The sequence below is a fragment of the Methanosarcina sp. 2.H.T.1A.6 genome (assembly GCF_000979455.1).
In the GTDB taxonomy this organism is placed as follows: Archaea; Halobacteriota; Methanosarcinia; order Methanosarcinales; family Methanosarcinaceae; genus Methanosarcina.
The window spans coordinates 173,015-370,238 of the sequence record NZ_JJOY01000030.1 but is presented as its reverse complement, the minus strand read 5'-3'; the positions used below and the strand labels follow the sequence as shown (position 1 = coordinate 370,238).

163 protein-coding genes and 3 tRNA genes (1 of these 166 only partly in view) are annotated in these 197,224 nt (G+C 43.2%); 77 read left to right on the top strand and 89 right to left on the bottom strand.

The features are described 5' to 3' along the window. Nucleotides 1-271: 271 nt before the first annotated feature. The 9 genes from EO98_RS09295 to coaBC all read right to left on the bottom strand — a co-directional run bounded on the left by EO98_RS09295 (nucleotide 272) and on the right by coaBC (nucleotide 15,764). Entirely contained in the window at nucleotides 272-3,814 is a 3,543-nt protein-coding gene (locus tag EO98_RS09295) for a PAS domain S-box protein (protein WP_082098548.1), read from the bottom strand. 513 nt (nucleotides 3,815-4,327) lie between these two features. Beyond that, entirely contained in the window at nucleotides 4,328-7,966 is a 3,639-nt protein-coding gene (locus EO98_RS09290; protein WP_048141329.1) for a PAS domain S-box protein, read from the bottom strand. A gap of 743 nt (nucleotides 7,967-8,709) precedes the next feature. After that, on the bottom strand, nucleotides 8,710-9,945 hold the full coding sequence (locus EO98_RS09285) for an adenosylhomocysteinase (protein ID WP_048133499.1): 1,236 nt from the start codon (nucleotides 9,943-9,945) through the stop codon (nucleotides 8,710-8,712). Between the two features lie 225 nt (nucleotides 9,946-10,170). Further along, nucleotides 10,171-11,469 carry an amidohydrolase family protein gene (locus tag EO98_RS09280; RefSeq protein WP_048141327.1) on the bottom strand — a complete coding sequence of 433 codons (1,299 nt, stop codon included), beginning with the start codon at nucleotides 11,467-11,469 and terminating at the stop codon, nucleotides 10,171-10,173. A gap of 388 nt (nucleotides 11,470-11,857) precedes the next feature. Next, the gene (locus EO98_RS19585; protein WP_311135534.1) at nucleotides 11,858-12,247 is read right to left on the bottom strand and encodes a hypothetical protein; all 390 of its coding nucleotides are present in this window, start codon (nucleotides 12,245-12,247) and stop codon (nucleotides 11,858-11,860) included. Then, nucleotides 12,228-12,503, bottom strand: coding sequence for an HD domain-containing protein (locus EO98_RS19580; protein ID WP_311135533.1), 276 nt, complete (start codon nucleotides 12,501-12,503; stop codon nucleotides 12,228-12,230). Before EO98_RS19580 ends, EO98_RS19585 begins: the two co-directional genes overlap by 20 nt. 15 nt (nucleotides 12,504-12,518) lie before the next feature. Further along, nucleotides 12,519-13,280, bottom strand: coding sequence for a 4-phosphopantoate--beta-alanine ligase (locus tag EO98_RS09270; RefSeq protein ID WP_048141325.1), 762 nt, complete (start codon nucleotides 13,278-13,280; stop codon nucleotides 12,519-12,521). Nucleotides 13,281-13,444: 164 nt separating this feature from the next. Beyond that, nucleotides 13,445-14,347 (bottom strand): pantoate kinase, encoded by a 903-nt coding sequence (locus tag EO98_RS09265; RefSeq protein WP_048141324.1) that lies wholly within the window; start codon nucleotides 14,345-14,347, stop codon nucleotides 13,445-13,447. 157 nt (nucleotides 14,348-14,504) lie between these two features. After that, nucleotides 14,505-15,764: a bifunctional phosphopantothenoylcysteine decarboxylase/phosphopantothenate--cysteine ligase CoaBC gene (gene coaBC / locus EO98_RS09260; protein WP_048141375.1), complete on the bottom strand. Its 1,260-nt coding sequence runs from the start codon at nucleotides 15,762-15,764 to the stop codon at nucleotides 14,505-14,507. A gap of 613 nt (nucleotides 15,765-16,377) precedes the next feature. Here coaBC and EO98_RS09255 point away from each other — a divergent pair. The 8 genes from EO98_RS09255 to EO98_RS17875 all read left to right on the top strand — a co-directional run bounded on the left by EO98_RS09255 (nucleotide 16,378) and on the right by EO98_RS17875 (nucleotide 25,596). After that, complete coding sequence (locus tag EO98_RS09255) at nucleotides 16,378-17,421, top strand: Vms1/Ankzf1 family peptidyl-tRNA hydrolase (protein WP_048141322.1); 1,044 nt, start codon at nucleotides 16,378-16,380, stop codon at nucleotides 17,419-17,421. 525 nt (nucleotides 17,422-17,946) lie between these two features. Then, nucleotides 17,947-18,252, top strand: a complete 306-nt coding sequence (locus EO98_RS19165; RefSeq protein ID WP_235284784.1) for a hypothetical protein — start codon at nucleotides 17,947-17,949, stop codon at nucleotides 18,250-18,252. Between the two features lie 57 nt (nucleotides 18,253-18,309). Continuing rightward, on the top strand, nucleotides 18,310-18,729 hold the full coding sequence (locus EO98_RS19160; protein ID WP_235283659.1) for a hypothetical protein: 420 nt from the start codon (nucleotides 18,310-18,312) through the stop codon (nucleotides 18,727-18,729). Between the two features lie 687 nt (nucleotides 18,730-19,416). After that, nucleotides 19,417-19,560, top strand: a complete 144-nt coding sequence (locus EO98_RS19575) for an MBL fold metallo-hydrolase RNA specificity domain-containing protein (protein ID WP_156161087.1) — start codon at nucleotides 19,417-19,419, stop codon at nucleotides 19,558-19,560. A 435-nt stretch (nucleotides 19,561-19,995) separates the two neighbouring features. Further along, nucleotides 19,996-20,721 carry a YoaK family protein gene (locus EO98_RS09245; protein WP_235283983.1) on the top strand — a complete coding sequence of 242 codons (726 nt, stop codon included), beginning with the start codon at nucleotides 19,996-19,998 and terminating at the stop codon, nucleotides 20,719-20,721. A gap of 56 nt (nucleotides 20,722-20,777) precedes the next feature. Continuing rightward, entirely contained in the window at nucleotides 20,778-21,614 is an 837-nt protein-coding gene (locus EO98_RS09240; RefSeq protein WP_048141320.1) for a 23S rRNA (uridine(2552)-2'-O)-methyltransferase, read from the top strand. A gap of 100 nt (nucleotides 21,615-21,714) precedes the next feature. Then, nucleotides 21,715-22,362, top strand: coding sequence for a histidinol phosphate phosphatase domain-containing protein (locus EO98_RS09235; protein ID WP_048141318.1), 648 nt, complete (start codon nucleotides 21,715-21,717; stop codon nucleotides 22,360-22,362). 348 nt (nucleotides 22,363-22,710) lie between these two features. Beyond that, nucleotides 22,711-25,596 (top strand): PGF-pre-PGF domain-containing protein, encoded by a 2,886-nt coding sequence (locus EO98_RS17875; RefSeq protein ID WP_082098543.1) that lies wholly within the window; start codon nucleotides 22,711-22,713, stop codon nucleotides 25,594-25,596. Between the two features lie 531 nt (nucleotides 25,597-26,127). On the opposite strand, the gene EO98_RS09225 is transcribed toward EO98_RS17875, so the two are convergent. From EO98_RS09225 to EO98_RS09215, 3 genes are all read right to left on the bottom strand, one after another. Beyond that, complete coding sequence (locus tag EO98_RS09225) at nucleotides 26,128-28,065, bottom strand: hypothetical protein (RefSeq protein ID WP_048141313.1); 1,938 nt, start codon at nucleotides 28,063-28,065, stop codon at nucleotides 26,128-26,130. 10 nt (nucleotides 28,066-28,075) lie between these two features. Beyond that, complete coding sequence (locus EO98_RS09220; protein WP_048141311.1) at nucleotides 28,076-30,853, bottom strand: type II/IV secretion system ATPase subunit; 2,778 nt, start codon at nucleotides 30,851-30,853, stop codon at nucleotides 28,076-28,078. A gap of 524 nt (nucleotides 30,854-31,377) precedes the next feature. Continuing rightward, nucleotides 31,378-32,229, bottom strand: coding sequence for a KilA-N domain-containing protein (locus tag EO98_RS09215; RefSeq protein ID WP_048141309.1), 852 nt, complete (start codon nucleotides 32,227-32,229; stop codon nucleotides 31,378-31,380). A gap of 605 nt (nucleotides 32,230-32,834) precedes the next feature. Here EO98_RS09215 and EO98_RS09210 point away from each other — a divergent pair. Beyond that, nucleotides 32,835-33,107: a nucleotidyltransferase family protein gene (locus EO98_RS09210; protein ID WP_235283657.1), complete on the top strand. Its 273-nt coding sequence runs from the start codon at nucleotides 32,835-32,837 to the stop codon at nucleotides 33,105-33,107. A gap of 216 nt (nucleotides 33,108-33,323) precedes the next feature. On the opposite strand, the gene EO98_RS09205 is transcribed toward EO98_RS09210, so the two are convergent. Both EO98_RS09205 and EO98_RS09200 read right to left on the bottom strand, forming a co-directional pair. Next, nucleotides 33,324-34,364 (bottom strand): Fic family protein, encoded by a 1,041-nt coding sequence (locus tag EO98_RS09205; protein WP_048131385.1) that lies wholly within the window; start codon nucleotides 34,362-34,364, stop codon nucleotides 33,324-33,326. A 171-nt stretch (nucleotides 34,365-34,535) separates the two neighbouring features. Next, the gene (locus tag EO98_RS09200; protein WP_235283982.1) at nucleotides 34,536-35,714 is read right to left on the bottom strand and encodes a DUF2117 family protein; all 1,179 of its coding nucleotides are present in this window, start codon (nucleotides 35,712-35,714) and stop codon (nucleotides 34,536-34,538) included. A gap of 166 nt (nucleotides 35,715-35,880) precedes the next feature. Here EO98_RS09200 and EO98_RS09195 point away from each other — a divergent pair, with 166 nt between their 5' ends. Then, complete coding sequence (locus EO98_RS09195; protein WP_048141307.1) at nucleotides 35,881-36,573, top strand: metal-dependent hydrolase; 693 nt, start codon at nucleotides 35,881-35,883, stop codon at nucleotides 36,571-36,573. 172 nt (nucleotides 36,574-36,745) lie between these two features. Here EO98_RS09195 and cooS read toward each other — a convergent pair whose 3' ends face one another. Together cooS and EO98_RS09185 are read right to left on the bottom strand one after the other, a co-directional pair. After that, nucleotides 36,746-38,650, bottom strand: coding sequence for an anaerobic carbon-monoxide dehydrogenase catalytic subunit (gene cooS, locus EO98_RS09190; protein ID WP_048141304.1), 1,905 nt, complete (start codon nucleotides 38,648-38,650; stop codon nucleotides 36,746-36,748). 501 nt (nucleotides 38,651-39,151) lie between these two features. Next, complete coding sequence (locus EO98_RS09185) at nucleotides 39,152-40,897, bottom strand: hypothetical protein (protein WP_235283654.1); 1,746 nt, start codon at nucleotides 40,895-40,897, stop codon at nucleotides 39,152-39,154. Between the two features lie 714 nt (nucleotides 40,898-41,611). Here EO98_RS09185 and larA (EO98_RS09180) point away from each other — a divergent pair. Together larA (EO98_RS09180) and larA (EO98_RS09175) are read left to right on the top strand one after the other, a co-directional pair. Continuing rightward, nucleotides 41,612-42,874: a nickel-dependent lactate racemase gene (gene larA, locus EO98_RS09180; RefSeq protein ID WP_048141371.1), complete on the top strand. Its 1,263-nt coding sequence runs from the start codon at nucleotides 41,612-41,614 to the stop codon at nucleotides 42,872-42,874. Between the two features lie 272 nt (nucleotides 42,875-43,146). After that, entirely contained in the window at nucleotides 43,147-44,406 is a 1,260-nt protein-coding gene (larA, locus tag EO98_RS09175) for a nickel-dependent lactate racemase (protein WP_048141369.1), read from the top strand. Nucleotides 44,407-44,799: 393 nt separating this feature from the next. On the opposite strand, the gene EO98_RS09170 is transcribed toward larA (EO98_RS09175), so the two are convergent. The 4 genes from EO98_RS09170 to argH all read right to left on the bottom strand — a co-directional run bounded on the left by EO98_RS09170 (nucleotide 44,800) and on the right by argH (nucleotide 49,984). Beyond that, on the bottom strand, nucleotides 44,800-46,458 hold the full coding sequence (locus EO98_RS09170) for a sodium:solute symporter (protein ID WP_048141300.1): 1,659 nt from the start codon (nucleotides 46,456-46,458) through the stop codon (nucleotides 44,800-44,802). Nucleotides 46,459-46,557: 99 nt separating this feature from the next. Continuing rightward, a complete protein-coding gene (locus EO98_RS18875; protein ID WP_200895281.1) occupies nucleotides 46,558-46,716 on the bottom strand; it encodes a symporter small accessory protein in 159 nt (52 codons plus the stop codon). A gap of 346 nt (nucleotides 46,717-47,062) precedes the next feature. Further along, on the bottom strand, nucleotides 47,063-48,337 hold the full coding sequence (gene gatD / locus EO98_RS09165) for a Glu-tRNA(Gln) amidotransferase subunit GatD (RefSeq protein WP_048141298.1): 1,275 nt from the start codon (nucleotides 48,335-48,337) through the stop codon (nucleotides 47,063-47,065). Between the two features lie 171 nt (nucleotides 48,338-48,508). Then, nucleotides 48,509-49,984: an argininosuccinate lyase gene (gene argH, locus EO98_RS09160; protein WP_048141296.1), complete on the bottom strand. Its 1,476-nt coding sequence runs from the start codon at nucleotides 49,982-49,984 to the stop codon at nucleotides 48,509-48,511. A 476-nt stretch (nucleotides 49,985-50,460) separates the two neighbouring features. Between argH and EO98_RS09155 the strand changes: the two genes are divergently transcribed. The 4 genes from EO98_RS09155 to EO98_RS09140 are packed head-to-tail and all read left to right on the top strand — an operon-like array spanning nucleotide 50,461 to nucleotide 53,054. Then, entirely contained in the window at nucleotides 50,461-51,015 is a 555-nt protein-coding gene (locus tag EO98_RS09155; RefSeq protein WP_156164116.1) for a PGF-CTERM sorting domain-containing protein, read from the top strand. Between the two features lie 16 nt (nucleotides 51,016-51,031). Then, complete coding sequence (locus EO98_RS09150) at nucleotides 51,032-51,631, top strand: class I SAM-dependent methyltransferase (protein ID WP_048141292.1); 600 nt, start codon at nucleotides 51,032-51,034, stop codon at nucleotides 51,629-51,631. Between the two features lie 52 nt (nucleotides 51,632-51,683). Continuing rightward, the gene (locus EO98_RS09145) at nucleotides 51,684-52,301 is read left to right on the top strand and encodes a class I SAM-dependent methyltransferase (RefSeq protein ID WP_235283653.1); all 618 of its coding nucleotides are present in this window, start codon (nucleotides 51,684-51,686) and stop codon (nucleotides 52,299-52,301) included. A gap of 57 nt (nucleotides 52,302-52,358) precedes the next feature. Beyond that, nucleotides 52,359-53,054 carry a hypothetical protein gene (locus EO98_RS09140; RefSeq protein WP_052735083.1) on the top strand — a complete coding sequence of 232 codons (696 nt, stop codon included), beginning with the start codon at nucleotides 52,359-52,361 and terminating at the stop codon, nucleotides 53,052-53,054. Nucleotides 53,055-53,156: 102 nt separating this feature from the next. On the opposite strand, the gene EO98_RS09135 is transcribed toward EO98_RS09140, so the two are convergent. The 4 genes from EO98_RS09135 to EO98_RS09125 form a co-directional block, all read right to left on the bottom strand. After that, on the bottom strand, nucleotides 53,157-53,924 hold the full coding sequence (locus EO98_RS09135) for an acyl-CoA dehydratase activase (RefSeq protein ID WP_048141290.1): 768 nt from the start codon (nucleotides 53,922-53,924) through the stop codon (nucleotides 53,157-53,159). Continuing rightward, nucleotides 53,921-54,754 carry a 2-hydroxyacyl-CoA dehydratase family protein gene (locus EO98_RS09130; RefSeq protein WP_235283652.1) on the bottom strand — a complete coding sequence of 278 codons (834 nt, stop codon included), beginning with the start codon at nucleotides 54,752-54,754 and terminating at the stop codon, nucleotides 53,921-53,923. Before EO98_RS09130 ends, EO98_RS09135 begins: the two co-directional genes overlap by 4 nt. A gap of 79 nt (nucleotides 54,755-54,833) precedes the next feature. Continuing rightward, entirely contained in the window at nucleotides 54,834-55,127 is a 294-nt protein-coding gene (locus EO98_RS19570) for a 2-hydroxyacyl-CoA dehydratase (protein WP_327037298.1), read from the bottom strand. Between the two features lie 303 nt (nucleotides 55,128-55,430). Next, nucleotides 55,431-55,751, bottom strand: a complete 321-nt coding sequence (locus EO98_RS09125) for a hypothetical protein (RefSeq protein ID WP_048141288.1) — start codon at nucleotides 55,749-55,751, stop codon at nucleotides 55,431-55,433. 208 nt (nucleotides 55,752-55,959) lie between these two features. Between EO98_RS09125 and EO98_RS09120 the strand changes: the two genes are divergently transcribed. The 5 genes from EO98_RS09120 (at nucleotide 55,960) to EO98_RS09100 (ending at nucleotide 62,107) form a co-directional block, all read left to right on the top strand. Then, the gene (locus tag EO98_RS09120; RefSeq protein ID WP_048141287.1) at nucleotides 55,960-57,615 is read left to right on the top strand and encodes an AarF/ABC1/UbiB kinase family protein; all 1,656 of its coding nucleotides are present in this window, start codon (nucleotides 55,960-55,962) and stop codon (nucleotides 57,613-57,615) included. Nucleotides 57,616-57,733: 118 nt separating this feature from the next. Continuing rightward, the gene (locus tag EO98_RS17870; protein WP_156161081.1) at nucleotides 57,734-57,940 is read left to right on the top strand and encodes a heavy-metal-associated domain-containing protein; all 207 of its coding nucleotides are present in this window, start codon (nucleotides 57,734-57,736) and stop codon (nucleotides 57,938-57,940) included. Nucleotides 57,941-58,185: 245 nt separating this feature from the next. Beyond that, nucleotides 58,186-58,434, top strand: a complete 249-nt coding sequence (locus EO98_RS09110) for an SHOCT domain-containing protein (RefSeq protein ID WP_082098542.1) — start codon at nucleotides 58,186-58,188, stop codon at nucleotides 58,432-58,434. Between the two features lie 626 nt (nucleotides 58,435-59,060). Beyond that, nucleotides 59,061-60,371, top strand: coding sequence for an APC family permease (locus tag EO98_RS09105; RefSeq protein ID WP_048141285.1), 1,311 nt, complete (start codon nucleotides 59,061-59,063; stop codon nucleotides 60,369-60,371). Between the two features lie 101 nt (nucleotides 60,372-60,472). Continuing rightward, the gene (locus EO98_RS09100; RefSeq protein ID WP_048141283.1) at nucleotides 60,473-62,107 is read left to right on the top strand and encodes an AarF/ABC1/UbiB kinase family protein; all 1,635 of its coding nucleotides are present in this window, start codon (nucleotides 60,473-60,475) and stop codon (nucleotides 62,105-62,107) included. 270 nt (nucleotides 62,108-62,377) lie between these two features. Here the strand turns inward: EO98_RS09100 and EO98_RS09095 are convergent, their stop codons facing one another. Continuing rightward, entirely contained in the window at nucleotides 62,378-62,623 is a 246-nt protein-coding gene (locus tag EO98_RS09095; protein ID WP_200895280.1) for a hypothetical protein, read from the bottom strand. 202 nt (nucleotides 62,624-62,825) lie between these two features. Between EO98_RS09095 and glgP the strand changes: the two genes are divergently transcribed. Further along, complete coding sequence (glgP, locus tag EO98_RS09090; RefSeq protein WP_082098541.1) at nucleotides 62,826-64,598, top strand: alpha-glucan family phosphorylase; 1,773 nt, start codon at nucleotides 62,826-62,828, stop codon at nucleotides 64,596-64,598. 202 nt (nucleotides 64,599-64,800) lie between these two features. Here glgP and EO98_RS09085 read toward each other — a convergent pair whose 3' ends face one another. Then, complete coding sequence (locus EO98_RS09085) at nucleotides 64,801-65,532, bottom strand: sulfite exporter TauE/SafE family protein (RefSeq protein ID WP_048141281.1); 732 nt, start codon at nucleotides 65,530-65,532, stop codon at nucleotides 64,801-64,803. A gap of 471 nt (nucleotides 65,533-66,003) precedes the next feature. Between EO98_RS09085 and EO98_RS17495 the strand changes: the two genes are divergently transcribed. From EO98_RS17495 to EO98_RS09040, 10 genes are all read left to right on the top strand, one after another. Further along, complete coding sequence (locus EO98_RS17495; RefSeq protein ID WP_156161080.1) at nucleotides 66,004-66,909, top strand: hypothetical protein; 906 nt, start codon at nucleotides 66,004-66,006, stop codon at nucleotides 66,907-66,909. A gap of 1 nt (nucleotide 66,910) precedes the next feature. Beyond that, a complete protein-coding gene (locus EO98_RS09075; RefSeq protein WP_048141279.1) occupies nucleotides 66,911-67,228 on the top strand; it encodes a hypothetical protein in 318 nt (105 codons plus the stop codon). Nucleotides 67,229-67,441: 213 nt separating this feature from the next. Beyond that, nucleotides 67,442-67,591, top strand: coding sequence for a YHS domain-containing protein (locus EO98_RS17865; protein ID WP_082098540.1), 150 nt, complete (start codon nucleotides 67,442-67,444; stop codon nucleotides 67,589-67,591). Nucleotides 67,592-67,754: 163 nt separating this feature from the next. Beyond that, a complete protein-coding gene (locus EO98_RS09070; protein ID WP_048141277.1) occupies nucleotides 67,755-68,714 on the top strand; it encodes a 2-hydroxyacid dehydrogenase in 960 nt (319 codons plus the stop codon). 11 nt (nucleotides 68,715-68,725) lie between these two features. Beyond that, nucleotides 68,726-68,956: a DUF4405 domain-containing protein gene (locus tag EO98_RS09065; RefSeq protein WP_048141275.1), complete on the top strand. Its 231-nt coding sequence runs from the start codon at nucleotides 68,726-68,728 to the stop codon at nucleotides 68,954-68,956. Between the two features lie 418 nt (nucleotides 68,957-69,374). Then, nucleotides 69,375-69,581, top strand: a complete 207-nt coding sequence (locus tag EO98_RS09060) for a heavy-metal-associated domain-containing protein (RefSeq protein WP_048141273.1) — start codon at nucleotides 69,375-69,377, stop codon at nucleotides 69,579-69,581. 182 nt (nucleotides 69,582-69,763) lie between these two features. Then, on the top strand, nucleotides 69,764-69,961 hold the full coding sequence (locus EO98_RS09055; RefSeq protein ID WP_048141271.1) for a heavy-metal-associated domain-containing protein: 198 nt from the start codon (nucleotides 69,764-69,766) through the stop codon (nucleotides 69,959-69,961). Between the two features lie 41 nt (nucleotides 69,962-70,002). After that, nucleotides 70,003-72,888 (top strand): heavy metal translocating P-type ATPase, encoded by a 2,886-nt coding sequence (locus tag EO98_RS09050; RefSeq protein ID WP_048141270.1) that lies wholly within the window; start codon nucleotides 70,003-70,005, stop codon nucleotides 72,886-72,888. A 181-nt stretch (nucleotides 72,889-73,069) separates the two neighbouring features. Continuing rightward, entirely contained in the window at nucleotides 73,070-73,321 is a 252-nt protein-coding gene (locus tag EO98_RS09045; protein ID WP_048131396.1) for a hypothetical protein, read from the top strand. A gap of 58 nt (nucleotides 73,322-73,379) precedes the next feature. After that, nucleotides 73,380-73,574, top strand: a complete 195-nt coding sequence (locus EO98_RS09040) for a YwbE family protein (protein WP_048131411.1) — start codon at nucleotides 73,380-73,382, stop codon at nucleotides 73,572-73,574. 402 nt (nucleotides 73,575-73,976) lie between these two features. Here the strand turns inward: EO98_RS09040 and EO98_RS09035 are convergent, their stop codons facing one another. Beyond that, nucleotides 73,977-74,525, bottom strand: a complete 549-nt coding sequence (locus tag EO98_RS09035) for a tetrahydromethanopterin S-methyltransferase subunit A (RefSeq protein WP_048141268.1) — start codon at nucleotides 74,523-74,525, stop codon at nucleotides 73,977-73,979. Between the two features lie 117 nt (nucleotides 74,526-74,642). Then, nucleotides 74,643-76,004, bottom strand: a complete 1,362-nt coding sequence (locus EO98_RS09030) for an MFS transporter (RefSeq protein ID WP_048141266.1) — start codon at nucleotides 76,002-76,004, stop codon at nucleotides 74,643-74,645. 1,258 nt (nucleotides 76,005-77,262) lie between these two features. Between EO98_RS09030 and EO98_RS09020 the strand changes: the two genes are divergently transcribed. Further along, entirely contained in the window at nucleotides 77,263-77,946 is a 684-nt protein-coding gene (locus EO98_RS09020) for a class I SAM-dependent methyltransferase (RefSeq protein WP_048141262.1), read from the top strand. Between the two features lie 126 nt (nucleotides 77,947-78,072). On the opposite strand, the gene EO98_RS09015 is transcribed toward EO98_RS09020, so the two are convergent. Next, nucleotides 78,073-78,399: a multidrug efflux SMR transporter gene (locus EO98_RS09015; RefSeq protein WP_048141260.1), complete on the bottom strand. Its 327-nt coding sequence runs from the start codon at nucleotides 78,397-78,399 to the stop codon at nucleotides 78,073-78,075. Nucleotides 78,400-78,882: 483 nt separating this feature from the next. Between EO98_RS09015 and EO98_RS17855 the strand changes: the two genes are divergently transcribed. The 6 genes from EO98_RS17855 to eif1A (EO98_RS17850) all read left to right on the top strand — a co-directional run bounded on the left by EO98_RS17855 (nucleotide 78,883) and on the right by eif1A (EO98_RS17850) (nucleotide 83,111). Then, nucleotides 78,883-79,125, top strand: coding sequence for a CxxC-x17-CxxC domain-containing protein (locus EO98_RS17855; protein ID WP_082098538.1), 243 nt, complete (start codon nucleotides 78,883-78,885; stop codon nucleotides 79,123-79,125). A 408-nt stretch (nucleotides 79,126-79,533) separates the two neighbouring features. Further along, nucleotides 79,534-79,749 carry a CxxC-x17-CxxC domain-containing protein gene (locus EO98_RS09010; RefSeq protein WP_048141258.1) on the top strand — a complete coding sequence of 72 codons (216 nt, stop codon included), beginning with the start codon at nucleotides 79,534-79,536 and terminating at the stop codon, nucleotides 79,747-79,749. A gap of 481 nt (nucleotides 79,750-80,230) precedes the next feature. After that, complete coding sequence (eif1A, locus tag EO98_RS09005; RefSeq protein ID WP_082098552.1) at nucleotides 80,231-80,554, top strand: translation initiation factor eIF-1A; 324 nt, start codon at nucleotides 80,231-80,233, stop codon at nucleotides 80,552-80,554. Between the two features lie 1,024 nt (nucleotides 80,555-81,578). Continuing rightward, nucleotides 81,579-81,779 carry a CxxC-x17-CxxC domain-containing protein gene (locus EO98_RS09000; RefSeq protein WP_048135153.1) on the top strand — a complete coding sequence of 67 codons (201 nt, stop codon included), beginning with the start codon at nucleotides 81,579-81,581 and terminating at the stop codon, nucleotides 81,777-81,779. 484 nt (nucleotides 81,780-82,263) lie between these two features. Beyond that, nucleotides 82,264-82,479 carry a CxxC-x17-CxxC domain-containing protein gene (locus EO98_RS08995; protein ID WP_048135151.1) on the top strand — a complete coding sequence of 72 codons (216 nt, stop codon included), beginning with the start codon at nucleotides 82,264-82,266 and terminating at the stop codon, nucleotides 82,477-82,479. 299 nt (nucleotides 82,480-82,778) lie between these two features. After that, nucleotides 82,779-83,111 carry a translation initiation factor eIF-1A gene (gene eif1A, locus EO98_RS17850; protein WP_048141256.1) on the top strand — a complete coding sequence of 111 codons (333 nt, stop codon included), beginning with the start codon at nucleotides 82,779-82,781 and terminating at the stop codon, nucleotides 83,109-83,111. Nucleotides 83,112-83,558: 447 nt separating this feature from the next. On the opposite strand, the gene EO98_RS17845 is transcribed toward eif1A (EO98_RS17850), so the two are convergent. The 4 genes from EO98_RS17845 to EO98_RS08975 all read right to left on the bottom strand — a co-directional run bounded on the left by EO98_RS17845 (nucleotide 83,559) and on the right by EO98_RS08975 (nucleotide 87,211). After that, nucleotides 83,559-83,687, bottom strand: coding sequence for a hypothetical protein (locus EO98_RS17845; protein ID WP_156161086.1), 129 nt, complete (start codon nucleotides 83,685-83,687; stop codon nucleotides 83,559-83,561). A 45-nt stretch (nucleotides 83,688-83,732) separates the two neighbouring features. Beyond that, nucleotides 83,733-84,005, bottom strand: a complete 273-nt coding sequence (locus tag EO98_RS18870; protein ID WP_200895278.1) for an FAD-binding protein — start codon at nucleotides 84,003-84,005, stop codon at nucleotides 83,733-83,735. A gap of 37 nt (nucleotides 84,006-84,042) precedes the next feature. Continuing rightward, on the bottom strand, nucleotides 84,043-85,680 hold the full coding sequence (locus EO98_RS08980; RefSeq protein ID WP_048141251.1) for an acetolactate synthase large subunit: 1,638 nt from the start codon (nucleotides 85,678-85,680) through the stop codon (nucleotides 84,043-84,045). 166 nt (nucleotides 85,681-85,846) lie between these two features. Continuing rightward, a complete protein-coding gene (locus EO98_RS08975) occupies nucleotides 85,847-87,211 on the bottom strand; it encodes an NAD-dependent succinate-semialdehyde dehydrogenase (protein WP_048141249.1) in 1,365 nt (454 codons plus the stop codon). A gap of 255 nt (nucleotides 87,212-87,466) precedes the next feature. Here EO98_RS08975 and EO98_RS08970 point away from each other — a divergent pair, with 255 nt between their 5' ends. From EO98_RS08970 to EO98_RS19155, 3 genes are all read left to right on the top strand, one after another. After that, nucleotides 87,467-87,820, top strand: coding sequence for a hypothetical protein (locus EO98_RS08970; RefSeq protein ID WP_048141247.1), 354 nt, complete (start codon nucleotides 87,467-87,469; stop codon nucleotides 87,818-87,820). A gap of 2,273 nt (nucleotides 87,821-90,093) precedes the next feature. Continuing rightward, nucleotides 90,094-90,477 carry a DUF2769 domain-containing protein gene (locus EO98_RS08960; protein WP_235283649.1) on the top strand — a complete coding sequence of 128 codons (384 nt, stop codon included), beginning with the start codon at nucleotides 90,094-90,096 and terminating at the stop codon, nucleotides 90,475-90,477. Nucleotides 90,478-90,772: 295 nt separating this feature from the next. Next, the gene (locus tag EO98_RS19155) at nucleotides 90,773-92,404 is read left to right on the top strand and encodes a PGF-pre-PGF domain-containing protein (protein ID WP_235283648.1); all 1,632 of its coding nucleotides are present in this window, start codon (nucleotides 90,773-90,775) and stop codon (nucleotides 92,402-92,404) included. 173 nt (nucleotides 92,405-92,577) lie between these two features. On the opposite strand, the gene EO98_RS08950 is transcribed toward EO98_RS19155, so the two are convergent. Genes EO98_RS08950 through EO98_RS08940 form a run of 3 tightly spaced genes read right to left on the bottom strand, consistent with a single transcriptional unit; the run spans nucleotide 92,578 to nucleotide 95,360 of the window. Continuing rightward, complete coding sequence (locus tag EO98_RS08950; protein ID WP_048141241.1) at nucleotides 92,578-93,363, bottom strand: energy-coupling factor transporter transmembrane protein EcfT; 786 nt, start codon at nucleotides 93,361-93,363, stop codon at nucleotides 92,578-92,580. Beyond that, nucleotides 93,360-94,832, bottom strand: coding sequence for an ABC transporter ATP-binding protein (locus EO98_RS08945; RefSeq protein WP_048141239.1), 1,473 nt, complete (start codon nucleotides 94,830-94,832; stop codon nucleotides 93,360-93,362). Before EO98_RS08945 ends, EO98_RS08950 begins: the two co-directional genes overlap by 4 nt. Before the next feature lie 3 nt (nucleotides 94,833-94,835). Further along, nucleotides 94,836-95,360, bottom strand: a complete 525-nt coding sequence (locus EO98_RS08940; protein ID WP_048135124.1) for a tryptophan transporter — start codon at nucleotides 95,358-95,360, stop codon at nucleotides 94,836-94,838. A gap of 419 nt (nucleotides 95,361-95,779) precedes the next feature. Between EO98_RS08940 and EO98_RS08935 the strand changes: the two genes are divergently transcribed. Continuing rightward, nucleotides 95,780-96,691, top strand: a complete 912-nt coding sequence (locus tag EO98_RS08935; protein ID WP_235283647.1) for a hypothetical protein — start codon at nucleotides 95,780-95,782, stop codon at nucleotides 96,689-96,691. Nucleotides 96,692-97,043: 352 nt separating this feature from the next. Here EO98_RS08935 and EO98_RS08930 read toward each other — a convergent pair. From EO98_RS08930 to EO98_RS08875, 12 genes are all read right to left on the bottom strand, one after another. Beyond that, nucleotides 97,044-97,121, bottom strand: a tRNA-Glu gene (locus EO98_RS08930). Nucleotides 97,122-97,662: 541 nt separating this feature from the next. Continuing rightward, nucleotides 97,663-97,740 (bottom strand) — tRNA-Glu (locus EO98_RS08925). A gap of 192 nt (nucleotides 97,741-97,932) precedes the next feature. Then, complete coding sequence (locus EO98_RS08920) at nucleotides 97,933-98,346, bottom strand: AsnC family transcriptional regulator (RefSeq protein ID WP_048134345.1); 414 nt, start codon at nucleotides 98,344-98,346, stop codon at nucleotides 97,933-97,935. A 27-nt stretch (nucleotides 98,347-98,373) separates the two neighbouring features. Then, the gene (locus EO98_RS08915; RefSeq protein ID WP_048134347.1) at nucleotides 98,374-98,598 is read right to left on the bottom strand and encodes an LSM domain-containing protein; all 225 of its coding nucleotides are present in this window, start codon (nucleotides 98,596-98,598) and stop codon (nucleotides 98,374-98,376) included. A 524-nt stretch (nucleotides 98,599-99,122) separates the two neighbouring features. Next, a complete protein-coding gene (locus EO98_RS08910; RefSeq protein WP_311135567.1) occupies nucleotides 99,123-99,443 on the bottom strand; it encodes an AcrB/AcrD/AcrF family protein in 321 nt (106 codons plus the stop codon). 11 nt (nucleotides 99,444-99,454) lie between these two features. Continuing rightward, complete coding sequence (locus EO98_RS08905; protein ID WP_052734537.1) at nucleotides 99,455-99,760, bottom strand: hypothetical protein; 306 nt, start codon at nucleotides 99,758-99,760, stop codon at nucleotides 99,455-99,457. Further along, nucleotides 99,744-101,165 (bottom strand): APC family permease, encoded by a 1,422-nt coding sequence (locus EO98_RS08900; RefSeq protein WP_048141237.1) that lies wholly within the window; start codon nucleotides 101,163-101,165, stop codon nucleotides 99,744-99,746. Before EO98_RS08900 ends, EO98_RS08905 begins: the two co-directional genes overlap by 17 nt. 52 nt (nucleotides 101,166-101,217) lie before the next feature. Next, complete coding sequence (locus EO98_RS18410) at nucleotides 101,218-101,406, bottom strand: hypothetical protein (RefSeq protein ID WP_048141236.1); 189 nt, start codon at nucleotides 101,404-101,406, stop codon at nucleotides 101,218-101,220. A gap of 619 nt (nucleotides 101,407-102,025) precedes the next feature. Further along, on the bottom strand, nucleotides 102,026-102,424 hold the full coding sequence (locus tag EO98_RS08895) for a DUF3467 domain-containing protein (RefSeq protein WP_048141234.1): 399 nt from the start codon (nucleotides 102,422-102,424) through the stop codon (nucleotides 102,026-102,028). A gap of 177 nt (nucleotides 102,425-102,601) precedes the next feature. Next, on the bottom strand, nucleotides 102,602-105,082 hold the full coding sequence (locus EO98_RS08890; RefSeq protein WP_048141231.1) for a DUF5814 domain-containing protein: 2,481 nt from the start codon (nucleotides 105,080-105,082) through the stop codon (nucleotides 102,602-102,604). A 599-nt stretch (nucleotides 105,083-105,681) separates the two neighbouring features. Beyond that, nucleotides 105,682-106,458, bottom strand: coding sequence for an S-methyl-5'-thioadenosine phosphorylase (gene mtnP, locus EO98_RS08880; RefSeq protein WP_048141227.1), 777 nt, complete (start codon nucleotides 106,456-106,458; stop codon nucleotides 105,682-105,684). Between the two features lie 69 nt (nucleotides 106,459-106,527). Further along, entirely contained in the window at nucleotides 106,528-107,664 is a 1,137-nt protein-coding gene (locus EO98_RS08875; protein WP_048141226.1) for a DUF373 family protein, read from the bottom strand. Between the two features lie 507 nt (nucleotides 107,665-108,171). On the opposite strand from EO98_RS08875, the gene EO98_RS08870 reads away from it, so the two are divergent. Beyond that, entirely contained in the window at nucleotides 108,172-108,492 is a 321-nt protein-coding gene (locus EO98_RS08870; RefSeq protein WP_048141223.1) for a hypothetical protein, read from the top strand. 192 nt (nucleotides 108,493-108,684) lie between these two features. On the opposite strand, the gene EO98_RS08865 is transcribed toward EO98_RS08870, so the two are convergent. Both EO98_RS08865 and EO98_RS18405 read right to left on the bottom strand, forming a co-directional pair. Beyond that, nucleotides 108,685-109,047 carry a hypothetical protein gene (locus EO98_RS08865; RefSeq protein WP_048141221.1) on the bottom strand — a complete coding sequence of 121 codons (363 nt, stop codon included), beginning with the start codon at nucleotides 109,045-109,047 and terminating at the stop codon, nucleotides 108,685-108,687. A 145-nt stretch (nucleotides 109,048-109,192) separates the two neighbouring features. Beyond that, nucleotides 109,193-109,363 carry a hypothetical protein gene (locus EO98_RS18405; RefSeq protein ID WP_156161078.1) on the bottom strand — a complete coding sequence of 57 codons (171 nt, stop codon included), beginning with the start codon at nucleotides 109,361-109,363 and terminating at the stop codon, nucleotides 109,193-109,195. Between the two features lie 100 nt (nucleotides 109,364-109,463). On the opposite strand from EO98_RS18405, the gene EO98_RS08860 reads away from it, so the two are divergent. The 3 genes from EO98_RS08860 (at nucleotide 109,464) to EO98_RS08850 (ending at nucleotide 111,280) form a co-directional block, all read left to right on the top strand. Beyond that, nucleotides 109,464-109,856: an RDD family protein gene (locus EO98_RS08860; RefSeq protein ID WP_048133724.1), complete on the top strand. Its 393-nt coding sequence runs from the start codon at nucleotides 109,464-109,466 to the stop codon at nucleotides 109,854-109,856. A 90-nt stretch (nucleotides 109,857-109,946) separates the two neighbouring features. After that, a complete protein-coding gene (locus EO98_RS08855) occupies nucleotides 109,947-110,246 on the top strand; it encodes a DUF3303 domain-containing protein (protein WP_048133725.1) in 300 nt (99 codons plus the stop codon). 296 nt (nucleotides 110,247-110,542) lie between these two features. Then, nucleotides 110,543-111,280 (top strand): hypothetical protein, encoded by a 738-nt coding sequence (locus EO98_RS08850; protein WP_048141219.1) that lies wholly within the window; start codon nucleotides 110,543-110,545, stop codon nucleotides 111,278-111,280. Nucleotides 111,281-111,842: 562 nt separating this feature from the next. On the opposite strand, the gene EO98_RS08840 is transcribed toward EO98_RS08850, so the two are convergent. Further along, the gene (locus tag EO98_RS08840) at nucleotides 111,843-113,753 is read right to left on the bottom strand and encodes a VIT domain-containing protein (protein ID WP_048141215.1); all 1,911 of its coding nucleotides are present in this window, start codon (nucleotides 113,751-113,753) and stop codon (nucleotides 111,843-111,845) included. Between the two features lie 503 nt (nucleotides 113,754-114,256). On the opposite strand from EO98_RS08840, the gene EO98_RS08830 reads away from it, so the two are divergent. Continuing rightward, nucleotides 114,257-115,219 (top strand): hypothetical protein, encoded by a 963-nt coding sequence (locus EO98_RS08830; protein WP_048141210.1) that lies wholly within the window; start codon nucleotides 114,257-114,259, stop codon nucleotides 115,217-115,219. A 403-nt stretch (nucleotides 115,220-115,622) separates the two neighbouring features. Here the strand turns inward: EO98_RS08830 and EO98_RS08825 are convergent, their stop codons facing one another. Then, nucleotides 115,623-116,780, bottom strand: coding sequence for a PGF-pre-PGF domain-containing protein (locus EO98_RS08825; RefSeq protein WP_048141208.1), 1,158 nt, complete (start codon nucleotides 116,778-116,780; stop codon nucleotides 115,623-115,625). Between the two features lie 444 nt (nucleotides 116,781-117,224). Next, complete coding sequence (locus EO98_RS08820; RefSeq protein ID WP_048141205.1) at nucleotides 117,225-118,400, bottom strand: DUF2117 family protein; 1,176 nt, start codon at nucleotides 118,398-118,400, stop codon at nucleotides 117,225-117,227. Nucleotides 118,401-118,760: 360 nt separating this feature from the next. Here EO98_RS08820 and EO98_RS08815 point away from each other — a divergent pair, with 360 nt between their 5' ends. From EO98_RS08815 to EO98_RS08805, 3 genes are all read left to right on the top strand, one after another. Next, on the top strand, nucleotides 118,761-120,002 hold the full coding sequence (locus EO98_RS08815; protein ID WP_235284783.1) for an ABC transporter permease: 1,242 nt from the start codon (nucleotides 118,761-118,763) through the stop codon (nucleotides 120,000-120,002). A 65-nt stretch (nucleotides 120,003-120,067) separates the two neighbouring features. Next, on the top strand, nucleotides 120,068-121,000 hold the full coding sequence (locus tag EO98_RS08810) for a DUF3344 domain-containing protein (RefSeq protein ID WP_048141201.1): 933 nt from the start codon (nucleotides 120,068-120,070) through the stop codon (nucleotides 120,998-121,000). Between the two features lie 89 nt (nucleotides 121,001-121,089). Then, a complete protein-coding gene (locus tag EO98_RS08805; RefSeq protein ID WP_048141199.1) occupies nucleotides 121,090-122,181 on the top strand; it encodes a hypothetical protein in 1,092 nt (363 codons plus the stop codon). On the opposite strand, the gene EO98_RS08800 is transcribed toward EO98_RS08805, so the two are convergent. Continuing rightward, complete coding sequence (locus EO98_RS08800; protein ID WP_048141196.1) at nucleotides 122,178-124,058, bottom strand: ABC transporter ATP-binding protein; 1,881 nt, start codon at nucleotides 124,056-124,058, stop codon at nucleotides 122,178-122,180. The genes EO98_RS08805 and EO98_RS08800 overlap by 4 nt on opposite strands. A gap of 110 nt (nucleotides 124,059-124,168) precedes the next feature. On the opposite strand from EO98_RS08800, the gene EO98_RS08795 reads away from it, so the two are divergent. Beyond that, nucleotides 124,169-125,032 (top strand): energy-coupling factor transporter transmembrane protein EcfT, encoded by an 864-nt coding sequence (locus EO98_RS08795; RefSeq protein ID WP_048141194.1) that lies wholly within the window; start codon nucleotides 124,169-124,171, stop codon nucleotides 125,030-125,032. 32 nt (nucleotides 125,033-125,064) lie between these two features. Here EO98_RS08795 and EO98_RS08790 read toward each other — a convergent pair whose 3' ends face one another. Continuing rightward, a complete protein-coding gene (locus tag EO98_RS08790) occupies nucleotides 125,065-126,165 on the bottom strand; it encodes a DUF3344 domain-containing protein (RefSeq protein WP_235283646.1) in 1,101 nt (366 codons plus the stop codon). Nucleotides 126,166-126,947: 782 nt separating this feature from the next. On the opposite strand from EO98_RS08790, the gene EO98_RS08785 reads away from it, so the two are divergent. Genes EO98_RS08785 through EO98_RS08775 form a run of 3 tightly spaced genes read left to right on the top strand, consistent with a single transcriptional unit; the run spans nucleotide 126,948 to nucleotide 130,410 of the window. Next, nucleotides 126,948-128,750: a CARDB domain-containing protein gene (locus tag EO98_RS08785; protein WP_048141190.1), complete on the top strand. Its 1,803-nt coding sequence runs from the start codon at nucleotides 126,948-126,950 to the stop codon at nucleotides 128,748-128,750. Then, nucleotides 128,719-129,702 carry a DUF3344 domain-containing protein gene (locus EO98_RS08780; protein ID WP_235283645.1) on the top strand — a complete coding sequence of 328 codons (984 nt, stop codon included), beginning with the start codon at nucleotides 128,719-128,721 and terminating at the stop codon, nucleotides 129,700-129,702. Before EO98_RS08785 ends, EO98_RS08780 begins: the two co-directional genes overlap by 32 nt. Before the next feature lie 24 nt (nucleotides 129,703-129,726). After that, nucleotides 129,727-130,410, top strand: coding sequence for an ABC transporter ATP-binding protein (locus EO98_RS08775; RefSeq protein WP_048141343.1), 684 nt, complete (start codon nucleotides 129,727-129,729; stop codon nucleotides 130,408-130,410). 95 nt (nucleotides 130,411-130,505) lie between these two features. Here EO98_RS08775 and EO98_RS08770 read toward each other — a convergent pair whose 3' ends face one another. From EO98_RS08770 to EO98_RS08740, 7 genes are all read right to left on the bottom strand, one after another. Next, the gene (locus tag EO98_RS08770) at nucleotides 130,506-131,009 is read right to left on the bottom strand and encodes an amino acid-binding protein (protein WP_048141342.1); all 504 of its coding nucleotides are present in this window, start codon (nucleotides 131,007-131,009) and stop codon (nucleotides 130,506-130,508) included. Between the two features lie 657 nt (nucleotides 131,010-131,666). Then, nucleotides 131,667-133,310, bottom strand: a complete 1,644-nt coding sequence (locus EO98_RS08765; protein ID WP_235283644.1) for a hypothetical protein — start codon at nucleotides 133,308-133,310, stop codon at nucleotides 131,667-131,669. Continuing rightward, nucleotides 133,307-134,986, bottom strand: coding sequence for a DUF3344 domain-containing protein (locus EO98_RS08760; RefSeq protein ID WP_235283643.1), 1,680 nt, complete (start codon nucleotides 134,984-134,986; stop codon nucleotides 133,307-133,309). The genes EO98_RS08765 and EO98_RS08760 overlap by 4 nt, the downstream gene beginning before the upstream one ends. A gap of 458 nt (nucleotides 134,987-135,444) precedes the next feature. Continuing rightward, nucleotides 135,445-135,867, bottom strand: a complete 423-nt coding sequence (gene nikR, locus EO98_RS08755; RefSeq protein ID WP_048141184.1) for a nickel-responsive transcriptional regulator NikR — start codon at nucleotides 135,865-135,867, stop codon at nucleotides 135,445-135,447. A 1,068-nt stretch (nucleotides 135,868-136,935) separates the two neighbouring features. Further along, a complete protein-coding gene (locus tag EO98_RS08750; RefSeq protein WP_048141182.1) occupies nucleotides 136,936-137,454 on the bottom strand; it encodes a PEF-CTERM sorting domain-containing protein in 519 nt (172 codons plus the stop codon). A gap of 287 nt (nucleotides 137,455-137,741) precedes the next feature. Continuing rightward, nucleotides 137,742-144,872 carry a DUF3344 domain-containing protein gene (locus EO98_RS19150; RefSeq protein ID WP_052734536.1) on the bottom strand — a complete coding sequence of 2,377 codons (7,131 nt, stop codon included), beginning with the start codon at nucleotides 144,870-144,872 and terminating at the stop codon, nucleotides 137,742-137,744. Nucleotides 144,873-146,286: 1,414 nt separating this feature from the next. Continuing rightward, nucleotides 146,287-149,121, bottom strand: coding sequence for a DUF3344 domain-containing protein (locus EO98_RS08740; protein WP_235283642.1), 2,835 nt, complete (start codon nucleotides 149,119-149,121; stop codon nucleotides 146,287-146,289). A gap of 1,078 nt (nucleotides 149,122-150,199) precedes the next feature. Between EO98_RS08740 and EO98_RS08735 the strand changes: the two genes are divergently transcribed. The 3 genes from EO98_RS08735 to hisE all read left to right on the top strand — a co-directional run bounded on the left by EO98_RS08735 (nucleotide 150,200) and on the right by hisE (nucleotide 153,110). Next, nucleotides 150,200-151,042, top strand: a complete 843-nt coding sequence (locus EO98_RS08735; RefSeq protein WP_156161084.1) for a YkgJ family cysteine cluster protein — start codon at nucleotides 150,200-150,202, stop codon at nucleotides 151,040-151,042. A 421-nt stretch (nucleotides 151,043-151,463) separates the two neighbouring features. Then, the gene (locus tag EO98_RS08730; RefSeq protein WP_048141178.1) at nucleotides 151,464-152,726 is read left to right on the top strand and encodes a 3-isopropylmalate dehydratase large subunit; all 1,263 of its coding nucleotides are present in this window, start codon (nucleotides 151,464-151,466) and stop codon (nucleotides 152,724-152,726) included. A 69-nt stretch (nucleotides 152,727-152,795) separates the two neighbouring features. Further along, on the top strand, nucleotides 152,796-153,110 hold the full coding sequence (hisE, locus tag EO98_RS08725) for a phosphoribosyl-ATP diphosphatase (RefSeq protein WP_048141176.1): 315 nt from the start codon (nucleotides 152,796-152,798) through the stop codon (nucleotides 153,108-153,110). A 466-nt stretch (nucleotides 153,111-153,576) separates the two neighbouring features. Here hisE and EO98_RS08720 read toward each other — a convergent pair whose 3' ends face one another. Next, nucleotides 153,577-154,452: a CBS domain-containing protein gene (locus tag EO98_RS08720; RefSeq protein ID WP_048133733.1), complete on the bottom strand. Its 876-nt coding sequence runs from the start codon at nucleotides 154,450-154,452 to the stop codon at nucleotides 153,577-153,579. A 743-nt stretch (nucleotides 154,453-155,195) separates the two neighbouring features. Here EO98_RS08720 and EO98_RS08715 point away from each other — a divergent pair. Continuing rightward, nucleotides 155,196-156,209 carry an NOG1 family protein gene (locus tag EO98_RS08715; protein WP_200895022.1) on the top strand — a complete coding sequence of 338 codons (1,014 nt, stop codon included), beginning with the start codon at nucleotides 155,196-155,198 and terminating at the stop codon, nucleotides 156,207-156,209. 179 nt (nucleotides 156,210-156,388) lie between these two features. Here EO98_RS08715 and EO98_RS08710 read toward each other — a convergent pair whose 3' ends face one another. From EO98_RS08710 to EO98_RS08680, 7 genes are all read right to left on the bottom strand, one after another. After that, nucleotides 156,389-157,324 (bottom strand): cytochrome c biogenesis CcdA family protein, encoded by a 936-nt coding sequence (locus EO98_RS08710; RefSeq protein ID WP_235283640.1) that lies wholly within the window; start codon nucleotides 157,322-157,324, stop codon nucleotides 156,389-156,391. Between the two features lie 397 nt (nucleotides 157,325-157,721). Further along, on the bottom strand, nucleotides 157,722-158,834 hold the full coding sequence (locus tag EO98_RS08705; protein ID WP_048141171.1) for a pyridoxal phosphate-dependent aminotransferase: 1,113 nt from the start codon (nucleotides 158,832-158,834) through the stop codon (nucleotides 157,722-157,724). 127 nt (nucleotides 158,835-158,961) lie between these two features. Next, nucleotides 158,962-159,576, bottom strand: coding sequence for a 6-phospho-3-hexuloisomerase (gene hxlB / locus EO98_RS08700; protein ID WP_048141169.1), 615 nt, complete (start codon nucleotides 159,574-159,576; stop codon nucleotides 158,962-158,964). Nucleotides 159,577-159,875: 299 nt separating this feature from the next. After that, nucleotides 159,876-160,388, bottom strand: a complete 513-nt coding sequence (locus EO98_RS08695; protein ID WP_048141168.1) for a hypothetical protein — start codon at nucleotides 160,386-160,388, stop codon at nucleotides 159,876-159,878. A gap of 14 nt (nucleotides 160,389-160,402) precedes the next feature. Next, complete coding sequence (locus tag EO98_RS08690) at nucleotides 160,403-160,762, bottom strand: DUF2073 domain-containing protein (protein ID WP_048133813.1); 360 nt, start codon at nucleotides 160,760-160,762, stop codon at nucleotides 160,403-160,405. A 5-nt stretch (nucleotides 160,763-160,767) separates the two neighbouring features. Continuing rightward, complete coding sequence (locus EO98_RS08685) at nucleotides 160,768-161,409, bottom strand: Era-like GTP-binding protein (RefSeq protein WP_048141165.1); 642 nt, start codon at nucleotides 161,407-161,409, stop codon at nucleotides 160,768-160,770. 459 nt (nucleotides 161,410-161,868) lie between these two features. Beyond that, complete coding sequence (locus tag EO98_RS08680; protein WP_082098534.1) at nucleotides 161,869-162,864, bottom strand: phosphate uptake regulator PhoU; 996 nt, start codon at nucleotides 162,862-162,864, stop codon at nucleotides 161,869-161,871. Nucleotides 162,865-163,106: 242 nt separating this feature from the next. Here EO98_RS08680 and EO98_RS08675 point away from each other — a divergent pair, with 242 nt between their 5' ends. From EO98_RS08675 to EO98_RS08660, 4 genes are all read left to right on the top strand, one after another. Further along, entirely contained in the window at nucleotides 163,107-163,988 is an 882-nt protein-coding gene (locus tag EO98_RS08675) for a shikimate kinase (protein ID WP_048141161.1), read from the top strand. Further along, entirely contained in the window at nucleotides 163,985-164,272 is a 288-nt protein-coding gene (locus EO98_RS08670; protein ID WP_048141159.1) for a chorismate mutase, read from the top strand. Before EO98_RS08675 ends, EO98_RS08670 begins: the two co-directional genes overlap by 4 nt. Nucleotides 164,273-164,293: 21 nt before the next feature. After that, complete coding sequence (locus EO98_RS08665; protein WP_048133747.1) at nucleotides 164,294-164,689, top strand: AIR carboxylase family protein; 396 nt, start codon at nucleotides 164,294-164,296, stop codon at nucleotides 164,687-164,689. A 229-nt stretch (nucleotides 164,690-164,918) separates the two neighbouring features. Beyond that, nucleotides 164,919-165,101: a hypothetical protein gene (locus tag EO98_RS08660; RefSeq protein WP_048141157.1), complete on the top strand. Its 183-nt coding sequence runs from the start codon at nucleotides 164,919-164,921 to the stop codon at nucleotides 165,099-165,101. A gap of 78 nt (nucleotides 165,102-165,179) precedes the next feature. Here EO98_RS08660 and EO98_RS08655 read toward each other — a convergent pair whose 3' ends face one another. The 5 genes from EO98_RS08655 to dph5 form a co-directional block, all read right to left on the bottom strand. Then, nucleotides 165,180-165,851, bottom strand: coding sequence for a diphthine--ammonia ligase (locus EO98_RS08655; protein WP_048133750.1), 672 nt, complete (start codon nucleotides 165,849-165,851; stop codon nucleotides 165,180-165,182). Between the two features lie 134 nt (nucleotides 165,852-165,985). Next, a complete protein-coding gene (locus EO98_RS08650; protein WP_048141155.1) occupies nucleotides 165,986-166,885 on the bottom strand; it encodes a carbohydrate kinase family protein in 900 nt (299 codons plus the stop codon). A 277-nt stretch (nucleotides 166,886-167,162) separates the two neighbouring features. Next, the gene (locus tag EO98_RS08645; protein ID WP_048133753.1) at nucleotides 167,163-167,552 is read right to left on the bottom strand and encodes a DUF555 domain-containing protein; all 390 of its coding nucleotides are present in this window, start codon (nucleotides 167,550-167,552) and stop codon (nucleotides 167,163-167,165) included. Nucleotides 167,553-167,958: 406 nt separating this feature from the next. Then, nucleotides 167,959-168,240 (bottom strand): DUF357 domain-containing protein, encoded by a 282-nt coding sequence (locus EO98_RS08640; RefSeq protein WP_048133755.1) that lies wholly within the window; start codon nucleotides 168,238-168,240, stop codon nucleotides 167,959-167,961. 57 nt (nucleotides 168,241-168,297) lie between these two features. Beyond that, complete coding sequence (gene dph5, locus EO98_RS08635; protein WP_048141153.1) at nucleotides 168,298-169,098, bottom strand: diphthine synthase; 801 nt, start codon at nucleotides 169,096-169,098, stop codon at nucleotides 168,298-168,300. A gap of 164 nt (nucleotides 169,099-169,262) precedes the next feature. Between dph5 and EO98_RS08630 the strand changes: the two genes are divergently transcribed. Next, nucleotides 169,263-169,505, top strand: a complete 243-nt coding sequence (locus EO98_RS08630; RefSeq protein WP_048141151.1) for a thioredoxin family protein — start codon at nucleotides 169,263-169,265, stop codon at nucleotides 169,503-169,505. 54 nt (nucleotides 169,506-169,559) lie between these two features. Continuing rightward, complete coding sequence (trxB, locus tag EO98_RS08625; RefSeq protein ID WP_048141149.1) at nucleotides 169,560-170,477, top strand: thioredoxin-disulfide reductase; 918 nt, start codon at nucleotides 169,560-169,562, stop codon at nucleotides 170,475-170,477. A gap of 168 nt (nucleotides 170,478-170,645) precedes the next feature. Here trxB and EO98_RS08620 read toward each other — a convergent pair whose 3' ends face one another. Next, complete coding sequence (locus EO98_RS08620) at nucleotides 170,646-170,927, bottom strand: helix-turn-helix domain-containing protein (RefSeq protein ID WP_048066210.1); 282 nt, start codon at nucleotides 170,925-170,927, stop codon at nucleotides 170,646-170,648. 245 nt (nucleotides 170,928-171,172) lie between these two features. On the opposite strand from EO98_RS08620, the gene EO98_RS08615 reads away from it, so the two are divergent. Together EO98_RS08615 and EO98_RS08610 are read left to right on the top strand one after the other, a co-directional pair. Next, on the top strand, nucleotides 171,173-171,685 hold the full coding sequence (locus tag EO98_RS08615) for a response regulator (RefSeq protein ID WP_048141332.1): 513 nt from the start codon (nucleotides 171,173-171,175) through the stop codon (nucleotides 171,683-171,685). Between the two features lie 1,018 nt (nucleotides 171,686-172,703). Continuing rightward, nucleotides 172,704-173,582, top strand: coding sequence for a tetratricopeptide repeat protein (locus EO98_RS08610; protein WP_048133761.1), 879 nt, complete (start codon nucleotides 172,704-172,706; stop codon nucleotides 173,580-173,582). 250 nt (nucleotides 173,583-173,832) lie between these two features. On the opposite strand, the gene EO98_RS08605 is transcribed toward EO98_RS08610, so the two are convergent. Then, a complete protein-coding gene (locus EO98_RS08605; protein WP_048141147.1) occupies nucleotides 173,833-174,624 on the bottom strand; it encodes an HAD family hydrolase in 792 nt (263 codons plus the stop codon). A gap of 219 nt (nucleotides 174,625-174,843) precedes the next feature. Here EO98_RS08605 and EO98_RS08600 point away from each other — a divergent pair, with 219 nt between their 5' ends. Next, a complete protein-coding gene (locus EO98_RS08600) occupies nucleotides 174,844-176,040 on the top strand; it encodes a tetratricopeptide repeat protein (RefSeq protein ID WP_048141145.1) in 1,197 nt (398 codons plus the stop codon). 596 nt (nucleotides 176,041-176,636) lie between these two features. Continuing rightward, entirely contained in the window at nucleotides 176,637-177,542 is a 906-nt protein-coding gene (locus tag EO98_RS08590; RefSeq protein ID WP_048141140.1) for a RimK family alpha-L-glutamate ligase, read from the top strand. Between the two features lie 174 nt (nucleotides 177,543-177,716). Here EO98_RS08590 and EO98_RS08585 read toward each other — a convergent pair whose 3' ends face one another. The 3 genes from EO98_RS08585 to EO98_RS08575 form a co-directional block, all read right to left on the bottom strand. Next, nucleotides 177,717-178,172, bottom strand: coding sequence for a hypothetical protein (locus tag EO98_RS08585; protein ID WP_156161076.1), 456 nt, complete (start codon nucleotides 178,170-178,172; stop codon nucleotides 177,717-177,719). Nucleotides 178,173-178,374: 202 nt separating this feature from the next. Further along, the gene (locus tag EO98_RS08580) at nucleotides 178,375-179,466 is read right to left on the bottom strand and encodes a type I restriction endonuclease (RefSeq protein ID WP_048141136.1); all 1,092 of its coding nucleotides are present in this window, start codon (nucleotides 179,464-179,466) and stop codon (nucleotides 178,375-178,377) included. A 416-nt stretch (nucleotides 179,467-179,882) separates the two neighbouring features. Then, a complete protein-coding gene (locus tag EO98_RS08575; protein WP_048141134.1) occupies nucleotides 179,883-180,383 on the bottom strand; it encodes a cupredoxin family copper-binding protein in 501 nt (166 codons plus the stop codon). A gap of 578 nt (nucleotides 180,384-180,961) precedes the next feature. Between EO98_RS08575 and EO98_RS08570 the strand changes: the two genes are divergently transcribed. Continuing rightward, entirely contained in the window at nucleotides 180,962-182,218 is a 1,257-nt protein-coding gene (locus EO98_RS08570; RefSeq protein ID WP_048141131.1) for an acyltransferase family protein, read from the top strand. A gap of 867 nt (nucleotides 182,219-183,085) precedes the next feature. Here the strand turns inward: EO98_RS08570 and EO98_RS08565 are convergent. Both EO98_RS08565 and EO98_RS08560 read right to left on the bottom strand, forming a co-directional pair. Next, nucleotides 183,086-183,171, bottom strand: a tRNA-Ser gene (locus tag EO98_RS08565). Nucleotides 183,172-183,335: 164 nt separating this feature from the next. Continuing rightward, entirely contained in the window at nucleotides 183,336-184,085 is a 750-nt protein-coding gene (locus EO98_RS08560) for a peptidylprolyl isomerase (protein ID WP_048141129.1), read from the bottom strand. A gap of 634 nt (nucleotides 184,086-184,719) precedes the next feature. Between EO98_RS08560 and nikR (EO98_RS08555) the strand changes: the two genes are divergently transcribed. The 4 genes from nikR (EO98_RS08555) (at nucleotide 184,720) to EO98_RS08540 (ending at nucleotide 188,137) form a co-directional block, all read left to right on the top strand. Beyond that, entirely contained in the window at nucleotides 184,720-185,178 is a 459-nt protein-coding gene (gene nikR, locus EO98_RS08555) for a nickel-responsive transcriptional regulator NikR (RefSeq protein ID WP_048141127.1), read from the top strand. 296 nt (nucleotides 185,179-185,474) lie between these two features. After that, on the top strand, nucleotides 185,475-186,044 hold the full coding sequence (locus tag EO98_RS08550; RefSeq protein ID WP_082098533.1) for a GNAT family N-acetyltransferase: 570 nt from the start codon (nucleotides 185,475-185,477) through the stop codon (nucleotides 186,042-186,044). A gap of 164 nt (nucleotides 186,045-186,208) precedes the next feature. Further along, nucleotides 186,209-186,778, top strand: a complete 570-nt coding sequence (locus tag EO98_RS08545) for a GNAT family N-acetyltransferase (protein ID WP_048141125.1) — start codon at nucleotides 186,209-186,211, stop codon at nucleotides 186,776-186,778. 174 nt (nucleotides 186,779-186,952) lie between these two features. After that, nucleotides 186,953-188,137, top strand: a complete 1,185-nt coding sequence (locus tag EO98_RS08540) for a calcium/sodium antiporter (RefSeq protein ID WP_048141123.1) — start codon at nucleotides 186,953-186,955, stop codon at nucleotides 188,135-188,137. A gap of 74 nt (nucleotides 188,138-188,211) precedes the next feature. Here the strand turns inward: EO98_RS08540 and iscB are convergent, their stop codons facing one another. From iscB to EO98_RS08515, 5 genes are all read right to left on the bottom strand, one after another. Continuing rightward, nucleotides 188,212-189,492 carry an RNA-guided endonuclease IscB gene (gene iscB, locus EO98_RS08535; RefSeq protein ID WP_048160050.1) on the bottom strand — a complete coding sequence of 427 codons (1,281 nt, stop codon included), beginning with the start codon at nucleotides 189,490-189,492 and terminating at the stop codon, nucleotides 188,212-188,214. 263 nt (nucleotides 189,493-189,755) lie between these two features. Then, the gene (locus EO98_RS08530) at nucleotides 189,756-191,573 is read right to left on the bottom strand and encodes a glycosyltransferase family 4 protein (protein ID WP_082098532.1); all 1,818 of its coding nucleotides are present in this window, start codon (nucleotides 191,571-191,573) and stop codon (nucleotides 189,756-189,758) included. A 314-nt stretch (nucleotides 191,574-191,887) separates the two neighbouring features. Continuing rightward, nucleotides 191,888-192,694, bottom strand: a complete 807-nt coding sequence (locus tag EO98_RS08525) for a DUF1638 domain-containing protein (RefSeq protein WP_048137066.1) — start codon at nucleotides 192,692-192,694, stop codon at nucleotides 191,888-191,890. Nucleotides 192,695-193,042: 348 nt separating this feature from the next. Then, nucleotides 193,043-193,882, bottom strand: a complete 840-nt coding sequence (locus EO98_RS08520; protein WP_048137068.1) for a DUF1638 domain-containing protein — start codon at nucleotides 193,880-193,882, stop codon at nucleotides 193,043-193,045. Between the two features lie 161 nt (nucleotides 193,883-194,043). Next, nucleotides 194,044-194,874 carry an ABC transporter ATP-binding protein gene (locus tag EO98_RS08515; RefSeq protein WP_048137070.1) on the bottom strand — a complete coding sequence of 277 codons (831 nt, stop codon included), beginning with the start codon at nucleotides 194,872-194,874 and terminating at the stop codon, nucleotides 194,044-194,046. A 581-nt stretch (nucleotides 194,875-195,455) separates the two neighbouring features. Here EO98_RS08515 and EO98_RS08510 point away from each other — a divergent pair. Beyond that, nucleotides 195,456-195,812: a hypothetical protein gene (locus tag EO98_RS08510; RefSeq protein WP_048137072.1), complete on the top strand. Its 357-nt coding sequence runs from the start codon at nucleotides 195,456-195,458 to the stop codon at nucleotides 195,810-195,812. A gap of 148 nt (nucleotides 195,813-195,960) precedes the next feature. Here the strand turns inward: EO98_RS08510 and EO98_RS08505 are convergent, their stop codons facing one another. After that, nucleotides 195,961-196,455, bottom strand: coding sequence for a GNAT family N-acetyltransferase (locus tag EO98_RS08505; RefSeq protein ID WP_048137076.1), 495 nt, complete (start codon nucleotides 196,453-196,455; stop codon nucleotides 195,961-195,963). A gap of 35 nt (nucleotides 196,456-196,490) precedes the next feature. Continuing rightward, nucleotides 196,491-196,640 (bottom strand): hypothetical protein, encoded by a 150-nt coding sequence (locus EO98_RS19145; protein WP_235284782.1) that lies wholly within the window; start codon nucleotides 196,638-196,640, stop codon nucleotides 196,491-196,493. Between EO98_RS19145 and EO98_RS19565 the strand changes: the two genes are divergently transcribed. Together EO98_RS19565 and EO98_RS08495 are read left to right on the top strand one after the other, a co-directional pair. Then, entirely contained in the window at nucleotides 196,579-196,707 is a 129-nt protein-coding gene (locus tag EO98_RS19565) for a hypothetical protein (RefSeq protein ID WP_369799037.1), read from the top strand. The genes EO98_RS19145 and EO98_RS19565 overlap by 62 nt on opposite strands. A gap of 40 nt (nucleotides 196,708-196,747) precedes the next feature. Continuing rightward, nucleotides 196,748-197,224, top strand: the 5' portion of a protein-coding gene (locus tag EO98_RS08495) for a DNA alkylation repair protein (protein ID WP_048142920.1). Its footprint extends 243 nt past the window's final position; only the first 477 of its 720 coding nucleotides appear in the window; its start codon is at nucleotides 196,748-196,750; its stop codon lies beyond the right edge, outside the window.

Here is a 197,224-nt window from a genome sequence, read left to right as displayed (position 1 = left end):
AGGCGACATTCAAGGGTAACTATGTATTCTTTCCTATCGTTTACCGATTTTCCGTTGCTCCTAATCGGTGATCTGGTCAACCAGGGCTTGTTAGACAAGTCCCTGAGTCTTTAGCTCAGGGGTAGTTGACGTTAAGATTCCCGGAAACTTAAGTAATTGTTTGACATTATACGTCTAAATATTAGATATATAACATGGAATAAGATGACAGGTAAACAAATTTCTCGAAATACGGATTTTTACTGCTTTTCTTTTTTACTGCTTTTCTTTTTTACTGCTTTTCTTCCACTTTGAACCTTATGATAAATTCAGTTCCAGAATTCCTTTTTAATTCAAGTTCACCCTCTAACTGGTCTACAAGGGCGATTACCAGCTGTATGCCGAGTCGGTCGGGATTTTTCAAATCAAAACTTTCAGGTACACCTATCCCATCATCTGAAACTGCTAAAACGAAACTGGTAGGCTTACATTCTTCTTTTTTGCTTCCGGCTCTATTTTTTATACATTCCCCGGTTTTTTCTCTATAGAGCTTGATTCGGATTTCTCCTCTGTCTCTATCTACAAATGCATGTTTGAGGGAATTGGAAATAAGTTCATTAATAATTATCCCTAACGGGACTGCAATATCCATATCAAAGAACACATTCTCTTCAAGGTCCAGGCTTAAGCTGATATCGGCGTTTCCAAGGCTGTATGTCTTGAAAAGGTTCTCCGCGAGTTTCTCAAGGTATGGCGAAAATTTCAGTTTATCGATTTCTCTGCCTTCATGCAGTTCCTCATGGATAAGAGCCATAGATAGAACCCTATTCTGGCTTTCCCTGAAGGCTTCCATAATTTCCGAATCCTTAACACATTTTCTATTGTTGAACTTTTCAGCCTGAAGGTCAAGAAGGGATGAAATTACCTGCAGGTTATTCTTGATCCTGTGATGAATTTCCTTTTTACGGGCAATCTCAAGGTTTACCAGAGCTTTTTCAGCTTTTTTACGTTCAGTAATATCCTGAACTATTCCCTTTATTTGAATAGGGATATTTTCCTCATTATACATAACTTCTGATTGTATGTGGACTGTGCGTTCTTCCCCATTAGCTAAAATAATCCTGTGATCAATGCTGTAAGGTTTTCCATTTACAGCTTTCATAGTGGCATTATCAAAGTAGTCTCGATCATCGGGATGTATGTAACTTAAATATTCATTGTAAGATGGTGCTAATTCTCGAGGGTCGCGTCCGAAAATACTATACATTTCCTCAGACCAGTATGTTTTATCAGTTGCAATATCCCAATACCAATTTCCAATATGAGCCATTTTTTGAGCTTCAGCAAGACCTTTTTCACTTTCCTTCAACGAGTTATAAGCATTCTCAAGTTGCGTTGTCCGTTCTTCAACTAATTTTTCTAAATTTTCATATGCTTCTTTCAACTTAGCTTCTACTTCTTTTTCATCTGTAATATCACGGGAAATAGCAAGAACAGAAGACACTTCGCCGCCAATAAATTCCGGTACTATTCTTGTATTAAAATAGTATTCTTTTCCTTGAGGCGATTTATAATGGAATTCCATTGTTTCGGGTTTGCCTGTGGTAAAAACATTTTCATAATGCCCTTCCCAGAATTTCACATTTTCAGGGTCCATCCCAAGTTCACTATTCGTTTTCCCAACGATTTCTTCCGGAGAGTGACCATAAGGTTCCGCAGCTGCAGGATTAACATACATATGGCGATTTTGTCTGTCAAGGCGGGAAATCACGTCAGGAGAATTCTCAGCCAATGTACGGAATTTATTCTCACTTCTTATCAGTGCTTCTTCAGCCTGCTTTTGCCTGGTAATGTCGCGGATGATACCTCCGCTGAAAAGGGGTATGTCATTCTGGTCCTTGATCACCGTGAAGTGATCGGCTAACCAGCGGTATTTTCCGTCTTTGCGCTTGAACCGGTACTCGAGGGTTCCATGGCCTGTCTCGAATGCCTGGACCAGTTCCGCAGTAACCTGGGGACGGTCGTCGGGATGAACGTGATCAAGAACTTCATTGATGCTCATGGCGCTCATCTTTTGGGCAGAGAAGCCGGTGATCTGCTCTACTACCGGGCTCATGTAATCATAGCAGCCGGTCTGAAGGTTTCGCCGGTAAGCCACATCGAGTGAGTTCTCAAGGACCGACCTGAAACGCTCCTCGCTCTCCCGCAGCGCGTCCACCAGGGAATCGCGTTCCGACAGCGATTGGGCCAGCTTGATATTGCTGTAGCTTAACTGTGAGAACATGTGGGCAAGCTTCATGAAGAAGGTCATGCCTGTGTCCACAGCCTCCCTGCTCAACCGCGGAACATTTTCAAGTACTGCTATGTATTCCTCCTCATTGAAGCCATATTTTTTAGCCTGGGCCCGGAAAAGCTCATAGTCCAGAGGCTCGTCCTCAAAAAAGAACTGCCCTGATAAAATATTGCCGACGTGCTGGCCGCCCACAATGAGGGGAGTCGCTATGTCCCACATGTTGTTCTTGCACCTGTACAGCTTAAACTCTCCCGGGGCAACACCAGCGGATAGTTTTGTGTCGCTTTCTATGCAGTGCTTGCAGGCTTCGGGGTGAACCCTGTGGAATCTGGTGCAGATCTCCTGCCATCCGACGCCCACCAGAATATTGCCCTTGAGATCCCCCAGGCTCATGGGAATGTGAGCAAGCTTATAGAAATCGTCCATTAGGGACTGGATCGCCTGGACATCAACAATATCAGCAAGCTCCAGGTTAGCCATCTCCCGAGCAGGTGAGAGTATGCTCTCCAACTTCAGCCTGACGCGCTGTTCACTCTGGCGCAATGCCTCCTCTGCCCGCTTGCGCTCGGTGATATCATGGGCGACATGAATGCATCCAGTGAGTTTTCCTTCGGAATCATGCAAAGGTGAGACGGTTACTATGAAATCGCCACCAAGGCTTTCTTCGCGAACTTCTTTGGTGTGCTCAAGTCCATCCTCAAGTAATTGCCGATGAGGGCAAAAAGAGGGGGGTTCGTCCATCCCATGGATAACACGATAGCAGGTCAACCCGACACACTTTTCCGGTGTCACCCCCAATCTTGCCGCCATGGCCTTGTTTGCACGAACAACCCTATATTCAGCATCAAGTATAGCTATCAGGTCCGGCACAATATCAAAGGTATATTTCCAGTCTTTTGCAGCCTGAGCAGCTTCCTCTTCTGCTTTTTTGCGCCTGGGACTTTCTATCCGCTCCCATTTTCCTTCCCTTTTGATCAAAGAGAACTGATGATTGATGACCACATCGATTATCTCGGTTGCGTGGCACCTGTCGAGAGGATAGGTGCATAGAGCCATCATATGAAAGTTGCCGATAATGTTGTCTATTTCTTTCTCGTATTCAACGAAACCATTCCAGCCTTCTTTTTCCAGCCCGAAAGTGTTCCCGCTCAACCTCAAGCCATCGTATCCACTGGCAAGGGCATGATCGAGTTTTTCAACCCAGCAATTTAAGACCCTCTCCGAATCGAATCCACCCTCGTCCGAGCTGGATTTGCCCTCTTTTACATACCAGTAATTGTAGGGAATAATTTCGAGTTGCCCCTTTTCAAGGTAAGCATCAATGTCAGGAACAGCCATTTCAAGAGCTTCTTTTGCGTTTTCTACTCCCAGAGGTTGCGATGTGACCCACATACAGAATTCGTTATTCTCCAGCCCTGCTCTGAAGTAGGGGACAAGCATGTCCATCAAATCTTCTTTTGTCTGGTAGAACTGGCAGAAGTGCGTTCCCCAGGGAATATCCCCAATAATATCAATCCCAGACTCCCTCAGCCTTTCATTCATTCCACATCTTCTCCGGGCATATCCCAATTCTATTCTTATCTTAAAACAGGTCTGCAATGAGTTATGGCTAGTGTCGCGTCAATCATCAAGGATTGAATGATTCTGAATAGTTGTAATTGATTTTATAAGACATTTTACTGCTGAAGCGACACTAGACTTTTAAGTGTTCACTATGTTCTTTATGTTTTTTCTTTTTAAGTAGATCTCGTTCAGTAAAAATGACTTTGGAAAATTTCCAGGAAAAACATAACTTTTATGCACTGAACATTTTTAAAAAAACTAAATTATATATTGTATGTTTAATGTATTCTTCTATATATAATTTATTTTATATTAAAATTTATTCAGAAACCCTCATTTAGGAACCCTCATTTAATCAGTTCAGGAATCATTGATTAATCCTGTTCAGGTTAAGATTTGCGGTAACTGTTCTTTTTTTCATGAGGGCCTGCTGTAAAGCTATCGCATTATCCGCCAGGGAAAGCAACTTTCAAACAAAAGAACAAGGTTAGATCATGTTTCTTTACTGCTAAACCGGATAGTAAATTCTGTCCCGGGATTCCTTCTAAGTTCTATACAGCCGTCTATCTGTTCAACAAGAATATTTACAAGTTGAAGCCCAAGAGAATCAGCGTTTTGAAATTCTATTTCTTCAGGGATGCCTTTTCCGTTATCCGATACTTTGAGTATGTAATGGGAACCATTTTTTTCCATATAGTGGGGATTCGGACAGGGAGTATCGTATATATGGGCAAAAGTCCCGGTTTTGTAAAGGGTTATGTGGATTTCGCCTTTCCCTCCAGCAGGAAAAGCGTGCTTCAGGGCATTTGAAACCAGCTCGTTTACAATAATCCCGAGAGGTATTGAAATATCCATATCAAGATAAACCTGCTCAAGGTCCAATCTCACGCTAATATTATCTTTTCTAAGATTATATGAGCCGAATAGGTCGGAAGTCAGCTTCCGCAGATAAGCTGCAAAATCAAGGGTTTCGGTCTCGTCTCCCTTGTATAACTCCTCATGAATCAGAGCCATTGAAGTAACCCTGCCCTGGCTTTCCCTGAAGGCTTCAAGCATTTTTGCATCACTGAACCTTTCAGCTTCAAGACTGAGAAGAGAAGAGATTACCTGCAGATTATTTTTAATCCGGTGGTGGATTTCTTTTATTCTGAATTTATCCATTTTCTCCATGGCCTCTTCAGCCATTTTGCGCTCAGTAATGTCACGGGAAATCGCGAGAACAGAAGTCACCTCACCATCAACAAACTCCGGTACTATTCGTGTATTAAAGTAGTACTCTTTTCCTTGAGGTGACATGTACTGGAATTCCATTGTTTCGGGTTTTCCGGTGGCAAAAATGTGTTCATAGTGCCTCTCCCAGAATTTTACCTTTTCAGGATCCATTCCAAGCTCACTATTGGTTTTGCCAATGATATTCTCTTGAGAAATATTATGCACTTCTGAATATGCAGGATTGGCATATAAGTGGCGAGTTCGCCGGTCCATGCGGGCGATCAAGTCCGGAGAATTTTCAGCCAGTGTACGGAATTTATTCTCACTTCTGATCAGTGCTTCTTCAGCCCTCTTGCGCTCTGTAATATCTCTGGAAACAGTCGAAATCGCCACAAGTATTCCAGATGCGTTAAAAACCGGAGATAGAGTTATTGAAATATTTATTATCGTACCGTCTTTTTTTAACCTTAAAGTTTCGTAGTGGCGGATACGTTCTCCCTGTTTTATCTTTTCATCTAACTGTTTTATTTCCCCTTTCAGAGTTTCCGGTTCAAACATTGAGATGTTTTTTCCCAGGACTTCTTCGGTTAAGTAACCATAAATCTGCTCTGCTCCCTTATTCCAGCTTGTAATACTACCATCAAGAGATCTGGTTACAATGGCATCATCTGATGATTCCAAAGCATTAGCCAGGGTCTGAAGTTTTTCTTCGGCTTTTTTGTTTTCGGTAATGTCCCTTACGGTAATAACTACATGGCCATCGGAAAAAGGCAGAGATATTGCACTCACATCCGCCCAGATGATGCTGCCGTTTTCCTTGACCATTCCCACCTCTGAACTATGAATCGACCCTTTCTCTTTCAAAGCCCTTACGCTGGGAAGATCCTCATACGGCATCTCTGCACCGTTTAACTGGAGGTACTTACGGACCCTATGATTCCCTTTGAGCAAATCCGATCTGGATAGGCCCATGATTTTCTCCAGAGCAAGGGTTACATCCAGGATATTTCTTTGCTTATCGATAATAGAAACTCCAATAGGCAGCAGCTTAAAAAGAGCTTTCAATCTGCCCTCGCTCTCTTTTAGCATCTCCTCTGCCTTCTTGCGCTCTGTAATATCCTGAATTGTTCCCTTCATTCGAACAGGAATTTTTTCCTCCTCAAAAATAACTTCTCCTTGTGCATGTACTATGCGTTCTTCCCCATCAGCTGAGATAATCCTATGATCAATACTATATGGTTTTCCATCCCAAGTTTCCATGGCAGCATTTATAATGCGGTTTCGATCGTCTGGATGTATGTAACTTAAAAATGAATCGCAAGTTATCCCATACTCTTGAGGAATGAGCCCATAAATACGATAAATCTCATCAGACCAGTAAAATTGATTGGTTACAATATTCCAGTCCCAGTTTCCAAGGTGAGCCATTCTTTGAGCTTCAGCAAGACCTTTCTCACTTTCTTTCAAAGAATTGTAAGCCTTCTCAAGCTGGATTGTTCGCTCTTCAACTAACTTTTCTAAATTATTGAGCGTTTCTTTTAACTTAGCTTCTGCTTCTTTTTTCTCCGTAATGTCGCGGGAAATTGCGAGAACAGAAGTCACCTCACCATCAATAAACTCCGGTATTATTCGGGTATTGAAGTAGTATTCTTTTCCTTGAGGTGCTGTATAATGGAATTCTATTGTTTCGGGTTTACCTGTGGCAAAAACGTTTTCATGGTGCCTTTCCCAGAATTTCGCCTTTTCAGAGTCCATCCCCAGTTCCCCATGAGTTTTGCCAATGATTTCCTCCGGAGGCTTGCAATAAGGTTCCGCAGCAGCGGGATTAGCATATATGTGCCGATTTTGCCTGTCAAAGCGGACAATTATATCAGGAGAATTTTCCGCCAATGTACGGAATTTATTCTCACTTCTAATCAATGCTTCTTCGGTTTGTTTGCGTTCATTGATATCACGGGCGACATGAACACTTCCAATGAGTTTCCCTTCTGAATCATGCAATGGTGAGACGCTTACTAAAAAATAACCACCAAGGCAATCCTCGAAAACCTCTTCCGTGTGTTCAAGCCCGTCCTTAAGCAACCGCCGGTGAGGGCAAAAAGAGGGCGGCTCATTCGTCTCATGGACAATACGATAGCAAGTCAACCCGACACACTCTTCCTTTGTCACCCCCAATCTTGCCGCCATGGCTTTGTTTGCATGAAAAACCTGATATTTAGTGTCAAGTATGGCTATCAGGTCCGGCACAGCATCAAAGGTATATTCCCAGTCTTTTGCAGCCTGAGCAGCTTCTTTTCCTGCCCTCTTGCGGCTGGAACTTTCCAGCTGCTCCCATTTTCCTTCTCTTTTGATCAAAGCGAACTGATGGTTGCTGACCACGTCGATTATCTCTGTTACATTGCACCTGTCGAGAGAATAAGTGCATAGAGCTATCATATTAAAGTTGCCGATTACGTTGTCTATTTCTTCTTCATATTCAATGAAATCATTCCAGCCTTCTTTTTCCAGCCAGAACGTGTTCCCGCTCACCCTCACCCCTTCATATCCACTGGCAAGGGCATGATTGAGTTTTTCAACCCAGTAATTTAAGACCCTCTCCGAATCGAATCCACCCTCATCCGAGCCGGATTTGCCCTCTTTTACATACCAGTAATTGTAGGGAATAATTTCGATTTGCCCCTTTTCAAGGTAAGCATCAATGTCAGGAACAGCCATTCCAAGAGCTTCTTTTGCGTTTTCTACTCCCAGAGGTTGCGATGTGACCCACATACAGAATTCATTATTTTTGAGCCCTGCTTTGAAGTAGGGGACAAGTATGTCTATCAAATCTTCCTTTGTCTGGTAGAACTGGCAGAAGTGCGTTCCCCAGGGAATATCCCTGATATTATCAATAACAGACGTTCTGAGGCTTTTTCCCATTCCACACCTCTCCATCTATAAAATCAATTTTAAAAATTCGCATTTATAGGGCTGTGAGCAGTTTATCGTATCTGATATCTGGAATGTTTGAAATTTTTTAGATCAACCAGGGAATGTCTCACACCTCTTTTTCAAGAGAACAGCGACCTTCCTGGTAAAAGATCCTTTAACTTCAGATTATGTCCCGTTCCTGTTTGTACATTCTATGAGATCAGTGTATATTAATGATATTTTTTTGATCGAGGTATCAATGATATTTTTTTGATCGAGGTATCAATGATATTTTTTCGATCGAGGTATCAATGATATTTTTCGATCGAGGAAAAGCTGGTCAATCACTCACTCTACTTTTCAAACTAAGGACCTGGAAGCAAAATAATACCAGGCTCTTAGGAGGATGCCGCGTCCCCTATTGCCGTGATTTCACGTAAATTCCGCTTCAATAAAAGTGAATTTTAAGATTTTCTGAAAAATAGAAACTCTGTTCACTATTTAAACATTTTGAAATTAAATCATATTTCAACTATGTCTTTAACGAGAATTGCTGGCTTATCAATTGTCTACTATATCCAGAGACATTGATTCTCTTTCATCCGAAATCATTAAAAACGGGGCGAAGTACATATTATTACATATAAAAAAAGAAATTAAGTGCAGAGGATTGGGACCTTATCCACTGCACTTATAAATATTCAGCTAAATATTCAGCTTATTGAATTATTCCCTGCTGCTTCTTTTATAAATTATGTCCCGCACTCCCAGCCGTTCATGTAGCATTCCTGTTTGGAAGTGAGTTTGTCGGTGCTTATGCCCATTGACTCAAGCTTCAGTGTTGCCACATAGGTATCAAGTTCCTTTGGGACTCCGTGGACTCCGTTCAACAGATTGTTTTCGGCAATGTAGCGCACACAGAGAGCCTGGTTTGCAAAACTCATATCCATGACCTCGGCAGGGTGCCCGTCACCGGCAGCGAGGTTTACAAGCCTGCCTTCGGCTATGACATTTATGCGCCTGTTCCCGATGTCATATTCTTTGATATTGTGCCTGACGGTCCTGACTGTTTTTGCAAGGGAGGCAAGGGCTTCCATATCGATTTCCACATTGAAATGTCCTGAGTTTGCAAGGATTGCCCCGTCCTGCATGACCTTGAAGTGTTCGGCTGTAAGGATATCGCGGTTTCCTGTGGCCGTTACAAAGATCTCTCCTATTTTTGCAGCGTCTGCCATTCTCATGACCCTGTGTCCGTCCATCCTGGCTTCAAGGGCTCGTATAGGGTCTATTTCAGTGACAATTACATTCGCTCCCAGTCCTGTAGCCCGCATTGCAACCCCGCGCCCGCACCAGCCGTAGCCTGCGACAACAACGTTTTTGCCTGCTACAAGGAGGTTTGTGGTCCGGTTAATCCCGTCCCAGGCTGACTGGCCTGTCCCGTAGCGGTTGTCAAAGAGATATTTGGTCATGGCATCGTTTACCGCTATTACCGGCATCTTAAGTGCGCCATCCTTTTCCATGGCATGAAGCCTGTGGACCCCTGTAGTGGTTTCCTCGCAGCCTCCGAGGATATTCGGGAGCATACCTGTCCTTTCTTTGTGGAGTTTGAATATCAGGTCTGCCCCGTCATCGATTGTGATGTCAGGTTCAAAGTCAAGGACTTTATCTATAGCTTCATAGTACTCGCTGGTATTGCACCCGTATTTTGCAAAACAGCTTATATTTTTCCGGGTATCGAGAGCCATTGACACATCGTCCTGGGTGCTCAGGGGGTTGCAGCCTGAAATTGCAACCTGTGCGCCGCCTGCAGCCAGGGTCTCGACAAGGACTGCGGTTTTTGCTTCTACGTGAAGGGCCATTCCTACTTTAAGCCCTTTCAGGGGTTTTTCCTCCTCAAACTTCTCCCTGATGATTGCAAGCACAGGCATGTGGCTTCTTGCCCATTCCATTTTCATGTTTCCGGATTCTACGAGTTCTTTTTCGGTCATAATAATCCCGTCATTATCAGATAGGCGGTTGAATTCGATGGTTAAATTCGATTATAGTAGATAGGCTTATTTTTCGAATTCGCACAAATTTTTACTTCGGATACAGATTAAATAAAATAAATCTGTGGTGTATTCGGGTTTCTAGTATTTATTTTTCCCGTATATTGTTCCAGTATACTTTAAAGCATTACACCAGAACATGGACTATACCGGGGTATGGACTTTTCAGGCGTTTACCCTTGCTACAAGCTCTTCTGCGGCTTTCCGGGCATCTTCTGTCACTTTCTCCTCATCCAGCACAAGTACCCTGTAATTGTCCATAAGGACTTTTCCGTCCACAATTGTTGTCCTGACATCACTTCCTCTTGCAGAGTATACCAGATGGGAAGGAACATCAAAACAGGGAGTAAGATGCGGTTTTTTCATGTCCACAATGATCAGGTCTGCCTTCTTTCCCACCTTCAACATTCCGGTTTCCGTGCCAAGGGCTTTTGCCCCGTTAACGGTTGCCATCTCAAGTACCTGGCGAGCCGGAAGAGCAGTAGGGTTGCATGTGTTCACTTTATGCAGAAGGGCAGCAGTCTTCATTTCTTCAAACAGGTCAAGGTTGTTGTTTGACGCACAGCCGTCAGTGCCAAGTGTTACATTCACTCCTTTTTCCAGCATCTTATATACCGGAGCAATTCCGGATGCCAGTTTCATATTGCTTATGGGATTGTGGGATACATTTACTCCCCTTTTCCTTAAAATCTCTATGTCCCCGTCCGATAGCCATACACAGTGGGCAGCAAGCACATCAGGGCCGAAAACCCCCAGGTCTTCGAGCAGGTGCACCGAGCACTTCCCGTACCTTTCTTTCATTGCATTCAGTTCGGCTTCGGTTTCCAGGACATGGATATGGATGCCTGCTCCGTCCCTGCTGGCCTCTTCTTTTACCTTTGCAAGAAACTCATCCGAGCATGTATTCGGGGCATGAGGTCCGTACATGGTCTTTATCCTGCCGTCGGCTGCTCCCTGCCAGGCCTGGACAAAGCGTTTTCCTTCCTTAAGGTCAGCCTCTCCTTTTTCTTTGTTCCAGAGCTCTATCAGGCCGTGGGAGAGGGAGGCTCGAAGTCCCGATGCTTCAACAGCCTTTGCAGTTTCATCCATAAAAAAATACATATCTGCAAAAGATGTTGTTCCGGATTTGATCATTTCCAGGCATGCGAGCAGGCTGCCTTTGTAAACATCTTCTGCCTTCAGCTGGGCTTCGGCAGGCCAGATATGTTTCTCAAGCCACTCTGCAAGCTGAAGGTCGTCGGCATAACCCCTGAAAAGGGTCATTGCTGCATGGGTGTGCGTGTTTACAAGCCCTGGCATTACTACCGAACCTTTTGCATCGATCACGGTGTCGGCACTTTCTTTTGTTTTTTCCCCGATTTCCGTGATCTTTCCGTCTTCAATAACAACAGTCCCGTTTTTAAGGTCTCCCGCATCAGGATCCATCGTTAAAACGTAAGCATTCTTTATTATTATGTCAGCCATGTGATCATATCCGTCAGGTTTTGTAGTAGTGTATTGAAATGTAGTAGTGTATTGAAGTGTAGTAGTATATTGAAATGTAGTAATGTATTGAAGTGTAGTAGGTATTGAACTGCAACTTTATTTAAAGGCAACTTTATTTAAAGGCAACTTGTTTGGTAATTGCCTGATGTTAAAGAAGTTTTCCTAAAAAAGTTGTCCTGAGAATTGTCCTTTAATCCTGAGATTTATCCTGTAATCTTAATAAAGTGCATATCTTTATAAAAATGTTTCAGTCTGGTGAAGTATGAAAGTTTGTATGAAGTTTTCAGGATTTCAGACGATAACCCGGCTTTTGGAGTGTTGAGATTTTTCTGCCCAAAATCCGTAAAATTAGATCTCTTATCTGCTCTCACTCGCTGGCTCCGGTTTCCAGGTTCAGAGCTTCAAGGTAGAGGTGCATTATCTTCAGCCTTTCTGCTGCAATCCTCTTTGCTGCATCGGTATTCAGCTTTTCGGGGATTGTGAAAGGCTTGTAGTGCATGTATTCGTTAAAGCCTTCAACAGGGTCCTGAACATAGACAGTCTTTTTTGAGCTTCCTTTATCAATTCCTGTTAAGTGCTTCAGCATCCTGAGAGCTCCCATTGAAAGGATAGACCTGAAAATCCCAATCGCTCCCAGGGCATCAAGCCTGTCGGCATCCTGAAGGATCCTGGCTTCTATTGTTTCCGGGCTTTTCCCTCCGCTAAACCTGTGATTCAGGATGCAGTATACCACAGCTTCAACAGTTTTTTTTTTCAACGCCTGCTCTCCCCAGAAATTCGGAGGCTATCTCCGCACTGTAGAGGGCATGGTCTCCCCCATCCTCATGTTCTTTGATAACCCCAACGTCATGCAGAAGAGCTGCGAGCTGGAGAGTTAGAAGGTCTCCTCCTTCTTCTTTCCGGATTTCCCTGCAGAGGGCTTCTACGCGAGTTATATGGGACATATCGTGGGAACTGGGCTCCCCTTCGTGAAAGGTAGCCGCAAATTCCCTCGTTTTTTCTATCAGGTCCATGTAAGTATCCTGTTTTCAGTATTCTACTTCTGCAATCAGGGTCTTGAGGTGTTCCTGAATTTCGGAAATCGCCTCTGAGAGGGCTTTTTTGTTCTCGTAAGTGGTTATCAGCTTCACAAGTTCTTCTTTCTTCTCCTTTTTCATTTCTTGTGCAAGCTTTGCCATATTTTCGAGAGCCCTTGTGAGGTTGTCTACAATTGATATTGTGGCGGTTCTGGAGGTCCGTGAAAGAGGGTTCAGGTCAATTGTTATGACAGTCTTTCCCATCTCTACAAGTTTTTCACAGCGGTCTCCATCCTCCAGAGGAACGAGCACGACATCTGCCGTATAGATCCCCTTGCTGTCCACAAGCCTTCTAGCGTGGGAGAGATCAAGGCTTGCGTCCGGATTCTTTCCAAGCACCTCAGAAGCTCCGTTTGCCTTCAGGTGTTCTATTATGAGGTGCACCCGGGTGTCGGTCCTGTGGAAGAGGTTTACTTCAATCTTAGCTCCGGTAATGTCTGCCAGGGCAACGACTTTTTCAGGAGCCAGGACTGCGACGTTCCCATTTACGGAAATAACCGGGTTTTCTGCCAGAAGGAGTGCAGCAACTGCCGCTCTTTCTGCATAGAGGGCAGATTCGGTGCTGCGCTCGCCTATAAGGTAGTCAAAGCTTTCGCCTCTTCCCTGGGCAATAAGCCCCTGAATACTTGTAATTCCCATCTTTACCCCGGCTGCAACCTTTTCACGGGCGAGCAGGGATTCGTACCTCGGGTGGTCTTGGGGTATATCGGTCATATATGTCGCTTACCTTTTTACTTGTCAGCTTTATAATTTAATTGAGTCACTTCGTTCTATTATAGTTTCCTTATATAGCATAGTTTCTTTATATGCAAATTTTCTGCAAATTAATCTTTTCTTGTCTGATGTTCAAAAAAGTAAATAGATTTTTGCCTTGAGGCTCACTCATACATCAATCTTGGTACACAGGTCCCGATGCCGTATTCCAGAACCTGCCCGAATTCCTGAAGGGCTTCGTAGAGCATAAATTCCTGGCTGTAGGGGGCGATTGCAAAAACCGTATCTCCAAGCATTGCCTGAGAAGCCATTCCTCCGCTCGCATGTGCAACCTCAATTACATCCTTTGCCGTACTGCTCATGAGGCCTGTATTGCTGGCAAAGTCTTTTGCCTGATGCATAAAGTTTTCGAGAGTGGGTTTTTTAAGCAGTTCGGACATTGCGGCTTTTCCTGCAGCATTAATCCTTCCTGCTGCAATCTCGTCTGTCAGGACAGAGTCTGTAGAAATCTCCCCGAGCGCGATGCAGAAAACTCTTGCTTCAGGAGCCGGAATTCTGTCTATGCTTCCGAATTCGGGCCCTCCGGGCTGCAGCCTGATTACCACTCCGCCATTGGACTGGGCAGCAATGTCCCCAAGTCCGCTGCGGTTAACGACTTCAGCTACATGAGCGTATTCAGTCAGGCTTTTTACGGTCTTATTTAAGGAAAGCGCCCTGTTCAGAGCATAAGCTGTCCCGAGCGCTCCTGCCCCCGAGGCTCCAAACCCGCACCCAATCGGGATTTCCGCCCAGCTCTTTACTTTTAAAGGCACATCGGTTAACATCTCTATCACTGTACGGGTGGTTCTGCCTTCAACTTTCTTTCCATTGAGGAAGATCTCGGTCTTTTCCACGGATTTTCCAACCATTACCTCGGTTGTAACTCCTCCATTCAGAACAATTCCGCAGCCAGTAGATCCCTTCTGGTGGGGGTCTTTATGCTCATGAATCTGAAAAAAACCTGTTATATGCCCTGGAGCATATGCTTTTGCTAAAAAGTCAGCCCCTTCACTCTCGTATGTATACATAGAAAACGCCTTTTTTATTGTTTAAGCTATTTTTCAAAGTTCATTTCTGTTTTGTAGAATCTTGTGCAGGATGATTTGTAGAGTCAGCCGATAAAGCAGATCAGGTACTGTACCAGCTCCGTTAGTTGGTTTTAATTTCCAGAAATCGATCAGGTTCTCAGAGGACCTGTCGTGAGTTTAAAATTCCGGTTACCTCCTCAAGGATACAGGCTGCAAGTTTGCGCTTGTTTCCGCTAACATGCCTGGGCTCTCCTTTCCCAAGCAGGTAAAGTTCATTTTCTTCAGTACCCATTCCACCTTTTCCTACATCGTTTGCTGCAATCATATCGAGTTTTGTCCCTTCAAGGGTTACAGCTGCTCTTTTAAGGAGCTCTTCTTTCCCGACTCCTGTTTCGGCTTTAAAGCCTATGATCACGAGTTCAGGGTGTTTTTCCCTGCATTCCTTTATCAGTTTTCGAGTGGGTTTCAGTTTGAGCACAAAATCTCCTCCTGATTTGATCTTCTCCGGAGAAGGTTCGGCTGTATAATCTGCAATTGCTGCAGAACTTATCAGGACATCATATCCATTTTCCAGTTCCGAGAGCACGGCTTCGGTCATTTCCGCGGCGCTTTCGGCAAAGACTTCCCTGATCCCTGCAAGCCCGAGCCTGTCCCTGTGCACAAGGGTTACATCAGCTCCGCTGCGGTAAGCTTCAAGGGCAAGTTCCCTGCCCGTCTTTCCGGAGGCCCGATTCGTGAGGATGCGGATAGGGTCAAGGCTTTCAGCAGTGGAACCGCCTGTTATAAGCACTTTCCGGTTTTCAAGGCCCCGGTTCCCAAGCGCCCTTTCCACCTCGAGCACTATTTCTTCGTTTGAGGCTATTTTTGCAACGCCTTCTTCGAACTTAGGGCCCACCATGGAGATCCCCCAGCTTTTCAATTTCACTACATTTTCAATCACAGCCGGGTGCCTGTACATGGACTCATGCATTGCAGGGACAACCATAACAGGAATGCCAGAGCCAAGAGCGGTTGTTGCAAAAGAGGTAACTGTGGTATCGTCTATTCCGTACGCGATTTTCCCTATGGTATTTGCTGTTGCCGGCGCTATCAGGAGGAGGTCTGCCCTGCCCTTAAACCCGCAAAATTCCACATGCTCCACCCTGCCTCCGAGTTCCGTAATTACAGGGTTTCCGGTAGCGTAGTGCAGGGCGTCAGGGTGCAGGATATGCTTTGCAGCCTCGGTCATGACTGCATGGACTTCTGCTCCGTTCCGGATAAGTTCCCTTGCAAGTTCAACTACCCTGACCGCTCCTATACTCCCTGTAACACCAAGGGCAATAGTTTTCCCGGCAAGGGAAGAACTCTTCTGTCCCTGGATCCAGAGGGTAGGGTGGATTTTCTCAGCCTTGGGCCGGGCAGGATTTTTCCTGTCCATCCAATCCTTTAACTTTACTCCATCCGGTTCATTTTGACCTGAATTCTCAGGTTCCAGTCCGGAAACGTGTGGATTTTTCTGGTCAGGATTCATTTGATCCTCCTGCGTTTGAGACTTTTTCAATGGTTTTTTCATTCAGGCACCGAAGTAATCTATAAGAATTAAGTATGGAAATTATCTCCCTTATTTGGAAAAAATCCTGAAAATCAAAGTGACATTAAATATGATATTCTTAAAACTTTCGAAATATAAGGGACGGTTAAATCAGATAGAGGCTCCATTTTATTAGTAAGTATTACAGGAAATATAGCTTCTATTATCAGATATAGCTGATAGTTTAATAGTTGTCCTGTGCCGTAAATCCCGTATTAATTATATGAAATATAACTTCTATTATCAGGCATAGCTGGTAGTTTAATAGTTGTCCTGGGTAATAAATGCCGTATTAATTATATAATATCTTCAATACCGTCCCCGCTGGTCTGTAACTGGCTTATAGCACCGGTACTGTGATTCGCATAATTAATAAGGTATTACTAATATTATACAGTCCAGTTACTTTTGGGAGTTTCCTGGATGGGATTAGATATTATGAGAAAGGGCAGGAAGGCAGATGACCGATAAAAAAGCTGCAAAAAGAGAAGTTACCGCAGATGGAAAAAAAGGGTTAGGCACCATTCTAGGAAAAATCTCCGGAAAAGACCGTCTGGAGCTTGAGGTTGACAGGCTTAACTCCAGGATAGTTGAACTCGAACTTGGCCTTCAGAGTGCGAAAAACCAGCTCGAAAAGAAAGAAGCCCTTGCAAGGCAGGCAGTTGCTGACAGGCAGGAAGCTGAATCTCGTTTAAACCAGGAGCTTGTCCGGACCTATACCCTTTCCCACGAACTTGAAACAATCAGGGATGAGTCCCAGGGCAAGCTGGAGTTTCGCGGAGTTGAAACCCTGAGCCAGTCGGCTGTTAAGGCTTACCTTTCCAAACTCAAGTCCCTTCACTCTCCTGCAAATGACCTTTTAACCGTTTATCTGCCCCCTGGAACTCGCCTTTCAGCTGTACTTCACGAAAAAACCCTTGGCCTGGTCGAAGAGGAAACCCGTTCCCTCCTTGATAGGCTTGATCCTGAGACGGGCATGGTCTTTTTCTACGACCTGCACCGCATGATTTCCGAAGCCATAGTCCCTCCTGTCCCTGTCCCCTCTTCTGCCTGGCAACTTAAGGACAGTTTTGAGATCGCTCCCCTTGAGGAAAGCCTGAACACCGATTACCGCATGCTCGTTCTTGTCCTGCATGCAGGCGAGTCTTTCATAGGCTTTGCCCCTGATGCCAGGGTCTTCGATACGGAAGAATATATCAAGAGCAGCGTCAAGGAAAAGCACAGCAAGGGAGGCTTTTCCCAGCGTCGTTTCGAACGCCTCAGGGAAGAGGATATTACCCACCATATGGACAAAGTCTTTGAAACCCTTAGAAAAGTCCTTGAAGAAAATCCCGGAATAGACTGCGTTATCATGAGCGGAGATGCCCAGCTGATAAAGGATGCCCAGAAGCGCCTCCCTCTGAACCTTGAGATTATCGAAAAGCCTGCTGATATTAAGATGGAAAAGATAAGCGGGGAAGAAATCCTTAGATCAGTTTTGAGCTGCAGAAGATATCTATTGTGAAGCATCAGAAATCTCAAGAGTAGCCATTAAGTACCTTAAGAAATTCCTCCACAATATAAGAAGAGTTCTATTTAATGTATGAAAAGTTCTAATAATAAGGAGGCAAGCGTTCACAAGGGCCTCTTCGCAAAATTTGTAGCTAAAAAGGCGCATATACCAGTTGCTTCAGAGAAAAATATGCAATACATATATAGAAAACACAAAGAAGTAATATCACTTTATTTTCTTTTTTGAGCTTATTACCGAATATTCGATTAGAGAATATATCCATTTAAATTTGGTATTTGCTTATTTACATATAATCTAACCTCACTTTAAAATTTCATACTTTCTTTTTTATGTCTCTCTTTGTATCTGAGTTGGGGCATGTACTCAAATAAAAATACTTTTGGCCAAATCATCAAACAATCAAAGATTCTTACATAATTAATTACCCGAAAAAAAAGTATGAAAAATGGATAGTTTGATGATCTGGCGAAATAGTTTGTGGTTTATATAGAATGTATTTGTAATAATTTTTGGAGTTTGGAAGTCGTTTCCCGATACCACCCGAACTCCATAAAACATGCCCTAAGAATTACAATAGGAATACTTCTTTTGACAATGCTGGTTGGTATGGCACTGATACCAGCCGCAAGTGCACAGGAAGAATTAACAGCAAGTGAAAAGCCTTCTGAATGGGAACAAGGTCTAATTGATGCATTGAATTCTAATACAAAAAGCTTGCCAACAGACGATGTAGTTTTGAATTATTGCGAAGCAAACAAAGACAAAGTTTCAATACTGAAGAACAATACTGCTTCAGATAAAAGTAATTTAAGAACATATTAACTAAAAGATGGATCAGATATTACTTTCACCAATGAAAATTTCTTTTTTGTTACTAGCATGAAGGAAGAACCAAATAATAAATTGATAACTCAAAGTACTATAACAAGAACTGCTGGTCTTGATTATACTGATACGATAACAGCATCACAGAGTTTCTATAACATTATGGGAGGGAGACTGTTTACCATCTATTCAAAAGGATATTATGGGTATAGTATATCCCCTGCTATTGCGGAAGCTCATTATATAGATGCATGGTACACATTAGGTACTCCAACTATTTTTCAGGTGAGTAACTGGCAAGAAGGAGCGAGTGATAATACTGTCACTCATAAATCTGAAATTTATGGCAGTGGACATTTCCATAGGGGATTTGAAGTCTCTGGTGCCGGTTTAGTTATTTACGATAAATATATCAAAGTTTACTCAACATGTGATCAATTTGGAAATGTCCATCGTACCTATGAAATGACATAATGAAATAACTTAAAAATGCACTATAAAATGTAGCACTATAGGATGTAAAATGTCGAGTTGTGAAATAAGTATTGAGAATTTTAAGCACGAAGTCCTCAATACTTATTTCCAAATAGTGAGGGACAACTTTTATCCAAAAATCTGTCGAGTTTCAGACTATGATAAATGGTTCTGGAACTTTTATTATAGAGGACAACTAAAATTTAGGCTGAAACTAAAATGGAAGAAATTGTAAACTAAGAAATTAATGGCTCTTCGCTGTTTTGTATGGGTTGAAAATAATTGCCTAGTTAAAAAGTAGCAAGGCCAAAAAGAGAAACATCAAGCTTGAATGTGATTTTTAACAGCAAATGTTTTTAAATTTTAGATATGTTACTTTAACATTCAGGAGATGAAAGAATGTTACCCACTCGAAACAGCGAAGAGCCAAATTAATTAAGTCAACCAATAATATCAGTATGGATGGAATTTATAATGAAAAAATCAAGTTATGGAATATTATTTATTGCTTGCTTCGCCCTTTTATTAGTTTTTAATTCGTTCTTCGTGATTGTACCTGCTGATGCTTGTAGACATTCAACCACAAAATGATATTTGGATAAAGTCCTCATGTGAACCTTTTTGTGAAGAAATGGAACTGGACGAGGGAAGAAAGCAAAACTGGCTGGATCGCTATGAAATCATAAAATATTCAGCACATGCTCAGGTCATGCATCTGGTCGGGAAATTATAGAAATGATAAATGAAATAAAACCTGAATATGTTATTCCAGCTCACACAGAAAAGCCTGACCTATTTAAGCAAGCTGAAGCGAAAATAATTATTTACTAAATCTTTTCGATTTTAAGTAACTTTTGTTCTTCTCTCATTCTAATTTTAATTATGCTATTTAGCTCGACCATAAAGATAACTATTTGCCCTGGGTTAAGACAATTTTCCACATTTTTCAAGTCAGCCTAGATTCTACAGTAATCATAAATTTCATGTGTTTTTTTGACTCTGTTTTCGAATTCATTATACTTGCGTATACTCGCACATGCTCGCATTTAGCTTGCGTATACTTACATTTTTCCTGCAAAGCTGCGGTCTACGCAAAAATTCCATCTGCTGTAATTGCATCACAGGAAACCTTTCCTCATTGAAAAATAATTCATTAGACATCTTTTTATAATATAGGAGTATATTAATCTGATTTTTAGGGAGGTATTCGACAGGGTTTTTGAATTCAGAATGATAAAAATGAAAATGCTAAATTATGAAAGAAAAATGCGTTTACGTAATTTTACCCCAGAATCTGTGGAGCTTGGGATACTCCTTGCAATAGTGGGAGGATTCCTTGATGCTTATACATTCGTAGGGAGAGGCGGTGTTTTCGCCAATGCCCAGACCGGAAACGTCGTGCTTATGGGCATAGAAGCTGCAACAGGAGAATGGGGGCAGGCAGTGCTCCACGCAGTTCCTATTCTGGCATTCGTTTTCGGAGTAATAATTGCCGAGATAATTAAAAAGCCTTCAATGCGCCTGTTCGTACAGGATGCCGAAAGGGCAGTTTTAATTCTTGAAATTGCAGTTCTTTTCATCATAGGTTTTATACCCTATACAAGCCCGAACATCATTGTGACTGTTGCAATTTCATTTGTCTCAGCGGTCCAGGTATCTTCGTTCCGCAAACTTGCCGGTTCCGCGTATAACACAACTATGATTACCGGAAATTTACGGTCAGCTACGCAGGATGTTTGTACTGCTGTCACAAAAAAAGACAGTGAATCGGCTTTGCAAGCAGTCCGGTTCTCTACGATTAATCTTTCGTTTCTGGCAGGAGCCATTTTGGGAGGGTTGCTTACATCAGTTATTGGAGCTAAAGCGGTATGGGTAGCAGTTGTCGTCTTAATTTTCTCTGTAATTTTGTTCAGTAAAGACGAAAGTAAAAATAAGAACCTGATGTTGGGATATAAAGATTCAGGGATTATTGACAAGAGATTTAGTGAATAATTGACAAAACGACTTTTGCGCAAGCTATATGAGCTTTCAGTGCGGGAAGGTAAGCAATGGCAAGAGATAGAAGAGATTATTATTATCATCAGGCAAAAGAGGATGGGTATCGGTCCAGGGCTTCCTACAAGCTCAAACAGATTAATGAGAAACATAAAATTATCAATCGGGGAGACTCAGTTGTTGATTTAGGTGCAGCTCCGGGCGGGTGGCTTCAGGTTGCAAAAGAGCTTTCCGGAGGGAAGGTTCTGGGTGTGGATCTGCAGAGGATCACTCCGATTGAAGGAGTCGAGACCATCATGGGCGACATAAACGCAGACTCGACAATAAAAAAAATTATCAAGATCGTCGGGGAAAAAGGTGCGGATGTGGTGCTCTGTGATGCAGCCCCCAACCTGTCAGGAAACTGGTCTTATGACCATGCGCGGTCAATTGAGCTTTCAACCTCGGCACTTGAGTGTGCAAAGAAGATCCTCAAACCAAAAGGAAACTTTGTGGTAAAGGTCTTTCAGGGAGACATGTTCAAAGATTATATGGACAAAGTCAGGGATAATTTTGTCCACGTCAAGGCTTATTCCCCGCAAGCGTCCAGATCGCAGAGTGCGGAGATCTACGTCGTCGGAAAGAAATTCCTTACAGCTCCTCTAAGGAAAGGAGACAATTTCGTTGTGGATATCGAGAAGCTCGGCTCAAGCGGGGATGGAGCAGTGCTTATTGAAGGGTTCGTTGTCTTCGTAAAGGGAGTCGAGGTAGGAGAAAAGGTCAGGATCAGTATAACAGATGTCAAGCCGAATTTTGCGTTTGCAGAAGTTGCAGAAAGGCTTGGAAAGGCTGAAAATCCTGAAAACTCTGGAAATCCTGAAAATCCTGAAAGTCCTGAAAAATCGGAGTAATTTTATCAGGGAGTTCAGTTCATAAAGTGAACTATATCATTCAGCAATGAAAATAGTCAAGCAGTAAAATATAAAACGAGTTTCAAACACGGTGATCCGGTTGATTGATCTTCATACTCACACAATTTTCAGCGACGGGGAACTGCTCCCCAGCGAACTCGTCAGGCGGGCTGTTATTCACGGCTACGAGGCTATTGCACTCACAGACCACGCAGACTATACAAACCTTGAACAGCTTCTTGATGCTGCAAAGAAAGCAAAATACCTGGAAAATGAATGGGATATTCGCGTCCTGCCCGGAGTCGAGCTGACGCACGTTCCTCCAAGAAAGATTGCTCCCCTGGCAAAGAAAGCAAAAGAGCTGGGCGCGGAAATCGTGGTCGTGCACGGAGAAACCATATCCGAGCCTGTCGCCCCCGGGACAAATGCAGCGTCTGTTGCCTGCGAGTATGTAGATATCCTGGCTCATCCCGGCCTGATCTCTCAGGAAGATGTCCAGACTGCGGCAGAGAATAATATCTTCCTTGAAATTACTGCAAGGAACGGGCACAACAGGACAAATGGTCATGTTGCAAGGCTTGCCCTCGAAATCGGTGCAACTCTTGTGTTGAACACCGATACACATGCCCCCGAGAACCTGATCACCGATGAAACCGCCCTGAAAATTGCAATGGGAGCCGGGCTCACCGAGTCAAGGGCAAAAGAAGCGTTTGAAGCGTCTAAAAAGAAGGTAGCAGAGATAGTCTGAGCTGCACTTCATGTGCTTTCTTCTCTGTTAATCTCATGTTTTCTTAATTTTTTCTGTTCTAAATTTCTTTCTCTTTTTCGTTTATTTCTTTCTCTTTTTCGTTTACTTCAGTTTTTAATCAAAGTTGGTAAGTAGCAAAAGTCAGAAGGAATTTTACTTCCTGAATTATTATTGAGTACATAGTCTGGTTATTTATAGGATGTGTATTTAATCATAAATATAATTCACATTTAAAGAAATGTGGTATTATATATATTAAGTTATCTAATTAAGTGGGTAGACTGTATCAGATTATACGGAATGTACTGCACTATCTTTGAAAGATAGTGGCTATGTGGGGTGAATAAAGTGAAGAGTAAAACTCTATTTATAGTTTTTACTTTGATATTTCTGATGGGAGTACCATCTACAGTATCGGCAAGAGATATTATAGTGGGCAACGGAAGTGGATCAAGTTCTACAATACAGGAAGCTGTAGATGGTGCAGAAGCTGGAGATGTATTACTAATAAAACCTGGAACTTATGTTGAAAACATAAACGTTTCAAAAGCAAGGCTAACAATTAAACCCGAAACAAGTAACGTGTTTATTGAACCAGCAGACGTCACAAAGGCAACTATCATTCTAAGCAATGTTGGTATAACACTAACCGGCTTTGATATAAATGGTAGTGTTTACGTTAATAACGCATTGTTAGGTAATAATGAGTATTATCTAAACAATATGAGCCAGATAACAAACAACGTTATTGAAAATGGTGGTATTGGCGTAGGATCTGAGAGTTCCGGTATTATTATCTCTGGAAACAAAATCACTGGTGGTACTGGTATAGACGTATCATGTTGTGGGGATTACAATGAAATAACAAATAATGAAATTTTAAATTGCCCTGCAGGAATTTACGTTTATGATGAAAGATATGTACCGCCTATTAGTGGTAACAAAATAAACAACTGTGATGTCGGAATACATGTTTCTGGCTTATCTTATGATCTCGAAAACAACGAAATCACAAATTGTGGTGTAGGAGTAGTAGCCGGAGAATCCGGTGGTGCAAATTTAATTGGAAATAAAATAATGTACTGCTCAGACTGTGGGCTTAAAGTGCTTGGGTCTTTAGAAGCTAAAGGGGCCTATAATAATTATTTCAACAATACAGTGAATGTAAAGTTTGGAGACTTTGAAAATACATATCTTTGGAACAGCTCACTCACTGAAGGTACAAACATAATTGGTGGATCATATATTGGAGGTAATTATTGGGCAAAGCCGGATGGAACCGGGTTCTCTCAGACTGCTATTGATGCAAATGGAGATGGTATTGCAGATTCAGCTTATGCAATATCTGAAAAGAACTATGACTATCTCCCTCTCACAGCTAAGTATAACCCAGTATTACCTGCTTTCGACTTCACAGCCAATGTAACTTCCGGAACTGTACCTCTGGTTGTGTTATTCACTTATACTGGCACTGGAGAAACTCCAACATCCTGGCTCTGGGACTTCGGGGACGGGATAACCTCAAAGCATGCCCAAACGGCTACACACACGTTCACGAAAACGGGAACATATAACGTTACTTTAACGGTGACCAATGCCGCTGGAAGCAATTCGGTAAGCAAACCCGGCTATATTACAGTTACAGCAACTTCGTCTGCTGAAAAACCTGTTGCAGATTTTTATTCTCCTGAAGCCGAAAAAGTATTGAGTGGAATTAATGATCAGGGAATTTTCGAAAATGAAGTTATTTCATTCTTTGACAATAGTACAGGCTCGCCAAGCTCCTGGCTCTGGGATTTCGGAGATGGAAATACCTCAACAGAGAAGAATCCCACTCATGCATATGGAAAAATAGGTGGGTATACTGTAAATTTAACCGTGAAAAATGCAGCTGGAAGTGACTCCATAAGTAAGTATGGTTACGTACTTATGGGAATAATGGACGAAGCTGCAACTCCTGCATACTTCTCGTCCGACGTAACTTCTGGAAAGGTCCCGCTAACAGTGACATTCGTCGACGACCTGGATGCTGAACTTCCAAATTATCCGATCTGGCGCGAGTGGGATTTTGGTGACGGGGTCATTCAAACTTATATGGTGGACGCTAACGACTCTGCAACACCATATGCAACGCATGTGTACGAAAAGCCCGGTAAGTACACTGTATCATTATATATGGATAACCGCGGCGGCAAGTCTATCATAACAAAATATAATTATATCACGGTCACAGACCCTGAAGCCCAGGTGGCAGATTTTTCTGCTAATGTAACATCAGGTGCAGCACCTCTGGTTGTTTTATTCACTGATACCGGCACTGTAGAAGCACCGACTTCCTGGTTCTGGGATTTCGGTGATGGTATCAATTCAAAACACGCCATGAATGCAACACACACTTTTACGAAGCCAGGGACTTACGCAATCAGTCTGAATGTGGAAAATGCTGCAGGTAAAAGTACAGTAACAAAACCAGATTATATAGTCGTTACAGATCCAGCCGTTACCAGTTCCAGTGGAGGGAGCAGCCACAGTAGTAGCGGAAGCAGCAGCGGTGGTGGAGGCGGTTCTCCAGAACCTGCAAAAAACGTTGAGGTAAAGGAACTTTCCCAGACATTCATTACAAACGGCAAAGAGGTAAAGTTTGATTTCACAAAAAACGCAACCTGTGTTGTATATGTAAGCTTTGACGCAAAGAGGACTCTGGGCAAAACCACAACCGTTACCGAGATGCTGAAAGAAAAATCCTCTCTGGTTTCCGAATTACCCTCTGGAGAGGTCTATAAGTCCTTTAACGTCTGGGTTGGAAACGGAGGGGTTGCAAGCTCAAAGAACATCGAAAACCCTGCAGTCTGTTTCAAGGTTGAAAAGGACTGGATACAGGATAAAAAGGTTGACCAATCCTCCATTACCCTTAACAGTTACAGCGAGGACAAATGGGGGCAACTGCCAGTTTCCCTGTTGAAAGAAGATGATAAATACCTGTATTTCACAGCCGAAACCCCGGAATTCTCTTCCTTTGCTATTACAGGGAAGGCAAAAAGCACTTTGGGAGAATCTGAAACCGGAGTAAAGCTTGAATCGGAGACCAGAATGGTTAATGAAACTGATGCGGGAAGTAAAGGACCTGAAGCCGAACAGGAAACTGACCCGAAAGAAAGTGCGAGCGCGCCGGGCTTTGAAATGCTTTACGGATTAGCCGGTCTTCTTGCAGTATTCCTGTATAGACGAAGGTAAAAAAAGGCTGAATACTGAAGTCCAATGCAGAAAAACAACGGATGAAGAGACCTGAGTCCCTTCATCTTATTTTTTGATCTTTTTAGGTCAAATGTCCAATTGGAAACAATGTCATTTTTTCTTTTTGCTATAATAGAAATAATAGAAAATAAAGAAAATTACTATTTAAGAGAATTAAGAATATTGCAATAATTAATTCTCCAGGTAGTATTTGGGTAGCATGACTTGTACTAGAACCAGAACTTGAAAAACCATTGTTCATGCTCTTAATACGTTAATAAATTTTAAATGTTTTCTGGATTTTTATATTTTCAAAGTTTCATACGATTTTCTCAATGAATTACCTGAATGTCATGGATGCTATTCTAGCGGCGCTCAATGGAGCGCCGCTATTATCATGAGAATTGCAGCATTTTGCTGAAAAAAATACTTTTTTTATCAGTGGCTGAATAATTACCTTATTTTTATCTTTTCAGCTGCTTACTGACTCTTCCAGCTCTTTTTCAGTCATTTTCCAGCAATTATTCAATCTCATACCATCCCGCTGAAAATAATCCTTGAAGCAGCAGCTGAGACTGCAAAAATAATTACCGTAATCGGGAGCATGCAGGAGAGGTCGTACTTCAGCTGCATCCGGTCTCCTCCGTATTCTATGGCTCCTGCAAAGCGTGTGAGGATGGCACTTATAAGGACAACGTAAACCCCTATTGCGAGCAGGAACTGGTCCGGAGGAATTGACTGGGAAAAGGTTTCGGGACTGATTTCCACAGGCATTCCGGACAGGTCTGCGGGTACCCTGCTGACTCTTTCTGCGACCTGGTTCAGGATTTTTGTAATGACTTCGGAAAGGGCAAGGGTAATTCCTGCAATAAGAGGGGCAAAGATTGCAGCAGTTGAACGCATTGTTGAAGTAACATCGTAGAGGGAACGCCTGATGCGCTCTTCAACTGCACTGAGCTCTTTTAAGTGGTCTGCAAGCTTAACAATTGAAGCTCCTGCAGCCTCATGGTTTTTGTGGACGCTTTCAGTAAAGAGGAGCATGGTGTTTCGGATTCTTTCCGAATACACGTGCCTGAAAGCCCCGAATTCTTCGTCAAAAACAGCGTCTTTGAGGTTCGTCCTCATGCTGAGCAGGTTCATGGAAATCTCCTCAAAGGCTTCCCCTATTTTTGAGCCTTCCATGGTCCTGGCAGTGTGGGCAAAGGCTTCTTCAGGGGCTTTTCCTTCCGAAATCCTTCTGCCAAGCACAAAAAGGGAATCTGCAAATTCCTGCTCCATCTGCTTTATCCTGTCTCTTATCTTCTTGTACGGAATAGATGAAAAATACAGGTAAATTGAGACCCCTGCAGTGCCTCCCACAACTAAAGGAAGGGCTGGAAGAAGATAACCCCCAAGAGGAGTTGTAGACACTATTCCTCCCGGGTTTCCCGAAGCTAGAAGAAGATATCCCAGAGGAGCTGTCAGGGCGCAGACCAGGGCTCCGGAGAGTATAGCAAACCTCTTTTTCTGCTTTATGTCTGCAAGGTCGGGATGGGAATCCGGGATATGCCTGGGAATAAAGGCAACGGGCCTCTGCATCAGGATATATTCTGAGTAGACTGCTGCAAGGACAGGAAAAACAAGGTCATAGAGGAGGACAAGGTCCGTAATCTCGGGTTTCATCCCTACAACCGTGACCGCAGGCAGGAGAGCTACCAGGGCAAGAGGGATCAGGATGAAGATTGAGTAGAGCACGTAACTTGGGGTCTTCAGCTTTGCCGCAAAGGATTCCATCAGAGTTTCAGTGCCTTCAAGGCTGATGTCGAGAGCCCGGTTCAGGGTAATGACCCTCTGGGCTTCATCAGGCTCGGCAGTTGAGCTTTTGATCAGGTGCAGGGAACGCTTGAAGTATTCACTGTTTCTGCCCCACAGGTCGGCAAAAGAGAGAAGAGCATCATCCATGCTGCTGTAGAGCCTCAAATTCAGGTCCCAGGTCAGTTTTTTTAAGTCACTGGCAAGCGGCCTCTCGGAGTTCCGGGCTGCAAAGAGCACGGCATGTTCAAGATTCGGGACCAGCTTCATTGACATGATGATATAGCTCAGGATTTCAGGGATATCTCCAAGGGAGGATATTTTCATAAAGCCTGCCTTTATCTTCACATATTCGCTCAGGTAGCAGAGGACTATCAGCGGAATGATAAAGGTCAGGGTTCCCATAATGAAAAGAGTCCTGGGTTCAAAACTTCTGGAAAGGAGAAGAAAAAGGTCTATTCCGATAAGCAAAGTTAAGGTTACAAACGTCCCCACGTAAGAAAATAACACCGTCTCGAAGGCTTCAAGGTCAAAACCGGTAAACCGGAGGGCGTCTCTGTACTCAGGACTCACGCTTTTTTCGCATTTCCTGCTGAATGCATCCGGGTCCTGAACAGTCCATCCCCACTGCTTTGTTGTGGTTTTGCAGGCTCTTACATACCAGCTGCTTTCTTCCATTTTCCTGACCTCAGACAGTTATTTTTACTTCTGGCAGCTGTTTTTCTTCTGATGGTTGTTTTACTTCTAGCAGCTGTTTTTCTTCTGATCGTTGTTTTCCTTTTCCGGCCCGTACACGGGAAAAATTTTCAAACCATGTTTCCCACTGCCTGTAAAGCTCTTCAAGATCGGCTCCTGAGATAGATTCGGGACCTGTTTCAAATCCTCTGTTACCTGTCTTGATGGAATCCGAAAGCAGCCAGAACATATTGTTTGCCTCGCTTACGGCTTCGGCTTCAAGCAGGAATGGACTGCGAACCCCTTCAGCTGCAATCCTTTCTTTTATCCGTGTCCTGAGTTCGATATTTTTCAGGGCACTGTCAATGGAAATTCCCCATTTCCTGGCAATCTTTCCTATAAGTTCGGACTGTCCCTGTTCAAGCACCTTTCCTGCAAGCAGGCAGTCCTGAGATGCATCATAATGCATGATGTCGGTAAAGAGCTCGGAAGGTTCGGGGTCTTCTATCGATGTACCGGTCACTTCTGCAATCCGGCTCACCCGTTTTATCTTTTTCATGCTCCCTCCTGGCCTGATGCCTGAGCATATTATTACTGCGTCGGTTGCCTTGAAAGAAGCAGGAGGGACTCCAAGGGTGTGTACGACTCTCTCGTATACGTTTTCAACGGATGAGCCGTGGATGGTACCTATAACGGAATTTCCGGCATTTCCTACCTGCATGGCTTCGTAGAGCACTTTAACTTCGGGCCCCCTGACCTCCCCCAGCACCAGAGAAGAACTCCCAAGCCTCAGGGCAGCCCGAAGTGCGGTTTCAGGGCTCATTTCCGCTCCGGACTTCAGGACCGAAGAGTGGGAACTCATCCCCTGTACCTTCCAGCCCAGGTCCTGGAGCTGTTCTGTCGGGAGTTCGTGGGTGTCTTCGATTGTAAGGATCCTGTATTTCTGGGGAATTTCAAGCAGCATCGCCGAGAGGAGAGATGTTTTTCCGGCTCCCACCTCTCCGGCAACAAGGACCGAAGCCTGCCCGTCCATAAGGAAACTTAAAAACCCGGCTGCAAAAGGAGAAATAGAGCCCGTATTGATCAGTTTCGGCAGGGTCCAGGGTGTGAGGGAGTGTTTTCGGAAGGCGTATGCAAGCCCGTTTGCACTTAGCGGGTCTCCGATTACGGATACTCTTACCCCGAAAGCCTCAAGGTTAAGCTCAAGCACCGGGACCGCTTCCCCAAAAGGTCTGCCGCTAATGGTCCTGAACCTTGAAACAAGAGAATCAAGATCGTCCTGCGAGAGAAAGACGTTGCTTGTACATTCTTCTCCATCCATCACAACGTGCACGGGGTTCGTATCGGCAGGGGCATTGATGTATACGTCTGTTATCCCGGCATCGGAAAGGAGGTCTTCTACGATCCCGAGCCCGTTCGTGTACCTTGCAAGGAGGTCGGCATAGCTTTCAAGTTCATCCGGACTGCAGGCTTTCCCGCTTTCCAGCAGGTCTTCGCCCAGCAGGTCTTTTGCCATGCGTTTGAAGTACTCCCTGGCTCCGGTCGGATCTGCAAAAGCAAGATCTTTTGGCCTGTGCCGGATCATCCTTTTTCTGACGGTCTCAAGCAGCCTGAGTTCCTCCTGCCTCAAGTTGTACTCGGGAGGCCTGATCATGTACAGCTTTTCCGGCCTGTCGGTGTAGCGGTAAATAGAGACCTCAAGGTTTCTTCCTTCCCTGCCGTTTATGTCATAACATTCGAGAAATTCGGTATTTTCAGGAGCTTCGGTGTAAATTCTTGAACTGGAAAAAGGCGGCCTGACGTGAGATTTGATCCTGCTTTCGTAGTCGAAAAAATCCTCATCTGGTCTTTTGTTTTCTTGTTTTTTGTTTTCTGGTCTTTTGTTTTCTGGTCTTTTGTTTTCTGGTCTTTTGTTTTCTGGTCTTTTGTTTTCTTGTCTTTTATTCTCCGGTTTTTTATTCTCGTTTTTCTTTCCAGTGCCGGGAAATGAGAACGGAATTTTTCCGGATAAAGAAGCAGGGGTTACTTCTCCCGAAATGTCTTCTATCAGGCTTTCGGTTTTCTTTCCTGCATTTCCTCCAATTGTTACCTTTAATTTTTTCCATGCCTTTTCTTCTGAACGGTTTACCTTTTCTTCCGCACTTTCTAACCAGCCTGCTTCCAGACAATAACCGGACTTTTTGAGGACAGGAACTTCAGGAAAGCCAGACATTTTCTCTTCTATTTCATTCAGGACGCTGTAGAAACACTCAGAGCATGCAAGGCAGACAGGAGTTGTATCCGGAACTCTACCAGCTATTTTTCCATGAATAATCTTTCTCAATTCCAGCCGGGCTTTTAATGGGTCAGTTTCCACGGTTTCGGCAAGGGCAGAAATTATCTCTTTTCTCTCAAGGCTGCACCCCTTTTTTTCGGACCGGTCGCATGCCTCAGGAACAACTTCAGCGCTCCTGTATGCTGCAATAGTTCCCTTGAAGCCTGCCAGAGCATAAAGCAAAGCCAGGGATTTCCCTTCATAGTCCCGTTCATAGAGCCTTGAGAGTACAAAACAGTCGGCATGAATTTCTTTTTGGAGGATGCCGAAGATGTTTTTCCTGCAGTGAGAATCATTAAGTGAAGACCCGGCATCACATTCCTTGCAGTTGATGACAATTGTTTTCCGATTTTTCGTCTGCTTTATCCTGTGCGGGCAGTTTTCCTCTTCCTCTTTATTTTTTCTTTGAAGCAGGCCCTGATTGAAGCTTTTAACAGCATCCTGCAGGCTGCTGGCAGCATCCTGAAGTTTTAGCATTATGTCCAGAATTCAAACCCCCATTTCCCCTCATTACTTTGAAATTTATCTTCAAATGTATTAATCTTTTTCTATTAATAATCCCCCGTACTTTTTTAGATTGAAGTTTGATAATAAATATATAAATCACATCAGTTCAACACTGGTCCATGTATTGTTATTCACGTTCAAGAGACGCTAGAAGACAAAAGATGGACATTCAAATTCTCTACTTGCTTGAGAAATACTTCTCTTACTTCGAGAAGCTGTATTTTGATCCACAATTATAGGACACTTCAGCCAGCTTGTCTGGAGATCCTTCATAAAAAGAAAAAGAGATAAAAAGAGAATCTAAAATGTTCACAGCTGGGAATGTGAAAATAATATCAGAAACAAAATTTCAAGGAAATTGTATCAATAAATCCAGTTCTGATGGCTGACTGGTAACTGATTCAATTTATCCCTGTAGAATTGCCATTTTGACCTGCACTGGTCCATTAGCGTGAGAAAGCGAGAATTATGCGTCGGTTCCAGCAGAAGGTAGTTCATGGCTTCTCCTCTTTGCCTGTGGGAAGACGGGCGACGTCAACACGGGTGGTGAGCGTCTGCATCTGGCGGATAGCTATCTGGTTGAGGCGCTTGAGGCGTTCTACCTGTTCCAGTTCCATGTGGATAAACTCAGCATTCATGCTCTCGATGTTAGCCAGCACGAGCAACTGTTCTACGGTGGCATGGTCGCGCATGTTGCCTTCAAGTTTGGGGTTGGCGTCACGCCACTGCTTAGCTGTTTTCCCGAAAAGAGCGACATTAAGTACATCGGCTTCGTTGGCGTAGGTGATAGATGCCTGAGCAGGCGTGATCTCTGGAGGAATGAGGTGCTCCTTGATGGCATCCGTATGAATGCGATAATTGAGCTTAGAAAGGGTGCGGTTGAGGTTCCATGCAAGTGAAAGGCGGCGGTTTTCTTCTTCTTTAAGCCGCTGGAACTCCTTGATGAGGTAGAGTTTGAATTCGACGGATATCCAGGAAGCAAACTCGAATGCGATATCCTTGTGGGCGTAAGTGCCGCCATAGCGTCCGGTTTTGGAGATTATCCCGACAGCTCCTGTCTTTTCTATCCACTGCTTGGGGGTCAGGGTAAAGCTGTTCAAACCTGCCTGCATTCTAATCCCGTCGAATTCGACGGGATTAAAATCCGGGTTATTGAGCTGTTCCCACATGCCCAGGAATTCCACAGTATTTCGGTTTCTGATCCAGTTGCGGATGAGGTCATCGGTATGATCGGGGTTCTTGTACCGGGCAATATCTGTCAGGCAAATGTAGTCCGCATCTTCCTGGGAAACGATGGATATAGCAGTCCCTCGGACTTCAATGCTGGTGCTTTTGGCCTTTTTCATGTATTTCCCCTCTTTATGGAATCTCTTGTTTCTGCAGTTCCTGCATTGGCAATCATATCAACAAGAAAATTTTCCAGCTCCTGTTAACGTGCCTTGCTGGCTGCAAATGAAGAGCAGATCCGCTTTTATCATGCTATTCATTTTCTTGTTATAGTAACTACCCAAAGATTAAAGTCTAAAGTAATTAATGTGTTCATTACACTAAGAAGTTACGATTTGCAGATGGTTTTGTTGCTCATTCTAAAGTTTCAGGTATACTTCCCTTACTCCCGAAAGTCACATTTTAATCCACAATTAATAGGATGCCTCCGCCAGCTTGTCTGGCGGCTCGTCAAAAGAAAGAACTAAAAGTGAAAACAAGACTTGAAAATGAGTGCTGTTAATGTGTATTTAATTCTGTTTTGTGTTTATACGCACCGATTTTTTATATCACTTTTACTTTCTGGTTTTTATTTTTGGTCTTTTTCCTTTTCTCTTCTTCTATCTCTTTTTTGTCTGAAAGACCGCTCTCCTGCGTCGAGCGTGACAAGAACGATATGATACAGTGAATGATGTTGTATGGGTCGAGAGATCTATAAATTAGTCCGCTTGAACGAGCGGAGCGAGTGAAACGGACCGCGTACTCCCGAGGCGCAATTCGGGTGGGTCAACTAAAGTATCTGTATTTGGGTCTTACGTTAGGGGGGGAAGAGATACCAGAAAGCGACATTGACGTCCTGGTTGAGTTTGCCGAACGGAAAAGCCTGCTCACTCTGGTAAATATAGAACTGGAGCTTTCTGACTACCTGGGCATAAAAGTCGATTTGCTTACTGAGAAATCGATAAGTCCTTATCTGATTGATGAAATTAAAAAAGAAGACAGAGTTATCTCTAAATAATGCCTTATATAAAAGTTTCTCAAATCCTATATATAATTAATAGCTTTTGAATAGCTTTTGAATCGCTCTTGAATAGCTTTTGAATAGCTTTTGAATAGCTTTTGAATAGCTTTTGAATAGCTTTTGAATAGCTTTTGAATAGCTTTTGAATAGCTTTTGAATAGCTTTTGAATAGCTTTTGAATAGCTTTTGAATAGCTTTTGAACTACCCTTCTATCAGAAATTGAGCGCGTAAATTACCTGCTGGCCTATTTTCCCATTTTGTTTCAGGAGTTTTTTGTCAAGCATATCCTGTATGTCACGATTTGCAGTGGGCTGACTGACATCACATATTTCCTGATACTCATTGCTTGTGATCTTACCATTTTCTTTTAAATATTCAATCGCTTTTATCTGCCGGCTGCTCAACCCTATCTGTCCGAATTTCTCTTTCATAGAACGGTCGCTGCTCAGCTTCAGGACCGTTTTTTCGACTCTGGAAATTTCCACGGCAATGCCGAAAAGGAAATATTCGAGCCATTCGGTCAAATCCCTGTCCCCGGCATCCGCACTTGAAAGGGCGGAGTAATAAGAGGTGCGTTCTTTGTTGTAGTGCTCTTCAAGAGCGAAAAACCGTTTTGTGTCAAAGCCTCTCTTTGTCAGGACCAGGGTGGCAAGAGCCCTCGCGGTTCTCCCGTTTCCGTCAACGAAGGGGTGGATTCTGGCAAGTTCATGGTGAGCGACTCCTGCCTGCACGGCGGGCATGAGGTCAAGGGCATCTTCGCTGTTAAGCCACTCGACAAGGGCTTTTGCCAGGGCAGGGACTTCAGCAGGTCCCGGTGGGGTGTAGGTGACTTTCCCGGTTTTAGGGTCTCCGACAACGACCCGCACTTTCCGGTAGTTTCCGGCAGAATCATCAGGAAGGATATTTTTTGCCGTAAGCCTGTGGATTTCCAGGAGAAACTCTTCGGTTATGGGTCCGTTTTCAGGTAAGGAATCGATATATTTCAGTACATCTACATAATTCCTGACTTCCTTTTTGTCCTTTTCGTTTGCAAGGACCTCTTTTCCCTCGATAATAAGCTCAACTTCCTCAAGAGTAAGGGGGTTTCCCTCGATGCTTGTCGTGTGGTGGGCCTGCTTTATCAGGGCTTCTCGCTGGAGTTGTTTTTCCCATGCCGGAATCAGAGGGCTGTTTATGATGACTTCTCTGGCAGCCTGGATCCTTGCAAGCAGGCGCACGATTTTGTTTGTGTACTTGAAATTTGGCTGAAACATCCATTTATCCGCCTTTCCATCCCTTATTAAAAGAGTTACTCCTTTTGTTATTAACTTAGCGGGAATTTATTTCCGCACTCATTGCGGATATTTCCATAAAATTGCTGCAAAAGATGAAACTGAATCCGAGACCCGGGAACCGTGAGTTCCATGTCAAGGGAGTTTGCTATGTTAGTATTCAAAAATAGTTTCAATCGACGACTCTGCCAGTTTCAGCACATCTTCTTTAAAGGTGAACAGGTTCTCAAAAACAGCTGAATCTTGTCCTCTCAGGAGTTCTTGCTTAACTCTCTTGCCCACGATATCATCGCTTCCCTCTATCAGCCTTAGAACAACCGAGCCGGGAAAGATTTTTGTCTCACAGGTGACATTATCACAGTCTCCGTCTGTGATTCCAATAATCGGGATTCCAAGCCTGAAAAGGATGTCTCCTGCTATGGCTGTGGTGTCATCTCCAACGGTGACTGCAAGTTCAGCCCCGGAAGCCAGTTCATAGGAATTTTCGGCGGCGTGGTCTATAAGCACAACTTTTCCTGCTCCTACCCTTCCCCCTCCCCAGGAAATAGGGCCTGATTTTTGGGAACTGGAATTTTGTTTTTTGGCATCCGGGAGTAAGGAATTGCTTCTTCGGATGTCCCCGCTTTTTACCCAGGCTCCGGCAAGGTCAACAGGGTCCCGTTTTTCGTAATTATGGAGCTTTTCAAGCCCGTGCTCTTTTATTTCTCCGCCTTCGATTGCGGTAATGAAACCGTTTTCGGAGATTATTCTTACTTCGGAAGAGAGGGCTTTTCCGATTACGAGCCCGTTTACGAGGATGTTTTCTCCAGGAAATACGCCTGAGATTTCGCGGATGATTCGGGTTTTTCCGGTTTTTGAGAGTTTTTCTCTGGAAACAGGATTATGAAAGCTCAGAAGCTTTTCAGCAGGAAGCCCAAAGGCTTCAGAGAATTTTTCAATGTAGCTGCCGGCTTTTTTGTTCAGGGGTATTAGCTTCCCGCCGGTACAGCCCGGGCTTTCTATCTGGATAAGGGGTTTCTTTTCAGGGTCCTTCAGGCGAGAGGCAACCTTTGCTCCAAAAATCATGCCTGTTTCGGGCGTTTTCCCTCTGTTAAGGAGGCATACAAGGTCTGAGGTTTCAAAAAAGGATTCAATGCAGGCGCTCGGCTTGAGGTGCCGGCTTATGTTTATAACATTTTCAAGCCCTGCATCAAGGACAGCTGTCTTTCCCATGGCTCCGCCAAGTTGAGCCTCTACTTCACCTATGCAGGAAAGCTTTTCCAGAACGATTTCCGCTTCTCCCGAATCGATTACTTCGGGCCCGTGGATTACCAGGCTGATTTTCATTCTCATTTGATTAACACTTAAGGGCACATGTTATATTACCCTTTATTCATCCCCTTGTGTGCTCCTGATACCTGCCTGAACAACGTGTTGTATAATAATTATCCGATTATTATCGAAAATTACATTACGCATTGTTACGTTCTGACAAAAACATAAGGAAAGAGGCAAAGAGATGGCTGACGTAAAAATTACCTGGCTTGGGCATGCTGCTTTTTTGCTCGAAGCCGAAAAGAAATTGCTGATTGACCCTTTTATTTCCGGGAACCCGAAAGCTCCATGCACCCCTGTCGCTCTGGACCCCGATATCATAGCCGTAACTCACGGCCACCGCGATCATCTGGGAGATACCATCGAGATCGGAGCCCGTACCGGCTGCCGGATCATCTCGATTCATGAGGTTGCAAACTATATAAAATCAAAAGGAGTCTTTGCCGAAGGCATGAACAAGGGAGGCACAATGGAAGTGGAAGGTGTGGCCCTTACCATGACTCAGGCGCTTCATTCTTCCTCAATTGATGCTTCCGGCTTCAGTTTCGATGGAGGCAGCCCGGCAGGGTTTTTGATAGGTATTGGCGGGCATTCCTTTTATCATGCCGGAGATACGGGGGTTTTCGGGGACATGCAGCTTATTGGCGAACTCTACAAACCCGAAATCGCCCTGCTGCCCATAGGAGACAGGTTCACCATGGGAATAAAGGAAGCCGTAAAAGCTGTGGAACTGATCCAGCCCAAAATCGTTGTGCCAATGCACTACAACACCTTTGATGTCATCAAGCAGGACCCTGAAGAGTTCAGAAAAGCTGTGGAAGCAAAAGTTGATACGAAAGTAATTATTATGGAACCCGGGGAATCGATCAAGTTTTGATTTTCAGGGGTTTTCTTTTTCTTTCTTCTTTTTTCTTTCTTCTTTGTTCCGTTTCGTTCTTTTTTTCTTTAGTTCTTTTTTCTTTCTTCTTTGTTCCGTTTCGTTCTTTTTTCTTTCGTTCTATTCTCAATAAAAATGAAGTGGAAAAAATAGAAGTAGAAAACCCGGGATTTCAGATCCCGAGCTTCTTTCTCTTTTCCATGATGTGCTTTTCGATCCCTTCAACTGCTTTCACTGCATCCATTTCCACGCTCAGGACTCCGCCTGTAACTTCCCGGCAACCTTCTGTCAGCAGTTTGACAAGGTTCGAGCCTCCGGTGACGGTCGGGACAGGATTTACATAGGTGTAGAGCCCGAGAGCCAGGGCAAAGATGGCGTCGATTGTAGCTTTTTGCTCCATGTATTCGGGGGCTGCGGCAGCAACAGGAAGGTCCGGGACAGGGACTCCTCCGAGGGCTCCGGAGATTGCTCCCAGGAGGTCGGCAAGCCGTCCGGTGTCGGTGCAGGTCCCGTAACTGAGTACTGGAGGGACTCCGAGGGCTTCACATACGGCTTTCAGGCTGTCCCCTGCAAATTCCCTGGCTTCGGGGGAGCAGAGGCCTGCAACCTGCATGGCTCCATTTCCGCAGCCCATAGACAGGACCAGGATGTTCCTCTTGATCAGTTCTTTTACCACCGCAACGCTGTGCACATCCTGCCCGGAGTCCCTTAATGTAGTGCAGGATACCATTCCGACCACTCCTTTGATTGCACCGCTTTTTATGGCATCAAGGAGAGGGTCGAGGGTGCCTCCGAGGGCGTCAAGAATGCTCTCGGTTGAAAAGCCGACAACTGCCTCTTTCATCGGGAGTTTCAGGGCGGTTCCAACCGAGCTTTTCCTGTTTTTGAAGTTTTCAATTGCCATATCCAGGAGTTTTGCTGCCTGCTTATCGGCTTCTACCGGGTTGTAGTTCAGGCGCTCGGTGATGCCTTCAAAAGCCACGAGTTCGCTTACGGGCATGAGTTTGAAGCCGTATTTTTTGGCGTAGAGGGGAGCTACCGGAAGCGAGCAGTTCATGTCTGCGGCAAAAAGGTCCACACTCCCGCTTGCGAGCACCGCTTCCTGGGAAATCCAGTTTCCGGTAAAACCGTAAAATACATCGTCTTCCTCCCACCTCTGGATCATTTCCTGCCCGGTTTCGATGCTGGCAATGATCCTCAGGCCTTTTGCCCCGGCTGCTTTTGCTTTCTCCTGCCACTCGGGCTTCCGGGCAAGCTGGACCATGGCAAAGCCTATGAAAGGTTCGTGCCCGTTCGGAAGCACATTTATGTACTCAGGGTCCAGCACTCCGAGGTCAACCCTCATCATGTGAGGCCTTGGGATGCCGAAAAGGATGTCCTGGCAGTACTCATTTACAATCTGGCTCTGGTATGCCATCGCAACTCCCAGGCGCATGGCTTTTAAGGCCAGGCTCACGTAGTACCCGTCCACGTTTGTCAGGCAGGAGCTTGTTGAAAACATCATTTCCCCGTAGATCCCGCCCGGGAAGATGTCCAGTTCCTTCCACTTCTCTTTTCTTTCCGGAGGGGCAAGGAGCTCCACAATCCGGCTCGGCTCATAAGCAGGCCTGTTAAATTCTTTTTCTACAAACTCGCACAGGCGGAGGGCAACTTCGGAGTCCGGCCCGCTGGTTTCTAGCCCCAGCCGGCTTGCAAATGTCCTCAACTTTTCAGGTTCACTTATTTTGTAAGGGGTGTTGCCCTTTGCGGTTTCCCTCAAAGTCCGGATTGTCTGGTCTGTATGGTAGTGGTAAGTCGAAGCCCCCATTACGTTCCTGAGCAGCATCATCCGCATTGCCATCCCGTCAGCAGTGATCCCGCATACCCCTCTTTTGTCCTTTTCAGCGTCCGAACGACAGGGCCCATTGGAACACAGGTCACAACGGGCTCCTGCCATACAGAAAGTGCATCTCTTGTCCGGAACTCCACCTATTCCCTGAGCCTCATAGCGGTCCCAGACATTTGTCATATTATCTTCCTTTATCCGCTCATACATCTTTTGAACGGACTCGTGATAGGAAATCCTTTCTTTGTCCATGGTTATTACTCCCCGGTTAACTGCCGCTCCCTTCTCCTTCTTACCTCAAAGATCAGGAGGTCCCCTCCAGGCATTACATTGTATGAACATTTTCTTATGAAGCAAATATCCATCAGTAAGCCTGGTTGCAGTTATCAGTATATCGGCGCAGGAAATATTTACAATTAATTAGAAGCACGGTAGCTGTTAGGGAAGTACGCGGACTGTTTGAATAAGAAATGTGTTGACTGTTAGAATAAGAAATGTGTTGACTGTTAGAATAAGAAATGTGTTGACTGTTAGAATAAGAAATGTGTTGAATGTTATACTGCATTATACCGAATTTGAGAAAATGTACGGAAAAAAAGCTAACCCCAAAAGGTGCAGAAAAAAAGGCTAACCCTGGAATGCACAGAAAAAAAGCTAACAACGGAAGGCACAATAAGAAAGGAGAAGTTTTGCCTGCGTTAGTTTTTTGTGCCTTCCATGGTGTGGAATTTATACCTTACTCAAGGTTATACATTATTCAACACTGTTTATATCTATCTTATAAGTGTGGTTGTCCTCAACCCGGAAAGTTATTGATTTATCCTGTTCCGTTTCATAATCAAGGGACTTTTCGAGTGTAGTGTCGTAGACCTGTGTGTCGTTTCCTGCAGTTATGTTTACGTTTACAAGAGCGCTGGCACCATTTGTATGTGCGTCGAATGCAACCAGTTTCTCATTATATTGCAGGTTTTCAAAACTTGCATCATATGTATTCCTGCTGATCTGGTTGTATTCATAAAATGACACTACGGTCATGTTGTTTGATTCATAGTTATCCACCCAGTTCTGGAACTTTGAGCGGCTTATTGAGTATTTTATTGCAGGTTCCACGTCGAGTTGATGGGAGAATACCGGATAGGACATGCCTGCTCTTGATGCTGGCTCCCACCATTCCCATGTATCATCGTATAAGTTTCCTACATCCCTTTCCGCGTGAATTGCTGCGTCTCCGTTTCTCCAGGTCATTCCTAAGTTTTCGTATGCATAAATTGCATGAGTAAGGTTATCACGATTTCTCAGGCAGCACCAGCTTGTTGGTTTCTGGCCTACTTTTTCAGACACGTACAGGTATTCTTCATCCATTACCCTGTATGCTTCTTCAAGTGGAAGGCTGTTTAACTCCTTTGTATAGTGTATGCCAACTTCCCAGGAATCGTTAACAACCAGACTGCGCAGGTACTCAACGTATGTGTCATTTGATTTCTCAAACATTCCCTTATCAAACCACATCGTACCTCTATACCCTTTGCTGTTCAGGTAGTCGATTCCTTCCCCGGTTGTATTCATTGGTAAAGGTCCGTCAAGTCCGAACGGGATCATCTTACTATTCCCTATTGCAGTTACGAGTTTTCTCTCCGTTGTCTGGTTTATATCGTATATGTCAACGTCAAGGTAAGTTCCTTCTCCAAGGATAAAAGCGGTGAACTTGATATATCCACTTGAAAAATCGATATAAGGAAGCTTTTGCCTATCTAGATTATAGAACGGGGTAACTATGGAGTTTCCATCCTGTACGTAAATAGTGTTTGTTTTGTTATAACCGTCAAATATTATTTTGAAATTTGTTTTTTCTGACGCGTCACCAAGAATAACTTTTTCGTATTTGGTTTCTCCAGAAGAGTCTCTGTAATAACTTTTAAGTATAGTCTGACCCTCGCTTTCCCGTATAATCAGTCTTGAACCCGGACTATCCAGTTCAACAAAGCTCTGTGAGTCATCTGCATTTATGTCCATTGAGATTTCATAGGCACATTTTACCATTGGGGTAAGGTTGCATATGTAAAGAGCCCCTGCCTGCCTTGGTTCCTCGAGGTAGTGAATTATCGGGACAGAGGTACATTCACAAAAAGTAAAAATATCCAGGGTGCTTCTAAAGTGCTCCAGGTATTCATTGATTCCAAAACAAGAGATAGTATCCATACCCGGAAGCAAACTGCATGGAATTAGAGGAAAGTCTCTTACATTATTATACTTCAGCCCTGTTGAAGTGTTATTGAAAAACAGTTCTGATTCTTGCGTTGCATATATACTTGAATATAGTTTATCGTAAGCCTTTTCTCTCTGAACCTTTGCGATAAAAACATTAGCTGGAAGATTATTTATTTCAGAGTAGTTCTGTGAAAACAGGATGATGCTTCCCTGATTAATATTCTCAACCATTTTTGAGCTATCCGTATCCGGGGATGCGTATGCCTCTCCTATCCACAGGTAACTTATCATAAGTAGTATGAAAATAAACACTTTTAGATGATTACAATTCCTCACTAAATCACCAAAATTAATTTATAATTTCCATCTCTACACTCACCATGAAGTTTTATACCTTTTGACTCAACAACCCTCTGAAGGGTATTCTGGAAGCTCTCTGCTTAACTGTTTTTAAAATTATTTTTGGAACGTTTGGGTCTTAATTATGTATGTAAGTTTTTTCATTATCCGATATTTATATTTTTCAGTAAAAACTTCGTTTTATCTATTATCACCTGTTAATTAATGTTTTCTTTTCTTTTCTATTTGTTTTTAAGCCGATCTCAAAACTCAAAATTGCTTCTCTAAATCGCGTATTCATAATAATCAATAGAGTTTCTGATCATGAAAATAGTTCTGAAACTTTACTGATTTGAGAATAAAATTGGTTTTGGGATGGGCTCTTTATATAAATCCAAACATGAACTTTTTTTAATAACAGGCACAAGGGAATGAAAGTACTTCTCAAATCACAGTACTTTCATGCTAGGAAAGGGAATCATAGGATTATTGGAATAACTGCTATATTTTATGGGTAACTTTTTTCAATCTCTCAATAACGGTCTGAATTTGGGGGTTTAAAGCGCAGATTTAAATTATATTTAAAACATGACTTTGTTATTGTTTTCTTAACTATTGTTTACCTATAGCATTTTATAGCATCAATACGAAATCATCGGCATGAACATGACTACAAATATAACACAGATTCCCCTAGCATCCGGAAGCGGAGTTTTTGAGCTGAATATCCCTGTGAAAAACATTTCCAGCTTGATCCTGCCTTCGGAACCTGATAAAAAGGAGGATGGGACTCTTTTAATCCGGAAAGCTCTCGAGAATCCCATAAAAAGCAAGAGACTTTCCGAGGTTGTAAACCCGGAATCCAGAATTGCAATTATTGTAAGTGATGTTACGAGGCCCACTCCCACCGCAAAAATTCTTCCTCCTCTGCTCGAAGAACTTTATTTGGGGGGAGCAAGAGATGAGAACATCACAATTATCTTTGCTCTCGGGCTTCATCGCCAGCAGACAGAAGAAGAATGCAGAAAGCTTCTGGGCGATGATATTTTCAAAAGTATCCGTTTTGTCCAGCACGACAGGGAAAGATGCAGGCATATAGGGGAGACGAGTTTTGGGACCCCGGTTGAGGTCTTTGAAGAGGTTCTGGACGCAGACCTGATTATCGGTACCGGGACGGTAGAATTTCATTATTATGCGGGCTATGGTGGTGGGGGGAAGGCCGTCCTTCCGGGAGTCAGTTCGGAAAATGCCGTACTTTCATTCCACAGCCATTATAGCAAATTCTTCGAAGGCGAACCTCTTTCGGGCAGAGTCGACAGTCCTGCGAGGAAAGATATCGAAGAAGCCGCCGGAATTACAGGTCTCAACTTTATCCTGAACGTGGTAATCAACAGCAGGAAAGAAATTGTTGCTGCCGTTGCCGGGGATTTTGTTCAGGCTCACAGGGAAGGAGCAAGGTATGTGGATGCCATGTACAAAGTGCAGGTAGAGCCTGCAGATGCAGTCATCGTTTCCTGCGGTGGCTCTCCTAAAGACATCAACCTCTACCAGGCAACAAAGGCTCTGGAAAATGCCATACCTGCCGTAAAAGCAGGGGGCTCAATAGTACTCGTGGCCGAATGTACGGAAGGAATCGGGAACCAGGTCTATGAGTGCTGGAACAGGGATTGCAGGAGTCCGGATGACGCTATAGAGCGCTTCAAACAATTCTTCGAGTTTGGGGGACATAAGAGCGCAATAGTTGCAAAAGTCGCAAAGCAGTTCAAGCTCTATATTGTTTCAAAACTTTCCGACGAGGAAAGCAGAAGTGCTTTCTTCATCCCCGCAAAAAGCGTACAGGAAGCCTTTGAAACGATTCTTGCCGAAAACCCTGAGGCAAAAGTTCATATAATGCCTGATGGAGGGTGGACTCTGCCTGTCCGGAAATAAGAGATAAGATAAGTGAAGCTAGTGTCGTGGCAAATTAATTATGGGGCTTTAATATATATAATTCATCATCAGTAGTCCTTTGTCCTAATTTTGATGACTCATAACTAAATTTCCTAGACACTAGTAACAGAAATAATGGCAGTAAAAGAAATGAAGTCAGTAAAGCTTGAATTGTTGGGTTGAATTATACTTTTAAAGCGCAGTTTTAATTTCGATATATATTGTTTACCTATAACATTTTATAGCATCAATACGAAATCAGCGGCATGAACATGATGACAAATCTAAAAAAGATTCCACTCGCTTTCGGAAGCGGTGTTTTTGAGCTGAATATCCCTGAGAAAAACATTTCCAGCTTGATCCTGCCTTCGGAACCTCTAAAAAAGGAGGATGGGGCTCTTTTAATCAGGAAAGCGCTCGAGAATCCCATAAAAAGCAAGAGACTTTCCGAGATTGTAAACCCGGAATCCAGGATTGCAATTATTGTAAGTGATGTTACGAGGCCCACTCCCACCGCAAAAATTCTTCCTCCTCTGCTCGAAGAGCTTTATTTGGGGGGAGCAAGAGACGAGAACATCACAATTATCTTTGCTCTAGGGCTTCATCGCCAGCAGACTGAAGAGGAGTCAAAGAAACTGGTCGGGGAGGATATCTACAAAAAAATCCGGTGCATCCAGCACGACACTTCCAGGTGCAAACGGATTGGGGTAACCAGCCGTGGCACTCCTATTGAGATATTCGAAGAAGTTCTTGATGCTGATTTTGTTATTGGGACAGGGGGAATCGAGTTCCATTACTATGCAGGATATAGCGGTGGGGCAAAGTCCGTACTTCCCGGCGTAAGCTCTGAGGAGTCTGTGCTTACCAACCACAAAATGATGATCGAGGAAAACGCGGTTTCTGGAAGGGTAGACAGTCCTGTAAGGCAGGATATGGAAGAAGCTGCAAAGGTCTTTGGCCTTAAATTTATTCTTAATGTTGTGCTTGACAGCAAAAAAGGGATAGTTGCTGCCGTTGCAGGTGATTTTATCGAGGCCCACAGGAAAGGGGTCGAGATTGTGGACGCCATGTATAAAGTGTCCGTAGAACCTGCAGATGCTGCGGTCGTTTCCTGCGGAGGCTATCCTAAGGACATCAATCTCTACCAGGCAAACAAAGCCCTGGACAACGCAACCCAGGCTGTAAAAGACGGCGGCTCGATCATCCTTGTAGCGGAATGTGCCGAAGGGATAGGAAACCAGATTTATGAGTGCTGGAACATGGAATGCAAAACTCCGGAAGATGCAATAGAGCGCTTCAAGCACTGCTTCGAGTTCGGAGGGCACAAGAGTGCAATCGTTGCAAAAGCTGCAAAGAAGTTCAAGCTTTACCTTGTCTCGAAGCTTCCGGAAGATAAAGCCAGAACCGCATTCTTTACTCCGATGGCAAGTGTGCAGGAAGCCATGGCTGCAGTCCTTTCAGAAAATCCTGATGCAAAGGTTCACCTGATGCCTCATGGGGGACAGACCCTGCCTGTCAGAAAAGAAAACTGAAGGATTTTATAGAGGATCCTACTGTCAAAAAGGTCTGTAAAAACAAGATCTTTTTAATTCTCTCTTCTTTTTTATTTTCTTTATTTTCTTTCTTCTTTTTAATTCTCTCTTCTTCTTTGGTGGCTGAAAAATCGATGAATAATCGATTAATATTACTCATGGAGAACCTGAGTGGAATGCTCTGTTATTCTTTACAGCCCAGTGCACCGCTTTAGCCCGCCTGCGCATAGTAAATAAAAACGAATACATTAGCCTGTACCGTAAATTCCAATTCCGGAATATCAACCATGCAGTCTGAGGCGATCTATTTTTAATTATAATAAAAATGAGACGGAAATAAAAAAAATAAGTGGCGCATAAAAATGCGCCTGATTTTTAAAAAAGGGAACAGGCTTAAACGCCTGTTGATTCAGTTGCCTTGTGTGACGCTGGCTCCGACATTTCCTCTTCTTCGTCTTCAAACCTGAGCCTGTAAGCCTTCTTCAGGAATTCGGCTGAAGGTGGGACTGTCATAAGGCTTACCACTATCAGGGTAAGAAAGGCGAGTGGGGTTGCAACCAGAATAGGGTCCACAAGGGGCCAGGTGCCGGTAAGTAAAGTTTCCTTTCCGAAGATTGCCAGGCAGATCTTGAGAGGCACAGCTTCTTTTGCATGTACAAAGATCAACCAGAACAGACTGCTTATCGAGCCTACAACAAGGCTCGCAGTTGCTCCGGCTCTTGTTGTGCGCTTCCAGAAAAGTGCTCCCATGTAGAGGGGCAGGAAAGCGGAAGTGCACAGGCCCATGAACATGGCAGTAGCCCTCGCGATGATGCTTACTGGAAGGATGTAAGCCAGAGCGACCGAGACCAGGATGGTAAAGGCAATTCCTAACTTCGTAGCGTGGACAGCTGTTCCCGTGGACTTGCCGTTCATGAGGCCCTGCTGGTAGAAGTCGTGTCCTATGGATGTGCCCATTGTGTGGAACTGAGCAGCTGCAGTAGACATTGCAGCTGCGAGCAGGCTGAGCATGAAGAGTGCTACAAAGGTCTCGGGCATGGCCTGGTTCAGGAATTCGGGCATTATAATGTCAGTGTTCCCGCCTGCAACCTGAAGGGAAATCATGCCTGTAGTCCTGTAGAAGTAAACGTTGGAAAGAGCTCCCACAACGTACGCGACTCCTGCCATCATCAGGATAAAGGGACCTCCCACAAGGACTGCTCTTTTCAGGGAGCGGTCATCTTTTACCGTCATGAACCTCACTGCGAGCTGTGGCTGGGCAAGTACCCCTATCCCAACTCCCAGGGTGATTGTGGACATCATTGTCCACCAGATAGGGGAGTCGAATGCCGGCATTGCAGTCCAGCCCCTGTGCCCCTGGTCAACAAGGGCCTGAGGAACAAGGCTTGCCATATCAGTAAGAGCCTGGTGGGCTTCTACAACTCCTCCCAGTTTACTGTAGGTGAACACCAGCAGAAAAGCCATTCCAAGTAGCATGAGGGTACCCTGCATGGCATCCACGTACATCACTGATAAGAGGCCACCTTTAATCACATACGAAGCAATTATAATTGTAAAGATAAGGAGAGCAAGGTTGTAGTTGATCCCAAGCGTGGTCTCAAGAAACCTTCCGGCCCCTATGAGCACACTTGCAGCGTAGAGAGGCATGAATACTGCTATTAGAAGCCCGGAAAAACCCTGGATGAACCTGGACTGGAAGCGTTTTCCTATAAACTCAGGGTAAGTTATGGACCCCAGGTTCAGCCCCATGCGCCGGGTTCGAGGGCCAAAGACCACGAAGGCGATAAAGATTCCGAAAAATATGTTCATAAAGACTAGCCACAGAAGCCCCATTCCCAGTGAAGCGGCTACTCCTCCAAACCCTATAATTGCGGAAGTGCTGATGAATGCAGCTCCGTAGGAGAGAGCCATAATTGCCGGGTGCACCTGTCGGCCGGCGAGCATATACCCATCTGTCTGGGAATTCTTCTTATACCCCAGGCGGGCAACGTAGAAAGTGCACGCAAGATAAATGAGAACAAACAGGATAAGAGTTGAAGTATTGACTGCCATAAAAATCATTCCTGAAGAATTCAAGTTGCTGTTTTTTCGCAGGAGTTGTTAAAAAAGTCTGATTAAAAAGGCACTTTGAGCTGAGGTTCCCGGCACAGCTTACTGGTCCTGAACCGCTGCTTTTGGAGTGCTGCTTTTCACTGTCTGCTCTTCGTCCTCGCTTTTCCAGTTCAATGCCCCGTAAACCATACATCCGAGAGCACTTAATACACAAGAAACATATGCAAGCCAGATCTGTGGATCATCGATTCCTAACATCTACTACACCTACCAATATAATCTTCTGCCACTAGTTAACATGACACTTGTTAGCATAGTACATAAGAGCTTTTTGTTATTTAAGTATATTGTCTGAGGAAATTCAAGATCGGAGTAGACATAAGGCGTAATGTTAAGTAATGTAATTTCATGCCACAATGAATCTGATCCTTTTTATAATGAACAAGGCCCGGATATCAGCTATGAACCCAACTAACATGGAACTATGAATCCAACTGTTAATTGGAAAACAGGTGCAAAAAAAGACTCAGGAGGGAGAGAAGATTGTAGGTGAACCCCTTTCGGGGCTCATTCTTTTCTATTGAGGGTATTTCTCGGAATTTCTTTATTTCAATGTACACTCAGTAATTTCCCCGCCGAGGTCTTCCCTGAGCATACCAACAGCTTTTTCAAAATCATCTGTCTGACCAAGTACCCACATAAGCTTGACAAGAGCAGTTTCGGGAAGAGTATCTTCTCCTTCGATTGCACCAGCTTTCAGCATATCACGGCCCGTATCATAAACGCGGTCGCAGATCCTGCCGTTAAGGCACTGGGATGTAACTATTACAGGCATTTTTGCGTCTCCAACCTTCCGGAGCAGGGGAATCCATTTTGTGGAAACGTGGCCCAGACCCGTACCCTCAATAACAAGCCCTCTGTAGCCGTTATTTATATAATAGTCAAGGACTGCCGGATCTGCCCCCGGAGTGAACTTCACAATGGCACACTTCGGTTCCATTCCCGGCTTGAATTTGAGGGTCTTTTCTCCACGTCTGGTATAGTCAATGAAAGTCTTTATTTCTCCTGTACTGTAGTCTACAGTCCCTATCGGAAGGGAGTTTACGGACTTGAAAGCATCCCTGCGGGAGGTATGCATCTTCCTGACTTTCGTTCCGCGGTGGATTTCACAGAAATCATCAGAGGTTGTGCCGTGCATAACCACCACGATTTCGGCAATTTCGCTTATAGCAACCCTGGCTGCGCAGATTGCGTTCATGGCGTTGTCGCTGCTCGGACGGTCTGCACTTCTCTGGGAACCCACGAAAACGACAGGTACAGGCGTTTCTATCATAAAGGATAGGGCTGCAGCAGAGTACATCATCGTGTCTGTTCCATGAGTGATGATTACTCCCTCAGCTCCGGCTTCTATTTCTTCGACAACTGCTTTCGCGAGGTTTTGCCAGGAGTCAGAGTCCATGTTTTCGGAGAGGATACTTGAGATTACCCTTCCTTTAAAGTCCGCAATTTCCTTCAGTTCCGGGATTGCAGCGAGGATATCGTCAGCAGTAAACTGGGATGTGACTGCGCCTGTACGGTAGTCGATCTTGCTTGCAATCGTTCCGCCCGTAGAAAGGATTGCGATTTTTGGGAGCTTTTTTCCGGGTTCGGGAAGTTTTTCTCCCCTTGTTTTACATTCTTTTACGCCGTTTCCTCCTCCGTTTACAGTTTCTCCATTATTTTCCTGAAGGGTTACCCTTACCTTATCAGTGGAAAAACCGGCGTTATACCCGCTGTTCATTTTTATTGTGATATATCCTTCCATGGAAGGCATTACTTTGCCTTCATAGACAGTACCGTTCCTTTCAATGCTTACCCGATCGCCCTGTTTGAATTCCATGAATGATCCCTTTCTGCTGATTTTTGAGATGCTGTATAATTTGTATGATACTAATTTGTATGATACTATGAAATCTAAATAATATTAAAGTTAAAGGCGTTATTGAAATTAAATGTGTTATTGAAATTAAATGTGTTATTGAATGTGCTTTTTACTTTTAGTTCACTTTATTCAGGCTTTCCTGTATTCTTCAACTACTGCAAGCAGGTTCTCAAAAGCCGAGTCGATTGAATCTTTAAGAGTTGCAATCTCCTGCTCGTTCAGTTCAAGTTCAGTCTGCCGCTTTCCAAGGTAATGCTGCATTTCTTCCGGAGCAGGCCCTCCTGCAATCTTTCTTCTCGTTATATTGGAGACCGGATCAAGGGCTTCCTTTACCATCTTTTCCGTCAATCCCCTGCTTGAAAGCGACTCTCCAAGCACAACTTCAGCCACGGAGTCGATTTTTTCCATTGTGGGTTTTTCCATTTCCTTTGCAAGTATCCCGACAATCTGGTGGGCAGTTCTGAAAGGAATTCCGGTTTCTCTTACAAATGTATCTGCAAGCTCGGTAGCCGTTGTAAAACCTGTGGTGGACTGGGCTGCAAGCACATCCTTATGGATTTTCATGGTCCTTACCATTCCTTCCATTACCCTGGCCGATGCCCTGGAATTTTCTACCGAACGCCAGATATTGGGAGTTGCTTCCTGCAGGTCGCGGTTATAACTCAGGGGCAGGCCTTTGCAGATTGTAAGCAGGGACATAAGAGTTCCCACAGCCACTCCGGTTTTCCCGCGCATTAATTCTGCAGTATCCGGGTTTTTCTTCTGGGGCATAATCGAAGAAGTGGAAGCGTACATATCATCCAGTTCGATGAAATTGAACTCGGAAGAAGACCAGATTACAAGTTCTTCAGCCATCCGGCTCAGGTTTATCATGAGGTTTGAAAATACTGAGGCGCACTCTATAAGGAAATCCCTACTGCTAACCGCATCCATTGAATTTTCCAGCAGTCCATCAAAGCCCAGGAGTTCCTGAGTCCGTTTCCTGTTAAGGTTAAAGCCTGTAGAAGCAAATGCAGCAGCTCCGAGCGGGCAGAGGTTTACCCTTGAAAAAGCGTCCTGAACCCGGTCAAAGTCCCTGCCGAGAGCTGCTTCGTGGGCACAGAGGTGATGGGCAAGAGTAGTTGGCTGTGCATGCTGAAGGTGAGTAAAGCCTGGCATGAGGGTTTCAGTGTGTTTTCCTGCAAGGGTGACAAGAGTTTTTCTGAGGGCAAAGAGCTCTTCGAGCAGTCCGGTGAGTTCTTCTCTTAGGGTCAGCCTGATGCAGGTTGCAACCTCATCGTTTCTCGAGCGCCCGGAGTGCATCCTGCCTCCCACATCTTCCCCAACCATATCGATGAGCCTGGACTCAAGGGATATGTGTATGTCCTCGTAGCTAAAGTCGAGCTTTTCCATTCCTTCTTCCCTTATTTTCAAAAGCCCGCTAAGGATTTTTCCGCAGTCTTCTTCCTTTATGATCCCCTGCTCTCTCAGCATTACTGTATGGGCAAGATCCACTGCTATATCCGCGTTAAAAATCCACCTGTCAGCCTCCATAGAGGAGGTGTAATGTAAAATTTCTTTGTCCGGGGCAGCTTCAAGCCTGCCTCTGCGTAAAATGTTGCTCATCGGTTTTCCTCTGTATAATTGTGAAGTAAATCTATAGTGTGAGATTGTGAAATAAATCTATAATGTGAGAGTCTTTATGTAATAAGAATTCCTTGGGATAAATGATATTGTGAGCTTGTATGAAGTTTCTATCAAATTCTTAGTTTGCAGGCATACAAGACGTATAAAATCCGCAGCGTGGTATTATTCCGAATACTTAAATATGAATCGGTTTTCAGGAAGTTTCCTGTAAAGTAAGTGAATAATGCGGATTTTTGCCATTTTTAGTAAAAATGTCAGAATCAGTACTTCGCTAATTATCTCTTCTTCGTAAACTATGTCTCTTGATAACCTTAGATGCAGCGGAAAACTTGAAGTAAATTTCTATCTGGCCCCACATCAAGAGTACTTAAATATCTGGTGGACAACTCATTTATTAGCATCATAATCGGGAAAGGAGTGGGGAGAATATAAATTATAAACAAATTATTTTACTGTTGCTTGCAGTGGTAGCTTTGATAGGGGCACCAATGGCATCAGCTAAACCCAATTATTTGACATCTTTCAATCAGCACTATGATACTGCAGGCACAAGGCTTGATTCGTGCGCTACCTGTCATAACGGAGAAGCCAGAAATCCTTATGGTAGAGCATACGCAGGAAGTGGAAAGAATTTTGTCGCAATCGAAAATCTTGACTCGGACGGGGACGGGTTTACGAATCTGGTTGAAATAAATGCCCTGACTTTTCCAGGAAATCCTGATGATTATCCACAAGTCACATCAGAAACCCCATCCGAAACAACCGTTAACGCAACTGAATCCTCGGCGAGTGCAACGGAACAGCCAGCTTCCGAAGTCCCGGTAAACAATACTACCGAAGAACAAGCAGCCACCGAAGTGCCGGTAAGCAATGCAACTCCGGAACAGCAAGCTCCCGAAGTTCCAGACAACGCAACCGGGGAACAGGAATCCCCGGGATTTGAAGCCATTCCTGTGCTTGTCGGGTTATTAGCAGTAGCGTGCCTGAGGAGAAGAGATATCCGGAAATAAAACATAAATTTGTTTAATGTCCGTGGTCTCAAAGTATAACCGAATTTCTGCGGTCTACGATCTCATGGAGGCACCGATAGAGATTTTTCTCTACGGAAAATGGAGGGACGAAGCTCTATCAAGCCTCAAAGGCAAAGTTCTTGAAGTAGGGGTAGGGACAGGAAGGAATCTGAAGTATTACCCGGAGGGCTCTTCGGTAACAGGAATCGATATTAGTGAAGGTATGCTTGAAAAAGCCCGTGAGAAATCCAGAGGCATGCAGAATATTACTCTTCTCCCTATGGATGCCGAAAACATGGAATTTCCGGACAATACCTTCGACTATGTTGTCACAACTTTTGTCCTCTGTTCAGTCCCCGATCCCGTGAAGGCTCTAAAAGAAATGAGGCGCGTCCTGAAGCCCTCAGGGGAGTTGATCGCCATTGAACACATGCGCAGCGGTAACAATCTTATTTCCAAATTTGAAATTTTAATCAATCCGATTATGTTTTCCATTATCGGAGATGAGGTGACCAGAGATACTGTGGGGAACATAAGAAAGGCTGGATTCACTATCATGGAAGAAAAGAATCTGGCTTTTAAGGATGTATTCAAAAAAATTCGGGCAAGTCCATAATGTTTTTGATTCCTAAGTCCGTAATATTTTTGAGTCAGAGTACTTGATTACAATGTCTACAATCCCAAAGATGTCCTCAGCTTCAAAGTACAACCGGATCTCTCCGATCTATGAGCTGATAGATTTACCTCTGGAACTTCTCTTTTTCCGGAGATGGAGAAAAGAGGCGTTTTCAGGCCTGAGCGGAAATATCCTGGAAGTCGGGGTTGGGACCGGAAAGAATCTTAAATACTACCCTTCAAACTCTCTGGTTACAGGAATCGATGCCAGTGAAGGGATGCTTGATATCGCCAGAAAGAAAGCCATGGGCATGCCAAACGTTTCTCTTCTCCTTATGGATGCCGAGCACCTGGAATTTCCGGATAGGAGCTTTGATTATGTGGTAACGACTTTTGTCCTCTGCACAGTTCCTGACCCTGTGAAAGCTCTTGAAGAAATGAGGCGGGTTCTGAAACTTTCAGGTGAGCTGATGGCCCTTGAGCACGTGCGGAGCAGTAATCCCTTAATTTCCCTGTTGGAAGACTTAATCAATCCTGTCCTTTTGTTCCTGTTCGGGGATCATTCGATAAGACATACTCTGGAGAATATAGAAGATGCCGGTTTCACCGTACTGGAAGCAAAAAAACTGGCTATTAAGGACGTTTTCAGAAAGATAAGAGCGAAACCGTAAAAGGTTTCTAGCATATTCGACTTATATTAATCGATTATTTCTTTAAGAGTGATATGCGTGGAAACGACTAGTTTGGAGTCTCTTTATCCTTTTATTACTAAAGGTGGAATAGCAGCTTCTAATCATGAAATTATTGAAACAGATTTTGATATCCCACCAAGTGAGTTTCTTAAATTTGCAGAATTTGATTTAATAGCTGAATATGAGCATCATTTAGTTAACTCGTTATCGAATACAAAAAGAGCTATCGATTCTCAATTAGATTCATTATTAATTGGATTTGGCTTATCTGAAAAATCAAAAAGATGGAGATTTCCTAAAAAGATTGAATTCTTAAATAGCATTGGGATTATTTCGCCGAGAATTCTGAACAAAATTAATAGAAAAAGAAATCTTTTAGAACACGAATACAAAAATCCAAACAAAGAAGAAGTTGAAGACGCATTAGATATAGCCACTCTTTTTGTATCTTATACAAACAAATATTTATCTCCAGCACTTGTCGAATGCGAGTTATTTGATGATAAAGAGTTATGGAATGAACCTCCGTCAGTATTGAGAGATGAAAAACTACAATACGTTACAATAACACTAGACTGGAGGAATAGCAAACTGATTTTTGACTTTCCTTCTTCTACAAGAAATACTAATGGTAAGTACGATCATATAGTTGAGGAATTAACTGCTAATGATACAGACTATGATGAATATTTGAAGTTTTACCTTAGTTTATATGATATTATACACCGTTAAATTGTTTAACTGCCTATTTTTGGGTTATTTTTTTCTGTTATTTATTAATAACTAATATGGAAAGTTATTAACCTTATTTTAAATAAGCAAAAGAGAGCTTACTCAACTTTTACTGATCCCGTACAATGCAGCTCCGAGTGCTCCCGTGATCTGCGGTTCTGGAGGTACGTACAGTGAAACACCCAGTTCTTTTTCCAGAAATACCTTAATTCCTGCGTTTTTTGCGACACCGCCCACGAAAGCCACATTTTGTTTTAACCCGACCTGTCGGACCATAACCGCAACCCTTCTGGCAATACTTTCAATGAGCCCTGCCGCAATATCCTCTTTTTTAAAGCCTCTCGCCCGGAGAGATATAACTTCGGACTCGGCAAAAACGGTACACATGCTTGTTATGCTGGCAGGTTTTTTTGAAGCGAGAGCCAGACGCCCCAGTTCCTCTATCGGCACTTCAAGTGCCTTTGCCGTATATTCCAGGAATTTGCCCGTTCCAGCCGCACATTTTTCGTTCATTAGAAAATCGGTTACTTTTCCGTCATTTACCGAGATAATCTTGCTGTCCTGGCCTCCGATGTCTATAATCCCGTTGACAGCCGGGTACAGATGATGGACACCCATTGTGTGGGCTGTGATCTCGCTTACTGCTCTATCGGCAAACTTTATGCTGTTCCTGCCATATCCGGTTGCGTATATCCCGGTCACATCTTTTTTGTCAATTTCGGCATCAGAAAGCACATCTTCGTACACATTTTTTGCGGCTGATAAAATATCGAATCCTGTTGGACGTATGTTGTGAGTGACCATTTGGCCGTCAATTACCAGAACGGCTTTTGTAGTGGCCGAACCCGAATCTATTCCCACCGAGATCATGAAAGCATCTCCATGAAAGCGTCCACGCGGAGTCCGATCTGCTCGACATCCGAGTCGCTGTAGTCCGTCTCTATCGAAAGCACAGGTATCCCGGCATTCTTCAGCGCTTGCTGTACTTTATATCGCTCGATATTGTAGCCGTGGCAGAACTGCAGGGTATAGTTCACCACACCATCGACTTTGAACTCTCCTGCAAGTTCCAGAATATTGTCTATACGCCTGTCGTTCGGAGTCATGCAGGAACAGGGTATCTTGATATAGCGTTCGGCCAGCGCAATCATAGGATCTTTGTTCTCGTCTACCAGGTCCCAGAATGATCTCGTGCCCGTACAACTTTCCTCCACGACAATGACACCGCCCCTGTTCTCTATAATCTCCGGTACTTTGGTGTTTCCGCCCGGCATCGGGCAGCCTGAGATCATTATTCTGGGCATGTGGATAAAATCAGCCTTATAATCAGCCTTATAATCAGCCTTATAATCAGCCTTATCAGCCTTGACCTGCTCCGCTTCGTCGATGAGATTGCGAAGGGCTTTTTTAAAGTCTTCTGCCGATAAGACATACTGCTTTTGCATGACCTTTATTACATCCACACCACTGATTGGCGGAGAGTCCTTTTTTCGCAGGTCATAGAGCCTGTAAAGCAGCTTTCTTGTCTCGTTCGATGAGATTATTTCGTTCTTTAATTGTTCGACTGTGACTTTATTACCTGTCAGCTGTTCCATGACGCCTTTGAATTTGTTAAGTTCATCCAGGAAATATTTTACGGCAGCAGGGCTGTCGGGTTTCTGCGGAAGATCGAGCACATAGGTTGGAACGTAGTCTCCCATTAATTCATACGTCTTTTTTTACTATCGCAGGTATTCTCAGCTACGACCATATCTACCAGGCCAAAGTGAGAGCAGGATTTTACACCTGAACAACCGTTATTAACGATCGAACCAAAGGAAGATTTGACAAGCGGACAGATTTGACAAGCGGACAGATATTCCTGGGTAAATACTGCTCAGCTATGGATATGGTATCATTCTTACCCCCGCAGAGTATAACACGGTCTGCCCCTGCCGCAAAAATGATCTCGTCAGGTACGAACAGGCATAAAGTGCCAACTATCTTTTTCCCGGCTTTCTTTTCTTCTGTTAGCTGACGAATCCGCTCACTATACGAGTTTTTAATATAATTAAGAGTTTCAAAATGTGTCATTTTCTCTACAAAATGCTTTGTGATGAATATATTAAATCGTTTTCTGTTCCTCTTACTTTCGGCAGGTCGACATTAAAAATTAGAATAATTTTACCAATGTCGTTTTAGAATATTAGCTAAATAGGTATTATGTTTAAAGCTGGTTAACGTGTGGCTCAACTCCCACGACACATATAAACACTGAATTATTTTTTTCATTAAAGTTTAGTGTGATAGATTATCTTCTATCTATTCCAAGTGCTTTGAAGAATTCGAATTCCCCCTCCTCCGAAATATCAGGCCCTTTCTTCAAAATTCAAATTATCACATCCTTATTACAGTTTTAGCATATTCTTTAGCAGCCAGTTCATTCTCAATCGAATCACCTTTATTGAAAAGACGCTCATACAGATCTTCCCATACCCAACCTTTATCATATTCATAACGAAGTACATGTAAAAAATATATTAAACGTTTGCCCCCTTTTACAATTTGCTTACCCTCTCCATAATCTATTTTGACAATTCTCTTACTATGATCTGTATAACAGTAACAAGCTACATTAGGTGTCAATGAATTAACATGATCGCTCAACACATGGCGAAAGGCATTTTCAACAGTTTGTTTAGTGTTCTTAGGCTCCATATCTTAGAACCTCTGTCCACAACATTCATAGAACCTTTCAAGTTCTACATTTGGTACTGTGAAAACATTCAATATATCTCGCTTTTTCATATGCTCACCTTTCTTCTTCACTACCAAAACTTGATTTTTATATATGCAAGTTTATCTCTCTTCAATTTATTTATTGCAAAGAAACTCTATTAATCAATAATAACTAATTCCTAAAGGGATGCTGGGGAAAACAAAGCGCTATCTGGAAGTTACACGGGTCCTTTTGAAGTACAATCTTATTCCGGAACTCTACCGGGAACTGCGTACCAATTATATTTCAAATCCTGATTGTACGTGTGCTTTTGATGTTGAGAACAGGCAGACAGCGGTAAAACTCAGGCAGGCTTTCGAAGAGCTCGGGCCTACTTTTATCAAAATGGGACAGACCATGAGCAAGCGGCCTGACCTCGTGCCCCAGCCTTATGTTATTGAAATGTCGAATTTGCAGGATAAGGTTAAGCCTGTACCTTTTGAGGAGATGGCTGAATCTCTCGACCTTGCCTGCATATGTGAGTATATATCTCGTGAGGACCGGAACAGGAAAAAAAGTGAAGAAGAACTGAAGGCGGAAAGAGAAAGAAGAGCAAAAGCCTTTATTGAGATTTTTGACAGCTTTGACACTGATCCAATTGCCTGCGGGTCCATTGCTCAGGTCTATAAAGGGGTTCTTGATGGCAAAACCGTGGCTGTGAAGATTCTGCGCCCAAATCTCATTGATACTATTAATATCGACCTTTCTATCCTGGACGATTTCAAGCCTGTGATGAAAAAAGTACTCAGGGTAGGAAAGAACTTCGATATTGATGCTTTTTTACTGGAGATCCGGGAGATGCTTACCCGGGAAGTTGATCTCAGGATTGAAGCCGTAAGCATGCGTCGCTTCGAAGACAATTTTAAAAACGTAAAAAATGTTGCTGTGCCTAAAATTTATCCGGATTACTGTTCTGCCAATGTCCTTACAATGGAATTTATTCAGGGAACCCAGGTCAAGGACATCATTGACATGCAGGTGCCCCAGAGCAAAAAATCGGAATATACGCGCACGATTACAAAGAGTTACCTGAAACAGGTCTATATCGACGGTTTTTACCATGCAGACCCCCACGGGGGTAATATGCTGGTCGAGGAGAATGATACTGTTGCTTTCATTGATTTCGGGGCTGTGGGCAGTATCGATGATGAGCTCAAGAAGAACATGCTTGAGTTTTACTACGCAATCAATAACAGGGATGTGGAAGGGGCAACCCAGGGCTTCCTCAGGATCGGGGGTGCGGATCCCAGAGAAGTGGATCTCCGCAGGCTCAGGAAGGACATGGATGAACTGATTGCAAACCAGAACTACGGGCTTGAAGGCAGGCAGAGCGACAACTACGCTAAACTCGGCCTGAAGTATGATATCCGGCTCCCGGGGGAATTTTCAACCCTACAGAGAGCAATCCTGCTTATCGAAGGAGTCTGCCTTGAACTTGACTCGCGGTACAATATTAAAACCATTGCAATCCCTGTCCTAATGGACGCCTACAAGAAGCTCAATTCCCCTAAGGGAGCTGCCCTTCATATCGAGTTTTCCGCCGAACCTATGAATGAAAAAGCCGAATTAAAAGCTGCGATCAGGGAAGTTGCCGACAAAATGGAATACATGGGGGACAGGTTCCTTGAAGGCAAACAAAAAGAAAACAAGAGAAGTGTTTTCTCAAAGGAATTTTTCCTCGCTGTCCTGCTTGTTGTCTCAACTTATATCCTGTTAAATGGAGATGCTTTCTCATGGGTTGGATTGATCGGGTTTGTGGGGACGATCCTAATAGCTCTTCTTTCTGTAATTCGAGGTAACTGAGATAATCCTTAATTGGTACAAAAGCTCTAATAAATGAAAATATAAAATAATGTAATAAAAATAGGTAAAATAAATGTAAAAATTACAAATTCAGGATTCAGCAATGGGGGGTTAATTTCTGGTCGAGGAAACCTTAAAAATCGAAGGAATGGCATGCAATCACTGCGTCGTAAGAGTGGGGAGAGCTATTGCTTCCGTGAAGGGAGTAGTAGAAGTGGATGTAAACCTGGAGAAAAGAGAAGTAGTTGTGAACTTTGAAGAATCCATGACAGACCTGGAAAAAATTAAGGCTGCTATCCGGGAAGCAGGGTACGAGCCCTTATGATTCCTTTTTCTTATGTTGATCTATATTTTTCTGTTTGGCTCGGGTAGTAGTAAAAAACTTCCAGCAAACTCAGGTCGTGGGGTCAGTTACTGAAAAATCATGTTCAGGAGGATGGATTGCTTCATATTTGGCCAAATGTGAAGGATGGGGGTCGTTTTGTCGTATTGAGAACTAATCGTAGATCTTTGCATCTGATATCACATATAAAAATAATCAAATAATATTTGTTAAGTGCTATACGGAGAGTGGTTGCAATAAATGGATTTATGGACAATTACGGTTACGGCATGATGGGGTATGGAGGTATGTTTTTCGGAATTATTTTCTGGATTCTTATAATTGTGGTAGCTTATCTGCTAATCAAATGGCTTGTTGAACAGAACAAAACCCGTGGTGGTGAAGAGAAGTCTGCGCTGGATATTGCAAAGGAAAGGTATGCGAAAGGTGAAATTACTGAAGAAGAATTTGAAGAAATTAAAAAGCGCCTGGTCTGAGAGGGAAATGTGGGTATAAAATTGACCTCTCGGCGGTAAAGGGTTGAGGAGATCGACAAATGGCTAAACAGCTGTGACTTTAGATCTTGAACGTTGTACTTTTCCTTTACTCCTGGTACAGCCGTTAACAGGCATGAGGCTGTGATTCGTCGATTTGTCAGGAAGGAATTATTCCCAGACCTTAATGAACCTGCACCTGGTAACTAGCCTCTTTCTGGTTGTGCTTGTGCCTGTGCATCTTTCTATAAATTGGTGTGGGTAAAGCCCCAGTTCCAGTTCTCAAATAAGACCAAAAGATCTGGTGGCGTCTTCTTCTTCTTTTTGGGGAAAACACGTTAAAATATTTCAAAATTTTCCATTTGTTGTTCTGCTGTACTACAATGATTGATTTCATCTTTAATCTACAGCTTCCGAAAAGAGTTGCCCTTGAAATTGAACAGACTCAGCGTTGAAGATGAATTAATAAATTTCAGGTATGAATTGTTATGCACTGAAAGAGAAAAATTAGTCCAGTAAAAATCTTCTGTAAAAACCAGTAGATTTGCTGCTTATGTATTCCATTTGAATATTTGCAAGAAAAACATAGGAATTAAGACGGAGCCGGAAATCAATCGGTATGAATAGATATGAATCGATATGAACCAGAGAGTTTGACACTTACAGGCGCTGTATCTTTAGGCACCGGGGTGATGATTGGTGCGGGCATTTTTGCACTGCTTGGACAGGTCGCTGAACTGGCGGGAATTTTATTTCCAGTTATATTTCTTGTAGGTGCGGTTGTAACCGCCTTCAGCGCGTATTCTTATGTTAAATTTTCCAACACCTATCCTTCAGCCGGAGGAATTGCCATGTACCTGGAAAAGGCATATGGAAAAGGGGTAATGACCGGTTTTGGTGGATTGCTTATGGCTTTTTCCATGGTTATTAACGAAAGCCTTGTTGCCCGCACTTTCGGGACCTACACAATACAACTTTTCAATATAGAACAGGGAAGCTTCCTTGTGCCGCTTCTGGGTGTCGGGTTGCTGGTCTTTGCCTTTGGGGTAAATATTTCCGGAAACCGCATAATAGAAAAATTTTCGTTTTTCATGGCTCTGGTCAAAATCACCGGCATTTCCATCTTCGGGATTGTTGGCTTATGGCTTGCTGATTTTTCTTTTGCCAGCACTTCTTCGGGTGCGGTGGAGACTACAATCGAAGGGTATCTTGCAGCCGTAGCATTGTCCGTGCTTGCTTACAAGGGTTTTACAACAATTACCAACAGCGGCTCGGAGATTGTCGATCCCCATCAGAATGTGGGAAGAGCAATAATTATTTCCATAGCAATTTGTACGGTTATTTACTTTCTAGTATCATTAGCAGTAGCAGGCAGCCTTACCCTCCCTGAAATTATCGAGGCAAAGAATTTTGCACTGGCAGAGGCAGCGAGACCGGTTTTTGGCAATTACGGTTTGTGGTTTACCGTAGGGTTAGCGATTATTGCAACAATTTCCGGTATAATTGCCAGTGTCTTTGCCGTATCCCGCATGCTTGCCATGTTAACAGATATGAATATAATACCACACAGGCATTTTGGCATGCCGGGAGATATCCAGAAACACACCCTTGTTTACACGATTGTTGTTGCTATTCTATTAACAATCTTTTTTGATTTGAGCAGGATTGCCTCTCTTGGTGCAATTTTTTATTTAGTTATGGACATTATTATGCACTGGGGACTTTTACGTCATATGCGTGAAGAAATCGATGTAAGGCCTTATATCATCATTACAGCAATCGTTCTTGATGCAGTTATTCTCAGTGCTCTCCTTTTATCGAAAGCATCCACTGATATGTTTTTAGTTGTCATGGCACTGATAATGATGGTGCTTATTTTTCTTGGAGAAAAAATATTCTTACGCTCAAACCCGGCTGGGAACGACCATAAGCAGATTTAATATTGAACCTGGCTTTACAGGTGAAGAATAAGTTCACAATGAATAAAAAAGGAAGACTGGATTACAGGCAACCGATATTTAGTAATGGGGAGTGTACTTTAATGTTTGAAAAAACAAAAAGATATTTTACCATTGCAAAGGTATTTTTAAAGTATAATTTGTTTCCGCTTTTGTATAAAGATATTCACAGGGATTATATCTCAAACAAAAAATGTACATGTTCCATTGATTTAAAAAACCGGAGCAATGCCGTAAAACTTCGACTTGCTTTTGAAGAGCTTGGTCCCACTTTTATCAAACTTGGCCAGACGTTAAGCAAACGTTCTGATCTGCTTCCTCCTATCTATATCCAGGAACTGGAAAAACTGCAGGATAAGGTCCCACCTCTTGATTTTGAAAAGATGAGAGAATCCTTTGAAACTGAATGCATTTGTGGAATCTCAGGAGGGGAACACGAACATAGTCCGGTTTGTTACCACTGCCATGACATACTGGACATATTTGATGATTTCGACACAAAACCTATTGCAAGTGCATCAATCGGACAGGTTTACAAAGGTACTTTGAAAGGCAAGAAAGTTGCCGTAAAGATTGCTCGTCCGAATCTTATTGATACGATCAATCTGGACCTTGCTATTCTCGAGGATATGAAACCGATTCTGGTTAAAATAATCGGAACGGGTGAAAATTTCAATTTTGATGCTTTCCTGTATGAATTTAGAGAAATGCTGCATCGAGAACTTGATTACAGGTTTGAAGCCATAAATATGAAAAGGATGAAGGAAAACTTCAAAGATATTAGGGATGTGATAATTCCGGATGCATACATGGATTACTGTCGCGAAAATGTCCTTGTTATGGATTACATAGAAGGCACTCAAATTAAGGATTTAGCTGGTGTTGATCAGGAAACAAAATCCAGATATGCACAACTCATAGGTTCGAGTTATCTAAAGCAGGTATACCTGGATGGGTTTTATCATGCGGGCCCGCATAGTGGAAACATTATAGCCCGGAACAGGTCCATCGCATTCATTGATTTTGGAGCTGTTGGAACGATTGACGGTGAATTAAAGCGGAATATGTTGAACTTCTTTTATGCCGTATATAAAAAGAATGTTGATATGGCAACTGATTCTTTTTTAAAACTTGGTAACCTTGCAGAAGAAGACGTTAACGTTCATAACCTTATGCGAGATATGGATGATCTGATAGCAGACCAACACTATGGAGCCGGGGGGCGGAAAAGCGATAGATATGCGATACTTGCTCTGAAACATGATATCTCTCTGCCGGCTGAGTTTTCCACGCTTGAACGTGCCGTTTTGCTTATTGAAGCTGTATGCCTCAAACTTGATCCTGACTATAGTATTATGAATGAAGCAAAAACATTAATCTCTGAAGCAATGAAAGAGCGTTACTCTCCGGGAAAGCTGGTGGAAGGTATCCAGTTTGAAGCTGACGAATATGTAAATACACTTAAAAATATTCCTATTGGTATCGATGATGTCATCAAAACCATACGCGGATACAGGATAGAGAAACTACAGGGCAAAGGCGATGTTATTAAAAAATCTCGCTTGCTTGATGAAATGTCAAAAAATCTATTTTTAGCTGTATTGCTCATCTCTTCCGCATATCTGATAATCAGGGGAGAGGAAAATATTGTTTTACTGGGTATTTTTGGATTTGCCGGCGGGCTTCTGGCAGGTATATACTCGATTATTCGTTCCTGAATTTTACTTGGTCACTTACTTTACCACTTACTACCAAAAGTTCTCATTTCATCTTAAGATCACATAATAATTCTAACCGGGGAAACTCTTTACTTCATTGATCTCATTCATGGCGGATGCCGCAGTGATGGTATTGGCAGCGGACGCGGATTAGGAACGTGGATATCGACTGGCATCGCAGTTGCTCTAATAATCATAATAAATAGAATTCCTTGACAAGTTAAATGCGGATTGAGGCCTCAAGTTATGAAACTCTTACTTACATCCGGGTCAAGCAAATTTGTTATAGAATATTCCGAACAAGTATGCGAAAATAAAAGAAATGATTGCAGCTTCGATCATTCCAGCAATTATGCCGGTTAGAGTTAACGAGAAGAACATATGCCACTGTCTCATCATCTCAACAGCACCAGTGTAAATCCCTAAATTTCCAAGTATCCCGAGCATACCCATGATAATTGCAGAGACTATTGCTGCAGCTAAGCCAAGTGCTAATGGTTTTAATTGCTGTTCCATTTATTTCCCCCCACTTTTAACTATTATAGTCATCTGGATTAATGAAACATAAAGTTTCTCAGAGTCAGGTATTTTCAATGGGCTTTTCCGTTATTTTTGGTATTTCTTTCGCATTTTTAATAAGCCTGAAGACTACTACTGCTAACGAGGAAACGGGTTCTGGGATGAACTCATTATGGATGAGCCCATTATTAATCAACATATGATCCAGATAGACCCCATTTGTGGAATGCCCATAGACACGGAAAAAGCGCAGTTTAAGGCAAAAATTAGGGGCAGCTCATATTACTTCTGCAACGAGGAGCATAAACGCAGCTTTCTGGAGAGCCCGAGAATCGCCTATTTCTCCATGGAAGTGGGCCTGAAGAGTGAAATGCCCACCTACAGCGGTGGACTTGGCGTGTTGGCAGGAGACACTATAAGATCCAGTGCAGACCTGAAAATTCCTCTTGTCGCGGTCACTTTACTGAGCCGAAAAGGGTACCTGAAACAAAAGATAACGGATAGTGGCGATCAGCTGGAGTATCCGGAAGACTGGAACCCATCGAGATTCCTGAGACCGCTGCCGGAAGCAGTGAATGTCAGGATTGAAGGCAATGAGGTAAAGATCAAATCCTGGATCTACGACCACCAGAGCCCTACCGGTGGACTGGTTCCAGTCCTCTTCCTGGATACAGATTTACAGGAAAACTCTCTAGATGACAGAGAGATTACCAGCTTCCTCTACGGAGGCGACAACAGATACAGGCTGAAGCAGGAGATAGTCCTGGGCATCGGAGGCGTTAGAATGCTCGAAGCCCTGAACTTCAAGATCCGCAAGTATCACATGAATGAAGGACATTCGAGCCTGCTCACCCTGGAGCTTTTGAAGAGAAACGGCACGGACGCGGACAGGACCAGGGATTTATGCGTTTTCACTACCCATACGCCGGTAGCAGCTGCTTTTGATAAGTTCTCTTACGCGGACGTACAAAAATTACTGGGAGAAGAGTTTCCTCCGGGGGATATAAAAAAGTACGCAGGAGTGGATAACCTAAACGCTACATATCTGGCCCTGAATCTGAGCAAATATGTGAACGGTGTGACCAATGCGCATATGGAATATTCCAGAAAGCTCTTTCCCGGATACCACCTTCGGGGAATAACCAACGGAGTTCACCCCTGTAGATGGACATGTGAATTTTTCAGGGAACTGTTCGACAGGTACATTCCAGGATGGGCGAATGAGCCTGAACTTCTGGTAAGGATGGATGAGGTCCCGTACGGGGAGATCTGGAACGCTCATCTGAAAGCCAAGAAGGCTCTATTAGACCATATCGTTGAGAAAACTGGCGTCATTATGGATATCAACGTCCTAACTCTGGGATTTGCCCGCCGGGCCACGGCTTATAAACGCGCCACACTGTTATTTTCTGACCTGGAGAGGTTAAAAGAGATCAACCGAACTGGAAAGTTGCAGTTTATATTTGCGGGCAAGGCGCATCCTAAAGATGATGCCGGAAAGCGCGTCATTAAAGAGATTTACAATTACATGGCCGGGCTGAGAGGAGAGATCGAGGCTGTTTACCTGGAGAATTATGATATGGATCTGGCGGCAAGGATGGTTTCCGGCGTGGACGTGTGGCTGAACACGCCCCTACCCCCAATGGAAGCTTCGGGCACAAGTGGGATGAAGGCCGCCTGCAACGGAGTTATCAATTTCAGTGTCCTGGACGGCTGGTGGATAGAGGGCTGCATTGAGGGCGTCAACGGCTGGGCCATCGGGCCTTATCCCATGGTACCCATAGGAGAAAATGAAAGGAGGAGAATTGAGATTAAAGATCTTTACAACAAGATGGAATATCTGATCATCCCCAAATTTTATCATGACAGGGACGGGTGGAGAGAGATGATGAGAAGTTCTATTTCCAAGACCGCCTATTATTTCAACAGCCATAGAATGATGCGAAGGTATATCACCGAGGCATATCTTTGAAATTGAAGAGCTTAATTTAACTAAATTTTATTTTTGTTATCCAGGATGCTCAACTTTGGAACCAAAAATCCCGTGTTCCGCATTTATTTCCCTGTATTCATCTCCGAATTGTTCTGTCACATTATCCATTCACTATTAGCCCGATAAGAGGCGCAAGGTCACGAAAAATTCACAGGAATCACAGAGCAAAAGAACCATCAAGCTATGGAAACAGCACCAGTTTTAGTCCCAATAAAAATATGAATACTGCTACGAAGTTCCTGAATTTTCCCTGGGGTATTTTTTCAACTCCTTTTTTCCCGATCATTGCTCCGATTAAAGATGCGGGTATGAAGATCAAAAAGCCTGATAAAATGACAGGATCTAACCCGGTATCTCCTTTGATATACGTTGCTATCCTTGTAGAGTCGATCATAAAAGATATGGCACCTGCAGTTGCGATATAAACAGCTTTCTCGAGGTTAAAAGCGCTTAGGGCTACTGCATTTATTTCCCCTCCTATGCCGAAAATACCTGCAAAAAATCCGGTAAGGGCTCCGCCGGATATTGCCACCGATAATCTCTGGCTAAGCTTAAAGGTCTGGTTGAAGGTGATGAAAAGAACATAAGCCAGGAGGAACAATCCTAAAGCTCTTGAAAGGACCTCCTGGGAGATTCTCAAGGACAAAGATGATCCTATGAAACTTGTGAAGATGCCGGGAAGGCCGAAGGCAAGGAAAAGCTTCCATCTTATGCCTTTCCGGAATAAGAGCATTTTCCAGATATCGTTAAACCAGTGAATTATGCCCACCAGAAGCAGGGTCTGAGGCAGAGGAAATACCATCAGGAGAACGGGCACCATAATTGTGGATATCCCGAATCCGGCCAGAGTCCCGATCACGCTTGCCAGCAGTGTGAGCAGGGCTATGAAAATAATTTCCTGATATGCAAGCATACTTTTGTTATATTGACTGCATTAAGGCATTATGTTTTCGGGGTCAGATCCAGATCTAAAAGAAGTGCCCGTTGGGGTTTAGGCTTTTTTAAAGGATATAATAAAGTATTATACCAATCATGACAATTATATTATCATATTTTATTGTTATCGCGATATCTTACTGATGTGAACATATTTTGTCATGGCTATATTTTTGTTAGAAAATGATGTCCATGAAAGTGTCCTTTGGGGCAGTTCATGTTATAAGGCACTATTGAATTGGAGTTTGTATGTCGAATAGTTTTGCAGATAAAAACGGTTCTGAACATACATTCAGAGGTAAAAAAAGACATTTTTAGTGCTGGGATATGGAATATTTGAGAAGCTTTGAATACAGGCAGTACTGGGGGGTTCTAAATTCCTGAGGAATCAAAGCGCAGGCAAAAGACATCGGATGAAAAAATCTCGGACATATACATAGGTCTGGTTTTGCTTCTGGTCATAAGCGGCGTTGCTATGTTGTATGAAAGCTGGATAGGCCATGCCCTGATAGTTCTTATCAGCCTTTTACTGATTATCTACGCTCTCGCAACCGGAGCTATGCTCAAAGGAAGAATAAAAAGAAAGCCGGGGAATATTTTCAGACTTCATAGAAGAAGTGGTATTTACTTTGGAGCCTTTATCCTGGGCTCGTTTACCTATGGTTTATTGATGAGTTTGCAGCACGGAGAGCCTATATTAGTATCCATTCACGGAAAACTGGGTCTGATTATAGTTCTTATTGTAATTCTGCAGGTGATCCCAAGTCTGGTTTTAAAGAACCGAGCCAGCTACAGAGGATTGCACAAAATGATGGGATACTCCCTGGCTCCAATTCTGTTCATTGATGCCAGCTGGGGCCTGTATAATGGTGTTGCTACCGGGACAAAGAGTAGTCTGGTCCTCTTGCATTCGATATCTGGAGGCCTGGCTGCCCTTGCTCTTGTCTGGATCTTTCTGGAAATACTATATGCCACAGATAAGTCACTTGCTAGGGCAAGAATAGCAAGTTACCTTGCGGCATTTCTGGTAGCTGCAGGGTGCTGGATAGCAGGAGGCTACAACTATCTAACGGCCTATGGCTCTCAGGTAAAACCTGTGATCCTTACAGGGCCGCACCCCTGGGTGCATGAGATTGTGATGGAGGCAAAAGAGCACATCTTTGTTTTCCTTCCAGTAATCTTTTTTGCTCTTTCCATTACCCTCTACATCTTCGATAGAGATGCTTTTCTGGGCGAAGCGAAGTCCAGGCGCGCCCTGATGATGGTTGCCTCCCTGGCGCTTTTTATGGTGTTACTCATATTCCTGATGGGAGCGATTATATCAAATGCTGGAAAGACGGGAACGGAGGTTTGAAATGAAGGAATCGGCAACATTCATCACATCGGCCTCAATTACTATATTTTTAACCGGTTGCATCATCATCACCCATGATTTGTCAGCGGGTTTTAGACAATCGTTGGCAGAACTTACGGGTCATCACTGGATATCTGTGAGCATAATAACGCTAATATTATTCGTGCTCTCTTCCGGGCTTCTGCTGGGCTCGAAGAGTGTGAGAAAGTCCCTGAGGGTTTACGATGCAGGTTTGTGGTCGACTGCACTGATGGCTGTGACTCTGCTCATGATATTGGGAATTCTCGCAGAGTTAACCGCTCGCTTCCTAATGGAATGAGATCGGTTTTTAAGCCTGATCTGGAGTTATGTTTTTCTGGTAAAATGTAAGTAAAAATGTCTGGTAGAGTCTGGAGAAGTATATCCCGGCTGCATGACTGAAATTTCAGAATTTATCCTGTGCTCTGAATGATTGAGAATTCCGACTTTATATTTAAGCATCGGGTGACAAAATAGAAATAAATTGACGCATCTTTAATCAATGGGGGTTATTATGACGGTAGTTGATCCTGTTTGTAAGATGAAGCTGGACGAGAAGGATGCAAGGTTCAAGAGTGAATACAAAGGAAAAATGTACTACTTCTGTGCCCTTTCGGATAAAAAGAAGTTTGATGAAAATCCGGAGAAGTATATCAAGTCCTGAGGGTGGCAGGTATGAGGAACTCGGACCCGGGCAAGATAGGATGTGAAGGCAAGTTAGCTGTCTTCAGGTCAAAGCACAAAGGCAAAACTTACTGTTTTTTCAACTTTTCCTGCAGAAAATTTGACGGGAATCCAGTGCAGTATTTTAATTTCCGGGGTGGCGTATGAAGATAGTAGTAGCAGATCCTATATTTCTGACGGATGAGTACAGAAAGAGGCTCGAAGCGTTGGGTGAACTCGAAATTTACAAAAATGTGCCTTTCTCTCATGACGAATTCATTGAGAGAATAATGGATGCTGAAGTTGTAATAGTAGGAAGGTACGGAGTTGACGCCAGGGCTATAAGTTCTGCGCCCAAGCTAAAGCTGATCTGTCTGTGGCAGACAGGCTTTGACAATGTAGATCTGGAGGCGGCCACTGATCATGGAGTGATTGTTTCGAACGTCCCAAGTTATGCCTTTGAGTCGGTGGCGGAGTTTGTCTTTGCTTTAGCCCTTAATTTGCTCAGAAAAGTCCATCTGGCAGATATGAACCTGCGAGAAGGATTATTCGATTGGAGGTACTATGTGGGCAACCAGCTCATGAGCAAGACCATAGGCGTGCTGGGAACAGGTGAAATAGGTAAGAGGGTAATACAGATCGCACACGGGTTCAACATGAATGTGCTCTCTGTAACGGCTCACCCCAGTCCTGAGAGGGCAAAGGCTCTTGGAGTAAAGTTCGTCGATCTGGACACTCTGCTCTCAGAGAGCGATATAGTTACACTGCATGTGCCTCTTACACCCGAAACAGAGCATATGATAGGCTCCCGGGAGCTGGCAAAGATGAAACCAACTGCTATATTGATTAACACTGCCAGGGGAAAAGTGGTTGACGAAGTGGCACTCATAGAAGCTCTTAAGGAAAAAAAGATTGCCGGAGCAGGGCTGGATGTTTTCGAAAAAGAGCCACTGCCAACGAATAGTCCACTTCTAGTGATGAATAATGTTGTGTTAACTCCACACATTGCCTTTCTATCTGAAGAATCTTTGGATGAGTGTACTTATGTCAGTATTGAGAACGTGGAGATGTTTACGAAGGGCAAGCTCCAGAATGTGGTGAATCCTCTGGTGTTAAAGGGTTAACGAGTCAGCAGATGGCCAAACAACTCAAGCTTCGGATTCTTAATGTTTCACTTTTTCTCCTGCTCCTGCTGCAGCTGTTAGCAGGCACAAGGCTGTGGTTCGTCGAGTTGTTGGGATGGGAGGATTCCCAGACTTTTATGAACCTGCACCTGGTAACGGGCTTCGGCCTGGCTGTGCTCATATTTGTGCACATCTATACGAATTGGTGGTGGGTGAAGTCTCAGTTCGGATTCTCCAGATGAAACCGAAGAACTTAGTTTTGGATTCTTTTACTCAGGAAACCAAAAAGTTGAAGGCATGTCCTGCGGGCAATGTAATGAGGGTCAAAAAGGCAATATATACAGGGCATAAAGAGAGTAGATGTGAGCCTTGAGAACAAACAGGCTTTGTTGAGTTCGACGAGGGAAAGACTGATGTCGAGAAAATCAAAGCTGCGATAAATGAAGCAGGGTATGAGCCCCTTTAAAGCAGGCTTTTGATTTTTCCCACTTCTACTTTTTTACCCTCTCAGGTTAAATGAGAAGGAAACTTTTTCCTGCCTAGCCGGTTTTAGAGCGCAAAGGATTATGCAGCAGACCGGACATATATCTATTTAATCATGCAGTAGTCCATAAAATTATTATGTTAAATAAATCAGTAAAAGCAGTGGAGGTTTAAACAATTACTCAGGAAACCATAAAAGTTGAAGGCATGTCCTGCGGGCACTGTGTAATGAGAGTCAAAAAGGCAATTGAAGGTATGCAGGGCGTAAAGAAAGTAGATGTGAGCCTTGAGAACAAACAGGCTGTTGTTGAGTTCGACGAGGGAACAACCAGCGTCGAGAAAATCAAAGCTGCGATAAAGGAAACAGGCTACGAGCCCGTCTGATCTTGAATAAGGCGTTTAAATCTCGAAATAATGAGTCTCAAAAGACTCAATTTTTTGGGTTCGAGGAATTCATTATATAGTAAAAGGTACAGACTTTTATAATATGGGTAAAGCGTCTGTTTATAAGCAGCTGATGATCTGGGGGTGAAGACATCGGGGAGACAACGCTTGTAGTAGATGATATGATTTGCAGGTACTGCAAAGACACGGTTACCAGGCTCATTGCCTCTATTAACGGGGTTTCCCGTGTAAACGTAAACGTCCTTGAAAGGACGGTAAATGTAACCTATGACAGCCGGATAACCGATGCACATGTCATAAGGATGACCCTGCTCGAAGCGGGTTATAAGAACATCAGAGAATCTTTAAACGCATTTTAAGCGGTAAGGCAGTCTGAAAATCTGGATAGGCGGCATATCCAATGGAAATTACGATCGGAGTTTATGGCATGACCTGTGGTCACTGCCAGAAAAGTGTAGCGGATGCTATTTCTTCTCTTAAGGGCGTGGAGTCTGTAGATGTCAATCTTGAAGCCGAAAGTGCAACTGTTATTTTTGATCCTGAAAAGGTAAGCCTTGACGATATTAAGGTAGCCGTCCTGAAGGCGGGGTATTCTACAGAACGCGAAGGAGAAACTGAGGAGGAGATCCAGGCAGAAACCTCCGAAAGCACCGGAAAGACAGCAGAAGCTCCGGAAGTTGCTGATAAAGAAGCTGAATCAAAGGGTTCGGGAACCGTTGTGAGTGAGGAGGCGGCGGGAATTTCCTGCACCCTTGATGAAGCGTGCAAACTGGCGGAAAAAGAAGTAACTCGGCTGTCCGGGCAAAAAGCAGGCCCCAAAGAAATCACCCTCGGAGTTTCCGGGATGACCTGCTCGGCATGCGCCCTGAATATCGAGAAGGTCCTGAAGAAAAAGGAGGGTGTGGATTCCGTAGCCGTTAATCTGGAGCTTGGCAGGGCAAAGGTTAGCTTTGAGCCTTCCCTTATCTCTCCTCAGGAAATTGAAGAAGCTATTGAATCCATAGGGTATAAAGTCGAGAAAGATAAAGTAACCCTGAATCTCCAGGGCATGAGCTGTGCGTCCTGTGCTGCAAATATTGAGAAGATCCTCACTAAAACCGAAGGCGTAATCTCGGTTTCCGTGAATTTTCCGCTTGAAAAAGCCGTTGTGGAATTTAACTCCTCCCTCATTTCTGTCAGGGAAATTATTGCTGCAGTTCAGGGAATCGGGTATGGGGCATCGGTCCCTGCTGAAACGGTTGAGTATGAAGACCGAGAGCAGATGTCAAGGGACGCTGAGATCCGCAGGCAGAGAAATAACCTTATTGTTGCCCTTTTGCTGGGCATTCCCATATCCCTCGGAAACATGAGCATGATGTTTCCTTTCCTGTCGTTTGTGCCCTCAATCTTTTCCAATCACATTGTACTTTTTATAATGTCTACCCTTGTCCTTCTTTTTCCGGGCAGGCAGTTTTTTGTCGGGACTTTCAAAGGCTTCAAGCACGGCGTAACCGACATGAATCTCTTGATTGCTGCAGGAACCGGATCAGCTTATCTTATCAGTGTAGCAGCAACTTTCCTTGACCTGGGACCGGGATATGATGTCCTCTACTATGACACTGTAGCGTTTCTGATTATTTTCATCGTCTTTGGCAGGTACCTCGAAGCAAGAGCCCGGGGCAAAACCTCGGAAGCCATCCGAAAATTGATGGGGTTAAGGGCTAAAACCTCAAGGATCCTTGTAGACGGCGTGGAAAAAGAGGTTCCTGTAGAAGAGGTAGTCGTTGGAGACATTGTTGTGGTCCGTCCGGGTGAAAAGATACCTGTTGACGGGGTTGTGGTTGAAGGAAGCTCTGCAATAGACGAGTCCATGATTACCGGCGAGAGCATCCCTGTTGAGAAAGGTGCAGGGGACACGGTTATCGGGGCTACCCTTAACAAGACAGGGTCTTTCAGGTTCAGGGCTACAAAGGTCGGAGCTGATACTGCCCTTGCCCAGATAATCAGGCTTGTAGAAGCAGCCCAGACAACCAAGGCTCCCATCCAGAGGGTCGCAGATGTTTTTGCTGGCAACTTCATCGTAGCCGTACATATAATTGCCCTTCTGGCTTTTTTCTTCTGGTTTTTCATCGGTTACTGGCGTTACGGGGTAGGGGAATCCGCAGAACTCGGAGGAATAAGCCCTTTCCTTTTTTCCCTGCTCATAGCTATTACTGTCCTTGTAATCTCATGTCCGTGCGCAGTTGGGCTTGCAACTCCTGCAGCCATTATGGTTGGTACTGGCAAAGGTGCTGAAAACGGAATTCTGATCAAAGGCGGGGAAGCCCTTGAGAGGGCGCATAAACTTGATACTATCGTGTTTGACAAAACAGGAACCCTTACTGAAGGTACTCCGAAACTTACAGATGTATTTGCAGTCTCTGGCCGCGAAGAAAGCGAAGTGCTTTTTATTGCTGCAACGGCTGAAAAAGGGTCAGAGCACCCACTGGGAGAAGCCATTGTAAGAGGTGCGGATGAAAGGAAAATAAGCCTTGCAGAGGCAAAAAACTTCCGTTCTATTCCCGGAAAAGGTATTGAGGCATACCTTGAAGAAAAGAAAATTCTGCTCGGTACGCGCAAACTTATGGAAGAAAACATGATTTCTTTCGAGGGGCTGGAAGTTAAAATGCACGAATTTGAGGAAAACGGGAAAACTGCAATGCTTGTAGCCCATGGGGGTGAAATCATAGGTCTTGTTGCTGTTGCCGATACTCTGAAGGAGAACTCTAAAGAGGCAATTGAGACTCTGATAAAAATGGGCATCGAAGTAGTTATGATAACCGGAGACAATGCAATTACGGCCGGAGCAATTGCAGCAGAAGTAGGGATCCCGAGAGTGCTTGCGGAGGTGCTTCCCGAAGACAAAGCAAACGAAATCAAAAAGCTTCAGAAGGAAGGCAAGCTTGTTGGCATGGTAGGTGACGGCATTAATGATGCACCTGCCCTCATTCAGTCCGATGTGGGAATCGCTATGGGAGCTGGTACGGATGTAGCAATGGAATCTGCAAAAATAGTGCTTATCAAAAATGACCTGAGAGATGTGGTCGCAGCGCTTAAACTGAGCCGGCTTACCATTAATAAGATTAAGCAAAATCTGGCCTGGGCCTTCGGATACAATATGCTGGGCATCCCTATTGCAGCAGGAATCCTGTACCCCATTTTCTTCAGGATAATGATTACACCGGAACTTGCCGCCGCTTTCATGGCATTGAGTTCAGTTTCTGTTACAACCAATTCCCTGCTAATGAAAAGAAGCAGGATTAAATAAGTTCAGAGCAGATACTTTTGAAGCTTATAATTTAAGGTAAATGTCAAAAAATGAACGCCGCATGCGTGAGAGGTTGCTAACAAAACTTTCCTGCATGCGTACTTAAAAAACTCTCCGGATGAACTTTTTGAAGGTTAGGTTTTCGGGAATTCTGAACACTTGGTTGTTGCTGGTGAATTATATGGTAAAATTTGGATCCAAAGACAAAAGGACCAGAGTCGTGCTTCTCTCAAGTATTGCCACCTCGATAGTGCTAATGAATCTCTTCCTGTTTGGGGCTTTATTGACCAACATGTACCTGGGGGAAACAGCCTACACTCTGGTAGATATCGCTGCGGGTTCTATTTTCGTTTTTGTGATTACCATGATTATCTCATTGTCCCTCTGGCCTAAGGTAATTGACTGGCTTGAAAGCAGAGAAACAAATAAGTAATGAATCTCAATTTTTTAAAAACGTACTGATTTATATATCTATGAATTTACCTTCTGCCATGAACAATGGAAGTATCAGAGCAAATATCAAAGAAGGACTAAAAGTGGGAATTGTCCTGAAGCAGGACCAGCGAACCGGGAAAATTACCCAGGGCGTTGTAAAGAGAATTTTAACCAATTCTTCAACTCATCCGCATGGGATAAAAGTTCAATTAGCGGATGGGCAGGTTGGGAGAGTTAAGGAAATCTATTAAAAAGCTGTGATTCATTCCTTTTTAAACAGCAGCTACTGATGACATATTGATAAAAAAGCTATTCTAAACAGGCGGAAAATACTAAAAAAGATAATTGCAGAAGCAAACACACCAATTGTAAAGTATAATAAATTTTTTATTTTTCTGGGCAGATTTTCAGTGTTGAAATTGTCTATTACGAATTCCAGAAGGTCCGGGCCGGCAGGATACATCCTAACTTTGAAACGTTATTAATGAATTTAACATTTTTGTTTTTAATATGATTTTTCGATTACAGACCAGATTATATCCCATCCTGCGTCATTTTCCTTATGGTTAGCAGCTTGAACAAGAAAATAATGGATTCCGGTTTAATCGAAAAATATTAAGAAATATGATTATCCTTTCCACGGCTTCTCCAGATCATCCTTTTTTAATCTTAGACATTACATTCTGCTTTACCAGTTTTTCGTACTTTTTCCAGCTATTTTCATCGATTTCGGGCATTGAGATGATGTGAGCTTCGCTTCTTTTCGGGCCGGTGCAGGAGTCGATTGCTTTCTGGATGGAGGCAGGGTCTTTGTTTCCGACAAGGTCTATAATTTTAATTCCCCTGAGGAAGCGGGAGATTGCAGTCATGGGAATTTCATTTAAGTAGGGCAGAGGGGAGTTTGAGCCGGCTATTTTTTTTGAGCCTGCCATTGTGGAAACTCCGTTTTCGGCAAGTGAAATCAGGGACTGGCCTGCAAGGTGGGCGCTTTCTGCTCCGCAGACGATCAGACAGTTTATGTTCGGGTTTGCAAGCACATTGGTTATTATCTTTTCAATCCCGAAGTTTTCAGTAAAACATGTTCCGCAGATTGCATAGTTCTTAAGTCCCCATGCCGTGTAGTCAGAGGCAAGAGTTACCACAGCTACGCTCGAATTCGTGTCTCCTATTACGTAGTTCCCGGAAGTTACAGGCCATTCCATATTGTTTCACTCCTGATTCAGAATTGATTATTTTCTGGAATTCATCCTATAAGTTCTAATTGAAAATGGTTTATTTTTTCTTTAGTGTCTCTTCAAAAAGAGAGAGTTTAACAAAAATCATTTTTCGGGGGCTTCAGCTGATGTTTTCGCAACTGCCATTCCCTCCAACCTCTCTTTTTCAATTCTTACAAGTCTGAACGAGAGGAAGACGACAAGATATATGATTGCAGCTGCGATCAGGAAGGAGATGACCCCCAGCTGCGTATAAAGTAGGCCTCCGGAAAGCAGCCCTATTATACTTGCAAGGCTGCTCGCGCTCATCGCAAAGCCCTGTACCGATCCCTGATATTTTTTTCCTGCGAATTTCGAGAGGATCGAGAGAATAGAGGGCCACATGATTCCGTTTCCAAACGCAAAGCAGATCGCTGCCAGGTATAAGAGAAAGAGGTTTCCAGGGATTATCAGAATGAACTGCAGGCCCAGAACAAAGCCCCCGACAACAACCAGAATCGATTCCCAATATCTTTTGGCAAGTTTTGCGAGGACCGGGCCCTGCACAAAAGCCATAAGTATGCTGATTACTGAAAAATAAATACCCAGTTCGGCAGGGCTCCATTCAAGAGCAACAACAGCAAAGACCGGGAATGCAGTATAATATATATTGAAGCCCAGAAAGATAAGGAAGTAAACAACCAGCATAAAAGGGATGTATTCAAGACTGAAGATCTCACGGAAGGTGATTTTTCTTCCTACCTCGATCTGATAGCACTCTTTTTGTTCCTGTCCGAGAACTTTTCTGATGCCAGTGGACTCCGGGTATTCCTCAATGGCGCAGGGCCGTGAATCCGGGAGCAGAAAAAGCACGATAAGAGTCCCTATGACTGAGATCAGAAGGGCTACAGATACGGGCAGAAGTTCGCCATAGACTGTTGTTCCAAGGAGGCCGGCAAGGGCAGGGCCAAAGACGTATCCCATATTTGAGGCAACAGACATCCGGCCATAGTTTTTATTTCTCTCTTCTTCGGAGGTGAGGTCAGCGAGATATGCGTTGGCAACAGATACATTTCCTCCTGTAATCCCGTCAAGGGCCCTTGCAAAAAAGAGTGCAAGCAGGGGAAGAGTGATCGTAAAAACGCCCAGCAGGTCAGACCTGACTTCTATCAGGGGGGTTACGGGAAAGAACAGGGCGACAAGAAAAATAACCCAGGCAATAAGGGTCCCAATCTGGCTCAATAACAAAATCTTCTTCCTTCCGTAAAGGTCAGACCACCGGCCCAGAATAGGAGCTCCAATAAGCTGAAAAGCAGGGTAGGTTGAGGCGAGTATGCCGTAGACAAGGGCATTGCCTCCGTATTTTGTCACAAGAAATACAAGAAAAGTAAGTATGATGCCAAACCCGAGGGTTCCGATAAACGTTATGGTATACAGAGGAAAAAGTGCCTTACCATCTGTAGAGGAAGTCCCCGACTCCGATTCCATCCCTGGATAATATGCTTGTTCTATGCCTTATAGTATTTCTCTTCCAGAATTTCGAGAATTTTGATCTTGATTTATTCAAATCTGATTTATTTCAAATCTGCTACAACACTGTGGCTGCAGTTAACTAAAAAATGACCACATCTCTCTTTCCACAGCCTCTACATCATAATCACGAAGTTTCCCTGTGTTTCTCTAAAATGCCTTAGCTTACATTATTCTTTATCATGAGCTCTTCCGCAAGTATTTTGCTCTTTCACCGGATTATGCTGAGTGCAAATAGCTTGCCAGGTTCTTTCGGGTTTTAAATCCTGATAAGGGAATTTAAAGCTTTTTAAGACGTTTAAATTATCTTCATTATTAATACAGCTTATTTTTCATATTTAACGGTACATCAAAGAATAAGAAAGGATCAATAGTTGTTTCTTTTTTTATGCAGCCCTTGTATGTTTGATAAAGGGGTTTATGTATTCTCTTTATTGAATGTGAATTGCGCAGATCTTTTATCAAGGAAAATAAAGTATTATCAAGTTTTAAAAGCATCAATTCTGTAAGGTAACAAAACTATTAAAAAAAGTATACTTATATTCTAATTTTACAATATGAAATTCTAACCCCAAGTTGTTTTCCAGGCAAAATGAAACTAAAAGCTTTGAAACAATCTATGGGAATTAAAAGATCTTTAAGAAAGTGAATGAAATAAAGGTCTTTAAAAACGTGAAGGAATAAAGGTCTCAAAAAACAGAAAGGAACTAATCTCCAAAGAGTAAGTACTCCAAAAACATTGAGAAAAACCTGAATGTTAAGGGCATTTCCATCCTGAAACGGTGGTATCTGTTGCATCCACATTGATGTCAACGATCCGATTCCTTCCGGAACCTTGCAGCAGAAGCCACTGTGTTATCCCGTGAATTGCTACCTGGACAGGTTGTCACAGGATCGCTGCGGGATTAAAACCCTGAATTAAACGGTACTGAGGCGGTGTCAAAGTCCGTGTTAACGGGGTTAACCCTTAACAATAAGAATTTTTCAGGCAGCAACTGAGGGCGGACTCAGGAGTTGCCTGAAATATCTTTATTGTTTTATTTCCATATTATTTTATTTCCATATTGTTTTATTGATTTCCAGATTATTCATTTATCTACCCCCCCCCTTTTTATTTTTTTCAGCTCAGTTTGTCCATATTCCGTAAGGCTGGCATCTCAGAGTATTTTATGGGTTTCGAAATGTTCTTTATCCTTTACCTGTATTCTGTTTCTCTATGTCAAAATCATACTGGGAAATGGTTCCCGGAAAGAACATACCCTCAAGTCTTGAGCTTTACCCCGTGATTCACAGTTATCTACAGGAAGGTTATAATATTCTCGATGTCGGATGTGGGTTTGGAAAAATTAGCCTTGAGCTTGCTTCCCTGGGATATTCGGTAACAGGGATAGATATAAACACTGAAGCTGTCAAGCTTTCAAAAGCTGCTGCAAAAAACCTGGGTCCGGATCTAGAGATTAAAGGGAGAGCCGAATTTAAGGTTGTGGATGCTTCTGATCTTCCTTTCCACGAATCAAGTTTCGATTTTGCAGTCATGCAGGCTTTTTTGACCTCTGTGCCGGACCCGCAGGAAAGAGCCAGGATAATTCTGGAAGTTTTCAGAGTCCTGAAACCCGGGGGTTATCTTTATCTTGTGGAATTCGGGCAGAACTGGCACCTCAATCTTTACAGAAATCGCTACCTTCAGGACTTCCCTGTTACAAAAGAAGAAGGTTCTTTCCTTGCCCTGAACCCTGAAACAGGAGAGGTTGAATATATTGCACACCATTTCTCCGAAAAAGAGCTTGTGTTCCTGCTTGTAGACTGCGGGTTTGATATTGATTATTTCAGGGTTGAAGAGCTCAAAACCAGGACAGGTAACAAAATTAACGGGTTTGTAGTTGTGGCTAAAAAGCTCTGAACCTCGGGCTGCTGGCATTCTTTCTGCCAGGTACTGAAAAACCTCAAAGCCTTAGCTTCGGCTTGCACAAAGCTATTTCAATCAGGTAAATCTGATCAGTCAGGTAAATCTGGTCAGTCTGGTCAATTATGTTACCCTATCACTCAGGTGAAGCCCGATAACTCCTGCAATTACAATGGCAAGAGAAATCATCTTTAGGGCAGTGGCAGGTTCCCTGAACCCAAAAATTCCGACTACTGTGATAAGAGCAGTCCCGAGCCCGGCCCATATTGCGTATGCAATGCTCACATCTATTCCTTTAAGGGCAAGGGTAAAGAAAAAGAAACTAATGGCGTAAAATACGAATATCAAAACTGAAGGGAGCAACTTTGAAAAGCCTTCGGATAATTTCATGCAGGTAGTTCCGCATACTTCAAATGCTATTGCCAGTAACAGCAGGTAATAATAGTTCATTAATGGATTATTTTACTTCTATTTATTAATCAGTTCCTGGTTCATTAGTTTCCTAGCTTCAGGATATCATCCGTCTATTTATCTTGTCCAGTTTGACAAGTTTATCAATATATTCTCAAGTATCAGGCTCTTTCTTTTGAAAGTACACTGAAATTTAACAAATATATTAGAAATTTCAGGCATAAATATGAGAAATCAGGCACAAATCCGAAAAATTTGATTCTAATTTCTATCTCCGAAAAAGCGGTCTATTCTAAGGTGTAATGAGGTTTTAGAGGTCTTAAAATGATTCTTTTTATTTTTCCTTTTCACTTGAGATAAATTTATATGTTATAATGTCTTGAGAAATATTGGCAGTAAAAATAAAGAATCATATGATCTGTTATTAAAAACTTCATTTTTGTTTTTAATAAAAGAATTGTATAGGACCTTATTTTTATAGCAACCTAGAGGATATCCGCTATAAGCGGAGGTGAAACAAGAGTGAGTTTTAATGACAGAGGGAATTCTTTCAGGGGAAGAGAAAGCAACCGGGGAAGCAGAGACAACAACCGGGGAAGCAGAGACAACAACCGTGGTGGTTTCAGAGGTGGCAGCAGCGGCCCCAGAGAACTGTACCCGGTAGTGTGTTCTGACTGTGGCGTTGAGACCCAGGTTCCATTCAAGCCAACTGAAGGAAGACCAGTTTACTGCAGGGACTGTCTCCCAAAACACCGGAAATTCTAATTCCAGAAATTCTGAATCTTTTGATTTTTATTATTATCAATGGAAACCTTTTGACAGCAGGTTTTCCATATATTCTTATTTTTAATGTCTTATTTCTAATGTCTTATTTCTAATGTCTTATTTCTAATGTCTTATTTCTAATGTCTTATTTCTAATGTCTTATTTCTAATGTCTTATTTCTAATGTTTGATTCGTTACTCTGATTCTTATGTTTGAGGAAGACGCTTTTATATGTCTTCCGGCTCACGTGGATTAATTTTATATAACATAAGAGGTTTTTACAATTAGTAAAAATAATGAGACATAATCTGTTATTAAAAACTCCTTTTTTTGTTTTTAAATAATAAATTATATCTTATCATATTTTTATGATATCTGTATATCCGCTATAAGCGGAGGTGAATTAAAATGGGTTTTAATGACAGAGGAAACTCTTACCGGGGTGGCAGCAGAGACAGCAACCGTGGTGGAAGTGGTGGTTTCAGAGGCGGCAACAGCGGCCCCAGAGAAATGCACAAGGTTACCTGTTCTGACTGCGGTGTCGAGACAGAAGTTCCTTTCAAACCAACCGAAGGACGGCCGGTTTACTGCAGAGACTGCCTTCCTAACCACAGGAAGTTCTAAATTCGAATTTATCGCGTAAAGTGTTGCGCTGTAACTGATTACATCAACACTTAATCCACTTTTTATTCTGTGTTTTTACCTTATCTTTGGGTGAAGGGCATCGAAACTCTTATGTCTTTATATGTTTATTTATCATGTCATATCATAAATTTTCATTGATTACATCTCAGTTAATATTTATATGGCGGGATCTGGAATTGCTCTGAAGAATTTTGAAGTAAACTCTAAGTCATGGGTTATGAACTGATTTACTCCACCTTCCAAATAGGAGATTCTCCTGAGATATTGGATTCTCAGAGGTTCTAGATTTTTCAGAGGTTTTTTACTTCCTATCCATTTATGAACCTTCACACCAAAATACCTAAAGGAATTGTTGAACACAGTAAGTTCGAAAAAATATGATCTGATAAAATAAATGCGAATAAACGACTCAAAAGTAATAATACAACGAGGAATCAAACTGGCAAACTATAGAAGTAATATAAGAAAGAGAAAAGCAGGAACTGGAACTGCCGCACCAACTACTCAGGAAGTAACAAGGGTGCGTACCCCGCGCAAGGAAAATCATGAAGTACTGGCAACGGTAGGAAGTCTCTTAGGCTCAAAGAGGGTCAATTTACAGTGCATGGATGGTGTTGTCCGAATGGGCCGAATCCCCGGATCCAAGAACAAGAAAATGTGGATTCGTGAAGGTGATGTCGTAATTGCCACTCCATGGGATATTCAGGATTCCAAAGCCGATGTTATATGGAAATACACAAGGCCTCAGATAGAGTGGCTCGAGCGCAAAGGCTACCTTAAATAACTGCCTGATAAATTATAAGGCTCAATTCACAAAATACAACTCTCTTAATATTCTTTGGTTTTAACCATTACCACGGTTTAAACCTCTCATTCCTCTTTTCAATAATTCTGCATTATTCAGAGCTATCTAGAGTTTTCTGCCCTTTTAATCTCCTGCTTCTGTCCTTTCCCAGCTTTTCAACAATCCTGCTTTATCTTTTTCCGGTTTTTCAACAATCCTGCTTTATCTTTTCTCAGATTGCACTATTTTACTGGTATGCTGATTGTACTTGCTTGCAGAGTTTGCTATTTCATGTATTACCCGGCTTAACATGCATACATGCATTATACTCCTGCTTTCGGATAGTGCCACTGGCGACAGTGGAAGGTTTTGTACCATTTCTACTTAAGACCAGAATGTTCCTTTGAAAAAACCAGGAATTATGCAGTTGAACTGAGAAATCAATAGCATTAAACTCCCCAACTATTCAAAATGAACATTTAAACAACAGTGTTATAATAAACTTGATTTTGTACCTCAAGTGCGTAAGTCTTAATAACATTAAATCCGGGATATATTGCGTGAGAAAATTTGAATATAAGTGTGTTCCAATCCTGAAAATGGGACGAGGAACTACAGAAGACCTCAATAGATTTGGTGCTGAGGGCTGGGAACTGGTCTGTGTATGGGCTTTCTGGCACTACCTTAAAAGAGAAATTGAGTAATTAAAAAAGTCCGGTTCCATTATTTTCTGAAAAGTAGTGGTCAAAAAGCCTGTGGAGTTTAAATATCGGTCGTTTGATCCGTAGTAAAGGGAGCTGGATGATTGGATTTAAATTCAGGTGGCTTCAGATAAATTATATTTTTATAGTCTTTTAATCCGTATTGGCAAGATTTATATAATTTGATTGTATAGTGGAAACATTAAAAATAAAGAGATGTATAATCTGTTATTAAAAACTAATTTCTGTTTTTAATCAAAGAGCTCTATACAATCTTATTTTTAAGCAAATGACTATCCGTTGTAAGCGGAGGTGAAAAGAAAATGGCTTTTAATGACAGAAACTCCTTCCGGGGAAGAGACAGTAACCGGGGAGGTTTCGGAGCCCCGAAGGAAATGCACAACGCAACCTGTTCCGACTGCGGCGCTGAAACTCAGGTTCCTTTCAAACCTGATCCCGACAGACCGGTCTACTGCAGAGACTGCCTTCCTAACCACAGGAAGCCCAGAGAGAACCGCTACTAATTTCGAATTCATTCGGAATATTTCACTTGACAGATTATGTCCGTTTTGCTTAGCTTGAGCAGGCCAAACGGACTACTTCTTTTTATAATGTACTTTATTAAATGATTATGTTGCTACACTTTTCATTTACTCAAAATTTGAGCTTTCTTTCGATCCTCTTTTTTATAATTGAACTTATTTTATTCTGTTACTCTATTTGTTTGTGGGGGTTAGTTAATGAAAATCGCATGCCTATGGGATATTCTCAAATCCGATCAAAGAAGGTAGATGTGTCCTTTTTGCCAGGCATAATCAATAACTCACGGACACTACTCTATATTTCTTGATGGATACTTTTATATAATTAAACTCCTATGTAGGAGTAGTTGAAAATAAAGAGACGTATAATTGTTATTAAAAACCAATTTTTGTTTTTAATCAATAAATTTTATACAATCTTGTTTTTACTCTATAGATACCCGCTATAAGCGGAGGTGAAACAAAAATGGGTTTTAATGACAGAGGAAACTCTTACCGTGGTGGCAGCAGAGACGGCAACCGTGGTGGAAGTGGTGGTTTCAGAGGCGGCAACAGTGGCCCCAGAGAAATGACTAAAGTAACCTGTTCTGACTGCGGTGTTGAGACCGAAGTTCCGTTCAAACCAACAGAAGGACGGCCGGTTTACTGCAGAGATTGCCTTCCTAACCACAGGAAGTTCTAATGATAATCTGACTTGAGTGTTAATTTAATTATTTATTGGATTAACACCCAATTCATTTTCACTATTCGTTTTTTTATTTTCTTTGTTTTTCGCCTTTTGTTTTTATGGACGGGTTCAGAAATCAAAAACATAACAATTTAATTACATCTGTTCAAAACAGCAAATGTCTTTGATGGCATCCATAAAAGAAGGAAAAACAAACGGAATCTGGAATGAAAATCAACAAATCCAATTAAATTGAAATTATTAAGATCAAAATCAGCAGAGGAGGAATTAATCTGGCTAATTACAGAAGCACTATAAGAAAAAGACAGGCAGGATCTAATAAACCAGTAGGACCAGGAAACGGCGCCCAGGAAGTAACAAGGGTGAGAACTCCACGTAAGGACAGAAACGAAGTACTGGCAACAGTAGCAAGTTTACTTGGATCAAAAAGAGTTACACTACAGTGTATGGACGGCGTTGTCCGCATGGGCCGTATTCCCGGTTCCAAGAAAAAGAGAATGTGGATCCGCGAAGGCGATGTTGTCATAGCCAACCCCTGGGAAGTTCAGGACTCAAAAGCTGATGTTACCTGGAAATACACAAGACCCCAGATCGAATGGCTTGAAAGAAAAGGGTACCTTAATTAAGATACCTTAAACAGTCCTTATTCGCTTTGTATAGCACTACCTTAACCTGTAGCCTCAATCAGCCAGTGGTTTTGAATAATTGCAATGTATTTTGAATAATTGCAATATTATATCTACAAATTAGGAAGCGCAAATTAAAATTTATAAGTTAAAAAGCTTGAAATTCAGATTGAAAACGACCGAGACAATATAACTAAAAACTTTTAATTAAAAATCCCACAAATAACCTGCGGATTAATGTGGGAAAACTGTCTCACTATTGACTTTCTTACGGTCTGCTTTTTAACTGTCAACGTTTTAAATATCCACGTTTTAAATATCAACGTTTCAAATATCGGTTTTTCTGTATTCAAATATCTCATTTTTCCAATTATCTCATTATAGTACTTTATAAAACATAAGTACTTTAGAAAGCATAAAATAGCAATATGCTCTGGAATTAAGCACTTATAATAGCTTTTCAATTTTGAGCAGTTCATCAGCTTCCTCTTTACTCAAAATTCCTTTCATTAATACAACTTCCTTAACAGACATTTTCTTCTCCAGCACCTCTTTTGCGATCTCTGCTGCCTTAATATACCGATCTTTGGAGCAAGGAAGGTTATCAGAATAGGATTTAGCTTAAGGTAATCCCTGTACCTGTCCCCACCAGGGGCTGTATTTATCCCACCTTGAGCTGCTACGGAATGGGGGCGGGAGAGGGTGCACCCTGGAAATGATGGCTGTATCAAGTCCCCTGTTTACAGTCTCAATTGCTGCCCGGAGGCCAGTCAGTCCGGCTCCAACTATGACTACGTCATGTGAATGGATGGGATACCCTGCTTTTTTCTCTGCATCTCCCAATTGTTTCTCCCGGTGTTTGATTTCAACAATGGAGGGTTTGCATAATATCAACCTGCAAACCCTTGAAGAAAAATCTGCTTAAATCTGCTTATTCGAATTTACATGTAAGGTTTCTCAGTTCTATCGAGAAGGTCTCATAGTTTACGGAATAGTCGATAGGACATTCGATAACAACTACTTTATTCATGGCAAAAGCTTTTTCCAGAACTTCTGCAAGGTCATCGTCTTCTTTGACTTTGATACCTGCAGCCCCGAAACTCTCGGCAAAGAGTGAAAAATCAGGGTTTCCATAGTCCAGGGCGAAGTCCTCAAAATGCCTTTTTTTCTGCTTCCATTTAATAAAGCCAAAGGCATTGTCATTGAGAATCAGGACAACCACAGAGATTCCATGGCGGATTGCGGTCTCGAGTTCCTGGCAGTTCATCATAAAACCCCCGTCCCCGCAGATTGCAAGTACGCGGCGTTCCGGATGAAGAAGTTTTGCGGTAATTCCGGACGAGAGTCCTGCACCCATAGTTGCAAGAGCATTGTCAAGGAGCACAGTGTTCGGAGCATAGGTCTTGTAAAGGCGGGAGAACCAGAGTTTATAAATCCCGTTGTCCAGCGTGATTATATCTTCTCTCCCAAGCACTTTCCTGACATTCTGAACTACTGCCTGCGGAAGGGGAGGGTAACTTTTCCTGGCAGGAGCACTTATTTTTTCCTCTATGAAACTCCTGGTATGCTCAAAGATCGGAAATTCTCGCTTTACCGGGATGTTTGCGGCAAGTTCTCTGATTGAAGAGACAATATCTCCAATGATTTCTATCGTAGGATTGAAATACCTGTCAGGTACGGAATCCACGAAATCTATATTTATGATCTTTTTATCCAGCTGCTCGTTCCAGAGGTAGGGAGGGTATTCTACGATATCGTAACCCACTGTTATTATCAGATCTGCCCCGTCAATTCCACAGTTTATGTAATCTCTTGCATGGATTCCGGTAGCAAAGAGGCTATAAGGACAGTCATCAGGGACTACACCTTTTCCCATTTGTGTGTGCACAAGGTATATGCCGGTCTTTCTGGAAAAATATTCTAGTTCTTCAGTGACCGCCTTCCGGTTAGCTCCGGAAGAGACTATGATAAGGGGATTTTTAGCCCCGTGGATCATACTTGCTGCCATTTTAACAGCTTCAGGATCAGGAAGGGGAATTTTGATCTCGCTTCGCTTCTGCACAACTGCGTCTGTCTCTTCTTCAGCCACATCCTCAGGAAGCTCAATGTGTACAGCTCCCGGCCTTTCGGCTTCCGCGTGCTTGAAGGCGTTTCGGATTACTGTAGGGATCATCCCCGGGTCGGTGATGGATACAGCCTTTTTGCAGAGCGGTTCCATCATCCTGACAACATCTACAAGCTGGAAACGGGCCTGCCAGTTGTCAATCAGCGCCTTTTGTCCGGAGATTGAGATAAAGGGAGCTCCTGTAAGCTGTGCCTGGGCAACGCCTGTAACAAGGTTAGTCGCTCCCGGACCGAGGGTTGAAAAACAAACCCCCGGTTTTCCTGTCAGCCTCCCGTAAGCTGCAGCCATAAATGCCGCAGCCTGTTCATGCCTTGTTATGATCAATTTGATGTTCGAGTTTCGCAGAGATTCGAGAAAGTCAAGATTTTCTTCTCCAGGAAGTCCGAAAATATATTCCACGCCTTCCTCTTTAAGCTGGGCAACAAAAAGGTCCGAAGCTTTCATAAAAAACCTCAAGTATTACTCGATTCTAAATCTTACTTGATTCTAAATCTTACTTGATTCTAAATCTTACTTGATTCTAAATCTTACTTGATTCTAAATCTTACTTGATTCTAAATCTTACTCGATTCTAAATATTACTTTATTCTAAATCTTACTCGATCTATTTTTATTTGTTAACCACGATGGTCTTTACGTTTACAAATTCCTTTATCCCGTAATATGAAAGCTCCCTTCCGATTCCTGATTTCTTGACCCCTCCAAAAGGCAGCCTTGGATCGGATTTTACCCTTCCATTGATGGTTACAAAACCTGACCTGATTCTTTTTGCCAGCCGCTCGGCTCTCTTCAGGTCTGCAGACCAGACCTCGGCTCCGAGCCCGAACTCCGTGGAGTTTGCAATCTCCACAGCTTCATCCTCATCCTTTGCCATGATTATGGGTGCAATAGGCCCGAATACCTCAACATTGCAGACCTTCATGTCCGTACTGGCTGCAGGGATAAGGGTTGGCATAAAGAAAAAGCCGTTCTCCGGTTTCTCCCCGTAAATGTGGGGTTCCGCCCCTTTCTTTTTTGCATCCTTCAGGATCTTTTCAAGGCTGTCAACAAATTCTTTTTTTGCCACCGGCCCTATGTCAGTTTCCTCATCCATGGGGTCCCCGATTTTCAGTTCCTGCATATGCAGTTCGAATGCCTCGATGAAATCCACAACAACATCTTCAATGACAATGAACCTCTTGGCAGCAGTACAGCTCTGCCCGGTATTGAGAAAACGGGACTTTACTGCGACCTGCGCAGCTCGGTCTATATTTGCATCCTCAAGCACTATGAAAGGGTCAGACCCCCCAAGTTCCAGCACAAAAGGCTTGATCATTCTCCCGGCAAGCTCTCCTATCTCAGACCCTGCTACTACGCTTCCGGTAAGTGAAACCCCGTCCACAAGGTCTTCATCAAGAATTTCCATGGCAGCTTTAGAGTCTATCAGCAGGGTCTTAAATACATCCTCAGGCAGTCCTGCTCCGGTAAAGACCTTTTCTATTTCAAGAGCCGACCCGGGCACGTTGGACGCATGCTTTAGCAGGCACACGTTTCCTGCAATCAGTGCGGGCACTGCAAACCTGAAAACCTGCAAGAAAGGGTAATTATAGGGCATTATCCCGAGAATTATTCCAAGGGGTTCAAAGGTGACATAGCTTTTTTCAGCTTCTGTTTCCACAACTTCGTCTTTCAGAAAATCTGCTGCATTTTCCGTATAATAGTCACAGAGACATGCGCATTTTTCAATTTCTCCAAGTGACTGCCTTATTGGCTTTCCCATTTCTTTTGTAATTATCTCGGCATATGCCCTTTTGTTCTGCCTGAGCACCTCAGCTGCCCGCGCGATATACGTCGTTCTTTCCTCAACTGAAAAAGAACCCCATGATGAAAAAGCAGACTTGGACTTTTCAATCTGGTCTTCGCAGTCCCCGAAAGATAATGCATCGTAAGTCCAGTTCACTTCTTCAGTATAAGGATTAACGGATTTGATTTTCATGACTTGCCCCCACCCAAAAAGAGTCCTTTAGTATTATTGGAATTCCCGCTATTATAATTTAAGGGCAGGTAAGACTCTTAAATGGAAAAAAATGCTCTGACTTGCTTTCCGATATCTGTTTCCGAGATGATCTCAGATTTCATCCGGTAGATTCAAAATTAACTAAATAACGAAACTGTGTTCAGAAGCTGGTAGTAACAATTATAAAACCGGAATATTAATTATAAAGCACTCAATTTTACATGGGGGAAAAATATGAGAAAAGCACTGCTTGTTTTACTAGTTCTGTTCAGCGTGTTCCTGGCAATAGGATGCGCAGGTACCGAACAGCCGAATGAAACAGGAACTCCAACTGAAGAGATGCCTGTAACCGAAGAGATGCCTGTAACTGAAGAGGTGCCTGCAACTGAAGAGGTGCCTGCGACTGAAGAGGTAACTGCGACTGAAGAAATGAATGCAACTGAAACCGAAACTGTAACCGAAGAAGGAGGTGCAGTCGAAGAGGAAATTATAGCTGAAGAGGAAATGACAGCCGCAGAGGAAGAAGATACTGAAACTGCAACCACCACAGAAAGGACTGGAGTAATCCAGGTAACTCCTAACAAATAAATAGTGGAAGCGGCAGTTCAAAACACAGCTTTTAATTCTAACCGATTACAGTATAATATCAGGTAATATCGTAATATGGGCGAATGAGGGTTTTCAAAAACAAATGAAGGTGCAGCTACAGCATTTAAGTCCAATAAGCAGAATAAGATACATCTAAGATCTTTTTCTCGAAAAGGCATCTATGAATGCCTTTATTCGGTCCATCCGGTCTTGAATGGTTATTTAAAACGGTTATGATGGGTTATTTCATTGGAGGATTATAGATCTATAAAAGATGAACAAGATTGTCAAAGAGTTTATTGAATTCTCTGTTTTAAGGATCGTATTTGAAATAGGGGGCTTGTCCGGAAATCTTAATTTAATTGGGAAAGTCTTTCAAAAACAGCTCTTATTTTTCAGGTTGGAATATGCAGCTTTTAAGTATGCAATTAAAACGATATCGTTTTTCTATCAATTAAGCCAAATTTATTCTTTTCCTGGTTCTCAAGTTACTGAATCCATTTCAAATAGTCTTATTTTTAAGAGCCTTCTGTCATTCCGGAAATGGTAAAACCCGAGAGAATAAGAGTGCTTTGAATTGACTATATCTGTCTTTCAAATTTCTGATCCATACTCTAAATCATAAGAAGTACTATGTTCAGAAGCTGGCAGGAACTATTATAAAATCAAACCATTAATCCTGCTTTCGGCAGGTAACTTGTTTTTTTCACAATATTTTTACTGATGGCGTTTTTGCTGGAAAACACATTATCCTTGATACTAAACATTATTGCAAAAACGGCTCATTGTTTATATATGTCGTGAGATTTGGGTCATATGTTAACCTGTTTCAAACCCACTTCTTATTTACCTAATATTTGAAAAACGCCATCATCAAAAATATTCAATATCTAATGTCGACCTGCCAAATATAGGATTAATTATAAATTCTCTGATTTTTGCGTGGGGAGATGATGAGAAAAGAATTGGTTATTTTGCTGGTCTTATGCAGTGTATCAGAATCTGCTCTTAGTCCCATGCTCTGCAGATATTTCTTGATCTCGTGAATGGGATTTTTAAAGCGACAGTTGCGGAGTTTTTGTTCGAATCTTATTTCTACGAGAGGGCCTTTTTAATAGGTTCTGATTTGTAACTCGTATAGAGGGGGTAATATGCAGCTTTAATTTTATCCTGACTTTAACATGTTCTACTAATTAATACAGTATTTTTTCCTTAAAAAACGCATTGTGTCGGCACAGCATCTTCTGGAAAAATGAACACTGTCAAAAATCAAAAAACATACTTTTTTATCAGTGGCTAAATTGTTACTTGAAATTTAGTTTAGTCCGTGTTTTGCTTTACTTGAAAATTTCAATTGGATTAAAAAATTAAAACCTACCTATATTTTAGAGATAAACTATACTTTTCAGCAGGTTATAAAATAATGCCTCGATCAAATGTTAATAAGCAAACAAAATTAATAAATCATTGAATATTTAACATAATTTATTATATATAGAATTTCAGCATTAGAAAGATTGTAATTGTAAGAGAGGCACATTAGTGCATGTTTGTACATCGAATACTTGGGGAGTATTCATCAATAGGGGTTTCATCCGATTGAGAGCCCAAGGGATCATAATAACGGGCTCTCAATCAATCGCCACAAACAACAGCAAATCTTTATTGCTTTCTCTTACAGTTGTGTAAAGAATATGTGGGAGTATTCTTTAAAGGGGGTTTCATCCGATTGAGAGCCCAAGGGATCATAATAACGGGCTCTCAATCAATCACCAACACCTGATATTTCAACTAACTTTTTTAAATAAATGCCAACTAATATGGCATGGTATAGATGGAAAATCCACCATTAAATAGAGTTTTTAGTTATATAATTGCCCCGGATGTTAATTTGACCCTTGATAAATCCTTCTAATAATTATCCTACTATTCTATGATATATAAGTTCTTTGATATATGACCAGTATAAAAACTTCACACCGGACTGGTATAAAAAAACCATGTCGTTGCCGTATTGATATTTCATACTATTACAATTTTTTTGTCACTTTAAGTCTGTTTCTGGAACTTTCTTTTGCGTGTTCAATCTCACTTTTAATGTTACGTTTTTTGACATTTTTCTGTAGCTCTTATTTTTAATTCTCGATGGGCTGGTTATCCTGATCCCCGTGAAACTTATATAATTTTTATTTTATGTTTTAACATCTCGTTTTGGAATCGAATTTTGCCAGTGGTTTTATTATTATCAATCTAACTCTTCTATGGGGAATCTTATGGTCTCAGATGATAAATCCAGAAATGAATTATTTTTCCAAAAAACTGCTCAAACCAGGGGACATAAACAAAAGATACAGCATAAATCCGAGCTTACGGAGTCTTCTCAAATCAGTGAGGCCGGGAAACAGTTCCGGTCTGTAGTAGCTTACACTCCTGAAAACCTTCGCATCTGTATGGAACACTGCGGCACATGCCCGAGTCTTCCCTTTCCACCTGAACCTTTCCTTTTTTGTGCGCGCGGGTGTTCATCCGAAATGGTTTTGAAAAAGAGCTGCAACTGCCCTGTATGTCCCATTTACAATAAATACAGGTTACAAAGCCTGTACTTCTGTGAAACCGGAAAAGCCGCAGAAAGAAGAAACGAAGAAAGGAAAGCATGAGGGACATAGAGATCTATTAACGTGATTCAGTAGAAATTAATAGAGTTCTAATTAGCAGCTCTTCATTTTTTAAAATCGTATTTTTATAATTTTTTTAATTAGATTACTTTAGTTTCATAATTTTTATTAGGAATTACATTTCCATTAAATTATATGGTTGTTTGAATATTCTTTACTAATGAAACATTGAGAATCGTCTTAATATTTGATCTTTCGGTTATGCATTTTGGGGGAAGGAGTTATGAGGATATATTTAACAGTATCATGTTTCTTGCTTTTGTTTTTCGTATTGTTGATGCCATCTAATACTGCAGCATCTGAAACAAATTCAGATGTTGAACTTGCTGAGGCTGATTTCGACCTTTCCGGAACAGGACCCGCAGATTCCCTGGTTTCCGAAACCTTCGGCACAGCTGTTTATATAGAGAAGAAACTTTACAATAATGAATACGCTCTTATCTCCGTAACAACAAAAAACAACGGAGAAAAATCGAGTGAAGGCCATATTACTGTTTCGTTTCCGAATAATGAGGAAATATTGAGTATGGAAGGAAGCGGGGACAGTGTAAAACTCTATCCGCGTGGAAGTTCTATTGAGGGAAAAAACGGGATAAACATTGATTCATCTGAGTATCTTTTTGTCGACCTGGTAAAGTCCGGCTGGGAAACGGGGAAAAACGAAACCATTAACCTGAAGGTCAAGCCAAATAAGGGGTCCGATGAGGTTGTATTCCTGGTAAGAGTGGCATTGAAGAATGATGCAACCGGAAATTATGAGAGGTATCCCGAAACATCGAGTGATGTGGACCAGCAAGGGTGGTACGTTTATAAAAACCTGATAGGCGTATCCGGCTATCCCGATTTGATAATCGAGGATATTTCCTGGGAACCGGCAAATCCCTGTGAAAACGAAAATGTGACATTTAAAGTTACGCTGATGAATGTGGGTCTTGCACCATCTGGAAATTGCAGTGTAAAATGCTACTTGAATGGAAATGAAATCTCTTTTTCCCCGGTTGCCGGGCTTGAGGAGGGTTCGAAAACTTCCTTTACATTCAACTGGGTCCCAACCAGTCCGGGAAGCATGGACTTAAAGGTAGTTGTAGATGCGGAGGGCCAGTTTTTCGAGTTTAATGAAGAGAATAACGAAAAATCAGGGATATTTAAAGTGATAAGTTTCACGACCTCTTCTTCCGGTTCGTCTTCTTCTTCAAGCTCCGGAGGTGCCGGTGGCTCTCCCGAACTTGCCAGCAATGTTGAGGTAAAAGAACTAGCCCAGCAGTTTATCAGCAACGGCAACCATGCTAAATTCGTATTCGCAAAAAATGTAACCTCAATAGCGTACATTGAATTCGATCCCAAAAAGACCGTCGGAAAAACTACAACTATTGTCGAAACGCTTAAGGGAAAATCCACCCTGGTAACGGAACTGCCCTCCGGGAAAGTTTATGAAAACACTAATATCTGGGTAGGAAATGAAGGGACTGCAAGCCCGGATAACATTGAAAACGCAGTTGTCGGCTTCAAGGTCGAGAAAGCCTGGATTAATTCAAATGGCATTGATTCGGCTTCCGTCAGGCTTTGTAAGTTTGACAACGGAAAGTGGGTAGAACTCTCTACCAGCCAGACCAGTGAAGACGATGACTACGTCTATTATGAAGCAGATACTCCCGGGTTCTCGGCTTTCTCAATAATGGCCCTTTATCCGGAAGAGGACGTTTCAGGGGTATCCTTGCCCCTGGGGAATTCTGTCGATGAAAAGGATTTCAAGGCAGTTTCCGGAGCTTCAGGCGAGAATGAATCTGATGTAACCGATTCTGCAGCCGGGAAGAATAATTCCGGAAGCCTGAAAAAAGTATTACTGCCAGTGGTTATGCTTGCTGCAGTAATTCTGGTTGGCTATGTGATTTCAAGGAAGAGAAGTTAAGGCTTCACTTCCTGTTTTTCTCTTTTTTGATTCTTCTGCTTCTTTTTTATGGATTTTGATAATTTCATTCTTTTCTGCAGTTCAGTTCTTTTTTCTGTAGTTCAGTTCTTTTCTGCAGTTTAGTTCTTTTCTGAAGGTTTTTCTGAGTTTCAAATGGATAAGTCAGGACGAGCTTACATCAACCCGCCCAGCACTACTCCCAGCCCCATAGCAGCCACACCGCCCACAGCTGCTATATCGGTCTTATTCCAGGTAAGCTGATTTTTCTCAACGCTCTGTCGGCTCCTGTAGCCCCTCATGTCCATAGTCAGGCCGAGTACCTGGGTCCTTCCGAGAGAATTTGCGACCAGGGGCACCAGGATCGGCTTTACACTCATAATTTTTCCACGGAGGCCTTTACCGGGGTTGTAGCCCCTTGCAAGCTGGGCTTCGTGGATGCGCTGGCCTTCTATCTGGAGGCTAGGGATGAAGCGGAGGGCGATTACGAACATGAGCACGTAGTCCACAGGGATGTGGATTGCCAGGAGGGCTTTCATGAGGTCACTTGGTTTTGTGGTGACCACCAGGAGCTGGAACGCAAAAAGCATTGCAAAGAAACGGAGGGAAAGGACGGTTCCAAAGTCCAGGGCTCCGGTTGTGATCGGGACAAGCCCTCCGGCCGTCAGGGTGCCGGTGGGGACCAGGTAACCGACAGTTTCCCCGTTTTTCAGGGTGAAGATGGTGAGCAGGATCAGGGTGACGCTCAGGAAGACCAGGAGTTTTAGCTGCTTGAGGAGTTCCTGCTGGAGCCCGGCTCTTAAGGAAGCCAGAAAAATCCCAAGCACCATAAAGGCAAGGACTTCGGGGTTTGTTGTGAACACGCTCAGGGCTATTATGCCCGTTACTGCAGCGATCTTCGAAAGCGGGTTCATGCGGTGTAAAAAGCTGTCCCTGTTTATGTACTGCATAATCTCTTTCATGCGCATGTGCCTCCTCTTACACATTCTTTACTGACACATTCTTTACTGGAAAATTTCCTGTTAACTGAATCTTCCACAATTTTTCCTGACTCCATACGAATAACCCTTTCTGCATGGTCTCTTACGATCTGCAGGTTATGAGTCACCATAACTATGGTGTGGCCTTCCTGCTGGAGCTTTCGCATGAGCTGCATCATCCTGTCTGACTCTTCGGCGTCCAGGCCTGTGGTGGGCTCGTCAAGCACTATCAGTTCAGGTTTCATTGCAACTACGCAGGCAACAGCCAGCCTCTGCCTTTCTCCGCGGCTAAGATGGCGGGGGAATACTTTTTGCTTTTCACTCAGGTTTACGAGTTCCAGGGAATGGAGGATTGCTCTTGCTGCTTCAGGCCCTTTTACTCCAATATTATTCAGCCCGAAATTAATTTCGGCTTCCACGGTATCTTCAAAGAGCATGTTGTCCGGGTTCTGGAAGACCAGGCCTGTGTGCTTCACGAGCTCGTTTATGGGAACTGCGGAGGCATCTAGACCCTTTAAGGTTACGTTTCCGGAGTAAGGGCGCAGAAGGCCGTTGAAATGTTTCACAAGAGTAGTCTTTCCCGAGCCGTTTTCTCCCAGGATAGCAACGAGTTCCCCGGGGTAAATATCAAGGTCAATGCTATCGAGCGCCAGGACTTCTCCATAACGCTGGGTGAGTTTCTTTACGGAAATAATCGGCTGTTCATCTTTTCTTGAAAGGGGAAGGCCTGTTGTACCTTCCTCATGTGTGTGAGAGGTTGCTGTAAAGTCCGAGGGGCTTTTTATGGCCTTTATTTTACCCTTTTCAAGAAGCACGACTCGATCCCCTATTTCCAGGAAGTCCTCTATATTGTGGTCGACGATTATAATCGTCTTTCCGGCTTCTTTTAAGCGCTTCAGGATGGAAAATACTTTTCTTGCAGCTTTTGTATCCAGTTCGGCGGTAGCTTCGTCAAGGATCAGAACTTCCGTATCCAGAGCAAGGGTTGCTGCAAGGGCAACTTTTTGCTTCTGCCCGCCCGACAGAGCGTGAGGAGCCCGGTGTTTCAGGTGGCTGATTTCACAGAGTTCCATTACCTCTTTTAACCTGCGCCCTATTTCGGCTTCGGAGTGGAAGCGGTTTTCGAGCCCTGAGCGGATTTCTTCTTCGACGGTGGTGAAAATCAGCTGGGACTCAGCATCATCAAAAACCATCCCTATATACCGGCTCAGTTCCTTCATGCCGTCAAAGCCCCGGATATCCTTTCCTTTAAAAGAGAGGTCTCCTTCGATCCGGCCCCCTATTTCATGGTGGAGAATCCCTGCCATTGCAAAGGCAAGTGTTGATTTTCCTGCTGCGCTGTGTCCGGTGACCAGGAGCAGTTCCCCGGCCGGGATTTCAAGGTTGATGCGATCCAGAGCCGGGTTTCCAGGTGTGCCATAGGTATACGAGAAGTCTTTGAGTTCAATCATGATTTATGCTTTCCCCCGGGCAAGTACCTTTGAAGCTGGAACATAAAGGATCTGGACAATAACGGCGTTAGCAATTGCAGTCAACACTACGATGGGGATTATAGCACCTACAAAAGCTCCCATGGTCTCAAACTTTGACATGATTGTAGGGGCAACAAGAAGCATTGCAATGATTACAAAGCTTGTCCCGCTGGCAAGGGTCCCTAGCAGAGTTGAAAGGGCCGGAGAGACCGATAGCTTGTTACTGAGAGCTTTATATGTGAACAGGCATGTGACTGCCCCTATTGGTTCGCTGATTAGGTTTGCAGGTGGGAAAATAGAATGGCTGAGAAGGGCACATACAATGCCTGCTACGATCCCTATCCCTATTACTTCCGTGAATTTGGGTACGACAAGGATAATTGCAAGACAGTAAAAGGCTATTACGAGATTCGAGACTATGGGTCCCGGGATAACAAGGGATAAATAGCGCACAATTGCACCGACTGCGAGTAAAATTCCAACAATAGCAATATCCTGAGATTTCATTAAAACCATCTTCCTGCATCAGTTTTTTAGGAGAACTTTCCTGAGTTCATAAATGCCACAAATCAGTCCAAGATCATAAATCAGTTAACACAGCAATCAATTAACACAGCAATCAATTAAACATAGTAAATTGATCAACATAATAAATGCACTCCACATCATAGTACACCAGGGCATAATATTGTACATTATTATATGTACTTTACGCTTTATCAACCTATTTTTGCGCTTTTTTCTGCGCCTTTACCCGCACCTTTCCATATCTGCCCATAAATCTGTTCAGAAAATACTCCGTTTTTGATATAGCCCTGAGGAATTTCTTACAGCCACGGAGAGCTTCCGATAGGAAAATGGCTCTGATAGGAAAACTGATTATGAGACAGGACATAAGATTAACAAAGACTATTCCGGGGTGTTGCATGTCTTCGGTGGATGAACGTGAGCTGGCTGAAGTCAGGATGATTGAAGAGGGCTTCAGGAAAGCCTATGATGGGGATGCTAAAGGGGTGGTAGATGCTTTTAGCAGCCTGAGGGATTTCACAGTGCAGCTGATACATATGGATATTATTGCAGAATACGAGCTTGATGCAAAAGCTCTGATAATTGCTATGGGGGACATAGGCAGAGCGACTGCCGAAAAAGGAATGGAGATTGCATCCGTAGCCTCAGTCCGTTCTCTTGGGGAAGTGGCTGTTGAGGCTGCAGATCAGAAAAGAGAGTCACTTGCATTAAAAGCACTTTCCGGTCTGGGGAGTCTTGCCCTGGAGTTTGCAGGAAAGGGCATGGATGCTGTGGCAAGAAGTGCAGCCGAATCCCTGGGAAACTTCGGGAAAAACTCTTCAAGGGAAAAAATGGAGGTTCTGGCAAGCCTTTCCGAGATATATCTTATGCAGTTATCCATGAAAGCAATGGAAGAAAACCTCTCCGAGACCCTGGCTGCTGCCGTAAACCTCCTCGGAGAAATAGGGGCTTCTTCAGCCGGGAAGGAATTGGAGGATAGTGCGGTTGGGGCTGCGATCCTCCTTGAGGAACTGGGTACTGCTGCTGTAAGGAAAAGGAATGAGCCTCAGGTAGAGGATGTGATCCAGGCACTTGGAAAGCTGGGAAAGGATCTTTCCCGGCAGGGTTCTAAAAGTGCACTTGTTCAAACTGTATGGGCTCTGGAAACCCTCCGGATCCTTGCGCTGGAATATGGGATGGAAACTGCTGTTGCTGCAGGGAAGCTGGCACTGGAATCGCTAAGTACAGCAGGAGTCCTCGATGAAGCACAAAACCTGGAAAGAATCCAGGAAATAAAGGAGTTCCACCAGCGTATCCTTAGAAGAAATTGATTGACAGTAATTGATTGACAGTAATTGATTGACAGTAATTGATTGACAAAAAGTTGACCTGTAAAAAAGGAGGAGGAAAAAGATGAGTGTAAAAACTCTGGACCTGAAGGAACTTCAGGCAGGTCACACGGTTCTGGATCAAATGTAAACTCCGGATATTAAGAGATCTTTAAATAGAATACGGGCACAGAATGCAGTTTTTCAGACATGGTTTCAACTTCATAGCTCACCCTCAGGCAAAATAATCTGGAAGAAATATTACAATAAAAATGTCCAAAAATCTATTTTTCACATTACACAAAAACATCTTAGAAAAAGAATTTAAAACATATTAGAAAAAGGAATTGGAATTTGGTGCTCCGGCCGGGATTTGAACCCGAGTCTTCGGCTCGAAAGGCCGGAATGATTGGCCGGACTACACTACCGGAGCACATTGCATCTCACAGCGAATCCAACAATATCCTTTGTAATATATAAATCTGTCCCTTCCCCCTGGCTTTGGGTGCAGTTTGCCGATCAAACACAGTTAATCTGGTCATATATTTAAGGCAGTGGCTGTAATTTTTTATAAATTACCACATAACTGACTGAAAAATGTTTAGTTAGAAACCCCTCTTCAGGGTTCAGAAATTTAGGGAAGCGCGGTAACAGGGGGGAATTAGTAAATCAAACTCGAGTAACAAAGATGCGAGAAGCAAACTCGATTAACAAATATACGATAAAAGTCAAATGAAAGTAAAAAGAGGAAAGTAACAGTAAAGGATGTAACAGTAAAGGATGTAACAGTAAAGGATGTAACAGTAAAGGATGTAACAGTAAAGGATGTAACAGTAAAGGATGTAAAAGTAAAGGATACAACAAAAAGATGATAGGGAATAGTAAGGGAGAAGGTAAAGAAAATAGTAATAGAAGTGATATAATGGAAAAATGGAAGTAATAATAAAAAGCTTACCGAACAGTTAATAATAGTATGGTGCTCCGGCCGGGATTTGAACCCGAGTCTTCGGCTCGAAAGGCCGGAATGATTGGCCGGACTACACTACCGGAGCATTTTGGTTGTACTTAAGTGAGTTTTATTTCCCTTATTGAAGGGGGATCTTCAATAAGGGGCTCTCTTATAAATAGTTATCTATTGCGGATAGCTTCTGAGGATGTATTAGTTAAGATCTTACCAGATCTTTTTAGACCTTTCAGGTTTCTTTAGACTTTACCAAAGTTTTTTATTGATCTCAACTTTTCTTTCAGATCTCTTCTCCGATTTCGTCATCATCTTCGATATCCATGTCTTCTTCGGCTTCTCCAGGTTCCTCAGCATTTTCTACCATAAGGTTTTCGATCCATTCGCTGAGTCTTCCGCAGTACTCGGGCTCGCAATCCCCGGTACAACCAGTACAGGCTGAAAACAGGTCCCTGGAGAGCAGAAGGTCGTATTTCTCTTTAACCTCCTCTTTTGCTTTCAGGAGGTATGTCCTTGCTCCGTTTGAGACTCCCACCTCACGGATAATCAGGTCCTTGTCCAGAAGCTTTTTTATGATTCTGGAGCATTTCCTGCTGTCGATATCCAGCTCTTTCCAGATAACATTCTGGAAAACGCCGTCTTTATGTCTTCTTATTATATTGTATGCTTCGTCTTCAAGATCCATGCCTGCTTCCACACTAATGAGGTTCCTTCTTCAGACGTTTCAGTCTTCGACAGGAGTGATCAGTATGATATTATTGCCTCGAAGCACTACAGAACCAAGGGAGCGGACTTTTTCCCCTCTTACTATCTCCATTGTATCCACAAGATGAAGATTCATATAGTCGTCCACACTCTTCAGAGTGCCTTCAAGCAAATTAAGGTCGCCTTTCATTTCTACCTGGATCCTTGATCCAACAATTTTCTGAACTTTTTTATTTGGGAACAAAATTAAACCCTCGCTGATTTATTATGGATTTTCGGTTCCCCGTACTCCCGGGTTCCTGCTTCTCTTATTCCAAAGCCGGCGCAGGGCAAATTGTGTCAGGGCTGTATACGCATTTACAATAAGCCTGCTGCCTTTATCAGCTGCTTCCTGCCAGCAACTGAAAAACCATTCCGAATAGTCACTCCACCGGCTCTTAAGAAAACTGAAATTACATACCCTTTTCAGAGATATATAACCATCGATCTCTAAAACTATTATAAAAGCCTTTCAATCCTGAGATCTGCATGCAGGTTTTCCAATTTTTATGTGGTAAAAATAAATATAAATTCTAAATATCACCTGATTTTAACCAGAATCAAAAAAACAAAACAAAACAAAACAAAACAAAAATAAGATAAGATAAAATAATGAAAATAAAAAGAAGGTCTGCCGGATGTATCTTGTGGCAGACCCTAACTATCCAGAGCCCGGATTTAGGGATTAAGATTTTTCTGCAGGCTCAGAATTAAGATTTTTTGCAGGCATCAAACCCTGTAATTCTTCACCGAATGGAAGAGGATGAAGGCAAAAAAGCCTACAATAACAAGCATGAGCCCAAAGTAACCTACCGGGTCCCAGACAAAGCCTATCCCGGCTCCGCCTTCTTCCCAGGAAACCAGGACTGCACCCTGTAGGGTTGTAGGGACCACAAGGCAGACAAAGGCCAGCACGAAGATGAAGGCTATGTCAAGGACCTGCATGAGCAGGCTCCTTTCTTTGTTGTTTGCCTTTCTGCTTGCACCACTTCTACTTGAACTACTTCTACTTGCACAATTATTATTTGCACTCTTTTTATTTGCGCTCATGAAATGCCTCCTCAGTCATAATAGCGGAATTCGTGCATGTGCTGCTTTATAGATTGGCGGACTTTCAGGCAGCCTACGGTCTCTATGAAAAACATCAGGCCCACGAAGAGCAGGTAAACAGGGACAAGCCCTGAGAATTCCAGGAGCACGGGCTTTGTTGCCGAAAAGACCGAGTAGACCAGGAAAAGCTGCACCCCGTAAAGGAGGGAAAGCATAAGCGCAATCAGGGCCGAGTCCATGTTTAGCTTGCTTTTGTATTTGGCATTCAGGGATGTATTGCCTGCTGAACTAACGGTCGTATTACCTGCTGCACTCAATACCGGTCACCTCCTTTATGTGCTGGCTGCCTGCTGTTTCGGGGTCCGGCCAGCCAAGTTCACTCCAGATTGGCTCGTTTCCTGAGCTTTTCTTGCGCTTGGAAGAAAAGTAAAAGTACGCAATTGTGTAGAAAAGGAGCCCGAAGAGCAGGTTATACTTGTAACCCCAGAAAAGGGTTGACATTATCAGCAGGGCAATCCCGATTGCAAAGTATGCAATATAGGGCTGAAGCGGGCCTGCAAAGGGCCTTACCTTGCTTGTGCTAGCAGGGAAGAGCTTCCTGAAGCGTATCAGAGAGAAGGGGATCAGCACGTAACAGAGCAGGCCCGATATGATGGAAAAGGTGATGACCTGGTCCAGGTAACCGCTGAAAGCAAAGGCTACGGCAATAGGGGCCGTAAAGATCACTGCTCTATAAGGGGTGCTGTACTTCGGGTGCACTGCGGCAAACCAGGGGGAAACGTATTCGTCCCTTGAGAGGGCATACCAGGAGCGTGAGGCATCACAGACGCACCCGTTGGCGCTGGCGATGCAGGTCAAAAAGGTCCCAAGGCCGAGAAGGGCTATAAATATGAAAATCCCGCCGTTCTGGGCAGCTTCAAAGAGTGGGTATACCGAAACACCAAGCGTATCTGTGGGGATCAGCATGGAGCAAAGGAAAATCGTCATTGCAGCACCCACAAGCAGGGTGATCATCCCTGCCTGCTGGCCAAGAGGCACAGCCCTTGAGGGGTGTTTGCATTCCTCGGCGCACATTGCCGCACCTTCGATTCCTAAGAAGAACCAGGGCCCAAACTGAAGAGCTGCAAAAAGCCCGATAAGCCCGTTTGGCATAGCTCCTTCAAGCAGGTATCCTGGGTGGGTCTCAACCACTCCAAAGGCAGTTGCAAAGAAGAAGGTAATGATTGCAAAGAAAGCCAGCATTGTAAGGGCGAAGTTAAGGGTAAGAGCTCCAACGACTCCGCGATAGTTGATAAAGGTCAAAAGTGCAATCACAAGCAAAGTTACGGGAAAAACCTGAAGCTGAGGAAAAATTTCGGTTGCGATGAAAGCAACAACAATCGCATCTGCGGCTTCAAGGGCGATAAATTCCATGTATACTGCAAGCCCCACAATCGCCGCAGCCCCCGGGCCGACAAAAAGCCTTGCCCAGTCATAAGGTCCTCCTGCAAGCTTTGTTGCCGAGCCTAACTCACTTGCACAGAGGGAGATTATAGTGTACATGGTACCTGCCACAAGCATTGCAAAAAGAGACCCTAATACACCTCCTTTTGCGATGGTGAAGTTCCAGCCCATGTACTCCCCTACAAGCACGATGCCTACGCCAAGGGCCCAGACATGGTATGGCCTGAGGGTTTTTACAAGGCCTCCGGCATGTGAGGCATCTGAATTCGATTCTGCCATTTTTTTATACCTCCGTTTTCAAAAATCCAGTCTATATCTCGAAAATACAAAATTATTTTTTGGAAACCTTGCTTGCATCTAACAAAACCCAGCCGAATAGGGCAAAGGCCATGAGGTAGATCAAGCCGTTTACAAGCGTCCAGATATCCATGGATGTGCTCCGTATTTTTTTAATAGTGTGTTCCGACAGATTCTCCATGACGTTTTTCAGAACAGTAACCCCTGGAAGAGGCAGATACACACTTATTTTGCCATTTTTGTTTTAATATTTATTTTCGCCATTATTATAAATATCAAAAACGTACGAAACGTTCAGACATTTAAACTTTACGCCAGGTGGTTAATATATATAATATATTATATAACTGACGTACAGAGCTTCACAATAATAAGCAAAATATATATACAACTATTGAAAATAGCCATATTTTAAGCACAAAGTATAAATAAAATATTGAAACGAAAAAATGCCGGATTTTGGTAATTTGATCTTTGCAAGCATTCAATCTTTGATTCCTGGCTACTTGTCATTTTTCAAGTAGTCTGACAGGGTTCCACTGCAATGTTTCTTAAAGCTCAGGAAAAACAATCCATTGGTTTTCCATCTTATTTCTAACGGATGTCCATCAGCTGTTCATAATATGTCCATCGGTTGCCTGGCGTTGTCGCAAAAATTATAACCTGGGCATTCTTCAATTTTCCAGAAAAAGCATCTGAAGGATGAATGTGCAAATCTATCCTCAGAATTTTTGAGAGAGCCTCTCAATTAAGAGGCTCAAACTTCAAGTTTCCTTTAAAACTTAATTTTAAGCTTCATTTTAGCTTCAGCCAGTGAGCTTTAGTAATACTTCATCCCGGGTTCAGATATAACCCTGGATCTCCGTGCTGTCTTCAACAGGTTTTATATTTTCTTTCCTGGGCCGGGGGATCGCTCTTGCAATGGGGCCGAAAACGGATTCGTATTCATTAATATGCTGGGTAAGCCAGCGGTTCAGTTCAAGGGCAGCAACCGGCGAGAGTATCACTTCGGCTTCAACGCGCCTTTCAATAACCCTGGATTCGGAGGCATCCCCAAACATCTTGGGGGTATCGTTGTAAAAACCGATCCTGAAATCGTAAGGGCTGTGCCCGCCTGCAGCTCCTATTGCATATATCTGCCGGAAGTCTTCAGGCTTTACAAACTCGATTGTAATACTCTTTTTCCCTTTTTTGGAAGCTGCGCTTTCAATATTTTCCCTGGATTCGACATCTTCGGCCATAAAAATTACCTCTGTGCTTTGCTCTCGTGAGAACCCATGTATCCGGGCTCTGGTTTTTGCCAGTTATTCATATACTGGCAGATTATTCCTTGTAAGTTATTTTTCCCGGTGTGAATAGGAATATTTACCTCTTCATCAGTTATAAATCACTTGTCTGCAAAAACTTTTACGATTTGTTCAGCCCTGGACTTTCTTCTTAAGCTTCTTTGCTTCTTCTGCGACTCCCTTTTTCGAATGGACTCTTGCGATCAGTTCTACAGCATCAAGGTTGCGTACCGCACTGTCCAGATACCCAAAAACATCGCCCTGGTATGCTGAAATACCGTACTTATCCTCAAGTACCTTAATTATCTGGGAAGGGTCCATACCTTCCATACGCAGCCGGATAATCTTCTCCGAAAACTTCTGTTCTGCGCATCCGCAGTAAGGTGAGTCTCTGCACGCGCAGGTCAAAAAATCCGAGGCAAAGTTCAGCATAAGTACCCTTATTTTTTGATCCAGATGGGACAGAGATTCTCCGTCAAAGACAATATCAAGGGCGGCTCCTTGAAAAACCCTCGAAGGCATGTTCACGTGCAGAGAGCTTCCGATCTGGTTTGAATATTTGAAGTATGCAGCATCAAAAAACTCCAGATTGGTTACAATTTTAATGGGACTGTTTTCCGCAAGCACAGCGTCTCGAATCAGGAAAGCTTTGGAGACCGGAAGGAAATGGGCTGCAATAATTTTTCCGAATAGAGTAAGTGTTACTTTATTTCCCTTTTTCTCAAGGAATCTGTAGCTCTGGAGACGGGAAACCAGTTTATCCAGGTCAAAGCCCCCAAACATAAGGGAATGGATCTTCCTTAAGTCCTGGACCGAAGAGGTAACAGCAACTGATGCAAGAACCTCTTCAAGCTGTTCGGCTTCCCCGTACTCGACTCCTGCAGAGAGCATCTCACCCTGCAGTAACTTGATTGCAACCTCTTCTTCAGTATCGGACTGCGAGCTTGAATAGGACTTCCCTGGCACGGGCATGAGCACGATAATACCCCTATCGTGATAATCAGGTCTGCCTGCCCTTCCGCTCATCTGCAAGAAGTCCTGGACCGAAATCCAGTCTATACCCATTGCAAGGGATTCGAATATAACCTGGGAAGCCGGAAAATCCACTCCAGCTGCAAGGGCAGCAGTGGTCACGACTACCGGAAGCTCCCCTTTTGCAAAATGGGTTTCCACTTTTTTTCTTTCATACTGCGAAAGCCCTGCATGGTAAGGAGAAGCCTGGATTGAAAGAGATCCTGCAAGCTTATGGCAGTTTCTCCTTGAATTCGTAAAGACTATTGTCTGTCCCCTGTGCTTTTTCGAAGAGGACATTGAATACTCTTCTTTTGCAAGCTGGGAAATCAGTTTTGACTTTTCGTTTTCCTGGCAGAAAAGGAGATGCCTGTCAAGGGGAACAGGCCGGTGTTCATAGCGGATAAGCCGGGCTCCGAGTTTCTTTGCATAGGCTTCGGGGTTTGCAACGGTTGCTGAGAGGTAGATGAACTGGGCTTCAGGTGTCGCATAACGAAGCCTTCCTATAAGCCCGTCCAGCCTGTGTCCCCTTTCCTGGTCTTCGAGGATATGTACCTCATCTATAACAACAGTCCCGATTTTGCCAAGAAAATCAGCATTTCCTGAGCGGAGCATGTGGTCTACGCCTTCATAGGTTCCCACAATTATGTCCGCATTCGGGCTTGTCCGCATTTTCACGCGCTGAGAGGTCTTTATGAGAATTGCGCCAATTTTAATGGAGGTTGTAAGCCCGAGCTTTGAATAGCGTTCCGTGAACTGGTCGTACTTCTGGTTTGCAAGAGCTACAAGGGGAACCAGGTAGAGCATTTTCCCTTTTTTATCCAGCAGGTTCTGAATACCTGCCATCTCCCCAATCAAAGTTTTCCCGGTTGCGGTTGCAGAAACCACAAACTGGTTTTTTCCTTCCAGAAGCCCGGATTCTACAGACAATGCCTGCACGGGAAGCAGGGTCTCGGATTTCTGGAGAAGCAATTCTTTAAACTTTTTTGCAAGGGGGAGGTTCTTTACCCTGAAAGTGGATTCGGAGGGGTTTGTCCTGATAGTATCATAACGTGTGAATTCGGGGTCCAGCCTCTCAGGGCTCAGCATACGGATTGTCCTGTCAAGGTCTCTTGTTTTGTGGAGAACCTGCTCAAGGAAATCAACTGATTTTTCCCCATACGGTGCTCCTGCTGAACGGACTGCCCGAAGCAATTCTTCTTTTGCACAGTCTTCACAGATGAGCTCATCGTGGTACTTGATGGACTTGCTGTTTACAAAGTTAAAACGTTTATTGATCCAGCAGTGTTTGCAGATCTTTACCCTATCAGAACTGAGTTGAAAGCCCTTGAGCATTTCAAGAAAAGCCTCTTCATTTGCAGGGTCCCCTCCTTCGTTGAGCATAATCCTGTTTGCACTGCGCAAAAGCTCTATGAACTGCTGGGGAGGAATGAATTCCTCATTTTTTTTGCCGGTAAGAAGCCGGATTTTATGAGGTCGTGGACCTTTATAACTGTCTTTTATATGGAGCTCAGCCATGGAAAGCGGCTGTTTCATCCGGTCCTTTATGGTCATCACTACAATTTTTGATTTTTCAGCATAGCTTAGGACCCAGAGCGTCATTGTTTATCCTGATATGTGAATGGTATAAGTAAGCTTCCTTTCGGCGGTCGAAAAATGATAGTACTCTGCTGTCTTTTCGTCTATATCCAATAATACCGCAGCATCGCCTGTGAAAATTAGGGTAAAAAACGAGGTTACGTTTTTCAGTAACTCTTTCAGAGTATAAACATTTTTCAGGGCATACAACCTGATTTTTCGTGTAGTGTATGCCTTCCGGAGTACTTTTTTCAGAGCATCTCCTTAGGTATCTCCGTACCCACTTATATAGTACCTATCGTATTTATATTTTATTACATATCTATTATATAATACCCGTATTGGGCTGTTTCATGACAATGAAAATCCTGATTTTCAGAACACAGGGTCTTCGGTTGAGCTAGCATACAGGTTCAGCTGAACCTGAAATTAAGCTGGATAAAGATATCGGGTTAAATAGAGAAGTTTAGTTGAGCAGCAGCCTGGTTGAATAAAAAGGTGGTAAGAGGGGGCTGAAGAGAGAGTTTTATATTTTCAGTTGCTACTTTCTTTCAGTTGCTACTTTCTTTCAGTTGCTACTTTCTTTCAGTTGCTACTTTCCTCACACACCCTTTATATAAATTTTAAAGGCAGGCTCCTTCCTTTGCAAACCTGCACATGCAGCTCTGAACCTCGGGAATTTTTCCGATAGCATCCGAGAGAATTTCGAAGATTGAGTCCTGAGCCTTCCCAACAACTTCTGTGACTTCATCTGCTGTTAATTTCTGCGTGGTCATCCCACATGCCTGATTTGTAACGATGGCAAGGGAAGCGTAACAGAGACTGAGTTCCTTTGCAAGGACGACTTCCGGCACACCAGTCATGCCAACGACATCTGCAAACTGGCTCATCATTCGAATTTCAGCCCGGGTCTCAAAGCGGGGACCTTCAGTACAGGCATAAATTCCCTCGGTATAGGAAAGTCCCTGTTTTCCCAGGGCAGACTTAATGGCTGCCTTTATTTCAGGGCAATAGGGCTCAGTAACATCAACGTGAACAGTTTTATCGTCATAAAAGGAAGAGGGCCTGCTGCGGGTAAAATCAATGAAATCGTCAAGCACGACAAAACTGCCTATGGGATGCCCTCGCATTGATCCGACCGAGTTTGTGGATATTACGCGTTTTACTCCGAGGGAGTGTACGGCCCAGATATTTGCCCTGTAGTTAACTCTATGCGGCGGGATATGAATTTCTTCGGCATGCCTGGGAATTATTGCAACGCGTTTTCCTTTTATGCTGGTTAGATATGCGGTAACCTCTCCATAGGGGGTTTTCACCAACTGGCTTTCGCAGTCTCTGTATGAGCTGAAACCCACACCTCCAAGCACTGCAATCTCTGCAATTTCAGCTGCCTTCTCCATTTTTATATCTCCTTTTCCGCGTTTTAATAGTGAACGTATTAATTTTCAACTGATTTGTTTCTCCGAAGTTCATGCGCTTTTTTTATTTCTTCTTCCTCTCACTCTCTTCTCGCTTTCCGGAGTCTGGTTTGACAGGGAATACTTTATCCCTGCAAGTGCAATGAGGATTGCAATTGCAATCGAATATACGAAGTACTGCAGCGCAAGGGAAGGATCGCTTAAGACCCCGTCCGATATGGAGGCTACTGCCAGGATGTATGTGCTTGCCCCCCAGAAAAGAAGGCCGGTTGCGATCACGAAGAGGGAGAGGGAGACACTTCTATATATGGGCCTGCCATCCATCCTGAGATCGAAAATTTTTCCCATGTCCGCAAGCAGGAGGGCTGCTGCATACCACCAGACAGATACATTGATAAAGACCGAAATAAGAGTCAAGGTGCCGTGATACCAGACCCCTTCCGCGGAGTAGAGTTTCCATACCTCCATAGCTCCGTATACAGTGGCTACAAGGCTGGTAAGCAGGGCAGCAGTGTAGCTGATAAAGACCATCCTCTGCTCAAGGAAAGCATCCCAGAGCCTTTCTTTTTCGAGGGCAACAATATCATCGAGCCCGAAGCCCCTGTACAGCATGTAAAGCCCGACAGCTGCCAGAATTCCCACAATTGCCCCTTCGGGATAGCGGGCAAGCAGGAAGATGGCATAAATAAGAAAAGCAAGACCTATAGGTACAAAAAAAGTCTGAGAAATCTTTGGGTCACTGAAGGCGTGTTTGAGGATATAATAGGTGCTTTCCAGGTTTTCACTCTGCATAACGACAATACGTTTTACGGAGTCAATTTTCATTCTGGACTGCACAATAGGGACAAGAGTTTCATCCTCTGCCCCATCCGAGACAAAGACAGCTCTCTGCACTTCGTTCATCTGGAGATAAAGTTCGAGCTGTTCGGCGATCTTCTGGTCTGAGATCACGCCGACATTCTTATCACCTGCAAAAGAGACTATCTCAGCGTCAACTCCTTTTGCCCGAAGTTCATCAAGGATCCGGATCCCTCCGAAAATCGTATTTGTGTCCGAATCTTCAGGGTCGGCAATCCCGAGTGCAACTGCTGCCTGAACATTTGCCTCCCTCCCTACGATGGGAGTTCCCATTTTTGCTTTTTCGCCCAGGTCGTTATCCCTGTCTATGCATATAACTAAGGTCTGCATGTCTCCTCTATCATTTTTATGGAGATATTCTGTCCCGGAGATCCAGTTATCTACTGAAAAAGGTATCTTATCAGGTTTCCGATTTATCAGCTTACAGAGGATGCATTACAGGAGCCGTTTTTTATATTCGCCGGTCCTTTCCCCTTCTTTCCGGTAATTTATTCCTGACCTGATACACTCTTTGAATTTGTTGAACTTCCTTACTCTTTACAAGTATACTATTTCAATTGATGGTTTATATAGTGAACTGCGCACACAAGCTACTTGAAGTTCTGTAAAATGGGCAGACCCTTTTACATGGTATGAACTCTATATATATTTTATCTTCGTTTTATAAATTTCGGCTGCTGGTATCTTACATGATAACTATTCTTTTACAAATCCCGAAAAAACCTTCACTTTCAAGGATAGTGTTATAATTCTGGATGCCGATATATAAGTGTTTAAAAACAGGCTCTCTTCAGGAGAGATATCTATTCTTATTATTGAACATTTAAAGGGGTTTATATGGCAAAAGCAATTGAGACTGAAACAAAAGAAACCGGAGCCGGTAAAAAAGGTTTCAATATTCAGGAAAAAATTGGAAAGCTAGGGGATGATATTGATAGCCTTGCAAAAAAGACTGGGGACGAAGCCTCAAAACTTTCAAAGAATATCAATGGAGAAATTAAGTCCCTATCCGGGGAAATTAGGTCTATTGACGTAAAGGACGAGGTAAAAAGCATTACTGGTAGAGTCGAAAAGCTGGTTGATTCGACCGGAGACAGTGCGAAAAAGCTTGCCTCGGAGATCAAGGCAGATATCAAAAAGTTAATGGATAAAATTTAAGGATAATTTAAAAGAAAAAATAGAAACAAATGAGATCGAGGATGAGGAAGCGGAGGTCTTCTTCGTCTTTATTCTCTTTCTTTATTCTCTTTCTTTATTCTCTTTCTTTATTCTCTTTCTTTATTCTCTTTCTTATTTTCGTTTCTGGCTTTTTCAAGGATTCAGTATCCACTAATTTAGTTTGAATTCCAGTTAGTATCGGATTCCCTGCGCATAGACCGCATCGACAACCTCGCCTTCGGTCACTGTGACTGTCACTGTAGCTGTATCGATTACAGCCGGATCTTTTTCAGAAATCAGATCAAACTTGTAGACGAACTGCCAGCACGAGGTACAGTTGAGAGTTCTGGTTTCAATAAAAACCGGTTCGGTCAGATTGTAGGTTTTGTAAGAGTCAAGGTCTCTTACATAATTCTCAGCTATCTGCTGACTCTCTCCTTTCGAGGTTTCATTTAATCCATCATTGTTATTGTCAGTTCTTTCGGTACAGCCGGATATGGTAACAGAAATACAGAAAATTATCAGAAACAGGGGGAAAATAAAACGGATTTTCATAGGTTTTTATCCTTCTCTTCTAGCTTACTTTTTAAAAAGAAGTACAAAACGAAAGTATTTAATAATTATTTAAGATCTTATCTGCCTTAAATTCCGTCAGGCAACTGCCCGATTTGTTTATGTTTTTGCAAAACCAGACCGAATTTCAAGTTTTCAGGATCAATGTTGTCAAAAGGATGTAAAATGCATTAAGTACGGATTCCCCAACGAATACTCCCAGCAGGCATTTGAGCACTGGAATTCTCAGGCTTGATCTCACATACACAATCAAATCCGTGGGTACTAGCGGGAAACGAAATCCAGCCTTCTCAACCATTTTCCAAACTTCCTGTATTTAAACAAGACGTTTTGTTCATAATGGGTAATTTTATAATTCAGTCCTGCTTAATGTATAAAATCTCTTTGAGGGGAAAAATATGCAAACGTATTCGGGTTTTCTAAGGAGGTTAATAGCCTCTATAATTGATTCTTTTATAATCATCCTTCTTCTGGCTTTTATTCAGTTCATGTCAGGAGCCATGGGCGGAGCCTTTTTTTATATTCTTTTAATCCTGCTTTCCTGGAACTATTTTGCATACCAGGAGAGTTCAGTAAGGCAGGGAACAGTTGGGAAACAGGCGATGAATATTATTGTAACTGATCTTAACGGAAACAGAATTTCCTTTGAGCGTGCAACAAAACGCTTTGTGGGAAAGATTCTGGCATTCCTTCCTTTCTTCGCAGGATTCTTGCCCATTCTTTTTACTGAAAACAAACAGGGACTGCATGATAAAATAGCAAAAACTCTGGTTCTCGTTCGAGAGGATTGAACTCTTTTTTCTGACTCCATATTTATTCTCAAATTTTTATAAACACATTTAAATACATTCATTACATTGAATTAATGGGGGAATGAAAACATGTTATTTATGGCAACCCTTTCGCATACACCAGAACATTGTTTCGCAAGAGATGAATACCAGGCCGATGGAAAAAAATGGGTTGAAGAAATGAGGAAATTGGGTGAAGTACTGGATATAAAAGTACACGGGGCATATGTCAGCCCTAATGAGCATACTTTCTATTTTGTTCTCGAAGCTGATAACTTTAATGCGATCTCTGATTTCTTAAGACCACCGATGCTGACGCACCACAGCGGAAAGATATCTCCAATTATGACCGTTGAAGAAGCTTTTAAACTCCCATTCATAAAAAGTTGAAGATCAGGCGCCATAGAAATTCTTCAGAAACTGGTTCTCAGGGATTATTCTGAATTCTGGAGCATGAATCCGAATATTGAGCTCAGAAGACTACGGATGTTCGAATTCGGATTCTAGAAAATTACCTTGCTCAGTTTTTTATGTTCTTTTTCTCTTTTTTACTCTTTTTTCATCTCAATCCAATCAACTACTGTAGAAAGGTTTTAATATTTATATAGTGATAAAATACTTTTATGATTCCTTACATAAAGAAGTAGGAAACTATTTGCCGCCAGAGAAAGTAAGGAACGGTTGACATGTCCACTTATGTTGAACAGCGCAGGTCTGCAAAGAAAAGTTCTATTAAGATCAACTCAACTCCTATTGATTACGTGCAGAGTTATCCAGTCCAGAGTAGCCCAGCTCAAAATGGTTCCTTTCAGGACTATCCGGTTCAGAGCAGTCCGATTCAGGGCACTTCTCTTAGTTTTCACCCTGCCCTTCCAGAAAATTCCCCTGTCTCGCTCTTTTCCGGACAGTATTCGGGGCTTAAAGTTTTTCTGGATATGGATGGAGTACTTACGGATTTTACAGGCGCATGCGAGAAATTAAGTGAACATATGATGTTCTGGTACACTGCCGATAAGGAACGTTTCTGGAAGCATATTACGGCTGCAGGAGCCAGGTTCTGGTCAGATATGCCCTGGATGGCTGGAGGGAAGGAACTTCATGGCTTTCTTAAAGGTTCCGGCTTACATCCTACAATCCTTTCTGCCCTCCCCACCCCGGATCGAAAGACTGCCCTGGTTAATGCCAGAAAAGGAAAGATAGAGTGGCTGAAAAAAGAACTCGGAACTCCATACGCAAACAATGCAATCCTCTGTTTCCGCCCGGAAAAAGCTCTCCAGTCCGGAACCTCAAGGATCCTGATCGATGATAACTCCGATAATATCCGTGAATGGGAAGAAGCAGGAGGGACAGCTATCCTGCATAAGAGCACGGACAGGACAATCAGGTGTTTAAGCAAAACTATTAAACTCGAGCAAAGATTCTAATTATTTAACTTGTTACGTTTCCCAGGTTCTTATTCCTCTTCCAGGCTGAACTGCAGGTTTTTCTGGATTTTGCTTCCGCTTATAGAAAAGCGGCTTATTCCGGAAACATCTGTTACTGGAAAAGAATGCAGGCGAAAGCACCATAAGCAAAAATACAATTAATTGATTTTAACCTGCTTGTCCGGGTAATAAACCTTAATTCCAGGATGATAATCTTTAACTCCTGAGACTCTTTCTGAATTTTCTTTCTTATCCTGTACACTTACAATTATTAGCAAAATAACATGAATTAAATAATAAAGCTGTATCTTCTCTATTGTTTGTGCTCCCGCTAACCCTGACGCGTAACTTTTGACACGTTAATCATATCGAACAGATCTTTCATCCCGGCGGGAGCTCATCCTCCCCCACTCCTCCCGTTTTCCCCTGGATTATAGGACGCAGGATGGAAAAAAATTCAGGCTTATAAATGATGTTTTCTTGATTTTCAAAATAGCTTAAAAGGGAAGAGGATTTTGATCTTTTTTTCAGTAAAACGTCCTCTCCCTTCCTGTTCACCTTTTCATCTCTGTTTCCTGTGAAGTAAATATGCAATTCCAGTGAGTCCGCTAAAAGTGAAAAGCGCCCCGAATCCAGGTGTACTTTTTTCTGCAACCTTTTCTGCAACTTCTCCTTCTACCGACTCTTCAAGTACCACGTCGCCCTCATTACGAGAATCCGAGGAGGACTGTATCTGGCTACTTAAAGGAGCAGCCATTTTGTCTTTTGTAGCTGGCTCTCCAGCAGGCATTTCTGGAACCGTTTCTTCGCCACCTTCAGTTCCCGGACTGGAGAATTCAGGCACCTCCACGAAGAGGGATGTGTAAGGTGTCACAAATTCATATTCAAGGGCAAGGTCCGTTACTGCAGACACCAGAGGTTCAGTTTCTCCTTCTACTTCAATCCTGTCCAGCAGGGATTCGATGGTGGTATATGCCCAGAGCCTGGGAATAAAGGCATTTTCCCCTTTCGGGCTTACAGTAAACTCTTTTGAGAAAATTCGGCCTCCTGTCCTGGTACTGGCTGAAACATCCGCCAGGATTTTGCCTGTTTCAGAGCTGTATTTCCCGAGGACAATGGCATCAGAGCCTGCAAAGAGGTTCTTTTCCCCGGTGTTTACGAGTTCGGAGATCCCACTGCTGTAGGAGAAGTCCATGTCCGTGACCAGGGGGGTTGAAATCGTTTTATAGAAGCCCCCTATTTCCTCAGAAGCATTATCGTCCGGAGCGAACCTCTCTGCAGTCCCGTTGTTTTCCAGGCTCATAGCTCTCAGGAAACTATAGTTATTTTCGTCTTCAATCCCGAAGGCAATAGAAAAGATAGACACATGTGCGGTGTTGGCATCTTTAATGTTCTGGCGGATTGCGTAGGGGGAAACAATGCCTTCAGTTGGCTCTCCGTCTGTAAGGAATATAATTATAGGCACTTTTCCGCTCTCAGGGTTGAACATCCCAAGAGCTGTAAGCAGGGCTTCATTTATGTTTGTGCCGCCGTTTGCCTCAAGGTTATTTACAAAGTCAAGAGCCCCGGTTTTTTGCTCATCGTTTGCTTCCATGAGGGTTCCGGAATAGCTCTGTATAGAACTGTCAAAGAAAATTATGTTGAAGTAATCTCCGGGTGGCAGGTCCTCAATAATGTTGCCAAAAGCATCCTTTACCTGCTCGAGCTTGTATCCCTGCATAGAGCCGGACTTATCAAGGACAAAGATTATTTCCTTGCTCATGGCTGAGGTCCCGAGGTCTTCTTCGCTAGGCGAAAAGATGTGCATCATATACCCCTGGCCTTCATTTTCGTAAAAAAGCATGTTCCCGTTCAACGGAGGGTTTGCCGTTTCAAACACTACCCTGAGTTCCGAGGTGGGAAGCGAGTCTGCCTTATAATGTACCTGCCCTCTGTTTGAGGAAAGGTACTCCACCTCAGCTTCCGGGAATGCAGGGGCTTCCAGGCGGATAAGCTGGTTTGCAGAATTTACGTTTATGGTTACCGAAAAATTCGCCACTGAACGGCTGCTTTCCAGGAACTGCACGAGTTCGTATTCCCCAAGAGTTTTCTTAAGCGCCTGTTCATAGGTCAGCTTCACGATGATGCTCTGCCCGGGCTCAAAGCTCAGGGCATAGGCGAAAAGGTTTTCATCCTTTGTTTCGAGGAGGCCTGCTGTCCTTCCTTCCGATGCGGCAGACTCAAATCTTTCGGAAGCCTCTTTCTTTGGAAGTACGTCAGCCCTGTATTCTTTTCCATCAATAATCAGGGTAAAGCCCGAAATGAAAGCTTCTTCAGGAATCAAAAAACTGAACTGGTCTTCAACAGCCGTTTCAGCCGGGTTGCTGAGCTTTTCTTCAACAGTGGTAATTGCATACCCGTTGTTTACATCCGTACTGAGCTTCAGGTACTCTGCAACTGGGCTGGCTGCCCCAATCTGAATCGATGCCAGCAAAATCAGACAGATAATAAGAACTTTCCTTATACAAAATCCCCCTTTAGTTGATCCGATATTCAGGAAAATTTTTTGACTTTTTCATGCAAGAATTCAGGAATAATTCAGCAAATACTTATTACTGATATGTATGAAGATACGCCACTGTTTTATTTATATTTGCCTTTAGCTGCGGATTCTTTCAAAGTTATGCAGGAAATTCGTGTAATGCATGAGAATGAAAAAGTTCCTTTAAAAGAGGTTAGGACTTCCGCGGTTGAACTGGAAATCAATAGCATTAAACATTCAACTGTATAACAGATGAATTTAACTTCAACGTCTGTTGTACTTGATATCAGATCTCAAGTGCGTAAGTCCTATAGTTAAAAGATCCGTCATCGGTGCTAATTTTAAAATATATATAAAATGATAAATTAGTAAAGTTATATACGTGCCTGGGTTTTTCTATAAGTGAAAAGCTCTGCATTCACGCCATTTCTATGAAATTAATAGGAGTAGAACAGATGAATAAAAATCAAAAATCAAAGTTTATCGTTTTGCTTTTGATGATCCTGTTTTTTGGGATAATGCTTGTTCCGGCGGCAAGTGCCACTCCGGAAAAAACAGTCACCGAAAAAGAAGGTAATGAACCGAAATCTGTTGATGATTCACAATGGTGTGAATGGAAACAGGCTCATACTGTGGAAGTTGAGGTGACAACAGTTTATGACTACAAAAAAGACGGGAAACTCAAAATCACTGAAACTTATTCCGGAGAGAAGCTTAAAGGCAAATTTAAGGTAGATAAACTCACAAGGTCACAGACTTTTTCAGTCGAGGACGGAGAAGAGATTGCTGTTAGTGCCGAAAGTGGGAGCTTGAAACTAAAGCCTGGAGATCAGACCGAAATCGTGACCCAGGAATCTATATTGCTTACCACTGAAGATGACCCATATAAGTGGTGGGGTACTGCTTCCTCAACCACTTCTATAACCGCTTCTTCAACTGTTTCTTCAACTGCTTTAACTTGTCCCCAATGGACTTACTCTAAGTTTACTTACTTCTTCAAGACTTACTACAAAGTGGAAGACCCCATAAACCTTGTCTGGGAAGATAAAAGTCTTAGCAACGTTAAAAAAGTAATAATTGCTCAAAAATGGGTTGATAACCCTGTAGAATACACCCATTATCTTCCGTATCCTGATGGAAGCTGGGTTGCGGGAGACGGAGTGGCCGACAGCAAATACAGGATTTCCGGGGGCTACCATTCACGGCTCTGGGAAATTCCAGGGGGGAACGTCGTTTCAAATGCCCACCATGATGACAATTTTTTCATTATCCCGGGACATCAGGTAGATGGATATGAAAATACAGAAACCAAAGTTACCGGATTTTTCGGAACCACATATGGAAAATATTGGCTGGACAATGTATACTATAGTGATTACTATAATGCCCATAATGACGGATCGGTAACACTTTTCTGAGTGTTTGAAAAAGTAATGCACTTTTCCCTTACGGATCTGAGAATTAAGAAGTCCTGCTTCCGCCTGAAAAAAGAGAGAATTGGAGACATATATTTGTGGATTATGAGTCGGCGGAAGCGACATTAATAAATACGCATTTTTTTATTTATAATCATTTATCCGGGTAACAGCCCTTAGCTTTTCACTAATACCCGGATTTTGTTTCAGTTCAGGTTGGGACTGGATTCAGGTTAAGACTCATTGTACTCGGGTTAAGGCTTTTTGTTAATGGACTCTTTTTGATGCTGGTTTTCTGGGCCTTCCGGGCGGGATGTTTTTCTCCGAGGGCTGAGGACCCCAGAACTTTTCGGGAATCATTTTATTAAGAAGCGTAAAGCCTCCGGGTCCTTAGCCTGAGGGCATTTCACAAGCAACTCTGAGATAACCAGCCTTTCTCCTCCAGGGAGTGAATCAAATCCAGGTAAAGCTCTCTAAGTTTTTCTCCATAGCCTTCAATTTCTGCCAGAACACCATGACCTTTTTCATCAAGGCTCTTGACTGCAGTTGTCTCCAGTGTTTCAGCAGTTTCTTTTAATTTTTCACCTGCTCTTGTGATTGGAGCCATCCCCGGATTCCCTTCAACTTCGTCCGATTTCTCACCGATTATGGCAAAGTGAGAAAAGCCCGTAGTTTTGGCTTCCAGATAGATATACCCTTCATCCTCGTTCACTTTCTTTGCAGACAGAGGTTCCCATTTCTCGCCGTCATAGTAGTCCAGGGTGATTGAGTTTGCGTCAAACTCGTTTTCATTGGCCCAGGTTTTGTCCACCTTGAAACCGACCACAGCATTTTCGATATTTTCCGGAGTTGCAATGCCATCGTTTCCAGCCCAGATGTTCAGGTAGCTATATACTTCACCTCCGGGGATATCCGGGGTAAGTGTAGATTTCTCTTTCAGCAGCTCAACAATTGTTGTGATCTTCCCCAGGCTTTTTTTTGCATCAAACTCCACATACGTTACGCAGGTGGCATCCTGTGTGAAACTAAACCTGGCACGGCTGCCACTTACTACATGCTGTTGTGTGAGCTCTTTGACTTCTACGTTGCTGGCAGGTTCCGGGGAGCCCCCTCCCCCTCCAGAAGAACTGCTGCCGGAAGAACTCGCTCCGGAAGAACTCCCCTCATAGGTGGAAATCTCGATGTGGACAGGAATTATAACCCCGGTTCCGACATCTCCTCCGGGTACGGTACATGGGATTTTTATCTTGCAGTCCGTATCCTCTTCAGCTGAAGCCGGAACCTTGAGCGTTACTTTAACTTCTTTATTTTCTCCTGCTCTCAGCTCAAAAGAAGATGCAGAAAACGTAAACCAGCTCTCGTAAGCGTTGTCGTCTACGAAAACGTTATATGTTGCAGTTTCAGTCCCTGTGTTTATCACATACAGCGACTGCTCTGCCGAGGCTCCCGGAGCAAGCCTGTAACTCATGTTTCCGGGGCTTACTCCAACGCCTATGTCAGAAGCAGTAGCCGCCTGCACCGAGACCATAAGAGCGATGATGAATAACACAAGTTTCATTCTCATTCGCAAACCTCAATATTTTCTGATCCTTATTTATGCATGATTGATGTATGATTTTTACACCTAGAGTCCTATTCTGAAGCTTAATTTTCCTGATAAAAAGAGCTAGAATTATGGATATTTTATTTTTAAATAGCACACGTTTTGATATTCTTATATTAAAATCATTTGTTTTTGTTTTTATTATTATAAAATATAACAATTTGTTATTGAATATATTGCATATTTTGTGTTAATTATTTTTGGCATATTAACCCTATATATCCCTAAAATATTCTGTTCCTTTCCACCTCAGGATCACAGTAATCCGAAAAAATATTAATTTCGACAAGGCAAAAGGATGTTTTTCCGAGTTTTCCGGTTTTTTTGGTTTTCCGTTTTTTTGGTTTTCCGTTTTTTTGGGTTTTTCCTGATTTTTCCGAATTTTCCGTTCGTGCAGGCAAAGGCTCAGTATTCTGAGATGGATTCCAGGGAATTTTCTGCAAGATTTATGATCCTCAGCTTCAGGCTCTCAATATCTTCAAAAAAAGCGGCATGTTCTCCTGAAAAGATATCCTGCTGAAGCTTCTTCCCGAACTCATCATCCTTTCCGGGCTTTAAACGCAAGACTAGAGAACATGGGGCATAGCTCACTGCAGTTGCAAGTTCGTCGCAGTCCCCGTCCGTAATCCCCAGAATAGGGATTCCAAATCTGGAAAAGATATTTCCTGCAAGCTCTGTTGTGTCATCCCCAACAGTAATGGCAAGACCTGTCCCTTTCATCATCTCAAATGAATGCTCTGCGCAGTGGTCTATAAGAATGACCTTAACTCCCCCTTCCGGGGTTTTCTCCTGCAAAAAACTCTTTTTCAAAGAAGTGGTTTTCGCTATCCCTTCGGTTTTGCATTCCATCAGGCTTTTGCAGACGTCGGGACTTTTTCGGGAAGCTGTGGTTTTTACCCATGCCCCGGACAGGTCAACAGGCACTCGTTCTCCATGTTTATGGAGAATTTCGATACCTTGCTCCTTTATGTTTCCCCCTTCTATTGAAGTCAGAAAGCCGTTTTCGGATACGAGGGTGACCTCAGAGGAAGTAGCTTTTCCAACCACAATCCCTTCAACCATTATGTTTGCTCCCGGAAAGGTTGAGATTCGTCTCAGAACATGCCTTCCCTGATTGCTGGTTTCTATGGTGTTGACTGGCATAGGAGGCGGGGAAATTTTAAGGTTCAGAAGGCCGGAGAGTTTTTTAGCGTAAGGGTCTGCAGCCCGGTTCCAGGGAATGAGTTCCCCATCAAGGCATCCGGGCCTTTCAATCTGAATAAGGGGTTTCTTTTCAGGATTTTGTATATGCGAAACCACGATCCTTCCGAAAGTCCGGCCGGTTTGAAGCTCCCTGCCATGGTTCAGAAGGCACACAAGGTCGTTTGACTCGAAAAGAGACTCGATACAGGCGCTGGGTTTCAGAAACTGCTTGATATCAATCAAGCTTTCAAGGCCGGCATCAATCGCCGCAACTTTTCCCAGGGTGCCGCAGAGGCAGGCATTTATGCAATTTTCCCTGGAGATAAGTGTAAGAATGTCTTTAACTGTCTGGGGAGAATCCATAAGCTGTAGGTTATGAATCACTATTCCAATCTGCATATGTTAAAAACATAATATAGTCAAACTAATTATACTCATCGAATTAATTTTGTATTAATAATTTAATAATTTTTCCTAAATATTTCGGGACATCTGCTTCTGCATCATTCAAATTCCCGTCAGATATCACAAGATTCAGCCAGCATAAAGGCCTGAAGCTGTTTGATAATTTCATTTGTATTGTCTGGAGAGACGTATCTATACTATATCCGGTGAAGAGTTTGCTTCAGGGACATTTCCGCTAAAAATCAAAAAAGTTATATATCCATAATTTATGTTAATTAATTTAAATATTGTATTATGAAATAATGTTGTCTACAACATTTTTAAGCTTTATATTTTACGCTTATATCTATTCATATGCGTGGGTCAGACCCCTGCACCTGTGGCAGGAACTGGAAAATGGGATTGGTGAACGGTTTGATTGAAGAGTTCGCAATGGCAATACGGCAGTTGCGCCTTAAAAAGCTCAGAACCCTGCTTATTCTCCTCGGAATAGCTATCGGAGTGGCAACGGTAGTAGCCGTCGTCTCGTTCGGAGAAGGCCTTCGTATCAATGCAATCGAAGAGATACAGAAGTCCCGGGACCTGACTTTAATAGAGGTATCCCCGGGGCTCAGGGAAGACGGACTTGTCCTCATAAGCGACTCAAAAGTAGAGGAAATAAAAGAATACGGGGAAGTGGCATGCCCTTATGTAAAGGATGCTTATGTCAGCCCTTCAGGGACCTATTTTGAATTGTTCGGGGTCCAGGATGATTACAGGACTGCAAATGAGCTTGAACTTGCCGAAGGGAGCTGGTTCGATAGTGGCCAGAGCCAGATAGTACTTGGAAGTGATCTGTGGGAAAAACTGGAAAAAATAGACGGGGCCAGAATAGGAACTCCAATAACAACAAGGCTGCGCCTTTACGGCGAAGACGGTAAGCCTCTTGATAGGGAAATAAGTTTTATTCCTGTGGGTCATCTGAAACCTGCAGGAAACGAAATAGATACAGGGGCCTTCATGAAGCTTGGATATGCAAAAGAACTCAGCAAAAAGGACTATTATGATGGGGTCCTGATAAAGGTGGAGAGTTCTTCGCAGGTTCACGAAACAAGGGGGCAGGTCGAAAAACTCGGGCTTTCCTCTTCAAGTGCCCAGGACGAAATCGACTCGGTCAACCGGATCATGAACGGGGTGACCCTTGTCCTTGCCTTTTTCTCAAGTATTTCCCTGCTTGTGGGCGGCCTGATGGTGGTCAACACAATGGTAGTCTCGGTCTACGAACGGACCCGGGAAATCGGGATTTCTAAGGCCCTCGGGGCTTCGGAGTCTGACATCCTGCGGATGTTTTTAGCCGAATGCCTGCTTATAGGAACCGTGGGAGGAGTTTTAGGAGACCTTTTAGGCGTTCTTTTTGCAACCCTCATAGACAGGGTCGGAAGGTCTCTGCTAATGTCAAGGCTTGAAATAGGAAATATCGAACATCTGACTGCCTTAAACTTCAAGATTCTTGCAGCCGGAATTCTGGTCTCCTTACTCGTTTCCGTGCTTTCAGGGCTCTATCCTGCCTGGAGGGCCTCCAAACTGGATCCTGTCAGGGCTTTAAGGCAGCTTTGAAAGGGAGATCGTCAGTTGTAGAAGGGGTTGTAAGGGAGATATATAATCTCAGGAGATGAGCTACCTTGAATACCGGAAACAAGATCTTAATAGCAGGGCTTCTTGGAGCCGGAGTGCTGTTCCTGCTTCCCTTTTTTTCAGGAAATGGGGGCTGGCAGGGCGACGGCATCCCTCCATATACAATAGCAGAAGGAGTTGTCAGGGGAGAGATACATGTTGATGGAGGGCACGGGTATACGGGGGAAAACCCTTACCTCCAGTATTTCGAACTGCCTTCCGGAGAGGTAAGGTATGCCAGGCTTTATGTGCCTGTCTGGAACTACGACAGCGGGGACAGTATCCGCGTAACGGTCAATGGAAATGAAATTGCTATAAGGCAGGAGCCTGATTACGTTTCGGCCTGGGGGATAGCCCTCTACTGCCTTGATGCCAATACTTCCCTTCGTGCCGGGTTAAATGAAGTCTCGGTCCTATCTGAAAACCCAGGAGGGGGACCCTACGGCATCACCCTTGCATCCGTTTCCGAAAACAGCTCTCTGCCTCCGGTCAGGTTCTGGATAAACGAAGGCAACTACGCCCTTACCTATACGAATAAAAAAGACAGTGTGACAAGCACCTTTAAAGGCACATCCCCCGGAAAAAATGCAAGCCTCTATGCCATGCTTGTGGCAGGCACCGAAGGAGAAAGGGATGAACTTTACTTCGATTCCGTAAACATCGGAAGCGATGTGGGGAGTTCCGCCCAGGGCAAGTACTTTGACCTGTATTCGGTTTTGGTTTCCCCGAAAGGTATGGAAAGCACCCTCTGCTTCGAGCGGGGCGATGAAGGCTATCTCCATCCCTGTGTTGCAGTCCTTGTTTCCGACTCGGAATCGGATAGCGAGTTTCTCAAGCTCCATGAGCAAAAAACCGCAAAAGGGGGACAGGTCCCTCTTCCAGTAATCATTGTCTCTCTTCTGGCCTGCCTGGCGGTTGTTCTGAGGTTCAGGAGGAAATGAGGTTTGAGGAAATAACCTCCTGACCTGAATTCAAAAGCGAGCGATGAAAAAGAGAGTGATGAAAAAGAGGGATGATTAAGAGGTAAAACATGAAATACGGACGGATTTTCATATTAATTCTTGTGCTTGTCCTGGCAGTTTCCTGGGCTCCCGGAGTTTCTGCATCAGAGGCAGTTTCAGGCTCATCTGCTTCCTCCCTCGGGTGCAGCCTGGAGATTCCCCTTGACAATAACCTGGCTCCTGATGTCCTTGTAGCGGGACATTCCTGGGAGAGGGCCCGGGTAAACATTGAGAATCCGGGAACTGAGCCCCTATACAACATAACCGTATTCATCAAAGTTCCGGAAGGCCTGGAAACCGACCTCTCTACCCAGCCGTATCTCATAACAAAAGAAGGACAGAAAATTACGGCTGAAATCGGAGACCTGGCTCCCGGACAAAGTGCAAGCCTCCTTCTGGACGTAAAACCTCCTGCCTCTATCGAGTTCAAAAAACAGGTCGCTTTCACGCTTCAAGCCGTCTACTCCGAAGGGGTGCAGAAAAGTGAACATAAGGTCAGCATCATCCCCCCGCCCTCCTGGATGACTTATTTTACGATCCTGGCAAGCCTCCTGCTTTTTGTCGGCATTTTAGCTGCAATAAAACATTCCGGGGCTCTTGACCTCTTTTCAACCGTTGACCTGATAACTATAGCACTCCTCGCTGCCGTTATTGCCGTGGTATTCCGGTACCTGAGCAAGCTCATCAACCTGGGCTGGTTTGACGGGCTGGTCATTGCAATTCCCACCGTCGTCCTTATGGTTGTGGCCCTGCAGCTGGTCCGAAAGCCCGGGACTGCAACCCTGCTCTTTACCTGTGTCCTGCTCATCAGCATGGTTGTCTGGGGTTCCCATATAATGTGGCTGGGTTTTTACCTTGCCGAAGGGGTTGTTGTTGACCTCCAGGTCTTCCTGTTCAGGATGGATTATGCCGATAGGCGCCTGACTGCTGTAATCTACGGCGTATCAAGAGGTGTGGTCTCAACTCTTGTTTTTTACATGCTCTATGCACCTGTTGAGTGGAAAATCTCCTATGCACCCTGGTATATAGGGCTTCAGCTCGCATTCGCGTGTGCGGGGGGGCTCATAGGAGGACTGCTTGGTTACGATACGGCCGTAAAAATGAGCGGGGCAAGGCTTTAAAAGAGGCTTACCTTTTCTTCCATTTCTTCTGCAGTTATTTCTTCCATTTCTTCTGCAGTTATTTCTTCTATTTCTTCTGCAGTTTTTTCCGTTTTCCTGCAATCCGGCAGCTCAGGGCAGCGAGCCCGGAGGAAGTTTTTCAGATCGGAAACAGTAAGCAGCCTGGGGGTGTCAATTCCCTGTTTTCTGAGGTCCAGGGCAAGCCTTGCAGGGAGCGGAGGGATAAGCCCGGCTGCACCCAGTTCTTCAGGGCTTGAAAATACCTCTGCTGTCGGGCCGTCCAGCAGGATTTTTCCCTGCTTCATCACGACAACCCTTTCCGCATACTCTGCTGCAAGCTCCATGTCATGGGTTATGAGAATCACCGTTTTCCCGAGCCTGTTAAGCTCCCGAATCTTATCCAGGAAATTACGGATGTGCCCCCTGTCCTGCCCTGTGGTCGGCTCGTCCAGGACCAGCAAGTCCGGTTCAAGGGCAAGAATGGAGGCTACTGCCAGACGCTGGCGCTGTCCTCTTGAGAGGGCGTGAGGGTGCCTTTTTATGTAAGCCGAAAGTTCCATCATTTCCAGGGCAGAATTTGCCAGCCTTTTGATTTCCTCTTCGGACATTCCCAGGTTCTCAAGCCCGAAACGAACTTCTTCAAGCACGCTGTCTGTAAAGATCTGAGAGTCCGGGTTCTGGAAAAGGTAGCCTACCTGCTTTGAAAGCTGAGCTGTGGAATACTTGCTTATGTCTTTTCCATTGAGAAGGACTCTTCCGCAGGCAGGCCTGCAAAATCCTATCAGGTGACCTGCCAGGGTTGTCTTTCCCGCCCCATTGTGCCCGAGCAGGGCAAGAAACTCTCCATGTTTGATTTCAAAGTTGAGGTTTTCAAAGGCTTCCGAACCGTCTTCATGCCTGTAGCAGAGGTTCTCGACCCGGACATGGGGGAGGCTTTCCGGAGGCTGCAACATAGAAGCGGGAATTTCGGATTCTGCCCATTCCTGGCTTCCGAGCTGGTTTTCTGCCTCAGACGCCTGCAGAAGTTCAGTCAGGCGTTTCAGGAGAGTTTCGTAGGCAGGGACATTTGAAGTTTCTGAGCCCAGGCCCAGGAGGCTGGCAATCTCGGTGAGCTGGGGAGGGTGGATCCCGAGGCTTCGGAGTTTTTCTTCTTCGCGGCACAGGATTTCAAAAGGTTTTCCGTCAAGAATTAGCCTGCCGTTGTCCATAACAAGCATGCGGTCTGCCATTTCAAATACAGCATCGAGTTTATGTTCTATCAGTATGAGGGTGGTCTGTTTTTCCGCATTCAGCCGCCTGAGCAGCTCAAGCACCTCCCGGGTACCGGCAGGGTCCAGGTCAGAGGTAGGCTCGTCAAGGACCAGGATTTCCGGTTGCATAGCCAGATTTCCTCCTATTGCAGTCCTCTGTTTTTCCCCTCCTGAGAGCGTGAAGATAAAATGGTCCCTCAACCTTTCCAGCCCCACCTCTTTGAGCGCTGTTTCCACGCGGGACCTTACTTCCGGACTGGACAGGCCGAGGTTTTCAGGCCCGAAGGCAAGGTCTTCGGCCACTGTCAGGGAGAACAGCTGAGTTTCAGGGTTCTGGAACACCATCCCTACTTCAAGGGCCAGCTTATGGACTTTTTCGTGTTTGAGGTCTTTTCCCCGGAGCAAGACGCGCCCTGAAAAACTGCCTCCTGAAATCTCGGGTACCAGCCTGTTAAGGCAACGTACAAGAGTACTTTTTCCACAGCCACTGGGACCTACCAGGAGCACGAATTCCCCTTTTTTAAGTTCAAGATTCACATCCGAAAGGGCCTGGAAATCCGAGTATGGGTAGCTGTAAGTGAGGTTTTCAAGCCTGATGTGTGAAAGTGTGTCTGTTGTGGGGTTCATGTTATCTATCTTTTTCTTAGACCTTTTAGCTTAAAATCATTATGAAAAGTAAGAAATAGTTTGACTATTATTCCCTTTTGTATGAATGCTCCTGAAGGAGGACCTGTGGTTTGAAATGGCTTTTTCGCTATGAACAAAAAGACAGCCTGCTTCACAGGCTGGACCCGAGAGTGAAACTGCTCTGGCTTTTCGGGGTTTCGGTACTGAGTGTCGTACTCGGGACTCCTTATCTGCTGGTGGTATTATTCGTCTCAACCCTGCCCTTCTGGCTCATCCTGAGGCCCTCAAAAAGCAGGATAAAGGCAATGCTCATTGTCTTCGGGAGTATTGGGCTGAGCTTTATTCTCTCGCAGGCCCTTTTCTATTACTGGGCCCGAGATCCGCTGTTTACCCTCATTCCTCCTTCCTTCCCCCTGCTGGGCCCGCTTACAGGAGGAGTCTATTTCTATGCGGACGGGGCTGTCTACGGGCTTTATCAGTCTTTCCGTTTTATGACATCATTGAGCGCTGCAATGCTGGTGCTTGCCACAAGCCATCCTGGCAGGCTGATCACCGCCTTTGTCCGCTTTTTTGAAATAAGGCTCGGAGGGAAAAATTACAGGATAGGGCTCCCTTACGAAATTGCATTCATGCTTTCTTCTGCAGTTAGTTTTGCCCCCACAATGCTCGAAGAAAGCGGCCTGATCCTCAACGCGATGCAGGCGAGAGGACTTGAGTTAAAAGGTGGGGTCTGCACGAAAGCAAAAGCCCTGAGATACATCCTCGTCCCCCTCGTGGTCAATATACTCCGGGCAGGACGAAAACTCGCAGTAGCTGCCGACACCCGGGGTTTTCGGGCAAACAGGCACAGGACCTACGTAAACGAACTCAGGCTGAAAAGGAATGATTACCTTTTTCTGGCATACACAGTCCTTTTTACGGCAGGTGGAATCTATCTGAGCTACACGGGATTCGGGGGGACAGTCCCGGTTTGAGAAAGAATGCCCTCCCGAAAAAAAGGAGCCCTTTATCTTCGGGCTTTCTGCTTTCGGTGCCCTGCAGCCAGTTTTCCCCCTGTTAAAAGGACAAGAGTAGAAATTAATTCAAATCCTGGAGCTTTTTCTGCTTCGGTTCCGGAAGTTTCAGTTCCGGAACTTTCTGTGCCGGAAGCTTCCGGAGTTATATCTTTTTCTCCCGGATTCCCCGACGGTTCCCCTGGGGAGGCCTGCGCTTCTTCTGCCAGAGAGTCTTTTTCAAGCACAAGGAAAGCCCCTGAAGGCACCACATAATCTCCTGCAGCCTGGAAAAGAATTGAATTTTCTCCGGATTTCAGGTAGTCCTTGACTTCTCTTACGTCAATATCCAGGTCAGGGTAAGGTTTGCCATTGCAGATTCCGGGGAACTTTTCCTCGTTAACCAGAAGGGCATTATCCTCCCAGTTCCCGGATTGAGTGACCGTCCAGAGAGTAGCGCTGAGGACAGGGAGCTGCAGCGTGGGCCTGAGCATTTCACAGATCGTCTGGTTTGAGGTAGCATAGTAAAGTGGGTTTCCGTTTTCGTCTATCTGGGAATTGAGTTCGTCAGCTCCTTCACCGATCCAGTATTCGATATATTTCCCGTTCGGGTCCGTATATACGATAAGCAAACCCACCCCATCAAAGCAGACATAAGGAGTACCGGAGCCTGTGTTTTCAATGTCCGTGCTAAAGGTGCCCGAACCGGAAACGTACGCACTCACATCGTAAGCCCAGGTACCCGTAGGATAATCATAAATGCCCCAGCCTTTCCTGTCACTGTATTCCCGTTCAGGTTCAAGCCTTTCCCCATTAAAGCTAAGGTTCATCTCAGGATACCTCCCTGTGACTCCTTCGGCACTCCAGGTCCAGTAGGTATAGAGCCTTGCAAATTTCACGGTTGCCCCCTCCGGCAAGTTGACATTGTGGCTCACAGAATATACGTCCCCGGGATAGACCTTTCCACTGTAATAGCTGTTCCCTACAGTATAGAAGAGGTCTCCCTGAACCGTATCATGGCTGTACACTTCAAGAGGTTTGTCTGCCACATAGCCATTATTCTCTGGAGACTGGGCAAAGACAGGTGTGATCATCAGGCAACACAATACAGCCATCAGGCTACATAGTCCCACCGCCAGACAGAGCGTATTCCCTACTCGACTTGATATTTCCCTTCTGCCTTTGCAAATTCTTTTTGTTTGCCTGTTTTTTGCTCTTTGCTCCGTATTTATCTCTAGGTCCTTTTTTATCCCATAAGTCATCCTTAGGGTCCCTTTCTGTTCTATGCTTCCAGCTTGCATATTCCGTCTTCCCGCCTGCAAAATTTTACCTGTAGTCTCTGATGTTCCTTATCTCAATATCCCCTGTCTATCCCCGTGCAAAATGTCTCTAAAACTCTGTTTTAACAAATTTGGTTAGTACTCCTATAATCTGCTCTATATATATATTCTTTTAAAAAATAAGTATTTGTAAGTATGTTATAACATTAATTGTTACTATTTTTTAATTTATGCATATAGTTCTTTGTATTTAGGTTCATATTTCAACCAAATAATCTCATGACAAATCTGAATAATCTATTCACGTGGGAACTCAATAAAATTATTGACAGTTTTCCGGGCTTTATTTCAGTCGAATGACCGGTAGTTTGCTTTGGAGTGCGCCAGTGCAATTTTGAGTTTTTTAGCTCGGCCCGGAATTTCCATTTTTATTATTTCACACAAAAAAGAAAAATAGTAATATTTAATAACCTTTACTTCGCTGTAATTATTTAATGGTGCGAAATTTGTCATATTGATTACACTTCAGGTTAAGGAATATATCAAAATATAAAACCAGAGGCAGTCTAAACTTCCCTTTAGGTTTAAATTTCACTCTGGTAAGAAAGTGAACGGCTATGAAAATAGATCCTGTAAAGATAACCGTACTATTTATCCTCCTGCTCTCATTTCTACCCTCAATCCCTCCCGCCGGGGCCAGATACTCGTATGAAGGCATACCCCTTGCTCCGGATGCCCAGGGTACATTCAGAGGGGAGGTCTACATAGATGGAGGGCATGGGCTTTCTTTTCCCCCTTACACCCAGGAATTTGATGTGCCAGAAGGCACTCTTCGCTGGGCTCGCCTGTATATCGGAATCTGGGGAGGTACTGAAAACTATGAAGGCTGGGTCCGGCCTGAGTTTAATGGGCAAAGGCTTGAGCAACTGCAACTTGCCGGGGTCAATGACGAAAATGAGGATGTATACTGTGCAGGTCATGGGGTTTACTGGGTTTCCTATGACGTCAGCAACATTACTAAAACCGGGGAAAATACAGTGGAGATCCTTACAAGCAGCGGCGAGCCGGGGAACAAGCTGGACGGGAGAGTCTATGGCGCAGTGCTTGCTACAGCCTGTGAAAACCCAAAAGAGCCCATGGTTTCCTACCAGCTCCTGAGCGGGAACGTAAACCTTCATGGGAAGGGCTGGAGTGGCAACCTGGCAAATGTCAATGACCGTACGGACGTCCATTTCAGCTCCGGGCAGGCGTTGAGCAGCATAGAGGCCGCCAAACTTTCGGTAGTATATCTTACCGGGTCAAAAGGCTTGCCTGATTATCTGGAATTCAACGGAGAAATGTCTGGAGTTTCCCCTGAGTATCTGTCTGATAGCTATGGCGGAAAAGCAATGGACATTGCTAATGAGGTGAGCTTTGATGCCTGTGGAGATGAGGGTTTTTCATCCAGCTACTTTGATATTGAGCATTTTGACGTGCTCGATTATTTGCAGGCCAGTAATTCCGGATCCAGTAATTCCGTGTCTTTTGTGAGAGGGCTTGACCTGGATGGGGACGGAGAAATCGGTATTCAGGAAGGGGAAGACTACCTGCACCCTGTCCTGGCGGCCCTGGTCTTGACGTCTGAGAATACAGCTTCCGTACTTCCGGACCTCTACCCTGAGATGAACATCTATGAACAGGAGCTGGTTGATGAAAAACCGGCGGAAATTTCCTTTACAATAAACAATCCCGGAGGAATCTGCGAAGAGAACTGTACAATAAGCTTTCGGGTGGACGGAAGTGAGGTTTTAACGTTCCCTATCCGGATGGAGGCTTCCGGAGTGTACAAATCAACGTTCTCATGGCCTGCAGTCAAAGGAGAGCACCTGCTTGAACTCTCCGTGGACCCCGAAACCAGGATAAAAGAGTCGGATAAGAAAAATAATGCCTGTAAATTAAATGCCAGTGTCAGGTCAAAGCCTGACCTTTTTGTTTCCCTCGGAGAACCCGTGACAATCGAGGCTCAGGAAGAGACTGCATCAGCTTCGCTAATCTTTCTTTCTTTCCTTTCTCTTTTCGGAATCCGGCGAAAAAAACCTCTTCTCCTGCTTTTACTTGTAGTACTCATAATAGCAGCTTTTAGCGGCTGTGTTGAGGAAACCCATGCAGCAGAAAAACCTGCCTACTCTATCCCTGTGAAGATTATGAACAGCGGAGAAGCTTCAGCCCGGGACTTTGAAGTAAATCTCTATCTTGATGGGAAAAGTGTTACGGTCCTGAATATTCCGGAACTGGCAGGCCAGACTTCAATTGAGAATCAGATCAGGGTTAATACTCTGAAGGGTGAGCACACCCTCAACGTGAAGGTAGATGAGCATAATAACATAATCGAGTCGGATGAGGATAACAATGAATTTGAGAAAAGTTGTGATTTTATTTAATCTCCTGCTTCTCATCACCCCGGCCTCGGCTTCATATGCCGGAGACAAACCCCTGCAGACTGTCCTCCATGATGGGAACCATGGGGCTCTTGACTTTTCTCTGGGGGACAGCAGGTACAGCGGGGAGCTTGAATACAATGATAGTTATCAGGTTAACTTTAATATCAAACCCCCTGCCGGAAGTTCTATAAAAGTTGCAAAGGCTTATGTTTACTGGGTCTGGAGCAAAAAAGGGCTTGAAGGCATCTATCCGGAATTCACTGCTTCTCTTGTACATTCTGGGACGGTTGTGCCTCTTCAAGGGGGACAGATGTATACGGATACAAAGGGTTTTGTATCCAGGTACGATTTTTTTTCAGGCACGCATGCTTATGACCTGAGCGGGAAAATTTCCGAACCAGGCAACTATTCTATCTCGCTGGTGAATGCGGACGAGAACGGTAGTACCTTTTGCGTGCAGGGCATAGGGCTTCTGCTCGTTTATGAAGGTTCGGAGTTACCGGTGATCGAATACTGGATCAACGAAGGCTGCGACATGCTGTATGCCGAATACGGAATAGATCCCGAAATGGCCACAACGACCGCTTACTTTGAGGGAGATATTGACTCTGAGAATGTTGCAGATGCACGCCTGATAACAGTCTCTCCTTCCGGGGGCTACAGTTCAGGCGCAGGAGCCCGGAACAAGCTTTTCTTTAATGAGAAAACCAGGAGTATACCGGTTATTGGAGATCTCATACAGCTCCTGTTTGGAGGGGGAAAAAGCTGGAAGAACATATATCAGACAAACGAAACTGTCCAGGTTGCTCTGGATGAGAGGCCTGTGGGGGCTTATCTGGAGTCTGCAGGGAATTTTGTCAGTATTCAGGATAATGGGGATTACCTTCTGGTAACAAATGAAATACTTGTACTTGAATTTGCAGAGCCTGAAACTCCGGAGGGAGACAGCTGATTGTTTGCAGGAAAGGGATCCGGAATGACTATCGTTGAAACCAGGGACTTATCTAAGTGTTATACGTTCGATTCAGGGCTGCGCGTGGAAGCCCTCAAGGAAGTAACTTTGAAGATTGAAGAGGGAGGTTTTGTTTCCTTTATGGGGCCCTCGGGCTCGGGAAAATCCACCCTGCTTAACATTGTTGGCTGTCTGGATCAGCCTACCTCGGGCAGGGTTTTCATCGAGGGCACCGAAGTTGACTACAGGAATTCTTCCAGTCTTGTCCGGCTGCACAGGCAGACAATAGGTTTTGTATTCCAGGCTTTTAACCTGATCTCTACAATGAATGCCCTGGAGAACGTCTGCTACCCTATGTACTTTAGCGGGGTTTCCCGTTCCCGGCAAAAACAGAGGGCAGCTGAGCTTCTTGACCTTGTCGGGCTTGGGGATAGGATGCATCACCTGCCCTCCGAGTTATCCGGCGGGGAACAGCAAAGAGTTGCCATAGCAAGGGCACTTGCAAACAGCCCCAGGCTTATTCTGGCAGACGAACCGACAGGAAACCTTGATTCCAGCACCGGAAAAAAGATCACGGACCTTATGAGAAAAATCAACCGGGAGCAGGGGGTAAGTTTTGTTGTTACTACCCATGACCCTGAGATGGCCAGGACTGCGGACAGGGTGATAAAGCTAAAGGATGGAAAAATCACTGACGGGGCTTTTTGAGTCTCTGCTTTTCCCCTTTCGGGCTGGCATTCTCAAAAAGCTGCAATTACAGTCCAATTTTCATTAAACTCTGATTTTGTAAAAATGGAATTTTTTCAGTAGATGCTTACTCCTTTTACTGAGGGCAGACTAAGGATATCGTCAACAAGGTCTCCGGGGACCTTGTGGTCGGTAACGATGGTGAGCCTGGGACTGTCCGTAAAGTATGGGTCATCTGAGACGGCCTGGCGAATGCTTACGTTGTGTTTTGAAATCAGGCCTGCAACTTCTGCAAGGATGCCAACGTGAGCAGCGTCTTCAGGGATGATGATAATTACCCCGAGCCCGAGAGCAGGGGCAACGTCTCTGAGAAAAGGGATTGAATGAACATTTTTGAATATAGTGCTCAGGAGTTCGTCAGAAATGATGGTCTTTGTGGTCGCGTCAACCACCCTCCGGTCAACCCCTACTTCCTTTGCAAGCTGGGTGTGTGCTATCTCGATGCTTCCGGAAGTTACCTTTCCTTCCTCGTTCACCTGAAACCCGCGTTCAAAGAGTAACTTAAGTACTTTTGCCTGTGCCGGGTATTTTTCGAACTTTTTGAGTAGTGTCTGCCACATAGAAATCATAATTAAATTGAGTCTCCGATATAAAGCTTACTGATTGAACCTGAGGCGCGGGATTGATAGAAAGTTGCATCTGTTCCCACAGATATTTCCCCCCTCCTGAGGAAGGAATCGAACCCGAAGGAACCTGCTAAATCCAGTTGAGAAAGCATTTGCAGTTTATTATATTGTGTTTTGTCCCTGATAAATTGGTTAATCTATTTCGGAATCCATAGAAGGAATCTCTCAGTTATCTCCCCTGCACCGCACAGGGTCTGGGCTGGCCTGCCACCAGCCAAAAAAACAATAGCTGTACATGTAACATAACTAAAAGAAATCGAATACTACGGCAAAATGTTCACCTTGCATGAAAATTAATTCTCTTGACCCCGGAAATCGCTTTTTAATTCAGAGGTAAACATAAGCTCCTCCGCCAGCTTGTCTGATGATCCTTCCCAAAAATTAGCCCTCTTGAGCGCAGCGAAAAGGGCTGCGTACTGTTGCGATTACATCGCAACTCCCAGTGAATCTTCGATTTACTGTGATCCCAAGACGCAATTCGGGAAATAAAGCCTGTTATTTAGTAGCTTAGTCCTCTTGAGCGGAGCGAAAAGGACCGCGTACTCCCGAGGCGCAATTCGGGCGAGGCGCAATTCGGGTGGGACGACAAAATTACGGAGGAACCAGGTCAACATGCAATTTTACTTCCGCCGGAGGTTCTGCAAGAACTGCATACACGGAGAAGTTAGTAAGCCTGGCTGAAATTCTGTTTTCATTGAGAGTACTGTCAATTAGAGTCCATGTATGTTTAGTCACATCATAGCGGTATATGGATGGGAAGTTGCCCTTCATCGAGTTATTTAAGCCCAGGCTGAGCCTGACAAAAGGATCTAATTCCACTCCTTCAGGCTCAAGCCTACAATAACATTTCCCCGCCGGGTATAAGGTGCCTGGCAGGAGCGGCTGGTCTGCCTCTTTTATTGTTATTGCTTTAAGGGGCTCTTTCTGGCTATCAAGCAGCCTTGTACCCTTTGGAATGAATACAAAAGCATCGAGTGCCCTATTTTCTACCCGGATATCCAGCAGAGCGCATCCATTTTTATCCAGATAAGCTGAGAGGTCAGCCCCTGAAGCCAGGGTCACTTCTGTCAGGGTTTCATTACTGTACTGGCAGTATGATATATTTTCATATATAGTGATTATATTCTCGGAATCGGAACATTCAGTGTAGAGCTGCCCGCATAAATTTGAGTATGCATGAGCTTGCGGCACCCGGTGGGCTCCAGGTTGCTCGGATATGATACTGTAAGAAAAGGTCTTTTTTTCTTCCGGAGCCAGCACAAACCCCCAGCTTAAATAAGACGAGCTATTCGAGCTCAGGTTATTACTCTCTGAATCAGAGGTATTAATTACCGTGAACGTTGCCGGCAACAGGTCGAGCAGCCGGACATTCACCACTCTGTCCTGGACATTTTTCACGGAGAGTGTAACATACACTGGACTTCCTGAAAAGCCTTCTGAACCTGTGTTTTTGTAGATTTTCAGAGGTTCGGCGACCTCTATTTCTACAGCTTCGGAAAGGAAGTGCTCACCAGAACTATCTTCCCAGTTTACTTTTACTGTTATGTTATAATTTTCTTTTACCTTTTCTGGAAACTTAAACCGGAGTTCACAGGACTTTTTTGAACCTTTATCAAGCATTACGTCCTCCGGGCATCCTTCCATGATAAGGAGCCCTTCCTGGTCTAACTCAAGCTTTATTTTCTCGGCTTTTACCTTTCCGGTATTTCTAAGCTCCATGTCAACGATTATCTCATCACTAAGGAGGTATTCATCTTTGTCCTCTTCGAGGTCAAGCTCCAGAATCACGTTATCTTCAATATCTCTTTTTGTTTCAAAAATGACCTCTGCTTTTGGGGAATAGAGGCTGCTAAACATCGGAAGGGTTCTCTGATCAGTGACGTTGTGTGCCTTCAGCCTTATATTCCTGCTGTCCATATAGCACCAGCTTGAACTGTTATTTTCCAGAACCGCATCCCCAAGGACTGTGCCGTTTTTCATGACCTGAACCCAGACCATGCCATAACCGTCAAATTTCAGTGCTTCCAGGGCGTACCCATCTTTGGAGACTATGGAGTTTTCAAGTCCGAGGGTAACGGCCAGGTTGTCCCAGTCGTCTTCATTTGCCGATGCAGGCGTAAGGCCTGCGAGCAGAAACAATGCAATGAAAAGAGCTACAATTGCACAGAAACGATTTTTTCTGCTCAGCTTTTTGCTCAGCTTTTTGCTCAGCTTTTTGCTCAGCTTTCTGCTCATGACCGTTTCCCCCTGTTTCGAAACCTTATGAATAAAACTGCAGAAATAAACCCTATCTCTCCGTAAACTTCAGAGAAACCTGTCTGTACGGTCTGTATTTCCTTCTCTCCATTCTGAGAAGTTAGAATTGCCTGGTTGATTGGTTCTGTTTCATTATCAGACCCCGGGGATGGTTTGAAAACGGGTTCTGTTTCATTATCAGACCCTGAGTATTGCTTGAAGTCTGAAAGGGATGAAGCTTTTCCCTCTACGAGGATGAGTTCCCTTCCGGTGTTGTTTTTCCCGTCTACCGCACAAACAACTATTTTATTGGAGCCGGAAACCACAGGTACGTTTGCGCTCCAGCTCTCGCCTGAAAGCAGGGCTTTCTGACCGTTAACATCTACTGTGAGGTTCCGGTTTGTGTCTTTAACCGTTCCGCTGACTGTGAGGTATCCAGCGTCTACAAGGCCTCCATCTTCCGGGTTTTCAATTTCAAGCTCAGGAGGGGTTAGATCTACAATCTTAGCTAGAAAAGGGGTGTTCCAGTTGTTTATTTCACAAAGTTCTTTTTTCTTGTTCGTGTAATCAACATATACTTTCAGGGATTTCTCTCCGTCACTGGCAGGATTCCAGTTGAACTCAATTGTTTTACTTTTACCATCCGAAAGAGAAGATACTGGAGCCGTGGATACAATTTCCTCATCAGCATAAAGTGCTGCCTGAAAACCATATGCAGAGTCTTTTCCTATGTTTTTGATGTCTGCTTTTATAGTATTGTCTTGCCCTGCATAGAGAACTGGTAGGGTAATCCCGGAGACTATAAGGTCAGAATCTCCTTCTTCTCCAGTTCCCAGACTCAGACCAGCCAGCACCGGATGCACATAATCTTCATCGTCTCTTTGAAACTTGAGCTCATTGTCATCTTCTGCAAGAAAGTCCATTACATCAAAGAATTTTAAATCAAAATAACTTTTTGAATTTGCTATGTCGTTCTTATTCTCCCCGTCCGAGAGCTGCTCGTCGTTAAAGTAGAGGGAATCTTCAAGCCCCGGACTGCCGCAGAGGTACACTACAGCAAGGTTTGCAGTCTTGTACTTATCCACATCAACCTTTCCAGAGAAGTCCGCATATGCTTCATCATGTGTTGACTCCAGGCCTTCACTCCACCCTTTGCCGTGAAGGTTTATGTTTCCTTCTTCAACCCAGTACTTTGTATTCTGCCCTTCTTTATCTTCATATACTGCAGCAAGGACTATGCCGTAGACCCTACCATCAATGTCCCCTTCCGTTCTGGCTTCTACTGTTACGGGCCCGGTACTCAGGTTTGTGCCTACGTCATAGGCAACCCAGTATACCCCATGCCCTGAACAATATGTCGCAGGATTCTGATCCTCATCGTCCCCCTTATCCGCTTTGCCTTCCAGATCAAGACTTTCAAACTTTTTCCCGCCAACCGTAAGATCCAGAGTTCCTTTTTTCGCTTCTGTCCCCCCCCATACCCCTACATATACCTTTGCCCATGTTACGGAATCTCCCGGGACATTGAATTCCTTAACGTAAGGAGTTTTTTTAAGACCGTCACCTCCGTCAATGTACAGCCCGCCTTTTACCGTGCCTGATATGACTTCAACCAGCTCGTCCTGTTCAGGGGTACCTTCAAAATTGTAAGTTGCCATGCATGGAGAAATGTACATAATAAGAAGCGATACCCCTGTAACGAACAGGGAAAATCTGATCAATTTCCTGACCTTTGACAACATATTACTCCAGTCCCCTTTCAATTTCGGTTATTTTGAGCTTCTTCCAATTTTAACGACACAGGTCACGGGTTTTTAGAAATATTTGCGGAATCGTTTTCAGGATATTCAAACCGGACACAAGTTCTCACAAATTTTGATTTTTGTCATACTTTATATATTATTTGTATATCAATTTTTCTAATTAATGTTATTTTATTTGAAAAAATTGTCATCTATTAAGACTTAATTATTAAAAAATTAGAGTTATTCAAAATCATTAGTTAAATGTTTTAACTAAATGAAAACGCAAACCTCAACCTCACTGGAAAATAAATAGGAGTGAATTTCACCTGCTTATCAGGTTTGATTTCTTTAAGGCTCCGAAGCATTGGTTTGCGTCTTATATGAAAAGGTCAGATATTTTCGTTCGATTCTATAGTTGTGAGCTTTGAGAACTTTACCCCTTTGAGAGCCATCATAGCTTCAGCAAGCTCTGCAATTTCTTCGCCACTCCCGTCCAGAACGACTACTTCAAAACAGTCGCCAGGATCAAGATAAATATGCACGGAGGACTTTATCAGGTGAGAATAGTGATGCTGAATATCAGTTATGGCATTTGAAAGCCCGCGTTTTGTGTGATCATAAATAACCGCGACTGTTCCGACACGATGGCCTTTAATGTCATTCATCAACTCATAATAGGAAATATAACTCCTAATGGCATCTCTTATGCCTTCCGAGCGGGAAGAATAACCTCTGTTTTCAATAATCCCGTCAAATTTATCAAGAAGAGTATCGGGAAGAGAAACCCCTATCCTCATAAGTTCTGTTTCCATTATATCACCCACCAGGTAATTTCAAATTCATTTGAATAATTCTACTTTAGTTATGATACGTATTACTATATATGTTTTTTTCACTTGCTATCTAAAATAAAAAAGTTGTTTGGTATGAAGGTTCTTATATATCACTGATGGGTAATAAAAATAGGGTTTGACTGGAATCCCGAAGCATCTCTGTTGAAAACATCCTTCAATATAACATCTTCAGTATAACATCTTCAGTATAACGTCTTCAGTATAACATCTTCAGTTAAAACCTACTTTCCCCAGGAGTGACAAGAATCTATGCTATGAATTACGCCACTGTGCTACCTCTGCCTTTTGAGGTAATCCTACTGGTGACATACATGAATAGCAATGTTTGTGTGTGAAACTCGCATGACAATGTCACGAAATCAAGGGGGATAACTTTGATGATTCGTTAGGATGAATGTACTATGAAGAACAAAAGTGAATTGCCCTAACCTCCCTCCAAGTAATACAAATGTCTTTTATAATAATATTTAATATTATCATCGTAAAGAAAAGTGTTAAATATAAGATTGTTGTATATTCATATGTCTATACGAACAGACACAATAAAGGAAAACGCCTCCTAAATCAATGAAGTAAACTTGCAACACTGGATATTCTTCACCTGTAAGTGCAGGCAGGTGGAGAATATCAGGTGCAAGGATAGAGCAAGAAAAATTCTGTACCTCTGCTCAATTAAATCTTTTTTGGAATATTTCCTGACATGTCGTCTGGAAAACCGTTGGCAATCTTCGATTTTTCGGATCAGTTTATCTGACCTGGTGAATCAATTTCTAAAAATAGTAAACAGAGGACCGGCTCCAAATTATGAAAAAACGGGGGGACGCATTCTTCACTTACATTATGGGTTTAAAGAAACAGCAATGAAATCAACATATTTCTTACAGATAATATCTTAACCGAATACTAATAAAGTAATTTTACTTCACCCATAGCCAGAAATAAACAGGGGAGCAAAAATGAATCTCCCCGATCAGAATTATAAATCACAGGATTGTACACTCTATTTTTTCAAAGCTTCAGACATGCTTATTCTTTTTTACGTCCAATGATAGCTACCAGACCAAGGACTGCAACCGCAGGCAATGCAATTGAGGGGAATTCAGGGATATTGTTGACATTGGTGTTAATCACATTTACCGTGATTCTACCTTTTATTCCCACTGATTGTTCAAAGTCGCTAGATGCATTAATTTGAATCGTATGGTAATAAACTCCTGGAGTTGTACCCTCAGGAACATCAAACGTTAAGATTGAAGATTTGGATTCTGTCTGGCTCTCAAGTCTAACTTTTGAGGGATTAAATTTGTAATTCCAGTCTGGATTCCAATTAGGCTCTTGATTTGTCCTGTTTATTGAAAATTGAACATCTTCAGGTTCAATAAGTTCATCATCACTCACAGTTGCTATATAGCTTATTGATTGCCCAGGCTGCACCGAGATTGTACCATTTTCTGCAACTACTGATAATGTAAGTCCGGCAGCTGAACAGGTATTAGCCAGAAGCAGCAAACCTAACAAACCAAATAAAACACCTATTTTTACCACTAATTTCACCTCAAACGATTTTCACTAATCAGCAATAATTCGAGCCATCATTAAGCCAACTCGAAAGAGCTACCGTTAATCCAACTCGAAAAAAGCTGCTGGCGATAAACTTAAACTCATATTTTGTCACGAATTGTAAATTATTCAAATGACAGGCAATTCAGGAAAACCTGTTCCTGAAGTTTTGATATATTTTCAGACTCTTAAATACAAATAAATAAAAAATCAAAAAATTCCCATGAATAATCTCACGGGAACAAACATTTCTTTGCACTTAACCACACATTTCAGGATATTACCAGGTACCCGGTATCAAACCCACTGATCTCAGACGTTTCCGATTTCACGTTTGCCCTGAAAAGCTTACGTCCGGCTGCAGTCTCACCCGGAACAGTTACTTCCACCGGGACCCGGATTTCCTCTCCTGCTTTTAGACTTACAACCTTTTCAGTCCAGTTAAACCAGGAAAGGTCTGCCTGATAGAAGGCAGGAAGTTCACTGACACTGATGCGGACTTTAAAGGTGTCATCGATGTTCTGGGTGTTTTTCACCTTGATAGAAAGAGAAACTGTGTTTCCTGCTGCAACACTGCTGGCTCTTGGCGAAACAGCAATATTAGCCCCACCGGAAAGCTGAACTACACGATAGGGTACCGAAGTTTCTGCTATGTTTCCGGCAGCATCCTTTGCAGTGATCTGCAGGGAATAATCCCCGAGTGACGAAGGAGCAGTTATGCTGCCCTGCCAGATGCCTTCTGTTTTTGTGAGCTGGATCTCTCCTGCTGTTACTTCAGTAACTTCCACATCATCAGTTGCATTTACACTGAAATTAATAGTGGAACCTGCGGTTGTATTTGCAGGGAACATAACTACCGACTCAATCACAGGTTTTGTTGTATCAGGAATTTCCTGGGTTGAGACAACGATGTAATCAGTTCTGGCTTCGCTGTCGCTCCCGACCGAGTTTGCTACCGTCAGGTTGACAGTATAGGTTCCAGCTGATGTATACGTGTGAGAAACAGTCTGATCGTTAGAGGTTGTACCGTCCCCGAAGTCCCAGAGCCACGATGTAGGTGAGTTCGTAGACTGGTCAGTGAAGTTGACCATGAGAGGAGCAGTACCACCCGTCACGTCTGCTGTGAACGCGGCAACTGGTTCCTGTTGTATCGGCGTGGAAGATTCTGAAACGATAATATAGTCTGTTTTTACAGTACTGTTGCTTCCGGCTTCATTGGCAACCGTAAGGTTGACCGTATATGTACCGGTGGTTTGGTAGATATGGGTATGATTCTGTTCCGTACTGTCAATGGTTCCATCGTTCTCGAAGTCCCAGGCCCACGAAGTAGGTGTACCTGTAGACTGATCGGTGAAGTTGACGATAAGCGGGGAATCCCCTGAAGTAGGTGTCGCATTAAATGCAGCAACAGGAATTTCTGTTTCATTTTGGGTCCCGACATATTCAACCACCAGAATGGCATTCATAGCAGACATGACATCTCCACCGGTGCCCGTATCGTAGCTCTGTATCCTGGCAGTATCCGTTCCGTTCTGAATGGCTTCGGTCACGTTATAGGAGGAGAAACCGATCTGAGGCGTTGGCTGGTAATCCATCCAGAAACCTGTGAACTCATTGTCGTTGAAAAAGAATTTACTCTTACCATCGTCGCTTCCACTGGAAAGGGTGGCTATTGATGTGGCTTTTGAAATTCCTTCCGTATTTATGTCACTGAAGGTTGCATAAGCCGTAGCCTCCTCGTTATTGACGGCATAAGAATTTTTGGATGTGAGGAGATCGAACTCATCATTGATCCAGATCTTTTTCTCAGTAGCATTCGGATCATTGTAGACGACAACCAGATACGCCCCGTAGATTCCATAGTTGTTTCCGGTCTCCGGGGTGACGGTAATGCTGTTTCCTGCGGGGTCAAACAATGACGTTACATTGTAGACATAGAGCCCGCAAGGGTAATCGAAGGTACCATAACCCTTCCTGTCCTTATAGGTAGCAATCGGCGTTATGATGTTGTTGTTGAACGACATCGTAAATGCCGGGTCATTTGCCATCTTGTTCCAGGTGTACGACTGGTAAAGCCTGGCACTTTCGACCGTTGCTCCTGCAGGGATCGGGAGGTCTGTTGATGACCATGCATAGGTTTTTGCGGCCCAGTTTGCTGCGGCATATTCCGTATTTCCGGCTGAGTAAACAAGTTCGTACTTTCCTTCAAAAGCAGCCTGTGTGTTCAGGTCATTTCCATCGGTATACCGCTTGCCCTTGTACCCGTTATAAACCACGGTCTTTGTGATATTCATCTGGTTGTTAGTCTCGCTGGACTCGGCGATTTCATTCCCTGGATCTGCAGAGACTGTGATTGTCACACTGTCTCCAAAAGCCCTGATCGTTGGGTCGGTTATCGTGAACGTGGCATTTGCTCCCGCTTCAAGGCCATCAACAGTGACATTCGTGTCAATACCATTCACAGTAAACATGACCGTAAAGGATTCGGCAGAACCTGTGCCTCTATTCTCTACCTTTGCCGAGATGTTGTTTGCCTCATTTGCAAAGACTTCGTTGGCATTCAGTGTGATTGCTGAAACAATGACATCCGGCTGTTCTGCCGGAGTCGGTGATTCGGTCACCGTAATCCAATCGACGAGCTGGATGCTGTTGCTTCCGCCTGCATTCGTGACTGTAAGGTTGACGGTATAGGTGCCAGCTGACGTGTACGTGTGTGAGGCATCCTGCTCATTAGCACTGGTACCGTCCCCGAAGTCCCAGAACCATTCAGTCGGTGTACCTGTGGACTGATCGGTAAAGTTGACAGTGAGGGGGGCATCGCCAGAAGTAGGTGTTGCCGTAAAGCCTGCAACAGGTGCTGCTGGGAGAGGTTCACTGACTACAATATAGCCATCTTTTACTTCAGAATCACTTCCCTCTGGTCCGGTGACCGTGAGATTCACAGTATAGGTGCCGGCTGAAGAGTATGTATATGAGGGGTTCGGTTCCATGCTGTCAACAGTACCGTCGTTCTCGAAGTCCCAGGCCCAGGAGGTAGGAGAGTTTGTCGAATTGTCGGTGAACTTGACTGTGAGAGGAGCGTTGCCGGATGTGACATCAGCCGTGAAGTTTGCAACAGGCGTTTTGTCTCCGCCGGAACTGCTGCTGTTGACGGTCACCTGGGCACTGCCTGAGACGCCTTCTGCAGTTGCTTTCACATCTGTAATCCCTCCAGAAAGCGCGGAAAAGATACCTGTAACAGAATTAATGGTACCGACTGTCTCATTGGAAGAAGACCATGTAAAGGTGGTATCTGTCAGGTGTTCGCAGTATTGGGTGTACGCATCGGCAGAGAAGGTTGTGTTTTCTCCGACCGATAACTCGGCCTCGGACGGAGTGACGTTTATGACACTCAGGACCTCCTCGTCTGCAATTATCCAGATGTTGTCGATGTAGAAGCCAATGTTGTCCCAGCCGGCTGTATTCCAGTATGCTAGAACCTTGAAGGTATGCTCACCTGGAGCAATGCCGGAGAGGTCGATAGCATACCGGTTCCAGTCCGCCGCCCCGCCAGTGGTGATGGGAATTGAGCATTGCTCAGCTCCATCGATGTACACCTTCACCCATTCGTTATACGCATAAGAGTTTGTCACCGCAGCGGCGTTGAACCGCAGTGTCTTTGCTCCGGCAGGAATGTGGATCGTCCGCTCGGCGGAGGCGGCCTTCGAGGCAGGGGTGCAGCCGATGCTGTGCTCTCCTTCGTAGACCGTGGTGCTGATCAACCCGCAGTTGGTGAGCGTCCACCCCTCGACCGAGTCACAGGAATCATGCCATGGAAGGGAGATACTCCCACCAGTGACAACGATGTAATCTGTTTTGACTTCGCTGTCGCTTCCACCTGCGTTAGCGACCGTAAGGTTTACTGAGTAAGTACCGACGGTCTCATAGATATATGAGGGATTCTGTTCAGTGCTATCTACACTGCCGTCGTTATCAAAGTCCCAAGCCCATGAGGTCGGGGACTCAGTAGATTGGTCAGTGAAGTTGACCGTAAGAGGGGCATTCCCAGAAGTTGGGGTTGCTGTGAAAGCTGCAACGGGTGGTACTGGGAAAGGTTCACTTACGATGATATATCCGTCTTTAACCTCGAAATCACTTCCACCTGCATTCGTGACCGTAAGGTTGACTGAATAAGTCCCTGCAGTCGTGTAGGTAAATGAGGGGTTCTGTTCAGTGCTATCTACATTGCCGTCATTGTCAAAGTCCCAGGCATAGGATGAAACGATACCATTTGAAGCATCGGTGAACTGGACATCCAGGGGAGCATTGCCGCTGGTCACATTTGCCGTAAAGTTAGCTACAGGGGCGGCAGGAAGCGGTTCACTGACTAAAATATATCCTTCCTTCACCTCCGAATCACTGCCTCCTGGCCCGGCTACCGTGAAGTTCACATTGTAGGTACCCGCAGTTTCGTAGGTATGCGATGGGCTTTGTTCGTAACTGTCGAGAGTGCCGTCGTTATCAAAGTCCCAAGCATAGGACGAGACAATACCAGTTGACTGGTCGGTGAAGTTGACAGTTAGAGGTGCATCCCCAGAAGTCGGCGTTGCTGTAAATGCCGCAACGGGAGCCTCAGGGAGAGGTTCACTAACCGTGATATATCCGGTTTTCACCTCGGAATCACTGCCTCCAGGTCCAGTTACTGTGAGATTCACGGTATAGGTACCGGCTGAAGCGTATGTATGTGAAGGATTCTGCTCATAACTGTCAATAGAACCGTCGTTGTTGAAGTCCCATGAATAGGATGCGATAGTTCCAGTTGATGCATCAGTGAATTTGACTTCAAGCGGAGCATCCCCGTTGGTCACATTTGCAGAGAAATCAGCCACCGGCGCTGCTTCAGGATATTCAACAACAAGGATCTGCTGGAGCGCGTCCATGCCTCCACTAGTCGTGCCCTGGATGCCTGCCTCGTTTCCGGTTTCGCTGATGTAGTTCGTAGCATTAAAGACCAGTGGGCTTCCTGATCTGGAACTTCCCTGCCATGCTTGAGTTGCCACGGTGTTTCCGTTGAACAGCAGGTTTCCTTCATCGGGCCCTGCACTTCCTGCGAAGCTGTACAACATAGCGTTTGTAACCTGGTTCACGTCAATAGACATGCCGGTGAAAGGAGAATATGCTGTAGCTTCTTCGAGAGTGGTACCGTAACTGGACGCAGATAAACCCAGCTCGTCGCATTCTTCATTAATGAAGATCTGCTTCCGGGTTTCGTTAGGGTTCCGGTAGATCACGACAAGCGTGCTGGGATACAATGCATTTACGTTGCTACCAACAGAAGTAGTTACAAGGCTGTTTCCGGCAGAGCTAAACTTGTCTGTTACATCGTAGACACAGAGCCCATATTCATAATCAGCATACCCGCCAAAATTACTCCAGTCCCTGTAGAGGGTTCCGCTTCCGGTTGAGAGGTTTCCGTTATCAATTGTGTTCCCGTTGAAATTAAGATTCAACCACGGATATCCGCCAGGCGTTTGGTCCCAGTTGTATGCGAAATAAAGGAATGCCTGTTCTATTGTGGAGTCGATGGGGATCGGAAGGTCCTCGGCAGTCCAGGTTTCCGTCCTGTCAGTCCATCCGACAGCTTTGTAAGCAGAATCAGGCTGCGTGGAATACAGAAGATTACCCTGGAGATCATAGGTATGTTTGGTAGTGATGTTGCTTCCGCCTTCCCAGTAGATACCTTTACCCTTATACCCGTTGTATCTGAGCACTTTGGCCGCACTGATTTTTTTGTTGTTGGTCTCGTCAGTTTCAGAGATAAGGTTATCCGGGTCAACAACTGCGGTGTAGGTCACGGTGCCGCCTTCAAGGTTGCGGATAGTGGGGTCGATCAGGGTTACAGTGGTTGTCTTTCCACCCACCAGCGATGCGATGGTTGTCGTGTTCACGGGAACTGTCCCACTGGATACGTCGCTTGCATACACGGACAGTGAAATGTTGGTAAGGGTGGCAGTTCCGGTGTTTTTGACATTCATTACTTTCACAGTATTTGCTTCCCTGGCAAAGACCGCCGAAGCCGGAACGGTGTTGACGAGTCCTGAGATGGTAAGGTCATTTGTTGGTGCTACTGTTGCAGTTATGTAGTTTGTCTTTACCTCAGAATCGCTTCCTCCAGCATTGCTAACCGTGAGGTTAACGTCATAAGTTCCGGCCGCACTATAGGCATATATTGGATTCTGCTCATTAGAAGTGCTTCCATCTCCGAAATTCCAGGTCCAGGAAGTGGGAGCCCCGGTGCTCAGGTCAGTAAACGACACGTTCAACGGCGTTTCTCCTATGGTAGGATTTGCGGTGAACTCGGCAGTCGGCGCCGGGGTTGATTGAAGCGGTTTTTTTACCACGAGGAATGCGAGGGGAATCTTGTAGAATTGTCCGAGGCCTGTAGCCGGCAGGTACCTGGCATAGGCGAACGTAACATCGCTGCTGCTGGAGACTGACGAGGTCACATCCCATGAATCAATCCCTGAGTAGTCGCCCTGCGCTTCAGGGTTGTCCCGGTTGAGCCCTATGTTTGTAAACGATCCGGTTTTTTCTGATGCAACGAAATCATTCTCTGCTGTCGGGAAACCGTAGTACCCATTGTTACTCGCCATGTAGTCTGCGATGAGTGTAGCCGAGGTTATGTCGGAAAGCCCGGTAGTGTCAAACGTGGTGGTTCCAGTGGCAACTTCATCCAGGTTATCCTCCGTATAATATGAGCAGGCGTCGTGTCCCTCATTCACCCAGTAAGTGGTCTGCGTTGTGGAGGAGTCGTCGTCGTATGCTACAACTAGCTCGACTATCTTGATCCGGCCGTCGTAGGAACCCGTGGCGTCCACTTTAACCTTTATGGTGTCCTCACCCTCCTGGATCAGGTTCGTCACATCGTACCAGCTCAGGTAGTCACTCGTCACACGGTTGGTGTGGTCGTTGAGCATCAGATAGGGTTCCCCGGTGCTGTGCCCGGCAAACTCGCTGTTGTCGTTTCCGCCATCGCCATAGTCCCCACCCTGCAGGTAAATGAATGGCTGCCCCTCGTCAGTCTCGGTCCAGGTGTTGTCCCAGGTTCCGTCGTTGTTCCAGTCGGCCTTGGTAGTGTAGGTGATATATTTTGCATCCTGCATATGCCCGCAGTAGCTTGAGACATATAGCCGGGCCCACTTGACTCTGCCTGACTCTGCCACGGCAGCTTCCGGGAGTGTAAATGTCCTGTCCACAGTTGTAACGAATGACGAGGACGGCGGGTTCCCGGAGATATACAGGTCTCCGGTCACTGTTCCTGTCTGGACGGTGGTTAACGGGAGACCTCCTACCCAGTCATCTGCAGCTACAGTGCCTGTAAGCAGGGCAAGACAGATCCCACTGCTCAGAATCAGTGTTAACAATATCAAAATTAGTTTCCTGTTCGTAAATTTTCCTCCTGTAAGTCTTGGAGAAAGAATCCCAGAGCTATGTACACAACAGCTCCTGCCAAGGAAGTAACATAAATCCAATAGGTTTCAGATAAAAAAAATCAAATTGTTGCTATTGTGAGTTGGAAAAACGCTCATAGTTAATTTTTAAGCCTGGTAACGTTGGATTATTCCCTTTTCTGATAGGATTATCTTTTGCAGACTATCTCCAGAATTATTTTCTCCATAACTTCTTCCCAATTTACATCTATTTATTAATACTAATAACCATTTTATTAACAAATTTTCAAATATATTAATCTTTCTAAAAGCTTCTTTAATGTATGCACAATTATTTTATTCTGGAAATTAACTGGCAATTTCATAATGTTCAAAGCCTTAAAATGAGCTAGTTGGTTCAATACGTATCTTTTTTGGGAACTTTTCAGCCCGGGAAAATAACCACATTTTATTAAATCAATATTCCTTTTTTAACCAGATTGCTGCAAAAAATTTGAAAAAAACCTGAATACTCCGTATTTAGTGATCAGTCTGGCTATTTGTTAAGCTAATTACTTAAATACTTATTTAAAAATTATTAATATTTTTAAATAAAGTAATAATATTTAACAATCAAATCGCTACCAATCCTTAATCCAGGGGGGTTACTCTTCAAAAATTAATCGCGAATATCCGTTGAACTGGCTTTCCTCAGATGTCCGTTCAATTTTCACAATTTTTTCTGCTATCGTTTTTTCGGAAAAACTCCATGTTTATCCAAACGTATGTTTTTGATATTTTCCTAAATTTGCGGCTTTTTGCCTTCATTGAAAACTTTTAGCAGCCATTTTCCTAAGCTTCAATTGAGATAATAACTGCAAATTTTAGACTAATTCTCCAAAAACGATAGCAAGAAAAATGTTATTTTTTTGAAGACATCTGCGGAAAGACAGGTTGAATTCAATGAGACTCTTTTGGATTCTAAGGAGAACCATCTAACAAGGCCAGAAATAAGCAAACATTTCCTTAAAAATGATTATTCCTCACAATTTTTGTGCTCCAATCTTTCTTAAGAAGCCCTGTTCCTTCCGGACACGGCATGGAAATTACCTGTCATATTTGCTTCATTTTCCAAAGTTTCCCATATATGCTTCAGGCAAACTAAAGCTATTGCCGCTGATTTATTTCTTATTTCCGGTATAAGGAGGGCTTCAGGCGCGAAAGTAAGGTCAGAAAAAGTTATGTACTCTGCTTATTATGTTCTGATACTCTGCCCAATATTCTTCATACTTACATGGCAGACCCAAAAAAATAATAAAAAGGAATAAAGCTTTTTTCGGCCGGGATTTGAATTCTTTTCTGAATTTCACTGTTTCTCTAATCAAATACATATAGAGAAACAGCCTTATCAGGCTGCTTCTGCCCAAAAAATAAGGCTTCCATCGAATTCCCCTGTAGACGGATAGTTTGCCGGAAGGTCAAGCTGAGCTTCGGAGGTTTCCGAACTTTCTGCAGCTATGACCTTACTGTAGATGGACCAGATGCTCTGATCAAGCAGAAGTCCCGTTTCGAAAGGACCGTTCTCCTGGTCATTCACTTCAGCAGTAACCTTTATACTGGTATCTCCGTTGTTCTGGAGAGTCAGGGGCAAGGACTCACTCGGCGTTCCCAGGGAGACCGTTCCGAAATCGAGTGAATTCGGAGAGATCGTCAGGGAAACTGCAGGAATGATATTCACTTTAAGCGATACCGTTGAAGATGAATTGGACTCCGAAGAGGAGGCTTCTATCGCCTGCTGGGTAAGCTCTGCACCGACATAGCCGTCTTTGCTGGCCTCTGCGTTAATGGCTCCTTCGCAGCTTGCATTTACCGCAAGCACAACAGTCCCGTTTGCATAGGTCGTTCCCGAACCTGTCGCACAGCCGCTCAGGTTAACAAGTGCTCCTTCAACAGGGGAGTTATCACTTGTTACGGTATACGTAACCTCAGTCTCCTCGCCTACAGTCAGGCTGATGGGGCTTGCGGAGAGAGAAAGGGCAGGGGTGACAGATGCTCCATCTTTATAACTGACAACAAGGATTGCATTTGAGGGAGCCAGATAATCGCCACTGTTATCCGTAACTAAGGGAGGTACTATTCTAACCCTGTTGTTTTTCGCCAGGAGATTGTCTCTGACAGACCTTGCTTCATCGATATCCAGATCAGAGTAGGGAGTCGAGTCATAAACCCCAGAAATGTTCATTTCATTGAATTCCAGAGATATCCCATCATGCCCTCCAGACTGGACTGTAGTCCAGAGACGGGCCTCTTCTACATTGTTCAGATTTATGGATCCTTCAAACGGAATTTCTGCGGTAGCTTCCTCTGGAGTCAGGCCACCCGAAGTACTCATGGTACTTACCATGTCGCAGCCTTCGTTGATCCAGTATTCAATTTCCTTCCCAGAGGAGTCTTCATACACCACAAGCAGGGCGATTCCGTCAACACAGACAAAGTTTCCGGCATCACTATGTGTATTTGTGACCACTGTAGTATAAGTTCCGCTTCCGTTCACAAGCCCTGTTACGTCATAAGCCCAGGTCCCTGTTGGGTAGTCATACTGTGATCCCCAGCCTTTCTGATCGTCGTATTCGGCTTCAGGGGTTAGATGGCTATCTCCAAACTGCAGTCTCATGGAAGGAATAACTCCAGTAGTACCTGTTGCACTCCATGTCCAGAAGTTATAGAGCCGGGCAGATTTCACAGTTGCTCCTTCTGGAAGCTCCAGGGAGTGGCTTACAGCGTATGTATCTCCGGAAAATACCTTATTGCTGTAACTGCTGTTTCCATAATCATAAATAATGTTTCCTTTAACCGTGCCGTGAGCATAAGTTTCAAGAGGATTATCCCCAACGTAACCGTTATGTAGCACCGTCTGGGCTTTACTCAGTTCATTATTTGTCGCATCCGTATCGCTTATGGTAGAACTTGGGACGACAACTGCCTTGAGGGTATAATCCTTTATTTCTTCCGGCTTCCAGGAAAACTCAACCATTTCGGTAGCCCCATTTGCAAGTCCGGTAACTTGCTTGCTTTCGACAAGGGCGTCATCAGAATAAAGTTCGAGAGCAAAACTGCCTGCATCCTCCGGACCGTTGTTTATTACAGTAACGCTTACGGTGTTGTTCAGTTTGTCCCAGGCTTTGGCTAAACCATTGTGCGAGACTTTTACCGTCTGTATAGCCAGGTCAGAGGTGTCGTCACTGGTGTCATCAGAGGTATCGTCAGAAGTGTCATCAGAGGTATCATCACTGGTGTCATCAGAAGTGTCATCAGAGGTATCGTCACTGGTGTCATCAGAAGTGTCATCAGAAGATGATGTTGTGTATTCGGCCGTCAGAATGCCAAGGGCACACTTGTAGAATCCAGCATTCCGGTTATAGGTCAAGGTGTTTTTGCCGGTGGATTCCAAATCGTCTTTAACGTCCCATGTATTGAACCCGCAGTAAGTTCCCTGCGGCGTGCCTGAGGTGATATCATTACCATTAAAAGTGTATGCTCCATCTGTGCTTGCCATGTGCACAACAGTGAGTTCTGCATCAGCCAGGGAAGAACCTTCCGGCAAAGCTGCCTCAAAATCTGTGCTTCCAACGTAAGTTTCACCTTGATAATCTTCTACATAATAAGTATCCGTGTCATGTCCGCGGTTGACCTGGTACCAGATCTCGTTCCCGCTGCCGTCATTGTAAGCCACGACAAGGGTTATCAGCTTTATCCGCCCGTCAAAGGAACTATCGAGAGGTGCCGTGCTTACTACAGCGGTGTTTTCCCCGGCTTCTACAAGGTTCGTGACATCATAATACATCATATAATCACTGGTTACCCTGTTTACATGGTCATTTACCTGGACGTATGCTTCTCCCTCATTGCCTCCGTTGACAATGAAGTAAAAAGGAATATTCAGGGTTTCGTTTCCAAGGGTCATACCGTTGAAGCTAACGTTTGCGGTCCCCAAGTAATTATTTTGCATGTGACCACAATATACGGTAGTGAGCAGCATTGCCCATTCGACTTCGGCATTATCCGGAAGGGTAAATGTCTGATCTATTGTTTTTGCATCGTTAATTCCCTGATCCGCTGTTCCGTAGTAGCTGTCAACATAGACACCACCGTCTACGGTTCCGCTCTGGACAGAGGTGAGGGGGATTCCGCCTACGTAATTATCCGCAAGGCAGACTCCGCTGCTCAGAATCAGTGTTAACAATATCAAAATTAGTTTTCTGGTCGTAAATTTTCCTCCTGTACGGGGTTAGAGACAAAATTCCTGAGTTCTGTATACAATCAGTTCCTGCTAGAGGAGTAACAGGAATCAAGGCCGTTGCCAAAAAAATCAGAATAAATACATTTTCACCATTCTTTAGTAAAAAATACCTCATGCAACTATTTTATGGCAGATGGGGGGATCAAACAGATTCCTGCCTCTGATAAGATTCATTTTTGACATATATCCATCAAGCATTAATACTCATAACATATCTCAAGTTTATGCCTAATTTTTAATACAAATATACATATTCTTCACAATATTTCAAATATATTAACCTTTCCAAATGACCCTTCACGTTACTTATATTCAAATTATTGTGGTAATCTATAAAGAGGCTCTACGTTCAGAGGATCTCCCGGTGCACCTACATCGAATATATATCCTTAACTCCGCCACCTATAGGGAATAAGTAATTCCGATCTGTATATTTCCACTATCAATCGCCTCTAACATAAAAACTTTGGTTTGTTTTTTACATCCTCTAATAGGGAATACATTATGTTAAAAAAAAGAAGTGCAATATACCTTCTGATTTGGAATATGAGGCCAATATTCAATACCTATGCCCAAGTTCGTCGGAGTTAAGGATATAAAAGTCTGTTGTTAAACATGTTTGACTTTGGAATTTTTATATCTGGCCTGTTACTCCAGCTGGATTTCAAATTGTAAAAAATATCACGAATATTAATTAAATTATTTAATATTAAATTTTATTTCTTTAAATAATAATAACATTTAATAACCATAAAATCATAATTATAAGTCCAAGATGCCGAACAATAAAAAATAAATCCTATTGATAGGTTGCACTTTATCCGGATATATTCGAGATCACAGAGAAGAAAAAGCAAAAATCTTATGGAAGCTTGCAGTTTTACCTCTATCAATTCTTGTAAATAAACTATCTTGAGAAATTTGGTCCCCAGATGGGTGCTGAACCTGAAGATCTTTTTTGATATGTCTACTCTTTCTATACTATATCTTTTTGCAGCCAATCGCCGCCTGCGTTAGTTTGATGTACCTGCAGGACAGGAACCTGTATATGAAAATTCCAGGTTCAGGCAGTAAACAAAAATCCGAAAAAACAAAGTATCAGATCATTCTTATTGCCGCCCTCAAAAAAGAAATAGAATTAGCTCGCAGACTTGACCCTGAAAAGCTTGCAGCCGAAATCGAAAACACAGGTTTTTCCTGCCAGCACTGCGGGAAATGCTGCAGACGGGCTTTTGGGGACAACCGTGTAGTTTTGACTCCTCAGGAAATTGAGAAAATCCGGGAGTATACAGGGCTTTCAAAACTTGAGGTTGCAGGACCTCTTATCCCTGAAGCCTGCCAGCCTGAGAAAACCGGAGACAAGGAAGAAGACAGGGATAAAGGAGGTTATTCCAGAGCTTTAGAAGCAAATGGAGGATCCTCTCCGGAATTCCCTGAGATATTTGATCTCCTGAAGGATGATGTCGATTCAGAGGGCAATATACATACCTATGGCTGGATGCTCAGGCGGAAAAGAAGTGGAGACTGCGTGTTCCTAGAAAATGACACAAACAGGTGCAGGATTTATCCTGTGCGCCCGATGCTCTGCAGTACTTATCCTTTTTACATTGAAGGGCTTAAACTGTACACCTGCGAATGTGAAGGACTTGGGGATCACATTTCTGCGGAAGAGAGCCGAAAACTTGCAGATACCCTGCTTTCCAGATATATCTCGGAACTTGAGGATACTCTTGCCATGTACGAAAAATACGAGGATTTTGAAAAAGGGAGTGAAGGTCCGGATATTGCAAGAAATAATCTGGAAAAAGACATGTGTACATATATAGTCCACGACAGCAGAGGAATTTCAAAAATCATCGATTGAGGTACGGGATTTCAGAATACCCCCTTGGTCCCTGATTAATTGTTTGATCTATTCCGGAATCCAGGAGGAGATTTATCATTTCCTCCCCCCGCGCTACATGGAACTGGGCCGGCCTGTCAGCCAGATAAAACAAAATTGGAAAACCAATACCGCAATTAAAAGAGAGACTATACTGAAAAAATATCCCCTGACCTGAGAGAATACTTTCCTAATGTTGGACACCGATTTTTAATTCACACTAAATATAAGTGCCTCCGCCAGCTTGTCTGGTGGCCCTTCATCGGGCGGCGCAACTAGGGCGGAAAAATTCTGCCCTTCCTGCCCTGAATTTCATTTCTGTTCTGAATCATCAATTAGATTTATTTATTAGAAAGCGCCAGTAATTCCCATGACCGGAATGTCTGGTAGTGACAATCGCCCGATGACCGTTTCGGAGAAGATCTTTTCGAAGGCCTCCGGAACTCCAGTGAAAGCAGGAGATTTCGTACTGGCAAAAATAAACCTGGCAATGACCCACGACATCACAGGCCCGTTGGCCGTCCAGGGCTTTTACGAAATCATGAGAGACAAGGAAAATAAAAAAGTCTGGGACCCCAGCAAAATTGTAATCATTTTTGATCACCAGGTCCCTGCAGACTCAATTAATGCAGCACAAAACCATATCATGCTCAGGAAGTTTGCGAAAGAGCAGGGCATTTTAAATTACGATGTATATGAAGGAGTCTGCCATCAGGTCCTGCCCGAAAAAGGGCATGTATTGCCAGGAGACCTGATTGTAGGTTCTGACTCTCATACCTGTGCATACGGGTCTTTAGGGGCATTTTCTACCGGGATAGGATCCACTGACATGGCAGCCGTTTTTGCTACAGGCAAACTCTGGTTCAGGGTTCCTGAGACCTTCCGGTTTGAAATCGAAGGTAAACTGCCGAAGCACGTTTACTCCAAAGACCTTATCCTGCATCTTATCGGGGATGTCGGGGTAGAAGGTGCCAGGTATATGGCAGCCGAGTATGCAGGTTCGACAATTCGCTCCCTCTCCGTCCCTGAGCGCATGACCATGTCCAACATGGCAATCGAGATGGGAGGAAAAGCAGGAATCATTGAAGCCGATGAGGTCACCGAAGCATACCTGAAAGAGCGTATTCCGGGCTACAAACTTGACCCGTACTGGAAGTCTGATGAAGGTGCTAAATACCTGGAGGTCAGGCATTATGATGTCTCTGACCTTGAACCCCAGGTAGCCTGCCCTCACAATGTTGATAACGTAAAGCCGGTAACTGAAGTAGAAGGCACGAAAATTGACCAGATCTTTATGGGCTCCTGCACCAACGGCAGGTTCGAAGACATCAAGCTCATGGCGGATATCATGGGTGACGAACCGGTTGCAAAAGATGTGCGCCTCCTTGTTGTGCCCGCTTCAAGGACAGAATACATGAAACTGTTAAAAGCCGGATATATTGAAAAACTCATGAACGCCGGTGCAATAGTAGAATCTCCCTGCTGTGGACCATGCATGGGCGGCTCTTTCGGCCTTCTCGGTCCGGGAGAAGTTGGCCTTGCGACCTCCAACCGCAACTTCAAAGGCAGAGAAGGAAGTGCAGATTCATTTGTGTACCTTTCTTCCCCTGCAACAGCAGGAGCATCCGCTCTCACAGGAGAAATTACCGACCCCAGGAAGGTTTGAAAAACCCTCCTGCTTTACTTCTTTTGAGTTTTTCCATAACTAATTATTTATCTTGAACAAGGTGTTAGAATGCCTGAGGCTGACTTATCCATTTTAAATAGGGTGTATGAAATCATTCTGGATCGCAAAGAGAATTATGACGAAAATTCATATGTCTGCAAACTTTTAAACCACCGCAAAGGTATGAATAAAATCCTTGAGAAAGTGGGGGAGGAATCTGTTGAAACTATACTTGCAGTCAGGAACGAAGACCATAAAGAAATTGTCTCAGAGAGCTCGGACCTTATTTTCCATCTATTAGTAATGCTTGCAGCAAACAACGTTACTCTTGATGAAATCGCAGAGGAGCTAAGTTCCAGGCACGAAAATATGAAAAGAGACTGAATAAAGAGATTTAAAAAACGATAAAAGGGGAATAGAACTGGCTTTCCGCAGATGTCCGTTCAATTTTCACAATTTCTTCTGCTATCGTTTTTTCGGGAAAACTCCATGTTTATCCAAACGTATGTTTTTGATATTTTCCTAAATTTGCGGCTTTTTGCCTTCATTGAAAACTTTTAGCAGCCATTTTCCTAAGCTTCAGTTGAGATAATAACTGCAAATTTTAGACTAATTCTCCAAAAACGATAGCAAGAATAATGTTATTTTTTTGAAGACATCTGCGGAAAGACAGATAGAAGCAAAATATAGAAGCAAATATAGAAGCAAATATAGAAGCAAATATAGAAGCAAATATAGAAGTAAAATAAGAATCGAAGAGGCTAAGAAGATATATTAAAAGAGGGTGAGGGGGTTTGAAGACCCGGGACTTCTGTCCTCCGGTCTGGCGTGCCCTTAATATATTGCAGTTTCAATACACTGCAAGTTCGTTCAAAACATCGGTTTTTGACAGGGTTCCTTTTGGAACTCCGTTGATTGTTACAATAAGCCTTCCCACGTTATATTTATGGAAGAGTTTTACCACATCATAGAGCTGCATGTCTCCATCAACAGTTATCAGCTCTTTTGTCATTATGTCCTTAACCTTTACATTGGGTTTTCCCTGTGCAATGGCATGTGCGATATCAGTGTAAGTAATTATCCCTACGATTTTTCCTTTGTCTTCCACAGGAGTTCCGTGCACATTATTCCGGATAAAAAGCCTTGTTGCTTCCTGAATACTGGCATTGAAATTCACAAGCAGCGGAGGATACTTCATATAATGTTTGACATGTTTTTTAGGCAGGGAGATCATTTCTGTAATGTTAAAAAGGATTGCGTTATTGGTGTCGTCCCTTCCTGTAACTTCTCCACGGACTATGAGACGGTTTACAGGTGTTGGGCCTACCTGAAGCTTATCGTCCATTACAAAGTCCTTGATATTTCCTATTACCCTGATTACCCCGTTACATGCATCGGGATTCCGGACGGTCGTAAAGCTGATTTCTGCAGCTGTTGCCCCATTAACGATTACATTATTCCTGTAGAGCGGAACAACGGATTCGTTTTTCAATTGCTGGATGCGTAAAGAATCATATGCTGCCCCGGTTGGTTTATACCCTCCCTTTGGCCCGGGGACACCCTCGACCAGTCCAAGAGCCTTTAATAATTGCATCTGGTTGCGGACTGTCCCAGGGTTTCTTTGGATAACTTCGGCAATTTCTTCCCCTTTAATTGCCCGATCTTTTTGCCGCTGAAGGTTAATTAATGTAATTATAATGTCTTTTTGAATCGGAGTGAGTTCCATACTACCACCATCAATTTCATATACCATGTATCAGGATGATGTATAATATCTATACATCAAGAATATCTATACATCAAGAATATCTATACATCAAGAATATCTATACATCAAGAATATCTATACATCAAGAATATCTATACATCAAGAATATCTATACATCAAGAATAGTGCATCACCTAATTTGCCATAATTAATGATTATAAATTCCTTATACAAATTATAATTACAAATATAAATAAAGTCCGGTTCTGCTTAGAAATACAGCTTATTTCATGTCTGTATTTAAGTTATTATAATAATTTGTAATTAAAACTCCTGATAAGTTATTATAATAATTTGTAATTAATACTCTTGATAGAACCATAATTGTAATTTGGTTATTGATCATGTAATAGACAACAATAAATTAAACAGTAATTTTACAGTTATTAAATACCGCTCCAAATCGATCTTAAGAGAAGTAGGTCAGAATACTTCAAACTTATATTAATATTTCGTATGTTGCGGTATTTTAAGACCAGAACTTTATGATGTTTCCGGGCAATCATTCCGGTATTGTAAGTTTTGGGCAGAAAACGCTTGGACTGAAGCTGTTCAGATAATCCGGATAAGAAAAGCAAAGAAAACCCGCTAAGGAACTTTTGCGAAACTTTTGCTTACGGACTTTAGATTGTTCTGTTAAACTTCTTCACTCAGAAAAACCTTTATATAAATTAAAAGAGCCCCCAGAGGGTTAGAATATTATGATCTTTGAGAAAATTCACACAGTTCCTACTTCAGAGGAGTTAACTAATAAAGCTTTTAAACGGGCAGCAAGAGCTATGTCCGGGAAAACTATTGAGGGGAGGGACAGCCGGCTCAGAGCCAATGAGTCCATGGTACTGACGGCTGCAAATATTTTCACTGATAACCTTGCAAATATAGTCAGGCGTTTTCCAAGTTTTGAACAGTTGCCCACATTCTATTATGAACTGACCGACGTTCTTGTAGGCGTCGAGAAACTCAAGATGTCTCTGGCATCCGTGGACTGGGCAAGCCGGAAGATCCATGAAGTTGCAAGAAGCTATGTCGGAAAAATCCGGGATGCCGATCTTCCCGAGCCTGTCCGAAAAGAAGCCTTCGGAAGGATTGCATCCATTGTCAAGTCTATCAATAAGGACCTTCTCTTCCTGAATGAAGCCAGAAACATTCTCCGAAAACTCCCTGATGTCCAGGACGAGCCAACGATTGTAATCGCTGGCTATCCCAATGTAGGGAAGTCAAGTTTTGTTACAAAGATTACCGGTGCAACCCCTGAAATTGCTCCGTATCCCTTCACAACAAAAGGAGTAACCATAGGTCACTTCACACGGGATGGAGTCCGTTATCAGGTTATGGACACCCCGGGCCTCCTTGACCGCCCTATGGCTGAGAGAAACAATATTGAACGGCAGGCAATTACCGCAATCCACTTCCTGGATGCAGTTGTAATGTTCATTATTGACCCAAGCGAGAGCTGCGGATATGAGATTGAAGACCAGAAACGCCTGCTTGCTGAAATTCGGGAAAACTTTAACCTTCCTATGCTTGTGGTTGCCAACAAAGCTGACAGGCCCGAGTTCAGAAAAATAGATGAGGTTGAGCTGAACATATCCACAATTACCGAAGAAGGAATAGAAGAGGTAATGAGCAAGCTTCTGGAGCTGATTGAAGAAAAGCGTCGTCAGTCTTTAGAAGAGGCCTCAACAGAAGAGCCGGATGAGGAATCCACTTTCTGATTCCTTATCTTACCTGTATTTATTTTCAGTATATGTTTTAGCCAGAACCCTGTTTCATGCAGGATTTGTTGTTTAGGCCAGAATCTGATTTTAGCTGGAATCTGATTTTAGTTAGAATCTGATTTTAGTTAGAATCTGATTTTAGTTAGAATCTTATTTTCAGATATTCTTCTGGCTACTCAGAGTATCCTGAGCTGCATCAACAGGGCAAGGATAATAAGAATCAGTCCTGTTATCAGTCTTATCTCCACTCTTCTTTTTTCTCTGAACTCCGTGACTTTTTTCGGGCTGAGTCCGAAGGCCAGCAAAAGGCCAAGGCACATTACAGGCAGCAGAAGTCCAAGGTTGTATATTCCCATGTATGCTATTCCTCTTGCTATATCTGTTTTTATTGTCAGCATACTCAGGATTGAGAGGTAGATTGCTCCAACGCAGGGGGCTTTGACCAGGGAGAACATGCTTCCTGCAAGGAAGGACAGAAGCAGGAGGTTTTTTTCCCCCATCCTGCTCATAAAGTCCTTCAGGGATTTCGGAGTCCTGAAGGTCGATTTTGCATGTGTTCTCAGCCAGTAGGCATCATAAATGTGCCAGAGACCCAGTAAGGTAGTCAGCAGGATTGTAATTGCCGTAAAATGACTCCGGACTTCAGGCAGGAAACTGACAGTACTCAAAATGCTTATCCCTGCAAACATATACATAGTGAAAATTCCTGCAGAAAAGCCCAGGGTAATTTTTAGCATCTCTTTTCTTCCTCCCTGCTGGGCAAGGGTGACAGAAGCCAGGAAAGCCATTACTGCAAGCAGGCAGGGATTAAAACCGGCAAGGATGCCTGCAACCAGGATTAAGAAGGGGCTCATTATCTCAAGGTGGTTATTTTTTCCTTCTTTACTTCCTGTTAAAGGAGATGAAGATTCCAGGGTGAAAAGCAAAGCCGGAGTTTCGAGGGATTCCAGCAGAAGAACTTCTACGGTGTTTGCGTTTCCGTAAAAATAGCTATTTGATCTGTTTGGAGTTGAGATCGCTGAACCTGAAGCAGGGCTCAGCAACAAAAAAACAGATATGAATACAAGAGTTCCCTTAGTTGCAGCCAGCGGGAACATAGGTCGCTTTTTCATCCTTTTCTTCCGAAGCTATTCTTGTGGAAACATCCAGAAATTCCCCTTATTTGTGACACATATTTTTTGATACAGACGGCTTTCAGTGAATACCTCCAATGCGCAGGAATGTTTTTGGAAATATCACTGGTTGAAAAAAGCTCATTGTAAAATAATATCGATTAGCTGACAGTGAAATAATTGCAAAAAGCTCTTTTCTTGATATCAAGGTATCTGGATGCCTCAATATAAATACTCCCAAAGTAAACGGTGTTTTCCCATAAACAGGGAACTGAATAAAAATAGAGGAGCAAAGAAAAGGAAAAGTTGAGCAAAAGGAAGAGAAAAGAGAAATGAAAAGGAATTGGAAAAATGAATCGAAAAGAGAAATAAAAAGATCTTTCTCATTAAAAAAGTCTCAGAGCACTTTTTCCATTATGCTCAGGGATTTTTCAATATCTTTCATTGAAGCTGCATAGGAAATCCTTATGTAACCATCGCCCGCGCTTCCGAAGGCTGTTCCCGGGACAACGACAACGCCATTTGAGATCAGTTTTGAGGCGACCTCTGCGGAGTTTGAGACTTTAGGGAAGGCATAGAAAGCCCCTTTCGGAAGAGCACATTCCATCCCCAGGTCGTTGAGCCCTTTTACAAGCACGTCCCTGCGTTTCCGGAACTCTTCACGCATGACATTGACAGAGTCTTTTGGCCCGGTCACTGCGGCATAGGCAGCCTTCTGAGCGACTGAGTTTGCACACGCCTGTATATACTGGTGCACTTTAAGCATCTGGGCTATGTACTCTTTTCTGCCTGCCAGGTACCCGAGCCTCCAGCCTGTCATAGCATAGCTTTTTGAGGTTGCATTTACAGTGACCACATTATCCGAATAACTGGCAGGGCTTACGTGTTCGCCTTCATAGATGAAGTACTCGTAGACCTCGTCAGAAATGATTGTTATGTTGTGGTCGTCTGCAATCTCGGCAAGAGCTTTGATATCTGCCCTGCTTGAGACAGCGCCTGTTGGGTTGGAAGGGGAATTAAGGATAATGGCTTTTGTCTTAGGGGTAATTCTCTCAAGAACTGATTCCGGCTTCATAGTAAGGTCTTCTGCAAGGGGGACGCTTACCACCTTTCCGTTCATGATCTCCGTCAGGGCATTGTAGGACACAAATCCGGGATTTGAGATAAGGACCTCATCTCCCGTATTGAGGAGGGCTGCAAGTGCAATGGTAAGGGCTTCAGATGCTCCCGAGGTTACAATTATTTCCTGAGGAGAAACCGAAAACCCATTTTCCTCCTGGAATTTATGGCTCAGGGCTTCCCTCAGTTCAGGGATTCCGGAACCTACGGTGTAGCCTGTAAAACCTTCATTTATGGCTTTGATTGCTGCGGCTTTTATGTGTTCGGGAGTATCGAAGTCAGGCTGCCCTAATCCGAGGTTGATGGCATCTGAGCCTGCAGCTTCGAAAATCTTTCTGATTCCGGATGTATCTATTCTGGATACGTTTTCTGAAAACTTAATTTCCTTCAAGTTGCGCCCTCCTTATATCCCTACAAATTATATCCTTTAAAATCCTGCTTTTTCTTAAGTTACCCACTATTCCGGTTCCCGGTTATTTTAACGGTTATTTTAAAGCCATTATTCAATGCTCAATCCATTATTCGATATTTGTGTGCCTGGATTTGAGTTCTGCTTCCGAAGCACCTGTAAGCGTTATCAACTGGGCAATTAATGAGTCCAGGAAAACAAGTGAGATGATTTCAAAAGCAGTTCCCAGCGGAGGTGAATTCTTGTAATCTCCTCTCATGCTTTTTTCAAGGGAGCCGCCTACATCATGATCATTTTTGGTCTTGCTCGGAAGGATCATGGCAATATCAGAGATTTTGCCGAGTGTGGACTCCTTTTTGGAGGTGACAGTTATGAGGGTTGAGCCAATATCCTTTACTATTTTTCCCAGGTCTGCTATGGAACGGGTTTCTCCGGACCCCGAAATGGCAATCACAACATCCTGTGGACGGACAGCGGGGGTCGTGGTCTCTCCTACAACGTACACAGTGAACCCGAGATGCATTAGCCTCATTGCAAAAGCTTTGGCAACAAGCCCGGACCGCCCTGCTCCCATTAAAAAGACCCTTTCCCCTCCCAGGATCTTCTGAAGCATGCATATTATAGCTTCGCGGTCAAGCAGCTTAATCACCTCGTTGATGTTTTCCACGATAAATTCCATTGATGAGATTACATCTTCGCAGTCTTTTACCTGATCTTTTTTCATATAAGTTCTCCAAAAAGTATTGAGTTGAGTTCTCAATAAAGTAATAATAATAATAATAATAATAATAATAATAATAATAATTGCTTAACTTTTTATTTACTTAATTCTACCGGATAACTGAATAATAATCTCAAAACTGGCGGAGTTCCTGAGACTACGACTGTAAACACTAGAACTATTGAGATTATAATTCCTGAAATCCCTTCCAGATAACCTTTTTTCGTTTTCTTAAACTTATTGGTAAGGATTTCAGGATAAATCTCTGGAAGCTTCTTTTCATCCAGTTCTGCGCCGGAACTTTAACGGTTTGTTTGCGGCTCAGTCTTATAATTAATAGCTTTTAATTCCCAGTTGTCAATATTATTTCTGAATTCCTTGTAGAGCCGCTGGATATCGCAGTCATTCCCATTCCAGTAGAAGTCCTTACGTACCTCTCCTTTATGGAGTTCTTCAAGTACGAACCTGGATAGATGGAAGAGGGCTTTTTTGTTGGAAAACGGAATACTGTAGTTTACACGATAGCCGCCGGCTGTTTTACCATAGGACACCAGTATGTACCCTTTGCTTTCATACTCCGTGATCTCATCAAAGTCACAGATAATCTCAAACTCGTGAACTGTAGAAGGGTCTACCTTTGAGATTCCTATGAGTACCTGCGCTATGATATAATCAGGAACCTTTCGTCCGAACCATACTGCAATTTTCCCATAGGTACAGACTACGTTAACGTCGTTCCTGCCCATCTCAAAGGAACCTAGAGACTGGGGAGGGAATATTTTTGCTTCCAGGTCTTGAGTCTTCTGGGCACACATTGTTTCCACTTCGTTTATTTACTTGCAGAGACAAGTGCACTGATCAGATTCCTATCCTTTTTAAGAGTTTTGAGCTGGTTTGCGGGCCCTATGACTGTAAGTCTCTTGTTACTCTGTTTTTTGAAAAATTTTCCCAGCAGGGAAACGTCCGTGTTTGCAGGGTAGCTTTGCATCTCTATTCCTGAAAACACATCCGGCTGAATTGCTGACATTGTCATCTCAATTAGTTTTGCTTCCTCCATAGGGTTGAGACCCTTTTCAAGCACAAGGATTTTACCTTTCCGCACCTCATCGATTATGTATCGAACTTTTTCCATCGAAGCCATTTGAGAAATCCTGGCTTCGGATATCAGATCAAGTTGGATTCCCTGCATTTTGATCACCCGAACTGTTTGGCCAGAGCTTCGTAGAATGAATCCATTCCCACCCCGTCAAGCGCCGAAACAGGTACCATAGGGTGTTGAGGAAAGGCTTCCTTTATGACTCCGGGATCGGCTTCAGGAAGGTCTACTTTGTTTGCTACAATAAGAAGCGGTAGGTTTCTGGCTTCCATATTCCCTATAACGGTTACGTTTACCTGCGTATAAGGATTTTCGGTGGAATCCATTACCAGTATGACTCCGTCAAGGTCATCCAGCCATTTGACAGCTTCAATTACACCTTCTGTCGCTTCTTTTGACCTTTTCTTTGATTCTGAGTCACTCATTCCCTGTTCCATGAAATCATGGAAGTCGATCTTTGTCGCAAGCCCGGGAGTGTCCACAATATCAAGGCTGATAGTATGCCCGTTAGTTTCGATAGTGACTGCGTTTCTTCTTTTTGCATGCCTGGTTTCGTGAGCAATATGTGAAACCGAGCCCATGGTTTCCTCGCCTCCGACCCAGTCCCTGAGAATGCGGTTGCTAAGGGTGGTCTTGCCGGCATTGGGGGGGCCGTAGATGCCTATGCATGCTCCTTTTTTCTTGAACAGTTTGTTAAACACTTTTGAAAAGCTTACCTTAAATCGTTTTATCATATTCATGGCTTCCCTCCATTGGGAAAAGCATAACACCAAAGGATTTCTCGGATTGCTTTCCTTTATGGGTTTACTGGTGTTTTCGTGACCTTTTCATTAAAGTGATCCATGCATATAAATAATTTCCATTTGTTAAGCTGCGGAAATCAGATTAATTGGAGATACTGACATCTCCCTTCCGATATACCTGGGATAAATAGCAAACATTGCATTCTTTCTATGTGAAAAATAGAAAGTGCCTCCGTGAAATAACACCAGAATATAAATAAATTACTTCTTATCGCCTGATTCCCTGATATTTTTTATAAAAAACTTTTTTATAATGAACCTTTTCAGCCCATCTGTAACTCTTTTCATTTTCTATTTAATTTTTATGTTTGTACTGATGTTCTGTACTTTCCTTTATATTTTTTCCTATTTTTATTCATCATATCTTAAAAATATAAATGATTTTTATTTGCTCCCTTATTTGTCCCTTATCGCGGAATTTATGGCGATCTCGGCTATGTTAGAACCAAGGTCTCCTATTCTTGAGAGACTGTCTACGATCATCCCCAGGGAGATCATGATTTCATGGGACTCAAGTTTGAGAATATGCGCATGCAGGTCCGTTACACGCGAGCTCATCCCGTCTATACTGTCTATTACCTGGTTCGCAAGAGAGGTGTCAGCATTATAGAGGGCATCTACTGCCTGCTTAACAAGTCCCATGTAGGTGTTGCTGAGATCCTCTATGACTTCCATCACGTCTTCCCTGAATGGCTCCTGCATTTTTGAGGCAACGTTTGCAATCCTCTGTGAATGGTCTGCTATTCTTTCGATAGGGCTTGCCGCCATTCTGAAATCATGATATTCCTCGATACTTGTTTCCGAGGAATCGGGCATTCTTCCTCCGCAAAGCACGGAACGGAACTGTTTGGAAATCAGAAGACACAACCTGTCGACCTCGTCATCCCTCTGGCTTACATCAAGAGCAAGGTCATGGTCAACAGTTTTGAGGGCTCGTATGGCATCTTTTTGCATGGAGCCTGTAATCAGGAACATCCTGTGTATACCTTTTTTGATATGGAGTTCATTGGGGTTAAGAAGGTCCTGAATGACCACGCAGTTTGAGCTTTCCTCAATGATTTCAGGGCCTATGAGCTTGTAACACACCTTCCGGATGACCTGTTTCTGCTCGGCAAGTATTCTTTTTGAGGTAAACTCCATCCTGTCATAACCATAGAGGTATGCAGCAATGATATCCCTTTCCAGAGCTTTTGCCTCATAGCCTGTAACATCGATCCTTTTCGTTTTTATCGTGTGTCCTTCCAGAATAGGGTCAATCAACAGTTTTCCGTCTGGCTGAGCCTGAATGGATACTCTCATCCCCGTTTCGATTCCTACCTTTTCGGCCCACTGTTTAGGGAGAGAAATAATATAAGTGGATCCGCCTGTCTGCTGTACTTTTCTGGTCTCTATGTGGATTCCCCATTTTCGGTTGCTCAGGCCAGGCCTGGAAGTTAGATGATGCTCACTCCATATTTATAGTATTTATTAGTGTTTAGATAAATATGCAATATATATAATTTGGCTTCACTATGTATATTTGGGGGCGTCTTCCTTTTTGGCAAATAAAATCCTGAACCCTGTATTTAAGTTTACCTCACTTTCTGCTCTGAAGAGAGGTAAAAAATATTAAAGATCAGAGCATTCTGGACGTGATGACACTTGAAGGGCGTGCCTGCGCTTTCGGGGCTGGAACCATAATAAACGCCATAGCGACATGGAAAGGTGCAGCGTTCGGGATAGACTTAAAAACCTTTGCAAAGGTGGAACTCTCAGAGGGTAAATCTGGCATTTTTGGCTCAATTGAAGAGATGCCTGAAGGAGACACTCGCCTTATAGAACGCTGTGTAGAACTCGTCCTTGAGCGATTCGGGCTTGACCTTGAAGGTACGATAAGGACAGGAAGTGAAATTCCTCTTGCAGGAGGGCTCAAGAGCAGCAGTGCCGCAGCAAACGCTTCAGTCCTTGCAACTCTCCGTGCAGTTGGTGAGATCCTGCCTCCTCTTGAGATCATAAAATTGGGGGTAAGGGCTGCAAAAGAAGTGGGAGTTACGGTAACAGGAGCTTTTGATGATGCCTGTGCCTCCTTTTTAGGTGGGATTGTTGTCACTGATAACCGAAATATGGAACTTATCAGGCGCGAAGAAGCCGATTCAAAAGTCCTGATATTTACCCCGATAAAAAAGGCTTTCAGTGCGGACACAAATGTGAAACGTTCCCGGCTGATTGCACCTTATGTAGAAATGGCATACGGGCTTGCCCTTGAAGGGGAATATGAGCGCGCAATGACACTTAATGGTTTTCTTTACTGCGGAGCCCTTGGTTTTGATACGGAATACATGCTCAGGGCTCTGGAGTGCGGAGTAAAAGGAGTTAGCCTTTCCGGAACCGGCCCTTCCTACGCAGCACTGGTAAAGGCCGAGCAGGTAAAAGAGCTTAAATCTGCCTGGGAAAGCTGCGGTATGGAAGGAAAGGTCATAGAGACCAGTATAAATAACAGAGATGCGATATCCTTTAACAGGGAGAGGTCCTCTTGAGTGAACTTGAAGCTGTCCGCAAAGAAATCGAGGAGATTGACAGGGAAATCCTTTTCCTCATTGATAGAAGAGTTAACCTTGCTGAGAAAGTGCTTGAATCAAAAAGAATAAATGGAACCTCCATAAATGACCGTAAGCAAAACGAGGTTGTAATAAACAGGGCATTAAACATTGCAACCGAGCTCAACCTTGATTTAGGATCGGTAAAGGAAATTTACGAAATTCTTATCAGGATGAGTATCGAACGCCAGAACGAATTAAGTGGAAAGGGAAGCCTGCCCTGACTTGCCTCAAAGGAGTAAAAAATGGTCGACATTTCACTGATTATGGGCTCTGAGTCCGACAGATCAATCGCCAACCGCGCGGTTTCTGTACTTGAAAAGAGCAAATACACTTACGAAGTAATGGTTATCTCTGCCCACCGAAACCCTGATGAGCTTGATAGTTATGTTTCAGGTACAGACGCAAAAGTCTTTATCACAATAGCAGGCCTATCGGCAGCCCTTCCCGGAGTTGTGGCTTCCAGGACAAAAAAACCTGTAATAGGTGTACCTGTAAGCGCAAAACTTGGCGGGCTTGATGCTCTTCTCTCCATAGCCCAGATGCCTCCTGGAGTACCTGTGGGAAGTGTAGGGATTGACAACGGAGCAAACGGTGCACACCTTGCTCTGAGAATTCTGGATTTAATCGAAACCCCCTAATAATTTTATGAATACTGGTTTTAATTTGTTCACTGCGGGAGTTAAATTCCCTAAACCAGTTTTCATATTTTTTCATATATTCCCATATGTAATCATGTTTGGGTCTTCCACCTTTACGGAGGTGATCTTTTTGAGTAAAAACAAACATGAAATTCTTCAAATAACAGGCACAAAGAAATGAAAGTACTTTTCAAATCACAGTCCTTTCATTCCAAAGAGAAGACAGGATATGAAGAGAAAAATCAGAGTGGAAAATGTGTATAGAATTATCAGTAAATTGTATTGGGGGATAGGGCATCTGAGTATTGGAAGTGTGGGGGTATGGGGGATAAAAAAGCTGGTTGAGGTTTACAGCGAGAAAATATTTTTTTCTCAGATGCCTTACACAATAAATATCTCTTATGTTATATAAAAATGCGCATATACTGCGAGGTTTCAGGATATTCTTGCAGTACCTATATTTTTTCGGGCTTCTGCCAGTTATGAAAAATCAGTTCTTATCGACCAGTCTTGCATCCAGGATCTTTAAGGAGCCGGCATCGCCTTCCCATTCAACTTCACTTTTTACAATTTCGATGCGTTTTTTGAAGAAAGGAGCATCAAGGACTACGGTTTCGTATTCTCCGCCCTCCCCTGCCATATGGACCATGTACCTGCGGTTCAGGGCTTTGAGGTTTTCGATTGAGTTCACATTAATAGGGCGGCCAAGCCAGGACTGGTCCATTCCATTGGCTGCAACTCTGACGATCCTGATATCGAGAACTTTTGCCATCTCATACAGGAGTTCTTCAGGGTCCCTGTGCCAGAGAGGGGCATAGACTTTAAGCCCGAGGGAATCGCAGATCTTCTGTACCCTGCTTGCCTGGTACTGCGACTCAATAGCGCCTACAGACACACCATCCACGTTTACCTTCTTCAGAGCAAGAGTAAGGTCGTCCAGTTCCAGTTCCTTAATTCCGCTGGACTGCTGCTGGATCAACGGGATTTCACTGGCAGCAGAGATCAGTTCTACCATATGGAGGTTGATTGAGTGGTACATGTAGGAGTCATCCCTTGCGGGGATAATACTGATGAGGTGGGTTACCTCGTGTCCCTCTTCAAGGGCTTTGTGGATGGCAAAGACCGAGTCCTTGCCACCAGAAATCAGTGCTGCTATTTTCATCTGCATCCTCTTCTGTAATTCCGTTTTTTCGTACTTCCAGGTTATAATTCGCGGATTATAGTTCGGGAGTTATTTATATAACATTTTATATGTATTTCCCATTTCAGCCCGCGTCCCACGGATTTTTTGCGACCTCAGCTCTCTGCGTCCAGTTTTCCGAAGCTGGCTTCGTAGCGAGATCTCATCTCTTCCCAGGTTGGAAGGCCGGTCTGGCAGCCCCGGGTCTGCACGGCAAAGGAAGCTACAGTTGACCCTATTTTTCCGCATGTGGGAAGGGAATACCCCCTGGTGTACGCCAGCAGAAAACCCGCCCTGTAAGCATCTCCTGCTCCGGTAGGGTCTACAGCCTTTACGGAAACTACAGGAATTGCCCATTCATCGTTGTCTGTGTAAATTTTGCTGCCTTCTGAATCGTATGTAACAACAATAACATCAATCATAGCCCTGAGCTCGGAAAAGGTTTTTCCGGTCATCTCTGAAACTCGCCTGATTTCGTGCTTGTTTGCAAAGAGAATATCAGTGTGGGCAAGGATTGTCTCGAGTTTTTCTTTTGAGTAAGTCACCAGGTCCTGTCCCGGGTCAAAGGAGACAAAGCCGGCAATCTGCGCTATCTTTGCATTGTAGACGCAGTCTGCTGTTGCCAGGTGGACAAAATCTGCAGGTTCGGGCTCAAGCTCTTTGAATTTTGAGGACGCTCCCCAGTAAAAATAGGTGGTCTGGTTGTCTTCCCGATCCGTGAAAATGAAAGCCTTGGAAAGCTTCAGGTCTTCAATACTGTAAAGGCGGGATAGGTCAACACATGCTTCCTTAAGAAGCTTCTCATATCCCGAGCTTGAGAAATCCATACCTACAGGAGATATCAGCTGGCTTTTTCCTCCCAGCTTTGCAATGGCAACTGCAATATTTGCAGCCCCACCACCAGGATATTCTTCATAGTCAATTACAGGGGAAGACTCGTTTAGTCCTGCTATTTTTTCAACATCTACAATGTAATCAAGGGCGATATGCCCCACTACGGAAATTACTCTGTCCATGCAGTATCCTCTTTTTTTATGGGTATGGGAGGGGCCCGGGAGTTTGTGGAATTAAAATATATTCTTGAAAGTTAAGTAAAGTAAAAACTCAGGAAAAGATAAAATTACTGATTTATTAATTTATGCCGTGACAGGTGCTTCTTTTTTTAGCCCGGGGTATTTAAACCCTGGCTATAGAAAAGCTGTCTTATAAGAAGCCGTACCGGTACGAAAAAACCGTAAAGGTACGCCTTCCTCTGCCCCGGCATTTTCAACAGGTTAAGGGAAGGAAATCTGTTTATTTATTTGCCTTACCTTTCTGCTGCGGTTCGCTTTTATCGTTTGACCGTTCGAATTCCGTTACTTCGACAACTGTTAAAGGAATGTCGCGGAGGGACTTCCCGATGACGGATTTTGCGATCCTTTCTGCATGTTCCGCAGATTCGGCATCAAAAACCTTCATTTCAAAAACCAGTCCTACAAGAGCGGTATTTGCCGCTATGAAAACACTGCTGAAAGGCTCATCGCATGCCGGGCATGACGTAGTTCCCACATCAACCTCTACAAAATCCAGTTTGGGGTTCAGGCGTTTTCCAGCTTCAGAAATCGCAACCCCTATTGCATCATCAGCCGTTTTTACATCTCTAACCAACCAAGCTGCTTCAAGTACCACATGAAAGTTCTTCATAATTATCCACCGTAGTTATTTAGTATAAGTTTTTAAGAATATTCCCGGAGTGGGGAAAAGTATTACAAAATCTAAAGAATAGAGTAAAGGATATTAATTGTTTTGGCTTCGAATAAGCGTTTGTATTTATAAACTTTACTTATGATATGGTTTTTCAGTTTAAGCTTTTAAATTCTCAACTTTCAGCTATAAGTTTCAACTTATTATATTTTATTATTCTTTAATTTTTCAGCTTTTATTTTTCAGCTTTCAGTTATTAGCGTTTGTTTTTTAGTTATTAACTTTTTAACCTTCGGGTTTTCTTTTACAGGATTCCTTACCTTCTATTCCTGTATATATGTAAGGGTTACTATATTCCTATACTATATTCCAATTTTTTTATTCAAGTCCTGTTCTTTCAGGTTTCTTATATCGTGAAAAGAGTCTCGTCGTCCACAGCAAAGACCCCGAGTTTTGCTCCGGCATCAAGCCAGGCGTGCCCATAGCTGAAGGAAGCCAGGGCATTTACAGGGTCCCCGTTCTCAAGAAAGTAGATTCCATCTTTATAGTAGGCTTCTGCCATTGTGTAGTAATCCACTGCTACTGCATGCATATGAGAATCAGGGATTGGAGCATACTTTGCCTTCTGCAGTGCTCTTTTTAACATATCCTCATATCGGTTGACCTTTTCATTCAAATCGGCAGGCATCTTGACCACCAGGGAGTCCTTTTTGCAGTTTTTATTTTATCGGTTTTTTATTTGATCTTATTCCATCTCTTCCATTATTTCCTCGGGGCCGGCTGCAAGGTTCACCAGGGCTTCAGCTTCAAGGAAATGCAGTTTTCCGGGAACTACCAGGATATGAAGAGGCTTTCCAAAATCAAAACCCTTCAGGTTTTCTGCGTAGTCCGCTTTTACCACGGGCTTCTCCGAACCTGCCCTTGCGATTCCTACAGCAACAGCCCTGTCCATTACACTTTCTCTCCTTTTTGCCTCAACCTCAAGCAGGAGTTCAAGAGCAAGGTTAACGGTCATATATCCCTTATCTTTATCAATATCCAGAAAGACAAGGGTATGGAGGCCAAGTTCAGAGTTTTGTTTTATGGTATCATAAGGAGTTTCCGAAATTACCCTGGCTCCTCGCCGGCTTTCGTAGGGGTATGGGATACTTGCGGATTTTCCGAAGCGGTAGTTCTGAAGCCCGGTAAGCCCTGAGACGGCTGAGGCGATTGATGCTCCATGAACCAGGCGGGTTTCTATCCCTAGCTTTTCGGCTCTGAGGCGCAGGTCAACGTGAGTTGTGGAGACCATTGTATCCCCACCTGTGAGGAAGGCAACATTTTTGTCTTTTGCTTCATCCAGCCAATCAGGTTGCTGTTCCACGTCTTCCCTTGAGAGTAAATGGACTTTCTTTCCGTAGAGCTGTTCCATTTTTTCAGGGTTTGTTCCCATGAGGCAGGAAGTATAGAACTCAGCGTATACAAGGTCAGCTTCCCGGACAGCCTCAAGTCCTTTTAAGGAAATATCGTATTCGTCAAAAAGGCCAAGCCCTATAAATGTGAGCATACCCCGCTTTAGGAGCTTATTGGTTTAAAGCTTTTGGCGCCGCAGGCTTATCCAGGGAATCTGTGAATCTATTTTTGGATTTACGGATACTCTCAACGTATTAATATTTATAAATTAATGACAGAAATAAGGGTTACAATAGCAGTTTTTGGAGATGGATTTTTATGGTAAAGGTTACGCTTATTCATGCCAGCTGGTGTACGGCATGTCCGGCAACACGCAGGTTCTGGAAAGACCTTCAATCGGAATACGATTTCGAGTACGAGGAAATTGATGTAGAGACTCCGGAGGGTCAGGCTCTTATTGATAAGTACGGCATAGCCGGTGTCCCTACAACTCTTATTGATGGGGAACCTGCTTTTACGGGTCTTCCTAAAAAAATAGATGCTATAGCCCGCATTACTTGAAGGCGCGTTAAAACTTTATTTTTTGAATTCATTTTCTGTTTATGGGAGGAAAGTATGTACGACCTGATAATTATAGGAGGGGGGCCTGCAGGGCTTGCAGCGGGAATTTACGCTGTGCGTTTCGGGCTTGAAACTCTCATTCTTGAAAAGAGCGAGATCAGCGGCCAGATCTCCATGGCAGATATTGTAGAAAACTATCCCGGCTTTCCGGCAATTTCCGGACTTGAACTGATGGAAAAATATCGAACACATGCTCAGGAAGCCGGGGTTAAGACCAGGATTACTGAAGTTATCTCGGCCCGGACCGAAGGGGCAAAAAAAATAGTCTCAACGGACAGCGGGGACCTGGAAGCAAAAGCTTTAATCATTGCCACAGGCGCAAATCCAAAGTATCTGAACGTGCCCGGCGAGAAGGAACTTATCAGCAAAGGAGTCTCCTACTGCGCAATCTGCGATGGGCCTTTTTTCAAAAACAAAACTGTAGTTGTTGTGGGAGGTGGTAACTCTGCAGTTGCAGATGCTCTTCTTCTTTCAAAAGTTGCCCAGAAGGTATATCTTGTCCACAGGCGGGACCGTTTGAGGGCTGCAAAAGTCCTTCAGGACCGGGCGGCTGCAACTCCAAACATTGAGTTCATCCTCAATACTCTTGTCCTGGAAATAGTCGGGAGCGGTGAAGGGATTAAAAAGGTAGAAAAAGTTATCCTGCAAGATCTCAACAGCAAAGAATCACGGGAGCTTTCTACGAATGGTGTTTTTATCTATGTGGGCATCCACCCGAATACTGAATTAGTTAGTGTGGAAAAGAATAATGAAGGCTTCATCAAGACCAACCGCTGGATGGAAACCTCAGAGACGGGAATTTATGCTGCAGGGGACTGCCGCGACACTCCTATCTGGCAGCTTGTAGCAGCGGTGAGGGATGGAGCAATCGCAGCCACGGCTGCAAACGAATATATCGAAAGCCTTAAATAATAACTGTCCAGAGAGGGCTCAAACTGGAACCCAGTCTGGAAACACGGTTCTTATAATTATGGTTTTTGTCAGGATCGTAAAGTCAACACTATTCATGTAAAAATTAAAAAAGGGGACAGTAAGATTGCCCTGTCCCTAACTTACGCATTCGGGAACTCGCTTTAAGGCTTATTCCAGCATCTGGTTAATTTTATTGTAAAAATCTATGATCAGCCTTGTCGCGTCGCTTTCCATATTCAGCTGAAAGGTTCGGATCTGCTTTCCAAGAGGTTTTTCTATGACAATACCCGACTCTATTAGCGGGGTAATGACTCTTGAGACACTGGAGTGAGACAGACCGGTCTCTTCTGCTATCCCTGATAGGTAAGTCGATTCGTTCTGGTGCCCGATCAGATTTTTAAGGACGGTCATCTGTGCGGTTTTTCCAAAGATTTTTTCAAGTGGATCCATTGTTATCATCTCAGAGGTGGCTGTTCTCCGTAAGTGATTCTTATTTCCAATATTAACTTGCTATTTATGGTTATAAACTTATCTCCGTATTGGGTAGTCAGGCGATTCATATGAAATCTCCTAAATATTTGGGTAACTCTGCTCCCTCTCGCTTCACTGCGTACATTTTTAGCGACTCTATTCGTTTTAAAATTTGAGAAATGTTTAATACCTAAGAAAATATATACTGTATGAGGTGGAGGGAAATGCATAACATTAATCTTGACCGTGAAATTTTAAAGCTTATTGAAGAACAACCTGAAATAAGCGAAAGAGATATTGCCCGAACTCTTTCTGTTTCGGAAGAGTTAGTAAAAGTTCGGATTGCAAACCTTCATGATATCAGGGAAAAAATCCTGATTATGGGTAATAGGCATAATGTCCACCAGACCCTTATGAAGGTTCTTGATGCTGAAAACTATAACGTTGTCAATGCATCGGACAGCTTTCCAGCCCTTGAAACAGTGAATACGGAAAGACCAGACCTGGTGCTGCTTGATACGGCTTTTCTGAATACAGATGGCTTTGAAATCTGCAGACAGCTTAAAGCCAGCCCAAGGTGCTGTTGGGTTCCTGTTATGATGCTGAGTGAAAGGGATAAAGCGGAAGATAGTATTAAAGCCTTTAAATCAGGAGCTGACGATTACGTTGCTGAGCCTTTTAATCCTCTGGAATTGAAAGCAAGAGTCGGAATGATCCTGAGACGTAACCGGATTTGAATCCGGGAGGAAATTTACTTTCTTATAAGCAGTAATACTGTCATAAGGAAGTCAGATTTATTGAAAGGTGAAATTTTCTTTTCTTTCTCCTTTTCAGGTTCTGCATACTTTAACAGATTGTTCCGGGGTTTGAAATTTGGCCGATTTCTTTGAGGCATCTTAATATTTTTATTTACACACTCCTTAAGATGCCTTCTTTACTTGTATCCACTTAATATGCTTATCAACCATGTTTATTACTTTTACTACAAAATTGCGTGAAATACGTGTATATGGATTTAGTTTGGAAGTTCTCCAGATATACTTGTGTTAATTTTGAATTATTTTGTTAAAGATTACTTTTTACAAATCCTATTAGATCACTTCTTAAAATGGGTCTCTTCGTTAAAATTACAGATTCTTTTAAAATTACATTTTCCCGTTAGAATCAAATTTATCATTAAAATTAGATTTTCCGTCAAAATTACATAGCTTCGTTGAAGTTCCTTGAGAACTCTGCCGCAACTTCGATATTAGGGTAACAAGTAATGATTTCTATACAGGTCGCGCGTAGAAATCGGTTTCTTTTTATCCCGAAGATATCTCCTCGGCCTTTACCTATTTACTTTTCAGGGACAACCTGAAGAATTTTTTGGCGAAAGCGGAACTGAAATGATATCTATACGAAACAAGGTGTATATTGAGTCCTTCAAAATCATATTTTAGTCGACTAATATCAAATATATTAATTTAGTTACTAATATATCATAGATTTGCTAAATATCGACTTTACTAATGAGTATGTTTTGAAAACTCTATTTTTAAAATAATTATGTTTATGAATATTTCAAAATGTTTAAAAAAGAATAAAACGTAAATTATCATGCGTAACTGTTTTTCCATCCTTATTTCTGATAAGGAACTAAAGTACAAAACCGATTTAATGCTCTGAAAGTATATTGTTGTTCAAGGTAAATGTGGTAAAGCTGTGGAAAAACGTAACCCCAAAAAAGGTGTGGCAAATAGGTGTGGTAAAGTTATGACTTTGAATGAATGGTATAATAAAGGCGTTGCACTCCATGAACTAAAAAGGTTTACAGAAGCTCTGGATGCATACGATAAGGCTCTGGAAATAAGCCCAGATAATGCAAAAATCCTGTTTAGCAAAGGGATTGTTCTCAAAAGCCTCATGAGGTACGAGGATGCTCTTGATGCTTTTGACAGGTCCCTGGAGATCAACCCTGCTGATGCTAAAACCTGGTGCTTCAAAGCTGAACTTCTCCTGAGTCTCATGCAATACGAGGAAGCCCTGGACGCATTCTACCGGGCGGTATCCCTGGCTCCTGAAGATCCTGAAGTCTGGTACAGGAGGGGAATGGCTCTCAGGGAGATGAGAGCATACGAAGATGCAATGGACGACCTTGAGAAAGCTATCCGGCTCTATTCAAAGAACTACGACATGGGCTCCATGAGCGCAAGCGAATGGTGCAAGAAAGGAATGGGGCTCTGTAAAATAAAAAGTTATCAGGAGGCTCTTGATGCTTTTAACAGGGCACTTGAGTTAAACCCAACTAACGGAAAAGCCCTTTACAACAAAGGGGTCGCTCTGCGCTGGCTCGAGAAGAATGATGAAGCAAAATTATACATTGAGAAAGCTGTGGAGATTTTTGACAACAAGATCAAAGCAAATCCCGAGAATGCAAGGTTCTGGTACAACAAAGGAATTGCCCTGAGAGACCTTGAGAAATACAAAGAAGCGCTTGAAGCTTTTGAAAAGGCTATAGACATCAACCCGAGCTTTACAAAAGCCTGGATTGGCAAAGGAATAGTATACGACAGAGTTAAGAAACACCAGAAAGCAATGGAAGCCTACGAAAGGGCAGTCGATATAAACCCTATATACTCAGACCTTATTTAAGTAACCTTAATATAGAGCATCTTTCCAGAGAATATGTAGATACGGAGCCAGAAAAAGCCGTTAGCCAGAAAAACTTGTTCAGGAACTGACAGGTACATTGGCTATAATTATCTTTTTCCCTTATCTTTAAACTGTCTTTTTTTATCTGTCTTTTTTATTTGTCTCTTTTATTTGTCTCTTTTATTTGTCTCTTTTATTTGTCTCTTTTATTTGTCTTTTTTTATTATAGCTTATCCAACCGGACTTTTATTTACGGATCAATTTGATTTTTGTTTTGCAGATCTGTCTGAACATGAGGGCTGTTCAGGGTGCCGATATATTCCATCAGATCCTGAAATTTGTTGAGCTGAAAGTCAAAGCATTGTTCTGTTTCCTCTGTTGGTCTCCAGTCTCCATAGGATGCATATGCTGTTTTTAAGCCTAGCCTGTGTGCCGGAGCCATATCTCTTTTGATGCTATCTCCCACCACCAGGCTTTCTTCCGGCTTTAGCCCGAAGGCATCAAGAGCAAAGAGAAAATGGGCAGGGTCCGGCTTTTTCGTACCTGTCATATCTGCAGACACAAGGAACTCAAAGGAATCAAGAAGCCCGACTCTTGTAAGCCTTGCATGGGCATGGTACCTGTCAGCGTCTGTTATTATTGCAAGTCTGAGCCCAAGTTTCTTCAGTTCCTCAAGGGTATCCCTGACCCCCGGATAGAGTTCGAGGTTTTGCAGTTTTTCCCTGTCATAGATCTCACAGCACTGTCTGTATGCCTGCGCTGTGAAAAGCTTTCTCTCCTGCATGTAGTCCTTTATGTTTTCATAGTCTTCAAACCCGTAAGTTCCCCTGAGAAAGTACCTGAAAAGTTCTGCGGGATCCTTCTTAAGGTTCTTATCCCCCTCTCCAAGATAGGAAAGGATCTCCCTGCATGCTATGAGTTTTACGGCTACGAAATCAAAAAGAGTATTGTCCATATCAAAGAGAACAGCTTTCAGAGTTTTCGGGCGATTTTGCTGTACATTCTTCCGGACACTTTCCATGGTTTCCCTGATCTGGTTCATTTTTTCTGATCTATTTTACGTTTTTTGAATTTTTCGGACCTTCTTCTTTTTCTATTCCCCTTTTCTGGACTTTTCAGACTACTTTTTGGGAGAGGCTATAAAAGCCATAAATGACAGATGTATAGGTCATAACGAACAATAAACTTAAGTAGATAACGAACGCGAGTACTTGAAAAATTGTGGGTCTTAATTGTAAAAGACAGTAAAGGAAATTTGGACATGAACTCTGGAGAACACAAGGACGAACCCTTCACAAAAGAAGGAAATGGAGACAAAACTGAAACCGGAGAGGGGTCAGTTTCCGATGATATGTATGTACTGGATGACTCGGAGAGTGTGGCAAGGGAGGAAGTCAGCAACGAAATTCTTGCAGCCGAACTTAATGAATGCGGCCTTGATCTTCTCAGGCTTGGCAAGTTAAATGAGGCAATTGTTGCCTTTGATAAGGCGATTGACAGAGACCCGAAGAATATCTATCTTTTGAATAATAAGGCTGCAGCTCTTGAAAACCTTGGGCAGTTCGAGGAAGCTCTCAAACTCTATCAAAAAGCTGTTGAGATTGAATCTGAAGATGCGGACCTCTGGAACAACATGGCTTTTTCCTACTCCCAGGTGGGAGAATACGACAAAGCAGTCGAAGCCTATGGGAAAGCTCTTGAGCTCAGGCCGGACTATCCTAATGCATGGTATGGAAAAGCCCTGAACCTCAGCCAGGCAGAAAAATACGAAGAGGCTGTTGAAGCCTATGAGAAAGTCCTTGAGGAAAATTCGGATTATAAAGAGGCCTGGACAGGAAAAGGTATAGCTCTCGGACAGCTGGGGAACTACGATGAAGCAATTATTGCATACGATAAAGCACTCGAGATCGATCCTGGTTTTCTTGAAGCCTGGTATTACAAAGGAGTGGACCTTGATAGCCTTGGCAGTTACAAGCAGGCTCTGAAAGCCTACGAAAAAGCCGTGGAAATTGATCCTAAAAATGATGATGCCTGGAATAATATGGGCATAGATCTGGAAAACCTGGAAAGGTATGATGAAGCAATTAATGCTTTTGAAAAAGCAATCGAAATAAATTCCGAAAACTCCGATGTCTGGTATAACAAAGGATTTACCCTCAGCCAGGTGCAGAGGTTTGAAGAAGCTGTCGAAGCGTACAGAAAAGCCACACAGCTTGACCCTGAATATCTGGAAGCCTACTCAAGCCTCGGTTTTGTGCTGACTCAGCTCAAACGCTTTGAAGAAGCCCTGGAAACTTATGAAAAGGCACTTAACCTTTACCCGGATGCTGCAGATGCCTGGTTTGGAAAAGCTGTCTGCCTGAGTTTCCTCGGACGTGAAGACGAAGCTGAGGACGCATATATAAGAGCTGTGGAAATCGACCCCAGATATTCTGAGATTGGTGGGAACATTCAGTAAATCCGGAGAGATTTTTTCCCTCCTGATCTTACTTTCCACTTTCTTCTTACTTTCCACTTTCTTCTTTTAACTATAAGCCCCTGGGTTTAATGAGCTCGCTGCAAGAATGGGCATTCGCGTGATAAGCTGTGTGATAAGCTGTGTGATAAGCTGTGTGATAAGCTGTGTGATAAGCTGTGTGATGGAATCTCTGGAGTAGTTCAGAGACCCGAAGAATATCTATCTCACGACCTCATCCGACATCCTCAGATTCCTATTCATGGTCGAGAAGTTACAGTCAATTCCGACAGGGCCTGAACCTTACGGATCATCATCAAGAATTCACCCTTTCTACTTTATAAATTCTCTTGGAACTTTTCACTTTTTTAGATTCATTTCCTGGTTTCCGGAATGTCCGACAAAACCGATAAATCTAAAAATCGTAAAAAGATAAAATCCTGCAAAATACAGGACTCAGCAGCGAAAAACATAATTCTAAGCATGATTCTAAGCATGATTTTAAGCATAATTCTATATACCGGAAACGCTTTTCAAATAGATGCACATCTTCCTCTAAATTTAGAAACATTTTCCCACAGGGTGGAGCGGATGAAAGAATGAAAGGATGGATTCTTTACAAGAGCACGGCTGCCGAATTAAGGCCCGACCTGTACGAAATTCACCGCTTCATCGAGGTTGCGGGTGAGAAGGGAATAGAGCTCAGGGTTGTAAAACCCGACCAGTTCGACCTTATTGTAACAAGAGATGACAGGAAAAGCATTCTTCTGGACGGGGAAGTTGTCCCCCTTCCGGACTTTCTCCTGCCGAGGATGGGTGCAGGCACAACCTACTTCGCACTTGCAGTTATCCGCCACCTGGAACGCCTCGGAGTTCGCGTTTTTAACTCTTCGCAGAGCATTGATACCGTCAAGGACAAGCTCTATTCCCAGCAGATCCTGGCCGAAAGAGGAATTTCCTCCCCCAATACAATGTTTGCCAAAAACCCGGTCAACATAAACCTGGTTGAAAAATACCTGGGTTTCCCCCTTATAGTAAAAGCCCTCTCCGGCTCCATGGGCAAAGGCATCTTCCTCTCGGAAAACCATGACAATTTACGGGACATCATGGAGCTGATCCATGTAACCAACCCCAATGCAAACATAATCCTTCAGGAGTTCATTAAATCCAGCATCGGCAGGGATCTCCGCGTCCTCGTAATAGGAGGCCGGGCAGTCGCCTGCATGGAAAGAATCGCTCCCGCAGGCAGTTTCAAGTCCAACTATTCCAGAGGCGGAGAAGTCCGCAAATTCGACATGACCCCCGAGATAGAACAGCTGGCAACCGAAACCGCCCGCACCTTCGGACTCGACATAGCCGGCATCGACCTTCTCTTCAACGGCGACCACTTCAAAGTCTGCGAGGCAAATTCTTCCCCTGGTTTCGAGGGCATAGAAAAATGCTGCGAAGTCAATGTTGCAGGCATGATTTATGATTTTGTGAGGGGAAAGGTGGGGGAAAAGTAAGAGGGAAAAATCTTTTCTATTTTGTCGATCGGAAGTAAGTTGATTTCCAGTCCCAGTGCCCTATTACGCTCACCGATATGAGCGGCTTTTCCCGGAAGGCGTCTAAAATAAGATCTCAGAAAATACAGCACACAAAAATTAATTGGTCTTAAAAATTAATTTGATCTTCAAAGTTCATCCAATCTTTTTTACTTCAATTGTTTCTTTTTTTCCGTCCAGACTAACTATAACATTGAATGCCTCACTTCTGTCTATCATACTCCCGCCGTAAGAAAATTTACCCCCATAAACCCTTTCGTGGGGGTTCGCCTCCGTCCCTCCTCCTCCGCCCGAATTACGCACATAAGAATATTCAATTACTTGTACGGAAGACAACTCTGAAAGATTGCCTTTATATGTAAGGATTATCTCACCATCTACATCATAAAGTATTTCGTCATCCGCAGGCAGGGTAAATTCCGTTACGTTTTGCACAAACTTTGCTTTCCAGTTCTCACTTTCCCCCTCGTATACATCCTGGTAAGTAGCTACCTGCCTCTCCCTGACAAACTCATTTTCCAGGCACCCCGCAGCTAGTATGGCAATGCAAACGAAGAACAATAAAATAAATATTAATATTCTTTTATTCATCGTTCCCCTCTTTCTTCCGGATTAATTGATGATTGATCCATTTTCTCTATGTTTAAGTTTTGTTTTTTATTTTTTACTGGCCGGACCATTTTGATAAGCCTAATCGAAACGACCTTCATTTTTGGGTTGGTTCTTCAGAGTATTAGAATAAGAGATTTTTCCGTTCCAAAATCCATAATACCAGTAATGTTATCCCTGTTCCTTACTTCTGGACGTCGTTCTCGTAACTATTTACTGTTTCTATTAATTTCTCTGAATAACTGTATATATTGTTCAACTCGTTAATTGGAGTTTTTTCAGATTTTCTATCTTCATCGACAAAAAGTTCAAGGTACTTTTGCCTGGTATTAAAGTGCAACCTGCAGATGGGTTTTCTATTGTTATTATCCAGCAATATCCCACAATAATTCTTTTTGTCTCTCATTACTATTCTTTTTGGATCAATGGTTGAGCGCAGGATTGATTTTATTATGTGATATCCTTCTATTTCTTCTTCCGTTGTCACGACACCATCACTCAATTCTTCCACAAGATCAGTGTTTTCCTGTCCGTCATTTTTGTCTGAGATGACTTCGACAGGTCCTTCTGACATAGCGAATTTCAGTCTCTCGTTGATTTTTTCATTTATAAATTGGCCAAGTGCGTTCTTTGTGATTCCTGTAAATTTCTCACGGACATTCTGAGTGAATGGCACGTTATGTACCTGTTTTGCAAAGTATTTTACAAAATCTTCTGAGGGTGAATTAATCTCTCTCGCAAGAATCTGTTTTATCTCTCTTGTGTACTTCAATTCACAGGCCACAGTAGCAAGATCATCAATATCAAAGGATTCTTTCCTGAACCTTTTAAGCTCATTTATTAATGGTTCTTTAATATCCAGGAAATTGACCTCAAGGAAAGACTTATCGTCCATTTTGTTTGGAGAATCAAGATCAGTATAAAACCGATAGACTACACCATTTGTCAAGATTCCTATTTTTGCATCAGTTACACTGAAATATCTGAATAGTTGAGAAGCATGCTCTCTGTCCAGGTCAGCATCAATAGTTTTACATTCAATTAGTATGACCGGTTTTTCATCCTTGAAAATAGCATAATCAACTTTTTCTCCTTTTTTGGTTCCAAAGTCTGCGGTGTACTCGGGAACTACTTCTCCAGGATCAAAAACGTTGTAGCCCAATATGTTAATTAGAGGCATTACAAGAGCATTTTTTGTAGCCTCTTCGGTTTTTATGTTTTCCCGTAGCTTTGGAATCCTTATTGCCAGTTCTTGAATTTGATCTATGAAATCCATCGTTACTCCTTCATAAGATCGAAATTATTAAAAGTTTAAACATATTTGTCTATATACTGTTAAGCTTTACTTCATTTCTTTATTTAAACTTTGATACTTTGTAATATATTTTTATATTATATGTGCCATAATGATCACTTTTAGAACATTGAATTGAATCGCTTCCTATGCAGCTGTTTTTTAGCAAAAAGTGACTGAAGAATTACCTGAAAGCAAAGAACCTTTATAAAAGAACAATTTTCCCAATAATGAAGTTAAAACCTATATATTGAATTAAAAAAAGTATGAGTCAACTGACAAAGAATTCGCATAAAATAAAATCCTAAAAATTAATAACCGTTTTTTAAAACTTAAAATGAAGATTTCCAGCAACTCCAGTACCTTAAATCTCAATACTCTTTTGCCCTGCAAAGCCTTTATTCCGTAACCGTAACAGTTCCTTTCATAGATGGATGGATCGAGCACTCGTACTCATAGACTCCCGGTTTGGTAAACACGAAAGAGTAAGAGTCTCCGTCCCTGAGTGTATTAGACTCAAAATCAGGACCTTTTATTGTATGGGTAATTGAATCAAGGTTCGTCCATCTTACGGTATCTCCGGCTGATATTGTGACTTCTTCAGGGTTGAAGGCAAAATCCTTGATTGACACCTCAATCGTCTGGCCTTCCCCTCCGGTTTCAGGCGTTGCATTTGAAGCTGGAGTTACGGTTTCAACGGGAGTTATAGCTTCAATTGAAGTAATAGCTTCAATGGGAGTTACAGCTTCAACTGGAGTTACGGTTTCAACCGGAGTTACGGTTTCAGCGGGAGTTACTTCTTCGACCGGAGTTGCAGGCTCTTCGGCACCATTCTCTGCGCATCCTATTGCCAGAAATACGCTACATAAGACTAGCAAAATAACCAATTCTCTTCTCATTATTTTCCCCCATGCAAAATAAGAATGCTTTATAAATAACGTTTTGATTTTATAATAATTCCTACCAAATTCGGAATATAGTTCTTTTTCGGGATTATTGTATGTCAATAAGATTTTTAAATGATGGCTATTTGATGTCAAATCATATCATTTTTTTCTCTACGCGTTTTATTGTCCTCTAGTTATAAAATAGGGCTTCATGCGTCTTCGGTTAAGTGAGGAATCATGATAAATCGCATCCATTTCTACAAAAGTTTTCAAAAAACACATCAGTTTATAAGATGGAGCACGGTATCGATTTGAGGTTAATTGGACAAAATTTGAGGCATACTTCTGGTACAAAATCGATAGCCTTTAGGCAAGAAAATTCCTTGACCGATGACCAATGAAATTAGCTTAAATTAATTCCTGAGATAACTTCTGGGTAGTTTAAATTAACTTCAGTCGAATACCCCGCCAGCTTGCTCCGGGGTGCGCCAGCGCAACTTTGATTTATAAGATAAACTTCTGGGTAACTAAAATTAATTCATGAGGTAAACTTCTGGGACAATTTTAAGATATGTGTAGGGACTGATATAATGAAAAATAAAATAATTGCATTTGACTTTTTAAGAGCATTAGCAATAATTATGATTATTCCAGCTCACTTGAGTAATTTTTTATATTCTACTTATGGGAAATTAGCACTCTATGCCTTTGATCCTTACTTTGCAAACATGGGTTTGGGTCTCTTTATATTTATGAGTGGATACCTAATATATTACAATAATCACTCGATAAACTCACTTCAAAACGCATTCGATTTCTATAGAAAAAGGCTTCTTAGAATCTATCCCCTTTACTGGGCTGCACTGGCAACATTTGTACTGGTATTTTTCGTATTTGCCCCGAGGTTAAATTCGGGCTTTGTTTTTCCCAATTCGGAAAATGTATTCGATTTTTTTAATATATTTGTACATGTACTTGGGCTGCAAATCCTGCTTGCTCCGGCTTATGCATCTCCTATGCTAACGCTTTATTTTGTAGGTTTAATTGTTATTTTCTATGCCATTTATCCGTTTCTCATTATGTACTCAAAGACTACAAAACGCCTCTTACTTTCCTCTACCATTGTATATCTCGGATTCTTTTTAATCTCAAAAACTTTCAATATTATTGACCACCGCTTTTTCATGTTTTTCCTTATATTCGTTTTTGGGGTCCTTGCCTGCAAGGAAAGCCAGTTTGGAAAAGCTGTAAAGATCCCCGTGAAAACACCCCTTGCCCAGGTCCTGCTGGCAGTTCTGCCGGTCATCTTCGTACTGACAATCGTTATGGGATTGAGGGAGTCTCTATTTCTGGACCCAAGAGTTTCCGTAACCATTGATACCGCGAGTGGCGGCACAATAGGTTCTTCCATGGTAAGATCTATCCTGGACAGTATGGCAGGTTTATTGAGTATTAACCCGCTTTTACTACAGTTCCTTATTGACACACTACTTCTAAATATTTTTGTAATTTTGTTCTGTGTATTGGAGTATTCGTTTGCGATGAAGTTTGTCAATGAGAAATTCTCACGTTCTTTAAGCTCATTCTTTACGTATATTGCTACATCTTCGTACTGTGTTTATTTATTCCATAGACCATTTTTTGCCCTTTGGAACTCGGGAACAAACTTCATAGTTTCTCCAATTTTACGCGATGTTATTATGGTGTTTATAGCTATTCCCCTGTTATTTTTCATTTCATACCAGGTTCAGACAATGGAACTGAACTTGAAAAGAAATTTCTCACACAGAAAATTCCCTGGAAAAACCCTGCCTTATACAAGATTTATTACAGGTTTTAATAAATAAAAATAATATGTGAGAACAGATCAAATCAAGTTAATCAGACGTAGGAATATCCATAAAAAATTGTAGATAAAGGTAGAGAATAAGAAAAGGACAGGAAATAAGACTCAGTACCAAAATCCAGTGATGAATGTAAAATTAAAAATCACTGGATTTTATAATTGGTTACAATTCTTGTGGTAAGATTTTTGGATCACGGTTTTTTGAGCTTGAATACTGATTTTGATTAAAGGCCGGATTCTTCTTGCGAATTCAGAATTTCAATCAAGAAATGCAAAAATCACTAGATTTTGGAATCGAATCCAGCTAACTGAAGAATATGTATCAAAATATATTTGCGCTATAACTTTCTCAGAAAATTTTAAATATTATAAAAATAATTAAGAATTAACAAGTTATATAAAAACTTGGAAAAACGGAAAAACAGAAAAACGGAAAAACGGATTTTTAGATGATAAAAATATTTGGATATTGGGAAAGAACCTAAACTCTCAATTCCTATTCTATTCTGAACCAATTCTCTTAAAACATATGCGGCAGGCTGGAAAAAGCAGAACTGTTCATCTGCACAGATCTGACTCTAATTCCGGAATTTAGTTTTCGGAACACGGATTCCCCTGGCCTGCAGCTTATAAATATTTTTGTTGAACAGATAGAAGGTTCTATCGAACTTAAAATTACAGTGGGGCAAAGTTCAATATAAACTTCAGTAAGCTGAAAAAGTGATAACTGAAGCTTTCCGATGTATAAATTTTCAGTCTCCCGATGTAAAAGTCTGATCTTACTTTTTTAGAAGTGCGGGACGCGGCAACTATCGGAGATAGGCATTGATTGGAATAAAAAGATCTTTTTAAAAAAGCCTTGAAGTTACGCTGAGGGGGAGATTCGAACTCCCGTAGCGCGTGAGCACTACCGGTTTTCAAGACCGGCGCCGTAGTCCGCTGGGCTACCTCAGCATGTTGAAAATAGACTTTTAAATGTAACTTTTTTTGGCTTTCCGGATAAATCCCGGCAAACCGTCCTGATATTCCGGGACGCGTATACAGAGAACCTGATTATTATATATAAAATTTGCGAAGAGAAATAACTCTTCGCATTTCTGTTAATTACAGTTAAATAATTATTCCTGGGACTCTGAAGTCTCTTCTTTAACTTCGGTTTCGGCTTCAGTCTCGACTTCAGGCTCTGCAGGTGCAGGGACTTCAGCTTCGGCGGTAAGCTTTTCAATGAGCTGGACTTCTGTGAGACCTGCGTACTTGAAGAGTTCGGATGCCACCCTGTTCTTTGCCATGAGCCAGCGCTGGTTGAAGGTCAGGCCTGTGGGCACATTGATCTTTGCGACACCATCAGCTATTTCGACTTCCGTGTCACGAATGCCGGTATAGAGGGCAAGAATACCCTGGATCTTTTCAACATCATTCTCAAGGATCTTTTCAATGGTGTACTCGTAGCTAACAGTCTTGCCTGCAAGGGGGCTGTTAAAGTCTACAGTGACCCTGCGGCCGATAACCCTGCTGACAACTCCTCTTCTGCCGTCCAGTTCAACAGGCATGCCGGGGTGAACATTTCTGTCCGGGAGCTTTGTTATGGAAACGGTCTCTACGAGACTCGGATTGCTTGGGCCGAATGCCTTTTCCGGAGGGATTGAAACTGTACCGGAGTAACCATCTTCCTTTCCTTCAAGGTCTTCATCAAGGCCATCGATTGTGTGCCCTGCTCCAACAATAACGACGTCTCCGCCGTAAAGTCCGCGGGGATTATAGATCTCTTCTTTTTTTGCAAGCTCTTCGTCTGTTGTGTCGAAAATCCTGCCGTCCTCAAATCTACCTGTGTAGTTTAACTTTATGAAATCGCCTTTCTGAATTGCCATAATTCTCAACTCTTCTATTAAATTAATTAAATTAGATAAGTAAGGAAATTATCCTTTATCAGTTAAATTCCTGAACTTTTAGAGTAAACGCGTTTCACGCTATAGAACTCTGGCTTTAATAAGCTTTTTGGGAACCAACAGGGTTGCCTGAAACCTCACCGGTCGTTGTAAAAATTTTAATTTATTGTAAATTTTCTAATAATCAGCATCGTCTGCCATCAAGGGTGATTTATAGGAAAGATTCGGCCTGTAAAAAGGAAGAAAAGTCACTTTCATTTTCGTCTTAGAAACTGTCCTCTGGGGCAAAAATACCCTTTTTCGCAGCTTTGTCAGGCAGGGACAGAAGTTCCGGCATGAAGACTTTTGTCTGTACCAGTCCATTCATGCCGTCATTTTGTCAGATAAACATCTTTTGAATCAAACATAACTCCAGAGTCTAATTATCTCTATCCTGTGACTGTTTATGTCTCTGAATACGATAAAATCTTAAATATATCCTTGAATATTATATTTTATGGGGATTAGGATATATGGTGGATTTTATCTGTTTGGTCAACAGGTTTGATTTTTCATCAGTAAAACGACTGAGGCCAGAAAAGCCTGACAGAAAGGATACCATATTCAGGAGAGGTGTATGGAAAAAAGACTTATGAGAATAGGGATTTCCCTTCCCGGGGAGCTTCTGGATAAGTTTGATAAAGCCCTTATGAAGAGAGGATACTCCTCACGTTCTGAAGGCATAAGGGATGCCATAAGAACATACAACCAGCACTATGAATGGATGCAGCAGATAAAGGGCACAAGGGCTGCAAGCATCTCTATTGTATACGATTGCTCAAAAAAAGGCGTAACAAGTGCCTTGGCAGAAATTCAGCATGAATACATGGATCTGATAAGCTCTTCAGTCCATTTCCATATCGAAGAAAATTTCTGCTTTGAAGTGATAATCCTCGAAGGGGATGGAGAAAAAATAGTGGAACTGGCTGAAAAAATCCTTAGTTTAAAGGGAGTTAAGCACGCCAGATTAACAACCGTACCTGAAGAGAGGACAGTGTCAACTATCTCTGAGCTAAAGACTCAGGGACGTGTCTGACAAGCCCTGGTTGATCAGATCCCCGATTTGGAGCAACGGAAAATAGGGGACCGATCGGAAAGAAATAGTTGCCCTGAAATACCGCTTCAGTTTCAGGCTCTAAGGATACCAGTTAAACAGTCCTGAGAAGTAGGGAAGTGCTCGCATCGCTAAACCTTTCTGACGCGTTTCTCCCCCGAGCTAAAGATTCCGGGGTTTCTTGCTGAGGATTTATGAGCGGAGTGAACTGAAAAACTTATTTAATTTATATATAATGATTGTTTTATTTCTTTCAATTCTAGCACTTCAGGAGATATATGGATCTTGCAAAAATCCACGCAAAGCCAGATCTATATTTAAGAGGTTTTAAAAAAACACTATGGGATACCGCAGGAATTTTTCTTTTAAAGGGATGGAAGCAAATTGAATATGACAATATTGGAACTGTTGACGATACCATGCTTCCGGAAATCCTTAGAATTCAGGCAGAAGGATTTAAAAATGAAAGGCAGGGGGAAATTATAAAATATTCACAGAAATTCAGAAAAGTCTTTTATGTAATTAAGAGCCAAGATAATGTAATAGGCTACTGCATATATCACCTGAAACCGGTTTTTTCATCCCGGGGTTTTGAGAAAAAATCTGTAATTTATTCGATCGCAATTGATAGTAAATTCAGAAAGAAGGGATTTGGCAGGAAGCTTCTGGAAGAAAGCATCAGGGAAATGAAGCTGAATAGGGTATTGTCTGTCCTCCTGTACGTAAACGTAAACAATACCCCTGCCATAAAATTATACGAGAAAACGGGCTTTTTGATAATCAAAGAAGTAGAAAACGTATGTGGACAAAAGGAGATGTGCTACAAAATGGAACTTAAACTTTTTTGATTTCAGGACTCAGAGGGTATATTTATATAAAAATTCGGTTTTACAGTTCAGTATGCCTGTAGTTCATAACTTTATATCTGCAGCAAAGGAAAGAGTTTCTTTTAATAGCAGCAACAAAACCCACGGAGAATTATATCAATGGCTTTCCACTTTAAGGTGATTCTATGGATCCCACACAAATTTACATGAGATTATTTTCATATTTTGCGAGTTTTCTGAAACTACTGCGGGATACAATCGGGGCTCATCTTCTAAAAGAATGGAAACATACCGAAAAGGAACATATTTTGCCTGTAGATGAAACTATGCTTCCTGAGATTCTTAGAATTCAGGCAGAGGGATTTGATAGTAAGAAACAGGAAAATCTTATAAAATATTCAAAGAAATTCAGAAAAATCTTTTACGTAATTAAAAACCAGGACAAAATTGCAGGTTACTGTATATACTACCTGAAACCAGAACTTTCGTTCAAAGGACTGAAAAAGAAATCCGTAGTTTACTCAATTGCAATCGACAAGAAATTCCGGGGAAAAGGATATGGCAGGACGCTTCTGGAAGAAAGCATAACGGAAATGAGGCTGAACGGAATATACTCTATTCTGCTGTATGTAAATGTAAAAAATACCCCTGCAATAAAGTTGTACGAAAAAATGGATTTTCAGATAATCAAAAAAATAGAAGGTATATGCGGCCAGAATGAGACCTGTTATATAATGGAGTTAAAACTTGCCTGATTAACTCCTCAATTGTTTTTAAAATTGGCATTTTCCTGCAAGTGTTTCTAATTTCTGAAAAGCGTTACCTGATGAGATATTATCCTTTTCTTACAGGTTGTCATTTATTAGCATATTATCAGGTACGGCAGCTTAAAGGATATCTTTAAATAAAACTCGAGTTCACAATTCAATGTGTACTTAATTAACGCCCTTATTTTTATCGGGGGGCTACTGCTGCTTGTAAAGGGGGCAGACCTGTTTGTAATGTCCTCGTCCTGGATTGCTAAGAGGTTTGGGGTCTCAGAGTTTATAATCGGGCTAACTCTGGTATCGATAGGGACATCTATGCCTGAGCTCGCCTCCTCCCTTACAGCATCCTTCGAACACGCAAGCGGAATAGTTATGGGCGATGTACTCGGGTCAAACATCGCAAACATAGGACTGGTCGTGAGTACCGCTGCCCTTCTGTCCAATGTGAAGACTGAAGAACTAATGCTTAGAAGAGACGGCTATATTATGTTATTTTCCGCCTTTCTTTTTTTACTTTTTGTTCTGGACTTCAGAATTTCAAGGATTGAAGCCTCAATTTTTCTTTTTCTATATGTTGCCTATCTTCTGTTCCTGCTTGAGAAGGTGAAAAAACACGAAGAAGATATATATTTCAAAGACTTTATTCACTACTTTTTCAAGTTTGAATATATTTTCGATTTAAAAGCAAGGATTGAAACCGGCATTAGAGGACGAATAGATGAAAAAAGAATAAAGGAAGCCATAAAAGAAAGCTATGAAGAAACAGAAAGAGAAACTAAAACAGAAGAAGTGATTAGGGCAGAGAATAAAACTTGCACTGATATTAAAGCCGAAAATGAAACTGAAATAAAAAATGAAACTGAGATAGAAAATGAAACTGAATATCTTTTTGAAAGCAGCCTTTTAATAGAGTTTATAAAACTGGTCACAAGCGGATTTGCTATAATAATCGGGGCAAAGTATTTCATAGAGCAGTCAATATTTTTTGCCCAGATTCTGGAGGTTCCCGAGACTCTTATCGGTGTAAGCCTTGTTGCAATCGGGACTTCCCTTCCTGAACTGATGGTAACGGTTTCTGCAGCCCGCAGCGGCTATGCCAGCATAGCTCTTGGAAACGTCATAGGGTCAAATATCACTAATACTCTCTTGATTCTGGGCTGTTCGGGACTTGTTCACCCTCTCACAGTAACCGAAATCAGTGTCTATTACATAACACCTTTCATGCTGCTTATCAGTCTCCTGCTTCTCCTCTTTATCCGGACAGGCTGGAGAATAAAAAGGTTTGAAGGGCTTATCCTTTTCCTTCTCTACTCCGGATTCATGTTTTTCATCTTCCGCCTCGGATGAGTTACCACCCTGAAGAAACACATCTATTTTTGCTAAAGCCTTCCTGCATTTCAAAAATATGGCTTCTGAGGATTTCATAAACCCTCAGCAGGAAACCCCTGAGTCTTTAGCTCAGGGGAGGAATGCGTAAACTTCCCCGTCCTGCTCTGTTGAATTAATGTACTTGTCCTGGCCCTCAATCGTTCACAAATTTTCTTCACGTTAACACTATCTGAGATTTTGTTTCCAAACATATCCGAAATAGCAAAGAATCCGGAAGACCTTTTGCCTTTGACAAACCCAATTCCCTTACTCGTTTTTACAAGATCGAATTTTCTCAGGTTGAACAGTTTCCCCGTATGTATTTTCTTTTCGGATCTTTTTCCTGTCCTTTGCTGGTAATCCCCCTTGCTAACGTTTCTTTTTAAAAAAACAGACTCTTCTACCTCTACTTTCTGTTCGTCCCTGCAACAAATAGCAACAGCATCAAAGTAATGTGTTTTTAACAGCTTCAATACCTGCTCTCTCCTGTACTTGGTTTCGTACCCGAAAGTCTCTGCAAAATTCCAACCTGATTTCCGGATTTGGGATTTGATAATGCCTACTTCTGTTGCATGTTTTGTTTTTGACTTTTTCCCTGAAAGCTTGAATTCTCCATTGTGCAGGGCTTTGTGACAGGTTTCACAGAGCGTTATCAGGTTTTCCGGTGCATCTGTTCCCTTTTGTGACCTGAAAACGATATGATGGCAATGCAGCCTGGAATCCTTTGACTTTCCCCTGCAGTGCTGGCAGGTGTATCCGTCCCTGTCCAGAACGTAAGCTTTGATATTGTAGAACCCTTTAAGGTCCCCTTCCTGATATCCGATCCCGGAAACTTCCGGATTTGTTATTTTGTGAATATCAAAGGAAGCAAGTTCTACCTTCCACTCGGTTACAGGAAGCAGGGATTCCACAAACCTCTTTTCCCGGAAATGAGCTTCAAGTTTGCTTCGGATAGAAGGAGCCAATCTTCCTTCTTTCTTTGAATTTCCCCGGTTATCAAATCTTGCGGGTCTATACCTTGTCTTCCGACTTCTCCGGGTTCTCCGGTACATCTTCCGTTGTTCCATCTTTTTCGAAACGTTTTCTCTCAGGTAGATTTCGGACTGATACAACACTTTTCCGTTAGCAATGGCTGCACAGCCCACTACCTTAGAGCCGGTATCCATCCCTGCAGTTACAGGTTGAGTATAGCCACTGCTTCTGAAAAGTAACTTGATTGTGAATGGCGTATTTCGGACCACTTTTGCTTTGCCTGCTTGCAGTAGCTTTCTGGCTTTTGAGGGTTTGCAGGGCATCAGTGGTTTTTTGTTTTGATTGATTACGAAAACTAACATATAGTTTTCCTCCGAAGAGTTATGCGTATCCGAATTGTGGAGTCAATTCAGGAATCCGTCCTCCTCTCGATCTGATATGGAAAGGTTTAACGATGCAAGCACTGTCCCTACCTCTCAGGACTGTTTAACCGGCATCCTTAGAGCCTTAAACTGAGGCGACATTCAAGGGTAACTATGTATTCTTTCCTATCGTTTACCGATTTTCCGTTGCTCCTAATCGGTGATCTGGTCAACCAGGGCTTGTTAGACAAGCCCCTGAGTCTTTAGCTCAGGGGTAGTTGACTTTCCTGCTTACAGAAGCGTGCCCCGCTTATCAGTTCATAATACTGTTCTGTAGGGTTTTCCCAGTCCATATCCTTTGCAAGGAGAAAAGCTTCCCTGCAGAGAAGTTTGTATTTCACCCGGTCGTCTACGAAATTTCTGGTAAAGTAACTGACTGCCAGGGCGTAGTCAAGGACTGTCTCATAGTAAGAAAGGTCTATGTTGTCTACCACTATTACTCCACCAAGACCTTCTACCAGGGACTCAATAGTTTTTATGGCATCACTGAAACCGCAGACCCGGCTTACCACGCTTGGGGTGCCCTCTCTTCCGGCTTCAAGCCCCGTGAGCAGGAACGGATCGTAGCGGGAGGGAAAAACTCCGGCACAGCAGCCTGCCATAAAGTCCCTCACTCCCATTCCCAGCCCTCCGTCCTCTGTTGAGATAATCTGGGGATAGAGCAACGCAGCAACGGAACGTTTTCCCCTTACCATTTTCGGAAAATCCAGCCCTCTCTCCTCTATCATCTGCTGAAGCCTCAGCTCGTTTCCTACAAGCACATCTTTTGGCAGGTTTACCGGAAACCCTTCCGGGAGGTTATTTTTTGGGCCTTCTGCAGCTACAAGGAAGCAGATTACCTTTATCCCCTCTTCCATATGCCCTTCCAGGATGCTGTTCCTTATTACATGCTCGAGAGCCACAAGGGAATCTAGAAGGTCAGGGTATCCTTTGTTTTCGATTTCTATGCGGGAGATTGTGAAAATGGGAATGATCTTTTCGGGTTCGATCTTTTCCCCTCCGTGATATCTGTACAGGTTTTCGGAAAGGAAATTCCGGATCTGTCCGAGGCAGTGTTCTTTCCGGTTCCAGTCTATTTTCTCGGATGCGATGGTTATCCCGTTTCTGATGACAATCCCGTTAATCCCGTAAAAAAGTCTGGCTTCCTGACGCGTAGATTCCCCTACTGCCGTAACCGTGTCTGCGTAAAGGGCAAGGGCTTCGAGGGAGGAAAGGTTTTCAGGCACACCTGGAGGCCATGTACTGTCATTGTTTCTTCTTTTTTGAATGGAGTTATATCCGGCAGCTCTGCCAGGAAGGGTAGCGTGCAGGGTTGCGACAGTATTTATCGGGACTCCCAGTTTCTTAAGTCTCGCAGGCGCATAAAATACTCCGAACTCATGGCAGTGCAGGGAAACCCCGGGACAGGGAATTATATTTTTACCCGAGTCTGCCTCTTCTGCCCAGGTGTCGGCAGTTTTGGGAGCCGAACTTACAAGGAGCCGGATAAGCTCGGAAATCGAATGTGAAAGAGAAAGGTAATGGGTATATTCCGCGCCATTTGGCATGCTTTCATATCTCAGGGAGTCAAGCCCCAGGAGTTCATAGGCTTCGGTTTTTACCCTGCTTTCGAGAGTCATCTCTTTTCCCATATATGCTGAGCGGATTTTTCCAAAATCAGAGGTCTGAAATTGCAGGTAACCTATTCGGGTTTTTCCTACCATTTCTTCTCCTGTGAAAACTTTTATGCCTTCGTTTTCAAGGGCTTTCAGATTTTTCTCTAGCTCTCCGTCAGTGCTGAGAGGATCAAGCCCGTTCATATCCGTAATTCTGCTCAAGCCCCGGTTCCAGTCCGCGCCCCTGTGCCCGAAATATGGCCCTGCAACAAGGATTTCCGTGTCTTCTTTTGCCTTGAGTTTTCCGGAGTCAAAGAGAGCCGCAAGGCTATGTGCCTCTTCATTAATGACGTTCCAGATCCCGCCCATTTTGTTTGATGCAGGACCTGCCTCTTCTCCGGTAATTATTATGAAATGGTTTCCCAACTCCTGAATTCCCCCTCAGGTCTTTTGCAGTTAAGATTTCGTGTCCTTTTTCAATTTGCCTTTGAATATTAATACTTATAAATTGATAAAGGAAACTGATAGGGGACGGTAAGGCTGAGATCATAAGGTAATAAGTGTAAGACTGAAAACTGTAAACTCAATATAAGTTCCAGAGCCGATCTGAAATCCCTTTCTAAGGATTTCGACCGGCTATTGGTTTTTGCTTAAATGAAATAAAGAAAAAAAGAACGAAAAATGAACGAAAAATTCAAGGACTGGGATGAGGCCGGAAAATGAGCTTTTCAGACCCCTTTTTAGGCATGGGTGCGAGGGCAGGCATCGAGCACTGAAGCTTTTGTTTTTGCGTAACAATTATCTACAAGCTGCAGAGTCCCTTCGAGGTCTGTAACCTCAAACTCAAAGAGGGTAGAGAATTCCTTTACACAGGCATCAAAGTCTTTTTCATAGGCAAGGCCTGTATTTAATCTTGCAACTTTTTTGTAACCCGCATAGTCAAAGACAAACTTTGACATCTTAATATCATCCGGGTTCTGGCTCAGGCCTGCAGTCCGGATCATTTCCCTCCAGTTCACAGCCCACATGGGGGTCATGAAAAAGGTCCCTACTCCTCTGCAGTTTTTCAGGGCTTTGAGGTACTGTCCCCTGCCTCCGAGCACAGCCCCGATGCAGTCATCCACGATTTCTCCGTTTTCTTCTTTGAGGATGCAGACCTTGCAGTCCAGGGCTTTGAAGTCTTCTTCAATGTTTCCGAGTACGTTTCCGCAAAGCCCGTAAAAGAGCAGGACTCCATCCGAACGGGGAGCCACAAGTTCTACTTTCGAATAAACGGTTTTTTTAAGGTTTTCAGGGATTGCATGCAGGGCAAGCTCAAGCATGTATATAATCAGGGTTAAACCTCTATCTTCCCCTGCCGATTTTTCGGGAATCTCTTCAAAGGGGATAGCAGTGTGTGCAATTCCTGCTTCGGCCATCTTTCTCATGATACCGCTGCAGTCTTCGTTTTCCACGACGAGCACTTTTCCAATCTCGGGGTCGTTTTCAAGAAGGTGCATTATCTCGTCTTCGAACATCCTGCACCCTATTATAGTCATTACTGGCATGTTTAATTCCTCTGGCATGTGCAACTCATTGTTTTCTCATTTTGAAAGCTGACAGGGCGGCCCCTGAGGGATTTCATGTAATATCCAGAATAATGTTCTTAAAAATTATATTCTTAAAAAAATCATATAATCAGGTTTTCTACAAATCAGGTTTTCTACAAATCAGGTTTTCTACAAAGCTATATTTTTACTTTTAAAAATATCCAGTTATTATTTTCAGTGTATCCTTATATACATGAGCGTTATTAAAATGCACTAATTAACCATCTGGTATATTTCAATAACTTGACGTAATGCCTTCCAGATAGTTTCGAATTTCAAAAAAGTTAATTGTTTTTGAGTCAATCCTCAGGTACTAAAACTCTTTAAGCTCTTTTTGAACAAAATATTTTCAGGCTTTAAGTGGGGCCTGAGCAGCATATTTTGCATTAGACTGTATGATTGTTGCGCTATTTCAGTGCTGCCTTCAAATTCTATGACTTCGAAACCGAAGTTAAGCGCAAATTCTTCTATTTTTTTCTCAAAATCGGGTTCATAGGAAAGCCCTGTGTCGACCTTTGCAACTTTTTTATACCCGAGTTCTCTCAGGTTTTCAGGGGTGAATTCAAAACCCGGATGCAGTTTATCATCCACTCCGAAAGCGTTTTTCCAGTTTACGGCCCACATGGGGGTTAAGAAAAATGTATCACTGTGGCTTTTCAGAATTTCCCGGTAGCGGGAACTGCCTCCAAGGGCCGCTGCAATGCAGTCTTCAAGGGGTCGGGCCGTGTCGCTTGTGCTTCTGTCCTGCAGCAGTTGTAGAGAGCATCCGGTACGCGCAAAATCTGTCTGCATCCGGGAAAACGCATGCCCGCAGAACCCGTAAAAAAGGAGGATCCCGTCTGCAAACCCGGACATCAGGCTCAGGTTTGTATATGTTTTACTTTTGAGTCCGGAAGGGTTCATATGGAGCCCGATCTCCTGAAGCTGGACAATGACGCTGAATTCATCACTTTGCTCCAGGCAAGCCCTGATCTCGTAAACAGGAAGGACCACTGACTCAAGCCCCTGAGCTTCAAGTTTGTGCAGGAGGCCGATGTTTTCTTCGTTTTTTACGAGGTAAATTCTTTCCACTTCAAGGTCATTTGAAAGCACATGAACAATTTCATCCTCGAAGATCCTGCAGCCTATTATGCCCATCACTGTCATGATATAGACTTTATCCGGGACTATTAAAGAATATCCTTATCGGGAGAGCTAATAACTCTTAGCGGAAAACGTGGGTTTTTAAATTTTGAATCCTTTTCCTCTGTCCCGGTAAGCTCTGAAAAGGGTGGATTTTCAGGGCTGGAGCCGGAATCTGCTTTTCTTTAGCTCCAGGTCTGGTAGTAACCTTCCTTTTCCAGGACTTTTACGGAGAGGGAAAAAAGTTCCGAGAGGTTTGCATCTGTCAGGATCTCCTCCTTTTTCCCGTCCTTGAAGACTTTCCCTTCCTTTATGAGGACCACACGGCTGATTTCGGGAATGACATCCTGCAGGTTGTGGGTGACAAGAATCACACTTTTGCCTGAAAGCGCAATTTTCCGGACACTTTCGCGGAAACTGTGAAGGGCTTTTAGGTCAAGGCTGTTTGCGGGCTCGTCCAGGAAGAGAGCCTGCGGGTCGTGCACAAGAGCTCTCCCTATCAGAACTTTTCTTGCTTCTCCTGTGGAAAGTTCGCACATCGATCGGTCTGCAAGGTGGGAAATCTCAAGGAACTCCAGAACCTCCTCTGCTCTGGCTTCCATTTCAGGGGTCACTTTGTGGTTGTAATATATGCCTATGCTGCTGAAAAACCCGGAGAGCACTACATCAAGGACCCGGATCTGGCGGCAGCACGTCTGCTGGAGTTCCCCGGAGACTATCCCGAGTAAATTCCTGAGCTCAAAAACATTCCAGGTCTCCTTACCCATGATTTTCAGTACGAGCCCGTCGGCTCCTGCCAGTGGGTGATATTCTTTTGTTAATGTCTTTATCAGGGAGGACTTGCCAGAGCCATTGGGCCCGATAATTGCAACATGTTCTCCGGGTTTGACGGAAAGGGATACGGAGTCAAGGATCTTTTTTCCGCCTCTGATCACCGTAACATTTTTCATTTCCAGCAGGGAGGGGAAGTTTTCCATCCCCGGGTTTTGTAATTGTTCAGCCAATTGTTCAGCCATTAGTATCATCTTTTAGTTTGAAATCAGATTTTTAGCCCGTACTTTACACTTTCAGCCCGTACTTTAGCCGTTTCTCCAGCAGGGCTCTCACTTCTGATTTTGCCGGATTACTTTTTGCCGGATTACTTATTTCTGGAATTATCTTTTCGTCAGAGTTTTCCTTTTAGTCGAAATTCCCCTTTTTAAATCTTTTCCATACTTGCAGAAATTTCCTTAACTGGTCAGAAAGCGAGATCATAAAAAATCCGTTCCGTCTAATATTGGAAACCCCAGGCATCTGTTCGGGCTGATGTCGGGAATTTTCTCAGAAACAACTTCAAGCGCCTTTAAGTTTTCTTTTTTTATTTTAGCTCTAAAAAACACTGTGTACTAAATATTGTCCTGTTTATTAGCTTATTTAAGTTTGTTTAAACATTCTTTCCATATTCGACAGCCAGTAAACATCTTATATATTCTTAAAACAAGCTACGTCCCCCTTCCTAAAATTTGTAAACCTCTATCTTAGTTTCTTACGTTTATATAATCTTATAATCTAAAGTCGCTTTAACCGAAAAACAGAGAAGTACTCGAGGGGGTTTTTGTTGAAAGTTAGCTATATTCGGAGTTCGTTCAGGTCTTTTCTTTACGATATCCGTTTTATCATCCTTTTCTATGTGATCGGAGACTGGGCTTCTACCTTTTACGCGTTGCCGTTCGGTGCAGAATATAACCCTGTTCCTGCAATGATCTTGGAAAAGTACGGAATTTATCATCTCCTGCTTATAAAAATTGCATTTGTCGTTTTGCTCTTTTACGTAGCTCCGATTATAAAAACGTCAAAGGGACGCTGGGCTCTCACAAAACACATAATAGAATCCGTAGGCATCCTGGTAACGATAAACAACCTTATGGTAGTCTGGTACGGAGTCAGCCTTATAGAAACTGTGGGGCTAGTCTGAGTTATTACAGACCCTCCGAATTCAGGCCCTGTTTCTTCATTTTTTATTTTTTCCCACTGGTCGATCTGAACTCTATTTTTACTGCTTACCTGTTGTTGCCCTGTTACTTGCTCGCTGCTTACCTGCTGCTTACTTGCTTACCTGCTGCTCACATGGTTTTGGCATATACGAAGCAGTCATAATACTCTTTTCTTATTCTGTGGATCTTTTTTGCAACCCCTTCTTTTTCGTACCCGCACTTCCGGGCGACCTGCTCACTTGCGAGATTTCGAATATCCATCAGGATAACAATCCTCTGTAATTTCAGTTCCCCAAAACCAATTTTCTCAAGCTGCTTTACAGCTTCGGTTGCAACACCCTGTCCCTGGTAAGCGTTATCCACAAGATAACCTATTTCCCCCGCCCACGGCCTGTGCTGGTCTATCCTGATCCCGCAGAGTCCTACAAGTTTTCCGTCCAAAAGAATTGAATAGTTGTGTTCAAAATTGGTTTTTCTTTTTACCTCGCTCAGATTCAGGAATCGCTTTTCATCCTCAAGGGTTTCGATCGGGATTTCTATAAACTCAAAGTCCGTGTGTGTTAAAATTTCAAAAAAACGCTTGGCATCGGAAAGTTCCTGAGGGCGAATCTTTACTTGAGGCATGATGGAAAATTGAGCTTTCCTCATGAAAAATGTTTTTAACGCCTTCCATTTTTCTTTCCGGATTTTTTTCCAGATCTTATTTCAACAGATCTTATTTCAACAGATCTTATTTCAACAGATCTTATTTCAACAGATCTTATTTCAACAGATCTTATTTCAACAGATCTTATTTCAACAGATCTCATCCGAGTCAGCGTACCTTTTATCCGGATCAGCGTATCTTTCTCATATCTGACCATTTCTCGTGCCTGAAAAACAAGATATAAGTAAACCTTTGATTAAATACAAAACTGTGCAAACCGATGTCGTATCCAGGGTCAGGAAGGACTTAGCCGGAAGCGTTGACGAAAAGACAAAAAATAGTTGTTGCCGCTTTTTTAAAGAGGAAGTGAAGTGCTATGGGGTTAAGTCTTCTGCTGTCGGAAAAATCGCAAAGGACTATTTAAAGGAATTGAACAATGCAGGGCAGGCAGACAAAAAAAATATATTTTTCCTGTGTGAAGAACTCCTTCAGTCGGACTACTGCGAGGAAGCCTATATCGCCTTCGAATGGGCATACCAGGTAAGAGCCGAATACACCGAAGCCGACTTCTCTGTTTTTGAGCACTGGGTCGAAAAATACGTTAACAACTGGGCGAAATGCGACACCCTCTGCAACCACACAGTCGGCTTTTTTATCGAAAAATTCCCACCTTATATTGAAAACCTCAAGCTCTGGACCCAATCGGACAACCGCTGGCTCAGGCGTGCGTCCGCAGTAACTCTTGTC

What these genes read in the sequence shown, in the direction of transcription:
- EO98_RS09295 (WP_082098548.1), bottom strand. Translation starts at nt 3,814, where the DNA reads ATGAATGAAAGGCTGAGGGAGTCTGGGATTGATATTATTGGGGATATT.
- EO98_RS09290 (WP_048141329.1), bottom strand. Translation starts at nt 7,966, where the DNA reads ATGGGAAAAAGCCTCAGAACGTCTGTTATTGATAATATCAGGGATATT.
- EO98_RS09285 (WP_048133499.1), bottom strand. Translation starts at nt 9,945, where the DNA reads ATGACCGAAAAAGAACTCGTAGAATCCGGAAACATGAAAATGGAATGG.
- EO98_RS09280 (WP_048141327.1), bottom strand. Translation starts at nt 11,469, where the DNA reads ATGGCTGACATAATAATAAAGAATGCTTACGTTTTAACGATGGATCCT.
- EO98_RS19580 (WP_311135533.1), bottom strand. Translation starts at nt 12,503, where the DNA reads ATGGACCTGATAGAAAAAACGAGGGAATTTGCGGCTACCTTTCACGAA.
- EO98_RS09270 (WP_048141325.1), bottom strand. Translation starts at nt 13,280, where the DNA reads ATGACCGATATACCCCAAGACCACCCGAGGTACGAATCCCTGCTCGCC.
- EO98_RS09265 (WP_048141324.1), bottom strand. Translation starts at nt 14,347, where the DNA reads ATGTATACATACGAGAGTGAAGGGGCTGACTTTTTAGCAAAAGCATAT.
- coaBC (WP_048141375.1), bottom strand. Translation starts at nt 15,764, where the DNA reads ATGGACAGGAAAAATCCTGCCCGGCCCAAGGCTGAGAAAATCCACCCT.
- EO98_RS09255 (WP_048141322.1), top strand. Translation starts at nt 16,378, where the DNA reads ATGACCGATAAAAAAGCTGCAAAAAGAGAAGTTACCGCAGATGGAAAA.
- EO98_RS19160 (WP_235283659.1), top strand. Translation starts at nt 18,310, where the DNA reads ATGAAGGAAGAACCAAATAATAAATTGATAACTCAAAGTACTATAACA.
- EO98_RS09245 (WP_235283983.1), top strand. Translation starts at nt 19,996, where the DNA reads ATGCGTTTACGTAATTTTACCCCAGAATCTGTGGAGCTTGGGATACTC.
- EO98_RS09240 (WP_048141320.1), top strand. Translation starts at nt 20,778, where the DNA reads ATGGCAAGAGATAGAAGAGATTATTATTATCATCAGGCAAAAGAGGAT.
- EO98_RS09225 (WP_048141313.1), bottom strand. Translation starts at nt 28,065, where the DNA reads ATGGAAGAAAGCAGCTGGTATGTAAGAGCCTGCAAAACCACAACAAAG.
- EO98_RS09220 (WP_048141311.1), bottom strand. Translation starts at nt 30,853, where the DNA reads ATGCTAAAACTTCAGGATGCTGCCAGCAGCCTGCAGGATGCTGTTAAA.
- EO98_RS09215 (WP_048141309.1), bottom strand. Translation starts at nt 32,229, where the DNA reads ATGAAAAAGGCCAAAAGCACCAGCATTGAAGTCCGAGGGACTGCTATA.
- EO98_RS09205 (WP_048131385.1), bottom strand. Translation starts at nt 34,364, where the DNA reads ATGTTTCAGCCAAATTTCAAGTACACAAACAAAATCGTGCGCCTGCTT.
- EO98_RS09200 (WP_235283982.1), bottom strand. Translation starts at nt 35,714, where the DNA reads ATGAGAATGAAAATCAGCCTGGTAATCCACGGGCCCGAAGTAATCGAT.
- EO98_RS09195 (WP_048141307.1), top strand. Translation starts at nt 35,881, where the DNA reads ATGGCTGACGTAAAAATTACCTGGCTTGGGCATGCTGCTTTTTTGCTC.
- cooS (WP_048141304.1), bottom strand. Translation starts at nt 38,650, where the DNA reads ATGGACAAAGAAAGGATTTCCTATCACGAGTCCGTTCAAAAGATGTAT.
- EO98_RS09185 (WP_235283654.1), bottom strand. Translation starts at nt 40,897, where the DNA reads ATGATAAGTTACCTGTGGATAGGAGAGGCATACGCATCCCCGGATACG.
- larA (WP_048141371.1), top strand. Translation starts at nt 41,612, where the DNA reads ATGACTACAAATATAACACAGATTCCCCTAGCATCCGGAAGCGGAGTT.
- larA (WP_048141369.1), top strand. Translation starts at nt 43,147, where the DNA reads ATGATGACAAATCTAAAAAAGATTCCACTCGCTTTCGGAAGCGGTGTT.
- EO98_RS09170 (WP_048141300.1), bottom strand. Translation starts at nt 46,458, where the DNA reads ATGGCAGTCAATACTTCAACTCTTATCCTGTTTGTTCTCATTTATCTT.
- EO98_RS18875 (WP_200895281.1), bottom strand. Translation starts at nt 46,716, where the DNA reads ATGTTAGGAATCGATGATCCACAGATCTGGCTTGCATATGTTTCTTGT.
- gatD (WP_048141298.1), bottom strand. Translation starts at nt 48,337, where the DNA reads ATGGAATTCAAACAGGGCGATCGGGTAAGCATTGAAAGGAACGGTACT.
- argH (WP_048141296.1), bottom strand. Translation starts at nt 49,984, where the DNA reads ATGAGCAACATTTTACGCAGAGGCAGGCTTGAAGCTGCCCCGGACAAA.
- EO98_RS09150 (WP_048141292.1), top strand. Translation starts at nt 51,032, where the DNA reads ATGTCCGTGGTCTCAAAGTATAACCGAATTTCTGCGGTCTACGATCTC.
- EO98_RS09145 (WP_235283653.1), top strand. Translation starts at nt 51,684, where the DNA reads ATGTCTACAATCCCAAAGATGTCCTCAGCTTCAAAGTACAACCGGATC.
- EO98_RS09135 (WP_048141290.1), bottom strand. Translation starts at nt 53,924, where the DNA reads ATGATCTCGGTGGGAATAGATTCGGGTTCGGCCACTACAAAAGCCGTT.
- EO98_RS09130 (WP_235283652.1), bottom strand. Translation starts at nt 54,754, where the DNA reads ATGGGAGACTACGTTCCAACCTATGTGCTCGATCTTCCGCAGAAACCC.
- EO98_RS19570 (WP_327037298.1), bottom strand. Translation starts at nt 55,127, where the DNA reads ATGACACATTTTGAAACTCTTAATTATATTAAAAACTCGTATAGTGAG.
- EO98_RS09125 (WP_048141288.1), bottom strand. Translation starts at nt 55,751, where the DNA reads ATGGAGCCTAAGAACACTAAACAAACTGTTGAAAATGCCTTTCGCCAT.
- EO98_RS09120 (WP_048141287.1), top strand. Translation starts at nt 55,960, where the DNA reads ATGCTGGGGAAAACAAAGCGCTATCTGGAAGTTACACGGGTCCTTTTG.
- EO98_RS09105 (WP_048141285.1), top strand. Translation starts at nt 59,061, where the DNA reads ATGAATCGATATGAACCAGAGAGTTTGACACTTACAGGCGCTGTATCT.
- EO98_RS09100 (WP_048141283.1), top strand. Translation starts at nt 60,473, where the DNA reads ATGTTTGAAAAAACAAAAAGATATTTTACCATTGCAAAGGTATTTTTA.
- EO98_RS09095 (WP_200895280.1), bottom strand. Translation starts at nt 62,623, where the DNA reads ATGGAACAGCAATTAAAACCATTAGCACTTGGCTTAGCTGCAGCAATA.
- glgP (WP_082098541.1), top strand. Translation starts at nt 62,826, where the DNA reads ATGATCCAGATAGACCCCATTTGTGGAATGCCCATAGACACGGAAAAA.
- EO98_RS09085 (WP_048141281.1), bottom strand. Translation starts at nt 65,532, where the DNA reads ATGCTTGCATATCAGGAAATTATTTTCATAGCCCTGCTCACACTGCTG.
- EO98_RS09075 (WP_048141279.1), top strand. Translation starts at nt 66,911, where the DNA reads ATGAAGGAATCGGCAACATTCATCACATCGGCCTCAATTACTATATTT.
- EO98_RS17865 (WP_082098540.1), top strand. Translation starts at nt 67,442, where the DNA reads ATGACGGTAGTTGATCCTGTTTGTAAGATGAAGCTGGACGAGAAGGAT.
- EO98_RS09070 (WP_048141277.1), top strand. Translation starts at nt 67,755, where the DNA reads ATGAAGATAGTAGTAGCAGATCCTATATTTCTGACGGATGAGTACAGA.
- EO98_RS09065 (WP_048141275.1), top strand. Translation starts at nt 68,726, where the DNA reads ATGGCCAAACAACTCAAGCTTCGGATTCTTAATGTTTCACTTTTTCTC.
- EO98_RS09055 (WP_048141271.1), top strand. Translation starts at nt 69,764, where the DNA reads ATGATTTGCAGGTACTGCAAAGACACGGTTACCAGGCTCATTGCCTCT.
- EO98_RS09050 (WP_048141270.1), top strand. Translation starts at nt 70,003, where the DNA reads ATGGAAATTACGATCGGAGTTTATGGCATGACCTGTGGTCACTGCCAG.
- EO98_RS09045 (WP_048131396.1), top strand. Translation starts at nt 73,070, where the DNA reads ATGGTAAAATTTGGATCCAAAGACAAAAGGACCAGAGTCGTGCTTCTC.
- EO98_RS09040 (WP_048131411.1), top strand. Translation starts at nt 73,380, where the DNA reads ATGAACAATGGAAGTATCAGAGCAAATATCAAAGAAGGACTAAAAGTG.
- EO98_RS09035 (WP_048141268.1), bottom strand. Translation starts at nt 74,525, where the DNA reads ATGGAATGGCCTGTAACTTCCGGGAACTACGTAATAGGAGACACGAAT.
- EO98_RS09030 (WP_048141266.1), bottom strand. Translation starts at nt 76,004, where the DNA reads ATGGAATCGGAGTCGGGGACTTCCTCTACAGATGGTAAGGCACTTTTT.
- EO98_RS09020 (WP_048141262.1), top strand. Translation starts at nt 77,263, where the DNA reads ATGTCAAAATCATACTGGGAAATGGTTCCCGGAAAGAACATACCCTCA.
- EO98_RS09015 (WP_048141260.1), bottom strand. Translation starts at nt 78,399, where the DNA reads ATGAACTATTATTACCTGCTGTTACTGGCAATAGCATTTGAAGTATGC.
- EO98_RS09010 (WP_048141258.1), top strand. Translation starts at nt 79,534, where the DNA reads ATGGGTTTTAATGACAGAGGAAACTCTTACCGGGGTGGCAGCAGAGAC.
- EO98_RS09000 (WP_048135153.1), top strand. Translation starts at nt 81,579, where the DNA reads ATGGCTTTTAATGACAGAAACTCCTTCCGGGGAAGAGACAGTAACCGG.
- EO98_RS08995 (WP_048135151.1), top strand. Translation starts at nt 82,264, where the DNA reads ATGGGTTTTAATGACAGAGGAAACTCTTACCGTGGTGGCAGCAGAGAC.
- EO98_RS08980 (WP_048141251.1), bottom strand. Translation starts at nt 85,680, where the DNA reads ATGAAAGCTTCGGACCTTTTTGTTGCCCAGCTTAAAGAGGAAGGCGTG.
- EO98_RS08975 (WP_048141249.1), bottom strand. Translation starts at nt 87,211, where the DNA reads ATGAAAATCAAATCCGTTAATCCTTATACTGAAGAAGTGAACTGGACT.
- EO98_RS08970 (WP_048141247.1), top strand. Translation starts at nt 87,467, where the DNA reads ATGAGAAAAGCACTGCTTGTTTTACTAGTTCTGTTCAGCGTGTTCCTG.
- EO98_RS08960 (WP_235283649.1), top strand. Translation starts at nt 90,094, where the DNA reads ATGGTCTCAGATGATAAATCCAGAAATGAATTATTTTTCCAAAAAACT.
- EO98_RS19155 (WP_235283648.1), top strand. Translation starts at nt 90,773, where the DNA reads ATGCCATCTAATACTGCAGCATCTGAAACAAATTCAGATGTTGAACTT.
- EO98_RS08950 (WP_048141241.1), bottom strand. Translation starts at nt 93,363, where the DNA reads ATGAAAGAGATTATGCAGTACATAAACAGGGACAGCTTTTTACACCGC.
- EO98_RS08945 (WP_048141239.1), bottom strand. Translation starts at nt 94,832, where the DNA reads ATGATTGAACTCAAAGACTTCTCGTATACCTATGGCACACCTGGAAAC.
- EO98_RS08940 (WP_048135124.1), bottom strand. Translation starts at nt 95,360, where the DNA reads ATGAAATCTCAGGATATTGCTATTGTTGGAATTTTACTCGCAGTCGGT.
- EO98_RS08935 (WP_235283647.1), top strand. Translation starts at nt 95,780, where the DNA reads ATGTCTTCGGTGGATGAACGTGAGCTGGCTGAAGTCAGGATGATTGAA.
- EO98_RS08910 (WP_311135567.1), bottom strand. Translation starts at nt 99,443, where the DNA reads ATGAGCGCAAATAAAAAGAGTGCAAATAATAATTGTGCAAGTAGAAGT.
- EO98_RS08900 (WP_048141237.1), bottom strand. Translation starts at nt 101,165, where the DNA reads ATGGCAGAATCGAATTCAGATGCCTCACATGCCGGAGGCCTTGTAAAA.
- EO98_RS08895 (WP_048141234.1), bottom strand. Translation starts at nt 102,424, where the DNA reads ATGGCCGAAGATGTCGAATCCAGGGAAAATATTGAAAGCGCAGCTTCC.
- EO98_RS08890 (WP_048141231.1), bottom strand. Translation starts at nt 105,082, where the DNA reads ATGACGCTCTGGGTCCTAAGCTATGCTGAAAAATCAAAAATTGTAGTG.
- mtnP (WP_048141227.1), bottom strand. Translation starts at nt 106,458, where the DNA reads ATGGAGAAGGCAGCTGAAATTGCAGAGATTGCAGTGCTTGGAGGTGTG.
- EO98_RS08875 (WP_048141226.1), bottom strand. Translation starts at nt 107,664, where the DNA reads ATGCAGACCTTAGTTATATGCATAGACAGGGATAACGACCTGGGCGAA.
- EO98_RS08870 (WP_048141223.1), top strand. Translation starts at nt 108,172, where the DNA reads ATGGCAAAAGCAATTGAGACTGAAACAAAAGAAACCGGAGCCGGTAAA.
- EO98_RS08865 (WP_048141221.1), bottom strand. Translation starts at nt 109,047, where the DNA reads ATGAAAATCCGTTTTATTTTCCCCCTGTTTCTGATAATTTTCTGTATT.
- EO98_RS18405 (WP_156161078.1), bottom strand. Translation starts at nt 109,363, where the DNA reads ATGGTTGAGAAGGCTGGATTTCGTTTCCCGCTAGTACCCACGGATTTG.
- EO98_RS08860 (WP_048133724.1), top strand. Translation starts at nt 109,464, where the DNA reads ATGCAAACGTATTCGGGTTTTCTAAGGAGGTTAATAGCCTCTATAATT.
- EO98_RS08855 (WP_048133725.1), top strand. Translation starts at nt 109,947, where the DNA reads ATGTTATTTATGGCAACCCTTTCGCATACACCAGAACATTGTTTCGCA.
- EO98_RS08850 (WP_048141219.1), top strand. Translation starts at nt 110,543, where the DNA reads ATGTCCACTTATGTTGAACAGCGCAGGTCTGCAAAGAAAAGTTCTATT.
- EO98_RS08830 (WP_048141210.1), top strand. Translation starts at nt 114,257, where the DNA reads ATGAATAAAAATCAAAAATCAAAGTTTATCGTTTTGCTTTTGATGATC.
- EO98_RS08825 (WP_048141208.1), bottom strand. Translation starts at nt 116,780, where the DNA reads ATGAGAATGAAACTTGTGTTATTCATCATCGCTCTTATGGTCTCGGTG.
- EO98_RS08820 (WP_048141205.1), bottom strand. Translation starts at nt 118,400, where the DNA reads ATGCAGATTGGAATAGTGATTCATAACCTACAGCTTATGGATTCTCCC.
- EO98_RS08815 (WP_235284783.1), top strand. Translation starts at nt 118,761, where the DNA reads ATGCGTGGGTCAGACCCCTGCACCTGTGGCAGGAACTGGAAAATGGGA.
- EO98_RS08805 (WP_048141199.1), top strand. Translation starts at nt 121,090, where the DNA reads ATGAAATACGGACGGATTTTCATATTAATTCTTGTGCTTGTCCTGGCA.
- EO98_RS08800 (WP_048141196.1), bottom strand. Translation starts at nt 124,058, where the DNA reads ATGAACCCCACAACAGACACACTTTCACACATCAGGCTTGAAAACCTC.
- EO98_RS08790 (WP_235283646.1), bottom strand. Translation starts at nt 126,165, where the DNA reads ATGGCTGTATTGTGTTGCCTGATGATCACACCTGTCTTTGCCCAGTCT.
- EO98_RS08785 (WP_048141190.1), top strand. Translation starts at nt 126,948, where the DNA reads ATGAAAATAGATCCTGTAAAGATAACCGTACTATTTATCCTCCTGCTC.
- EO98_RS08780 (WP_235283645.1), top strand. Translation starts at nt 128,719, where the DNA reads ATGAATTTGAGAAAAGTTGTGATTTTATTTAATCTCCTGCTTCTCATC.
- EO98_RS08775 (WP_048141343.1), top strand. Translation starts at nt 129,727, where the DNA reads ATGACTATCGTTGAAACCAGGGACTTATCTAAGTGTTATACGTTCGAT.
- EO98_RS08770 (WP_048141342.1), bottom strand. Translation starts at nt 131,009, where the DNA reads ATGTGGCAGACACTACTCAAAAAGTTCGAAAAATACCCGGCACAGGCA.
- EO98_RS08765 (WP_235283644.1), bottom strand. Translation starts at nt 133,310, where the DNA reads ATGAGCAGAAAGCTGAGCAAAAAGCTGAGCAAAAAGCTGAGCAAAAAG.
- EO98_RS08760 (WP_235283643.1), bottom strand. Translation starts at nt 134,986, where the DNA reads ATGTACATTTCTCCATGCATGGCAACTTACAATTTTGAAGGTACCCCT.
- nikR (WP_048141184.1), bottom strand. Translation starts at nt 135,867, where the DNA reads ATGGAAACAGAACTTATGAGGATAGGGGTTTCTCTTCCCGATACTCTT.
- EO98_RS08735 (WP_156161084.1), top strand. Translation starts at nt 150,200, where the DNA reads ATGTACCTGCAGGACAGGAACCTGTATATGAAAATTCCAGGTTCAGGC.
- EO98_RS08730 (WP_048141178.1), top strand. Translation starts at nt 151,464, where the DNA reads ATGACCGTTTCGGAGAAGATCTTTTCGAAGGCCTCCGGAACTCCAGTG.
- hisE (WP_048141176.1), top strand. Translation starts at nt 152,796, where the DNA reads ATGCCTGAGGCTGACTTATCCATTTTAAATAGGGTGTATGAAATCATT.
- EO98_RS08720 (WP_048133733.1), bottom strand. Translation starts at nt 154,452, where the DNA reads ATGGAACTCACTCCGATTCAAAAAGACATTATAATTACATTAATTAAC.
- EO98_RS08715 (WP_200895022.1), top strand. Translation starts at nt 155,196, where the DNA reads ATGATCTTTGAGAAAATTCACACAGTTCCTACTTCAGAGGAGTTAACT.
- EO98_RS08710 (WP_235283640.1), bottom strand. Translation starts at nt 157,324, where the DNA reads ATGAAAAAGCGACCTATGTTCCCGCTGGCTGCAACTAAGGGAACTCTT.
- hxlB (WP_048141169.1), bottom strand. Translation starts at nt 159,576, where the DNA reads ATGAAAAAAGATCAGGTAAAAGACTGCGAAGATGTAATCTCATCAATG.
- EO98_RS08695 (WP_048141168.1), bottom strand. Translation starts at nt 160,388, where the DNA reads ATGTGTGCCCAGAAGACTCAAGACCTGGAAGCAAAAATATTCCCTCCC.
- EO98_RS08690 (WP_048133813.1), bottom strand. Translation starts at nt 160,762, where the DNA reads ATGCAGGGAATCCAACTTGATCTGATATCCGAAGCCAGGATTTCTCAA.
- EO98_RS08685 (WP_048141165.1), bottom strand. Translation starts at nt 161,409, where the DNA reads ATGAATATGATAAAACGATTTAAGGTAAGCTTTTCAAAAGTGTTTAAC.
- EO98_RS08675 (WP_048141161.1), top strand. Translation starts at nt 163,107, where the DNA reads ATGACACTTGAAGGGCGTGCCTGCGCTTTCGGGGCTGGAACCATAATA.
- EO98_RS08665 (WP_048133747.1), top strand. Translation starts at nt 164,294, where the DNA reads ATGGTCGACATTTCACTGATTATGGGCTCTGAGTCCGACAGATCAATC.
- EO98_RS08660 (WP_048141157.1), top strand. Translation starts at nt 164,919, where the DNA reads ATGAAGAGAAAAATCAGAGTGGAAAATGTGTATAGAATTATCAGTAAA.
- EO98_RS08655 (WP_048133750.1), bottom strand. Translation starts at nt 165,851, where the DNA reads ATGAAAATAGCAGCACTGATTTCTGGTGGCAAGGACTCGGTCTTTGCC.
- EO98_RS08650 (WP_048141155.1), bottom strand. Translation starts at nt 166,885, where the DNA reads ATGGACAGAGTAATTTCCGTAGTGGGGCATATCGCCCTTGATTACATT.
- EO98_RS08645 (WP_048133753.1), bottom strand. Translation starts at nt 167,552, where the DNA reads ATGAAGAACTTTCATGTGGTACTTGAAGCAGCTTGGTTGGTTAGAGAT.
- EO98_RS08640 (WP_048133755.1), bottom strand. Translation starts at nt 168,240, where the DNA reads ATGCCTGCCGATTTGAATGAAAAGGTCAACCGATATGAGGATATGTTA.
- dph5 (WP_048141153.1), bottom strand. Translation starts at nt 169,098, where the DNA reads ATGCTCACATTTATAGGGCTTGGCCTTTTTGACGAATACGATATTTCC.
- EO98_RS08630 (WP_048141151.1), top strand. Translation starts at nt 169,263, where the DNA reads ATGGTAAAGGTTACGCTTATTCATGCCAGCTGGTGTACGGCATGTCCG.
- trxB (WP_048141149.1), top strand. Translation starts at nt 169,560, where the DNA reads ATGTACGACCTGATAATTATAGGAGGGGGGCCTGCAGGGCTTGCAGCG.
- EO98_RS08620 (WP_048066210.1), bottom strand. Translation starts at nt 170,927, where the DNA reads ATGGATCCACTTGAAAAAATCTTTGGAAAAACCGCACAGATGACCGTC.
- EO98_RS08615 (WP_048141332.1), top strand. Translation starts at nt 171,173, where the DNA reads ATGCATAACATTAATCTTGACCGTGAAATTTTAAAGCTTATTGAAGAA.
- EO98_RS08610 (WP_048133761.1), top strand. Translation starts at nt 172,704, where the DNA reads ATGACTTTGAATGAATGGTATAATAAAGGCGTTGCACTCCATGAACTA.
- EO98_RS08605 (WP_048141147.1), bottom strand. Translation starts at nt 174,624, where the DNA reads ATGAACCAGATCAGGGAAACCATGGAAAGTGTCCGGAAGAATGTACAG.
- EO98_RS08600 (WP_048141145.1), top strand. Translation starts at nt 174,844, where the DNA reads ATGAACTCTGGAGAACACAAGGACGAACCCTTCACAAAAGAAGGAAAT.
- EO98_RS08590 (WP_048141140.1), top strand. Translation starts at nt 176,637, where the DNA reads ATGAAAGGATGGATTCTTTACAAGAGCACGGCTGCCGAATTAAGGCCC.
- EO98_RS08585 (WP_156161076.1), bottom strand. Translation starts at nt 178,172, where the DNA reads ATGAATAAAAGAATATTAATATTTATTTTATTGTTCTTCGTTTGCATT.
- EO98_RS08580 (WP_048141136.1), bottom strand. Translation starts at nt 179,466, where the DNA reads ATGGATTTCATAGATCAAATTCAAGAACTGGCAATAAGGATTCCAAAG.
- EO98_RS08575 (WP_048141134.1), bottom strand. Translation starts at nt 180,383, where the DNA reads ATGAGAAGAGAATTGGTTATTTTGCTAGTCTTATGTAGCGTATTTCTG.
- EO98_RS08570 (WP_048141131.1), top strand. Translation starts at nt 180,962, where the DNA reads ATGAAAAATAAAATAATTGCATTTGACTTTTTAAGAGCATTAGCAATA.
- EO98_RS08560 (WP_048141129.1), bottom strand. Translation starts at nt 184,085, where the DNA reads ATGGCAATTCAGAAAGGCGATTTCATAAAGTTAAACTACACAGGTAGA.
- nikR (WP_048141127.1), top strand. Translation starts at nt 184,720, where the DNA reads ATGGAAAAAAGACTTATGAGAATAGGGATTTCCCTTCCCGGGGAGCTT.
- EO98_RS08550 (WP_082098533.1), top strand. Translation starts at nt 185,475, where the DNA reads ATGGATCTTGCAAAAATCCACGCAAAGCCAGATCTATATTTAAGAGGT.
- EO98_RS08545 (WP_048141125.1), top strand. Translation starts at nt 186,209, where the DNA reads ATGGATCCCACACAAATTTACATGAGATTATTTTCATATTTTGCGAGT.
- iscB (WP_048160050.1), bottom strand. Translation starts at nt 189,492, where the DNA reads ATGTTAGTTTTCGTAATCAATCAAAACAAAAAACCACTGATGCCCTGC.
- EO98_RS08525 (WP_048137066.1), bottom strand. Translation starts at nt 192,694, where the DNA reads ATGCCAGTAATGACTATAATAGGGTGCAGGATGTTCGAAGACGAGATA.
- EO98_RS08520 (WP_048137068.1), bottom strand. Translation starts at nt 193,882, where the DNA reads ATGACAGTGATGGGCATAATAGGCTGCAGGATCTTCGAGGATGAAATT.
- EO98_RS08515 (WP_048137070.1), bottom strand. Translation starts at nt 194,874, where the DNA reads ATGGCTGAACAATTGGCTGAACAATTACAAAACCCGGGGATGGAAAAC.
- EO98_RS08505 (WP_048137076.1), bottom strand. Translation starts at nt 196,455, where the DNA reads ATGCCTCAAGTAAAGATTCGCCCTCAGGAACTTTCCGATGCCAAGCGT.
- EO98_RS19145 (WP_235284782.1), bottom strand. Translation starts at nt 196,640, where the DNA reads ATGAGATCTGTTGAAATAAGATCTGTTGAAATAAGATCTGTTGAAATA.